The sequence below is a fragment of the Paenibacillus sp. PK3_47 genome (genome assembly GCF_023520895.1).
Classification (GTDB): Bacteria; Bacillota; Bacilli; order Paenibacillales; family Paenibacillaceae; genus Paenibacillus_AQ.
Genome location: NZ_CP026029.1, coordinates 748,096 through 978,781 on the forward strand (window position 1 = coordinate 748,096; position 230,686 = coordinate 978,781).

Genomic DNA, 230,686 nt, shown 5'->3' on the forward strand with positions numbered 1-230,686 from the left:
TTCGGCCACCATGTTCTCAAACCGTTCTTCCGCAAGCTTGCGGGACTGGCTGGCGAGCTCCGCTTCGCTGATCTGCTGTCCAAAAAAGTCGGCTTTGCTGCGCAGCTGCTCAGCGAACTCATGCTGAAGCTGCTCCTGAACCCCGGAAGCCTTCAGTTCCTGCCGTGTTTCCTTCTCTATAGAAGTCTGAACGGTCCCGTTCTTCCGGGCACGGTGAACAAGCAGCGTGAACAGATTAACAGGAGCGCCCAGCACAAGAGCAAAATACCGGTACGAGGAGTTCTGCAGCAGTTTGCCGTAAGTATCACCGATGGCCTGGGTGAAGTTGACTCCCCCACTTTTTGCCGCCTCCATATTTCTATCCTCCTTAAACTTTCCTCTTTTTTAAATTGTACTATTCCGATAGATAAGGTATATTTTATTAATAGATTGCTATAAAGTCAAGATAAGCTGTTTAAATTTTAGGAGAACTGGCAGGAGGACAAATGGAACCTATTTTGAAAGTGAATAATCTGCATGTCTCTTTCCAGAGTCATGATGAAGAGCGCTCCGCCGTCCGCGGCGTAAGCTTTGAAGTTTATAAAGGGGAAACACTGGGAATCGTCGGGGAATCGGGCAGCGGCAAAAGTGTCACCGCACGCTCCATTATGAGACTGCTCCCTACCCCGCCCGCCATACTGAAAGAAGGAGAAATTGAATTCCTCGGGAATAATCTCGCCGAGAAATCGGAGAAGCAGATGGAACATATCCGCGGCCGGGAGATCGGCATGATCTTCCAGGATCCGATGAGCTCGCTGAACCCGACGATCCGCGTCGGTGAACAGATCAGCGAGAGCCTGATCAAGCACCGCAAGCTCTCCCGTAAGGCTGCCAAGCAGGAGGCGCTGGAGATGCTGAAGCAGGTCGGCATCCGTGACAGTGAAATGCGGTACCAGCAGTATCCGCATGAATTCTCAGGCGGCATGCGGCAGCGGGTTATGATCGCGATTGCCCTTGTCTGCCAGCCGGCGCTGCTCATTGCCGACGAACCGACCACGGCGCTGGATGTAACCATCCAGGCCCAGATCCTCAATCTGATGAAGCATATGCAGCAGCGGCTCGGCACCTCCATTATTCTGATCACCCATGACCTGGGCGTTGTCGCAGGGATGTGCGACCGGGTAGCCGTCATGAAGGACGGCGAGATTGTGGAAACAGGCACAACGGAGGAGATTTTTGCCCGCCCGCAGCATCCTTATACGCAGCGGCTGCTGAACGCCCTTCCACGGCTGGACGAGAAGAAAAAGCCCAAGCCGCCGGGACTGATTATCCCCTCGGAGGGAAGCCGTCCGCTGCTGGAAGTGCGCTCCTTGAAGCAGCATTTTGATCTTGGCAAAGGCAGAGTGCTGCGCGCAGTCAACGATATCAGCTTCCACATCCGGGAAGGCGAGACGCTCGGCATGGTCGGGGAATCCGGCAGCGGCAAGTCCACAACCGGCCGGTCCATCCTCCGCCTCCACGAGCCAACCGGCGGGGATGTGCTCTTCAAGGGCATGGCCGTGAACCGGCTGAATGCAGGTGAAATGAAGACGATGCGGCGGCATATGCAGATGATCTTCCAGGATCCCTATGCTTCACTGAATCCGCGGTTTAAGGTGCTGGACATTATCGGCGAGGCGCTGGATGTACATAACCTGTCCGGCAGTACAAGCCAGCGCAAAAAACGGGTCGAGGAGCTGCTCGATCTGGTGGGACTCGATCCGGCTTTTGCTGTCCGCTTCCCGCATGAATTCTCCGGCGGCCAGCGCCAGCGGATTGGAATTGCCCGCGCCCTTGCCGTCGAGCCCAAGTTCATCGTCTGCGACGAGCCGCTCTCTGCGCTGGATATGTCCATCCAGTCGCAGGTCGTCAAGCTGCTGGAGGATCTGCAGCAGCGCCTTGGCCTGACGTATCTCTTCATCGCACATGACTTGTCGATGGTCAAGCATATCAGCGACCGGGTAGCCGTTATGTATATGGGCCGGATCGTCGAGCTCGCTGAAAGCGAGGAGCTGTACACCAACCCGCAGCACGAATATACCAAATCGCTGCTGGCTGCAATCCCGGTGCCCGATCCGAAGATCGAAGCAGCCAAGAAGCGGGTGCTGCTGGAGGAGCAGACCAGCACCGATAAATACAATCTGGAGAACTCCAGCCTGGTAGAGATCTCAAAAGGCCACTGGGTCGCGATGCCGACCGGCTGAACATAGCAGAGCAGCGCCCTCTTTAATGGAGGAGCGCTGCTCTTTTTTACATTGTGAGGAAAGCGGGGCATGCATGCTTTGGCATTTAGTTGGGATTATCGGCGTCCTATGCGGGTGTCGTCCCCTTGGCAAGTAACTGTCACGGCGCTTTTCGTTACACTTCCTTCCATTATATAGCTGCAATTTAGCCGCGCCCCTCATTTCGCTAACTTGGCTGGTTTCTGTGCATTCAGAGGTATTTGTGCCTCTCATTTCGCCGCCGTGGCTGGTTTCGGCTTATTCAGAGGTATTTGTGCTGCTCATTTCACCGCCGTGGCTGGTTTCGGCGTATTCAGAGGTAGTTGTGCCTCTCATTCCGCCGCCGTGGCTGATTTCGGCGTATTCAGAGGTATTTGTACCTCTCATTTCGCTAACTTGGCTGATTTCGGCGTATTCAGAGGTATTTGTGCTGCTCATTTCACCGCCGTGGCTGGTTTCGGCTTATTCAGAGGTATTTGTACCTCTCATTTCGCTAACTTGGCTGGTTTCTGCGAATTCAACGGGACTTTTCCCGTTCATTTCACCACACCGACCGATTTCTGTGAATCCAACGGGACTTTTCCCATTCATTTCGTCATTCTGGCCCGAGCTGGCCGAATTCAACGGGATTTTTCCCGTTCATTCCCTCATTCTGCCCGAACTGGCTAAATTCAACGGGACTTTTCCCGTTCATTCCACCATTCTGCCCGAGCTGGCCGAATTCAACGGGACTTTTCCCGCTAATCCCCATCCGGCAGCAGCCTCATCTCGAATTGCTCATCACGGTTGCAGACAAGTATGCCGTCTATAACATCCAGCCGGGCCACCTGAATCGAAGAGCGGCGGCTCTGATACCTGCCTTCGGGACGGTCTTCGTTCTGGCTGCCGTCTCTCCCGGGATGTGTGAAATAGAAAATATAAGCCTCTTCCCCCTGCACCACAACGTCAGCATGCAGGCCGATTCCACCGTCATCTTCACGTGTTCCCGGCTGGTCCAGGATCAGCCCGTTCCGCTCCCAAACATCCAGGTCATCGGAACGGAATACGCCTTGTCCCCGCCATTCGTCAACAATCATCCAGTAATCGTCTTTGAACCGGAAGACATTGGCCCCTTCGTGCGGGCGTCCTGTAATGACCGGCCCGACAACCTTCCAGTGATAGAGATCCTTGCTGTCGGCCGCATAAGTATGCGACCCGTTAGCTTCGTCCTTGTACCACATACGGAAGCTCCCTCCCGGAAGCTCGCAGATGCAGGCGTCGATCACCCGGTCTGAGCTCAGCTCAAGCTTGGAATGGAAGGTCCATTCCAGCAGGTTAGCACTGCTATAATGAAGCATATCGCGCCGGTGCCCGGCCCAGCCTGCCGGCACGCCTTGAATATAGCTGACATACATATGGTAGAGTCCGTCATGATAGTAAATTTCCGGGGCCCAGAACGTATTGCGACCCCATTCAATATCCAGTCCCTGCAGTGTGCCGCGGTAGAGCCAGTTCGCACCGCCGTCGCGTGAAGAAGCGACACCCAGATCAGTGCCATGCACCCAGGCTACTCCTTCCCCTTCTGCTGATACTCTGCGGTTCGTATATATCATCCACCATTCCTTTGTCTCCCGGTTCCAGACGATAACAGGGTCAGCCGCGCCGTCGTATACCGGATCTCTGAATAAAGGTGCTTTCATTGGTGAGCATCCTCTCTTATTTAAATTAGTGGAAGCGCTTGTACAGTCATAAATAGTGTACTACAGTTTTTTCATCTATTAGAAAAGTATTTAGCGATCGTCCGCAACCGCATTTCTGGATATCCTAAAAAGAGCAGCCGCCCCCCTTATAGGAAAGACCTGCTGCTCCAATGCATGCTTATGTTATAAAAGCCTGAATGCTTAGCCCGCATTCTCCTGCACAAACTGGCTCTGGTGCATCTCGTAATAGAAGCCTTTTTGGGCCAGCAGCTCCTCATGTGTTCCCCGCTCGGTGATTTCCCCGTCCTGTACGACGAGAATGGCATCCGCCTCACGGATGGTGCTGAGCCGGTGGGCAATCACGAAGCTGGTCCGGCCTTTCATCAGGGTTCTCATTGCTTCCTGGATATGCAGCTCGGTGCGCGTATCGACATTGCTCGTAGCTTCGTCCAGGATCAATATGGACGGGTTAGCCAGCACGGCACGGGCAATCGTCAGCAGCTGCCGCTGCCCCTGGCTCAAGCTGCCGCCTTCAGCATTCAGTACCGTATCATAGCCGCCCGGCAGCTTCCGGATAAATACATCCGCATTGGCCAGCCGGGCTGCTTCTTCCACTTCCCTGTCTGTGGCATCAAGGCGGCCGTAGCGGATATTTTCGCGGATCGTCCCGGAAAATACATAGGCATCCTGCAGCACCAGCCCGATCTGCTCCCTTAACACCCGTTTGTCGATATCACGGATATCTTCACCATCAATGAGAATCCGGCCTGACTGGATATCATAGAACCTTGTGAGCAGGTTAATAATAGTCGTTTTTCCTGCACCGGTCGGACCGACAAGCGCCAGCACCTGACCCGGCTCTGCATGCAGGGAGAGATTCTTCAGCACAGCGGCATCCGGTTTATACCCGAAGCCTACCTGTTCAAACACGACTTCGCCCCTGATCCGGCGGGTATTGTCTCCTGCTGAACCTTCCCCGATCTCGGATTGCAGATCCAGCACCTCAAATACACGCTCCGCTCCGGCAATCGCCGACTGGAACAGATTGTACTGGTTGGCGAGCTGATTGAGCGGCTGGCTGAACTGGTTGGAATAATTGAGGAAGCTGACGATGATACCGATGGTGATGAGCTCATGATAGGCAAAAATACCGCCGAATACCGCGATGACCAGGAAGGTCAAATTACGCATGGTATTCATCATCGGTCCCACAGAACCTGAGAAGCTTTGTGCTTTGACTCCGACGGCCCGCAGCCGCTCGTTGATCTCACGGAATTGCTCAATCGAGCGCTCTTCCCGGCCGAACACTTTTACGACCTTCAGGCCGGAAATATTCTCCTGGACATATCCGTTCACCTCTCCAAGATACTGCTGCTGCTGTGAAAAATAGCGGCGGGTATAGCCTGTTATTTTTTTAATGCTGAATGTAATGATTGGCACCGTCAGAAGTGTAATCAGCGTCATCCACACACTCAGGCTGAGCATCATAATCATGCTGCCGGCAAGCATCAGCACACTGGCAATGAGCTGTACAACCGTCTGATTCAGCGTATTGGAGACGTTGGCGATATCATTTACTGCTCTGCTCATCAGCTCGCCGTGTGTACGCTGGTCAAAGAAGGATACCGGAAGCTTCTGATATTTGTCGAACAGGTCCTGACGCATATTCCGCACCGTGTTCTGGGACAGGCTTGAAGCGGTGTACTGCTGAACCCAGGTGAAAAACGCTCCCAGCGCATACACCCCGAACAGAATCATTCCCATCCGGAACATGCCTTCGTAACGGCCCGGCACGATATGATCATCGAACAGCCTGCCGATCAGATAGGGACCCATCAGCGAAAGTCCGGTGGTAAGAACGGTACATAAAATCACCCAAGCGAGAGCACGCCGCTCAGTCTTCAGGTAGCCCCCGATTCTTTTCAGCGTTCCAAACGCATCTTTGGATCTTACTTTGGGTCCGGCCTGCATATGGCCAGGTCCCTGGCGGAAGCCCATCTGGTCGAATTTCTGCGGCATTTTAGTTTGATTAGCGTGATTGGACGGGCTGCTGCTGGACATAAGGCACCTCCTCCTCCTGCATGCCAAATTGAGACCGGTATATCTCCTGATAAACCTTGCAGTTCTTCATTAATTGTTCATGGGTCCCGCTGCCTGCAACCGCGCCGTCGTCAAGAACGAGGATCTTCTGCGCATCCATGACAGACGAAATCCGCTGGGCAATAAGGAACGTAATCGTGTCCTGCATGACATCCTTTAAGGCGGTGCGGAGCGCTTTTTCCGTCCTGGAGTCGAGTGCGCTCATACTGTCGTCCATAATGAGAACCGGCGGCTTAACGAGCAGCGCCCGCGCAATGGAGAGACGCTGCTTCTGTCCGCCGGAGAGATTTACACCTCTTTGGCCCAGCAGCGTACCATAGCCTTCAGGCAGCCTGCTGATAAAATCATGCGCCTGAGCCGTCCTGGCCGCCTCTTCCACTTCCGCCTGTGTTGCACCAGGATTACCAAAAGCGATATTGTCGCGGATCGTACCGGTGAACAGGAAGGACTCCTGCAGAATCATCCCGATCTTACTTCTCAGCTCCAGCAGCGGAAGTCCGCGGATGTCCTGCCCGTCCATTTGAATGGAACCTGACGTCACATCATAGAGCCGGGGAATCAGCTGGACCAGTGTTGTTTTGCCGGAACCTGTTGCCCCGATAATCGCCACTGTCTCGCCGCGGCTGGCTTCAATATTAATATTCCGCAGCACCAGATCTCTGGAACCGGATGAGCCGTTATAGGAAAAAGACACCCGTTCAAACCTCACATGCCGGCCCGGCAGAGCCACGTTCTTGTCATGATCCCCGCCTTCGATATGAGGCTGGGTATTCAGCACTGCCCGGATACGGTCTGCGGACACTTTGGCCTGGGACACGTTCATCAGCAGCCCGCTCACCATCAGCAGGGAAGACAATACCTGCACGACATAGTTCACAAAAGCGACGAGATCCCCGGCCTGCACCGAACCGAAGGACACCTGATTCCCGCCGTACAGCAGGACAGTGACCAGACAGGCGTTCATAATAAGCGTTACAATTGGAGAGTTCAGCGCGATGAACCGGGCGGCCCGGATCGACACCCGCGTGTAATCTTCGTTGACTTCACGGAACCGCTTGGTCTCGTAACGGGATCTGACGAATGCTTTGACTACACGGATACCGGCCAGATTTTCCTGAATTCTTGTGTTTACCGCATCCAGCTTGTTCTGCACCGCCGTGAAGATCGGAGTGGAAAAGCGGATCAGCACAAAGACTACTGCAATCAGGACAATCAGGGTCCCCAGCAGGATCAGCCCGAGCCGGACGTTAATTAATATTGCCATAACTACGCTGCCAATCAGCAGGCTGGGAGAACGGACAAGGCCCTGCAGCCCCATCTGTACCAGATTCTGCACCTGCACGACATCGCTGGTCATCCGGGTCATCAGCGATCCCGACTTGAAGGTATCCACATTCTCGAACGAGAAGGTCTGTACCTTCCTGAACAGCGCTTCTCTAATGTCAGCACCGAAATTCTGCGAGGCCCGGCTGGCAAAAAAGTTGCACAATACGCCGCTCACCAAAGACAGTACCGCCACCGCAAGCATTGTAAACCCGGTCCGTTCAATGACACTGAAGTTACGCTCCACAACCCCGAAGTCGACGATATGTGCGGCAAGAGTAGGCTGAAGCAGGTCAAAAAAGACCTCCATCATCATGAAGACCGGAGCAAGGATTATAAATTTCAAATACGGCTTCAGATAGCTTCTTAATCCCCACATGGTCAATCTCCTTCTGACGGTTCCGCCCGCTGCCCTTCAGCTTCCCTCGCGCGGAGTTCAAAATGCCGGGTGTACTCTTCAATAATCATCTCAACCGCTTTGAGTTCCCCAAGTAAAACCGGTCTGATCTCCTGATACTCCGGCGCCTCTACCTGCCCCCTGAGCGTCGTCCGTTTGACTTCCAGCACACTCAAAAATTCCAGCGCCCGCCCGCGGCGGAAGGTCTTTGCACCATCATGAAGGTGTTTGCCTTTATGCCTGCCTTCACAGTTCCGGTCACCGTGTTCAAAATGCTCTCTCATGACTCGAATCACTCCTTTGTATACAAATGTATACAGTTGAGGGCGGAATGTCAATGTGGAATGATATGCGGAATGATAGGAAATGATCCTCTTGTCATAAAAAAAGCCGTCTCCGGTAATTAGCCGGAAGCGGCCGTTCAATCAGTTATGGTAGACCAGTTTTTGCAGTACTTTGAAGGTGCTTCTGTATCGATAATTGTATTTTATGCAATTAAAAGCAGCTGATTTCTGCACCGTTTCGATATAAATGCATTCCGTGCAGCTAAATTTGCCGGGATCGGCAAAAACAAGCCAAATCCGGATTTTTAACTGCACGAAATACACTTAAACCAATTTATTGAAGAAAAGGCGGCTTTTTAGTTGTATAAAGTGCAGTTACAGTTACTGATGAACCTTCTTCAGCTGAAGTTTAACTTTCAGTTCTCATGTATACCGTAATGAAGTTATACCACGCTGTGCTGGAATCATTACTCCTTTGCGCATGCAGTTACTTCAGTTTCGCCACGATCTTGCCCCGCACATGCCGCTCCGACAGCCGCGCTAAAGCATCCGGGACCGCCTCAAGTGCGACAACCTCCTCCAGCAGGGAGGAAAGTTTGCCTTCCGCCAGCAGCTGAAGCATTTCGTTCCCGATGGCAGCCAGCTCTTGTTCAGCAACAAGGTCACCGGACTGGTGGGCAGCGCCGAGCGCAACCTCATGAATCGACAGCGCTTTGGTGAACGGCTTGATCTGTCCGTAATCCGGTGCTCCCGCAATATGCACTACATGCCCGGAGAAGGCAATCTGCTCTAACGCCTCCGTAGCAGTTTGTCTGCTGACCGTGCTGATCACGGCGTCTACTCCTCTGCCGCCTGTAATGCGCAGTACCTCTGCCGTAACGTCTGCCTCGCGGTAATCAATGACATGATCGGCCCCCAGGCTTTTCACATATTCATGGTTATGGCTGGACGCCGTTGAAATGACCTGCTTGCCCGCAAGCTTGGCCAATTGGACCGCAAAACCGCCGACGCCGCCGGCTCCCCCATGAATCAGCAGGGTATGCACCTGTGACAGCGGAAGCTTCCGGCACACCGCCTGATATGCGGTATAACCGGCAGTCGGCAGAGCCGCTGCCTCTTCAAAAGATACACCGTCAGGAATCCGCGAGACCGCATGCGCTTTGGCGACGGTAAATTCCGCATAGCCGCCCCCTTGGGTCAGATTCCCGTGATAGAGGACCCGGTCACCGGTCTTCCACTGCTCCACCCCTTCGCCGACTCCGGCGATAACACCGGCTACGTCCAGTCCGAGCACATGCGGATAGGTCCAATTCGGATTGCCTCCGGTTGCCGTTTTGTAATCCACAGGGTTAAGCCCGGCCGCGTGCACCTCTACCAGGACTTGGCCTTTTCCCGCGGAGGGCATGTCCATCTCATTGACTTTCATCTCATTCCATTTCCCTTTTTCCTGCAGCAGCAAAGCTTTCAAGAGCACTCTCTCCTTTGGGGTAATCTGCTTAAAAATTCTACTTAAAGTATTGTAGCAGATTTAGGCTGCCATATCGCGGATTGCTTCATTTCACGCTCAGCTGCCTTCAGTACTGTCGTTAAATTTCAAGCTCAGTGTATAAACAACGCAGGCCGGGGTAAGAGCTCCGGCCAGAAAGTAAGCTCCTATTAAATCTACTCGGGCTCAATGAACCCGTTCGTTCTTTCGATGCATTCTTCCCTGATCTCCTGAATCATCACAGCGGTTCATTGTGACAAACACATCTCCTGCAATTTGGTGATCTTTTGATTTTTTGGGATATCAAAGAAATAATTGCCCATAATACAAATATTCTTCTCAAGCGGGAAGTGGTTCATAATGCTGAGCATCCGAGAGGGGGACTAAGTGAAGATGAAGGCACAATCGGACTTTTTCAAGTCATTAAGCCGGAATATGGATCTCCTCTGTGACTTCATGGGAAACAGTTCAGATTTCATCGTCCGTGAAATTACGATAGGCCGCATATCCGCTGCTCTTTTTTATCTGGACGGAATGACCGACATGCAAATGGTACAGGACAATGTCATCCGGCCGCTGCACGGCTGTACCGCTTCCGGCGAAATCACTTTACCTGTTTTGAAGAATGAAGTTCTCGACGTCGGAGCAGCAAACATTGTTCAGAGCGCTCAAGAGGCGCTGGACCAGATTCTTTCAGGGAGCATTCTCCTGTTACTGGATGATACAGATGCCGGATTAAGCATCTCCCTGCCCGGATGGGAAGAACGAAGCATATCGGAATCCAAGACCCAGCCTGTTGTCAGAGGACCGCAAGAATCGTTTACGGAAACATTGCGTACGAATACGACATTGGTCCGCCGCCGGGTAAAAGATGCCAGGACCAGATTAACTACAATAACAATCGGCAGTAAGACCAAGACCGATGTATCGGTCATGTACATACATGAGGTTGCTGATCCGGATATGGTGCAGAATATGATCTCTAAAATAAAGAGTATTCAGATTGAAGGTGTACTTGAAAGCGAATATCTGGAGGAATGCGTCCGTGGGGAAAAGCAGCTCACGATTTTTCCGATCTTCTATAATTCGGACCGTCCGGACTCTATTTCAGCAGGTATTATGGAGGGGAAAATCGCAATATTTATTGATGGATCGCCTTTCGTCCTTCTCGCCCCTGCCGTGTTTGTGGATTTCATACAATCTGCAGAGGATTATTACCAGTCTTTTATTTACAGCAGTATTATCCGGATCTTGCGGTACTTTTCCCTGTTCATATGCATGCTGGCACCTTCAATATATATTGCTCTAACGACGTTCCATCAGGATATGATCCCAACGGTCCTGTTATTAAGCTTGGCAGCACAGCGTGAAGGGGTTCCATTTCCGGCATTCGTTGAGGCAATGATTATGGAAGTGATTTTTGAAATCCTCAGGGAAGCAGGTCTCCGCATGCCGCGGACGGTCGGTCAAGCCGTCTCCATTGTGGGCTCGATTGTTATTGGACAAGCCGCCGTCGAAGCGAGCATCGTTTCAGCTGTTATGGTCATCGTAGTTGCAATCACTGCAATTTCCAGTTTTGTCATCCCTTCCTATACTATGGCTCTTCCCATTAGACTGCTGCGTTTCGGATTCATGATACTGGCCGCCATGTTTGGAGTGTACGGCTTGACTGTCGGCATCCTCCTGCTCTTGGTGCATCTGAATGGACTTCATTCTTTCGGTGTACCGTATTTGAGCCCGCTGGCGAATTACAATTCACAGAAACAAAGAGATGCCATTCTGCGCTTCCCTTTTGGAACAAAAAGAGCCAGCCGCAAATAACCAAAGGAGTAAGTTATGATGAAATTCTGCCGATCTGCCCTTTTATCACTGCTTATTTCCATACTGCTAATGATGTTTCTTACGGGGTGCTGGAATAGCAAGGAATTGAACGAAATGTCTGTTGTCATGGCCATCGGCATCGATAGAGTGAAGGATCAATATGAGGTTAGTGTGCAGGTGGTCGATCCCTCGCAAATGTCCCGTAACCGGCCGATGGACCGCTCGCCAACAATCGTTTTTTCAATACGTGCCAGTACAATATTTGAAGCTATCCGGAAATTCACAACGGAATCGTCCAGAAAAATGTATCTGTCCCACTTGAAGATTGTGATCTTTGACGAGGAAACTGCAAAAAAAGGAATCAAAGAGCCACTGGACTTTCTGTTCCGCGACCCTGAAGTACGGCCTGACTTCTATTTAGCTGTGGTCCGAGATCATTCGGCTAAGGATGCCGTTACTTTTGTAGGCCCAACCGAGGTTTTGCCTGCCATGGATATGTATAAGGCATTGAGGGTTTCTGAAAAAGCATGGGCCCCCACCTCCGCCATCAATGTGAAGGACCTTCTGCAGTATTTTACGAAAGACGGCATTGAACCTGTTCTGACGGGGATCCGGCTGAGAAACCTGGAAAAAGGCCTTACTGTTGAAAATGTAAAAAAGTCACCTCAGCATGTAAATTATTTTTTTACAGGAATCGGCGTCTTCAAAGAGGACCGGCTGGTCGGCTGGATGAATGAATCGGAAAGTAAAGCCTATACCTATATAACAAACCGCGTTTCCAGTACAGTTGCGGCAATTGACTGCCCGGATTCCAATGAAAAATTTGTGATCGAAGTGATCCGTTCAAAAGTAAAGATACATCCTGAAATTGTTGATCATGAACCGCATATTTCCCTGGTTGTGGATACCGAAGCCAACATCGGGGAGAGCGCGTGTAATACCGACCTGAAGGATGAGAGGGTATTTAAGGATTTAAAAGATGCGGCCAGAGAATATCAGGAACAAATTCTACTGGATGGCGTCCGGAGTGCGCAGAAGCTTGGTTCAGATATCTTCGGGTTCGGGGAAGCTTTTCACCGGAAATATCCTCATCAATGGAATATGTGGAAAGAAGACTGGGCGCAAAAATTCCAACAGCTCAAGGTGGACGTCCGGATCCACTATCATCTGAAACGGGTCGGAAAAATCATCAGTCCGGTTAATTCAGGACAGGACAAGCAGGAGTGAAGGTTATGCTATATGTGATTCTTGCAGGCTCCATTCTAGCGTCTATATACGAGCTTAAACAATTAGGGAAGAAACGATATGTGCGCGAAATTGTAATTAGCTCCATATTGTTGTCTATAGGCGCAATATTGATCCTGCTGCAACTCGTCCACATTGAAGTCCCGAGCCCGCTGCAGGTGATTCTGTTCATATTCCGGCCAGTAAGCCAGTGGGTTGCTGTAATGCTATCTTAAAAAGGGGGGAACCGGTATGAATACCAAACTGACTGTCCGGCAGGCTATTGTGTGGTTTGCACTTTATGCAATAGGAAGCGCGTATCTGGTACTCCCTTCCATAATTACCGCTGTGGCCAAACAAGATGCTTGGCTCTCCATACCGGTATCTTTGGGTTTTCATCTGTTGTTAATCCCGTTATATACCTCAGTCGCCAGGCAAATGAAAGGAAATTCTTTCGTGAACTATCTGCGTTACCTCTTCGGACCCTTGGGGGGGATGGTAATTACAGCTGTTTTCATCCTCCTTTTTCCTTTTCTTGAATTCATCATGACACTCCGGAATCTGGGTGACTTTGTTACAACCTCCATTATGCCTGAAACTCCCTACGAAGCCATTTACGTCCTCATGCTGGTAGCCGTTTATTTTGCTATCCGGTCAGGCCCGGTCGTTATTGGCCGCTGTGCAGAAATCTTGTTTTTTATACTTCTGGCTCTATATCTTTTCGTCAGGCTTACTCTTCTTCCTGATACGGAGATAAACAACGTTCTCCCTGTTTTAGAATATGGCATGAAGCCTGTCGTTCTTGCCTCATTCAATTTTTTTGCCTTTCCTTTTCTGGAGGCGATCCTGTACCTGTTTTTTGTACAGCATATCCCGGAGCCGAAAAAATGGAGAAAAACAGTGCTCTACAGTGCTTTAATCAGCGGCGGCATGTATTTTCTCATGGTTTTGCAGATCATTGCCGTGATGAGCGAGGGTGTTGTTACAAATTTAACGTACCCCACCTATTTTATTGACCGGACCATCAGTATCGGGGAGTTTCTTCAGCGCTTCGAGATTGCAGTTGCCGTCTTCTGGTTTGTCACCATTTTTTTCCGCCTCTCCCTGCTTCTATATGTTTCTGCCCAGGGGCTTGCAGATATTTTCCGCCTCCGGCGCGCCAATGCTCTTTTAATTCCGCTGATGCTGATTGCAATTGCAATGGCCCATACCATTTGGCCCAATACCATATTTATCGCCGATTTAAACTCTATATGGCCTTATTACGCCATGATGTTTGGTATTGCCTTCCCCTTGGTGCTATGGTTAGCCGGCAAAATAAAAGGTCCGCCCGGTTCCCATCACCTGGAATCACACAAAAATAATCCGTAATCCCCGCTCCGCTGCCGGCTGCGGTATGCGCTCGGGGAAACACCGTTCAGCTGTTTAAAAATTTCACTGAAATGAGATTCCTCGTAAAAGCCGCACAGCTTGGCGATCTCCTGAACGCCCAGGTCGGCTGGAACAGCAAGACACGGACGGCAACAGTTACGAAAGACGGAAAAACACTTAAAGCGGCAGTCGGAAAAGACGCCCTCATGTTTGACGGAAGCGTCTATATTACACTTAGACAGCTGGACGATACCTTTTACAAATCAAAATAATCCTATGGACACCTATAAGCTAACGGCCAGTTCGGATCATATTATGGTTTCAACAGCACCCTTTTCTGACGATGAAGCTATGACCCAGGACAGGCTCCCGTTAAATGTACCCAAAACAAACCAAGCAGCGGCCCTCTCTTTAAAGGAATAACCGCTGCTCTTTGTTCAGAATGGCTCAAGGATCATTTTGCAGCCAGCACACAACCCGGCTAATCCAGCAAAATCACCTTTTCTTTTCCGGTATGAGTGATAATGCTTACATTTCCTTCGCGGATGGTCACATTCAGCAGCTCTGCCGGTGATTGCTGCAGCACCGCAGCAGCAGCTGCATTGAGATCAGCCGGGCCTGGCTCAGAACCGGATAAAGGTGATCCGTAGACGGCTGATGCCAGCCAGTGGACACCGGGCGCAAGCGAAGCCGTGAGCGTAGGCAGGACTGTGCGGGGACGCAGCAGATTCGTGTTGGCGTTGGGCCAGACGAGCTCGCCCTTCCAGCCGCCGAACAGGCTTTTAATGGCGCTGGTACCCCATTCCGTGGACGCCGCCATACCGGCAGCTTCCAGCACTCTCCCCAGTTCCTCCTCCTGGCCGAGTGCAAATCCGCCCTCCGCAATATCGAGCGGCCGGCCTGCGGCGATCCGGTGCAGCCGGATATGCCAGGGCAGTCCGGCGATGATCCAGCTCCGGACCTCGACATCTCTCCAAGGGTTCCAGACCGCATGCAGCACATTGTCTTCAATGGCAGTCTCTGCATTCCGCCGTCTGACCCGGTACAGATTGTCTCCGCCTTCGCTTAGAGCGAGCATGGAGTCAAACGCCCCTTGGGACAGTCCCCATTCCGCCCTCGGGACGCTGAAGCCGAAGCCGGTCGAATAGACGAATTTCTCATATTTGGCAGAGGTGTGGGTATGCTCGTTAGAGGACAAATGGCCGCTGTTGAAGGCTGCCACATGGCCCGCAGCCTCCTCGCGCACCATAACAAGATGCGGTGCCTGCTGAACCATAACCGCCGGGATCTCCGGAAGCGGCAATTCATCCTCCTGCCAGAACGGATGTCCATCGCCGAGTGCCAGCGGCAGAAAAGCCTTCAGCGCCCAGTAAGGAGAACCGGGAGCATTGTAGCTCTCTGCCATCACCAGGCTGGGGTAAGCATAACCAATGGTAAGAACACCCCGGGCATCGAAAATCGGCTGGCTGAACCACCAGCGCAGATTGCGCAGGACAATTCCCTTCACCACTCCCGGGGTCAAGGTATCGGTCGTAAGTCCCGCATAAGCAAAGGCGCTCCAAAACGCGGACTGCGCAAAGCGGTAGGCCATGCTGCGGCCGTACGGCAGCGCGGAACCACCCGGCGCGAACCAGGCCAGGAAGCCTGGGGCAAACTCCCGGGCCCGTTCCTTGTACAACTGCGAGCGTTCCGGGTCCTCTTGTTCCATCAGTCTGGCATAGAGCAGGCTGTAGTAATGAATGGCAAACGGTCCGTAATAATCGCTGTGCCCTCCCACCCCGTCACTGTACCAGCCATCTTCCAGATGGAAGGCATCCATCCGGTCCAAATTGCGCTCCATCTGCGGTTTATCGTAAGGACGGCCGATTTTGCTGAAGCCTGCATTGACCAGCACATTGAAGAACAGCCAGTTGCAGTCATGGCAGGGATGAGCATTGATTTGATTCAGCCAGTTGTACAGGTTCTCCTGTTCCTGAGGGACAAGCGGTTCCCAAAGTTTATCCGGGATAGCCGCCAGTGCGAATCCAAAAACAGCCATCTCGACCAGGCGCTGGTCGTAATCCCGCACGTCCCCCCAGTACTCTTCATGGGAAGGATCGGTGCCGTGCCGGATGCCGTCCAGTATAAGATCCCAGTGAGCTGTCTTTCCGCCCCCGGCAAGCAGCGGCACCAGTCCCCACAGCACACGGGAAAAACCCTCCATTGCTGCGGTTGAAGCCGGGTAACCTGCTCCGGTATTTCCTGCTGTCAGGCGTGCGCCTCCGTCACTGTATAACGGCCAAAGCGGATCCGTCAGCTGTTCAAGCGCTGCGGCCAGGTCCTGCCGGGTCTTCAAGGGGTTATCTGCGATGGACGAATTGATTGTTGTTGTGTTATTGGGCATCTTCATCACCTACTCCCAATAGAACGGGCCGGCTTCCTTGAGCCGGGCCAGTGCTTCGACGTAGAAGAAATCACCGTAAATCAGCGGAACATCAATGTTGCGGTTCTCCGGATAGTTGCTTGTTCCGTGAAGCAGCAGGCCTTGCTCGTCCGGCTGGTCCCAGGTACCGTAATTCCGGTACAGGGATTCCATGATTTTCAGCGCACCGTCGCGGTAGACATGTGACTCCGAAGCTTCTACCAGCTGAGCCATCAGCAGCAAACCGCTTGCCGCACAAGAGCCGGCAGAGGTATCACGGATGTCACGGATTTCGTCAGGTGCGCGGAAGTCCCAATTCGGAACATGATCTTCAGGCAGCCGGGTCAAAAAGAAATGCGCAACCCGCTGGGCAGCATGAAGATATTCCCTCTTGCCTGTATGATGAAAGGCAAGCGTCAGGCCGTAGATGGCCCAGGCGGCGCCGCGCGACCATGCGGATTCCGGTGCATACCCCTGCCCGCCGAGCTTTTCCTTTACTTCTCCAGTATCCGGATCGAAGTTGACAATATGGTACACAGAGCCGTCCGGCCGGATAAAATGTGCCAGGACGGTATCCATATGCGCATCTGCAATATGGCGGTAGCGCGGGTCTCCGGTCTCTGCAGAGGCCCAATACAGCAGGCTTGTATTCATGCAGCAGTCGATAATCGCTACCCCGCTGTTGTTCTCTCCCTCGCGCCAGGGATTCCAGGCCCGGATGTAGCCGCCTTTCAGGTTAAAGCGGGCGGACAGGTAGTTGGCTGCTTTCAGCGCCCGGGTCCGCGATGCTTCGCGTCCTGTCAGCTTGTAGTTGGCCACACTTGTCAGTGTCCACATAAAGCCCAGATCATGATCCAGCCTGAGGTAACCGTCGAGCACCTCATCCAGGCGCTCCTCGCAGCGCTCGGCAACGTTCTTCAGCCCTTCTTCCCCGCTCTCCGCATAGAACTGCCACAGCATGCCGGGCCAAAAACCTGCGGTCCACCAGTTGGCCCCTTCCAGTACATATTTGCCTCCTTGACTGGCGTGAGGAAACTCAGCACCGATTCTTTCGCTGTTTACCACTGTTTTTTCCAGCGCCTTCTTCCAGGCTTCTTCCACCCAAGCTGTATTTGCCAATTGATTCATTATTTAAGACACCGCCATTCATCTAGGATAGGAATTGAAATGTAAATGCCAATCTGCCTTCCGGGCCGGGATGAAGCACATGGAAATCAAGTGTATGCCAGAGTGTCTCCCGTCCGGAATGATCGCGGTACTCGCGTGCCGTAATTTCCGGCTGCACCAGCTTGTCGTCGTAATGTACTTCTACTCCGCCGCCGGCGCTTCCCGGCAGCAGGACTGTACCTGCCTCAAGAAGTTCCGGCCGCCGCCAGGTTACGAACCGCTCGGTCCAGCTCTCCGGTGCGCCTTCGCAGCTGTACTCGTCACACAGTTCCAGGCGGGGAAGCGGTTCTTTATGCCATACCAGAGAGCGGACCAGCGACTTCAGCCCTGGGGTTTCATAAGCCCCTGACAGCTCCACCACCAGCTCATCCTTATCCGGTGCAGCGGAAGCATGCAGAACTTCAGCTGCATACTCCCGCCCTGCACTCTGATACCTGCCGTTGATGACTGGTACCGAATGCCCCTGCGCACCGTTGCAGGCATATTGATAGCGTCCGGCCCCGAAATAATCCGCCGTGTACTCCCCGCTGCCAAGATCTGCAGCGTAGATTTCCCCGCCGCCGGCGAGGATGAAATGGCCCAGATCATTGTGATTGTGCGGCTCATCGTTATGCCCTCCCTTTGCAGCAAAGCCGTAGACTTTCCCGGAAGAGGAAGGTTCGTGACGGGCTACTACCCATGCGGCATCCGGGAGGTAATAGCTGCCTGATGCCCACTCCTCTGTCTGCACGCCTTGTCTCGTCCAGATCAGATTGCGCAGTGCAGGAGCCCAGCGGCTGCAGTGGTCCTCTGTATAGGGAGCCCGAAGCCCGTCCGGCGGTGAGTCGACACCCGGAAACCGGTCCGCCAGATAATGGGACAGGCCCATATGTATGCGGATCCGGGGCAGCGAATCGGAAAAGTTGGCCACAAGACTGCCGCCGATGAAGCATTTCTGCTGGAACAGGGCGATGCTGCGGACCTTGTCATTTTGGAACCAGTCCAGCCTTCCACCGCTTCTTGCCCGCAGCAGATCGCTGTAATACGTAAAATATCCAAATCCATAATTCCAGTAGCCAAGTCCCTCTGTACACGCTCCGTCCTCACCGAAGCCCTCCAGATAGTAATGCATGCTGCGTTCTGTCCGGAGCAGAATATGGCTCAGCTTATCCGGGTCATCCAGCGCAAGCATTGCGGCTGCCCCGATCGAACCTGCACAGACGGCAGACCAGTTATGCCTCGCAGTCTCCCAATGGTAAGGGCCGTACGTAAGGAAAGGCAGAAATATTCTGCGCTGAACCTCATCCTGTATCCGGGTGCGCAGCAGCGGTGTCAGCCGTTCGCCCAGCAGCAGCGCTATTTCGCTTAAGGAAAAACCGGTCTCCGCCGAAAACAGATCAATGTGCCTTTCAATCTCGCTGATCGCAAAATCCGCAGGCAGATGGGCAGGCAAACACCAGCTGAACTCCCCGCAGACAGACCACAGGATGTCCTCCAGCCTCCCCAGATGTACCGGATTGTCCGGCTCCAGCAACACAAGAAATGTATACGTATTCAATCTTCTTCTCCGTTCAAAATAAACCCGTTCGTACTCCAGCCTGGATCCTGTGCGGGCAAAGGCTATGAATAGAGAAAAAGTCAGTTCCGGAATATCGAGATGATCCAGCCGCAGGCCCTCAGCCCGGATTTCAGCAATCCTGTCCTGCCATTCTGCGGATTGTGCCGCCCGTTTCCAGAAAGCCTCCTGGCTTTCCCGCGGATAATAATGGCTGATTTGCAGCGGCGTTTCCTTACGAATCATATCGAGAAGCTCCTGTTGATTCATATCTGCTCCCACCTCTCCTTACTGCCGATATTACAGCGCATGATCACGCATAACATCCTCACCGGACACGATTTGCTGTGCGGTCCATTTCACGTTGTCCCCGCTCCAGAATGGATCTGCCGGCAGCAGCCCGAGTGGAAGAAACACCGATGCGCATAAATACAGGCTCCCTGTATTGATGTAACCCTCCGCCAGCTCCGGCTGGTAGCCATAAACGCCCGGGCACAGCCAGCCGTTCCCATCCAGATTTCCCGGGAAATCCATGATCCGCTTGATAACAGCCGTCAAGGCGCAGCGCACCTGGGCAGGCTGCAGGGATTCATCCAGGAAATGCTGGAGTGCCGCCTGCGAGAGCAGCTGGAATGCACCGAACCGGTAGACGATGGAACGTCCAAGGAACGGATACGTGCCGTCCGGTGCGATCATCCGCTCCAGCACGGCGGAATACCGCTGTGCCCGCTGCATAATCAGCGGCTTCAAAGATGGATAAGGCGCCGCATCCTGCTCGAACAGCGTTATCACATCGACAAGCATCGGCTGGATGACAAAGCTGTTGTAATAGTCCCAGTGAAAATCCTTCCCGTCCCCGTACACGCCGTCGCCTTTGTACCAGTCCATGAACATATGGACTGCATAGCCTACACGCATCCGGTCATATTCCGGATCGCCGAGGATGTATAGCGCTGCTTCCACCATTGCGCTGAACAGCAGCCAGTTACTGCCGCTGGTGGCGGTGCGGCGGGTCTTTTTTAGAGCGGCGATGACATTGGCTTTGACGCGTTTATCCAGCCGGGAGGCAAGCCGTTTAGGTGCACGCACCAAAGCATGAGCAAGAAAAGCAGCATCTACCAGCGGCTGCCCCTCCACCTCAAAATTCATATAGTCTGCAGACTCCGGGTCCGTAGCCGCATCAAGCGCTTCCAACATTAGCTTTGCATAATACTCTCTAAGCTGTTCTTCCTCACCTTCAAGGCCTTCCAGCTCCAGCCATGGCGCCATGCCGCAGGCCAGCCTTGCAAATGCTTCAAGCGGCGCGAAAGTGCTCCGGTCACTGTGGAACTCCATCGGCAGCGTGTTCTTCAAGGTTCTTTGCCTTAATGCTTCAAGCACCGGGGTGCCGATCAGCAGCATCGTATCCAGCCAATATTTACGCTGTTCCTTACCGTTCATGTCCTATTCCTCCATGGCTTCGCTTTTCAGGATTGTTTTCTCGTCAGTTATAGTTTAGTTTTATATTATCGCAATGTCTTTGCGATAATTAATAATTTATTGCGTTTATTGCTATAAATTCTGAAGGTGGTCTCCAGATGAAATATGCCGAATATCATCAGCAGTTCCATGGTGAAATCCTGGCGGGAGCCGGCAAAACCCTGGTCTCTCCCACCAAGGATTTTCACGTTCATGACCATTATGAGATCTTCCTGTTTCTGGGCGGGCAGGTGAACTGTTTTGTGGAACAGTACAGCTATCCCTTAAGTCCCGGCAATGTGCTGCTATTCAACAATCATGAAATTCATAAAATCATCAATCAGTCACCGGAGCCTTATGAACGGATCACCGTCCACTTCAAAGCGCCGCTGGTATACCCTTTTTGCACGGCTGATACCAACCTGCTCGCCTGCTTCCAGAACCGCCAGCCCGGAGAGCAAAATCTCGCACAAATGGATGAGGCGCAGCTCGAGGTTTTTACCGGACTGGCATCCAGGCTCATCGACATTTTGAAGCAGCCTCAGTACGGCAGCGATGTTCTGGCGCTCACCTATCTCATTCAGCTGCTGGTACAGGTCAATGAGCTGTACAGCCGCAGCTTTTCCGCTGTTCCCAGCGTGATCCCGACGGTTATCCAGTCTGCAATGGCCTACATCGATAACCATCTGCACCTTACCCTGTCGCTGGAAGGGATCGCTGAGGAGCTGTCTGTGGATAAGTATTATCTCAGCCATCTGTTCAAGCAGTACACCGGCGGAACCCTGTACCGTTATGTCCTGCTGAAAAAAATAACGTTAGCCAAGCAGCTCCTCGCCGCCGGCAACTCGGTATCCGACACCTGCTACCTGTCCGGTTTCAACGACTACGCCAATTTCATCCGCACCTTCAAGAACTTCACCGGCCACACCCCGGGTAAGTATGGAAAAAAGATGGTTTGAGCAGGGCAGCGTGGGCTGAATAATTGGGCGGGCTGGAATCAACGGGATTTTTACCGTTCATTTCGCCAATTTGCCTGCGCGGGCTGGAATGAACGGGACTTTTCCCGTTCATTTCGTCAAAATGCCTGCGCGGGCTGGAATGAACGGGACTTTTCCCGTTTATTTCGCCAAGTTGCCTGCGCGAGCCGGAATCAACGGGACTTTTCCCGTTCATTTCGCCAAGTTGCCTGCGCGAGCCGGAATCAACGGGACTTTTCCCGTTTATTTCGTCAAAATGCCTGAGTGGGCCGGAATCAACGGGAGTTTTACCGTTCATTCTGCATCTCGCTCGCATGGCTTAGCTCACTTTCCCGGCACCACCAAAATCAAAGTTACTTTTACTTCTCCTTCTCACAATTTGCCTACGACGGCCGAAACCAAAGGTACTTCTACCTCTCATTTCGCCAATTTGCCTGCCAACGCCGAAATCAAAGGTACTTCTACCTCTCATTTCTCATTCCGCCAATTTGCCTACGACGGCCGAAACCAAAGGTACTTCTACCTCTCATTCCGCCAATTTGCCTGCCAACGCCGAAACCAAAGGTACTTCTACCTCTCATTCTCCCAATTTGCCTACGACGGCCGAAACCAAAGGTACTTCTACCTCTCATTCCGCCAATTTGCCTGCCAACGCCGAAATCAAAGGTACTTCTACCTCTCATTTCGCCAATTTGCCCGACACCACCAAAATCAAAGGTACTTCTACCTCTCATTCCGCCAACCAGCCTGCCAACGCCGAAATCAAAGGTACTTCTACCTCTCATTCCGCCAATTTGCCCACAGCCAACCAAACCAAAGGTACTTCTACCTCTCATTCTCCCAATTTACCTACAACGCCCGAAACCAAAGGTACTTTTACCTCTCATTCTCCCAATTTGCCTACAACGGCCGAAATCAAAGTTACTTCTACCTCTCATTCCACCAAATTGCCTGCCAGCGCCGAAATCAGAGGCATTGCTACCTCTCACCCTATCAGTACGCCAGCATAATTTGAACACAAAACCGGCCCCGCCGCGATCCTCAGTCTGAGGATAGAACAGCAGGGCCGGCGGGTAATTTAAAGACTGAATAACAGAGTAGCCAGTATCTGGGCACTTTCGGCCCGGGCCATCTGCTCCAGCGGAGCCGAACTGACGCTGCCCCGGCCGTTCAGCAGGCGGGCCACCTTAACGGAAACAGCAGCCGCCTGAACGGCAACTGCTTTCACTGCCACTGAAAGCCAGATGCCCGGCACTCTGGATCAGCCCTGGATCAGTCCTTGATCAGCCCTCGATCAGTCCTGGGTCAGCCCTTAATCCCCGAAGCCGCAACGCCCTGCACGAAGTACTTTTGCAGACCCAGGAACACGATCAGCACCGGGATGATGGACACCACGCTGGCTGCCATAATCAGCCCGTACTCCGCAGAATATTGCGAGATGAACATCCGCAGACCGATCTGGATCGTTTTGAGCTCGGTTTTGGTCAAATAAATCATTGGCCCCAGGAAGTCATTCCAGGTGGAGACAAAGGTGAAGATGGTCAGCGTGGACAAAGCCGGCTTGGACAGCGGCAGCATAATTCTTGCCCAGATGCCGTATTCGCTGAGTCCGTCAATCCGTGCCGCTTCGCACAGCTCATCCGGAATTCCCTGATAGAACTGGCGCATCAGAAAGACGCCGAACGCCGAGAACGCCTGCAGCAGGATAATCGCCAGGTGGGTGTTGTTCAGCCCCAAAGAACGCATCATGATAAACTGCGGAACCATATAAGCCTGCCATGGAATGGCGATGGTGGCGATGTAGCCGAGGAAGAGCAGATTTTTGCCCCGGAACTGCAGCTTGGAGAAGGCATAGGCGGCAAAGCTTGAAGTCAGCAGCTGCAGAACCGTAACGATCACGGACAGCTTCGCCGTATTGTAGATGAACCGGCCCAGCGGAATCCGGGTCCAGATATCGGCATAGTTTTCCCAGCGCGGCATGGCCGGAATCCACTGCATTGGAAAGGTGAACACATCCTTATTCAGCTTCAGTGAGGAGGACAGCATCCACACATAAGGCACCAGCATGCATAATACAGTCAGGGCCAGCAGTACGTAGACGAGCACCTTTGTTGCTATTTTGAAACTCTTATTCGCTCCTACCATATCTCTATATCCTCCTATTGTCCGTACTTCTTCTCGCCCCGGAACTGGACGATCGTAATGGCAAGAACCAGCAAAAACAACACAATGGCCATCGCGCTGGCATATCCGTAATCCAGTGAACGGAACGCCGTATTATAGATCTGATAGACCATTACTCTTGTCGAGTCATTCAGCTGGTTGTCGGCTCCGGCAAACAGGTTGATGAAGATATCGTAGACCTTGAACGAATTGATGACCAGAATCATTAATACGAAAAACGTGGTCGGCGCCAGCTGCGGAACCGTCACATTGCGGAATCTTTTCCAGGCATTCGCCCCGTCCAGCTCAGCAGCTTCGTAGAGCTCAGGGTTAATCCCCTGCAGACCTGCGAGGTAGATGACCATGTAGTAGCCCATATTTTTCCACACGGTAAAAAGAATGACGGTAAACATCGCCCAGTGGCGGTCCGCCGCCCAGCGGGGAAGATCCTCAATCGGAACCCCTGTAATCAGATGCAAAATATTGTTGACCGGCCCCATGGTCGGGCTGAAAATAAAATTCCATACCGCAGCCACAGCGACCAGTGAAGCGACGTAAGGGAAGAAAAACACGGTTCTCATGAAATTACGGGCAATAATCTGCTGGTTCAGCAGGATCGCCAGTGCAAGCGCACAGATCATGGTAAAAGGAACTACGCCGACAGTGTAGACAATAGTGTTCCACAGCGCTTTGTGAAAGGTCGTATCCTTGATCAGACGGCTGAAGTTGTCAAAACCGATGAATTTCATCGGATTGGCCCCGTCCCATTTGACGAATGCCAGGATTAAGGCAAAAAACATCGGAACCAGCGTAAACACGGCAAAGCCGATAAAGTTCGGTGCAATAAAGCTGTATGCGATCAGATGGTCGCGAAAGCCTTTGGACAGACGCCTTCCGGGGGCTTTTTTGGTACCTAATACGGTTTCGTTCTGCATATTCTCTCCTCCAAACCTTCTATAAAAAGGGGCAGATTTGCACCCGCCCCCCGGAAATCACAGTCCTCCTGTGCGTACTAATTGTTCAGCAGCAGCTGCACGCGCTCGTTCATATCCTGAAGGCCTTTATCGATACTGGCGTTCTTGGTCATGATGTTGTCATGCGCTTCATTCAGGATCACTTCAATGTCTGCACTCTTTTCATGCATCGGCATTTCCAGATACGTCTGAACGGTGTTCAGCGCTTCCTTGCTGTTGTCATCGGCCGGGAACCCGTCAATGGAAGCAATGGAGCTGATGACCTCCGCATTTTTGATTGCCGGAATCGTGCCTGTGGAAGCAATAACCTTCGCACCTTCTTCACCTGTTACAAAATTCATGAAATCAAGCGCGGCTTCCTTGTGCTCGGATTTCTGGTTAACCGCCAGGGAAGTGATCGTACCCAGTGTCGTGCCGGCTTCTACGCCTTCAGGATGCGGGTATTTCACGATGCCCCAATTGGTGGCCTGCGACTCGCCGCTCTTCACCTTTTCAATCTGTGTAGCGATAAACCAGCTGCCCATGTTCATCATAGCAACCGAATTGTTGTAGAATACGCCGGAGTAGTGGGTGCTGGAGGTCTTAAGCGTAGCGTAGTCCATCACAATGCCGTCTTCCTGCTCTTTCAGGATCCACTCATACGTCGGCTTGAGGAAGTCATAGTTTCCGCCTACGACGTTGTTCTTGCCATCCAGGATGCCGAACAGCTGCACGGCGCTGCGCCAGGTGTGATAATGGGCACCGTATACCTTTTCCGCTCCGCTGCCGGAGGTCATTTTGCGGGCCAGCTCATCATACTGTGCAAAAGTCATGTCGTTTGTCGGATACTCCACGCCGGCTTTGTCGAACAGGTCTTTGTTGTAGTACACCACCCAGAAGTCACTTCTGAAAGGAAGCGCATACACTTCACCGTCTACTTCAATCTGCTCAACCGTACCGCCGTACTTGGACTTGTCGATGCTGTTAGAGCCCATGTAGCCCTGCAGCGGCTCCAGGTGATTCTGCTTCACCAGATTGGAGTAACCCGGAATATCCTTAATGGTCAGTACATCGAGATCCGCTCCGCCGGAGAGCTGCGTGCTCAGCATGGTCATGTAATCCGTAGAACCGAGATCGACATATTCAACTGTTACGTTCGGGTGTTTTTCTTTATAAGCATCAATCAGCGGCTGGTAGTAAGCGGTAGCTTCCCAGTCCCACAGCGCCCACTTGATCGTTACCGGTTCATCAGCAGGCGTCTCGGAAGCGCTTGCACTATTGCCCGATGTTGGCGCCGTTGTCGCTGCGCTGCTGCCCTGATTATTGTTGTTGTTGCCGGAACAGCCGGCCAGCAAGCTCATTGAAAGCACGGTTGCCAGGGTGATGCTGTACAATTTTTTCACTGTCATAGATAATGTCCCCTTTTCTTCCTGTTTGGTTGACACTTGTTCGCTCCCTTCAGAAGCTACTTCAAATTCTAAAGCTTATTCCGGCGAAATGGCATACATTTTCACATGCTGAACCTTCACTTTTTGGTTCTCTTTCACGGCCAGCCCGGCTTCTTCCTGTAAAATCTTATTCAAAACCTGTAAAATTCTCCGCTCCTCCCCCGCTGTCTGTATGTATGGCCCGGATTATGCTAAGGTGTTATCATGGACAAATGTAAACGCTTCATATGAAATATTTAGACTGGGAGGGTTACCCACGCAAAGAAAAGCTACCATTAAAAGCCGCATTATCCTGATCATGACGCTGTTCGCGCTGCTGATCGCTGTGCTGCTGTCCTTTTTCAGCTACGAGCTGATTACCTATTACCAGCGTAAAACAACAATACAGGCTACTGAATTCAATCTTCAGCTCGTCTCGCATATTATTGAGCAGGATCTCACGAACCTGACCTCCCTGGCGCTGACAGCCAGCACGAATTCCAGTACAAATAATCTGCTTACGGAATATTTTGCTTCCCCCCGGGCCAGTGCGAAGGATGCGGTTAATGCGTTCAACTCGATGCAGGAGGACTTCCGGATGAATCTGTCGAACGGCTATGTCCGCCGGCTGATTGCCGCGGGCCCGGAGGGAAAGTTTCTGCAGGTGGATAATTCGGTGAGCTCATCCGTACCTTTGACCGTCCATAACATCGATAAATTTCCGGGTGTCAGTGAAGCGAACGCTGTAAAATGGGGCGAAATTCTCGCCGATCCGCTCTCCCCTTCCATGGTTATTCCGCTGATACTTCCAATCTATGGGGAAAGGGCATCGGAAATCGGCACAGTCTATCTGCTCGCAAATACGTCTGTCATTACCGACAAGCTGCAGGGCTACGCCCTCTCCGCTGACTCCCGGCTGCTGCTGTCTCTCGGGGATCACCATTATACGCTTGTCGGAGACGAGGTCATTCCTGTTACCGGAGCCTATAACACAGTTGCTTATACCGCAGATAAGCCGGTCGGTCCGCAAACCGCGCTGTCCATGCTGCGCATGGAAGACAACGAAGAGCAAATCCTGGTATCTTATCAGGTGCGGAGCGGAGTCACCATTTCACAGACCATCTCTAATGAACAGTTCGCTCCCAAGACAAACATCTGGATTCTGATCATGCTCGGCGTCTGCTTCCTGGTTATGGCGTCAAGCGGCATCATTATGATCTATCTGACCCGTACGATCAGTCTGCCGGTAGAGAAGCTGAAGAAACGGATCGACAAAATCGCCCAGGGCAACTTCCTGCAGGACCGCAATATCGAATGGAACAGTGAGCTTGGAGACATTGGCCGGGGGATTAACCGCCTGTCGCAGGATATCGTGGCACTCATGGACAGCCAGCTGGCCGACGAGAAGCAGAAGCAGGAGCTGGAGTACCGGATGCTGCAGAGTCAGATCAATCCTCATTTTCTGTACAACACGCTCAACTCCATTAAATGGATGGCTACGATTCAAAATGCAACCGGGATTGCGGAAATGACCACCTCCCTCTCCCGTATGCTCCGCAGTATTGCCAAGGATAACCGGAGGCTCGTGCCGCTGAAAGAGGAGTTAAGCCTGCTGGACGATTATTTTCTGATCCAGAAATACAGGTACGGCAGCAACATCACCATGGCGTGCAGTGTCGAGGCTGAGGAGCTGCTGGCTGGCCTGATTCCCCGTTTCAGTCTGCAGCCGCTCGTGGAGAACGCCATCTTTCACGGCATTGAGCCCAAGGGCCGGGGACATATTCAGGTCACGGTGCAAAAATACAGCTATACCGAAATGCTGATCACCGTCGAAGACAACGGCATAGGCATGAATGAGGAGCAGATTGCCACCATTTTGTGCGAACCGGATGCAGAATCCAAAGGAATGTTCGAGAATGTCGGCCTCCGCAGTGTAAATGAGCGGCTGCAGCTGGCTTTTGGCGAAAATTATGGCTTGGCGATCGAGAGTGAACTGGGCAGCTGTACGCGGATGAAGATCCTGATGCCCGTCAGGCAGAAAGAGTAACAGCAATTATAGAAACAGGATGTGATCTCATTGATTAAACTGTTAATCGCCGATGACGAAGCGCTTGTCTGTATCGGACTCCAGTCCATGCTCAAATGGGAGCAGTACAATATTGAAATTGTCGGCATTGCCCATAACGGTGCCCAGGAAGAGGAAATGATCGACCAGCTCCGCCCGGATATTGTCATCAGCGATATCAAAATGCCGATCAAAAACGGCCTGGAAGTAGCCGGCTCGGTCCGCAAAAAATATGGAAATCTGCCGGTGTTCATTATTCTGACAAGCTACGAGGAATTTGAATATGCCCGCCGTGCCATTCACGTTCAGGCTATCGATTATCTGGTGAAGCTGGAGCTGACCCCGGACATTCTGGAGGCATCGATCCGCAAAGCCATTGAGCTGCTCGAGACCTATCAGTCGATGGATAATTATCCTTCGCTTGTCCACCGCAGCAATCTTCAGGCCCAGCGCGACAAATTTTTCATCCGGCTGTTCAACAACCTGTTCGAGAACAAGCAGCAGTATCTGCTGCAGAAGGAGGATCTCGAGCTGGACCTGGAGGAGCAGGCGTACCTCGTCTGCATCTGCCGGATTAACGGTCCGGATAGCGTACCGTCCCGCGGTGACAAGCTTGTGGCGCTGTGCTCCAGTACGGTTCAGATGGCAAAAGATACCCTAAGCCTGGCCAGCCCCTGCTATGTAACCAGCCTGGACCTGCGCAACTTCGCCGTCACACTCCCTGTAGCAGCGGCCCATTCCCGGGAATGGCAGCTTGATGTGGAGAAGCAGCTGGCCGAAATGGCATCTGTGCTGCACAACTACTTCAACGTCACCATTATCGGCGCCGCCGGCTTTGCGGTGGAAGATCCTTATCTGCTGCGGGAAAGCTATCTGGCGGCCCGGCAGCTGCTGCCTCTTGCCGTGCAGGAGCAGTCTTTTGTCTTCTATACCGAGGGAGCGCCTGTCCGGCAGGAGCATGCCCTGTTCGATTTCTCGGAATCCCGCTCCGAAATCCGCCGCGCCTTCGAGGAGCTCGATACCCGTGCGCTCTATGAGATTATCTCCAAAATGATCGGCAGCTTTGCCGGCCACCCCGAGCTGCTGGTCCCTGCAACCGATGCGGCCTGCAATATGCTGTACATGGCGACTTCCCTGGTTGCCGACGGCGAGAATGTGGTGGAGCAAATTTTTGAAGCGGAGCCGGAAGGCTACCGGGGAATCTATCAGATGCATACGATTGACGGCATTGTGGAGTGGCTGGTCCAGTTCCGCGACGGTTTCTCGGAGATCCTGTCCACCAGAAGGCAGAGCTACAAGGAACAGATCGTCGCGAGTGTTCAGGAGTATATCAAAAGAAACCTCGGCACCAAGCTGTCGCTGAACCAGGTGTCCGATGTATTTAACTTCAGCCCCAACTACCTGAGCCATCTGTTCTCCAAGGTCGCCAAGGTCAACTACGTCGAATATATCACCGAGACCAAAATCACCGCCGCCAAAGAAATGATGGCCCGCGGCGAAGGCCGCATCTACGAAATCTCGCAGAAGCTCGGCTACGAGAGCGCTTTTTATTTCAGCAAGGTGTTCAAAAAAGTGACCGGGCTTTCGCCCCGGGAGTATATGCAGGGGATTGAGACGGGGGCTCAGGGGGAACGGCTGGAGGGCTGAGGGGATTGGCCAACACCTTGTGCAGCGCACCGCGCGCCGGGGGGGCGCGCGGTGCGGAAAGCCGATGGGTGGGCCGAATCTGCTTTTTCAGATGATTGCTTGCCAAATGTCCCGTATGTACTTGCTTCCTCTGACGTAAGTTGATCAGTCTAATTGGAATTTCTCCACCTAATTCTCCAGCAGCCAGCGATTTTACCCTGCTAGTGGGAAAAACTCCACCTAAATGTACCCAAATCCGCGTTAGAGGCCTATTTACTCCGAAATAGATGGAGGAATTCCAACTAGACACTAAATAAGATAAAATATCATGAAATTAGGTGGAGGAAATCCACTTCATGCTCTGATTCCCCTATTAATCACCTATACGTTGACATTGGGTGGATTCCCACTCACTGTAGGACACTGAATCCGGTTGTCTTTCATAAGGGATCTCCAAAGTATCCCAGATATAAATAACCCTATGTACGTTGCCTTCGGGATCCAGGTGGAAGGAAAAGGTGCTGTCACACACCTCACATGCAAAAACAATATAATCTAGTTGATCCGCTACCAGCTTCAGGGCATATTTCTTCCTTTTCGATTCTTGAATAAAGAGCCGGTCCACATGCAAGGTTCCATTTTCAAAACTGATCTTAAATCTCCATCCAGTCGGTGGGAACCGATATTCTCCAACTAAAGCTATGTATTTTGTTAATTCCTCAATTTCATGAAAGTCAGGCTTTACAATGACCTGAGGTTCTTGTGAAAATAAAATATTTTTTATCCCTTTTACAATTCTGCCAATCGGAGTAGCATCATTATTTGAAAGGATAATCACAGTAAAATCGCCATCCAGGTATTTCTGGATACAACAGGTGTATCCATATAGATTACCATCTACTTTTATCTCATCCACTGGATCACCATTTACAAAGCAGCCGTAACCCGCCGATGCGCCAATATACCACAAATAACCGTATGGAGTTATCATCTTTTGATAAGATTCCCTCGTAATAATCTCTCCATTAGCCAGAGCATTGGTCCACCTTAATAAATCATCTGCATTAGAGTAAAGAAATCCGCTCCCGTACGCACCAGACATCTCGTAATATTCCGCTTGAACAACTCCCTCACCAGAAAACGAATAACCATATGCCCGGTTTGGAATAACAGTATAATTGTGGCTTACTCCGGTAAATTGGAGGTGTGCGGGCTCAAAAACGTATTGTTGTAAGTACGTTTCGATATCCATTCCCGAAACAACCTCAATAATTTTAGCTAGCAGCACAAAATTGGAGTTGCTTTTTTGAACATCTTGACCCGGCTCGAAATTTAGTGGTCTACTGTTCAGCCATCCGATAATCTCATCCGCTGACAGCCGGTTTCTGGTACTGTACTCAGGTAACTCTGTGTAGTCTGGTACGCCCGATGTTGATGACATCAGTTGATGAATTGTAACATCGCTGACTGCCTTATATTCTTTTAAAATCTCGCCCGCCCGTTGATTCAGACTCAGCTTTCCTCCTTCAACCAGTTGTAGAATTGCCGCGGCTGTAAATTGCTTTGTAATGCTGGCAATATTGTAAATGGTCGACATCCCGTTTGGAATTTGATATTCGTAATTCGCATAACCATACCCTTTTCTTAAGAGAACTTGTTCACCATGCGTTATTATAACCGTTCCACTAAATCGATTGGAATTAGACCAGACCCTCATATATTGATCCAACTTTTGTTGCATATTCTCCATCTCTAACCTCCCCCTTCCTCACTGTCAGCTCATCATACCATCCATTACAACGAACCCGATTGTATAAAACAGACAGAATTACAAACGGTATTTGAAATAGTCCGAAGGGAGCGTGTGACAGAGATCCTGAAAATCTCTAATAAAGTGGGCTTGATCGTAATATCCGCATAGGATCGCAGCATCAGTTAATGTCATTCTTTCATTGCCTTGTAGAAGGTTAAGCAATTGCTGGAATCTTATGATTCTGCAAAAGGTTTTCGTTCCCACACCGGTCCGATTATAAAAAATACGTGTAAGCTGCTTTTCACTGATTGCCTCTCTACATGCAATCTCCTTGACAGCTATGTTCCCGTTCGTCTGATAGATTCGGGATAAGGCATTTTGAAAGGTTTCCTCCCAGAGTGAATGACCGGATATTCTAGATTGTAAAATACCATCTAATGTATAGAGGACTTGCTCAATGGATGATGCCTGATGGAGTTGAACCATTAGTTTATTGGCAAATTCCTTGGCAACCTCAGAGAGATCGATCATATGGTTTGTAAATAGATCAGCAGACTCCCTTATAAAAAATTGCAGTCCACCTGGATAAAACCGTATACCCAAGTTCTCCACTTGATCATACTCCATATCAACAAAGATGGCGCGATCCAGAGTACCCACAACAATTGCCTGGATATCTGAGATAGTCCTGTCTATTCGAAACACAATATCAATACAACCATCCGGTACAAGCATCTCGGCGCTATTTTCTACTTCAAGCTTAGAAAGGGGCATTCGTGGTGTCATCCAGTAACAATAAACATATTTTTGAAGCTGCTGACTGGGCTTCCATTCATAATACCTGCCGGGCAGGCTTAGTAATGGAGAATACGCTTGCTCAGGGGTATACGGTGGGTAATTCGTTTTTCTTCACCTCTTCTGACAGGAACTTTTTGATGAGTTGCAGCCGCTCGATCGACTCTTCCGAATAGTTACGGTAATTGTTGCTCTCCCGCCGGACATGGCGGTCTATCCAGCAAGCCTTCTTTTTCATAAAAGCGGATTGTATGGATCGTTAATCCCATTCCATCCGCAAGTTCCTGAATTTTCATGATCATTTCTCCTTCGGGCAGCTTTCCCTAGAGTTCACTCTATAGTTTATGTTTAACGTGACCAAGCAGTCAATTATGAAGGAGGATAACATTATGCATGTGTTTATTGCAGGAGCAACAGGGTATGCCGGGTCCGCGGTGGTTCAGGAGCTGATCAGCGCGGGACATACAGTATCGGGTTTTTGCCGTTGCGGACCCGGCAACACGGGAGCTTCCGGGCTGGAAACCGATGCAGCCCGGACTGAGCGCCGGTCTCGAAGAAGGGCATTATTTTGCATAAAAAACAGAAGGTGTACCCTATGCCTTAAATGGCTGTGGGTACACCTTGTATAATGATTCCGAATTTACGACCGGGTGGCAATTATACTGTTCTCAAGTCACGCCTGATACCAAGGAGCGTCAGCATGACTATATGTATATTTTTTGTTATACACGTGATTACGTTATACTGAACGCGCATTAATAAAATTGAAGGGACTGTTATTACGTGCATACAAACATTATTGAACGTGATTTCAGCTGTACCAGAGACGGGCTGACGATTCGCGGAACAGAGTTTGTACCGGAAGGCGATCGCCTTCCAGCCATCATTGTCAGTCATGGATTTGGCGGTAATTCCAAGGACGTCTTCGCAGATTACCGGATCCTTGCCTCTGGGGGTATGCGGCGTATTGTTTTGATTTTTGCGGCGGCAGCAGGCACGGGGAAGGTACAAGTGACGGGGCCACAACCGGTATGACAGTGCAATCGGAATGCGGGGATTTAAAGGCGGTCATGGATTATGTCAAAAGTTCATCTAACGTTGATGCAGACAAAGTGACGCTGATGGGCTTCAGCCAAGGCGGATTTGTTGCGGCATTGACTGCAGCACAGCACCCAAGTGAAGTCGAAGCATTAATTCTCCTCTACCCGGCGCTCTGCATTCCGGATGATGCCCGCAAAGGTGCCTTGGGAGGCTCCTCATATGACGTCAATAACGTCCCGGCGGTCATCGATTGCGGGCACATGCAGATCGGTAAAAGGTTCCATGAGACTGTTGTTGGCATGAATCCGTTTGAAGAGATCGCTCCCTATAAAGGCCCCGTGCTGCTGATGCACGGCACAGATGATCAGGTCGTAGATTACAGGTATTCTGTTAAAGCTCACGAATCCTATGCGCCAGGTCAATGCCAGCTTCAGCTGATCCAGGAAATGGGTCATTCTTTTTCCGGTAAGCAGAGGGACAGTGCCATGGTATCCATTCAGCAATTTTTGCTTGGCAAGAAGGAGATCTTAACCATAAATGTCCAAATTACAGGGCAGGAGGTCCGGACAGAGGAAGTCCCGCACAAGCAGTCAGCCATTTTCTTCACGGGAAATAGTGACAGCCCCTTTTTTAAGGGCAGGATTTTACCCGGGGCAGAGGATGTACAGGATTATACAGATAATCAACTAGTCAAGATCAGAGCAGCTTACACTTTAGAAGGCACGGATTACATGGTTGAGGCGTGCAGATTACATATTTGCCAACCAGAGCGTAAATGAAGAGGAAAAACCTGAGTATCTTCGCGCTCCATAGACTGGCATTGTTGAAAGTGTATAGGTTTTAGTTGATCCCCTCCATATTTTCGCAGCCCTATTCCAGGTATACTTGATGGTGATTTCTCAGGTACTTCTCATTTTGCAAATCAGGAGGAGATTGGTGTGGGCAGCAGAATTCATGAATCATTCGACTGGAATTGGAAGTTTCATCTTGGTGATGCCAAAGGAGCAGAGTCCCGGGAGTATGACGACAGCTCATGGCGCCCGCTGAATGTTCCGCATGATTGGAGCCTGGAAGGCCCGTTTGATGAAGACCATCCCACAGGCGGAGATGGCGGCTACGTACAGGCAGGTACGGGCTGGTACCGCAAATCTTTTACCGTGCCTGAAGGGTGTTCATCACGCAAAATCACCCTGTTGTTCGATGGTGTGTACATGAACAGCGACGTCTGGATCAACGGACACCATCTTGGCCGTTATCCGTTCGGGTACGCCGGATTTGAATACGATTTATCGCCCTATCTCAAGCAGGATAGCGACAACATTGTCGCGGTACGGGTAGACAACAGTCACCAGCCCAACTCCCGCTGGTTCACCGGGTCCGGCATTTACCGGCACACCTGGCTTAAGGCTACCAGCAAGCTGCATATTCCTCTGTGGGGCGTATACGTCAGGACGCCTGATATTGCAGCTGAGTCTGCCGCCATTCAGGTGCAAACCAAACTCAGAAATGAAAATCCCCGGCAGGAGCAGGCCATCCTGCGGTCGGAAATCCTTGCACCGGACGGCGGATTGACAGCTGTGCATGAATCGCTTATTGATATCCGTGCCGGGGAAACAGGCGAGTTCACGCAAAGCCTGCAGATTGCCGGGCCCGAGCTCTGGTCTGTTGAGACACCGGTGCTTTATACCTTACGGTCATGTGTGATTCAGGATGGAGCCGTAATTGACGAGACGGAGACTCCCTTCGGCGTACGCCAGGCCGAATTCCATAAAGACCGCGGCTTCCTGCTGAACGGCAGGCAGGTGAAGATCAACGGAGTTTGTCTTCACCATGATGGCGGTTCCGTGGGGGCAGCCGTACCAGAGAGATTGTGGGAGAGACGCTTGGAAATATTGAAGGAAATGGGCTGCAACGGCATACGCATGAGCCACAACCCGCCGGCCCCTGAGCTTCTCGATCTTTGCGACCGTATGGGTTTTCTGGTGATGGACGAGGCCTTCGACGAGTGGAAGTTAACCAAACATAAAAACCGGAAAGCTGATGTCCACGGTTATTCCGAATACTTCGACGAGTGGTCCGGGCGCGACCTGACGATGATGCTGCAGCGTGACCGCAATCATCCCTCTATCGTAATCTGGAGCATCGGCAACGAAATCCCTGAACAACGGGTCCCGGACGGTTACATTGAGGCAAAGCGGCTGATTGACATTTGCCACAGGGAGGATCCGGACCGCCCGGTTACCGCTGCCTGTGACAACATCGAAGCAGAACCTGTTCCCGCATACAGGGAGTTTTTGCAGGCACTGGATATCGTGGGCTATAACTATGTGGACCGCTGGCGTACCCGGACTGAAACCTTTTACGCCGATGACCGGCATCTGGAGCCGGACCGGCTTATGATCGGCAGCGAAAACACGGGCATTGGAGGCGTGAGAGGCGATTATTCGCTGGACAAGAAAACGCAGGCATGGTGGGCCGGTAATTATACCAACCGCATGATTACAGCCGAACGGTTATGGAAATTCACCCGCATGCATGATTATGTTTCCGGCGACTTTATGTGGACAGGGATCGACTACATCGGGGAAACGGTATGGCCGAATAAAAGCGCGAGCTTCGGCGTAATGGACACCTGCGGATTTCCGAAGGACGGCTATTACTTCTATCAGAGCCAATGGACCGCAAAGCCGATGGCTCATCTGTTTCCGCACTGGAATTGGAAGGGTATGGAGGGCAAGGTCATCCCTGTTCTTTGCTATACGAACTGCGACCAGGCCGAGTTATTTGTGAACGGAAAGTCCTTCGGCGTCAAAGCCTGTGAATTCCCCCGCCAGGGAATGTCTAAAGAGTGGGCTCATTATGAGAGGTCCTATGTCCCGGTTACGACATCCGATCTGCATCTGAGCTGGGACGTGCCTTATGAGCCGGGTGAGCTAAAATTGGTAGGCTATTCAAGAGACGGTGAGATTATGGTGGAAACCTTGGTATCAACAACCGGGGAGCCGGCTGCCCTTCAGGTTATTCTGGACCGTGATGTCATCAGTGCCGACGGCCGTGACCTCACACATTGCATCGTGCAGATTCTGGATACTGCCGGACGGATCGTTCCGGTTGCAGACACTCCCCTATTCTTCCGCGTGGAGGGGGAAGGCACCCTGATCGGCGTCGACAACGGCAGACCCGACAGCCATGAGAGCTACAAAGCGAATGAACGGAGAGCTTTTAACGGCATGGCGCTGGCCCTCGTGCAATCTACACGGCAGGCAGGACAAATACGGATAGAGGTCAGTGCACAGGGGATGGATTCAGTAGTCAGACATGTAACTACAAACTGACCGGTTAACCACACACTGGGAGGAAGCAGCGTTGAAATCTGTTGTTTTAGCAACGGGTTTCAGCGCTGTTTCGATTTATATTGTTTGTACGACAAGCTAGACTTCAACTGCCTGCGGCAATATTCTTTCGTATTCCTTATGTAGCACATAATGCTGGACGCCCCCCGACGAGTTAAGTGCTTCCCTGGCGTGCTTCACTGCTGCTTCCGTACTGCCTGCTTTAAGTTCAATTTCTGCGAGCAGTGCGGATCTCATCCATGGCTTCTTAATGGACTCCACCCGCTGTCTTGCCTGGGCACTTTTCCCGTCCTCCGACAATAGAATCGTTTCGTAATATGCCCGGTAATCCGGATAGCGGATGTCCGGCACGGCTTCCTCAACAGCAGTCATATCTTTGCGGTACACGCCGTATGCTGCCTTGTAGGTTGCCTGTGCTGCTGCCTGCTTATATTTGCGCATTACCTGCTCCATAACCGTTTTCGCTTCATCATCCAGTCTGTTGGCAAAAACATAATTGATATAGAGTCCAGGCGAATTTTTCTGGGTACGTAAAAAAGATTCCACGCGGTCCACACGCTTGTCCAGAACTGCAGGATAATAGAATTGGCTGATAAAAAAAATCAGGGTAGCTACTACGGCAGTTCCTACGATCAAAACTGGTGAATTATCATTGAGTGCCATAATTAAGACCACCACGAACAAGCCGGAATAAAAGACAATTTTCCACCCAAGCTGCTTCATTATAAATCTCCTTTTGAACACTATAATCAAACCGTTTTAGTAAAAGAAACCGTTTTGGTCTGCGTATCCAACATACGGGTTCGCGTATCATTTTTAGAAACGAATAGGGTATCGCCATTTTCATCAAAACAGTATGTAATAGGTATGGACACCTCACTGCCCCGATAAGAGCCGTCAGCGTGACTCGTGCCGATTATCATTGTTTTGTGTGCGGCAGCAATCTTCCGGGCTTCGTTAATCCACTCGCCGAACTGTTCCTCGCTGAACATTCCGACACCGATCGCATGCACAACCAAGCCAATGCCGCTGGTGTCTTCACTCCTTATGCCTTGTTTGACCAACTCATCACATATGATGTGTCCCGTTTTGAGACCCTCTACCGTTTGAAAGACCGTATCGCTATACTTGACTCTATCCAAAATAACATTGCCGGAACGGTCAATAATGATTGCCCTGTCCTTTGGACTATCGTTAAATCTTCTATGCCCTCCAATCAGGATTTTGTTATGGTCCTTGGCTAAAATACAGGCTTGTTCCACGTTTTCGTTCAGATAACCTTCCGGGAAAATGACGGCATCTGCGCCGGGATTCTCCCGAATTTCTTGTTCCAGTTGAACAATGTGTTTCTCAAGCTTGGGCTGGATAATTAGGAATTTCATATGAACCTCCGGATATTATTGAACATTAGCTCTTCTTTTGAGAAGAACGACAACTCATTCCCAGAAATACTGCATTTTCCTGTACCCTACATCCCATATTATTTCATTCCCCTCCATGCTAATCACGAGCTCGCTCCCCGCTTCAACAGGCATTTCAAACATGGCCGGGAAAAGTTCCGGATAATTGAGCTGATCTTCTCCCGAGCTGGTCAAGATCTCCCGTCCGTCAACAGAAACACGGATGCTTCCGGAATCGTCCGCTGGTTCAGGTATACCGTAATTCAAGATGAAGATCATCTCCTCCTTGCTCGTATACGTGAACTTTTCTTTCTTTCCGGCTTCGGAACCAAACATATTGTAGCGGGGGTTTACGTTTTGACCGTTTATGATAAAGCTATATGGGGTTATTCCTGCTGATGTAACTCCGGAGCTGTCTGTCCATTCGTTAATCGCCACAAAGGGGCCTTCTTCCTTGGTCAACGCTTTATCTGCAAGCCCGCACAATCCCCATACTCCTATAAAAAGAACCAAACCGGAAATGGCGGTTGTCGCCATATTGCGCCACAAGTTTTTGGAACGGAAGCCAAGCTTGTACGCCCCGAATCCGATTGCTGCACCCAATGAGTTTTTAAGGGCATCGTTAATATCGAAGCTGCCGAGTAATGTAAGTGCCTGTATGGTTTCCATCAGGACAATCCCCAGAAAGAACAATGTAATGAACCGGACAAAGCTGATCCGGTATAACAGTGGAATCAATATTCCGAAGGGGATGAACGCTGCGAGGTTTCCAAATCCTACGAAATCCATGAGGCTGGGATGCAGAAGATCTGATATAGCCGGCATCTTATAGAAATCGTCCGGTATGAAAATAAAGGTGTAACCTGTAGTTCGCTCTGCGGCACCTGTTCTGCCGAAAGCAAAAAACAGAAAATAAAGAATCAAAATCGTATAAATAGCAGTTATGGCATAAATAATCTTGCGCTGTTTTGGCATCGTTAACTTTAACTCCTTTGACGTGTGCATATGTACTGTACAACTGAACTTGCTGGTCCAGCCTATTTTACCACATATTACAACTAGACTGCTGGTAGCTTGATAGAGCTTTGCCGGGACTGACGAATTTCTTCTCCGTTTACCGAAGCGGCACAAAGCTCCTATTAACAACTATGTATATTTAGTTTGATTAGCATGCTTTGCTTAAGGTGGCTATACTGATTTTCATTAGTATCTTCATAGGCTTCTGCTCTGTCTGAAGGAACATCCATGTATACAATGTCGCCCTTAAATTGTGAAGCTGTAAAGTCATAACGTTGTCCGTTAATTATATTGTAAAAATGCCACCCGTCAGGCAATTTAGTCTTACATATCTCCCCGCCTAATAAATCATTTACTAGTAATGCGGTTACACCACACTGCCCCTTTGCCGGATTATTCTCACTCCATTTCGAACTTGTTTCTAAAGACCAGGATTTAAATAAAGCCTCCATAACCTCTTCAACTGCAGGTTTGTTATTCTGCTGCATATATAGCCCTTCACTTTCTATTTTTATTATTCAGTTGATGTTATCTTTTTTAATCGCAATAAAATATCCACCAGGATAATTAGCTTTTTCCACTCTTTTCCATAACCTTGAGCAGCCGGTCATCACTATCAGCAAAAGGCACAAAATATAAATTTTCATTAGATCACCTCTACGATTTGACGCCAAACAATGCAACGACCGTTGCACTATCCTGCCCGTCAGCTTAATGTTCTTGATTAATCGGATACATCAATGCCACTTCCGTAATCAACTCCTGTACTTCAGCCTCGCGGTTGACTGTCATAGCCTCTTCTACTGTACCAAATGAGCACTACCACAAAGGTATATACGCAGGATAGTACTCAGTTTCCCTCTGCTCTTCATTATTCCGTCCCCTGCTCTGTTTCACCCATAACCGCCGGAGATCCGGCAACCCGTATGCAGTAACCCGGTAGTTTTGCAGACTCGGATGATAAGCGTGCTTTTCCCGTATGCCATACAGCGGAATCAGCAGTGAATTTCGGATCAGCCCTTTTTCCAGCTGAAGAAGCCGCTGCATACGGTCATTCCGGCTTTTGGATGAAATAATATGCCTGCAATCCCCATCGATTTCCTGCAACAGCTCAGCATCCATCACCATCCGGAACATTGAATTTCCCAGCAAATACATGCCAAGTGCGCCAAGCGCTGCATAATCACTGAACACTTCCCCGGTATAGATTAGTGCACTTCCCCGCAGCTCACTGGGATCATGGACTGCCTTTGCAGGATCTCCCGGACAGAGTTTAATGTTAACACCAACCTGAGCACAGCGCTCAGCGAACCACCCCATATCCTCCTCCATCTGCTGCCCTGACTCTAACCAGACACGCAGTTCCTGGCCATTATATCCGCTTTTCTGCAAGCATGATTTAGCCAAAAGAAGACTGTCATCCTCACCTTCTACCTCTCGCTCATCACCCTGGTGTGCACCGTACTCACTCAGACCGGCAACCAGTCCGCTAATTACTTGTGTATGTTCCCGTCCCATATCGAGCTGCAGCTGCTCTGCATTCATGATATGGGCGATAGCTTCCCGAAAATGGGGATTTTGCTGCGGACCCGGCTCCTTCATATTAAACGTCATGTACACGCCGCCCTTAACCTGATATTCCATAACACAGGCTTGGCCGTCGGGGAACAATCTTTGCCTTATAGCGTCATCTTCAAGATCTTTGACTGGCATGTTCAGCTGCCACATCTCAACACGGTCTACATCGGGACGTCCCTTGAAGTAATCAGGAAAAGCCTCAAGCACAAGAATTTGGTCAGAATGATGGGTTACCTGGTAGGGCCCCGTTCCAATGGGAAACCCGGCTTCCCTATCAGAATCTTTTGGCAAAATAGAAGCATGTACAGACGCTAAAATGTCCGGAAACATAAATTGAGGACCGTCCAAGGTGAAACGCACCACGCGTTCACCCTCTGTCTCCACTTGCAGAATGGGTGAAAATAGTTGTAGCCCCGGATGACTATCATCCTGGAGTATGCGTTCGAAGGTATATTTTACATCAGCTGCATCCAGCTTTTTTCCGTTATGAAAGGACACTTCTTTGCGCAGGTCAAAAATCCACTCCGTGCCCTCCTCATTGCCTTCCCACGCAAGTGCTAATCCCTGGACCAGCCGTTCGCCTTCCGGATCATACATCACCAGCCGGTCATAAATTTCCATGGCAGCGCCGGTTTCCCCCCACAATGCCACCCGGGAAGGGTCAAGTGTAACAAAAGGGGAATCCTGCGGAATACGCAGTGTATCCTGGCGGCCGCCAGACTGTAATGAATACAGCCCCAGACCGGAACGCAGGCCGCCGAACAGGTCCCAACGAATGTGGTGCGGCAGCTCCTGAGCCAGTGTGAGCGCTTCGTCCAGCCGGTTACTTCTTACCCTGTCTTCAAAAGCCACTCTCGCCGCATCCCTAAGCGGATAATGGCAAATTAATGTGGAATACCTGCCGCGGCCCCGTTCCGGATACCATTCCAGCCATCCCTGTTCCTTCATTCTGTTGATGAGCAGGTTTACATTGCGCATGGTGCAGGATAAATGCTGCGAGAGCATAGGAATCGTAATTTTCAACGCCTCCGCCTCGGATACGTCAGGAATCGCTTTTCGCAGCTGGATATAATGATCGAGCAATTGCACTACACTTCCCCCTCAAGCCCTCTGCTGATAAAACATGAAATCCGCCCGCACAGGTTTACAGTTTTTCTTCAGGTTTTATTCCATTATACTCGGGAACAGGATCCAGCCAACCTTGAAAGGACGTTTCCCTGATGAAATTTTCAGACCTGCACCCTAATGTGCGCATTCGTATTATCACTGATTTTTGTACAGATTTTGCCCACAAATCCATCATGCCGTTCATGGCCATCTATCTTACTCTCCGGCTTGGAATGGAATATGCAGGCCTCCTAATGGTGATCCATGTTCTATGTTCTATGGTTTCAGGGCTCGCCGCCGGATATTTATCCGACCTGATGGGCCGTAAACGATTGATGGTTATCGCTCAAACCCTGCAGACCTGCGCGCTTTTCTGGCTGGCGGCGGCGAATTCACCCTGGTATGATTCCGTGACACTGACCTGTGTTATGTTTCTCCTCAGCGGCATCAGTTCAGGAATAACAGCCCCTGTAGCCCATGCCATGATTGTAGATGTGAGTACGGAAAAAGAGCGGCAGCTGGTGTACGGTCTTCAATATTGGACCATTAATGCAGCGGCAGCCGCCGGAGCAGTGGCAGGGGGACTGCTGTTTGAATCTTACCGCTTTGTCCTGTTCGCGGTTGTCTTTGCCGAGAGCCTGTTCACCCTATTCATTCTAGTGTTTCTCATTCGCGAGACTCACGTGCCCAGTCCAATCCAGGAATCCGGCAAGACCGCTCCAGCTGCTGCATTCAGCGCCAAAGATTTTGTGAAAACCTATATTATAGTACTTAAAGACCGCAGATTTATGCTCTTCCTTGCCGCAACAGTCCTTGCTTTTGCCCTCGAATACCAGCTCGATAAATTTATTGCGGTCAGGCTCCGGAACGAATTTCACACTACATTTCTTGGCCGGGATTTGGGCGGCATCCAGATGCTCAGTCTGATTATTACTCTGAATACGGTAATCGTAGTTCTCTTTGCCCTTCCTTTATCCCGGTGGTTAAAAAGGTGGAATCCTCTCAAGCTATTAACTGCAGGCATGGTTCTGTACACAGCAGGCTTCGGGTTATTAGGCTGCAGCAACTATGCTATGATCCTAATCTTCGCTGCAGTGATCATGACGGTTGGAGAGCTTATGTACGCTCCGGTCCGGCAAACCCTGCTTGCAGGCATGGTTCCCGATAACAGCCGTGCGACGTATCTTGCGGTGGACGGACTCAGCTATCACGCGGCCTCTTTGCTCGGCAGTCTGGGCATGATCGCAGGCTCTTGGCTTTCCTCCCCTGCCATGTCAGGATTATTTATGATCATGGGCGCGGTGGCTATTCTTTTTTTCCGCAAAAGCGGTTTATACTCCAACCCGGCTTCCAATCATGAGGTTAAGGTAGAGTACTGAGATTGTTATTGTAAAATAAAAGGCAGCCGGTAATGTTACCGGCTGCTTTTAGATTGAGCTGAATAGTCATCATTCAGTTAACCTTTTTGAAAAATACTTGGGCGCCTCCTTGAAACCCTGTCTCTCATAAAATTTATGAGCTTCTATTCTTCTCGAATGGCAATGAACCTGGATACTGATACATCCCCTTTTCTTGGCGGAGGCAGCGGCAAATTCCTCTAATTCCTTTCCAATTCCTTTACTTCTGATGGAGGAGTCCACAACAAGGTAGCTAATGGATGCGATATCTCCCCTCATCCCTAATTGCGGGATATAATGCAGTGAAATACAGGCAATCACACGACCTTCAGCTTCATAAACCATCAATTCTTCATTGGGGTCAGCAAGAAGCCTCTCCATGTTCTCTTTGATAAAAGATTCGGTATCCGGGTAGCCTAACTGCAGCAATAATACGGATATATCGTTCCTGTCCTCCAATTTTGCAGCTCTGATCATAGATCTCCACTCCACTCATTGTCACTTTGCGAGGTGCCGCTCAGCATAAATTTCTATCGGTAACCTATTCCTCATAATCATGGCATGACATTAGCATAATTACTAGAACCACGGTGTTGCTGTTTTAATGCAGGTGTGGTCCTGGGGTGACTCAGATTGGTTCCGGCTTCCTTTAGTAATCAAAAAAAACGGCTGCCGAAGCAACCGCTATTCCACTATGGTTTCCAGTAGTTTACTAATTTACGGAGAAATTTAATCCACTTGGGCTCGTACGCTTCACTAATGGGAATCCCTGCGATTCACCGGAGGAATATGCATAAATACTAAGCTCAGTGCTACAGGCTTCGCATCGGCGTATTCGATTGCGGTTCAGCCAATCCATACATAACTTCAGATTCTCACTTAATGAATAGTGCATCTTAAATAATCGTTGCACGGTAACCTGTTGCCTTACCTTTTTCAACTGCACTAATATAACCATCAAAGTAAAACGGTATGTCATCTTCTTTCCCGTTCTGAATTCTTCCTCTGACTTTATCGAAAGCAAACATCGAAATTGCAAAATCCGGCTCTCCCGTAACTAAAACAGGTTGGTTGCTGTCCTGTACCCAATAATATGTCCCGCCATAATTCCTTCTTGCGACTTCGAAAATGTAACTTCCAACCATGGAAGCAACAGAATCCAAAGAATCATCGTCTATATTATACTCACCTAATTCTTCAAGAATATCGTCTACTTTACGCAGGCTTTGTACACTAAAATCAAAATTCCCCTTATCCGAAAAATTGGTTGTGAAGCTTTCTGCCGTTGAAATAATGTCTTGTTCTAGTATACTTTGCATAAATTCTAACCTCCCGGAAGTATCATAATGTGCAGGATGACCTCTCCAATTGCTCCAATTGTACATCAAACAAAGCCATCTTATAATTAATTCTTCCCAGGGTATTAATTAATTGCTGCAGCTGTTCCTCGACTTTTACTTTGTGATTATTCAATAACTCTTTTCGTTGTAAAAGGGTGCTATCGCCTTCTTTAAACAATTCTACGTATTCTTTCAATTCCTCTAAGGAGATGCCCGTTGAACGCAGGGCTAAAATGGTTTCGATCCACTCAATACTCGATTCGTCATATATCCGGACTCCATTTTCTGTTCTTTCTGCGTAGGGCAGGACTCCTTTCTTCTCATAGAAACGCAGGGTGTGCGCTGTAATGCCTGTTTTTGTTGAAATGTCTTTAACGGTATAGGCCATTAAATTCTCACTCTCCATAGTAGTTAGAAGTAGTTAGAGTTACTTTAAGCTATTTTACATTCCCGGCACTGCTTTCTCAATGATATCAGCCTATTTGACTTAGATAATACTCTAACACTTATGATTATAGAGTACGCTAAACCAGGAATTGAAAGGGTTGTGATACAAATGATGATGCAGCAAAGAAGACTAGGGAACGAAGGGCTTGAAGTTTCGGCAATCAGCCTCGGAACGATGATGATGCCTGACAACGATGAATCTGTGCGAACCATTCAAGGAGCTATGGATTTGGGCGTGACAATGTTTGATACCGCTGATATCTATGGGGAGGAATACCTGCTCGGTCGTTTCGGAGGAAATGAGAAGCTTCTCGGACGTGCTGTCAAAGACCGCCGGGATCAGGCCGTTATCGCCAGCAAGTTTGGAATGACGCATAATCAGGGGCTGAAAGGAGATCCCGCCTATATTAAAAAATCCATTGACGCCAGTCTTTACAGTCTTGGATTGGATTACATTGATCTCTATTACCAGCACCGTCCAGATCCGAATATCCCCATTGAAGAAATAATCGGTGCGATGTCAGATCTAATTAAACAAGGTAAAATCCGGTACATTGGGTTGTCAGAGGCACCAGCGGATATCATCCGGCGGGCTCATGCGGTTCATCCTATCACTGCAGTCGAAACAGAATATTCCCTATGGAGCCGTGAAGTGGAGGATGAAATCCTCCCGGTTCTAAAAGAACTGCAAATCGGTCTGGTCCCGTACAGCCCTCTGGGCCGCGGCTTTTTAACCGGTCAGATTAAAAAATTCGAGGATTTGCCGGAAGATGATTACCGGAGATACTACCCGAGGTTCCAAGGCGAGAATTTTGCAAAAAACATTGAAGTCGTCGCCCTTATCGAACAAATGGCTCTTCGTAAAGGCTGCACACCTGCTCAGCTGAGTCTGGCTTGGCTTCTGGCGCAGGGTGAGCAGATCGTTCCGATTCCGGGGACTAAGCATTTGGATCGTGTGAAAGAAAATTTGGGTGCATTACAAGTACAGCTAACAGCGGACGATTTGGAAGAAATTGAACGCATCTCTCCCAAGGGAGTCGCATCAGGCAGCCGTTTCGGTAATTTCTAATAGGCAGCTGTTGTAGTTATGATTATTCCAGCACTGGTTCATTCAATAGTTATATTTTTGGTGCTCATATGAGCGTTTTCTTGGATAGTTCCTCGCCCTTGTCCTATTGGAAGAAAAGCAGCCGATCACATAGATCAGCTGCTTTTCTGCAGTGTTGGCCTATCTCCTGTAAGTTACTCCTGTCCATCATCGTTGCTTTGATTTTTTATTCCAACGTATTACACCTATAAGTACAGCCGCCAATAAAAGCGGCCAAAAGTTCATAATGCTCTCCCAAGTAACGGAAGTCAAAAAACTATACAGCATGTTACAGTCCTCCTGCAAGTAATGAAGTGATACTTATAATTAGTCATTGTTTATTATTTCATTAGAAGCACCACTGACCTTGAGATATAATACATAATCTCGCCTATAATCCAAACTTTTTCAGTATTATCAAATATTCTGTCCACTTTATCCGTTTTATTTGTTGACATAGATTGCCCCTTCCGTTGTATTATCTCTATTACGCTGATATATTTGAAAAGTTACATTCTTTCTACGAGCTTTCGTTATACTCCGCTTGTAATTTCTGTTCTACTCTTTTAGCGGAGATAAAATTCCGCTGAAATGGCAGCTTTAAAAAGGTAGTTTTTTTATGATCTATTTCCAAATGCTGATATGCTCGTTTGCAAATTGATGAAATGAGATAGGCTCTTTTCCAGTCAGTCTTACTACGGTATCCGTGACTATATCTTCTGTACCTTCCTCTCGGATTCTCCGGTCCAAGTTCGTCATGAACTCAGCGTAGTCCTTGCTTAACCCTGCTGCTATCCACCCATTGGTCAATTGATCATCTGTAATTGAGTTGTGGCGTACTTTCCTCCCTGTAACCGCGCTAATAATTTGACTTACATCACCGTATGAGAGTGATTCTGGACCTGTGATAATGAGGTCAGTATTATGGGATTCTTCATCGATAAGCGCTCTTAAAGCCACTCCAGCGATGTCTTCCGCTGCAACAAATCCTATTTTGCCTTGACCTGCAGAGCTAACAATCAAATCTTCTTGAGATATAGTTACGGCATGCTGCCCTTCCGTGAAATTTTGCATGAAATAGGAAGGCCTGAGAACCGTCCATTCAGGGGCTACTTTTTTCAAATATTGATGAACAGGCCCAAAAACCGGCCCATCTTCAGGTATGGATGCACTGCTCAGCAATACAAACCGTTTGACTCCCTGTTTTAAAGCTAAATCAATAAAAGGCTGCATGACTATGATAGGGTCTTTGTCACCGACAGGTGCTACCAGATAGACCCGTTCGACATTTTGTAAGGCCGGAAGAAATGTAGAGCTGTCATACCAGTCAAAATGGACTTCTTTCAATGGGTCTGTAATAGAGATCGGATTTCTATGAGTCTTCATATAAGGATATCCTAGTTTATCCAGCTCCTTCGCAAGTCTTATTCCTGTTTTTCCTTTTCCGCCTGTTATAAGTATGTTTCGTTGAGGGTTCTTCATATCTTCATCTCCTTATTAGTTGATTTGAGCACTAGGAAGGCTGTGAGTATGCCCAACAGTGTAATGCCGGCTGAAATAAAGAATGAGGTATGGATAGCCGAATTCAAATCTGCAGCCGGCATCGATTCCAGTGATGTGTCAAAGCCCAGCCTTGCTGAGATTATGGCCATAATTACGGCGAGCCCAATAGCACCACCAATTTGCTGTCCCGTAGAAATAATTGCCGATGCCACCCCTTGATCCTTAGGTTCAATTCCTGTTCCTCCTGCAATAAACATCGTGGTGAATACAAGAGCTTGACCTACTCCGACCACAATTGTACCTGGAATGATTCCCCATGTATTTCCGGAGGGTGAGATTAGAGTAAGCAGCAGGAAGCCCAATGCCCCTAAGCCCATACCTATTGCAATCGTACCGGAAACACCAGCGTAAGACAGCATCCGGTTTATCAGCCTTGCCCCCAGAAAAGCACTTATGGTTAAAGGCAAAAAGCTTAATCCTGATTCAATGGCAGAATAATGCAGCACCCCTTGCGTATAAAGAGTCAAGAAGTAATATAATGATCCGAAGGAAGCCGAGAACAAAAAGGCAGTCAAAGCCCCTCCGGTCAAATTCCGGTTACGAAACAACTTAAACTTAAGTAAAGGCTCCCTGGAACGTTGTTCAATGAAAATGAAGACTACAAGCAGTAAGATACCAAGTACAGCAAAGGGCCATGTATATACACTGAACCATCCGTCAACGGGAGCTTGCACTAAATAGTAAACGATCAGCAGCATTGCTGCGGTCACAGATATTGAACCTGCTACGTCATATTGCTTTGATTGAGTTTTTATTTTGCTTTCTGCTAATACAATTGGAGCCAGAACCATGGATAATACTGCAACCGGTACGTTCACAAGGAATATCGATTCCCATCCGACGTAACTGGTAAGAATCCCGCCGAGTAACAAGCCTAGAGACATGCCTACTCCACCCATAGAGGCCCACACCCCCATCGCACGATTACGTTCTGCCCCTTCCTCAAAATTAGACATAATCAGCGATAGAGTAGCTGGTGATAACATCGCTCCCCCTAACCCCTGAAGACCTCTGGCAGCTATTAGCATGATTTGAGAATCAGACACACCTCCCAATAATGATCCTAAGCCAAACAAGCCCATAGCCACTATAAACATCCGCCGACGCCCCATAAGATCTGATAGACGTCCCCCGATGAGCAGAAAACCGCCAAATATAAGAGAATACGCACTAACAACCCATTGCAGATTGCTTGCAGAAAATCCCAACTCACTGCCTAATGAAGGCATGGCAACAAAAATAATCGTATAATCGAGTGCCAGCATCAGCTGTGAAATGGCAAGAATTAATAAAGCAACACCCTTAAAACGCGTAGGATTCATAATCATTTCCCCTTCTTATTATAGACCAAACGATCTAAAATGAACGCAATTTTTGACTTATCGTTCTGGAATACAGAAAAATAATGAAGCGACTTGATGCCGCTTCTGATTTTGATCAATCTTCCAACACAGAAAGTGTTAGTGCTGCAACATTATTTAATGCTTTAGGATCTGCGGTCAGCTTTGCAACTTGAGTTAAGGCATAACGCGAATGGTACAAATATTGAGCTATCGCATGCAAGTCCTTCTTCTCGCTTATTTCGCCTTCATGCTGCGCACGAACTAATGCATCATAAAATGCCTGTTCCAACATTAATTTATCCTTTTCAAACATCAATGCGATATCTGAATTATGCGGCACCTGGTCGATCGCACTATGCAGAATAAAGCATTCTTTGCGTCGATCCTCATCCTGCAGAGCTGCAACAATTTCATTAAAAATGGAACCGATAGCTTGTTTAACAGTCTGCTTTTGTTGCAAATAGACAACAACTGCGGATGATTTTTCATTCAGATAATGACGGACAGCTTTAACAAACAGTTCTTTCTTTGTGCCATAGGTATCATACATGCTTTGGCGCGCGATACCCAGACCTTCGAGCAATATTTGCAGAGAAGTACCTTCATAGCCATAGTGTCCAAAAATTTGCATGGCTTTGTGCAGAACTTGTGTTGTATCAAAATCCTTGTTTCTTGCCAAACTTGCGTTCCCTCCTTACAATGGCTCTTAGATTTTTTCTAATCGAGATCAATTTATGAAAGCTACATCACATCCTTCAGCCCATTTCAGATCAAACAGTCTAAAACGTGCAAAAAATGGTCTTATTCTTTTGCGTTTCAGCAACTCTTCTTTTCTGAAAATGATCTTAGCATTTCCGGACTGAACAGTCAATAAAAAACTTGAATAAGGTCACTTGATTATTTAAAATAAATGCAGAGCCGGTGAAGTCAATCAAGCATGTGCTAATATAGGCACACAGATTTTTAAATTTTTTTCTAAGACAAAGTCAGCTTTTATAAATAGCAAGTCACCATTACTATCCACCCATTCATACTGTGCTTCCTCAGGAATTTGATCTGGTGTGAAATGAAATTGAATATATTTGGTTTGCTCATTGGCAATGCGATTTAATATCCGATTTAAGTCAACTTCACATTGACTGACTATATCGTATAGATTTAGTGTATGACCTTCTTGTTGGTATACTATAATCGCATCGTCCTCTTGCGAATAATATATGGATTCAGGAAATACTGTTATAGCGTAAAACATAAAGAGCCCCAGGTCATTACTAACAGCAAATTGTTCCGAAATAGGTCTACGGGATAAAACCATTTTTCTCATAAATTCTAAGTCTTCTTTGCTGGAATATTTCAACTTACGTAAGGCAGTATCCGCTTTTGGTGTGGGATGAAATTCAAGTTTGAACTTTGATTCACCAAAGGCTTCAAACCCGAATCTTGGATAAAAATCAAGTACAGTGCGATTAGCAAATAAAAAGAAAATATCACAATCCTGCTCATAAATATTTAGAACATGCCTCATCAATTTTCCAGAAAGTCCTTTCCCCCTAAAATCGGGATGTGTCATAACCGTTCCAATTTGAATCGCTTTTTTAATTACTCCGTTTATTATCAGGTCCATTTTGCTAACGGAAACATTGGCAATCACTACATGATCACTGATGAAAGAGTAGCATATGTAACGATCATCCCAGAATCCTTTCTGATACCATACTTCAAAATTGATGCCAAAAACCAAATTTGCCAGTTGATTAAAACTATCTCTGTAAACTTTATTATTTTTATAATCGTAAATTAGGTTTAGCTCAACATCTATATTTTCATTAGAATACACAAGTATACCTCCTGATATATTTATCTAGATACTATATCTAGTTAATCATGGAAGGTTAAATTATATAAGGTAATTATCAGTTATAACCAAACTAGCCTGTCCGTTAGATGAACAAAAGCAGCCGATAACATGGATCAGCTGCTTTCTAGGTATTATGAACTAAAGTTGCAGTTAGCGTAATACTTAATTCTATATCCAATCCTTGAAGTGATCTGTTACAAATTGAATTTCGCTCTCATAGTGAGCCAAGTGTCCTTCATCAACCATCTTTTGAAAAGCAAGATTTCCTTCGGAGGCACCATTCCTCAATGTATCGCACATAGTAGTCAAACGTTTGATAATCCACTCATGCAGGTCATAAGGCATGGGAGTTCCATACGATTCAAAAAACAAACGAATCCGTCGGCTGCGCTCCATAGCGTGTAGATCTGCTTGGTACCCTATCGTTTTTCCCGATGAATAGTCAGGTGAGAAGCTCGCAAGCGGAACCGATGTATAAATTGAGTACGCAATGTCCCACATACGCGGACCTGGTCCAGCCATGTCAAAATCAATCAGCGCCACAGGAATCCCCTTTTGAAAGACCACATTGTACAACGCAGCGTCATTATGACATATCACTTCGTAATCATGATCATCACTATAACTGAGCTGCCATTTTCCCTTCTCCATGAGAGTAGAGCCTTCAGTCGCATCATGGAAACGGCATAAAAGGCGTGCTAAACCCACAAGTGTTTCATCGGACCACATGTAAGGTTCAAGGTCGGGGTAATCGTTTCCTGGAACTTCCCCTGAAATGAATGTTAATATTTCACGATAAGATTCATCGATTCCCAGAAATCTTGGTGCTCCCTCGAAGTTTTGCTTGTCTAAATGTTTGAGTAGCTGATGAACAGACGGACTCCAATAACCAGTGGGGCGGAGAACAGTATTCTCCTTACGGACAACGAGGTTAACATTTCCGCCCTGTAATACTTCGTCCTGAGTCATTATGCCTTACCCCTCATTTTTTGTTGATATTGCTATTGTAAGCCCCTTAATTGAACGCAAAGCCTCTGCAGGCTTTAAACTTGAATTACATTTTTGTAGAAATCCTCGTCCATAGCGATAGATTCAGCAGAAATCCAAGCATAGTTGAGAATACCAAGCTTCTCGGCAATCTGATAAGCACTTGGGCTCTCCATAGCAAAGATGACTTCGGGATCTTTCGTAAATAGTACTTCCAAGTCAGAAGAATCATTGCCAGCCTCTTCGACTAGTTTTTTGATAATATCCAGGTCGACAAATTCGTCGGAAGCAACACTTACTTCCCCATCATCAAACATATCAACTAATTCCTCTTCATCGAAATCAAAATCCTCGATATCCGTTTCGTCCCAGGAACAGTGGTCTAAATTCATCTCCCAAGATTACGAATGTAGTCCACCGATTGTCATCTTCAAATACAAAACCATGTTCTCCTGCACGGTTAATCAGTTCAATTGCTGTTTCTTGGCTGCCCAACAAATGATAGCTTTGACTAAATTCGCTCATTCGGGTTGCTCCTCAGATTATAGAATATGTAGATAATTCCTTGATTTCATAATAACTGGAGTTTCCTTCCTTCTCAACTATTAAACTACACACTACCACTAGGCAAAAAATGCGACCCATCCCCCGTAAAGGGCAGGCCGCACCTTATTTTCACTTATCCCCTGAGTCTAAATTTATTACTTTTTTGCCTTCTGAGCCTTTGCCGCTTTATCAGCAGCTGCTTGTATCTGAGTTTGAATGGCAGCGGCTGCTTCGTCTACGGTTTGCTTCCCGCTTGCTGCCTTAGTCAGTTCTTCAGATAACATTGACCGAAAATCCAATTCCAAATCTGGTGATTTGTTCATGAGAGCATAACTTGATATAGATGAATCGAAATCAGGCTTTAATTTATAGAACGCATCCAGCTTGTAACCAGAGTACTTCTCAATCATTCGGGACAGAGGAGCACCAATACTATTATTAGAAGTATTCGGTTTATAGTATTCCTTAGCATATTCCTCCCCATTAAAATATTTAATGAAGTCCCAGGCGGCATTTACATTCGATGCGCCTGCTGGAATAGCCAGAATCTCAGAACCAAATACAAACCCTGTTGACTTTTGATCCTTAGAATCTGCAGGGCCGGCAGCCATACCCAGCGTAAACGGTTTATAATCCTTCACATTACTTTTTGCTGATTGCAAGGACTGCAGCTGACTGATAGAAGCTACAATCATAGCGGATCGTCCCATAATGAACGGACTGCTTTCCAGGTAACTTTTGCCCGAAAGACTGATCCTTTCGTCAAGTACCCCGGACTTCGTGGCCTCGACGGACAGGCGGTAGGCATTTTTCCACGCAGCTGTATTCGCAGTAGCCTTAAGCGTATTTGGATCCACGTACGTTAACCCTTCTGTTCTGGCAATATCCATTACCAAGTTGCTGGAACCAAACGAACTCAGGCCCCAGATTCGGGAGTTCTTATCTCCTGTAGCAGGAAATTCACCTGCAAGCTTCAATATTTCCTCCCACGTCATTCCGTCACTTGGTGCTTTAACATTGTATTTTTCAAACAAATCAGCATTATACAAAAGAGCATATGACTCCGCTTTTGGGCTTAACCCATAAAGCTTGCCGCCGCCCAGTTCCTTCAATTCATCAAGCATGCCGGGGTATACTGTTGTCGTGTCATACTCATCCCGCTTAATCAACGGTTCTAAATCTGTCAGCTTTTTCTCTTTGGACAGCTGCTTATAATGGTATGGGGGCAGCATCACAAGATCCGGTGAATACTTTTGGATCGCTGAATTGTAATCCGTAATTGAACCTGTACCTGTAGGTGCAAAGACTTCGATGTCTGTATCCGGGTAGTTCTTGCTAAACTGGTCTCCATACGTCCTATTGAAATCGTCTGCGTTCCAGTACAATACTTTCAAAGTATCTTTCGTACTTGTCTGAATATCTGGATTTGCGGAAACTGGTTTACCTGTGCCAAGACCTGCTGAAGCACCGATTAACATAACACTGAGACTAGTAAGCATGATCTTCTGTAACCTGTTTTTCTTCATAAATAAAACCTCCACTCATTTGTTATTTCAAACGGTTATACGCTTGTATGGACCCCAGTATAGAATAGAAAGCTTATAAGCCAGCTACTGAAATCCTTATTATTTTCTTAAATAAAGCTGAGAAGCGCGGACAATAAAAAGACTCATTCTTAGATAAAAGCTATCTAAAAATGAGTTATTGTATGCCATAAGGGCGTTATCAGCGAATGAATGCTCCTTGGTTATTTCTTCGTTTTTTGTTTTTTCACAGCATCATCAAGGCTCTTTTGAACCTGTGTTTGAATAGAAGCCAGCGCCTTGTCCAGTGTCTTTTTGTTACTGATTACCTGCTTAACTTCACTATTCAAAATAACTGAATACTGTGCATTGTTAAATGGAATTCCTATTGGATTGGTATAGGGTGGTGTTTCCAGGTTTGGTTTTAATTTATAGAAAGCCTCCATGCTAAATCCTTTGAATTCTTTACTATAATCCATTCGTGATAGGGAATAATCTGAAAGCACCTCCGATTTAGATTTAGCAAAATCCGCTCCGTTATAAAATTTGATGAAATCCCAAGCAAGATCTTTATTAGATGAACTGGAGGGAATTGCGAAGATTGAGTCAAGATGAATGTTGCGTGTCATGCTCCGGTTCTTAGGATCGGCAGGACCTGCAGCAATTTTTGCAGTAAACGGTTTGTACTTTGCAATAGCAGATTTATTGGCAGTTACATCCTTTAAAGTATTCATACTAGTCGTACTTACTGTCATAGCCGCTCTTCCCATAAGAAAAGGATCAACATCATATCCACTTTTATTGGAGCCTTCTATCGTATTGGATTTTATTGCAGTGATAGCCATACTATATACTCTTTTCCAAGCCGCTGTATTAATAGTTACTTTCAGTGTATCAGGATTAAACTTGTTTAACCCTTCAGAAGTTGCTATGTCATTTATTAAATAGGTGTAATTATCAAGCGGATAATGAAGTCCCCAGATACGAGTGTCCTTGTTTCCTTTCGTTGGGAATTTTGCGGATAATTTCAGTATTTCTTCCCAGGTCATTCCGTCTTTCGGTAAAGGGACATTATATTTCTTGAATAAGTCTACATTGTAAAAAAGAGATTCGGTGTTGAAACGCGGACTTAGCCCGTAGAGCTTTCCATTCACCTTCAAGGCGTCCAACAATCCGGGATATAGGGTTGCAGTGTTATAATTGTCGCGCTTGATGAACTGTCCCAGTTCTGCTAACTGATTCTCCTTGGATAACTGTTTATATTCCAGGGTGTTCAACATAACAATATCCGGGGATTGCTTGGCAATAAAAGCTTTTAGGTCTGATTTCCCATCCCATTTCACTTCCTGAATCTGAGTATCGGGATATTGCGATTTGAACAAGTTCTCATCGAAATAATACTTGTCTTCGTACAGCACCTTTAGCGTTTTTTTCGTGTTTACCCCGGTGTTTGAATTAGCAGAAGCTTTTTGAACCTGGCTAAAGCCTGCTGAAACAGCCAACACCATAAAGCTCAAACTAACGATTACTGACTTCTTAATAATATTTTTCTTCAAAATAAGAACCTCCACTCATTTTTTTGTTCTGAACTAAGCATAGAAGAGAAAGCTTATCAACCAGCTACCGAAATTCTTATCATTTTCTTAAATATTGCTGGCGTTATTCATTGCATCAGAAATATCGCTTATAATTATTGTTCTACTCTTTAATTTAAGAAGGATACAAGAATCAGGGAGGACCTATGGCGGAAAGTACGATTTTGATGGTGGACGACGAAGCGGAAATTATCCAATTGATGAATATCTATTTCAATAACGAAGGCTACAAGCTCCTGCAAGCGTCCAATGGGCTGGAGGCACTGGAGATTTTGCAGTCCCACCAAGTCGATTTAATTGTCCTTGATCTAATGATGCCCAAGATGGACGGGGTGCAGGCTTGTATGAAAATACGGGAAACGAATCCTATTCCCATCATCATGCTCTCGGCTAAAGGTCAAGATATTGATAAAATATCAGGCCTCAGTATCGGTGCCGACGACTACGTAACCAAACCGTTCAACCCGCTTGAGCTGATTGCACGTATTAAGTCCCAGCTTCGGAGGATGAATCATTTCAACTCCGCTGCGTCTAACACGAACGAAATACATATCGAAAACGTCGTTATTAATATTGCATCCCATGCGGTAACGGTCGATCAGCAGGAGATCAAATTAACCCCCCGCGAGTTTGCGCTTCTTCACATGCTGGCAGTCAATAGAGGAATGGTGCTGAGCATGGACCGCATCTACGAGGAAGTCTGGAACGAGCCCTTTATGGAGTCAAAGAATAGCGTTATGGTTCATATCCGGAAGCTTCGTGAAAAAATAGAAGCTAATCCGCGTGAACCGCGGATAATCAAAACTGTGTGGGGGATTGGTTACAAAATCGAAAGCGATCTAAAAACAAGGGGTGAGTAGGATCCAATTACAGTGGCTGTATACGATTCGTTGGAGATTAATGCTGATTATGGTTGCAAGCCTGCTCTTAACGGGCGCAGCTATTTTCTTCGGGTATTTCATGGCGGGAGAGCTGCAGAAAATCAAATACGCGGCTGCCCCGATCAATTGGAGCATTGAGCATGCCGGATCACTTCGCGTGATGATCATAACCGGCATCCTCCTCTTTCCCATTACGTTCTTTCTTGCCAGTCTCCGTCTGGTTCAGGATTTACGCGAAATCAACGCAGGACTGCAGGAAATATTGTCTGGCCAGTTCGGGCATGTGGTGACGGTAAAGGGCAAGGATGAGTTAAGTGGTGTGGCAGAGAGTGTGAACCAGCTCAGCAGCGAATGGGATCATGATCTGGCGGAAATCACCCGGGGATTGGAGGAGATTGCGGGCGGACAGTTCGGCCATCAAATCCCGGAAATTGCCGGCAGCAAATTGGGCGAGGTCGCGCTCAGTATTAACCGGATGAGTATGCAGTTAAAGCATTCGATAGCGGAGGAACGCAAAGCGGAAAAGACCAAAAATGACTTGATTACCGGTGTATCGCATGACCTTCGTACTCCACTGACCTCGATTCTCGGCTTTCTCGAAGTGGTCGAGAAGGACCGGTATCTGGATGAAGTGGAGATGCGTTATTACATCCGCATCGCGTATGAGAAGTCGTTGTCGCTTCGGCGATTGATCGATGAGCTGTTCGAATATACACGGATCAACAACGGCATGCCTCTGGAACTGAACGAGCTCGATATCGCCGGGTTGATTTGGCAGCTGGAAGAGGAATTCGTACCGATTACGGAGAATGCAGGCATGGAAATCAGACTGAATATGCAAGAAGGAGAATTCAAGATCCGGGCGGACGGGGGACTGCTGGTACGGGCGTACGAAAATATAATCGCCAATGCCATACAGTACGGTAAGGCAGGCAAATATATTGATATCGATATTGCTAAGGATGGAGATGTGCTGGCCGTACGGATTCAAAATTATGGAGATCCCATTCCCGAACGGGATTTGCCTTTTATTTTTGACCGCTTTTACCGGGTAGAGAGCTCCAGGTCGAAGCAGACCGGCGGTACAGGCCTCGGGCTGGCCATCGCAAAAAGCATTATTGAGGTACACGGAGGGAGTATTACTGTACACAGCAGCAGGAAGGCAACCTCGTTTGAGACCCGGTTCCCGATTTCAGGCATCAATCAGGCGCAGGAGGCTGTTCCGGATGAAGTTCATACTGAAATGGACCGGATACCGTCCGTAATCCCCAAACAGGACCTGGCGCCAGAAAAAAGATTATCGTCTAAGAAACGGCGGCTGTTCCAGTCTAAGGTTGCCGCGGTATCGATGATTGTGTTGCTCATCAGTACAGTAATCCTATTCAGCGTTAAGAATTCATTCACTTCCCCGCTCATGGTAAAACTGAATTCCGTCTTCTCTGACCATAGCGATCCAGCGCAGATGACGATAAGCGGAACTAATGAGATGAATTTAATAACAGGTACAACAGACAAAGGCTATACACTTGTCATTCAGCATTACTTGTTTGACGGCCAAAGCCTAATTATACAGTATGCTATGAAACACTCTAACCTGATATCGGAGACGCAGTGGCTAAAACAATCGGTCAAGCCGGCTTTTAAATTGGACTCTTCAACGAGATTGGCCGTTCCCGGCATCGCCACAGATACAGGTGTAACGTTCGCTAAAAACGGCACCATCAATTATTATTTTACCGGACCCCCGCCTCCAGACAAATTCATGTTGAAAGTCAACGTGAAAAGTTTAGAACTGTCTAATGACCAGGATCAGCAGAGTATGCTCTCCGGAGACTGGAGCTTCGAAATTCCTATAGAGAAAAATTATAGAATGAAAGCCAACGGCCAGCGCGAGCCCCTAGCTCAACCCGGATTAATGTAAAATAGTCGATGATAAAAGGACCACACATTTTGGTTATGTCTTTAATTCTTTTTTCTAATCTCTTCTTTTGAGACTATACACCAACCGTTTACTTTAAGTCTCTCTATATAAGTCTCTATGTCGGTCTCTTCCCTTTCTAACTCAAGGGGGGACAGTGACACCCAGCATTCATTTGAAGCATAATTTATTGTTACCTTAACAACTTCATATCCATTATGAAAACCTGGATAGAATCCTGGATCATCTAAAATGTCCCCTTTTACAGGACGAATGTCAGATTCAAATGTTTTTATAACTATTTCTCCGATATTGGTTTCTTTTTGTTCTTTTATAGATGATATAAAAATCAATAAATTTATTTTCATCATAATCCCCTTTTTTACCTTATATGCCCGCCATGTCCTATTGAAGATGAGCCCCCAACCTAGGGTTGATATGGAGGGAGTTCCATTACCTTCAGTTTACCGTCGACTCTTTTAACTGTGTAGGTGAACTTATCAGTGATTATGTCGGACTCCTGTGCCTGGAACAAGGTTCCGTCTTCATGTTGTAACGTAATCACAAATTTATATTCATCCTTGCTTACCTCGGTCTGATCAAGAATTTCTTTAAGGGAGATATTAGGAATCAGCTCCAGATACTGATTGAATATTTTCTGCTCATCTTCAGGATCTGTTTCGGGAGATAAATTCATGAGCCCCTGGTAGCTGCCGCCGTATAGCTCTACCAATTTCTCAGCATCTTTATTGGCGATCGCTTGCATGTATTGCTCCAACGTTTGTTGCACATTCTCATCGGGGCTCATCTTGTCTGAGTTCGCCTCATTATTGCTGCTGCATCCCACAAGGAAGAGAGCACAGATGACGCATGCGAATATCATTTTCTTCATTATTCATTTTCTCCTATCCAGTCAATTTAGTATTTTTCCTTCCACATCTTTAAATCATTCTCCCGGCGGTATTATAAAATATCGGGGCAGATGCCTTTCCATATCACTCAACAGGGTCTCGGCATCCTTTAAATATTCAAAGTAGCCAAAAGGCCCCATTATATTGTAATTCGGATCAGAAACGATGAATTGAACTTGGTTTCCTGACTTCCGGTAGCCCTTAATCAGGGATGAATGCCCCTCTGTATTGTCCGCTTCCCTAAACATGACATACAAGATATTCCCTTTATCTAAATGATCTAACATCTTATCCAAATCCACTGTAGTGTCAAAAGAATCAGTGAACTTCAAGCCATATTGCAGCATTACGTTCTCGGCAACGACATCAGTCCAGCCCACCCCGTTCCATGGATTGTCCCTGCGTAAAGTCTCTGCTGAGGGAATATCCGAAAGCCCTTGATACCTTAATGCCATTTCCACAGTAGCAGGCATGCAGTTCACTTGGCTGTATTCGCCTGTATCCTGCTGGTAAACATGCCATTCATAGGGGCGTTCATTGAGTACAATTGTATCTTCGATGACATTTTGCTCCGATCCCTCGTAGGATTTCATGAGGGTTGCCAATGCAGCCACAACCGAACCATAAGGTGCCTTAGCCTCTTGCAGCTTCAAATCTGCCCGAAGAGCAGCATCATAAACAATAGCCGGCATAAAAGACCAATCGTCCCATCTACCGGTTTTTTCAGGCTCAAAATCCCCGGACTCTGACCAGAAGAATAAATCGCTTGCTTTCCATGCATGGATATCTTCCGTATCCCTGGGCTTGGAGGCCGGAACCGTTTGTATTTCTCCCAATATAGCTTCATAGGCAGATACTAGCATTTCAGCTGCCATAAGCCTGGTAAGTAGCTGATCCGTTCCCGCTTCACCTTCTAATAAATCACCTGACGCATAAGTTCCGGTCTGATTAGAGGTTCTGGTCCAGGTGTGCAGTGCAGTGGCCGTATTGATTCTCCGGAGTAAGTCTCCAGTGGTAGCCGTTGGATCACTTCTGGAATAGAACCGTTTTTGAATAGAATCATGCAGCTTCATAAGCCAATAGGCAACCGATCCATAATCCAAATCGGAGTCCCGTGCACCCACGACCTCAAACTGATTATCGTGTACGCCAATCAAAGTCATTTTCTTAACCGCATCACTCGCTTCATACTTGGGGTTGACATCAGAGATATCAATTTCCGATCCCCATGACTCGTAAGCCTCTACGAGCAAAGTGAAAAATGACTCCAGGCTCATGCTGCTCTCAGGGGCAAATCAGGAAGCACGAGACCTTTTTGTTTTAAATAATCTGCATCCTTTTCAAAAGCTGTTGTCCTTGGAACACCCTTTACCGACTCCGCCTGATTGTCCGGGCTTGGTGTCTGTTCCCTGGGAAAGTTACAAGCAGTGGAACCAAGAACAAGTGCTGTTATACTGATAAAAGTTAGTGCATGTTTGAAATACATAGAAACCTTATACTTCAAAATTCTGCCCTCCGCTTCAATCTTCTAAGTCCATTAGAGTTTATAACATTATTGTATAGTTGATCTTCCTGTCTTGTCGCACGGTTTGGGTGACATTTTTCAAACGGAGGTGACAATTTTATCATAAATGAATTGGGCAGGATAAAGGTCACAAGCTTTTCTGGACTCCGGGCCTCAATCTATAATATAGTACTAAGAATTAAATACATTACAAAAGGGAGAAACGTTCAGCCTATGGAATTTAACATATTTATTGTAGAAGATGATCAGGCCTTATTCGAGGCGCTGCAAGCCGGCCTGGAAGCCTGGGCGTTCCGGGTTACGAAACCGGATGATTTTGATCAGGTAATGCGTTCGTTTCTTGAGCAGCAGCCTCATCTTGTAATCATGGATATTACGCTGCCTAAATTTGACGGTTTCCATTGGTGCAGGGAAATCCGCTCTGTATCGGAAGTACCCATCATTTTCTTATCTTCCCGCGATCATCCGCTAGATATGGTTATGGCGCTTAATATGGGAGCGGATGATTTTGTCCAGAAACCTTTTCACACGAATGTGCTGTATGCCAAAATTCAAGCCATTCTTCGGCGGACATACGCTTATGGGGAAACCCAGGCAGATACAATCGAATGGAACGGTGCTTTGATTGATTTGAAGCGGGGGGTTATCCGGAAATCAGCCGAGGAAGCAGACTTGACCAAAAATGAATTTTTCCTGCTGGTTGCCCTGGTGAAGTCCAACAATTCTGTCATTTCACGTCATGACCTGATTCGTAAGCTATGGGAAGATGAGCAGTTCGTAAATGATAATACGCTTACAGCCAATATCACCCGTCTGCGGCAGAAATTAGAACCGCTTGGGCTTTCAGACGCCATTGTGACAAAGAAAGGGATGGGGTACATGGCAGTGACTTTATAGGAGGCAAAGATACTATGTTCTTCCGCTATATGATTGCAAGAAAGAGCTGGATCCTCTTTTTTATCAGTTTGCTGGGTGTGACTGACCTGCTGATCCTTCTCGATCAGGGAGTTAGTGTTGAACCCGTCTCTTTCATATATTTAAATTCGTTGTACATGATTCTGTTTGTTGTATTTTTCATTTGGCGGTATAGAAAAGAAACCAGGTATCTGGCAGCAGTTGCCAAACTACAGGAAGACATGGCCGCGGACTGGATTGAGAATCTTCCCGAACCTGACAATGAATTAGATAAGATTACGGGCCATGTGTTAAGAGAGGCCTCTTCCCATTTCAAACGTAAGCTTTCTGTGGTGAAGGACGCCCAGCTGATTGAGAATGATTTCATTGCCTCCTGGATTCATGAAATCAAAACGCCTCTTACCGCTATGAAACTGATTATGGCCACACGCCAAAGTGATCCGGATATCCGTAAAATTGAAACCGAATGGCTGCGGATTCACCTGCTGGTAGACCGTCAGCTGTATATGACACGCCTCCCTGCCCTGGAATCGGACTATGTTCTTGAACGGGTATCGGTACAACGTCTTGCGGCAGAAGAAGTCCGGGAACTGGCTCCCTGGTGTATGGAGAAAAACCTGGCAGTCAGTATTGAAGGCGACGATGCCACCGTCGTTACAGACCGTAAATGGTGCCGTTTTATCATCAGGCAGTTATTGACCAATGCCATTAAATACAGTCCTGCAGGCACGTCACTCACGTTCAGGACAAAGGTTACGGAGCAAGAGAATGTCAGGCTTGATTTAATGGACGAGGGCCCGGGTATACAGCCTCATGACCTTCCGCGTATATTTGACAAAGGTTTTACCGGCGGGAATGGAAGGATTCATAATGCTTCTACCGGCCTAGGCCTCTATCTTGCCCAAACCGCTGCCGCCAAAATTGGAATTACGCTTCAAGTCCATTCCAGCCAGGCACAAGGTACGACAATGCGGATGACTTTTACAGATTCTAATGCATTCGAGACCGTCAGGAGAGGACAAGCAGACCATATCCCGTTATGAACAGCCAAGAGCGTCTTGGCTGTTTTTTTGTTAACCTGACAAATTCGTCACCTGCCGCTGCAACTCGTCACCAGAAACGTGCGACACCCGGGATATATACGCGTAAACTTAACCTATAATCAACTTTGGGAGGTTCACTATGAATGAAATGAAAGAACAAGATACAGTATTGCACGCCCGGAATGTTCACAAAGCATATGGCTCAAGGGGCAGTTCCCAGCATGTTCTGAAAGGCATTGATTTACGCGTTCTGCGTAAAGAATTCGTCGGTATCATGGGTCCCTCCGGTTCCGGCAAGACCACTTTGCTAAACGTGCTTGCGACGATTGACCGGACCACTGACGGTACGATCCTCATCGATAATGAAGATATATCCGCCATGAACAGCGCTGCCCTTTCCGCGTTCCGCCGCAACAAGCTTGGCTTCATCTTTCAGGATTACAATCTTCTGGATACGTTGACGGTAAAAGAAAATATCCTTCTGCCGGTATCCCTCAGCAAGCTGAGTAAAAAACAGGCAGAGAGAGAGTTTGCAGCGATTGCAAATGTACTGGGCATTAAGGAATTGTCGGAGAAATATCCCTTTGAAATATCAGGGGGGCAAAAACAGCGCACTGCAGCCGGACGGGCTCTGATCCATAAGCCTTCGATCATCTTTGCAGACGAACCGACGGGGGCGCTGGATTCCAAATCCGCTTCATCGCTGTTGTCCGTAATGGACGAGGTGAACCGGACAAGAGAGGTCACGATTATTATGGTCACACACGATCCGGTCGCTTCCAGCTATTGTAACCGCGTGGTCTTTCTGAAAGACGGAAAAATATATTCCGAATTGTACCGGGGGGAGAAATCCAGACAGTCGTTCTTCAAGGAAATTATTGATGTGCAGGCTGTATTAGGGGGCGATAATATTGACGGTATTTGATCTGGCACTGCGCAGTATGCGGCAAAATGTGAAGCATTACTATCTGTATTTCTTCGCCCTGATTTTCAGCATGAGCCTGTTCTTCGTCTTTGCATCACTTAAATATGATCAGCAGGTACAGAATATGCTGGATTCAAGTGTGAATTTCACGACAGCCTTTCAATCTGCAGCAGTCCTGCTTGTTGTCATTATAGGCATTTTCGCGGTTTCTTCTAACAGCATTTTCTTACGCAGACGCAGCCGGGAAATCGGATTGTACCAGCTGATAGGCCTTTCCAAAGGCTGGATTATCCGTTATTTACTCCTTGAAAATATTTTGCTGGGATTAGGCGCTTTAATCGCAGGAGTTCTGTCCGGAGCGCTGGTGTCCCGTCTGTTTGTCCTGATATTAATGAAGCTGCTCAACCTGGACGGCTTGCCTTCAATCCATTTTTCTGTCCCGGCAGCCTTAGAAACGGCAGCAGTGTTTATTCTTATCATCTTTATTACTTCCCTTCAGATGATAGTTATGATCAACCGCAGAACTCTGCTCGGCTTATTCCAGGCAGATAAGCAGCCTGATCTTGTCAGCAAGCGGCCCTCTATTCTTACGGCTATAATAGCCTTGCTCGGTATTATAATGACCGGCTATGGCTATGAGTTATCTGGACGCATGATAAATGAGCAGCTGGGTGTGAATGCGCTTCTGGTCATGGCCTCTACCATAACAGGAACTTATATCTTATTCCGGGTGACGATCCGATGGTGTCTGTACTGGTTCCGCAAACGTAAAAACGGACATTTAGGCCTGTACAACAGCCTTTCGCTTGCCCCGCTGATGCACCGGATGAAGGCCAATGCCAACTCGCTCACATTGATTACTGTACTCTCAGCGTTAACCCTTACACTGGTTACCATGGCGTATTCTGTCTATTACTCTGTTGAGCAAGCCACCCGTGATGAATACCCTTATGATTTCGCAATGGAGAATAACCGGCAGGATGCAGCTGCATTTAGAGCCGAGCTGGAGAGCAAAGGCATTCATTATAATCACTATACCATCGATACGTTCCGGGCTAATGGTGTTGTCCTGGATCCGTTGACAACATCCGGATATAGAGAAGGCATCATCTTATGGCTTCCGGCTGAACAGCTGCAGCAATCCGGCAGAGATGTCCCTGTACCTGACTATGGCGAGGCAATAGAATATAATGCTTCTGCGCTAAGTTTATATGATGACATTGATCTCTCGAAACGTTATCCGACCATGATTGAACTGCGCGCCAATAAACAGACCAAGAGTTATCCGCTGAATGAAATCATCCTGGAAAATATCGTGAATCCCGGAACCTCAGGCAGACAAATCGTAGTGTCCGAGGCAACCCTGGAAGAAGTGGAGCGGAGAATGTCCGGTACGGATGATTTTGAACGGGTGCAGATCGATACCTTTCAGGTTCCGGACCAGAAGGAGCTCGAGCTTGCTTCCTCCCTCTACCAGAAATACAAGACGGATGATTTTTATTCGGCAGACTACTATTCCCGCTACAGAAGCCTGCTTGAACAATCCGGATTATTGATCTTTATTGCTGCCTTTCTGGGACTTGCTTTTCTTGCCTCCACCGGCAGTATTCTGTACTTCAAGCAGATGAGTGAAGCCGAGCAGGAGAAACAGAGTTTCAGAACACTGCGCCAGCTGGGTTTTGATGAAAAGATGATCATGAAAGGCGTTTTGCGCAAGCAGATGCTGGTGTTCCTGCTCCCGCTGTTCATCGGAATCGTACATTCCATTTATGCAGTCAAGGCGAGTTACTATATAACTCTTGCCGACGATACGATCCCTGCGGTGATTGCGATGGGAGCTTACGCCGCCATTTACTTTATGTTCGCTTTCTTCACCCTTGGGTATTACAAAAAAATCGTTAAAAACGCCATGTTATAAGCAACTACTACTGGAGGTAATCAATCATGAAAAAAACTGTAATTTATATTCTGGCCGCACTGGTTGTGTGCTTGGTCCTGTATTTAACATTCAAACGGGAATTTGACCAGTTCAACCCGTTGTATAAGGAACAATATGTATACGCAGTAATCAATGAACCCGCCAAGAAGGAAGGTAAAAATGAATGGGTCCGTTACAGATATAATCTGACAGGTTACACAGGAGAGGGAAAAAAGACAAAGGTCACCTTCTCTTCGAGCAATGAACAGAAACCGGAAAGCTACGTCAAGGTGCTTGCTAAGGGAGCCTACACGAAAGAATGGGCTGTAATCGAAGAGCAAGTGATTCCGGCGAAAGTCTTAAACCAGCTGACTTCCCAGTGACGCATCCTGCCTGTTAATTGAACAAAGGCAGCTGACCATATTGATCAACTGCCCGATGGTATGGGGATAGCCGGCCGGCATTACAGAATTACCGCTGTATCAGCTGTTTCGCACTGCCTTTATAATAATTATGATAAAACAGGTTCTGGGAGCGATCGGCCAGCTCCAGGAGCAGATTGGCCTTGAGTGTGTATGCCTCGTCTGATTTCCCGGAATCCCCGATCAGTAGATCAACAATATGCAGGGCAAGCTGCAGCTCACCTTTGGCCTGTAAATCCCCGGCTTTGGCCAGAATCTTGTCCTCATCGCCGATTAGATCCAGCACTGCTTGTCTTACCTGTTCCTGAGGCGCGGGTGCCAAATGGGTAGGATTTCCGTTATACCACCCTGTATAGCGGCGGTAGATTCCGCGGATGACAAATTCACGGGGCCCGCATACCTGCCGCAAAAAAGGACTTTGTTCCAAATGCTCCGGCAGCCGGATATTTAGTATAGCCGTCTCTTCGGATGACCCTTTGTTAATATGGATGACGGTTTGCTCCTCGAGGAACCGGAGGGCATCCGAAGTATCACGAAGCGCTTTATGGATGATCTCCGGCTCCGTCAGGCTTGGCCCGTGTCCGGGAGCAATGATCCGCGGCTGCCAGGAGAGCACCCGGTCCAATGTCTCATACCATTCCCGTGCATAACGAAGGACCTTATTCGGGTTCCCTACGTTAGGAAACGTCCAAATGATGAAATCTCCGATGTATACCACTCTGTCCTCAGGGATATAGACAATGGTGGCCCAGGCATCCACCTTTCCGCCCTGAAATGCAGAATGGGCTTCAGGTAATGGCAAATTAACGATTTTCAAATCCTTTTCCTTGAGTCCGTTCTTTGCCAGCACTTTGACGAGAAATACATGGGAAGTGGTTCCTTTAGCCAGTGCAACGGTTTTACCCTTCAGGTCTTTTATGGTTTTGATTCCGCTATTCGGGCTAACAAGGATGGAATTCAACCGGACTCCGTCGCTGACGAGGCCAATACTGGAAAAAGGCATTCCGGCTGATAATCCCTGCAACGCGGCTCCGTCGCCAAAACGGAAATATCGACTCTTTTGGCGGCGAGTGATTCGAGAATCGGGGGACCGCCGACGAATTCACTCCAGGTTACCGTTAATCGCGCTATTTACTTTCAGCTCTTTTTTAGCTGAAGCTGCCTCGGGTGCTGAATGTGGAGCAATGACGGCTGCAATCAGCGTAATAGCCGCAACAATACGAAATAGGGATGCTCTAAATCCTTTTTTGAATCCCATTCTATCATCCTTCCTTACTCTTTTATAAGTTTTCTTATATGTATAGTATGTTTTACCTGTAAAAAAACAACAACCGGGCAAATCAAAGGGGCGCTTTGATTCATACAAAACAGTACTTCCGCAGGTAGCGGGGATAGCTGTTTGCATTCGATTGTTGATGGGTTCTCATTTCCGTTGGACCGGTGGATGAATGCGGTGCATGGATTTTCCACAAAATGATTCATGAGTCAGTTTGTTGAACTGATTGTAATCTGACAAGATCCTCCTGTCAATTCCTATAATTCTTCCCGGTATTATTTTGTTATTGAACAGAAACCCCGAACGTCGTGCCGGCATCACCGGCGAAAACTATGGATCCCCCCAACGGCAGTACGACCGGCTCCTTGCTGCCGATGACACTGAAGTAGAGGCATGTTCCTTTTGTATCATAAACAGCAAAGGAAGCGTTCGGAGGCCTATTAACCTTAATGACCTTGCCCTCGTCTTTCTCGCTTATCGTATACCAACTGGCGTACCCGCTGGGCGGAACCGTAACCGTTGATTTTCGAGAGAAGTCAAAAGGCTTCACCGCGTCCTCGTTCACCAGGATGATTCCATCATAATTCAAGTACTCTGCCCCGTCTTGTGTAAAGAACGTAAGACCTGTGAGATCCCGTCCGCTGATTCCCGGGATTTGCAATTCGGAGACGGCTGAATTCGGGCCGGTTATCCGTTTATCCAACACATAGCCCGGCAATTTATCCGACAGATTCAAATCGGTGGGAGGCAATGCTAAATAAAGAAGCGACGTATATTTCTCAGTCAGCAGATAATACTTCTTCCCGTCGCGCTGCATCCATACCTTCTTGGTCTCTGCCGGAAGGTCCTGGGGCTGGAGCTTTTCGGCACTGTACATGGATATAGCTATCTGTCCCAGGCCCGGCACTACAGCGTATTGACGAAGCCATACGTAGATGCGGTCGTTCTCCTCCTCCACGAAGCTGATCATCGTATTCCCGTCAAAACTCCGGAATGTACCGTCTTCCGAATACATATAGACCTGGGCAGAGTTAGCGGTTGGCTGTTCCGGAGTAATAGTCAGAACGCCACTGGATATATTAATGCTCATCGTTGAACCCGTTGCGCCATAGATTCCCGAATACTGCAGCATGGACTCCGGCATATCAGCCTTTACCGGCGCACCGTATGATTTCTCAGGCTTAAATTCAGCTATGGTCCCTTTTTCCTTCAGCGCCTGAAGCAGAATTTCGTTCGCCAGAAGCTGACCGTATGTGCTGTTTCCGCCGGAGGTGACTACAGCTGCCGCCATTGCCTGTTCGGGAAGCACAACGAGCGCTGTGTGATAGAAAGACGTGTCCCCGCCTTTGGCCAGTGCCTGTATGCCGTATTCGCTAAAGGGATACAGATTGACGCTGTCCCAGCCCAGACCGTAACCCATGGAGCTGTCCGCATCGTCAGGCCATAACGGTGTCTTGTATTCGTCCTGCATCGTGGCCGCAGCCGCTTTGCCGGACAAGAGTTCTTCCGCTTCCCCCGTGAAAATTTGCGAGAATCGGGCCAAATCCTCGGCTGTGGAATATATGCCTCCCGTTCCGATCACATTGACCGTCTCGCCTGGAAGTTGGCCTGCATATGCAGGATAATAGAGCCCCGCCATTTTTGCTGTGTCCGGAGCATCGAGCGGTGTCTTCGTATTGGCCATACCTAATGGTTCCGTAATATATCGATGGATATAAGAGGTAAAGTCCATGCCGCTGACCTGCTCGACCAGAATCTCTGCCAGCGTAAATCCGTCATTACAGTAGACTGAATAAGCTCCCGGGTCCGCCTTTAAGGTCTGACCGGCCAGCTGCTCCAGCAGTGTGTCGTGGGCATAGGTGTCGTTATCTTCAAATAAATAGACGTTCGTAAAAGAGGTTCCCTTCAGCCCGGATGAATGATTGAGCAGCATGCGCGGGGTAATTTGTCTGTAGCGCTCATCCTTCATCATAAACCCGGGGATGTACTGGACGACCGGTGTATCCAGAGCGATTTCCCCTTGATCAGCCAGCTGCATAACGGCAACTGTGGTAAACATCTTACTTATCGAGCCGCTTCCGTACAACGTGTCTTTTGTAAGCGGCGTCCGTCCCTGCTCATCATTTTTGCCGGATTGGCCGGATACTGCGAGGTTGCCATGATCGATAAGGGCGTATTGCACGCTGTTTGTACCGTAAGCTTTTGTAAGGAGATCCGCTTTCTCATTTGCAGCTTTGATGGTTAATTCGTAGGCTGACCCGGCTTCATTAGAAAGTGAGTCCACTTCCGCCGTTGACGAGGTTACCGGAGCAGCACTTCCCCCGATCACTTCAGAGCTATTCTGTTCCTCTGCTGTATTCTGCATCTCAGCCACCGGTGCGTTGTCATTGCAAGCACTTAACAGCAGGAGCAGACACCAAGTCAGCACAGTTACAGTTGTCCATCGCCTTTTTATCATTTGAACTCCCCCTTCTGAATCCATAATCACTGCAGCGGCTCCGGCTGTTTTTTTTGACATGCCGTATCCCCACATCCTGTTGGATTTATCTCTTATGCATTCACAAAATTATCCATCTCAGAGAATATTCGAGAAACGTCTGAATTATCCTGCCCGCCTAAAAAAACAGCGACAGCAAGGGACGAAGCCCTAGTCTGCCGCTGTTTCATTCATCTAACATTCGCCATAGCACATAATGCTGCACTCAACTCTTTTTCCTCTTTACTCTCCTGAACAAGAATGCAGTTACCACAAGTAAGATTGCTGCTGCAATATACAAATCAATATCCCGCTCAGACATAAACCACATCTTGTATTCTACGTCTACCTGCCGCTGCGGCTGAAATCCTTCGCCGAACAGCTCTGTTGCCTGGTCAAGGTTATTCATTTCGATTGTTGGACTGCACGGACTGCTGCTGAATCCGCCATCCGCTTCGCTGATGTAGATCAAATATTTATTGCCTTTTTTAAAATCATACCCCCAGGTGTAATCCGTTGCGACAATAATCTGCGAGTCCACTTCACGCTTCCAGCTTCGTTCAACCTCTACTAAAATATTTCTGGTTGTCTCTTTTGTCCCCGTAAATCCCTCCTGCTTCAGATCGCCCCTGATGTGTTTCACTTCACCGTAAACGGCTCCATTATACAGTTCTAACGCTTCCTGGGGAGTTCCAACCTCGGCACAGGACAAAGCATTAGCCTCTTGCACATTTGAGAATAAAAATGCAAAAGTGAACAACCCCATTAACGCGAGTATACGAAAATTCAATCAACCACCTGCTTTTAGGATATGAGTTTATAGCATCCTTATTGACTCTATCGGGGGGCAAAAGGTTGCACTAATTTTCCAGTCAGCAGAACAGCGGTAAGCCGCTTACCTAGGTGGATTTGGCAAGAAGAGCACCGATCCGCTCAATCCCTCCCGCAATATCCTCCTCGTTAACGTTGGTTACATTCAGCTTTACTATATTTTCCCGCTCAAATCCCCGTAAATAATTCCGGTCCAAGGATTCCAGCAGGATGGATTCGTTCTTTAATTTCGCAATAAGCTGCGAAGCGGAGACCGTCTTATTCAGCAAGATATGCGTATGAATGAACGGGTAATCCGGACTCTCATATGTAAAAGCACCGCCGCAGCGGGCAGCTTCCTTCGCAAGCGCAGCATGCAGCAGCTTCGCCCTGGACGTATATCTGCTGCGGATTTTGGCAAGATGGCGGCCATACATCCCGCTGCGCAGATAGATTTCAAGGGCAGCCTGAGACAGCATGGAGCTGTCGATATCGTCCTGTTTTTTATACAAACGGAACGTCTCAGCCAGCAGATCGGGAATGACCGCAATACCAATGCGCAGGCCGGGAAAAATAATTTTGGCATAGCTTTTTAAGTAAATGACATGTGATGAATTATCATGCGTATACACCGGATCGGACTTGCTGTCCTGCTCGAAATCTGCGAGGTAATCATCCTCAACAATATATACATCGTATTTGGCTGCAAGGCCGGCAAGCTGTTTCTTCTCTTTGTTCGTATAGGAGCAGCCCAGGGGATTGTGGTACCGCGGCATTGTATAAAAAAACTTGATGTCTTCCGTACGGAAGATTTCCTCCAGCCTGTCCAAATCAATGCCCGCATTGCTTCGCGGTATCCCGATGACCGGTATGCGCCGTGTCTCCAAAAATTCGATCAACAGATGATAACCCGGCTGTTCGATCAGCACCTTTTGCTTGCCATTAGGGAAGGGCATCACTGCAAGCAGTGACAAGGCCTGCTGAACCCCCGATACAACAAAAATATTCCGCTCTTCAGTAAACACCTGATACCCCATCAATTGCTTGCGCACGATACTGATCAGGGAGGGCATCCCTTTAGCCGTGCCGTACATAAATAAATCCTTCTGGTACATGTCGATCGCTTTGTTGATACAGTGCTGAAAATCCAAATAAGGAAACACCCCGGGATCAGGTGCTGCTGCTGCAAAATCCAAAACAGGCGACGTTTCGTCTTGGACGGAATGGGTTCCTTTGACAACGTAATAGCCGCTTTTGGGCATGGCGTAAATAAGATGGCGCTTCTCCAGCTCAGCCAACGCCTTGATGATCGTACTTTTGCTGCAGCTGTACTGCTCCGACAGCACACGGATCGATGGAAGCTTCTGTCCGTCTTTATACGGCTGCTTCTGAATCAGTGCCTCCAGCTCATTCATGAGCTTCAAATACATATACATGTGACAAGCACCTCGCTCAATCTGTAACGGTACAGATGACAATTTTCATCATTGTAGCATGCAAGGCCGGGAGATACGATATACCTAACACGGACAATTACTAGGAGGAGCATTATGACATCAGCACACCTGGATTCCACAACAAAGCGTTTCGCATATTCTGCCATCATTATTTATTCCGCCATTGTAGGGCTCTCTTTTCTGTTCGGAAAAATAGCCCTGACGGTTGCTGCGCCGCTAGACACTCTAGCCCACCGCTTTACCGTCTCCCTGATCGCTGCCACTATTCCCGTTCTGTTGGGATGGATAAAGCTTCACCTGAGGCCGCGGGATGTGCTGGCCATTCTTCCGCTGGCCGTCTTATATCCGTCGATGTTCTTTGCCTTTCAAGTCTTTGGCCTACAATCTGCAACGTCCGCAGAAGCAGGGATTATCCACGCGACGGTGCCGGTCTTCACGATGGTTGCGGCAGCTTATTTTTTGAAAGAACGTACGACGAGGCTGCAGAAGTTATCCACTCTTTTGTCCGTATCCGGTGTCATATTCATTTTTATCATGAAAGGTACGGCGATTGATCTGTCTAATCTAAAAGGCACGCTGCTCATTCTCCTGTCAGCCCTCGCCCTTGCCGGCTATAGCGTGCTTGCAAGAAAGCTCACCTCTCGTATTCATGTCATGACCATGACCTATGTGATGACGGTGATCGGCTTCCTTGTGTTCAACCTGATGGCGGCAGGACAGCACTTGGCCGAAGGCACGTTGTCCCATTATTTCGAGCCGTTCGCAAGCACCAGGTTCGTAATGGCGATTCTCTACCTGGGCGTACTCTCTTCGCTCATTTCCAGCTTGCTCAGCAACTATGCTTTATCTAAACTTGAGGCATCCAAGGTGAGTGTGTTCAACCATTTGGCGACATTGATTTCAATCGCCGGGGGCTTTGTGTTCTTAAATGAGCAGCTGGCGTATTACCATATCATTGGAGCAGCTGTCATCATCGCAGGCGTGCTCGGTGCAAATGCGGGGACATGGCGAAGCAGGAAGGCGGCGGTTTCTTTAGAGGAATCAAAAATGTGAGGGAGTTCTCTGCACGAAGAGGAGCAGGACGCTGATGCGCCTGCTCCTTATTGTGATTATTTTGGCGGGTTATCCGGTCATAGATATCCCATTCAAACGCTCATCCAGCCCAGGGAAGGAACCATATCGTACTTTATCTTCAATCCGTTCATGACAATTTGCCAGCTATAGTTCTCCTTGCTGTTAACCTTCATTATTTTCCCGTTTCAGCAAATTGTCTGATACGCTCGCCCACTTGATCGCGGACCCGTTGGAAGACCGCCCATTTCTCCTCATCTGTACCCTGTGCTTTTGCCGGATCATCGAATCCCCAATGTTCACGTTTCACTTGAGGGGGAGTAACCGGGCATTTATCTGCCGCATCTCCACACAAAGTAATGACGAGATCGGAGCTGTTCAGCAGCTGCGGATCAATAATATCTGATGTTTGACCTGAGATATCAATACCGACTTCACTCATCGCTTGAACGGCTTTCGGATTCAAACCATGAGCCTCGATGCCGGCACTGTATACGTTCCATTCATTGCTCAAATATTTCTTGGCCCAGCCTTCCGCCATTTGGCTCCGGCAGGAGTTTCCTGTACACAAAAAGTAAATGGTTTTCTTATCCATGAGTCCCAATCTCCTTTGAGTTTAAAATAGGTTCAATGTTATATATAGACCAAGCAGTGTGATGAACAGCGTAGGGATCGTCAAAATAATGCCTGTTTTGAAATACGTTCCCCAGGATATCTTCACTCCTTTAGTGGAAAGCACATGCAGCCAAAGTAAGGTAGCCAGTGAACCAATCGGTGTAATCTTAGGTCCTAGGTCAGAACCGATGACATTCGCATAAATCAGGGCTTCTTTAATCAGTCCAGAGGTGTGTGTAGCCTCAATGGCCAGTGCATCAATCATTACGGTAGGCATGTTATTCATTATGGAGGAGATCACCGCGGCAATAAAGCCCATCCCCATCGTTGCTGCGAACAATCCCTGATCCGCAACGCTCTGGATAACATTTGCTAATACATCTGTTAGCCCGGCATTTCTTAGACCATATACGACAACATACATCCCGATGGAAAAGAAAACAATGGCCCAAGGTGCCCCCTTCACCACTGCCATTGTTGGTACGGCAGGGCTTTTCCTTGCCATAAGCAGGAAAAAAATTGCGATGATCCCGGCCACTACAGATACCGGAATGTTCAGGAACTCACTGACAAAGTATCCTGCCAGCAGAACCGCAAGTACAATCCAGGACAGCTTGAACATTTGCCTGTCTTTAATAGCCTCTTCAGGTTTTTTCAGCTGGGAGCCATCGAAGTTTCCCGGGATACTTTGTCGGAAGAAGAGATAGAGTACCAGAATACTTGCCCCTAAGGAAAATAAGGTAGGCATGAACATCCGTCCGGCATACTGCATAAAGGTCAGCCCGAAAAAGTCAGCCGATACGATATTCACCAAGTTGCTGACAACCAGCGGCAAAGAGGTAGTATCTGCTATAAACCCGCTGGCGATGATAAATGGAAATACCTTCTTCTCATCAAAATTCAGCGCACGGACCATAGCCAGCACAATCGGAGTTAAAATAAGCGCCGCCCCATCATTGGCGAAAAACGCCGCTACTATGGCACCAAGAATGATGACATAGATAAACATCCGGGTTCCATTCCCGCTGGCGGCTTTGGCCATATGTAAAGCAGCCCATTCGAAAAATCCAATGTTATCGAGAATCAGAGAGATCAGGATGATTGCAACAAAGGCCAGTGTGGCATTCCATACAATCAGCGTAACATCCAGAACATCATTAAAGCTGACTACACCGGCAAGTAAAGCGAGTAACGCTCCGCCGCAGGCAGACCATCCAATGGACAGATTTTTAGGCTGCCAAATGACAAACATCAATGTGATTATAAATATAAGGCTTGCCAGAGCTACCAAGTCTTTTCCCCCAATTTATGTCTGAATCCCATGCATCAGAGCACTCCCTCCAAAGAGTTAACTTCAACCTCGGACATTATTATATAATTATACACTTATATATTCAACGACAAAAAGTTATTCGCAGCAGACAGCGCTAGACGGCTTATTCAAATTCGCCAAAACGGACCCAGCATCCGGTGTAAGTTTAAGTATCGCTTTAACATGAGGCTTATTTTCAATATTTAAGGAATAATACACCCACTGGCCCTTCTTCTGTTCCTTTACAAACCCGCTGCTTTTTAATTTGCGCAGATGCTGACTAACGGCTGGCTGTGAGATATCAAAAAGATCCACGAATTCACATACACACCATTCCCGCTCTTTTAGAAGTGTAAGAATCGTAAGACGTGTTTTATCTCCGAGGAGTTTTAAATCTTCTGCAAGATCATTAAGTTCATCCATTTAAACATCTCCTCTCTCCGTAGGTAAGGCAATACTTATAGTCTAAGGCCTTGATGATCAATTATCAACTAAGCAAAATAATACTTGCGTTTTGCAATTAATTTCGATATAACTAAATCAAGAGGTGAACACAATGGAAACCCCAAGAGAACTGTTCCAAATCATGACCCGGCGTTTAGGACTGCTCAATAAGGATTGCTGCAGCGTAGGTGGATGTAATCTTTCCGCAGCCCAAAGCCACCTGCTATACGAGATAGATCGGAGCCATAATCCTTCCATGCAGCAAGTCGCCGAAACACTTGGCACTGATATTACTACCTTCAGCAGACAAGTCCAGTCTTTGGTGAAAATGAATCTGGTTAAAAAGACTCCTGATCCTACAGATCGGAGAATCTATATCCTGTCACTCACACCTGAAGGTAAAATGGCGGCTACAACTATTGATCAACAAATGAATGAATATCTGAATGAAGCCTTCTCGCACATGAGTGAATTTGAGGTAGAAACATTACTACGATCCATTAAGCTTTTCAACGAAGCCATGGGGAAATCCAGCAATTGCTGTGCACCTGTAAAAGGGTGATTTCTTTTCGCTAATATTTGCATTTTGCAAGTTATTTGATAAATAAGGAGTGTTTAGAGTGAACAAACTTACTAATGATCAGATCCGCCAAAATGTACGGGGGCGCTATCAAAAAATTGCTGTAAAAAAGGTCGAAGCTGCCTCTTCCTGCTGCTCCCCTGCTGACAGCTGCTGTGACTCCCCTGCTGATTTTGATGCCATATCCGCTAAGTTGGGTTATTCCAGTGAGGATCTCGCTGCAGCTCCTGAAGGCGCAAATTTAGGCCTTGGATGTGGTAACCCCCAGGCTATTGCTGAACTGCAGGCGGGTGAACATGTTCTTGATCTCGGGAGTGGCGGCGGATTCGATTGCTTCCTCGCTTCCCGGCAGGTAGGTGAACAAGGTCATGTCATCGGAGTGGATATGACTCCTGAAATGATCAGCAGAGCAAGGGATAATGCTATGAAAGGAAATTTTAACAACACGGAATTCAGATTGGGTGAAATTGAACATCTTCCTGTTGCCGATCATTCGGTTAATGTCATTATCTCCAACTGCGTGATTAACCTCTCACCGGATAAACAGCAAGTATTCCGCGAAGCCTACCGTGTTCTTCAGTCTGGTGGTCGTCTGGCCATATCTGATATTGTAACTACAGCTGAGCTTCCCCCTGAGATCAAAAATGACCTGGACGAATTATATTCCGGTTGCATCTCCGGAGCCTCTTCCATCGTTGATGTAGAGAAGATGCTTCAGGAAAGCGGCTTTACTGAGATCAGTATTGAACCAAAAGACGAATCCAGAACATTTATCAAAGATTGGGTTCCTGGTGCAAACGTTGACCAATACATCGTTTCTGCTGTGATTAAAGCGAGAAAGTAGCTATAGGGGGATTTACATATGATTACTTCATTAACTGTCCGTCAGGCCAATACAGAGGATATCGCAAGTATCCTTCGTATTTATAATCAGGGGATCGAGGACCGGATCGCTACACTTGAAACAGAGACGAAGGATTACGCTTATATGGAGGCATGGTTCCACGATCATCAAGGCCGCTATAGCATTTTGGTGGCTGAAAGCGAAGGTAAAGTTACTGGCTGGGCCTCCCTTAACCCGTACTCTCACCGCTGCGCCTATAACGGGGTCGCCGATCTTTCCGTTTACATTGACCGCAGCTTCCGTGGACAAGGTGTGGGCAGTTCTCTTCTGCAGTCCTTACACAAGGTGGCAAAGGAAAACAGCTTTTATAAAATTGTTCTCTTTACGTTTCCGTTCAACCAGGGTGGTCAAGGATTATACATGAAAATGGGTTACCGGCAAGTTGGTGTGTTTGAGAAGCAGGGTGTTATGGATGGGCAGTTTATGGATGTGATGATTATGGAGAAGATTCTTTAATATATTCTGAAAAATCATATTAGTACAAGAGAAGAGGGGGTGTCCCAAAAGCCATGAAATGGCTGCTTGGGACGGCCCTTGGTTTGGAGTAGGAGGTATGTGTTCACTTGGGTGGACGCTCCGCGAACGGACCGTTGTTCCAATCGCTGTGCTCTCCAGATTTTTTTCATTCCCCTTAGCGGTGAAAATCCGGAGACCAAGGCGACCGCTGCCGCTTTTCCACAATCAGTCCGTCCTCTCCACTGTTTAAGCGGGAATTGGATCTAAACTCTTTTTGAAAAAACAACAAAAAAATCACCCTTTTAGTAAAATGGAGGTACCACCCAACCATCTCAAAAAGGAGCGATTTCTTTGTACATCCAATATACCATGGACCACCTTTGCTTGCCAATGGATCTGGAAGAAGATATTCCAGGGCAACCACCTTGCCCGTGTCGTGAATGCTGCAGTAGAGGGGCTGGACGACACCATCTTTGACGCGGCCTATCCCGGGTGGTGGCCGCGACAGCTCCACCCTAAGATGCTTACCAAAGTCATTATTTACGCTTATACTCAGCGGATCTATCCGTCTCGTCAAATCGCTAAAGCCGTGCGGGAGAACATCCCTTTCATGTGGCTGGCCGGACGGCAACGCCCCGATTTCCGCACCCTGAATCGCTTCCGTTCCCAGCGGCTGAGGAGTGTTCTGGAAACGGTATTTACCGCCGTGCTTCAGTTTCTGGCTGACGAAAAACACATGTCCCTGGAGCATTACTTTGTGGATGGGACCAAGATGGAGGCCAATGCCAATCGCTACACCTTTGTTTGGGGGCCAGTTGAAACCGGGATACAATGTGCAAATCGGGACCGAAAACCAATTTATTTTAGCCTACAAAAGCGCAATAACTCCTCGGAAAACAGCCAAAGACGGTCATTGCGGATGCAGGTTACGGCAGCGAGGAAAACTACGCCTATCTGGAAAAGGAAGAGATTCAGGCGGGCGTACGACGAAACAAAGGACCACTGGACATGCCTGGCCGGACAGACGCTGCATTTCCGCAAAGAGAGCACCGAAATTTTAGCAAGTGGACATCGGGAAGTTGTGGTGAGCTTGGAGCGCTTACGGTACCAGAAGCAAGCTCAGGAACGACTGCAAAGCGAGGAAGGGTACCTCTGGGCTGTATATGGGACAGCACCTTTCGTTTAGTTTGAATTATCCTGTCCATCTAAAAACAGCGGCTATATGGAATTCATATCGCTCTTGGCTAAATCAAGTGCCACAGCGAGTTGAATCTGAAATGTTTTGCTTAAATTCTTCATCCATTTTTCAATTGGATAGACTTCAATTACCGGAGAAACGGAGTGATCATAGCGGTCCAATTCTATTTTAATAACAGAATGAGTATCCACCAGAAAGCTGATAATATCCTCACCTTGCTCTGGTATCCACGATAAAACATGTGCGGTTTTCATCTCGGGAAATGCTTTTTGGATGAGATCAAGATACCTGCGCTTAGCGCTATCGTTAAACAAGTGAATTTTAGAAGCGGTTAACTCTTCGCGATATTTTTGTTCCGTCATTGTTCCTTTGAGTCTCATTCTTGAATAAGTCAACGGTCGTCCTCTTTTCCCTTCCGCTACTGTATACCCGCAACTCCAAACGTACTATTGATTACCCTTTCATAGTTATCCCATTCAAAATAAAACGGGCCAATATTTATCTTTTTCATATCAGGCTCAAGGTAGAAGTCCTTCCAAATAACAACATCCTCTTCTTTATCAATTTTTACGGAAATGAACCCGCATCCTTCATCACCGCACCACGGGCATACCATGATGGGATACCTGTACCACATGGTTCCGTGAGGTTTTCTAAGTAAAAAGTAATCAATCATTTCTCTTTGATATTCATCACTCATCCAGCCCAGAGAAGGAACCATATCGTACTTTATAAGCATTGCATTAAGCGATTTCCCGGCTATGATCAGGTCAGCGAACCGGGTGTTTTTCTCTCCCTCACCAATCGGCCCAAAATCAGCGCGGCTTGAGGCTCTTGCTTCCAGAGTACTTATTTTCATCAAGGTTACTCCTTACTGTTCCAAGTTCCGTGTTCTTACCACAGCAGGGTGTCAGGGTGTAAAATGCCTCCAGTTTCCTTCGGAGACCACCTCAGCTGCGCCGTCGATCACTTTAACCGCAGTTTGATCATCAATCGCATATGTTGGTCCCCTCATTCCGGCGGCCCATCTTTCTGCAGCAGCCATGGTGTTATGAGGAAGCATCTCATGATCTACATGCGGGAATATTGCAAAATCAACCAGCCCCAGTGCTTCATCACCACCGGCGGGTGGAGTCCAGCCAACGAAGAATTCCCCGATGTTAGGTGCCATCACCATGCTCCCGGCGCTCATTCCTACATAAACTGCCTGCAGCGACGGCAAGAGGTCTGCCAGTCCGGACTGCCGCATCCAGTGGCTCAGGTAGAGGGCGTCGCCGCCCGCCACCAGGAGGACATCTGTCTCCTGCACCAGCGGTACCCAGCGGTCTTTATGAATGCTTGGCAGCGCAGTGAGCTCCAGCACGCCAACAGACTTCCAGCCCAGGTCAACCATGGGATTCCCGGAATTCCCGCTGATGAACTCCCAGGCTTTAACGCCGGGCCCGACCCAAGGGTGTCCGTACATCGCGGTGGGAATGCACAGGGCGTTTGCATCAGCCATCGGCTTGCCCAGCATGTTAACTAGCGCGCCGTGTATGCTTTTGTTCGTAATGCCCGCAGATGTTAGCAATAATTTCATAGTTTCACTCCTTGTCGTTGTGCGTCCGTTATTCCTTAAGGCTATTTACTTAGGTAGGGGCCTATCAAGAAATTAACTTTTTCACCTCAGCAATAAACAGCTCCGCGTCTGCTTCGACCGTATAAGGAAAAACGCCCTGCTTTGTGTGTAAATAAAGCACCCCATGCCCTTGTCCAAGATCCCGGAATGAAATATCAAAAATTTCTTCAATTATAAACTCACGGTACGCCGAAACAATACGGTCCGGGTAGAGACATAACGAGCGCTGATGAATAATGGTCTCCAGATCACCGGCAGATACGACTCGTTCAATTTTGTAGTAAGGCTGGGTTGCAATGATCATGGATCTCCCTCCACCCGCTTCAGGACTAAAAGAATTCAGCGATTAACATTATTTTTCAGACTTTTCCTGACTTGCTTCCGTCCGGGCCAGCAGATCATCCTGTATACTATTTTCCCATAAAGGAACTCCCGAACGGTAGGCAGCCCGGCCATTCAGATGGCCTGCCACCGGCGAAGTCATGAATACGAACACAATGGCGAGCAGCAGCTTGATGCTGACTGTTCCATCCTTAAACCAAAAGTACAGAAATCCGCCGCCCAGCAAACACAGGACTCCGAAGGTTGCACTTTTGGTAGCGGCATGTGAACGCAGATACACATCGGGCAGCCGCACTAAACCGAAGGCGCTGAGTCCGCAGAAAACAGCTCCAATCACCACCAGAATCGAGCTGAACAATTCACCTGTCATTTGTACTCTCCCCTTCTTCCACAACAACGCCCCGTTCAATAAATCTCGCGAGTGCGGTTGTTCCTATAAACGTCAGAATACCGATCAGCAGAATAACCTCCAGAAAATCCTGGGTATCCAGCAGCATTCCCATAACGGTGATTATAGCGAGTACGTGAATACCTATCGTATCGAGGGCAGCAACCCGGTCTGACCGTGTCGGCCCCTTTAAAAGACGGAATAGGCACGCCAGCATGGCCACACCCAGAATAGCCAATGATGTGGTTAACAGTGTTGACACCATCAGCGCGTCACCTCCATAATAACTCGTTCAAAACTGCCCCGGATTTGGCTGACCATGACCTCTGCATCTTTAATATCAATGGCATGAATATATAAGGTCTTACCATCCTTCGACACATCAAGAGTCAGCGTTCCCGGGGTCAGGCAAATCAGACAAGACAACAATGTAACTTCCCATGCAGAAGTCAACGCTGTCTCATAGGCAAATATTCCGGGACGGATGGCCAGCTTTGGACGGACAATATGGCCGATCACTACAAAATTCGAGACCGTCAACTCACGGATAAAGATCAGCAGCAGCTTTATGACGGACCATACACGTCTTAAATAAAATGGCTGTGTCTGGGGTTTGGATTTTCGAAATAACAACAAGATTGCTATACCGAGTAAATACCCTATAAGGAAACTGGAACCGGAGCTATTGTTATTCACCGCCATCCACAGAAAGGCAATCAACAGGTTGAACAAGAATTGTAAGGCCATGTTATCTACTCCTTCATTATGGCTTGAATGTACTGCGCGGGTGAGGAGAGAACATCACTGGCCTGCGATACATAGGCATTTAGAGTATCTGCCCCTATTCCCATCGCAATGATGAGCAACAGCAGTCCGGCAGCTACAGCCGAAGCACCCTTTAAGCTCACTGCAGGCTGTTCCTTCTCCGGTTCACTCCCCCAGAAGGCCAGCCTGAACACCTTGATTAAGGAATACAGCACCATAAAGCTTGATCCGAGGCCTATAAGAGACAGTGTCAGCATTCCCGCATCCAGCGCGCCGCGGATGATCAGCAGCTTGCCGGCAAAACCGCTGAGCGGCGGAATCCCTACCAGAGCAAGAGCCAGTATAAAGAACATCCAGCCAATAAGCGGATATTTTTTGATCATGCCCCCCATACCGCCTAAGCGGTCTGTGCCTGCAGCGGATATGATCAGCCCGCCAAGTATGAACAGGAGTCCTTTAGCCAATATGTCATGAAGCAGATAAAATACAGCCCCGTTCAGCGAATCCTCTGTTCCCGCAGCGACTCCGAGGGCCACAAACCCTACGCTTATAATAATATTGTAATTAAAAATACGAGGTATATCCTTGTACGCAACTGCCCCCAGAGAGCCCAGAATCATGGTAACTGCAGCCATCCAGGCAATCAGGTTATGGGTAAGTCCTGAATCGTTGACAAACATCAGGGTAAACGTGCGGATGATTGCATACAGTCCCACTTTGGTGAGAAGTGCACCGAATAACGCTCTGATGGCCGACGGAGGTGCGCTGTACGATCCCGGAAGCCAAAAGAACAGGAGCAGCCCGGCTTTTAAGGAAAATACAATTAAAAATAAAACTGCAATGACATTAAGCACGCCGCCTTGTCCCGCTTCGGCAATACGCTGGGACAAATGCGCCATATTAAGCGTTCCGACTGCCGCATAGAGATAGGCTACCGCCGCTACAAACAAAGTTGAAGACACAATATTTATGAGCAGATATTTTGAAGTTTCCCTCAGCTGCAGCCTGGTTCCGCCCAGAGAAATGAGCGCATACGAAGAAATCAGCATCACTTCAAAGAAGACGAACAGGTTAAAGATATCCCCTGTAAGGAAAGAGCCGTATACTCCGACCTGCAAAAAATGAAAGAAAGTGTAGTAGTAATACCTTTCCCGCTTCTCCCCTATACTGCTGAAGGAATAGAGCAGGATGGCAAAGCTGACAATTGAAGCTGCCGCCACCAGTAATAGAGCGAACATGTCCCCGGCAAATACAATACCGTAAGGAGGTGCCCAGCCGCCCATCTGCAGGGTTAATATGCCTTCATTGTGAGCCCGGGATACCAGTAATAGTGTAATCAGGATTGTAAGCATCCCGCTGACCGTACTGATGCCCCGCTGAAGCTGCAGCTTTTCTTTGAAGAAGATAAGAATAACAGCTGTACAGAGGGGAATCAGAATGGGCAGCACCAGAAGATTATTCATTCTTTAACCTCCTTGATGCTGTCGATTTCATCTGTGCCCAGAGTTTGATATGAACGGTACGCAAGGACGAAGAAGAATGCGGTGACGCCAAAGCTGATTACGATCGAGGTCAATATCAGCGCCTGCGGCAGGGGATCAACATAATTCCCCTCTTTACCCAGCACGGGAGCTGCCCCATTTTTGAGTCCGGCCATGGTCAGAAGCAGCAGATGTACACCGTGCGTCAGCAGGGACGTGCCCAGCACAATACGCAGCAGGCTTTTTGTCAGAATCAGATAGACCCCTATAGTAAAAAGAATTCCTATGGCCAGTGCCATTACGAGTTCCATCGTTTATCCCCTCCAATCGTTAAGATGATGTTCATCGCTACACCGATGACTGCCAGATAGACACCCAGGTCAAATAGTACGGCAGTTGCCAGTTCAATATCACCGAGGATAGGCAAATGGAAGTGGCCAAAAGTATGGCTTAAAAAAGGAACACCGAAAAGGAAAGATCCTGATGCTGTCAGAATAGCAAGCAACAGCCCGGCCGCTGTAAGCAAGCGGTAATTTATAGGGAACGCTTTGCGGATTTGCTCCATGCCAAAAGCAATCGTCATCAGCACCAGTGCAGCGGAGGTCATCAACGCACCTATAAATCCGCCTCCCGGATGGTTATGTCCGGCAAAGAACAAGTACAGAGAGAAGATCAGAATAATGATGACAATCCCTTTGGACATCGTCTGCAGAATGACATCATTACTGCGCAAAGGCACGGCTAAATGCGGTTTAACCTGCTGGCGCTGCGTGAGATCCTCTTCCATCCTCAGATTGATCAGACCATAGATGGCCAGCGAAGCGACGCCCAGCACCATGATTTCAAACAAGGTATCAAATCCGCGGAAATCCACAAGAATGACGTTGACAACATTTTTCCCTCCGGCCAGGTTATAGCTTTCTTCCAGAAAGTACTTGGAAATGGACTGGAACGGACTGCTGCCCATCGCAGCCAGCGCGACAAGGGTTACAGTAACACCGACGCCCAGCGCAATAATCAGGTTGGGCAGCCTGAAGCGTAGAATCTCCTTCTGTTCCTTTAGCTTTGGAAGATACCGGAAGCAGAGAAGGAACAGTATGACCGACACCGTCTCAATAATCATTTGGGTGAGGGCAAGATCCGGTGCACGGAAAAGGACAAACAGGAGTGTCACCATGTACCCGACACCGCCGGTGAACAGGATGGCATTAACCCGTGATTTGGCAAAAGGAACGGCAAAGGCAGCCAGAAGCATGACCACAATGGCGGCCATTTCATAGAAGGACAGTTCAGCATAATGTGCCATGCCAAAGCGTATCCCAGGCTCCCGCAGAAGAACAGCAAGCAGAGCGGCAACCAGGAAACCGAAGATATACAGCAGATAATGACGGCTGGAGCCGGTCATGTACGCATTAGTCAAGCGTTTGGAACCCCCTTCCAGCAGCCGGAGCGAAGCATCATACACCCGGTTAAGCGTATTACTTCCACTGGCTTCACGGTCAAGCACCCGCAACCGGTTATACCCTCTGTATAACAGCAAACCGGCTGCCACCACACCTAGTGTCATGAAGATTTCAGGTGTCCAGCCATGCCAGAAATGTATAGAAACCTCAAAAGCTTCCTCAGGAGCGAGAAGCCCTGTATGGATGGAGGCCATTGCAGGTTCGATCAACGCTTTGGAAACCAGGTCCGGAAAAAAGGCAAATACAAGACTCAGCGAAATAAGAATGACCGGTGACAGCAACAGGCCCAGCGGCGCTTCATGTGGAACTTTGTCCAGCTTGTCTCGCTGAAGTTTGCCGCTGAAGGTCTTGAATACGAGAATCATACTGTATACAAAGGTAAACACACTGGCAATCCAGGCAATGACCGGAAAGAGCTGCAGCCAGAATGCAGAGTTCTGGATATCAAACTCCCGGATATTCAGGACGGCTGTAAAAAACATCTCTTTACTGAGAAACCCGCTGAACGGCGGCAGCCCTGCCATGGAAAAGGCCCCCATCAGTGCGACAGAGAAGGTAATAGGCATAAGGGACATAAGGCCTCCCAGCTTGCGGAGATCACGGGTGCCCGTCTCATGATCAATGATCCCTACTACCATAAAGAGGCTGCCTTTGAAAACAGCATGATTGATGAGGTGGAAAAGTGCGGCTGTGGTAGCCATAGTATAAAAAATTGCATCCGGCTTCCCGCTAAAAAAGCCGGATGCTGATCCCAGACCAAGCAATGACATAATCAACCCCAGCTGGCTGATCGTGGAGTATGCCAGCAAGGCTTTGAGATCGGTCTGCCGTATTGCTTTGAATGACCCGTATATCAGGGTAATCAGGCCTGTTACAGACACCAGCCAGAACCATTCCGATTGCCCCGCAAAGACAGGAGTTAGCCTTGCCACCAGGTAAATCCCTGCTTTGACCATTGTTGCCGAGTGAAGATAGGCGCTGACCGGAGTCGGAGCCTCCATGGCATCCGGCAGCCAGATATGGAAAGGAAACTGGGCGGATTTTGTAAAAGCACCCAGCAAAATAAGCAGCATGGCCGGGATAAACATCGCGCTGTCTGTCAAGGTCCCAGACAGAGCAATAATCTCACGGATACTATAAGTACCGGTCATGACATACAGCAGATTAAATCCGGCAAACATGGCTAATCCGCCGAATACTGTGATCAGCATAGATTTCAATGCTCCATAACCGGATCGTTCCCGGCCGTACCAGAAGGCAATAAGCAGGAATGAGGAAATGCTTGTAAGTTCCCAGAAACCGTACAATACGATCAAATTATCCGACAGCACTACACCCAGCATTGCACCCATAAATAGGAGCAGGTACATGTAGAATCGGCGGATTCCCTCGGTCTGTTTGTCGAGATAAAAAATGGAGTAAAGCACAACAAGTGCTCCCATCCCGGAAATCAGCAGGACAAATAATAGACTTAATCCATCCAGGATCAGAGTGATATCCACTCCGAAGGAGGGCATCCAGGCGAAGGTGTCAACAATAGAATCTCCCGACCGGATCGCCGGAATCCTTGTCAGGAAATACAGGAATAGTGCCGCCGGCAGGGGGAGAACGATCCATCCCAGGTGGAAGCGCGTATTTTGTTTAATCAGTAGCATCAGCACAGACAGCAAAAACGGAAGCAGTATAACCAGATGCAGCACGCTCAGTACCCCTTTCTATTTCTCAAATATTTTGCTCAATGGGGCTTAACCCATTCATTTTGTACAATTTTCAGGTATTGGGCCTCACCGTTGTTCACAATCTTAAACAGACCGGTGTTGAAATCCGTGTCGAGTTCACGGAAGAACACCCCTTTTATCGGTTCGCTGCCGGCTGCTTCTTCCGAGAGGACATAACTATCACCTTTTTTGACCAGATATGCGATAAATCCCCGTTCATGCGTTTGCTCGAGCAGCTCGGGATAGCGTTGTACTGCAACGATATGAAGATCAATAGTGCCGACCTGTTCCATTAAATCATTAATAAAATTGCCGCGTGTAATCTCCTGCCACAGTGTTTGGCTTGATTGTCCCAGCACAATCTGGGTCACTTTGTTTTCCTGTGCGGTTTCCACAATAACATGGGCCGTCTTTTTCCCTTTGCATTTGCGGATCAGAAATTGTCCTCCGGCATCCTTCGTCTGCTTTTCCCAACCTGATAGGTACAGCTGCTTCTCCGGGTTATATTCATTGTCTCCGCCGGTATCCACGGTCAGAACCACAAGCGGAGCCTGAAGCTTTTTGGCCAGCTCGCTGCCCCGCTGAATCAACCGCTGTCCATGGGGGCCATAATGCACACAAACCATGATAGACTCCATCTTCATTTCCATTTGAAAGCAACCTCCAGTAAATTTTTTCCAGTAAAAAACCACAAAAAGAGCCCGCTGTTGGCAGGCTCCTCCGGTTACTATCCATATACAATTGGCTTTATTATATAGTCCCCAGGAGAGAAAGTAAAGAAAATCAGCAGTGTATAATCCAAGATTCATCAGGAAAGCCTGAGTACAAAGGAGGCATTCCTCATGTTAACCCGCAAAGTAATCTGCTGTATTTCCGTGCTGGCACTCATGTTGATACTAGGCTGGAGACTGGAACAATCCGTGGTATTCCCTGCACCCGGAAAGCAAACGGGCGTTTTTCCGTCCGGAGAATCCCTTTTGCATTCCTATAATTTTGCTGATCCAATCCCAGTAAGTATTCCTTTCCAATCCAGGGAATATGTAAGAATCCGGCTGAAAGCCGAGTAAAAGATGATACCCTCCCCTGTTACACAACATTCGTATAAAGTCCCCTTAACTATGCTGTCGCAGGCAATCACCCCTCCTGCTCTTTCTTGCCCAAAATCCCGTAAAGAAAAAGATGGCCCAACTCTTTTCTTAAATCAACGGTTAATTTCTCTGAAACGGATGGATTGCCTATCATCGCTATAATTCCGTTCATAAACATCATAATGGCTTCCGCAGATACGCCTCCAGATACTTTCCCCTCGGCTTTCCCCTGTTCAATTAATTTCATGATTTCCGGAATGACAACCGTTTGAGCGTACTGCTCAATATACGCTTTGAATGCCGGATCTGTAAAAATAAAGTTCTTTATCCCTTCACTGGACAATGATTCTTGATTGGTAACCGATACCTCATACATCTTATTCATCTTTTCTTCAAAGGGAAGATCCGAGTTCATCATTTTGACGAAATCTTTTCCGGCCTCGTCCATCTGATGGTAAAACACTTCTTTAGCCAGTACTTCTTTATTTCCAAAGAAATTATAGATCGATCCAGGCGATACCCCTGCTTGCTGTGCAATCTCCCGCACACCTATTTCTTTAAAGTTTCGCGTCATGATCATATCAGTTAGCGATTCTAAAATTTGTTTTTTCTTCTGCTGTCTTCGTTTTTCAAAGCCATTCATGGTAAATTCCACCTAATTCCGATGTTTATGTAACAGTATACCCTTATGTTATATATTTATTGACTTCAGATCAAGGAGGGAATATTATGTAACTGAAATTAGTTTTGTTATATATCTTTGACGGGAGGCTGAAATCTTTTGATTAAGGTCGAATCATTAACAAAGATCTATCCCAATGGCAAAGGAATCCGGGATGTTAGCTTTGAGGTGAGGGAGGGTGAGGTTTTCGGTTTTCTTGGACCGAATGGAGCCGGAAAAACAACAACGCTCCGCCATATGATGGGTTTTGTAAACTCTACAAGCGGGAAGGCCAGTATCAATGGCCTGGACTGCAGGAACGACGCTGCACAGATCCACAAGAATTTAGGCTACGTGCCCGGGGAAATTGCATTTTATGATTACATGACCGGTATGCAGTTTCTGACGTTTATTGATGAATTAAGGGGACGTAAAGATAATATACGCCGCGATCAATTAATCCACAGATTCGAGTTGGAGCCTGGCGGGAAAATCCGTAAAATGTCTAAGGGGATGAAGCAAAAGGTAGGATTAATTGCCGCCTTCATGCACGATCCTGAAGTTATCATCCTGGATGAGCCGACTAGCGGGCTCGACCCGCTCATGCAGAAGCGTTTTGTAGAATTAATTATCGAGGAACGCGGCCGGGGAAAAACAATTCTGATGTCCTCCCATTTATTTGATGAAATCGACCAGACCTGTGAACGGGCAGGCATCATACGTGAAGGAGAACTCGTGGCCGTTGAGAACATCCATGCTCTGAAAGCGGCGCTGCCGCAAAGCTTTATAGTTACCTTGGCGGATGGGGATGACATGATAACGCTGCAAAACAGCCCTCTTAACTATATTCAAAAAGCGCCTCTTACTGTTGAAATCTTTATTAAAGAGGATTATGATTCCATGCTGCGGATTCTGTCTCAATGTAAAGTGGCTCATATGGCGTCAACTCCCCGGACCCTTGAGCAAATCTTCATGGATTTCTACGGAAAGGAGCGCTGATCTTTATGTCATGGGCCTTATTTAAAGCGAATATACGAGTGAACCGTTTTTTGTGGCTTCTGATTGTTGCCGTCTATTCTTTTTATTCCATTATTCTGGTAAGCATGTTTAATCCCGAAAGCGTAGATGCATTAAAGGATATGCTGGATATGCTTCCTGCTGAGTTGATGAACGCTATGGGAATGAATTTTGGGTCCACCCTGCTTACTTTCTTGTCAGGAACGTTATACAGTATCCTTCTATATTTATTCCCTATGATTTTATCTGTTGTTATTAACCACCGGCTCATAGCCGTACATGTAGATAAAGGCAGTATGTCCTACTTGCTGTCCACCTCCAATTCAAGAATTCGAATAGCCGTTACTCAGGCCGTGTTTAGTCTGATGTCTATAACAGCGATCTTCTGCTGGATCACGGTTCTGACTCTTATCACCTCTTCAGCCATGTTTCCCGGACTTTTGGATATCAAGCCATTTATTTTATTGAATCTTTACGCACTCCTGATGTATTACACGGTTAATGGCATTTGTTTCCTGGCCTCTTGTCTGGCTAATGAAGCCCGATACAGTCTCGGACTGGGAGCCGGTCTCCCCATAACGTTTGTGTTATTGCAAATGCTCGGTGACTCTGGCGAAGGATTAGAATGGATCGGGTATTTCTCCTTATTTGCCCTGTTCGACCCTGAACGGTTATTCGCAGGTGATAGCTTTGCTTATATGGGGATGAGTGTTTTTGCGGGACTGGCGGCTGCGCTGTATACTCTGGGCATTATTTATTTTAATAAAAAGGATTTGCCTATATGATGCAGCGGGGAAAGTTTACATAGCCTTACAAAAAAAGAAGCCGGCCCTATTCGATAGGATCGGCTTCTGTCCATTCATCCACAGTTACGGTATTAAATACCGCATAAATTACAAACTCTCCAGCGCTTTCTTAATGGCCGGACTTAAGCTGTACGTATTGATGATCGTCTGGATCGATTCGGCACGGGTCGCACCGGACTGCGGTTCAAAATGCAGAGCGGTCTTTCCATTAAATATGCCAAGAACGGTCGCCTTTTTAATGGCCTCTGCACCATAGGCCCGGTCCAGATCGGTAAAGACAACAGCCGATGTATCACGATTCAAGATATAAGCATTCAACACCCTGGTAATCATAAGGGCCATTTCCTGACGGGTAATTGTTCTTTCCGGCCGGATAGTGCCGTCTTCATATCCCGCCATGACTCCGACGGCTACCAGCCGCTTGAGGCTTTCGGAGGACCAGTGTCCCTTGATGTCCTTAAACTTTGCGAAATCTTCTTCATTGATTATTACGTTTCTGCCAGCCATGTTCACGAAACCTCTATCGATCATTGCTGCGAATTCGGCTCTCGTTATAGGTTCGTCCGGCTCAAATCCACCGTTAGGATATCCATTAATAACGCCAAGCTTGGTGAGCTTTTCGACATTAGTAATGGACCAGTGTTCCCCAATGTCCCTATATTGAATAGCAGCGGAATGCCCGCCGTTATTCAATATTTCTGCCGTTCTGGCTTCAACGCCGGCAATGACATTGCTGTCTGCGCGAACAACCTGGCTTCTAAAAATATCGTTCGGATCTTGAGGGATTTCTCCCGTTTCTTCCGGCTGCTGAACATTTGGCTGCCCCTGTGTCCCGGGCTGGGTTGTTGGTGCCGCTGTTGGTGATGTTGATGGTGCCGCTGTTGGTGCTGGTGTTACTGGTGCTGGTGTTGCTGGTGTTGCTGGCGTTTCTGGTGTTGTTGGTGTTTCTGGTGTTGCTGGCGTTTCTGGCGTTTCTGGTGTTGTTGGTGTTTCTGGTGTTGTTGGTGTTGTTGGTGTTTCTGGTGTTGTTGGTGCTGTTGGCGTTTCTGGTGTTGTTGGCGTTCCAGGATCATGTTCGCCGCCACCGTCTCCTGTGCCGGGGCTACCCTCTGGCCCTTCAGCGGTGACCGTCTGAACAAGCGGTTCCGAGGTGCTGTCTTCGTATGCGGCATCACCACTGTACACCGCTGTAATGGTATGCGTGCCTACGGTCAAATCCGATACAGTATAAGTCGCATTACCTACTGTGAGCGGAACGCTTCCCAATACCGCATCTCCATTTTTAAAGGTGACCGTTCCTGTTGGCAGCCCGGTAACCGGAGAATTGGCCGGTTTCGATACGTCAGCTGTAAAGATGATCTCATCCCCTGCTACAGATGGATTGGCGCTGCTTGCCAGCTTAGTAGTCGTAGATGCTTTACTCACAGAATAAATAATGCCGCCGCCGCTGGCAAAAACCATCTGCCCCGGAACGTCGATATTGATAGCATTAATCGTGATTCTCCCGAAACCATGCTCGAATTCCGTCCAGTTTCTTGCATCCTCCGAATAATAAACCTCGCCATATTCGGTGGAAATAACGTAATAACCGCGGGCATAAGTAACACTGACGATATCCGGCTCGTCATAATCAAAGCCATAGGATTCCCAGGTTTCTCCGCCGTCTTCGGAGATCGATACTGTGTTGTACATCCCCACGGCCATTATCGGTTTCCCGTCTGCAGGTACCGTTACATCCAGAAAGTGCTGCCTCGGTCCGGCGTCTCTTTGTGTCCAGACCAGTCCGTCAGTAGAGGTCGCGATCAATCCGTATTCTCCAACTGCAACCGCAGTGTCCCCGTTTGATCTGATTTTATTAAACCGTTTGTTCTCAAGCAGAGGTCCCTGCACGGTAATGTGCTGCCAGGATTCACGGTCTTCGTTCAGCCTGAAGATTCTGCCGGTCTCCGCTATCGACTGCCTGTCGTAACCTGCAGCAATATAATCTCCTTTAAAGTAAGTCACGCTTTTCATCAAAGGCGGAAAACCGGGGTAAGAGATCGTTTTGTCAAAGCTCTCTATTTCGCGGGTCTTCGTATCCCAGAGAAGATACCCGCCCGAGCCTACAACAGACAGAAAGTTCCCTGTTCCGTCTCCGGCGGTGTCCATTTGACTGTTATTTCCGTATAGTTCTTTCCAGCTTGACCCTCCGTCGTCAGAGTACACCCGGTTGTTTCCTCCGGTTACATAGAATACGCCATCTTCATAATTGATGTTCTTGAAGCCGAAGGACCCCAATCTGTCATGCTTGGTTAGAACGATTCCCTCAAAAGGATTTGAGCTTGCCTCTGCGCCGGCTGTCCCCGATAGAAGAGAGGTTAAAGTTACTGCCACCATAATAAGCGATGTAAAACGTTTCATGCGTGCTAAGAGCATCTTGATGTCTTCCCCCTGAATTTTTCGATATAAAAGTGGTTCAAAAACCCACTATGAAAGAATACAATACAATAGTCTTGCGGTCTACCAAATTTTACTTAAAAAATGATATATTATTTATCCACTTAATGATGCTGTCCGCTTGACGGGACAGGCCCCTTCAGTTCTCAGTTAACCCGATAATTTTCAAGTTCTATTCATTTTTAAATCATTTTCTGCTTCATTTAAAAATTTTAATATAGCTGTTTTCATCTGCTCCAAACCAGGTTCTTCTACCGGAAAATGACCAGCCCCTTCTAAAATCACACAATTTTTCTTACATTGTAACCGGTTATAAAAAGATTCACTTAATCTGTATGGAGTCATTGGATCTGCTTCAGGATGAATGAGCAGAACAGGGCAGACATTGAAATATTCAGGCTCAATTACTGGTTTCATATTTAAAAATGTTCTTAATAACCGTAAGGAAATTCTCGTCCCTGCAGCTCGGGGGTCGTTCATAATAAGCTTTGTCAGATCAAAGTTATTTGTAATTAAATTCATTCTGGATACTTTTGAAACAGGAATCCGAAACGAATCCAATACAAAGGAGAATCTATCTAATGTGAATTTACCCAAGCGGCTTATCAGCTTGTTTGGTGCAATTTGATCCCGGACTTTTGGATTGCTTGTATCGACGAAGGTCGTTACAATCAAGCCTTTCACATGTTTGCTCAGACTTGCCACATGATACGCAAGCATCCCACCGATGCTCGCTCCCAATACAACAATTGGCTTTCCGTCCCGATTAAATTCCTGTTCGATGAACTCTGTCATTATTTTGATCCAATCATGGTAATCCATAGGTTGTAATGTCTCCTTGTAGCTGAGGCCATAAGGAGGAAGATCGGGAGATACGATATCATATCCATACACTTGCAGCATTCTTGCATAGGGTGCGAATAGTCTACCGTTTCCTCCGGCACCATGAACAAAAACTACTTTGATTTTCGAATTTGGAGCAGACATTCTATCCAGATGGATATGATAACCCTTCCAAATCCACCATTCTTCAGTGGGAAGATTATTTTCATTTATTCGCAGTTCTTTAGGGAAAAACTTCTGATATTCCTTCCAATAATTTTCGTCTTCATTGTATGTCAAATTTTTAGTATCAGAATTCACTCTACTTCCCCCTGCACAATTCAACTTTGTGTTTTCAATTGGATTAGCATTAATCGCTTATGCAACGAATTTTATCACAAATCCCAACTTTCCTGACCCTTAGCTGAACAAAAAAACAGCGGACCCCATGGATCTGCTGTTTTTAAAACCTTCTGTTAAGCTATCATCAATAAATTCATTTGGTCAAAATCCCGCTTTTGTCCGACTATGGCACAATAATTTGTCTGCCCACGTTCACGTCGTCTACCTTCCATTGGTTATCAACCAATTTATAGAATACATAACGATCCACGAGCTCGAGGTTGACAGGACCGCTTTCAAAGTAAGCAGATTGGTGCATTCTCGCTTCTGTAGTACTGCTGTAGATAATTTCCGCCTTTTTTGTGAGTAGAGCGTTATTTTTAATGCCATTACTATGAATCATCTTGTTTATAAAAGAGTCCGTGAAATAAGGTCTAAACTGTGTCCGGATTTGCGGATAATCTGAGAGATCGGTGGCCTCATTTATTTTGTCATTAAGTACATTTATTCTTTCCTGACTCATTCTCCAAGGCTTGAGCGGCTCTGTATGGATGTAAACCTGTTGCTGACCGATCGTAATGGTTGCTTTTCGTTCTTCTTGGGACCACAGGGCCGTTCCGCCCAAAGCCTCAGCAAAAGCACGTGCGGGTACATAAGCTGTTCCATGATCCATTTTTGCCGGGACCTCAAGGTTAACAGCAGTGTTATTTAATACAGCCGCACGGGAATTAATATGCAACAATAGCTCCCGCTCGCCACGAATAACCGTAATGCTTTTCTTTTCCTGATTCCAGATCACTTCTGAATGAAATCTCTCTGAGACAGCACGCAATGGAATCAGCATTCGTCCATTTTCAATTTTTCCGTTATCAACCGTATTCGCAAAAGAATTGGCGAAGCTTTTCGCCGGACTACCAATTAGTAAGGTGAACACTAAGGAAAGAGTTAGTGTAATTATTGTTTTATTCGTAGTTGATCCCTCCCATAGTTCCACTATATTAAGTTATTTTGGTTCAAACTAATGACGCTAATCTCCCCTAAAAGTTGCACAGTTTCGCTCGCTTCATTTAATCCGTAATCTTTTTAAGCTCAAAAATAGTTGCCTCTGATAACAAGATAAGTCTATCGTGATTAACAACAAAAAAACTTAAACCTGCAGGTATGCCCATTTTAGTAGAAGGGTCCCTTATAACTATCGCTTTTACTTCATCATTTATATTTAAGTCCGGGATATCTATTTTATACAATCTATAAAAAGAGGTAGAGTTATAGCATGCCGCTGAAATCCGATATAATGGATCTTTTAGCTCATATTGATAATTCTTATACTTTTTAAGTCCTTTTGATGAAAAAAAGTCTTTTTCGATGATAATATTATCTCCAATAAAATTTTGCCCTGTTGGGTATTCAGAAGCATCATTATATGAATTTGCAAATCCTAAATGCTTCTCAACTTTCCAAGTTCCATAGAAATATTTTTCAGTTTCACTATCCAGACTTATACGATCTACAGAACAATAATCGGATGTATTTTTCGGAATCATAGATTCTTCCATTTGAGGATCAACATTTTTACCTGCCGATGCCAGCATCAGCATGATCATAATCCAAGCCCATAAGATTTTTATGATATCCCCACTCCTGCTTTAATGTTATTTTTGCCCTAGCAGAAATTATATCAGAGCAATTGAAGCGATGAATGACATAAAATTTACATTATTTAGAGTTGATAGCAATAACATCTCATTTAACATTCTTCAAATGTTTTTAGCGAAAAAAGACAGCCGACCTCAAAGATCGGTTGCCTTTAATATACCGGCTAATGAAAGGTAGCCAAGGTGGAGCCTTTAAGCAGTTCGCCCTAGCCGGCAGCGGTACCAGTCGGATCGCTAAAGTCATCGCCCGCATCAAGCTGGATTATGCCCAGCCGCTTCATATCGATGAGCTCGCGAGAACGGCCCATATGGGTCCCTCGTCGCTGCATCGTTACTTCAAGAAAGTGACTGCACTGAGCCCGCTGCAGTACCTGAAACGGATTCGCCTTCAAGAAGCGCGCCGTCTGCTATTAGCCGAATCCCTCGATGCTGCCGATGCAGCTTATCGTGTCGGCTACGGGAGTCCTACGCAATTTAGCCGTGAATACGTAAGGCTGTTTGGTCTCCCGCCGATCAGTGACATCAAAAAGCTGCGGGAAGAGACGATGCAGGAAATCAACTGAGGCCTTGTCGTGACATAGATCCATTTTATAGAACTTGTATGTTATTGTTCTCAAACTTTTGTAAGAGCAATCCTAAAGCCAAGATCATCTATTTTGAAATCGGGCATGCTTTTCCTTCTACTGGTAGAACCGCAGTTGTTCTGGGCTTCAGCCCAACTGCCTCCCCGGAAGACTCTATAGTTCCCGTATCGTTCAGTGTCATATAAATCCCAGCACCATTCCCATACGTTTCCAATCATATCATAAAGCCCCCATGGGTTAGGAAGCAGCTGCCCTACTTGATGAACTGATCCATCGGAGTTTTCTTGATACCATGCAATTTGATCAATTTTTTCATACCGGTACCCCGCGGTTCCCGCTTTGCAGGCATATTGCCATTCAGCGTCGGATAGTAACCGAAAGCCATTTGCTGTCTTATTAAATATCGTATGTTCACTTTCATTTGTGATGGTGTAACATTCAGTCCTGCCAAGCATTCTGGACAATTTATTGCAAAAGGAAATTGAATCTATCCACGAAACTTCCACAATGGGCAGGTTATTCACAATCGGCTCTATTTCTTCTTCATGCATGACAAAATGATACAACTGCTGTGTTACCGGATACTTCATTACATGGAAAGGTTCAATTGTTGCAGTCCATGTTATAGCCTTTTTATTACTTCCAGGGTTTGATAACGTGTAATCAGAACTAAACCATTTGTTCATATTAACATAATCACGTAATTCAATGGTTCCTCCCTTTACCGGTACCATCAATTTCATTAACTCTTTTTGAAAATACTCTCTGTCACTTCCGTACTTTTGATTTGTCATGAAATCTTCCTCTCAATGCTGCTAAAAATACGCTTCACTGCGTGGTTATAAAAAATCCAACAGGATAGTTCACGTCATCTTCTGTATCTACTTCGGCCAATTCTCCTGATAGCTTGTCCGTTCGTTTAAGGAGGAAAGGACTGCTTAACCTTGGAAAGTATAAATTGATGAGTATTTATGTAACTCTTCTATACCAGTAGCATGATAAGGCATTAATTCATTAGCACTTTTCAGATCTACCCATTTTATTTCTGTAATTTCATCTTTATCTTGTATTGAAATTTCCCCTTTGATGATTTTCGCTTTAAAAGTTATAAATAAAGTGTGATGCCCCATCTCCTTAAAAAAAGCCTCATTTACCGCTACAATGTTTCCAACTTCAATTGTTAGTCCTGTTTCTTCCTTAGTCTCGCGGATTACTGCCTGTTCGAGAGTTTCTCCTTTTTCAACTGCACCACCAGGCAGGGACCAACTGCTGCCTTTGTTATTAACCATCAGGATTTCTTCCCTATCTTCGTTATAAATCAATGCATATGCGACATCTACTCTTATCATATTCTAGATTTCACTCCTGTTTTTAATTTAAGCAGATATTCATCCAAATTATGAAAAGCTCGCACAGGCAGAATATGATGACTTCCCGGCAGTACGAGCATCTACGTAAGTTGCATCTATGCGATTGGATACCTTATACCGAACGGTGGTGTGGAAGGCCGGCTACTCAATTAATAGGCAGCCTTCCATCCGGCTTTTTCAGCTGTTGCTGCGCAAAAGGAGGGTGTACTTATTCAATACACCTTGATAAGCCGATTTTGGACGCAGGCCTACGAGCTTTTCCACCGACTGTCCCCCGCTGTACACAATCACCGTAGGCATACTCATGACTCCGGCCTCAGCAGCGAGTTCCGGCAGTTCATCACAATTCACTTTAAGCATGCTGACTGTCTCCCCGTATTCGCCATCCAGTTCTTCAAGAATGGGCAGCAGTATTCTGCAGGGCGGACACCATGGTGCACCGTAATCGACTAGTACCGTCCTGCCGTTTTGCAGCTCTTCCCGAAGTACGTCAGCCTGTTCTACATTTCTAATAGCCATCCTTTTCTCCTCCCGCATATACACAATGGTCATAGATCTATTCTGATTCTCATTCGTCGTCAAGTACAACTTCATTCGGTATACCCTGCCGTTCCTGCTGAATGGAATCCATCCGCTGCTGCAGATTCAGCCTGATCTGGTTCAGTTCCAGAATCTGGCGGTCAATCTCTGCAAGCTTGCTGCGGTACAAGGGCATTACTTCCGCGCAGAACGCCTCTTTATTCATTAGCACACAGTGCAGAAATCCGGCAATTTCCTCTGTTGACAGGCCCAGATTCAAATACAGCTTAATCGTCTCTACTGTCTCCACAGCCAGTGGTGAATACTGGCGGTAACCATTGGCCTGACGGAGCGGTGCAATCAATCCTTGGTCTTCATAATATCGCAGTGAGCGGACACTTACACCTGTCCTTGCTGCAAGTTCACCTATTTTCATGGCATTCTCCCCGGGGTTCATGAGAAATGGTCTGCCTTCAGTATAAACCCTGACACCAGTGTTAGGGTCAAGGATTTTTTGGCCGTCCCTTCTTATACGCTGTTGGACTACCAAGCCCATTTGCTTAACAAAACAGCCGATCACAAGATCGGCTGCTGCTTTGCTCTAATTATGCTATTTATGGCAGGATTCAATTCTATAAAACTTCTACATCACCACTACCAGGATCTTCGATTTCGATCCCACCCGGCTGTAGCCGCGGGTTGGTATGAATCGCCCGCCAATGTGACTCGCAGGCCAGACCATACAAATAAATGCCTGATTCTATTTCAAATTAAACGTAATAATAACTCTAATTCTTGTAGAACTTCCTTTACATCACAGTTGGGATTTAAGATCTTGATCATCTCCCCCGTAATAGGGAAATCATCATAAATTTTTGCAACAACCTCTAAGGATAGTGATAACTCAAAGTAATCTGTTGCAAATTCAACAAAGTCCTCTGCTGTTTGGAATATACATCCCACTAAAAAATCAGAACCATCGCTTGCACCTTTTGGAAGCTCAACTTTTCCCTTGTGCCAGTTAGTGTCACTATTTTTACGCCAAATACAAAAAGTCACATCGTCTTTTTCAATGGCCTCATCTTCAAGCAGAGATAATAATTCCTTTGGAACGTCATCATAAATCCCCTGGAATACTTTATGTTCATCTTGCGCATACGGGCTTAATTCAGATTCATGATCAAAGCCTTTTATGATGGAGCCTTCATGGGAAAACAAAATAATCAGATGATCGCCTGCTCCATTATCTATTTTGGCCATACACACATCCGCATCCCAATCTTGGACAACGCTATGGTACCGAAGCCATTCCTCTTGACAAAGAATAATATTGAGTGAGGCTTGGATTTTCATAAGCTTTTTTAGCTTTATTGGATTGGGTAGACGCTCGAACACAGTTACTTCCATAAATTCTCACCCTTTCAACTCATTCACTTTAAAAGCAGTTCTTCAACTGCCGGCTGTATTTCAAACGGTTCCGTCGTTGTTTCGAATCTACGATGTACTTTTCCGTCCCGATCGATCAAAAACTTCGTGAAATTCCACTTGATCCCATCCCCAGCGTGTATGTCAGGATACTTTTCTTGCAGGAAATTCTGCATCCATTCACCGTTCGAAGTCCGGGTATCGAAGCCTTGGAATGGGGCTTGCTCTGTTAAAAATTCAAATAATGGATGAGCAGCTTGCCCCCTCACCTTCACTTTCTCAAATAACGGAAACGTCACTCCAAAGTTGCTCTTACAATATTCCTGGACCTCTGAGTTGTTCCCGGGCTCTTTCTCATTGAACTGGTTACAAGGAAACCCGAGTATCTCAAACCCCTGTTTACTGTAGCTTTCATAAAGCTTCTGAAGACCAGCGAATTGGCGGGAATAACTGCACTTACTGGCAGTGTTAACAATAAGGAGTACTTTTCCGAGGTATATTGACAATTCAATGGTCTCACCACTGATCGTGTTTAGTTGAAAATCATAAATAGACATCCGGTCATCCCTCCTATGTAAATATTATATAAAATATAGTATGCTGTATTATTCTATTGGTCTAATATATAGATGTAATTAAATCTATAGGAAAAACACATATATTAATCTCACTCACTTACCGGAATCCGGTTCACATACTAAAAAGAGGAGCGTAACACTCGCTCCTCAATCCCTTGTTTACTTATCTATATCTAATCCCTCATGTTCAGGAAAATAAGAATATACATCATATTACTACGATCTTCGAGCCCGATACCACTCAACTGTAACTGCCAGCGACTCTTCCAGTGGTGTTGCTCTCTGCCCGAAGCGGTCCGTAAATTTTTTGCTGCTTACAACAAAGTCCTTCTCGAATTGATAAAACATCTCGATGCTTTCTCTGGCTGCTGGTATGAATAGTCCGCCAATACGCAGCATTCCCTTCCCCATTGGCTTTATCTTAGGCTCGACACCAGCAAGCCGGGCGGCTAACTCTACAAATTGGGTCACGGGTACTGCATCAGCATTCGGCACATGCCAAGCTTCTCCATACGCCTCCTCTGATTGTCCAAGCGTAACGAGTGCTCTCCCAAAATCTTCAATGAACGTAAACGTATGCTTCCGTTCGGGTTCCCCCATTATAGAAGCAGCCTTGCCCATTATCAGAGGCTGAAACATCCGTCCGCCTGCAGACGAATCCGTAACGCCAGGTCCGAAGAAGTCTGACCCCCGGGCAAGTACGGCCTGAAGCTTTCCACGGTGGTGCAATTCAAGAAGCTGCTCAGCAAGCTTCGCGCGGATCCGCCCTTTCTTAGTCCGCGCAGCGTACGGCAGACCTTCGTGTATCTCGCAGTCCACATCCCCGTACATGTATACATTTTCTGCGGCGACCAGTTTAGCACCAGCTGCCATTGCAGCCTTAATGATATTGTCCTGCAGCCGTTCGAACCTGCTCTCCCATTGGTTATACGGAGGCTGTGTGCATTGGTATACCACCGTGGCTCCTGTGATGGCGGCTTTCGCCTGATCGGGGTCCATTAAATCGGCCCTGACAACTATATCCCCGGGTTCAGTCTGCCGGCCGGAGAAATTCACCGCCCGAAACGGTTCCTCCCTCTTTCGCAGCTCTTTAATCACGGATCTTCCGAGCGCCCCTGTGCCTAATACGATATGCATCCTTCTATTCCTCCCTGGTTTCATTTGAATAAAACCAGCGTAAACCCTACAGCGGCTATAGGGTCAATACCTTCTCCACAGGAATTTGCAGCTCCACGATAAACTCGCCCGGGTCGCGCATTTGACTCAAATCAACGACATACTGCTCCACAGCAGGCCCACATTCAGCGTAACCGTGCTGACCCATCCAACTTAACAGATGACGGTACACATTTTTGCATGACTCTTCGTTAGGAGGGCCACTATAGGTAGCTGTAATGTAAGGGCCGCCAGACAACGTCCGCACGAACGAATGATTGGTAGAATCCTGGGACAAAAGAATACTAACCTCGATATCGGAATCGTTCCGGTCAAACGTGAGCAAATTTTCGTGATAGATACTCATGAGTAGGCCCTGTGCCGTTATACCATGTATCTCAAGCTGATCGAACAGCTGGGTGAAGCGCACAACAGATGCCTCCATCCCGCACACTGCCCGCTTCCTCTCGAAAGCAATCATGCGGTCAGACAGCTGTTTTAATTCAATCAAAACGCCGTCTCCTTCGGAATCAAGCTTCTCATTCAGATTTCTTAGGCTATCCAACTGACTGATCCGGTTCTCAATAGAAGCATGGGTCTGTTGTAGACGTTCGATTTCCTCCAGCGTTTCCTGTTTCTTGCTCTTCAAAGCTGCTGTTAGTCCGTCGAGGCCTGATTGTTTCAGGATACTGCCAATCTCCTCCAATGAAAATCGCAGACTCTTCAAATCCTGAACGATTTTCACCAGCAAAATATCCATATTTGAATAGTACCGGTAGTGGGTGAGGGGATCCGTCCGGCTCGGACGCAGCAGCCCAATATTGTCGTAGTACCGCAGCGTCTGTACGGAAACCCCGCATATCCGTGACACGTGCCCGATCGTATAGGATTGATCATTAACCATAATGCAGCTGTCACCTCACCAGAGTATAATAGGCTTTTCAAAAAAAATTTGCAGGTTTATTTCTTATATTATCATAAGAGTTTTGAACTAATCTGCCCTATAACGCAACAAAGGCAGCCGATAAGACCGGCTACCTTTTGTTTTAGGTATAACTAACGTTTCCCTTAATTTAGTATATTAATGCAAATGTTTAACTGTTGGTTGATTGAGTCCTGACTAAACCGGATCGGGCGGCGCAAACCGGTTATTGCTGGCTTGCTCATAAGCATAGGCGAGTCTGAACAGCGAAGGTTCACTGTACGCGGTTCCGACAAAAGTTATCCCCTGCGGCCCCTTGGTCGTATAGCCTCCTTCTGCGATGATTCCTGTCTCCGCATATCCTCCCGGCACTGTAATGGCAGGATAACCTGCACGTGCGGACAAATCGAGCCCTTCCTCGTTACCAAGAAACAGCAGTGCGTTCAAACGATACTCCTGAATCGCGTGGTCGATCCCCTTGCCTCGGGCGACCTCCCGGTTCAGGCGTAAACTCTCGGTGTACTCCATTTCGGTTAACATACCACTCGTTTCATTAGACCAGATTAACGTATCTTGGCCGTATTTAAGCGCGAAATCGCGATTCGTTTCGTTAAAGGCTATGAGTTCGTCTAATGTTCTGACTGAAGCGCCGCTGCCTGCTTTGGAGAAATAATCATTCAGACCTTTTTTAAACTCGAAGCGCATCACGTCCCAGTCCCACTTAGCACTCTCGCAAGGCAACGCTATCGGGTCGATGATAGTAGCCCCGCATTCCCTGCACAATTCGATCGCCCGTTCGATTATCGCTAAACGGGCTTGGTCAAGTCCTCGATAATAATGACGCGGAATACCGATTCTGGCAGCGCGCAAACCGTCAGGATCCAAAAACTGTGTATAGTCCTTGAACGCTTTCCGCTCGTTAGATGACATGGCTGCATCTTCCGGGTCTGCCGCTGTCATGGCACCGAGTAAGATTGCAGCGTCCCTGACTGTCCGAGTCATTGGGCCGGCTGAATCTTGGCTTTGTGTAATCGGGATGATACCCGAACGGCTGACCAGTCCGATTGTGGGCTTCAGGCCGACAAGGTAATTCTGCGAGGACGGGCTGATGATTGAACCGGATGTTTCTGTTCCTATGGCAGCGGAACACAAATTCGCGGCAACTGCTGCACCTGAGCCCGAGCTCGATCCACCTACGAACAATTCACCGGGTCCATAAGGATTTAGAGTCAAGCCCCCTCTGGAGCTATACCCTGCCCACATCGTAGGCGACATGAAGTTCGCCCATTCCGTCATATTTGCCTTGCCCAAGAATACGGTCCCTGCAGCTCTTAATTGCGCGGCTACGTACGAATCTTTCGGTGCAAAATGGTTCGCCAGCGCGACCGATCCGGCACTAGTGTGCATACGGTCACCTGTATCAATATTGTCCTTAAGCACGATCGGGATGCCGTGGAGCGGTCCACGAGATCCGTATTTCTGCCGTTCTTCGTCTAACGATTCCGCGACAGCAATCACGTCCGGATTAACTTCCAGCACGGCTTTCAGAATCGGGTTAAATCGTTCAATTCGCTCCAAATACCAGTGAACGATATCCACTGCCGTTAACGTGCCAGACTCCATCGCCGCTTGTAACGAAGCAATGTCTGCCTCAAATAATCTTTCGTTTATCGTTCTATCCATTTCAGGGGGACACTCCAATTCTACTTTTCTATATTCAGAAAATGTTTGACTCCAATAGTATACAACCATCAGAAATCAATTTACTAAGTATTATTTGTATTTAAACTTTCTTGCCGGTTAACGGAATAAAGCTGCCGATTACAGAGGCAACTTTATCGATATGGTTGTTGAAATATCGTTTCCTGTTAACGTAATGATGTAATGATTTACCTCTTTAAACCTAACGATGTTCCCCAAAAGGTTTTAATTGATGGTTTGGTCTGTAAAGTCAGTGGCAGCACGAAATTTTCCTCGTCAAACTCTAGGATCAGACATTCATAGTTATCTTCTCGCTTTATATGAATCGTGCTTATATTTTCTAAGCAGTAATTGCTTATTCCTTCAGTTTCAAAATATAGACTTAACTTGCCACATCGGCTTGCTTCTTCAAACTCGAATACAGCCTTTATATTATTCCTAATTATTTGTAACGAAACTGATGTATATTGCCATGGTATAGCGTCATCACTAAGCTTTGCTTCGCATTCGAATAGGTATTCTAATTCATATAGTTCAGGAGTTTTCATTGATGGCCCCCACGATCAATTCGCTTTAATGTTCACTAAGTCAAAAACTTCTTCCAAGTCTTCAGCTGTATTGCCTTGCCAAATTATCAGTTCTCTTAGTAGAAATAGATCAAGCTCATCTTTCTCAATAATTAATTCATCTGTCCAATCACACCTATATGTAGATACGATTTCATCTTTCTCAAAATGTTCGAAGCTCTAATTAATTCAATGGCTTTTGGTTGGTCGCTTGTCTTTAAATGATAGCTCACACTAAATTCGCTCATCTTTCAGCTCCTAGTAAGATTTTATAGTTATAGTGGATTTACATATATGTCCTTGTATTTACAAAGCCCGAAAGGGGGTTGGGATGTACCCTCCTGCCTCAATACCGGTTGCAACAATGATGCCAGCAACGAGGCAGAGCTATACAATCTGATTACTGATGGAATGATCCTCTGATTAAGCTTTATCTACCATCGCAAAGAGAAAGGTCATGCCGTACTTCGGCATGACCTTCTATTTGACGATTTATTTCACCTCGAAGATGAGTACCGATCTGGAGCCCGGAACATATTCGACGTCGGTTGCAAGCAGTTCTGAAACAAACCGGACAGGTATAAACGTTCTTTGATGCTTCAACAACGGCGCCGTGTCGAACATGACCGCCTTTCCATTCACAATGGCTTGCTTCTTATTTACTACCCAACGGATCGTTGTGCTGCCCTTCGTGATCATGACTTCTTGCTTGCTCTTGTCCCAGGTTACATTCGCCCCGAGATGCTCAGCCACAAACCGGACAGGTACATAGGTGCGGCTGTTGTGGATGAAAGGGGCAGTGTCAAGCTTATAGCTGCTCTCACCTACATAGGCGGTCGTGCTGCCAATCACCAAACGTTGGGCTTTGAATTGATTGAGTTGATGACCATCTCCCGCAAGATTCTGGAGCAACTGATACGATTTCGTGGTAGACCGCAAATCTAAATAGTTGTCAGTTAAGGTCAGTCCATATAGCAATGCACCCGTGTCATAATGGGTATCGAACTTATGGTTCTTAAGCGCACCTATATTCCAAATCCTATTATTATCCAAGTATAACTTAGTGATATTTGTAAGTGATCTTAGCGGCTCAAGATCGTAAATCAAATTCGAACGAAGATTTAACGACGACATGTTTTTCATGTTCTTTAAGGGAGTTATGTCCTCGATTTGGTTATTTTCCGCGTACAAGGCCGTGAGCTTAGTCATTCCCTCCAGGTCGCGAAGATCGGAAATTTGATTTCCGCTGATATGAAGGACTAGCAGGTTATCGGACAGCGGCTTCAACACGCTTAAGTCTGAGATCTGGGTGTTCGAGAGTTTCAGATACATCAAATTAGGCAATTTTACGATAGAATTGACAACTGCGATCCGATTGTTGCTGACTTCAAGCACTTCTAATTTTGTTGCCTTTGACAGCGCTTGAATATCAGTGATTTCATTATCGTTTGCCTCGAAGAATCTCAGAAGCGGTAGCCGCTTAACCACATCGATCGATGTAATCTGATTTCCGGAAAGCTGCAATTCCTCCAACTTTGTTAAGGAAGCCAATGCTTCAATAGATATGATCCCATTGGCGTTAAGATTAATGCCTTTAAGCTTCGTCAATGCGCTGAGAGGCGAAAGATCCACAATTTTATTATTATTCAAACTAACATATGATAGATTTGTCGCATATTGCAAGCCTTCAAGGCTCTGAATTCCTTTTCCATAAAGATTAATGGATGTTAATGCTTCCAAATCCTTCTGCAATACAGCTTCATCATCACTTTTGTTTAATAATTTTTTGATCTCTTTCTTCAACTGCTCGTCCTGGAAACTGACCTCCGTAGAAGCTTGCACCGTTGCTGTCTGCTCCGCCTGCGCCATTGGTGCCTGTCCAGTCAGACTAAATCCAATGACAACGGACAAAACTATACCTGTTAAAAATCTGTTCATTGTCTCCCATCCTCTGCCTTTTCTAGTTGTCTAAGTCAATATCTATATACTATTAACGCTTCTACTCTCGAAAGGTTGCGGCTTGTGCAACTACCTGCCAGGGCACACTTGATTGCATCCTTTTTATCTGCACTAGTCGATAACTCGTGATTTTATGTATTTACGCAGGCTGCTCGTTAAAAAGAACAAGGAAAGTTTTTTTTATCAAACCAAAAAACCATGCGGACATTATCAGGGTCATCAATTTTACTCAAACGCGGGATAAAATCACTCACAAAAGGGATAACCATTGCTTCTAGGGAGCAGGTTTCCATTATCATCCTCGAATTCTTGTTGCCAATCATATTCGAGAAGTTCCTTTCCATTCCTTCACCAAGTATTTCAACAATTTTTCCCTAGCCATACTTAGGATGTTGAATTTCTTGATTGATTCCAAGAGATTAGGGTCTGCTTTGAATGTGTCCAACAGATTAGAAACCTTCTCTAGGTCTTCGGCTGTTATAAGACTTTTTTCACTATATATCCAATGTTCCGCCTTAGTAATATGAATATCATAACTCATTAGATCACTTCCTCAGAATTTAGTTAATTTAGCTAGATACAAATTCCTAGTTAGTTTAATCCTCCAACCTTTTCTTTAATATCTGTGCTTCATACCGTCATTTTCTTTGCCTTGTAATAAACCTAAACAAATATAAAAATAAGGAGAATACAAGCCCACCCGATCCGAAAAGTAATATTAACTGTAATGAAGCCTGTATATCATTCGCAGAATTGATTAAAAGAATTATTGACCCCATTAGCGCACCCATAAAAAAATATAGAAGGAAATGTAAAACAGTAATGCGATTTTTAATAATTTTATCTATATAAAATGAAACAGGAGTGGCTAGAAATAAATAAATGCCGAACAAAACCATAAAACCATTAAAGAATTCACTCGTGAATGAATAGTACAGAACATTATCATCATTATTATTACTTTGGCTGACTATTGTGAAAATAAGTGACAGAAGTAAAGCGGAGAATAATGAAGCGAGCATTCTAGTCAAAGCCGGCAGTTCCTCCTTTCATATGGATGTTTGATCTCCTGCATGGCCTATTCAATATGTTAAATAATTATCTCAATCTTACCGATATACAGCAGCAAGTCTGCAGGAACCAAACCACTGCCATTCAGCAATTTTAGTAAGGCAACCGGTGTTTGGGGTTGACCTTCTCCCAGCCAGGAATGGGCAAGTTCATAAGCACTTCTGCCTTCTTGCCAATGCAGCTCCCGTTTTGCCGGCGGGGCATACTTCAACCACTCCTCTACACTGGAAATCATGTTTCCGCTCTGATTCATTATTTTCAAACCCCTCACTCCTTCTCTCAACTGTACCATTGTATATACTGATCATAGCAGGATCTGGTTGTAAGAAGATGGATATTCGAAAATTTTATATGAACGCATTGAACTACAGGTAGAACAATGAACGGTAAAACACTGGCGGAATTAAAAGAAGAAATATCTGTAGAGTATCCGCCAGTTAAGCCAACAGACTTCTGAAGCAGTTGCCGCCGCACCAGCTTAGTACCTTTCCCGACAAAAATAAAAAACCTTGATTTCTCAAGGTTTTTTGAGCTCTAATCACATCTCCGCTGCCCTCTTACTTACGCAAAATAAACCGGATTCGTCGCAGCCGCCAGGAGTTTTTGCCCTCCCGCTTCGGGCATCGAGCGCCATATCTCCGCACGCCAAAAGCGGCGGCGGGGCAGCTCCCGCTCAAGGTCCAGATCACCGTCCGAATCAACGGTAATGGCGTACTCCTGTCCGCGATCAGACCATAGCCGGACTTCATCTCCGGCAAAGAGCCGCTTCATCTGCAAGTGAAGTAGCGGCAGTTCTTGATGAAGCCCACCGCTTAACTCGTCATCCAGCTCTTCACTCACCTTTGCATCCAACTCTCCATCCAGCCCATCGCTAAACTTCCTGCTCAGGCCCTCCTTCTGCTCTCCATCTCTCTTCCGCCACACCCCGCCCATCAGCACATCCCCGCAGCTGATCGCTGCGAACGGCCCGTCGGGACCATACGACAGTGTAACCCGGCCCTGGTCCACGGCTTTGAGAATATGCCGGGCGCTGTTCCCGTCCGCGAACACCCATGCCGCCGGCCAGCCGTGGCGGACATAAGGATGCGGGCGGTGGGTGTCACTGCCTGCAACCGCCGTGATACGGCGTCCGTCGGCGAGCTGCTCCTGCCACCAGGCCAGGGTCTGGCTGTTCGCCTCCCGCCAAGGGCCGTTCCAGATTTCGACCCAGTCATGGTCGACGTCAAATCCCCACTCCCAGCCGCAGTCATGATCATGCGGATGGTTCAGAGAGATGTAGGCGCCTGCCGCGCGCGCCTCTGCCAACCGTTCCTGAATTTGCTCCGCAGTCACTGCGCGGAAATCCCCCAGCGGATCAGACACTCCGTACAGGTTGCAGTGCCCGCGGCCTGTAGTCAGCTCCATCCCCGGGATCAGCAGCAGACCGTCCCGCCAGCCGGATGCTTCATTCTGGCTGGAAGTGTTATGATCGGTGAGGGCGATAAAATCAAGTCCTGCACGGCGGGCCAGTTGTACCGTTTCTTCCAGGGTAAATGCCCCGTCGCTGTGCTCGGTATGCAGATGCAGATCGCCGCATAACCAGCGCGGCTCAGCCATCTGCAGCCGTACCTCAATCTGCACGGTGCAGCCTTCCGGGGCTACCCGGTGCGTGCCCATCACAACCGCCCACTCTCCAGGCTCAATTACCCCAGCCTGATATCCCGGTGTCGCCCGGTGTAATCCGATATAAAAGCCGGATCGTGCTCCGCCGCTCCATCCCCGCATCCGCTGACCGTCACGCACACCAAGGTCTATGACCGATTCCCCTGCTCCGGAAGACTGCACCCTATAGGAAACCTCAATACGCTCCGTCCGCTCCGGGACAAGGAAAGGCACCTCAATATACCCTCCCTGCTCCCCGGCCTCAAGGTTACGGTTCAACAGAAACTCGCAGCTGTTATTCTGTCTCTCCATTGTTTCCCTCACACTCGTTTTTCCTAACCGTTCACCCAATCCCGCTGTCTCCTCCACAGCAATCCCCTCAGCTTGATCTTGCATCTCCACCTCTTCTTTTCCTGTCCATACCAGATCCTTCATTGCTTTCACTCCTTCCAGCAGTTTGTATTCCTCACTCCTTAACGGCCCCGGCGGTCAGTCCCTGCACAAAATACCGCTGCACAAACGGATAAATGACCAACAGCGGCAGCATGGCAATCATCACGCCGGCCATACGTACATTCGGGGTGGTAATTTCGCTTCCGGAGGTTGCATCCGACAGAATAATCAGCGAGCGCAGTGCAAGCTGCAGCGTGTATTTCGATGAATCGCTGATATACATCAGCGCCGGGGTGAACTGGTTCCAGCGGCTGACAAATTCGAACAAGGTGACGGTGGCAATGCCTGAAGCTGCCAGCGGAAGATAGAGCCGGAACAGAATCCGCAGATCCCCTGCCCCGTCCACTCTGGCGGATTCCTGCATCTCATAAGGCACGCTCCGGAAAAAGGAGGCCATCAGCAGGATGCTGAATCCCGAGACAATACCGGAGAGCACCAAAGCCGATAAGGTATTCAGCAGGCCCAGCTCCTTGTTGACGATGTACAGCGGAATCAGAATGGCTTCACTGGGAACGGTCATGGTGACGAACAGGAAGCCGATCAGCCACTTTTTGAAGGGGAAATGTTGAATAATCAGCGTATACCCGGCCATGGAGCAGAGCAGTACATGAAGGATAGTTCCTGCGAACGTAACGATCACATTGTTCAAAAAAGGCCGCCACAGCTCCATCGCTGTCCAGACCCGCCGGTATCCCTCCAGACTGAAATCGGCCGGCAGAAACCGCAGGCCCGGCTGCATTGAGGCCAAACTTCCGGACAACGAAATGACAAGCGAGTTCCAGATCGGCAGAATCATCGTGGCTGACAGCAGAATGAGGAAGATACCGTTGATGGTCCGCAAGACAGGGTGCAGCCGGCTGTCGGATGATCCTGACCATAGCTTAGTTTGCTGCTGCCGTTTCATCTCCCGTCTGCTCTTGACCGGGGCCAGTGTTTTAACAGATTGCAACGCCTATTCCTCCTTTACGAAAGGTCATATCTGGATACCCGCGAGAAGATCAGTGTCAGCACCAGCGTGGCTGCGATGATCAAAAAGCTTGCCGCTGAGGCGATGTCCATCTGAAACTGCTGGATGCCCTGTTCATAGACATAGGTCATGAGCACATCCACCTCACGGTAAATAGCCGGATTCCGCATCACAATCAGCTGGTCAAACATCCGCAGAACACCGAGCAGCTGGAGGACGAACACGGTTTTCATCGTGGGAACAAGCTGCGGTAGCGTAACATACCATAACTGCTTCAGCCTCCCCGCCCCGTCCAGGCGCGCCGCCTCATAGAGTGATGGATTAATCAGCGTCATCGCAGCCAGATAAATAATGCAGGTATAGCCCATTTCCTTCCACACTGAGGTTCCGATCATAATCCACCTGGCATACCGCTCCTCCGCCAAAAAATGCACCGGCTGTTCCACTCCCGCCAGCTTCAGCAGCTCATTGACCATCCCGCCGTCCGGGGAGAGCAGGACAATCCAGATCCCGCCCACGATCACCCACGAGAACAGATGAGGGATGTAGAGCACCATTTGATTAAACTTTTTGAACAGCGGATTCAGCACTTCACCCAGCGACAAGGCGGCCAGCAGCGAAGCGGCGAATCCGAAAGCCAGCTGTCCTGCTCCGATCCACAGGGTATTTTTCAGTGCCTGCCAAAAGAACGGATCACCAAGCACCGCCTTATACTGCTCCAGCCCGACAAACGGCCGATCGCCGATCATCCGGAATTCCTGCAGACTGATAGTGAACCCCCGCACCAGGGGAAAATACAAGAAGATCAAAAAATAGACAATGACCGGTACAAACATGAGATAGAGACCGATGTGCTGGCGGAATCTCGGCATAAACCTGTCCCCTCTTTTCTGCATAGTAATCTGATACTGTAAAAGGAAAACCGAAAGAGCAGCAGGACGCATTAGCACCCGCACTGCTCTTTAGTCTCTAGTCAATCAGCCCGGCGGACTTCAGTTCTGCATTCATGGACTTTACCGCATCCGCTGCAGGAAGATCACCCATCATCGCTTTGAAAGCGTAGTTTTGTACGATTTTCTCGGCATTGGGCCAATCTGCAGTCGACAGCTCCACCGTAGAGTTATTGCTGAAAATAATCTCCCGCGCCTCCGCCGCACCCGGCAATGTGCCTACAGGGTTAACAAACTTGGTGCTGCTCGGAAAAGGTGCCCCGTGATCCATCCCGTGTTCCTCACCCGTCTCCGTCAACGTGTAGCTGCCGTCACTGCCTTTGGTCCAGTCCACATTCTCGATGCCCAGCGTCGACAGGATGTTGCCATCTTCGCTGTGCCAGAATTCCATAAATGCAATTGCCGTCTCCGGATGTTCTGCATTAACCGGAATTCCCCAGACACTCGGATCTCCGCGCCGCAGCATGAAGCTGCCGTCCGGGGCAGCCGCACCCGTAATGCCTTTGGCAACAAACGCCGTATCCGGATCTTCGGTCTGACGCATATTGTTGAACAGCCCCACCCAGGCATCCCAATAAGTGACCATGCCGACACGGTCGGTGAGGAACAGTTCACGCATTTTGGCGGTGTCATTGGTGGCGAAATTCGGGTCGAGAATGCCTTCCTTGTACAGCTTCGCGAACCATTCGTAGACCGGTACCGCCGCTTCCGTGGAATAAGGAATACTGCGTTTGCCGTCAGCATCAATCACATAACGGTATTTCACGCCTGCTGCGCTCATAAAGCCCTGAATATCATAGAGCCCGGAGGTGCTGAGGCCATAGGTGTCGTCTTTGCCGTTACCGTCAGGGTCCTGCTCCTTGAAGGCTTTCAATACGGTATAAAATTCATCCAGCGTCTTAGGCTCCTCAAGCTTCAGCTTGTCCATCCAGTCCTGGCGGACGGTCGGCAGTGTGCCGCCCTCTTTTTTATTCAGAATGGAATAAATATCTCCGTCGCCGTACTTCACGAGATCCCACTCGGAGGGTTCAATCACCTCAGGATCGGACAATACTGCAGAGGCATCAATCATATCGTTGAGCCGGGTCAGCACCCCTTGTTCCACCAGCTGATCCATTTCCGTCTTGCCCATATAGACCAGATCATACTTCTCCCCGCCGGCCAGCGCCGCCATCAGCTTCTTGGAATAATCAGCCGCCGGCTTCTCGATCTCGATCTCAATCCCGGTCAGGCGCTCGATTTCCTGTTCGAACTGCTCGTTCTCTTCCGGGGTTTTGCCGCCGGCTACTCCAGAGAGAATGCGGAGCGTCTGCTTGGCCGGCTCCTGTGTGGCTGCCGCTGTCTGAGCTGGCGTGTTCCCTTGCGACGGACTTCCCGAGGCGGTATTATTGGCACTCCCCGCATTGTTATTTCCACAGGCCGACAGCGTAATCGCCGCAGCGACAAGCAGCGACAAACCGGTTGATCTTCGGATACTGGACATAAAAGTTGAACCCTCCCGCTACATTTTAGTGGCACATGAACCTTTGAGATCTAGCGTAGTGCCGATGGCTACCTGCTTGATCTGCGCTCCCCTGCCTTCACAGCGTTCAATCAGCAGCTTGGCTGCCTCAAAACCGAGAGCTTCCGCATTCAGATTTACTGTAGATAATTCGGGCTTCAGCCTGATCGGCTCCCCAATATTCATAAACGCGAACACCGACAGCCTGGCGGGAATGTCCATTCCCTCTTCAGCTGCAACCTTATAGACGATCGAAGCTTCCCAGGAAGAGTCGGTAATCATCGCGGTAACTTGCGGCTTGCTCCTGAGCAGCCCCCGGACGGCTTCAGCCAGGGCCTCCTCTTCCATTTCCTGTTCCCTATAGAACAGAAGCTGTTCCGGGACAGGCACATTCCGGCTCTGAAAGGCCGCCCGATAGCCTGCTTCACGCGCCAGCGAGACGGTCGTCTCCTTGGCCGCATTCAGGAAGGCAATACCGCTGTGCCCCAGCTCCAGCAAATGATTTGTGACCTGCTGCGCCGCACCGGCATTGTCATTATCGACAGAGCTGAGATGGGGCGCGTAGGCAAACGGCGGACGCCCGATGACCACCATCGGCATCCCCTGCTTAATGCGTTCCTCAATCCGTTTGTCCGGATCGGTCGGATCGAGCACAATTTCGCCGTCCACCGGGCTTTCCGCCACATAATCCGGTTCCATCGTCCAGGGCAGGGGAACCGTGTTGATCAGCAGCCGGTAGCTGTACTCCCGGCAAGCCTCGACCATGCCGCTCAGCAGGGCGAAATGAAAGGAAGTGAAGGTGGATGAATTTTGCAGCAGCAGCCCGATGATCCGGTTCTTGGGCAGACCCTGCTGGCGGGACCAGTACGTGGGATGGTATCCCAGCTCCTTGGCCGCATCCATCACACGCTTGGTCACGGCTTGTCCGATCGGGCGTTTTTTGCTGAATACATTGGAGACGGTGCTTTTGGACACCCCGGCTTTCTTTGCCACATCTGTAATGGTTGCCATCGAAGTCCTCCTTTCGCCTCAGGAACATCATAAACCGCCGTTATTAAACCCCGGTTATATTGGTTTTGCTGTTGTGTTAAAAATGTCGAACTGGTTCGACGAATTGAGGGACGGCCATCCCTGTCCTGCAAACAACGCAAAAAAACGGCGTTCCTGGGCGGAACAGCCGTTTCAGAGATTTGCTTCCAGAGCTAAACGGAAACGCTGAAATAGGATAACAAGGATTGCATATTTCTTTTTGACACGTAAACGGTTTCTTTATTAGTCATATTAAGCGTCAATTGAGCTTTATCAATCGATTTGATGTATCTGGTATTCACTATATAAGATCTGTGTACCTTGCAAAAATAGCTGGGGAGGAGAGATTCTACACTTTTCAACGTTCCGTAGTATTCTATAGTTTCATAAAGACTGTGTATTTTGATACGGTGGTTTATGTCTGTTTCAAGAAACTGTATTTCTGAAATGTTAATATTAATAACTTGTGTAGCCGTATCAATGGTTAACAGATTATTCTTTTGACCCACCTTAATCTTTTTATAATCACCAATGATTGAACTCAGACATAATTTCAATCTTTTTGGTAAATCCAAGGAGGGGAACTTAAATATGTAGTCCATAGCTTTAATTTTATGTTGGTATGTTAACAGGTCGAGGTCAAATGAGGAAGTAAGAAATACGATATAGCCCAGCGGGTCGTAGTCTCTTATTATTTTTGCCAATTCAATTCCGTTCAGCTCTGGTTGCAGTTTTAGTTCCAATAAGTAAATACAGTCATTAAGATTATTAGCCAAGAGATAACGGATCACCGTACTGGGATCAGAAGTAATAACTGGAACAGATATGCTGGCATCCAGTTCAGATACTATAGACTTTATCGCTGAATGAACTGATAACGCTGCCTGGTCATTATTTTCGCAAATTATGATTTTCATAGCACTCTCCCCGTTTTTAATAATCGTCATACTGAATTCAATATTGCAAACGAAAACTAGGAACTAAATGGTACGGACTTTGGGGCAACCCAATTGCCAAAAAAATCACGCAGAACAAACAATATTCTAAATAAAGCATAATACAAAAACAATATTTTTCATATGAGGAAGATAATACATAAAATAATCTTAAAAAGGTATACTTTATTATTAGAATCTATTTCTATCTTCTCTTGTTACATATTGTTTAGCCTGTGCATTGAACATCTCCCTGTAAACTCCCGATGGATAGCTCATCAACTCCTCATGACTTCCGTTTTCTATCAACTGTCCTCTCTGAAAAACTGCTATTGTATCGCAAAATTTACAGCTGGATAAGCGGTGGGAAATATAAATTGCCGTCTTGTTAGCTGTAAGCTCATTGAAGTGACTATACAGATAATATTCCGCTAGCGGGTCCAGGGCTGCAGTCGGTTCATCCAATATAACAATAGGAGCATCTTTGTATAACGCTCTGGCAATGGCAAGTCTTTGGCTTTCTCCGCCGGATAAATCTACTCCCTGTTCATCAAATATTTTATACAGCATTGTATCTTCTCGATCTACAAAGCCTTCTATTTTTAAATGAAGATCTACTTTGCCCAGAGTCTCCAACAGATGGGATCGATCTCCATATCCCTTCCCGGCGGTTACATTATCTTTTAAAGAAGCAGCCAGAAATCTGAAATCCTGAAACACAACAGAAAAAAGATCAAGATACTCTCTATAATCATAACTTTTTATGTTTACACCGTTTAACAGGATCTCTCCTTCTGTAGGATCGTATAATCTTGTTATTAATTTGATTAAAGTTGTTTTACCTGAACCGTTCATTCCGACCACCGATAGACGATCACCGCTATTCAGTGTAAGACTAATGTTATGCAAAGTATAATGATCTGCCGACGGATATTTGAAAGATACATTCACCAGCTTCAGCTGGTAATGATTTGTTAGTTTAACCGGTTGACCCGAGCGCTGTTTTAGTTCAGGCAGATCAATAAATTCCACGAACGCTTTCAAGTAAAGTAAGCTTTGTGAGAGATTAATAATGTAACCGATAATTAAATTTATATTTTGGCTAAGCTTATAAACAGCTGACACGTACATAGTAAAAGATCCTATATTAATCGAGTTGTTCAGTACCTTATAGGCCATGTAACCATAAACACCCCCCTGCTGTATCAGTACGGCAACCTCCATAATGCATGCATACAAGCTTTTTTTGTTGGTTAGCTCCATCATATTATCCACGGTTTTTTTCATATTTTGCTTACTTTTCTGCAGAAGCAAATCTTTAATATTATATAAGCGGATATCTTTCCCGAAATTGAAGTCAAGGATTGTTCTAAAAAAGTAGTTGTATTCACGATTCACAGGAATTAATTTATGCCAAAAACTGTATTGAATATTCCGGGACTTTTTTTGGAGCAAAGTATTTATCAGAATAATGAGCACTATTATTCCTATTAACAAATAGTTCAAGGTAGATAGAATATATATCATACCAGCAATAGAGAATAGGCTGGAGATTGTACTTATTAAGGTGTTAAGGAGACTAGTGATGCCACCTGATGCAGAAATAGCCTGGTATGCCTGTTCTTTTTTATCCAGTGCTGCAGGACTCTCAGTATACTCGTAATCCATAGTTAATAATTTGCTTCCTATCTTCAAGTTAAATGCTTTTGTGATTTCTAAATTTTTTGTGTTTATATAATACTGCAAAGTCATTGTTAATATGTTTAAGCCTAAACTCACAGCAACAAATAGAGCAAGATCTCTGGCAAGTATAGAATTCCTGCACTGGCCCATTAATTCATCTATGATAACCTTAGGCATCAGAACTGGAATGAACTGTAAAGCAGTGTTAGCCAAAGTTACCAGAAGAACAGCAACAAACATGAATGGTGAGGTTCTCCATACTACGCTAAGAAGAAGATGAAAGCCTTTCAGGTTGAAACGCTTAATGACTGACTGCATATGCCCCCTCCTGGCCCCTGTCCGATTCCCTATAATACTGCGCCTGTACATTAAACATGTGAGCGTATAACCCCTGCTTGTTCAGTAACTCCTGATGAGTACCGCTTTCTACAATGGTCCCCTCATTAAAAACAAGAATCCGATCACAAAAGCGGGTACTGGATAAACGATGTGAAATATAAAAGGCTGTTTTACCTTTAGCGATTTCATTAAACTTTTTAAATATCTGATATTCTGATAGCGGGTCAAGCGCAGCAGTCGGCTCATCCAGTATTACAATAGGTGCATCTTTGTAAATAGCCCTTGCTGCAGCAAGCTTCTGTTTCTCTCCTCCGGAAAGATCGATACCCTTATCATCGAAAATTTGCAGTAAGCTTGTATGTATCCTCTTGGGCATTTCACTGACTTTATCCCATAATCCGACTTGGTGAAGTGAAGAAATAACTTTTGCAGTGTTAGTGGTTTGAGATTCCTGTAAGGAGATATTCTCAGCGAGAGTAAAGGCAAGCACTTTTATATCCTGGAAAACAACTGAGAACAAGTCGAGGTATGGTTTGCACTCCAGTTCATTTATATTCTCATTATCTAACCGAATTTCACCCTCAGAAGCGTTATAGAGCCTAAGCAGCAATTTAATAAATGTAGTTTTTCCAGATCCGTTTGGACCGACAATGGCAATGCGCTCACCTTTTTTGATGACTCCATTAATATTATGCAGCGCATATCTGTTAGTACCGGGATATCTGTAGCAGAGGTCAAAAAATAAAAACTCATGGTTAAATCCTTTTACATGGAGCTTAGGCGAATTAGTTGTAGGCTCTTGTTCCATATAACAACGATAATCATCAATAGTCATAAAGTCTTTTATAATTCCGGTGTATAGCTGAATACATTGTTGAAGGCTGTCATTAAGCTTATTAATCGTTGTAGAAAACATCAAAAAATCAGCAATAGAGATTGTATTTATAAGGACTCTATATACAAGATAACCATAACTTGCGGCCGTCTGTAAAATAATCCCACATTGAATGGCTATACCGGAAAATAAATTCCGTCTTTGAATTCTCCGCTGCACGTCTATATTGGCTTCGTATGTACAATCATAATCTTTATAAATCCAGTCATTCATCCGGTATAAACGGATATCTTTGGCATATGTAAAATCATGCATCACATTACTAAGATAATCAGCTTTTCTTTGTAATGTTAAATTGGAAATATTAAGCTTCTGGTCGTAGCGCTTAGTACTAAGATCAATATAAAAGTTAAAAATAACAATTAGTGCTATTAATATAACGACTAAAAAATGCAGACGGGAAATAATAGCAATATAGCCTATAAGACTAAGTCCGTAAGAAAAAAGCTCGAACATTTTTTTTATAGCTGCTTCGAACCCCAGGCTGGTGCTGGAAACCGCTCTTAAAGCCCTTCTATTCTGATCCAGCATGTCCTTATCTTCCAAATGCTCATACTCCATGGTCAATGTTTTATCCCAGTGTCTGATAGTGAAGGCATTCCTGATTCTGGCATAGCCCGGAATACATTTGGCATTAAAGTAATTTTTTAAAATTGTCAGGATAGTATAAATAAAACACCCAAATAGGATCACGACAAAGATGTAATCCGTTCTTCGGGCGTTCATTAACTCTTCAATGAGAAGCTGTGGCAGAATTATGAAAACAAAGGGGGATAGGCCTTTCATTGTAGAAAAAAGAGTACAATACATCAGGAGCTTCCTGTCATATTTGTGGATGCTTATCAGAATATACCGAATATCCTTAAAAGCTTTTATTAATTTTCCCACCCCAATCTCCCCCCTCGCTTCATAAGCTTCCCGTAACTGCTTAATGTACTCAATTGCCAATCACAGCAGATTGTTTTGGATTAAAGAACCTTTCTTTTTCTTCAGGCGTCAACCGTATGTAAAGCCGGATTAATCTTTCAAAAATATTTTTTGTGAGTTCACACACAGATTCACTCATTTCCGTAACACTGCCAGTGAGGTTCAGATTCTCATTAGGGCAACCGCCTATACATAAATTACGGGCCCAGCAATCATCGCATTGTTTATGATTGGAAACATTGATTTCCTCGAGAAATGAATCTCTTCGTTCAGCTTTCGTATTTATATTGCCCAGAACATACTCTTTATTTGAAACAAACCTGTGGCATGGATAAATATCTCCATTAATATCAATAGCGTACATATTCCAGCCTACTCCGCAAGGAAGCGCACGTGTAGAACCCTGATGAATCTTTCGCATAAAACCGGTGAATATACTCAATTTAGAATATCTGTCACGATCTCCTTTTTTAATGAGCTGCTCGTAGTGATCAATTAATCTGTTGTATCCTTCCATGAGCGCCGGATAATCCTCATCTTTCAATAAATTGTAAGCCGGAGACATAGGAATGGCCCTGAAATTCAACTCATACAAATGCTCAAAACTGCTGACTAAATCAAAGCTCTTTTTTGTAATAGTTGCTCTGCAGGATAGGGCGCTGCTCTCACGCATATTTTTTGTGTTTTCAACTATCATGTCATAGGATCCGATTCTATTTTGAAAATAACGGTTTCTGTCATGGGTTTCTTTGTCCCCATCCAGACTGATCTGCACAGTAATTTTGTTTTCTGTAAAAAAACGCTCAATCTCTTCGTTAATAAGAGTTCCGTTAGTCGTAGTTGTAAAACGGAAGATTTTATCTGTCTCAGCTTCCTTCTCCCTGCAATACTCGACAACTTGTTTAAATAAGTTGAAGTTCAGTAAAGGCTCTCCACCGAACAGGCAAATAGAAAGTTCTTTGGTCTGAGAATTGGTAATGAGGAAATCAATAGCTTTTTTAGCTGTGCTGAACTTCATTTTCCCCCGGTCGTGATATTCCCCGGCTTCGCCGTAACAGTAGCTGCATCTCATATTACACTCTTGGACGATCATTAAGGTAATTGAAGAAATGGAATCTGGTATTTCTTTAGTGTAAGCCTTCCTCATCTTAATATCTGTTTCAGCATTCTGTATGAAGAATGCGTTTTCCATCTGAGAAATAACTTCGCTGAATTCCTGCTGCGTAAATATATCCGCAACGCTATCATAAGCTTGCTCAAAATCCTTGCCGCCCTGTTTTAACAACTTTTCAACCTTCTCATCAATCTCGAAAATCTTGTTATTATTCAGGCTATACAGATAGTTTCCGCTATCTTCGTTAAAGATTCTATATGGATAAAATGATAACTTTTCAGTGTGATGACTCATTAATATCCCTCTCTCTTCAAATAAATTACTATTATGTTTTAGACATAAAAATAGCAAGGCTCTAGGAACTTACTATCCACAAATGGATAGATTTCATAGAGCCTTGATCTATTTAAAATTTATTAAGGTTCAATGAAGTCAAGCTTCCCGCCGTCGCAGACTGCACAATCATTATCTTTCGGATAATCGCAGAAAATACATACACCATTTGGCTCGATTAAAGACTCAGAAACATTGATTTGTTTAAACATTTTCTTTTCCTCCTTAGTATTATGTTGGAAATATTTCCTTCTTTTATATTACTATCATAAATAATTACATACAAGTACTTATACCCGATCGTATCATTTCCCTGCTTCATTGTATCTACAAAGCACATTATTGTTTTTCGTGATAAGATTTAAGCAATTCGCGATAAAGAAAGAAATGGGTTGGGCGCAGGCTAATCCCTCAACAAATTCCTCTTAAAACTTATATAAGTCGTAAAAAAGTAAGCAGTATAGATAACAACAACGAGGAAGAGCGCAACCATAAGATTCATTACAAACACTCCGCTGCCTACAAAGGCCCGGATCTCGTTAACATTCCCCAGGCTGAACAGATAGAGCAAAACTATGAAACTGAAAAATCCTGTGAATAAAGGAATACCGAAATATATACCGATCTGTTTAAATACAAGCCTGCTGATGCTTTCGTAATCGACGCCCAGCTTTTGCAGGATCATATATCTTTTCTTGTGCTCCAGAGAATCCGAGAGCTGCTGGAGAGCAAGCAGTGTCAGACAAATAATCAACAGAATGGTACCCAGATAAAGTCCGATGATGTTGATCAGGAGTGACGCTATTGTTGCATTATTCATCTGTTCTGTCCCCGTTCTTACTACGATGAAGTCTTTAAATTCCGGATCATTCTCGTATTTCGCATAAAGTGCAGCATATTCGTCCCTGAACCACTGTTCTGCATAAGCACTAAGCCCTTCTGCGAATTCGTAGCTCATCTCTCTGGACGTGTTGGCATAGAAATTGGTAGTGGCCGTTATTAATGTTTCGGATGCAGCATCGGGTATAACTATTAAATAATCCGTGTAGAAATTAAAGATGGACTCTCCAAGACTCTCCTTGTAAAAGGGCTCACTGCTTAAATGATAGGAGCTGTCCCCAATCGAAAGTGCAGACATATGTTTTAACGCCGTCCGGATTCCCGATTCAGGAACCGTCTGATCCCACTGTGTCGTGAATTCATTCTCCCCTAGTGCAATCTCTTCATAGCCGGCCATTGTTCTCAGTTGGTTCAGATCACTCAGGGATACAGCCAGTACAGGGAACTCTCCGCGCCGCCGTTTAAAGAAATCCTGTTCGTTCACGAACTTTAGTTCAAACTCAGCCGACTCTTTAATCCCAAAACCGCTATCCGCAATATAATCTTTTACTTTCTGGTAATGAATCACGGGCAAATCATTGATTTCAGCAATGGAGTTATAGACATTATTTATTTGAATGTCGTAAACACTCCGGTATTCGAGATACCCTTTAGCCCACTGCGAGGCAACAGGACCGAACACAAAACTGACAATAGCCCCCAGAAGAGTTAAGGTTATGGTTGCCAGCATAAAGGATGTGGTTGAAATTTTTGAGAGCAGGCTGCCGATCAGGAATATATTCGTTTTTTTGTATTTCCAATGGACACTTTTTTGTTTGACCAGAACCAGCAGATACCCGAGCGAAAAGAATAATCCGTAGACTCCGGCAATCAGGAACAGAATAAATAAAAACAGCGTCTGATTTTTAACCGACACGTCGACCGAAGCCAGCGGCTGGATGTTCAAATATCTTTTTATGAAGGCCGCAGCGGCAGCAAAACAGGCCATACTGACGGCTGCAACTGTCAAGTAAAACCATTTCCCTCTGGTAAACTGAATCTCCGTCTTTTTGTCATCATTCAGCATATCGATAAGCTTCAGCTTTCTTAACTGCCGGACATTCAACAGCCCGATGATGATAAAAATAAGCAAAAAAAATAATACCGTCTGCAGCATAGTATCCGGGTATAACCGCAACTGGAGGGTAATATCGCTTTGAAGAGCAGCCAGTATCAATGAAGTCAGCACCTGTGAAAATAAAGTTCCGCACAAAATCCCGATAACCATAGAGACAGACAGCACGACCAGCGTTTCGATAAAAAATAAAAAGGCGACTCTGGTTTGCTCCATTCCGAGCAGGACATAGGTGGCAAATTCCCGTTTGCGCCTCTTAATCATATATTTGTTAACCTGGTATACGAGAAAAATCAGGACTGCCGAGACCAGATACGTACCATATCTTAAATAAGTGTACAGCTGCTCGAAATTGTATTCGGCCAGCGTGATGATCTGGTAGTGAGAGCTTGAGACCGAGAGAAATGCATAGAACAGGCTTATGCTGATCACAAGCGTCACAAAGTAAATCAGATAATCCATCATAGACCGTCTGGCATTGCGGATTGATAGTTTAGTGTACATGGGTGGTAATCTCGCCTCCAAGCAGGGCAATCGTATCCAATATCCTGCTGAAAAAAACCTTACGCGGTTGTTCTCCTCTGATCATTTCCGTAAAAAGCTTTCCGTCCTTGATGAACAATATCCGGCTGCAATAGCTTGCCGCGTAGGGATCATGGGTAACCATCAGAATGGTGGCCTTCAGCTGCCGGTTCAAATCGGATAGGGTCTCCAGCAGAATCTGCGAGGATTTGGAATCCAGCGCCCCTGTCGGTTCATCCGCCAATATCAGCTTGGGCGAGGTCACTAACGCCCTTGCACATGCTGTACGCTGCTTTTGTCCCCCGGAAATTTCATAAGGATATTTGTCTACAAGCTCGCTGATCCCAAGCCGTTTGGCCATCTGCTGAACCCGTTCGTCGATTTCCGTATCCTTATATTGGTTAATGGTCAGCGCAAGTGCGATATTCTCTCCGATTGTCAGCGTGTCCAGCAGATTGAAATCCTGAAAGACAAAGCCCAGATTTTCACGTCTGAACTGTGCCATTCTTTTGGGAGGGATCTCCGTTAAATCCTGACTATCCAGATAAATATGTCCCGCACTCACTTCATCGATCGTTGCAATCATATTCAGTAAAGTCGTCTTCCCCGAACCCGAAGGCCCCATGACTCCGATAAATTCACCTTCATGTACTGTAAAACTGATGTCATCGAGGGCTTTGGTTACACTGGTCTTGCCCCCGTAGTACTTCTCGATGTTCACGACTTCCAGAATCGGTTTCATTCCCTCTCACCTCGAGATTAAGTATAGACTTCAAGCTCAACCCGTTGTATCAAGTAAGCTTACGTGAAACTTACAGTTCTGTAAGATAACTGCTTCACATGATGTTAAAGCTTCCTTTCGGGAAAAACAGCGAGACCTGCGTATACAAGCCTTCCTCGGATTCTATTTCAAGAATCAGCCCGAGTTTCAGGCTCAGCTTCCGGCACAAATAAAGGCCAATCCCGGTGGAGCTCTCCAGCCGGCGCCCGTTGCTCCCGGTAAACCCTTTTTCAAATACCCGAGGAAGCTCATGGGCCGCAATACCAACCCCATTGTCCGTAATCATCAGCTTTACACCATTCTGAACGTTTTCTGAAGTAACTGTAATCATCGCCTCAGAAGCTTTTTTATATTGGACCGCATTAATCAGCAGCTGAGTAATAATGAAAGACAGCCATTTCTTGTCGGTGTATACGTTTTTGTCCAAGCCATCCAGCTGAACCCTGATTTTATTCTTGATGAACATCTGCTTGTGCTTCGTTAAGCATTCATGCACACAGGAGACCAGGGAGCATTCCCTGATCAGATAATCCTGTTCCACATGTTCACTGCGGGCGTAGAATAAAGCCTGATCCACATATTGCTCAAGTTGCTCCAGCTCGGACAGGATGTACCTGGTCACCTCGGATTTGTTATTCTCGGCGCTCAGCTTGATTGCGGATATGGGCGTTTTGATCTCATGCACCCACTGCTCAATGTATTCTTTGTATTCTTTACGGTTGTTTTTAATGAGTGTGATTTCTTCAAGCATGGATTTTTGGGCTGTTTTCATGAGGAGAAAGTAAGGCAGGGCAGTTGTATTGCGGGGACGGCCGATGACTTCGGCAATCAGGTATTTTTTATCCAGCTTAGCCGCCGTCTCTAACAGGAAATGATATTTTTTCGATAATTGTCTGTACCGGTAACCATAATAAACAAGCAGCAGAAATGCCCATACCAAAACAAGGTATAGAATTTCTTTAAGATCATTGCCGTCAGCCAGCAGAAAAAAAACCAGCATCCCCATTCCGCTAAGATTGAGGACTAAGGATAGCAGGTTATCGTATAAGTACTCTTTTACAGTCATATCAGGTAACCCTGCCCGCGTTTGGTATGGATAAATTGTTCCACGCCAAGCTCTCCGAGCTTCCCCCGGATTCTGGTTATATTGACACTCAGCGTATTATCATCTACAAAAGCCTCGCTATCCCATAAAAACTCAACGAGGTCGTTCCGCCCGACGATCTTTCCTTTGTTCTGCATCAGATAATGCATAATCTTCAATTCATTCCGGGAAAGCTCCGCACGTCTGGCGTTGTACTCTACGCAGCTTGACAGAAGATGCAGCTTCACCCCTTTATGTTCAAACACATCCACAGTGGTTTCCGGATAGGCTCTTTTCAGCAGAGAAGCCACTCTCGCCATCAATACGGCCGTATTATACGGTTTCGTCACAAAATCATCCCCGCCAAGGGTGATGCTCATCAGTTCATCGAGGTCGGTATTGCGGCTCGTCACAAAAATAACCGGTACGGCCGAATGCGTACGGATCTGGCTGCATAGCTGAAAACCGTCGATGCCGGGCAAATTAATATCCAGCAGAATCAGATGCGGTCTGGTTTCCTCCACGAGCTTGGCGGCATTCTGGAAGTCTGTAACTTCTATGGCCTCATATCCGCTTTTACAAAGGAGACTGGCCAGCTCTTTACGAATAGATGAATTATCTTCGATTACCATAATGGAATATTTCAAGATTCATCGCACCACATTTCATAATTTTTACTAAAAATATTTTATTTGTTAACCCATCATTTTAATTCTAGTCTCCTCTAAACTAATTTTCAAGACATTCCATAGTCTATCCGCTGCTCCCGCGACAATATAAAAATCCCCTTCAAGCCCACTCCTTTCCGAGTGTCTGCTTAAAGGGGATCCTACTAATTTCTCCAAATACTTATAAGTGCGCCTTATCTGTTTCTAGTCTGCTCAACCCGTGCGATAAGCTCCTGGATAATTTCATCCGGCGAACGTTCGTTCATCCAGGTCTGGCCGTACATCTGGAACAATTTGATCATAGGGAAATCCCCCCAGAATCCGACGAACTCCCCATTAAGATATACTTTGTCAGTGACATGCTCATTCATCTCATTCAGGCACTCCTGAAGCACGGCTTTGGCAGCAGGATCACTCACCCATTCGCTGAAGAGGCTGAATTTATGGAACGTAATTTCTTCCTTCCCGAAATCGCAATGCAGCCTTCCGGTAATCCGGATGTCCTTGGACGAGCTGCCCAGCATAATTTGGAAATATCCCGTGTCGGCCACCCAGCGGTTATACTTGGTATCGAAGTAGGCAAAATCCCGCTCTTCCAGCTCAAAGACGATTTTTTGCGTTTCACCCGGATCAAGCTCCACTTTGGCAAAAGCCTTCAGCTCCTTCTCCGGACGGGTATATTTGCACTCTTCATCGTGTACATACAGCTGGACGACTTCTTTTCCTCTCCGGTTACCTGTGTTGGACAGCTGCAGAGACACTGTGACTCCCGCTCTGTGCTGCACCAGTTCCAGGTCTGTATAGGCAAATGAAGTGTAGGACAAGCCATGGCCGAATGGAAACTGCGGAGCCAGCTCTTTGCGGTCGTAATACCGGTAACCCACGAACAGCCCTTCGCGGTAATACAGCTTGCCGTTTTCGCCCCGGATCCGCATATGCGCCGGATTATCCGACAGCTTCACAGGAAAGGTCTCCGACAGTTTGCCCGACGGATTGGTGTAGCCGAACAATACCTCCGCTACCGCTCTGCCCATGCCTTGGCCTGACAGCCAGGAATGAATAACGGCAGGAACATGCTGGACCCATGGACGCATGACGAGCGCGGCGCCGCTGCTGGTCACCACAATGCACTTGGGCTGAACGGCTGCAACCGCCTGAATCAGCTTCACTTGATGTTCCGGAAGCTCAATGCCTTTCAGGTCGTGCATTTCCGATTCGGCATATTCCGGCTGGCCTACGAACAGCACGGCCACATCGGAGTTCTTGGCCAGCGTTACACTTTCCTCAATAAGAGCTTCATCCACACCATCATCTTCCGGGTATCCGGCCGCATATTTCACCTTAGCTGAGGTGCCTGCCAGCTCATTGATTTCATCCAAAGGAATATCGACTCTTGTAGGGGTAACCTTCGCACTGCCGGCCCCCTGAATTCTCGGCTTTTTCGCAAACCGCCCGATGACGGCAATGGACACAGCGGTTTCCGGCCGCAGCGGGAGAATCGCGTTATCATTTTTCAGGAGCACGATGCTTTCGGCCGCCGCTTTGCGGGCAAGCGCATGATAATCCGCATTGCTGCCTGCAGCCGTATCCTTGTTCCCCGTAACGCGTTCCACCAGCTTCAAAATGCGGCTTACGCTGAGATCCAGCTGTTCTTCAGAAAGTGTTCCTTCCTGCACTGCTCGGGCAATTGCTTTGGCATTATAATGGGCAGGGCCCGGCATCTCAAGATCCAGTCCGGCCTTTAGACCGCGTATCCGGTCATTGACCGCTGTCCAGTCGGACAGAACCACCCCGTTATATCCCCACTCTTCCCGCAAAATGTCATTCAGCAAGTGTTCGTTCTCGCTGGTATACGATCCATTCAGCAGGTTATAGGAGCACATAACGGTCCAGGGATCGGATTTTTTGATGATCCGTTCAAAGGCGGTCAAGTAAATTTCGCGCAACGTCCGCTCATCAATTTCCGAGCTGGTAACCATTTTCTCAAACTCCTGGTTGTTGCCCGCAAAGTGCTTGACTGAAGCGCCGACACCTTCACTTTGGATCCCGTTAATGAACGCGGCGCCAAGTTCGCCTGTCAGAATAGGGTCTTCGGAATAATATTCAAAGTTTCTTCCGCCAAGCGGTGTCCGCTTCATATTAACCCCCGGACCTAGCAGCAGTTCAACATCCATCGCCTTGGACTCACGGCCCAGCGCCACGCCCACCTCCTGCAGCAATCCGGTGTTCCAAGACGAGCCGATTGCAGAACCTGTAGGATAACAGGTTGCCGGAACGTTCTCCGTTGTAATGCCCATCTCTTCATTACTGTTCGTCTTGCGTATGCCGTTAGTACCGTCATACATATGAACGGGCGGGATATTTAACCGCTCGATTCCTTTGGTCATCCACATATTCAGTCCCGCACACAGCGAGGCTTTTTCGGTAAGTGTCAGTTCCTTGAGCAATTCTTCAGGTGATTTATTCATGCTGCTCCATCCTTTATCATCAGTTTAGTTTTCCTGTTCTTTTCTCAGCTCTTGGGCGTCGTACAATTTGAAGAACGGAAACCAGACAGCGAACACAATCAGCAGGACTACCGCCAGCAGAATCAGTCCGTTGAATCCGGCCATAAGGTAAGTCGACAGCCCGATCGGGGTATACCACAATTGGAAGATCTGGCTTGGAATCCGGACCAGCCCCATATCGAGGACTATATACACGAGAATCGGCGTAATCAGTCCGTTAATCCACATCGGTACCATAAGCAGCGGATTGAAGGCAATCGGTGCCCCGTATACGACCGGCTCGTTAATATTGAACAAGGACGGAAGGATCGTCGCTTTGCCGACAGACTTCAATTTTTTGGACCGGGCCAGCAGGAACCAGACGACTAACGGAAGCGTGGCTCCCATCCCGCCGATTCCCAGCCAGCCCGAGAAAAAGGTCTCGAACGTGTTGATGTTAACCGGATCCTGCCCGGCTGCGACAAGAGCGGCATTTTCTTCAATGGCAGGTATCCATATGGCGTACCAGATCGGAGTCATCACCCATGGGCTTACGCCGAAGGAGTACAGCACTACGCCAATGAAGTTGAACAATACAAAACCGGTCAGACTCTGGCCCATGGCATTGATAGGCTCGAACACGTTTACAATCAGTGCAAAAATGTCAAAATGAAGCTGATACACCAGTACCCAGCCTGTAGTCAGGATCAGGGCAATCGGTACGAGAAAATCGAACCAGTCCATAATGAACTCCGGAAGGGAAGAGCCCTTTTTAAAGAACGAAAATTTGTTGCAGATATTCATGACGAGAGCAACGAACACGCCCACCAGCAGTGCTGTAATCATCCCTGAAGGTCCAAACCGTTCCAGAATGAACTGGATGGTTCCGTCTTCATTAAGGGTCGGGTTAAGCAGCATCACGAAGAGCGATACCCCGCTCATACCCGCCAGCAGCTTGATTTTGTGGCGCTCTCTTTTTTCCATGACCGTATACGGCGTCAAAAAAGCAATAAACAACCCCAACAGCCCGAAGCTGAATGTCGTGATGGGTGTAAGATCCGGCATTCCGGGAATGAAATCCTTCAAAATTGAAATCAGTGTAATAATCGACCCGATAAAAATCATCGGAATGGCGACCATAATGGCCTCTTGAATAGAGGCAACCCAGAGATTATTCGTAAACGCCTCCAATCTAGGTGCAAACGATTCTGTCATCCACTTCATGAAACGCTTCATCTAAGTTCCCCCTGTCTTTCTCTTAACTGGTACAACCCTAGTATAGTATGTAATGATACCGTTTTCTTGTTGTAACTTGCCGCATCCGGGTTCGTATTTTGCCTACTTCCCGCCTGCTTTACTAGCTTGTCTGCTTACATCGAAAATAAACAACAAAAAACACCCCTTCACTGGCAAAGGGATGTCTAAACGATATATTTTCACATTTAAAACTGCCTTTCGAACAGGAGCAGCATCACCCCGTGGGGCGGGAGTACAATGTCTTTGTGCCAGCATTCCTTCTCTACAATCTCTGTCCGGATGACCGGGCCGCTCCTGCTGTTTAAATACAGAATTTCTTCCTGTGTCAAAAAATCGGGCGATCCCATACGGATCCACTCATCCAATACCGATCCATGCTCGCGGTCCAGCTGATAACTGGTGCACTTATACGGTCCTGGGAGCAGATTTAGTGTAAAATCAAAGGCTTTGCTGCCTTTTTCCTCAAAAACATCATAACGGGTGGAGCCGGAGAGTTCCGACCAGTCCCCACTCGCAAACAGCTGATCCACATGTACATAGTGATAGAACAGAAATTGCATGCTTCCGTCGCTTTTCCGGGTTCCTGCGTAACCGTCTCCCTTTATAAGCAGCTCGTCCCCCAGCTTCTGCATCAGCTCAAAGGCATAATAGCCGGGCTTTTTCAGCCCGTCGCGGTTGATCAGGCCAAAGCCCCCATAGAACGGGGAAGCGGGAACGACACTCTCCTCAAAAACATCGGTAAACGACCAGAACGCCAGCGCCTTCACGTCACCGAGCGTGTTCATCGTCTGGTAGATGACAAACGGTGCCATAAACATCGTATCATGCAGCAAATTCCGGTCATACAGCGAAAAATTCCATTCGGTCACATGCAGTTCAACATGATCATACAATGCCGCATTCATTTTTTGCCGCAAACGGTCAATGCTGTCTTTATAGAAGGAAGGAGGCATAATCCGGGTCAGACGGTCTTCTTCCGATTTCAGCTTAGGATACTCCGAGTAAATATGGAACGAAAAGAAATCCAAAGGCACTTGCCGCCTGCTGCAGTAAGCCAAAAACTCCTCGGCCCACGTATCGTTCCAGAGGGAGCCGTAACCCATGGCAGGCCCTCCTGTCTTCAGCTCGGGCAATACGGATTTGATCGCATGGACGGTGGATTCGTAAAAAGCGAAGTATTCCTCTTTACTGCCTGCCCAGCAGACACCTGCCAGATCCGGTTCGTTCCATACTTCAAAATACCACTGCTTCACTTCTTCCGCCCCGTAACGGTTCAGGCAATGGCGGATAAATTCGCGGACGAGCGCTTCCCACTTGCCGGGATCTGCCGGAGGACTGATGTTGCCTCTCCACCAGAACAACGTTTCTTTGGATCTCGCCAGCTGGCCCGGCATAAAGCTTAGTTCGACGAACGGCCGTACTCCCTGCTCCAGAAGGAAGTCATACAGCTTGTCCACATAAGACCAGTTATAGACAGGTGTGCCGTCTTCATACTCGCTGTACACCATCATCTCATCGTTAAAAATGCCGTGAAACCGGATATGGCGGAACGGGATTTTCCCTTTTAATGCAGACAGCTGCCTCCGCCAGTCTTCACGCAATCCTTCTACGGCTCTGCCCGCTGTCATGGTGATGTTCCAGTGCTTCTCATATCCGGTTGCTGTCTGGTCTGCGCTGGCTTCAACCCGTATGGGGTCCGCAATGAGAACAGCCGGCACAACAGCCGCAGTCTGATCTCCATCCGCTTTGGCCTCCAAATAGCGGTACAGCGAGCCAATGGCATTCATCGTGTCCATTTCATAATAATCTCCGCTGGAGGATTCCTCATACGTCTTAGGCTTGCGGTTCAAGCTGAGCCGGTGCGGTTCCGGTGCAAGCGAAGCTTCCCGGTAAGAGCCGGGGGTGCAGCCATACTTCTCTTTGAAGTATTTGTTAAACAGCTTCACGTTCGCAAATCCGCAGTCCAGTGCGATTTCGGAGATGGTCTTATCGCTTTCCGCCAGCTGCACCTGAGCCTTCTCCAGCCGGATAAGCGTCAAATACTTTTGAAAGGGGATTCCGATTTTGTCGGTAAAGAAATGGGAAAAGTAGTGCAGGCTTAAATGCTCGGAGTCCGCCATATCCTGCAGGGTGATTTTCTCATTATAGTGGTTATCGATATATGTAAGGACACTGTTCAGCCTTTTATAGTCGTTGTCTCTACTGCCTTCATTGGCTGCCGGATTGGTCCCGTCTGAAAAATACCTCAGAAGAGTTCCGCATAACATCTGCAATCTGCCCATAGCGAACCTTTGATAACCCGGCGATTTTTTGTTGATCTCCCATACCATCTGCGCCAGATTCCGTTTAAGGCTATGCAGCTGCGGGGCGTCCTGCCCCGGGTTGCAGGAGATAAATGCATTGTTGTCCAGCAGCTCAGGGCCAAACTGCAGGGTTAGCAGCACATTATCCTGATGGGTCCGCTCAATCTTGTGAACCGACATGCTATTTATGACGATGAGATCATCTTCACCGAGCGTATACAGCTTCTGGTCCAGATACATGTTGATGGAGCCATGAAGAACATACAGGATCTCCACTTCCTTATGCCAATGAAAATCAACATGCTTCACAGAGTTCACAAAGAGCTTTATAGGCAGATCATCCTGATGCTGAATAAACTCATATAGGTAGCGAATTGTCTGCACCTCCCTTCATACCATTTTATTATAGCCATACTAAATGCAAAAAAGAAGCCGCCTCACTTGCAGCAGCTCCTCTGCAAATGAAACAGCTCTTTTTAACCCATTTATTATTTCTCCTGTTTCTCTATCTTCTCCATCAACAGTGAAATTACCTGCGCACTTTCTGCACGGTTGACTTGCTCATGCGGCATGAACAAGTGGTTTCCGCGGCCGCTGATGAAGCCAAGCTCCTGTGCAGCTCCCACTGCATCTGCCGCCCAGCTGCTGATCCTATGACGATCCTTAAAGTCACTCGCCTGACCGCCGGCAGCAATCTGGCCTGTTTGAAACAAATAGGCTTTGTAAATCATGACTGCCATCTCTTCACGGCTAACCGTTTCATCCGGTGCAAAGCTGTCCGCGCCTCTTCCGGTAACAATTCCTGCTTCGTAGGCTGCGGCAATGGATGCAGCGTACCATTTGGCCGGGTCCACATCCTTAAATACAGCCGGTTCCGAAGCCTGGATATTGAGTGTACGGGTAATCAATGAGGCAAGTTCAGCTCTGCTCACCTTTTGTTTGGGCGCAAATGCCGTATTGCTCACACCGAGGAGAATTTGTTTTGCAGCCATTTTTTTAATCACATCATAGGTTCAATAGGATGCGCTGACATCTTCGAATGTTTTGTCGAAGGTAAGGACGGCAAAGGTACTGAAGTGGTTAACTTGTGCAGTCCATTTACCGTTTGATAAGGTTCCGCCTATATACTCCACGCCGCCATCATCGGCAATGTAGTAGACGCCGGTCAGGTCCTGACGGGAGTTGTCATCGGCATTCAGCCTGATTGTGACCGGCTTGGAGAATTTCTCAAGCCTAAGCGCTGTTCCATCAGCCTTCACAATAGACAATTTGAAGTCATAAATCTCTCCGGCTGCGGTAATAACTGCATGATTTCTGCTTCCGGCTTGCTCAAGCAGCTGTTTGCTCTGTTCTGGAGTCAATGCATCCATTTCAAAGGATATTTGCGCCTGTTCCAGACCGCTGCCCGCAACCAGTGACTGCAAATCCTGTAATACCTCTGCAGGAATTTCAATCTCTACATCTGCATTTTTAACTGTCAAGGCATTCTTGCCGTCATTTGCCCCCGTTTTCACCGGAAACAGCACCTTCCGCTCCCCCTTAGCCAATTCAAAATTCAGGCTCTCCGCAGGATCTGGTGTGCTTACTGGCATTACCGCCGGCTTACTCGGTGGACTGCTTGGGTCGGGAGTATATGTTGGACTCGTTGGATTCGCTGGTTCACTTGGTTCAATTGGAGTGGCCGGACCTCCGGGGTCAGCGGGTCCTTCAGGTCCGTTAGGTTCTGTCGGGTTGCCCGGATTTCCCGGAACCTCCACCTTAACCGGTACATTAAAGTCATCGACGTTAATATGTCCGAAACCGCCTGTGGATTGGTCAACGATCTTAATGTACAGCTCCTCGCCGATATACGCTGAAGCATCCCAAATTTTCCGCTGGTATTCCTCATAATTGGTTGCAGTCTCTTTAAAAAGCTCCTTGCCGTCCGATGCGCGGACCAGTGCAACATACAGTTTCTCCATATCACGCCCGCCGCTGACCAGGAAGTTGAGCCTCCCGTTTCCGCCAAGAATGAAATTCTGTGATTGCAGCGTTCCGGTTAAGCTGTCACCGCCGGCCTCCTCATTGAAGCCCCATACATGATAGCCGCCCGGTATTTTTTGCGACGGATTGAAATAGATTGTCTCCCAGAAAAACTTTGCATCTGTCACATGGACATCTTGAAAGGCATCACCTTCCGTAATCCAGCCTGTCAGATCACCTGTCGCAAAATCATGGTTAGGCAGATCTGTAATATCAGTGTACACAGAGTTGTCCCAGTTATAAGGTACATCAACCGGAGCAGCCGGTTCACCTGTCAATGCGTTCATCTCCCATACTTCCATCGACTTGACCGTAACATCATTGTCTGCCCAGACTTGCAGCCCCAGGGAGTCGTATCTGCCTACATAAACCCGGGTGGTCAGTTTTTTCTTGTCATTGGCAAAAGCTTCAATCACCGAGCGGTCCAGGAAAATATGCAGCTTCAGATTTTCTCCGTCAAGATCTACATATCCGCCTTGAATACCATCGACACGTACATCCGGGTCAATACTGCTCTTGGTCCGGTCGACATTAAAGGTCCCGTCTGTCTTGTCGTAGTAAATCAATGTTTCTTCCTGGCCATTGTCGGAGCGCCGCACCTTAAGACCAAATTGCCGGGCTTCGCCCGGATCAATTTCCATCACAATCTCCAGCATGTCGCTTTTCACATCGCGGATCAGCTGATTGGCGGCCTGCAGATTTTTGTCTGCAAAATCAGCCACCTTCGTCCCCCGCAGGCTCTGCAGCTCCTGAATCGGCTCCATACGCAGTTCGTCATCTTCATCCAGGCTCAGGGAAACCGGCAGCGCCAGATTATGCGCCCATCCCGCCTGATACTCCGCCTGCGGCGTTCTTACATTCTGTACCATGGAGAATACGACTGTTCTTCCGTCAGGGGTAACCATCCCGCTCTCTGCGGTTAAATAGCCGTCGCCCACATCCATTTTGGACGGTGCCTCCTGGTCAGGAATAAATCTGTAATTATCCCGGTCCCAGGTGCCAATCCAGTAAAACACCTCTACATCTCTCTGCACATCATTCGCCGGTGCAACATGCTCCGGCTTTTCATGGGGATTGATCATAAAAATATACTTTTGCTTGCCCATGCTATCCTTGCCTAACGGAAGCAGAACCGGCAGTTCCCATACCGTGCCGAGCTCCGGATACAGGCTTCTGTCACTGACGTATAAAGGCCCTTTATACTCCCAGCTGTACATATCATCTGACACGTACACCAAGGCTGTGCCACTGTTGAAGTCCTGGAGACCGGAAGTCACCAGCTGAATCCACTGATCTGACTCTTCGTCGTACCATACAAAAGGATCCCTGAACTCATTATGAATGCCGTTTCCATTCTGCTCTGTAACTGGTTCAGGATGCTTTACCCAATGCTCCAAATTAGGGTCCGACAAGTCTGCCGGGGTGGCCAGCCCTGTTCTCTGGTTCGGGGACAAGGAGTCATTGCCTGCGGTGTAGAACAGAACAGGATTTCCGTCACGGTCATACGCCGCGCTGCCTGACCATGCACCGTCCGGATCAAGCGTGCCCGCTTCAGGCGCAAGTGCAGGCCGTACATTTTCCCAATGCACCATATCGTCGCTCACCCAGTGTCCCCAGTGGATTTGATGCCAGAACGGACCCTGCGGATTATGCTGATAAAATAAATGGTATTTGCCGTTATAATAAATCGGCGCATGCGCTTCATTCATCCAGTTCTGCGGAGGCATGGCATGATACTGCGGACGGTGCTGGTCACCGTCAAACACAGCCGGGTCCTCGTCAATATCGCCATTTGGAATTTCCGGAACCGCCCCGCCATGAAGCGCTTTTACATGCTCATACTCAGCAAGAATTTCCTGATCCGTTAGCGCTTTATTCTGCAGTTTCACTTCATCAATAAGTCCGCTGAACATGTTATAAGAGAACAGGCCTGCAAGCTCTACGGGTTTATTATTTTTGCCGATCATCAGGTCGGCAGAAGAAGAGGTGATCGGTACGTTGGCAGGCGTTGTCTGTGAAGCTACCTCCTGGCCATTCAGGTATAATTTAATGACTCCATCGTTTTTGTCGAACGTAGCCGCTACGTAATTCCATTTGTATTTTTCAAGCGGATGGTCTTCGACCCATACCTGAATCCACTGTCCGCCAATCCCAACCTGCATAGACCATGAGCCATGCCGGTACATGCCGAGGGAGAAGCCTTCCGCCTTATCCTGATCCGACTGGTTTACAATCGCCGACAGCTTGTTACCGTCTCCCCATTCATAGCTGCGCGGTGCGACCCAAGCCTCGATAGTTAGTGCATCGCCTACAGGAAGGGTATCCTGTGCTTTGACTTCAATGTCATTGGAGTAGCCATCGAACAGCAGGGCGCCGCCCTTGACCCCGCGCGGAGTCCATCTCGGATCTTTGGAGTCCATATATCTGGCATTATTAAATACATATTTTACATCATGCTCAAGCTGGCTTACTTCCTCAAGAGCCTTTTTTCCGGTGCCTTCATCCAAATTCATATAAAAGATATTACCTTTACCTTTGGCCTTAAAAGCGTCAATAGAAATTCTGGCCTGACCCGAAGAATCGATGATTTTAATATAAAGACTCTTATTGTAATACTTGTACATATTCCACGAAATTTGCTCGTTCGCACTAACATCGCCGGTTTTTTCAAGCAGTTCGTTAGTTCCGGCATCATAAAGTGCAACGTAGGCATCTTCCGGCTGGTCGATGTCTATAACATTGAAGGTAATCGTCCCGGTTCCTTGAAGCGTAAAGGCATTGGAGATAATGGCACCTTCCCCTTCCATGGAGGACTTGGCATAATAGCTGCCTTCTTTGCCCGGCCCGGCTCCATCAGTGACTTCAAAAGCGTTCCCCTCAACCGTCCAGCCTCCGAAAGTGCCGGACTCAAAACTGCCGTTTGCGATTTCCGTCGGGATAATGTTGCCGGCGATCACGCCTTCTTCCGGTACCCGCTCATGGAAGGTATGGAAAGCATCCGCAAACATCACTCCCCAATCCGAAACCGCGTGGTCGACGATCTCTATATACAGTTTTTTGCCTATATATTTGGAGAGGTCGGCTTTATACGTTTGCATATTCGCCAGCCGCATCCCTTGTCCAGGGTCAGGGAACCCGGAATCGTTAAATTCGCTGTTGCCGTATCTGGCAATCAGATTTCCTGTATCGGCATCACTGACGCTGACATAGGCCTGATCTGTATGCTTGCCTCCGCCTAGTCTGAAGGTAATCCAGCCTGTTCCTCCTAACTCAAAAGTGCTGGAACGCAGCACACCTGTTGCAGCCTCGTCTTTTCTCCAGCCGTTTAAGTGGTATGCTCCTTCCTGTTGGTATGGAATCTGTTCCGCCCACCATACGGTTTCGTCAGATACGCTGCCTGGCTCGAAGGCCTCTCCTTCTACTACTGTCCAGCCTGTGAGATCCCCGGTTTCAAAGCCTGGATTTTGTATTTGGTAACGTCTGAAATCCGGCTTGATATCCGGGGCAATTCTGCCCCCGGCTGGCTCTGCATCATGGTACATCAAGAATGCATCAGCAAAAATCAGCCCCCAGTCCGAGGTGGCATTATCAACAATTTCAACGTACAGCTTCTTGCCTAAATGTGCAGATAAATCCGCCTTATACTGCTCCATATTGGCAAGCCGCATTCCCTGGGCGGGATCCGGGAAGCCCACATCGGCAAATGCGCTGTTGCCGTACCTGGCAATCACTTCGCCGGAATCCGCATCTACAATATTTACATACACCTTGTCCGGATTTTTGGCTCCGCCCAGCTTAAAGCTGATCCAGCCGCTTCCGCCCAGTTCGAAGGTGCTGGACCGCAGCACACCTGTCGCAGCTTCGTTATACTTCCAGCCGTTCAGATGATAAATTCCATCCTGGTTATACGGGATTTGCTCCGCCCACCAGACGCTCTCCCCGGATACGCTGTCCGGTCCGAACGAATCCCCGCGGGTCACGGTCCATCCTGTTAAATCTCCGGTTTCAAAGCCTGGATTAACAATTTCATAGACTGTGTCCGTAACGGACGATTCTGATTCACGCCCGGGAACTTGATAGACTGCGTCCGTAACGGACAATTCTGATTCCGCCAGCGGAAATGAACCTCCTCCCGCTTCAACTTTACCAGCAGCTGCGGCCTCAGCCTGGATTCCCGGCACCGCAAGCTGAAGCACCATAACCCCTGCAACCAGCTTGGAGATCCAGGACGTATTTCTTTTATCTTTCCTCATGAACAAGCCTCCTTCTACAATTCTTAATCCAACAAAAGGCATCTCTATGAAGCGCTTTCAATACTGTTGACTTTGAAATTGTGGAGATAAAGCTGAACCTATTCATATAAACAGTTAAAAGGTTCAACTTATAGAGCCCAGTATTCTAACTTTTAATGAGGCTAGCCTACTTGAAATTTGATAGCGCGAAAAAGTCCTGCTATTTCATTCGTTTTTGCCAAAGATGGATGATTAGATGGAATTTCTCCACTTAAATAGCTAAAAAACCACTATTCGGATCAGCAGGAAGGATTTTAGATGGAGAAAATCCAACTATTGTCTCTCGCAGCCTCATTTTGAAAGAATTAGCGGGAGAAATTCCAACTAGTTTGCCCGGTACGACCGGCAGGCTCATGATGTTCCTTCCATCGGAAATCTGTCTATTATTTGCTATGCACATCCGTTGCTCTTTAGAGGCCCATTCTCTGCTCTTAATGCGCCTCATTGGCTGCAATCTTTGCGGTCTTCAAAAGTTACTCAACAATGCTGCTCAAAACAGTCATAAAGCGCTTTCAATATAAGTCTCTTTACCGCGCACTATTTGCCTCCCGATAGGGTAAGGGGCGCCTAAGCGCCCCATGTTACCAAATAGACTTCATCTCCCATATGTCCAGCGACTTCACCAATGCCTCGCCATCCCCCCAGAGTTCGAGTCCCAAGGCATCCTGACGGCTTGGATAGACACGGGTTGTCAGGCTTTTTAATCCGTTGGCATAAAGCTCGACCATGGAGCGGTCCAGATAGAGATGCAGCTGCAGATTCTCTCCGGACAGCTCCAACTTGCCGCCCTGGATTCCTTTGCACTTTTCTCCCGGATGCTGTGTCGTTAGGGTCCGGTCGGCCAACAGCATAGATTCTTTCCAGTCATAGTACAGCAGTGTTTCTTCCGCTCCATCAGGTGTACGCCGGACTTTGATGCCAAGCTTGGTGGCACTTCCCGGCGCAAGTTCCAGCTGTATTTCCAGCATATGGCCTTGTATATCCCTCAGCAGGTCGTTTGCATCCGCTAACGACTTATCCCTGAGCGATAAACGGTGCTCACCGCGCAAGGATTGCAGCTCCTGAATCGGCTCGATTCCCAGCCGCCCATCCTCCCGCAAATACACGCTTAGCGGTAATCCTCCATTGTGTGCCCAACCCGATTGAAACTCCAGTTCGGAGGTACGGTCACCTTGGGCAATTGTAAAAACAATATTCCGCCCCGTCTTCGGATCAACCATTCCGCTCGGACCTGTGAAATGAAAATCGCCGACATCTATCAATTGCGGCTCCTCCTGATCCGGGAGGAAGGCGAGATTATCCTGATCAAGCTGTCCAATCCAGTAGAATACCTCGACATCTGCGCCCGGCCCCACTGGACTGACCAGCAGAAGATGCTTGTACTCCCCCTGCTTATCGGCACCCAGGGGAAGGAGCACAGGAAGCTCCCAGATAGGGCCAAGATACGGAAACTTCTGAATATCCGCTTCAAAGAATGATCCTTTGTACGTCCAGTTCAGCATATCTTCTGAAGCGAAAGCCAGTGCCGCTCCGCCTCCGCCCTCCATCCCTGAGCCAACCAGGGCATACCATCCGTTCTCATCCTTCCATATGAACGGGTCCCGGAAATCCCCGAACGCCCCCATTCCCTTCTGCTGTACGATGAGCGGCTCCGGATGTTTAATCCACTTCACGAGATCAGGATCCCCATCTTCGGAATAAGTGCTTCTGGCCAGCGCCACACTCTGATTCGGCGAAGCACTGTCATTGCCCGCCGTAAAGAACAGGACCGGGAGACCTTCTTCATCATAAGACGCACTTCCCGACCAGATTCCGTCAGGGGCGAGCTGGTCTTTCTCAGGCGCCAGGGCAATGGGAAGATCACGCCAATGCACCAGATCCTCACTTACCCAATGGCCCCAGTGGATATGATGAAAATACGGTCCCTGCGGATTATGCTGATAGAACAAATGATATTGCCCGTCAAAATAGACTGGTGCATGCGGCTCATTCATCCAATGGGCCGGCGGACTGACATGGTATTGCGGTCTATGCCTGTCCTGAAGCAAGGGGGTACGGTCCAGCTTAATATCGTCATAGTTCACAAGTGGCCGGACGCCACCCAGCACGGAATCCAGCACCTCCTGATATGAAGCCGCCACTTCCTCATTACTAAGCGCACGGTTATAGATTTTCAGCTCATCCATGATCCCGCTGAACATGTGGAGGCTGAACACTTCCGCAAGCCTGCTGCTGTGATTGTTTCTGCCGATGAGCAGATCCGTATCCGCAGCGGCAGCTATTCGGGAACCGCGGGGAACTGCGGCCGAAGCGATCTCGCTGCCGTTAAGGAACAGCTTCATCTCACCTTCGTCCCCGTTAAATACAGCATTCAGGTACGACCATTCACTTTTGGGCAGCTCACAGCCGTCCGGCGACCAGATCTCTGCCCATTTTCCTCCCTCAAGTCCTGCCTGGAAGGACCAGGACCCGTGACGGAACATGCCAAGCAGGTATCCCTGCTTAGCATTCTTATTGTGCTGGTTCACAATGGCGGCCAGCTTGCCATCCTGTCCCCACTCATAGGTACGCGGCGCAACCCATACTCCGATACTAAGCGCGGGCAGGAATTCATGCCCTCCCTTTCCCCGGGCAGGATGGGCAATGTATGTGGAGTAACCATCGAAGTGAAGACCGCTTCCCGTTACCCCCTGTCTCCATAACGGAGTACAAGGGTTGGTAAACTCCGCGTGGTTAAATACGTAGTGCACATCATCAAGCGTCCGGGTGACGCTCTCCATGGTGCCTGCTCCAGTTCCTTCATCAAAAGCCCAATGCATCATTAGCCCCCGGTTGCCCGTCTGGCTGCTCATGCTTCATTCCTCCCTGATGTCTGCCCTGTGCGTATCTGCGGAATCTGGACAGCATCCAAAGTATGGATCTGAAGCGAGTTCAGGACAACCAGTCCAGATGTGGTACTTATCCGGATCTTCTCCACCGGGGCGTCAGGGAAAACCTGATCAGTCAGCACAACCAGTCCGTTATCCGCATACACTTCAACTGCATTGCGGTCCAGCCAGATCTGCAGCTTAAGCCGTCCGTCCGCAGCGGCCAAGCCAGCACCGTGCCGGCTTGCGAATGCCGGATGGAAGTCAGTCACACCGCTATTCGAACGGTCGGTGAACAGCCATTCCTTAGCAGGGTCATACCCGATAATAATTTCGCTTTGTCCGGCAGATTGCAGATGGATACATACCTCTTCCCCGGATTGGATCTCCATCTGTGCTTCAATCTCTATCAGATCGCGATTCGTCGGCTGTATAAAAGGAGTCTCCGGCGTAACTGTGACATCGTTCCAGCTTACGGATTCATTGCGCAGCTGCTCAATTTCCCGGACAGGCATCTGGGTAAGTACTACATCTCCGTTCTTTTCAGTCAGGGATAAAGCACGGGGCAGAGTCATTGCGCCTCTCCACGAACCTGTAGGCGTCTCGTTGGCATACTTCCAGTTGCTCATCCACCCGATGATTACGCGGCGGCCGTCTTGCTCAGGAATATCTGACCAGGTAACTCCCGCGTAGTTATCTCTGCCATAATCAAGCCACAGGATATGATCTGCCGGATGATCATTGATGAACGTCTTCCCGTCGAACTCTCCAATGAAATATTGCGTACGCGATCCTTCCGGACAGTTGGGATTGTCCCCGATGCTGATGATCAGCACCCATTTCGATCGCCCGGTGTCATCCACCGGCAGCTGAAACAGATCCGGGCATTCCCATACGCCGTCATGGGAGCCTTCTTCCCTCCCGAATTCACCTGTCAGCGACCATTCCCGCAGATTAGCGGAGGCATAGAACCGGGCATGGTCTCCCGCTACTATTGCCATAATCCACTGCTTGCTTTGCGCATGCCAGAATACCTTCGGATCACGGAAGTCTATCAGATCCTCCTCGGCGAGCACCGGATTCCCGTCATACTTGTGCCAGGTCTCCCCCTTATCGCTGCTGTAAGCCAGACTCTGCCGCTGACGCGGCTGCCCCGTCTCCGGGTGGGTATCCGCATGCGTAAAGATTGCGACGAGTCCATGGGTATTCCCAAATAGACCGCTGCTGTTATTCCAGTCCACTACACAGCAGCCGGAGAAAATTGCCCCATGCTCATCCGGGAATAGTGCCGTTGGCGCGTGCTCCCAGTGAATCTGATCTTTACTTACCGCATGGCCCCAGTGCATCGGCCCCCATTTATTACTGTAAGGATGATATTGATAGAATAGATGATAGCTTCCCTCATAAAAGACTAATCCGTTCGGGTCATTTGCCCAGTTGGAGGGTGGTGAAAAGTGAAACCCCGGTCTAAACCGATCCTTATTATGTTGTGTGCCGGACTCTATCATCCGGTTAATCTCATCTGTCGTCGGCATAGCCCCGAGAGCCCCCTTTCGCGTAGTTACTAACGCTCCGCCGGCATTGGCAAAAGTCAGCATGCTGGTGATTTGTTCATGGGTCAGTCCCTGCAGGGAACCTCCGCTTTCCAGAATTTTAAATAACAGGCAGCCCAGAAAAGCGTCTCCTGCTCCATTCGTGTCGATGGCCTTCACCTTAAAGCCCGGCACGTAACCATCCCGGCCGGCTAAACGGTAATAGCAGCCTTTTTCCGCTAGAGTCACAACCAGAAGTCCGATGTCATATTGCTGCTGGAGCTCCTGTGAGCCTTTTTCAAGATCACTGGTACCCGTTAAGAAAGATAACTCATCTTCGGAGACTTTCAGGATATCGGCATAATTCATTCCCCAAAAAATATTCTGTCTGGCCTGCTCTTTACTCTCCCATAAGGAAAACCGGATATTGGGATCGAACGAGAGCAGCACCCCTGAATCCTTGGCCTTGCGGACTGCGGTCCGGGTGGCTGTACGGGCAGGCTCATGCGTCATCGACAACGAACCGAAATGCAGCGCCCGGGAGGCCTCAATCCGCTCAAGCGGAACATCTTCAGCATGCAGGAAAGTATCTGCCCCTGGTTTGCGGAAGAAGCTGAAGGATCTGTCCCCCTGGTCATCCAGATGGACAAAAGCCAGCGTTGTACTTGCTTCATTTGTGACGGAAACACTGTCTGCATCAATACCGTTTTCAACCAGCACGTTATGCAGCAATGAGCCGAATTGATCTTCCCCGACCTTGCTGATCATTGCTGATCTGGCGCCCAGACGGGACAGCGCAGCGGCTACGTTGGCCGGAGCCCCTCCCGGATTGCATTCAAACAGCCCGTTCCCCGCGGCTGAACGGCCTGCAGGCGTAAAGTCTATTAATACTTCGCCGATAGCGATAACATCAAGCACAGTTTCTCCCCACCTATTCTCTATTTATTGGTTCAGATTGGCGTTATAGCGGTCCAGACCGGTCTGATAGATTTCCATCAATTCATTCAGGCCCATCTTTTCCAGTGTCTTGATATAGCTGTCCCATTCTTCATCTGCACCGCCATCCACAATGAATTTTCCTCTTTGCGTATTTACATACTTGATCAGTTCCGGTTCAATCTTGTTGATGGTATCCAGCTCCTCCGGCTCAAAGAAAATGCCCGGATAGTTTTCCTTTTCCATGAACGGGTTGTAGTACTTCTCAAGATCCTCAGCCCGCTGCTGTGCCCGGGGTTCCATGTCTACCACTTTTCCGAAGTCATCAAAAGTAATAACGCCGGGTGCACCCGATCCCGGAGCAACCTTCTGGCGGAATTCACCTGCAGAGGCACCCTCAGGAAGCGGCAGATTTACCAATTTTCCATTTTCATCTTTCTTGTATACGACATCCAGCGGCCCCCAGTGAATTTGCGCAGCCATGTACGGTTCATACTGCTGGTCGATCCAGCGCATGGTGATTTCCGGATGGCTGTTCTCTTTGGTGATGACAAAGGATCCGCGTCCGGGACCGCCGCCGTTAGCACGTCCAATGGTCTGCTCGCCATTAGCACCTTTGAGCGGGGACAGCAGATCATAGTCCTTGGCACGCTCGGTTCCGACAACCTCTTCAACCTCCCACCAGATATAGGATCCCAGTGTCTCATCTGTTGTTTTACCTTTGGCCAAATACTGCGCAGCATCCTGTGTGAAGGACTCCGGATCAATCAGACCCTGCTTATACCATTGTTCATGGAAATAATTCAGAGCTTCCTTATATTCAGGCTGGGTCGCAGTAAAAATAACTTTACCGTCCCGGACCACACGGTGCTCCAGATTATCGGGAAGTCCAAAAGCTCCGAACAGCCCGGCAATATCCATACACCACTGCATATGCATAAAGCTTAACGGGATTTCATCCTGCTTGCCGTTGCCGTTCGGGTCCTGTGTTTTAAAAGCAACCAGTGCCTGGGTGTATTCATCCAGTGTTTCCGGCACCTTCAGCCCCAGCTTATCCAGCCAGCCCTTATTGATGACGTGAAAGAAGGGGTTGGTTCCGAGGTTGTTTTCTTCCCATGACGGGAGCCCGTAGATGTGCCCGTCCGGTGCTGTGATCGAAGATTTAATGTCCGGACGGCGGTCAAGAAGCGCTTTCAAGTTAGGGGCATATTGATCAATTAAATCTTCCAGCGGAATCAGCGTTCCGTCTTCACCGTAATTAATCAGCTCGTAATCAGTAAATCCGGCAGCATAAAAAGCATCAGGCAAATCGCCGCTTGCCAGTAACAGGTTTTTCTTTTCTGTATAATCGGTATCCGGAATGTTCTCCCAGTTGATCTTCACATTGGTTTCCTGCTCCAGCCGCTTGAAGATTTCCATCTCCGAGAATTCCGGCGCCAAGGCTGCTTTTGGGGCTACCATTCTTAGTGACACTGCTTCGTTTACAATGGGAAGACCGGTTGCATTAAAATTCGCTTCCTGATCAGGACTCTCTGCCTGCTCCTTTGACCCGTTACCGCTGCCCGAACATCCGCTTAGCGCAAACGCTCCGGCCAACACCAGAATTCCCGCATTTTTGAATAAAGACTTCATTATCCATAACCTCCCTTTTGTTCAACCCACCAGCTAACCAATCGTATGACTTTGCCTTGTTGCGCCTGAATTACGGCTGGACATCCCCCCTTTCAAGTCCTGTGTTCCGGGCATTAGCCCTTAATCGATCCGATCATTACACCCTTGACAAAGTATTTTTGCAGAAAAGGATACAAAATCAGCAGCGGCAGACTGGATACCATGATAACGCCGTATTTGATCAGTTCGGTTACGCGCATTTTGGCTGCATAGGATTCCACATCGATCATCATGCCCGAATTGACCTGATTCTGGACAAGGATGTTACGGAGGACCAGTTGCAGCGGGTACTTGCTTTCATCATTCAGGTAAATCAAAGCGTCGAAGAAACCGTTCCAGAAGCCGACGACATGATACAGAACCATTACCGCCAGAATGGATTTGGACAGTGGCAGCACAATGCTCCAGAAAAATCTGGTGTTCGAGCAACCGTCAATAGAAGCCGCTTCCCACATCTCATCCGGTATGGACGACTGGAAGAACGTTCTTACAATAATGACGTTGAACACACCCCCAGCCCCGGGAATAACCAGTGCCCACATCGTATTTAGCATGTGCAGATCTTTGATCAGCAGATAAGTGGGAATCAACCCTCCGCTGAAGAACATCGTGACCAGCAGAAACCACATAATAACTGATTTTCCGGCCAGATCCTTACGGGCTAACGGGTAGGCTGCAAACACGGTGACTGCTACCCCGATTATGGTTCCCAGCGTCGCATACAGAATGGAGTTTCCATATCCGATCCATATCGAGGAATCACTGAATATCCGCTCGTAACCGTCCAGTGTAAAGCCTTTCGGGAACAGCCATACCTCTCCTGAGTAGATGTAATTAGGATCGCTGAATGAGGCAACCAGCACAAAGTACAACGGGTATAATACGAGCAGCATAATAAGGCTCAGCAGGAAATAGTTGATGATATCAAACCATACGTCGCCTCTGCTCTTTCGCTTGACTAACTGATTCAAATAAACTCCTCCTTACCAGAGACTGGTTTCTGTCATCTTTTTGGCGATCCGGTTCACGGTGAAAATCAGGATAATATTGATCAGGGAGTTGAACAGGCCGACTGCCGTTGAAAAGCTGTACTGGGCCTTCTGAATCCCCATTTCATACACATAGGTCGGAATAATATTGGAAGTAGCGTAGTTCAGATCACTTTGCATCAAAAACGCTTTTTCAAAACCGATGCTCATGATATTTCCAAGGGCGAGAATCAGCAGAATGACGATTGTCGGCAAAATGCTGGGAATATCCACGTACCACACACGCTTCCATTTGCTTGCCCCGTCCATAATGGCCGCTTCATGCAGTTCGGGGTTGACTCCCGCCAGTGCGGCAAGATAGATAATCGTGGAGAAGCCTGTCTCCTGCCATATCCCTGACAAAATATACAATGGACGGAACCAGCCCTCATCAGCCATGAAGAGAATGGGTTCGCCTCCGAACCAGGTAATGACATGATTCACAATTCCGCTGTTTGGCGATAAAAAAACATTCAGCATGCCGACAAGGACAACGGTAGAAATAAAATGAGGCGCATAAATTACGGTCTGGACAAACTTCTTATAGGATTTGCCCAGCATCTGATTCAGCATAATGGCGATGATAATCGGAGCGGGGAAGCCAAACAACAGCGACAGAAAACTGAGCGAGAGCGTGTTCGTAATGATTGTCCAGAAGTTGTAGGCACCGAAAAAGTCTTTAAAGTGCTGAAAGCCTACCCATTCGCTTCCCCAAATCCCCTGGCTTGGCGAGAAATCCTTAAATGCAATCTGTACCCCGTACATCGGATAGTACTTGAATACGAGATACAGAATAATGATCGGCAGCAAAAACAGATATAGCTCATAGTCACGCTTGACCCTGCTCCACCGTTTGCGGCTGGGCTTGATCAAAGCATGCTCTCCCCCGCTGGTTTTTGAATTCACATCTATACTCCCTTTCAATGTAAAATAATCAGCCGATTTGAAACGTTTCCAATTTATATCGAGCTTCACGCTTCAGATCAGATCTATACCACGAATCAACCAGTGAAGCGGAGCTTCCTGCAGAGAAAGCAGAAGCAAGTAAGAGTGAGTTATTATACTTGAAACGTTTCCAATTTTAAGGAGAAAAACGTCAGTGGTAACTCCGCAGCTGATGTTTCTCTGATCTGCAGGAAATCATGTAGTCTCACCCTGCCTGAACATAACGGGGATACGGTACACCTGCTTCTCCAAAGGAATGCCTTCAATCTTGTTATACAGCAGCCTGATTGTCATGCGTGCCATTTCTTCCACCGGCTGCCTGATGGTAGACAGAATAGGATGAAAATAAGGATTATCCTGAATGCCGTCATAACCGATGACCTTCACATCTTCCGGAACACGGATGCCCTGCTTGCTTGCCTTGTCTATATAGCTGGCGGCCAGCATATCGGTAATGGCAAAAACGCCATCGGCATCGCCATGCTTCTCCAGAAACTCGTTGATATAAGCATGGTCATCCAGAATAGGATCGGGCTTCTCATAGATCACATAATCAATTCCCAGTGCTTCCGCCTCATGAATGAATCCCTGTCTGCGGTTCATGGTTTCACTGAACACGGAAGTAACGCTTCCCATAAAAGCCGGCTTTCTGGCTCCAGCCTTCACAAGCTCCCTCAGCGCCAGACGTCCTCCCTCATAATTATCCGAAGTCACGCAGGTGATCTTCTTGTTGAAGTGTCTGTCAATGCTCACAATGGGAATATCGTTGCTCACATTATTCTCGATATCATTGTAAGTTATGCCAACAATACCAGCTACCTTGTTCTGGCGGAGCATATCCAGATAATACAGCTCCTTCTCGGGTTTGCCGCCGCTGTTGCACAGCATGAGCTTGAACCCTTCCCGGTCCAGTTCATCCTCAATGTAATAAGCCAATTCTGAAAAGAAAGGATTCCAGATGCTCGGAAGCAGCAAAGCTACCATTTTGGACTTCTGCATCTTGAAATTTCTGGCCACTTCATTCGGGAAATAATTCAGCTCCTGAATAGCTTCTTCTACTTTCTTGCGTGTCTTAGGCTTAACGGCACCTGAGTTGTTAATGACCCGGGATACGGTTCCTACTGCGACGCCGGCTAAGTTGGCTACATCTTTAATGCTTGTCATTTAACACCCCCGGACTCTCTTACTGAAATTTATAATAGCACTAAGTTGGAAACGTTTCAATACCTAAATTGGAAACGTTTCAAATTTAATTTTGCCTGCAACAAAAACCAGCCTGCAGGGGCAACCTATGGTTGCCCCTGCAGGCTGGTTTCTTATATGATCTAACAGAGGGAGTGACATTACAACATGGATATTAACAAATACGAAGGTCTCGTTCCGGACGTATTCCTGTTCGTAGATCGCAGATCGTTTCCGGACTGGGAGATTGCCCGGAGCACTATAGATTTCCATGACCTTACCTTCATCGTTGAAGGGCGGTCGGACTACTATATCAACGGGGAAAAGTTTACCGTAGAAGCCGGGGATATGCTCTATGCTCCTTCGGGCAGTATCCGGGAAGCCAACACATCCAGGGAATCACCGATGCATTCTTATGCGTTTAATTTTGTCTGGGAGGGCGGGGACAATCATGTACGGCTTCCCTTCGGAACTGTAACCCGCAACTGGAGAACCAAAGAGCTCCTGAAGGACATCCGGGAATTTTCCCACGTCTGGATGGGCAAACAGCCGCTGTACCGGATGAAAGCCCGGGCCATCTTCCAGATGATTATATACAGGCTCCTTAGCATTGCCCACCATCAGGAACAACCGCTGATGGACCCGAGAATCCATAAGGCCATGGCCTATATCATGGACCATTACTCGGAGAATCTCTCCATCGCCGAGCTTGCCGGTCTGGTCGGCCTGAATCCCGTCTATCTCGGCAAGCTGTTCAAGCAGAACACCGGCTCCACCTGCAAGGAATTCCTGAACAGGGTGCGGGTGAACAATGCCGAGATGATCCTCTCCGCCGGCGGTTTTAATGTCACGGAGGTGGCGCAGCACTGCGGCTATCATGATGTCGCCTACTTCAGCAATGTTTTCAAGAACATCAAGGGTTACCCTCCTTCATCCGCCCTGAAATAAAGCAGCAGCCTGCCGTTAGTGTGCCGACCGTCCCGTGCAATAGCTCTCCGCCGGTCCCAGATAAGAATAAGGAAGCGGAGCTGCAGACAGCACCAGCCTTTGCAGAACCAGTCCGGCATCCAGACCGTAGATACGCAGGGTATGAAGCCCAACGGTCAAGACATGTGAAGTAGTCATGGTATGAACATTATCCATCACAGCACGGCACCACGGTTCATTGTTATAATCTCCGCCCTCATAGTTCTCGGGCAGAACGTCCGCTATCACCGGAATCCCGCCATCAAAGCCTGCTGCATATTTCAGCCCGCTGGTAGGTGAGAGATGGTTGGTCGGCGCAGTAAAAACCGTCAGGCGGTATTCACCGTCCTGTCTCACCAGAATCCGGTATTCCAGGTATGGCGCATGCTCCGGTTGTCCAAAGGACACACCGTCCGGGAACATTTTTACCGAAGACAAGGACCGCCCGTAGTTCCCGATAATCTTCCACTCTACCCCCGATTTGGAGACGCGGCTCAGTGCATGCTCCGCCTCGATGGCTATCACCTGCTGTGTTTCCACAAACGTCAATGGCGGTATATTCTTAAGGTCAATCCATTCCACGGCGACCTGCACCTCCACTGTACCGCCGGCGCCGGAAACTGTGATATGCCCTGCAGAGGCTCCCTCTAATTTGCCCCAGTCTATACTGACCCTGATTGTCTCTCCGGTATCCACCCGCCCGGCAAACTTGTCCAGTCTGATCCATTCCGCCGAAGCTTCAGCCCGAAACTCAAATCCTGTATCTCCGCCGCTGCTGACCGTAATGTCATAGTTCTCTTGCTGCAGATTGGTGAACACCGGCAGGCTGGCTGTACCCGAAGTATAGGCCTGCTCTGTTCCCTCCACATCGACAATCATCAGGGATCCCTGAACCGGGATTACCGTACATCCCTCCGGGTAGCTCCATCCTTCCGCATCCCAGTGTATGTACCCAACGTGAGGTGAACTCATCATTCCCTGCCACTTTCCTGCTGAGATTTCTGTATTGTACATCCGCTGCAGCTGCTGATCCCGCTCAATGGCCTCTTTCACCAGATCAGCATAAGTGTTGGCAAGCATACTTCCCCGCTTGGCGTACAGGCTGCTGAACCCCCCGTAAATATTCATTTTGACCACATTCGCCGAGGCCGCTGCAGGATAGTAGACAAGCTGATAATAAGCATCCCTGTGGGCTTCAGGTAATAAAGCCTCATATTTAACGGCTGCCTTCTCAATCCTAAGGGCTTGCCCCAGCACGGTTTGCGCCTCATGATGATGGACCGGACTGAAGGTTGAAGGCGTAATAATCTCCGGCTTGCGCCGCCCGTTCATCCGCGTATAATCGCTCAGCAGCTGTGCAACCCCAAGGATGGCCTCCTGGTCCAGTACAGCCCCGAACTGCTGCCGCACCCAGCGTTCTGTGTATTCAGCAGTCCGGTTCACCGCCCCGCTTCCCCATGCCTCAAAGTCATAAGCCAGGTCCAGGAAATAGGAGACCGGCAGCTCCATCGGCTTCAAATCGCCCACATTAACGATCCAGACCTCACGGATGCCGTAATCGAACGCCATGCACATCTGCTCCCAAATTTTCCCGAGCGGGACCGTGTTCACCCATTCATAAGAATGAGGTCCTCCGTGATAGTCAAAATGGTAGTACATCCCCCAGCCCGCGCTGCGGCGCTGCTCGCTGCCCGCCGGGATTTTGCGCAGGTTGCCGAAGTTATCGTCAGCCAGCAGAATGGTAACATCATTCAGTACATCCCAATCCTTCAGCCCCACCACTTCGGCCGTGCCGTACCAATATTTCTCGACTTCCTTGTAGACTGCCAGAATTTGCGGTGCATGCTCCAGATTATATTTCCTCAGTAAGCGTTTCTGGGTGAGGATAATGTCCTTCAGCAGCTCAATATTGTCCCGGTCAGAGCCTTCCAGTGCGGAATCACTCTCCCCGCGCATACCGAGCGTTATCAGGTTCGGATACTCTTTGTTGCGCTTGATTCCGTCCTCCCAGAACTCTGTAATCGCCTGCCTGTTCCGGGCAAAATCCCACAAATTGCTTGTCCCGTACTGCTGATATACCTTCTGCCATTCACTGCCTGCCCTGAACAAAGGCTCATGATGGGAAGTGCCCATGATGATGCCGTATTCTTCGGCATGGACGGCATTGGCAATCGGGTGCTCCTTGCCGTTCAGGCTGAATTCAGCACTCCACATGGCCGGCCAAAGATAATTCCCTTTCAATCTGAGAATCAGCTCAAAGACCTTGTCATAGAAATCTTCATTGAAATCGCCGAAGGCCCCGGTTACCCAGGAACCCAGAGAAGGCCAGTCATCATTCAGAAAAATCCCCCGGTATTTCACCGAAGGTTCTCTCGAAACCTTATTCAGGCTGCTCACGGGAAGGGAAAGATCCGGCTTCTTCTCCGGCACTACGTCCGCAAAGTAGACCCAAGGGCTGACACCGATCATTTCCGATATGGAATAAATGCCGTATACCGCCCCCCTTTTATCGCTGCCGGCAATGACCAGCGCCCGGTCCAGCCCGGGAAGCGGGTGATCCATCACCTGAATCTTGTAGCACTCTCTTTTCCCCTGGATGGCGGAGACATCCAGTTGACCCTCAGCAACAAGCTTGCCGATAATCCCATTGCAGCCGATAGACCCGATTATCACCGCTGTTCCCTTCAGCTGCTCCGGCTCTGTAATAATCTCAGGGACCGTCCCGGTGACCTGCTCTATATCTCCGGCGAAAGACCTGGCTGCCCGGATCAACCCCTTGTAATCTATACCTGCGGGATCAAGGTACAGCTTCACCGCCACTTCCTGCCTCACCAGGATAAACTCCTTATCCTTTTCCATAGACAACCATTCTCCCCTTTACATCCCTTATTGCTATGCTAGGCACATTATATTCGTAAAGCGGTTTCAGCCTCCATGTGAAAACTAGCTACTTTTTGTAATTACTAAACACAAATTGTGTTTTGGGTTATAAATTTGTCAGAAGGGCATTCCAGCACTCCGGCATTTCTGCTACAGTGTAGACATTATGAGGCGCAGCAGACACTTCTGAGACTTTCAACAACCTTTGCGAAAGCGCCTTCACAACTCTTATACAGCGGGGATGGTTAAAGTCACTATGCAAAATAACAGGTATTCTGAAGCTGGAACGGTTGAAGGGCCCGCAGCGCCGCAGGACCCCGCCGAACGGAGAAACGGATTTTTCGTACTCTTTGAAACGATCATCGAGGCCACGGAACGGGCTGAAGGCAGCCCTTCCCAGGAGATTTATCTGGAAGGCAGCTATCTGAAGGACAAAGCCAAATATATCGGCGGGGTCACAGATGAGGGAATGCTGGAGCTGCTCGGCAGCTGGACCGGATTCCGCCAACTGGTCCATAGTATCGGGGTGTCTGTAAAGTCAGAGAGGGAACAGGCGGAGATCTGTTTTCTACTCCAGAACTGGGGCAAAACGAGCAAATATGAGACGGGTACGCGGCTGACCCTGCCCTGTCCCGCAGACGGGACAGAAGTCATCCTCACGCTTGCGGACATCGTCTGGAATGAAGATGATGAAGCTCCCGGCAAATTCGCCTTTGAATTCAGCCATGCGGGGGAGCTGGCGGCGGCGAGCATTATTTTTTATCTGAATGACGGATATACCGTGCCTGAACTCACCCCGGAGCTTCCGGTTCCATTCGGTTCTGAGGAATACCGGGAGATGATCAGTAAGTCTCTGCTGCAGCCCGGCAATAATCAAAGATTGAAGGCGGCCATTGAAAAGGCACAAAGGGGTGAAGATGTCACTATCGCCTACATCGGCGGTTCCATTACACAGGGTGCCGGAGCCAAACCGATACATACAGAATGCTATGCTTATCAATCGTATCTGGAGTTTAAGAACCGGTTCGGAAAAGACGGCGGCAGCCATATTCATTTCATCAAAGCTGGAGTCGGCGGGACACCGTCTGAGCTTGGCGTGATCCGTTATGACCGGGATATTCTCAGAGACGGCAGCGCTGCACCGGATATTGTGGTGGTAGAATTTGCGGTGAATGACGCAGGCGACGAGACCAAGGGCAACTGCTATGAAAGCCTGTGCCTGAAAATCCTCTCTGCCGACAACCGGCCGGCTGTGATTCTGCTGTTCAGTGTTTTTGTGAATGACTGGAACCTGCAGGACCGACTCTCCCCTGTAGGCCGTCACTACAACCTCCCTATGGTCAGTGTAAAGGATGCGGTGACGGAGCAGTTCCGGCTGAGCAAGGCAGAAGGGAACATCATCTCCAAAAGACAGTTTTTCTACGATATCTACCATCCCACCAATGACGGCCACCGGGTAATGGCGGATTGTCTCACTCATCTGTTCTCCGAGGCCGCCCATGCGCCAAAAGATGCTGATGATCTATTGCTGAACCAGCCGCCGGCCATCGGGAATGATTTTACCGGAATCCGGTTGCTTGACCGCAATAGTCTTAACAGCGAAGTGCGAATTGAAGCCGGCGGCTTCCGGGAGACCGATACCGATCTGCAGCTGGTGGAATTGGATGCAGACCCCTTTGGAACGGCGCAATTTCCGTACAACTGGATGCATACCTCCGCAGGGCAGGAAAGCTTCAGGCTGTGGATCAGCAGCAGAATTCTGATACTCATATATAAGGATTCAGGCAGCAGCGACTTCGGAAAAGCAGAGATTCTCGTGGACGGCAAGCCCGTGCTCATTGCGGATCCGCATGTCAACAACTGGACACACTGTAACCCGATGATTTTGTATCATAACGAAACAAGCGCCGGGCATGAGGTTGAAATCCAAATGGCAAGCGGGGATCAGAATAAATGCTTTACGGTTCTCGGCTTCGGGTATTTGTGAGTTACAACGGATACAAAAAAGGCTGTCCCGGCAGCAGATAACTGCTGCCGGGACAGCCTGCTTAGAAGCTGTAACGATGACACTTTTAAAAACCTCAGGTTCTGGCACCCGATATTCAACCGTCTGTCTGCTCCTTCTCCTACCAAGGCAGCTCCTTGCCCTCGTCATCAATCAATGCCAGCCCTTCCCCTGCATATCCCGGATCAAGCCGCTGAGCAATCCGCTCCAGAATCTGTCCGGCAGATTCATCCGGTGTCAGCTTGCCTGCCGTATCCAGCTTGCCCTGCATGTAGGTCTGGACATGGCCGGGATGAAGGACCAGCACCTTGCCTCCCCGGGGAGAGATCTGGTTATGGATCAGCTGGGACTGCATATTGAGGGCCGCCTTGGACATGCAGTAAGCGTACCAGGCGTTCCGCCAGCAGCTTCCAATGCTGCCTGCCTCAGAAGATATGTTGACGATGAGCTTGCTCTCGCTTTTCATAATAGGCCCGATCAGCCCGTTCGACATTCTCAGCGCACCCAGCGTATTCACGCGGAACACCTTGTCCATCTCTTCAAAATCCAGTTCATCCTCAACCGTCGCCTGCATATCTCCGAGAATGGCCCCGTTGTTGATCAGAATCTCGAGCCGGTCCGTGACCGCAGCTACTGCTTCCAGCGCTTTACTGACACTGTTTCCATCACTTATATCTAGCGGAACCGCCTTCAGTTTTCCTTCACTGGTCTCCTCAAGCCGCTCAAGCTCATTCCCGTCTTCAGCATACTGTCCGGCAAACACATGATAGCCCCGTGCAAGTAACCCTTTGGCCAAGCTCAGTCCGACTCCCCGGTCGGCCCCCGTAACAAATGCCCATTTGATCATCATCCTGTCCTCCTGTTCTCTTGGTGAAGTTCCTTCTTCTCCTTCAAAAGAGTTGTTTCTTTCATTGTAGACCCTGTGAGGAGGGGCAGGTATGATTGGATGGCTGTATTTTATGGCATAATGACAGTTTAATCATCCACCTTGGTTTTTTGAAAACAAATATACGTAATGACGGCCGCGCCAAGCACCCAGATCGTTATGATCCCGAGCGGCAGCCAGGAGCTGTTATCATGCAGCTTCATGGCCTGCATCACCGGAAATGTAACGGTAATTCGGGCTGCTATACTGTTTTCCCCCGCAAAGCCAAGAGAGCCAATCATCGGAGTGAATCCGAACAGGAACGTGAACGGCATCAGAAAGGCGGAGGTTGCGGCAACTGACTTGGCAAATAAAGCGGCACAGACACCAAGCAGCACAAAGAAGACCAGCAGCAGAATCAGACCCAGGATGACCCTGATATTCAGGAACGGCTCAATGCCGGTGATCAGCAGCGATACGATTAAGGAGACCAGTGTGGCCAGAACGGTGACCAGACTTTTTCCGATAATGATATCGAGCAGCGAAGCAGGGGACTGGATCAGTCCGCGCAGCGTTTTTTTCTCATTCTCCTCGGCCATCATGTTCATGATCGTCCCTGATGTAACCGCGGCAAACGTACCGCCGACGATCATATACATCATTGAAACCGTAGGCTCTGCATCCGCCAGAACGCGGTCGAGTACCAACGCTATAATAACAGGAATGGCCACAGTAATGATCAGGGTCAGGTTCTTCATGAGATCCTTGAGATCTTTTTCAAAAATGGCACTGATGCGCCGGATATTCATTATTCCAGCTCCTTTCCGGTCACCTTCAGAAAAATCTGGCCAAGCGTCGGATCATCGGTATGCATGCTCTTTACTTGTCCGCCCGCCACCAGTGCGCTGATCTGCCCGGCATTCCCGGATTCATTGGCAATGACCAGTCTTTCCCCGGCGTGGGTCTCCACATGAAAGGCATGTGTCGAATACTTGAAGCGCAGTGCAGCCGGACTGTCCAGCTCCTGAAGCTCCCCGTTATGCAAAAAGGCCACCCGGTCACACAAAGCCGCCGCTTCCTCCATATTATGCGTAGTCAGAAAAATCGTCGTCCCCGCTTCATTCAGCCTTTGCAGTCCGCGGTGGATATGTTCCATATTGGCCGGATCGAGCGCAGAGGTCGGTTCATCCAGAAATACCAGCTCCGGCGTATGAATGAGCGCTTTGGCCAGCAGTACGCGCTGCTTCATCCCCTTTGACAGCTTGGAGACTGTCTTCGGACCCTCATCCTGCAGATTGACCTCAGCCAGAATTTCAGCGATCCGGTTCAGCGGAACATCATATAATTTACAGAACAGCTTCAGATTATCATAGACGCTCAGCCGCTCATACAGGGAGCTGTTATCCGATAAAATCCCGATCCGGGATTTGAAATCCGCCGTCCCGAAATTTGCCTGTTCCAGACCGAGCACTTTCACTTCACCATCGGTTGGCGTCAGCTCCCCGGTCAGGATTTTGATCGTTGTTGTTTTGCCCGATCCGCTGGGTCCAAGCAGACCGAATACCTCTCCTCTTTTCACCTGAAAACTCAGCTGCCTGACCGCGGTATTCGTCCCGAATACCTTCTGCAGCGTTTTGACTTCAATTGCGTATTGCACCAGCCTGACCTCCTTCGATTCATTAACTTGCTTCAAGCATATCGAACGGGGCAGGAAGCGTCAGCCTTTTGGGGACGGAATGTACTGCATGGAAGGCTGAACTGTACCTATTCCAGGCTGAATTTTTCCAGAACCTCCTGTATTTTGGTCCGTGAGAGCGGTATGGTGGACTCTGCCTGGTTGTCGATCCGGAGTGAATATGTATTTTTGGACCAGGTAATGATCTCGCGGACCTTCTGCAGATTTACAATATACGAACGGTGACAGCGGTAAAATCCGTACACCTCCAATTTCTTCTCGACATCCGCAAGCGTGGAGTCCATGGCATAGCTTTCGTTATTGATGACAAGCACGGCTTTGCCGTCCCGGCTCTCAATGTAGTCAATCTCAGGAGGATCGAACAGAATAATTTTATCGTCCACCTTGGCGGGAATTTTGAACAGTTTGGCTGTTTTGGGTGCGGCGGCGGGGACTTCCGGTTCAGGGGCTGTATCCTCGTCTGCTGCTTCAAGCTGCTGGATACCGTCAGACTGAAGCTTATAGGCAGCGTCCCCGAGAATCCGCGCGTGCTCCATACCGGATACCAGAATAAGTACGGAGACAGGGTGTTCCTTTAACTTGGACAGCATGCGGATCAAAGTATTAACCGTCCGGACATCCACACCCTGCACAGGCTCGCGGAAGACCATGGACCCGGCGCCGCTCATATAATACTTGGCATAATACAGCCGGCGGATTTCCGACTCCGAGCACTTATGCAGGGGCCGCCCGGCACAATGATGCAGCTCAAACTGCACGAGAATTTCAGACAGCGGGACCCGGCAGCCGAACCATTTATGGAAAAAAGCAATATTGTTCTCCACAGTCAGCCGCGTATATAATCCTTCCTCATAATCAAACACCTGGAGTCCGGCCTGTCCGCGGAGGGCCTTCACCAGCTCAGCCTGCAGATCTGTATCACTGTAAATGGCCGCCGCCTCGAAATCGCGGAGAGTAAGCGTAAATGCGGGAAGCGACCCGCTGTCTGATATTTCAGGGGTAATGATGAACTCGGCCATTCCTTTGTACCTCCCTTTACGCTTGATGTAATAGGTATAACCCTGACAGGGCTGATAAAACGGACGGAGCTTATACTTCATTTTAAGCTGTCCAAGGTACTTTTACGCACAGGAACCGCAGAGGGCTCAAGAAAACCATGCGGGTTATAAGCAGGGTTATAAGCAGGGTAAGCAGAGGCCTCGCCATCAAGCCGAATCAGGACTATGCGCTGGGCGGGTTCGCTCTTGGAGTGTGGGCGCCTGTTGCCATTTGACACTTTCGCTTGCCTTGAGCTGGGCCAGTGTGCATCTGTACCTCTCTTCTCACCCTTTGGTCCATTTAAAACGGAAAGCCGCTCGTTGTACTCGAAAAAGCGAGTACATTGGACCGCCGCGAGGGCAAAGTCGCTCATTGTACTCGCAAAACCGAGTACATTGGGGCGCTGCGAAGGAAAAGTGGCCCATTATACTCGAAAAAGCGAGTACATTGGGTCGCTACGAGAGCAAAGCCGCCCATTATACTCGAAAAAACGAGTACATTGGCCCCCTTCGAGGGCAAAGTCGCCCATTATACTCGAAAAACTGAGTACATTGGGACGCTTCAAGGGCGAAGGCGCTCATTATACTCGAAAAACCGAGTACATTGGGGCGCTGCGAGGGCAAAGCCGCCCATTGTACTCGAAAAAGAGAGTACATTGGGTCGCTGCGAGGGCAAAGCCGCCCATTGTACTCGAAAAAGAGAGTACATTGGGTCGCTGCGAGGGCAAAGCCGCCCATTATACTCGAAAAAGCGAGTACATTGGGTCGCTGCGAGGGCAAAGCCGCCCATTATACTCGAAAAAGCGAGTACATCGGGACGCTGCGAAGGAAAAGTCGGGTTACGCGTTTAATTGTTTTGCCTATTTCGCGCATTCCACTAGCCAAAACCTAAAAAAGCTCACCACCCTAAATCAGGGCGATGAGCTGATAACCTTCGACTGCCGTCATCAGTATAAAGCTGACGGAACTAATTTCTGCAGCCGCATCAAAATCGCTGCCGCCTGCTCACGCACGAGAACCTGCTTCGGCTCGAAACGGCCGCCGCTGCCGGTCATTACTTCATGTTCATTCATTGCCTGGATCGCCTCGCGGCTAACCGCAGGCAGGCCATTCACATCAGTGAATTTCATCCGCTCAGCGCTGCCGTACGTAGGTAACTGTGCTGCCTTCGCAACCATTACCGCCGCTTCTTCCCGCGTAATGCCGCGGTCCGGTTCGAACTTGCCGGAGGCTGACGGAGCAATAATGCCCAGCTCCACGGCTTTGGCAACAGTACCGCTGTACCATTTGCCCGCTGGAACATCCTTGAAACCGGAAGCCGCCGTTTTGCTGTCCGGGAACTCATGCACCAGCCGCATCAGCAGTGTCAAAAATTCGGCCCGGGTCAGCTTTTGTTTTGGCGCAAGCACGTTCCCGCTGGCACTTACCCCCTGAATATATCCGCTGCTCAGTGCCCCGGCGATATCACCGCGAGCCCAGGCGGCGACCTGATTGGCATCTTTAAAGCTGGCCAGCTCAGGAGAGGATACATGCAGCGCAAACGTTCGCTTGACAATGACCGGAGCTGCGTCTTTGCGATATTTGGTCACTGTTACTGGATATACACCCGGCTTCATTCCGGCAAAAGACACTTTTCCGGTGCTGTCGGCCACCACACTTTTCCCTTGCAGCGTTACGGTCACCCCAAAGGCAGGAAGTCCCCCCAGCTGGTTGTTCGATCTGGTGATATGAATAGTAAACGGTGTGTTGGCATTGGCGTATCCGCCATTCTCCTGCCCGTTCTTGTCTTTCCACTTCACTTCCATACGGTCAGGAAGTTCCGTATCATCCGCATAATAGACCAGCAGCTGGTCCCCGTCGTTAACCGTCAGTCTGGATGATATATTCTCCGGGTACAGCCACGAGCTCCCCCCGCTGAACACGGCAATCTTCCATTCCCCTTCTCCGATGTACCGCCCGTTCTGAATTCCTTCGATCGCTGTGAAGGCCGGTTTGGCTGTGTCCGCACTCAGCTTGTAAGCAAGTCCCTTTGACTGTAAAAAAGCTGCGGCCGCCTTCACCGCATCGCCCCCCGGTATACGCCCTCCGGCGAGGGTTCCGCCGGGACCTTCCACCTGGATCGTTGCCCGCTGAATGCCGGCATGATGCAACCCGTCATACAGCAATCCGGCGTGCTTGGACAGCAGCTTGTAAGAGGTCAGGGCGAGATAGGCATCCGCCGTGGCTGAAATATCACTGGATCCGCCCGGCTGTTGTGAAAAGCCGCCGCCCGGAAGCTGCGCGGCCAGCAGATGGTCCAGCAGCGAAGCTCCGCCTTCCCGGGCAAAAGCTGCCGCATCCAGCCCCAATGAGGACAAGCCAACGATTACTTCTGCTGTAATCGTTGTCTTTCCATCAAATCCGCCGTTCGGCTGCTGCTTGTCCTTCAGCCACTGCAGAGCCTTCTGCACCGGCTCCTCCGCCTGTTCCGACCCAGCTACCGGGGCCAAAGCGGTCAGCACCCGGGCCGTTACTGCCGGATCTCCGGCACTTTGGCCGGCCGTTGCCCAGCTGCCGTCCGCCAGCTGCATATCCAGCAGCTGATAGAAGATCAGATCAGGATAACGGTTCGTCCGCTCATACGAATAAGAAATGGAGTTATTCGAGGTAATATAGGCATCAGCGGCAGCGGCTGCCCCTTCTGTATCCATTCCGTCATGGTTCATCAGCAGCGGATACAGATCGGTGCCGGCGATGTTGTTGATATTACCGCCTGCGGCGCTGTAAGCCAGTGCTATCCGGGTTAAATCCGCGACCTTGGCGAACTTGCCGTGCTGCTCCAGAATTATATCTGCGGTCTGTTCCAAATACCCTTCCGGCAGACTGCGCCCATTCTTGAAAAAGCCAACCGCGGCTTCATCCGGAAAAGGCTGCGCCTTGAGCAGCACACGCTCCGCCCCATCCAGCGCCTGCTGCATGTCTGCAGTGAATACTGCTGCTGTCTTTGAAGCAGCTGTCGGCTCCGCCATTATCCTGCTGTCTGCCAGTATCAGCAAGAGAACCAGTGCAATAAGTATTGTTTTACTAACCATATTATTAATGGATACCGCTCTCATCATCATTCTCCTCCAGTACAGTTTGCGAGACTTATAAGGTTAGACGCAGCTTGCTGGAATTTTGTTCCTGTAAAATCCTTGGATTACAAAAAAAACAGAGATAACCGGAGATCCGTAATGGACCGCGGATTACCTCTGTCTTTGGGAGTATGGCACTCACCTGTCTCTATTTACTTCTGATCAGAGAAGGAGAATGTAACTTCTGCCTAATCTTCGTCACCCGCCGGCTCATAAATCAGGCAGCGCAGCGTCTGATCCGGGTAGCGGAATTCCGCAGTATACCTGCTTCCGTCTTCAAGCAGCACACGGCTACCATCCCGCGCTTATTGTTGACTTCGGTGTCTGTCAGATAAGCTTCGGCGATGGCTCTAGTGTCTCCCTGCTTATTCATAACAATTTGGGTAGCTTTGTGAATCCAGCTGGCGTCTTTTTGAATGGCTGCAGCGGCTGCAGCGTCGATCGGAGTTCTGGCCAGCGCCGGATTAAATGCCGTAGTATCTACTACCACACCGGCCTCGTCATCCACTATCACATGATATTCCCAGAATTCCTTACCCTCTCCGAGCAGGGTGAGCGACTTGTAAGGAGCGAACTGAACCATCCAGAGGGGAGACTTGTCCGTTCCGGGTTCCGCCAGTACCGCGCTTGCTTTCAGCTTGGAAACATCACTGCCGAACAGCTTGCGTACACTGTCAGCCGCCAGTGCTACAGCCTCGGCTTTGCCTGATTTTTGCGGTGAAGGCGGCGCTGTTATATTTCTTTTGGACGAGATATAATTCAGCCGGTAGGACCAGTCAATCAGCTGCAGCAGCTCTTCATCAGTCCAGCTCCGCTCCGGATAGTAGTACGTATTGGTCTCCAGGTCCAGATAAAGTGCCCCTTGTCCCGGTTTTAACGGCAGCTGCTTCCCGGGGCGGAGCCCGTCATACACGAATTTATCCTCGAGTACCCGTCTGCGGTTGATATCCTGACCAGTCATTTCACGGCCGATAACCTTAGGGTCACCAGGCTTGTCCAAAAAGTCATAGATCTGCCGGATTTGTTCCTCTGTCATTCCTTTAATGAGGTCCTCAGTCACAGTGGACACCGGCTCCGGTGCTTCCACTTTCAGTACAGGGACAGCCTCTGCCTGCACATCCAGCCGGGGACCTTCATGAATGGCAGCCGAGGTGTTCTTCGCGACCACTGCGGAATTCACAAAACCGGGTACGACAAGCGCACTTAGAGTAAGAACCCCTCCGGAGAACAGGATGACAGCCAGCGCAGATAATTTGTTTTTTCTCAATTGTAATACCTCCATTAGGATCTGGGATGTTGAATCTGTCTATACCTTAATCCCCAGATGTTATGAAATAGGAGGACAGTTGTTATGGAGTTGTAAAATCCCCTGAGGAGCCTTTCAAAAAAATGCGGATGCTTGTTCCCTGAACATGTATTGACGTAAGCTCCACCCTGGCTCCATGCGCTTCGGCAATTTGCCGGCATAAAGAGAGGCCGAGACCTGCATTGCCGTAGACGCGGGAACGCGCCGGGTCCCCCCGGTAGAATGGCTCGAAGGCCCGCTTGCTCTGCTCCGGCGTCATTCCGGCTCCGCTGTCGCGTACTTCCAATACGCCTTCCCCTTTTTGTTCATAAGCCAGCAGGCGTATTGTACTTCCCGGTTCAGAGGCATGAACGGCATTGTCGATCAGATTCACCAGAAAAGACGCCAGCAGATCGGCATCCCCCCGTACGGTGCGGATCGAGCTGTCCGTTAGCAGCTGTATGCCGTGCGCTGTTACTTTTTGCTGCTCGGTCTGCATGACTTCTCTGAACAGTCCGGCAACCTCCACCTCTGACTGCACCAGCGGCTGATGCCTCAGGACGGATAGATCGAGCAGCTTGAATGCCAGATTTTTCAGCCTGACCGTTTCACTCCAAATATAGCGGCCTGCCTTGATCTGATCCTCCTGGTCAATATTCGCCGAGGTGAGGAGCTCAGCGAACCCCTGCATACTGGTCAGCGGTGTACGCAGTTCATGGGCAAGATTATCGACCATCCGCTGCTTCTCCTCAGCCATCTCAGAGAGGTCGGTCATCCGCTGCTCTACTACTGAAGCCATAGCATTAAAATTAAATGCCAGTTCCCCGAATTCATCTCTGCTGTGCAGCTCCACCCGCTGCGAATAATCGCCTTCGGCAATCGTCTTGGTCGTCTCCGACAAAAGCTTGAGCGGCTTGGTCAGCTGCCGGATCAGCAGATAGAGCAGCAGCGCCAGCACCGGACCTGCTATCCAGTTAATCATCACGAAGAAGCGGTTCAGCTCCTGCTGCTGGGCATACAGTCCGCTGATATCCCGTTTATAACTCAGCTCCAGATGCTGGTATGGTGCAGGAAGCGGCATGGATAAACGGATGATTGGCTTATCCTGTACTTCTGCCTGTCCTTCCGCATTCGGATAGATCAGCCGCCCGTTCTCCCGCAATTCGAGGCCGATTCCTTGCCTATGGTAGTATTCGTCATACGACTCCGCCACACTGACCAGCAGAACAGGAGTCAGGGTGTTCCCCCTGGCACGGATCGAGTCGAGATTCTCATAGATATTGTTGGCGATCAGCAGCTGTTCACTTTCCGCCCGCCGGGTTTCGCTGTCCATGTTCAGCTGCCAGCTTTTTTTCATCACCATAATTACACTCACATCAAGGGCTGCAATGAACAGCACCAGCACGGCAAGGAGAATCTTATGCCAGAACCGCATGGCTAGACCTGAACTTCCAGGCGGTAGCCGAGCTTGAATACGGTTTTGATCCGTTCTTCCCAGCCCAGTTTTTTGCGCAGCTGACGGATATGGACATCCACGGTGCGGGTGTCGCCGGCAAAATCATACCCCCAGGCCAGCTCCAGCAGCTTTTCCCTGGAGAGTGCAATATTCCGGTTGCGGATCAGCACTTCGAGCAGCTCAAACTCCCGGGCAGTCAAATCTACCGGCATTTGATCCACCAGCACCTGCCTTTCCGCAAACCGCACCTCAACTGTATCGCATATAAAAGCGGCAGCCGTATGTTCATTCCTGCGGAGTACAACATTGATGCGGGCCAGCAGCTCCAGAATTTCAAAAGGTTTGATAATATAATCATCCGCCCCGAGCTCAAATCCCTTGATTCTGTCTGCCAGGGCATTTTTGGCTGTAATAAATATGACAGGAATCTGCAGATGGGCAATCTGCTTCATGACTTCGAACCCGTCCAGACCGGGGAGCATGACATCGAGCAGAATCAGATCCGTCCGCTCCTGTTCCAGCATGCCGGCCACCTCAGAACCGCTGTAAGCTTTGGCATACGTATGTCCAACCAGCTTAAGATTCATCGTGATCAAATCGCTGATCGGGTGTTCATCTTCTACTACCAGTATATGGGCCATTCTTTGAATATCCTCCTATGTAGATTGAACCTGTGTTTTGTCTATTTAGGGATTGGGGTGACTCCAGAGAATGTTTGGACTTCCGGCCGCTGTTGTCCCCAGATTTCTTGATTTGTACTGATTCTCGTAGTTGAAATCCGGTGACAAAGGCGGACGCTATCGCTCCTACAGTTCCAAACTTCTCCTCCGCCACTTTCCTCTAATATCATATTTTAAGTTCAATCTATAAGATTCTCTTAAAAGATATACCTTATCATACCAGATTTCACAATCTTTCATGATGTGGGAATCTCTGCATCCCCAATACATGGAAACGACACCCTTTTCCAGTAAAAATAGGTTTACAAATTATGGGACTCATGTTATGTTTTCTATGAAAGCGCCTCCATGATTGGATAGATTGAGCGATCATCGATTCTATTTTACATGGAAAGGGAAGATGAAAATGAAGGTTTGGCTCCAAAAGGCAAGCGCAATGCTGCTGGCAGTTACCCTGCTGCTGGGACCCGCGGCCGCTCCTGCTCATGCCGACACCGCACTTTTCACCATTGAGAGCGAGAACGCCCAGCTCACCTCTGACCTGCAAGTGACGACCCAGATTTACGGACAACAGAAGCCGGGATATTCCGGCAGCGGATTTGTCTGGATGCAGAATTCAGGCACGTTAACCTTCAACGTTACTGTCCCCGAAACCGGCATGTATGCCATCTCCACACGTTATATGCAGGAGCTCAGTCCCGACGGCAGGCAGCAGCATTTAAGCATTAATGGCGTTACCAAAGGCTCATATATGCTCCCCTACACCAAAGCGTGGTCGGACTTCGATTTCGGCTTCCACAAGCTGAATCAAGGCAGCAATACCATTGCGGTGAAGGCCGGCTGGGGCTTCGCCTATTTTGACACCTTCACTGTAGATTATGCCGATCTTGATCCCCTGGAGGTCCAGCCTGTGCTCTCTGATCCTGAGGCGACTCCCGAAACGCAGCTGCTCATGAATTACTTAACAGAGGTTTACGGGGACCACACCCTCTCCGGCCAGCAGGAAATATACGGAGGCGGTAATGACGGTAATTATGAGCTCGAGTTCGATTGGATTTACAATTTGACGGGCAAATATCCGGCCATCCGCGGCTTCGATTTTATGAACTATAATCCGCTTTATGGCTGGGAAGACGGGACAACCGACCGGATGATCGACTGGGTGAATAACCGGGACGGAATTGCGACCGCCGCCTGGCACATCAACGTGCCCAAGAATTTTACGTCCTATCAGCTCGGGGAGTTCGTGGATTGGAAGAATGCCACCTATAAGCCGACAGAAACCAACTTTAATACAGCAAATGCGGTCATTCCAGGCACCAAAGAATATCAGTATGTCATGCTGACCATTGAGGACCTGGCGGAGCAGCTGCAGATTTTGCAGGATCACAATGTGCCGGTTCTGTTCCGTCCTTACCATGAGGCGGAGGGCAACGGCGGACTTAACGGGGAAGGCGCGTGGTTCTGGTGGGCTTCGGCCGGGGCGGAAGTGTACAAGCAGCTGTGGGATCTCCTCTATACCGAGCTTACAGAGACTTACGGTTTGCATAACCTGATCTGGACCTACAACAGCTACGTGTACAGCACTTCTCCCGCATGGTACCCCGGCAATGATCAGGTGGATCTGGTCGGCTATGACAAATACAATACGATCTACAACCGCTATGACGGCTTGTCCGGCGTTCCTAATGAGGACGCAATTACCTCGATTTTCTATAAGCTGGTTGATTTGACCGGAGGCACCAAAATGGTCGCCATGACAGAGAACGACACCGTCCCAAGCCTGCAGAATCTGGTTGAGGAGAAATCCGGCTGGCTCTACTTCTGTCCGTGGTACGGTGAACATCTCCTGAGTTCCGCCTTTAATTATCCCGCCACGCTCAAGACGCTCTACCAGAGCAGTTATGTAATCACGCTGGATGAGCTGCCCGACTTAAAGGTCAACAATCCTACTCCAAGCGCTACCATCACCCCTTCCAACATCCAATTTGACAAAAATGCTCCGGGTCAGAATGATCCAGCCATCACCGTCAATGCTAACGGAAATACCTTAACTGCCCTGCGGACAGGCGGCAATGCCTTGACCTTGAACCAGGATTACACCTTGAGCGGAAATACACTGCTGCTGAAGCAAGCATTTCTGGCGGGGCTGCCGGTTGGCGAGCATACCCTCGTGTTGGATTTTAATCAGGGACAAGATCCGGTTTTAAAGGTGGAAGTCATCGACTCCACACCGTCACCACATGCTTCCGTCTCGCCCGTCAATGCGTCCTTTGATAAAGCGGCGGGGCTGCAGCAGGATATTCCCGTCTCCCTCACGCTGAACGGACATCAGCTGACCAGCATATCGAATGCTAACCATACGCTTATAGCAGGCCAGGACTACACGGTATCAGGCACAACGGCTGTTCTTAGCAAAACCTATCTTTCCGCGCTGCCGCTGGGCCAGAATACGCTGACCTTTCATTTCAGCGGCGGCAACCCTGCTGTTCTTATACTAAATGTTGCCGACAGCACAGTTACTGTTCCTGCGGGAGACTTGACGGTCCAGGCCTTTAACGGCAATACAGGTGCCTCCGCCAACGGAATTTCACCTAAATTTAAAATCATCAACAGCGGGGACTCGGCCATTCAACTCAGCGATGTGAAGCTCCGGTATTACTATACGATTGACGGGGATCATGCCCAGAGCTTCTGGTCCGACTGGGCCAGTATCGGAAGTGCCAATGTAACCGCCAGCTTCGTGAAGCTGGATACTCCGGCAGCCGGGGCTGATTATGTTCTGGAAGTCGGCTTTACGAGTGCAGCCGGTACGCTGAATCCGGGCCAGAGTGCAGAGATCCAGACCCGCTTCTCCAAAAACAACTGGTCCAATTACAACCAGGCTAACGATTATTCTTTTAACGCATCCGCCAGCTCGTTCGTGAACAATGAGCAGGTAACCGGGTATATGAACGGACAGCTTGTGTGGGGAATTGAGCCTTAGGAAGGAAAAAGGATTGGGCCGGGGGGAAGCCCCCGGTCCAATCCTTTTATTGGTTTGGTGCAGTGTAGTGCAGTTTGACACCGCCTGTGTACAGGCAGCTTACAAGCCTCTACAGAGATGTAGTAGTCAAGTGATCAGGCATTTCCGGCCGGAAGCTTGACTTGCACGTTATAACTCTTGCTATCCTCCAAATTTTTCAAAATGCCGTCAGGAACCAGCACACCATCCAGATAAACCCCGGTAACTGTCACCCCGGCTTCACGCTTCATAACAATATCCAGCTCTGCGCCCCTGAAGCTGCGCTTCACCCGGGCTTCCGGCCAGTCAGACGGCAGCTGAGGACTAACCCTCAACCCTTGCGGAGTTCCCTGCAATCCGAACAGACCGTCAATCAGACAGCGGTACACCCATGGCACAGTTCCCGTATTAAACAGATGGCTGGAGCGTCCGGCAGTCTGCGGAAACTGTCTGTAAGCCCCGCGGTAATAATTTGGAATGAATACCGGCAGCTGGCCCCGTCTGATAATATCCGCCTTGTCCGGTCCGGGAATCATTTTGCGCAGCAGGCGGTAGGCCTGATCCTGCTCTTTCACAGCGTATAATCCATAAATATAGAAGGCTGCGGCATGATTATACACCGCACCGTTCTCGGCGGTTCCGGGATGCTTTTGCGTTACCCGGCCTACATCTTCGCGCATAGCCGTATAAGAAGGTGCCAGCTTTTCCACTCCGTAAGGGGTCTCCAGCTGTTCGCGGACCGATCTCATCAGCTTCTCCTTCTGCTCCTCATCAGCCGCACCGCTGAGCAGCGCCCAGCCCTGCGGATTAATGAAGATCCGGCCTTCCTTATCTTTGCTGATTCCGAACACCACATTGTCATCCGTGATCCCGCGTGCATACCATTCGCCATCCCATAAATACCGGTTGACTACAGCATTTGTATCCTCTGCCGCATGGCGGAATGCCCCGGCGTTCTCCGTCCGCCCGCTGTTTGCACAAATATCCGCCCACACCATAAAGGCATACGCCGTAGCGATGGTCAGCCAGCCGGACACGCCTTTGCCTTTATAGCCAACCATATTCATCGGGTCACACCAGTCCCCCTGATTGATATAGTTGAGGCCCCGTTCGTCCCGGTCATGAATCAGCCACTCCATCGCCCGGTTGATATGCTCGAATACAGAGCCGCTCTCCCCGCCGCCTGCATAGGGAACCTCTTCCTCCAGGATGCTGTAGTCATTCGTCTCGTCCAGATACGTGCTGAGGCAGATCGGCAGCCAGACACAGTGGTCCGTATGCGGAACCTGGTTAATATATTTCAGTTCAGCGCCCTCATGCAAAATAATGCCGTCCGGCATGGCCCCGCTTACATTTTGCTGGCTCAGGGCAGTCAGGAACGCCCCTCTGGCCGTCTGCGGTTTAATGTAGCTCATGCCCATATTATCCTGCAGATAATTCCGGGTCTGGGGATCCGTCGTCAGCCGGTTGGTCTGTCCGTGGTAGTACATCTGCCTTGGCAGCCAGTGATTGACCATGTTGTCGAGATCCGGATCCGGGGTCGTAATCGCTATGCAGCCCCGGCCTTCCCGGACGTATTCCGCATATTGCAGTTCTGCAATCGTGAAGCCGTCTTCCCCCGCTGCATTCCTGTCCAGGAACATCCGCTGGCGGATATCCGCAATCTCCTGCTCATGATGTGCAGGTCCAAAAATAAACCGGTAGCTTCTCTCCTCCCCCGGCTCTAGACTGAGCTGGTACTGCAGAACAGCTACAGGTGTTTCATAACGCGATTCGCCTTTGGCCAATAGTTCGCGGCTTAGTGCTGACGGGGAACCAATTCCGCCTTCTCCTTCAAAAGCTTCCTGATTCACTTCCCAGGACAAGGGAGCTTGATCTCCAATCAGGAAGGTCTTGTCCTTCAGACCCTTGATCTTGTCATAATCCTGATACTTCTGATAAGGTGTAACCGCTGTGGCCACGATTGCTTGCAGGTCTTCCTTATACTCACCGGACTGATTCATCCAGGACATATAGCCGACGGTAAAATAGGGATAAATGCTGATGTTTCTGCGAACGGAAGACCGGTTGGTTACTTTTACCCGCCACAGCTCCATCGGCTCGTCCTTGGGCAGGCTCAAGGTCATTTCTATGGCGATGCCGTCTTTTTCAATGTGCCAGACAATGTTATGTTTACCGGCAGCAAAGGTGTAATGATCGAGCGGCTTGCGCACAGGCTCATAAGGAGCAGAGAACACCTCACCGTTCTCCTCATCCTTCACATAGATAAACCGGCCGGGATGATGCGCATAATAGGGCTGCTCCGGCTGCATGAACGTCTTCGCTTCCAGATTCGGCGCATACGAATACTTGGCAGGTTCAGGCTGCATGAACTGGGCCACCGCATACCCGCGGCAGTTCATATGGATCATCATCTGCTCATTCCACAGAAATCCTGAAGCCTTGGGAAGCGCTGTCGGACTCGACAGCTCATAATATTCTTGATCTTGCGAAGCTCTAATCATTCTCTTGCCTCTCTTTCGCGGAATTTACATTCTAGTAAAATATGTCTACGTTAAGAATACGCTCTCATAGATTAGGGCGCAAGCCTGCGGAATTGGAATCGATAAGGCTCAAACGGTTTTTATGCTGAACTATTGGACAATCCGTTTAAACCTGGATGTCCTGTACATTTCCTTTACCACTTGCTTGCCTTTGCATGATTTGCACGACATCCGGCTTACTTCTTTAGATCAAAAGTAGAAATACCCTTGAATTGGACCGAATGGCGCGATAGCGAGAAATCAGAGGTAGAAATACCTTTGATTTGGACCGAATGTCGCGATAGCGAGAAATCAGAGGTAGAAATACCTTTGATTTGGACCGAATGGCGCGATAGTGGGAAATCAGAGGTAGAAATACCTTTGAATTGGGCCGAATGGCGCGATAGTGGGAAATCAGAGGCAGAAATACCCTTGATTTGAACCGATTGGTGCGATAGTGGGAAATCAGAGGTAGAAATACCTTTGATTTGGACCGAATGGCGCGATAGTGGGAAATCAGAGGTAGAAATACCCTTGATTTGGACCGAATGGCGCGATAATGAGAAATCAGAGGTAGAAATACCCTTGATTTGGACCGAATGGCGCGATAGTGGGAAATCAGAGGTAGAAATACCACTGAATTGGGCTAGATAGCATAATTGTGGAAATTTAAAGGTAAAAGTACCTCTGACTTTATTCACATAGCACCCTCTAATCACAAAAACAGCCCAAAGGGCTGTTTTGGAAATTTAAGTGGACGGTAAAAGTTTAAAGTGGGGAGTATTTCTGCATTATATAGCGGAAGGAGTTGAACAGCCCCGTTTTCTTCGTCAACAACCGGGACCTCGATCACATAGTAGCTGGGAAACTTCGGAATGAACATTTAATTAGGCTCCTCTAATGCACTTTCTCCAGTAGAATCCCCCCTAAAACACCCCAAACATTGAATCTATTGCAGTTCATACATTCCACATTCATGCCGCTCCTTTCGCAGCACTTTAAATGATGAAATTTCGAGGAAGGCCCTGTACAAACTGCATTCCTACTACGAATGACACATACACACCCCCCGCCATATCGCCTACAACTTCATATTCACAATTTGCTCAATCTTAACCGCTTCCTCAGGGTCGGCTGCAAGCAGCTGATTATAAACGGCCTGGTCCTGAATGCCTTGATGCCTCTGCAGTGCAGCCAAATACCAGCGGGCCATTTCCCGGTTCATAGCGTCTGCATAATCATCGCTGACTCTAGGCTCCAGGGTATCTGCAGCGGCTTGAAGCTGGCCGGACAGGTATAATATTTTGCCTGCATTCAGTCTTATCGCCGGAGTGAGTGTAAGCAGTTGTTCCTGCTGCTGTTCTGTGCCGGAACGCGTCTGCAACTCATTCAAATCGGTGTTCAAATGAGCATAGGCATCCAGCCCTGTCTTGAAGTAACGCTGCTTGTTCGTTGTTTCCTGATCCCCAAGCTCCTGCTGTCCCAGCGAATACGCCTGCTGCGCCCGCTCATAAGCCTGATAACCGAGCTCAAACGATCTGCCGATTACTGCGCTGTACCAATCCGTCTCCCACAGCTTCCCCGTCTCCTGTACATCTTGATAGCCGTTACTAAAACCAAGCTGCAGCGTTGCCAGTGCCGCTTCCGCTTGTCCGGAAAGCTGCTGTATTCTGGCTGCATTAAGCGCAATCGCAGAGGTAATGAAATATTCCCGTCCCTGAAGCTGCTCAGGCGGCAGTTCCTGCAGATGCTGTATCCCGTCAGTAACATGCTTGTACGCCTCCAGCCCTGCAGAGAAATACTCCTGCTGCTTGGCGGCATCCTTTTGTACATAAGCTTCTTCTCCGAGCAGAACCGCGCGGCTAATCAGTTCCTCATACCATCCGATATCCCAACTGAACTTATAAGCATGATCCAGATAGACACGGTATGCCGGGTCCTTCTCACCCTTCAGATCATAGTAATTTACCAGCTGACGCAAAAGATTTTTGTTATAAGGCTCGTCCTCAAGCGCACGGGTGATCACATGATAGGCTTCATCCAGGAACTCTTGCTTCTGAGTCTGGTTAAATACCGTTTGATCCAATGATGACAGATAGACCGCCGATTCCGGATGGCCGGGACGTGCCTTCAGCGCTTTGGCCAAAGGCGTCTTGATCTCCTCATAGGATTGGCTTACACTCAGCAGCTTCTGGCCTGCATAAGCAGAATTGCTGGAACTGATATGACTTATGGCGAGAAAAAGCAAATACAGTGTACCCGTGCCAGCCGCCGCCAAATAACCCATCCGCAGCCAGCCTTTGTTCCACCGGGGACGCAAAGGACTGCTGTCCATGGCAACCGCCATGCCGGCCAGGCCGAGGAAAACCATCATTCCCATAAACGTATAGCTCAGATTAAAATCCAGCAGACTGTGAACCAGAATAGACAAGACCAGAATAAAATAGAAGAACCCGTTATCGAAATCATCCTTATCCTTTTTCAGGTATCCCCGGATATATTTATAGAAGATAAATAATATGAAGCCCATGAATACAACAAAACCAATAATGCCCGCCTCAATAATATATTGAAGAAAAAAGTTATGCACCTGGCGGCTGATATAAGGGTTGTTCTGGTACTGCTCATAGACAGAAGCCCAGCCCCCGCCTCCGGTTCCGAGCAGCGGATAATCCCGGACTACCTTGAGGGCATCTTTATAAAAAGTAAACCGTTCCAGCACGCTGTGCTGCTTAAGGTTGATATTTTCCAGACGGATTGCGATGTTGTCAGGCAGAATCTTACGGGCACCCGTACCAATCAGCACAAAGGCCAGCACCGAAACTGCAGCCACAGACCCCAGCGGAATCCAGAGCCCGCTCCCTTTGCCCTTCTCTATGCCGCCCAGCTTTTTGTCCAGCCAAGGTGCAGCATAACGCTGAACAGCCCAGCTAAGGAATGCAACCGCAGCAGAAGCCGTGAGCAGCCAGCCCCAGCCCTGCAAAGCCGCCCCCGTTGAAAACAAGTCATTCAGCTCAATTCCCAGCTCAGTCACCGGATTGATAATAAGTAGCGAAGCGATCCCGGCAACCCCCAGCTGTACGATCCAAATAATCTGCTTAACAGGCTTCAAAAAAAGCAGCAGCAAAATAAACACGACAGGAAGCAGCACCAAACCGCCGCGTGACAGTGTCAGCAGCAGGGAGACAATAATCGGAACGAGCATAAATCCATGCCCTAGAGTCCCATACCATTTCCGTGAACGGGTAAGCGCGAATAAAGCCACGAACAGAAACGCCATCAGAAAGGCAGCATAGGTATTGGCATATTGAAAAACAGAAGTCAGCCGCAGCCCGTTAGAGTCGGTCATGACGGCATGCGTATAACGCCCCGAGACCACTGTGTCCGTGAACCAGCCTACCAGACTGCCGGCCAATTTCCAGCTCCCCAGCCAGTTTAACAATCCGAAGCCTACAATGGCATAGGCAGTGGCCAGTACTGCATTTTGAATGACGTGATTAAGAGATTTGTGCTGTAAGAGCACGACCGAAGTGATAAAAACCGCAGCATAAGTGAACTGGATGAACAGCATATTCATCGCCGTATAATGCGAGACAGCATGGTACAGTGACAAGGCGTACACCAATGGAAGCAGAAGCGCTGCTGCACTCACCAGATCGAGCTGCCGGGCCAGCTTGAAATCTTTGTAGTTGAAGACGGCACACCCAATCAGAAGCAGGCCGCCCAGCAGAGCGGATACATAGATTGGCTTCTCAAATTGCAACTGCATGCCATTGAACAGTCCGACCTGAAAAGCAGACCAGACCAAATACATAACCAGAGCGGCACCAAGCGCCCACTGGGGAACTGATACTTCTGCAGCATGCTCCGGCCGTACTATTTTCTTACCATATACAGGTGTAGACACAATTCATTCTCCTTCTTATGTACTTTGCAATCAATATAATAGCACTATTAATAATAATTCCTAATCTATTATATTGTAAATAAAAAGAGAAAATTATGCAAAAATACATAATTTTCTCTCGATAGATTCAGGCCGCAGCGCAGCTGCAGCACCTGATCCATGGTTTTTCTTTACGCAGGAAATGAAAGTTATTTTTTAGCAAAAATATGAAATCAAAGAATTGACCACTATTAAGATAGAGAAGTATAATTGTAATATACTGGTATATCGAGGGGTGGAATTGGAATTGTTAGATTTGGACGGTGTGAATGCCGATTCGCTGACAGATATGATCAAGATGTCTTTTTCATGGGAGAATTGGTTAGCGATAATCGAGATTTCAGACAAGCTTCTTGAAGTTTCAGCCATAGCCTATGACTCCATGCAGCTCAACCTCAGTAAGCACCTGCTGAAAAGAAGCATCGCTTATTATTTCGGATACAGTCAGTGCATGAAGGGGATTGCTCTTCAAAAGCTAAACAGGCTGCCTGAAGCCCGGCAGTGTATCACGCAATACTCAAATTTAAGCTGGATAAAGGGTCTTAACGAAGAGGGGCTGGCTGAGGTCGAATACTACAGGAACATCGCTACTGCGAATACATACGTCTTAGATCTGCTTGAAGGCAAGTCCGATATTCTTCCTGATTATGTAGAGTTCATACGCAATAATGACCAGGAAGAACTCATAGCCGGATTAATCACCGTATTGGAATCTTCGGTCAAGCACAACTATTCGATAGATTGGGTGCTCGAGGAATTTAAAGACCAGGTAGAAGAATTGAGCAGCAAAGAAAAAAGAGAAGATGTACGGTATTATGTAGATTATCTCTATCTCCAAGCCGTTTATTTGTACAAAAGAGACAGAATTTCCGATGCCATAAACCTTATACTGGATATTTTGAAAATAGGTGGTAAACTTAACGATAAGACAGGCTTCCGCAAAACAGTTGCATTCTATGAATTTATCCGAAGCCATGCCTCACTATCACAGCAAGAAAGACATAGAGAAATTATGCAAAATATCTTAGAGAGGGAGTTTTTAAAAAATGAAAAAAGTATGCTCGTTGTTAACAGCCGCATTGTTGATTAGTTCCGTAGCCATCATCACCTCCGCAAGTGCAGACGGCGCCAGCGACCTCTCAGCCAAGTCAGTATCCGTCAGCAGCATTACCCCTTTCAATCATGGGGCGGGCCACTGATTTACTTTGGATAAGAAATTGTTTAGGGAGACTCCGTCTATGGACGGGGTCTTTTTTTTCATATATGTCAAACGATTGACATGTCAAACCTTTGACATATACAATAAAGCTAATCTTTCACGCTTAGTTTAAGGGAGGGGCTATATGCTCAATTTAGACGAAAAAGTCAATTTCAAGGCAAAAAGTAATGACCTTTTAGCTATTGGAGAAATTCTTGTTGATATGATATCAACCAATTACGATGAAAAGCCAGGTGACACTTATCAAAGATGTTTTGGCGGATCTCCCTCCAACATCGCATTGAACGCAAATAAACTGGGAATCCGTTCAGCCATAGCTTCGGCGGTTGGAGATGACGGACTAGGAGTTTTTCTTAAGTCGCAGCTGCAACATACAGGAATGAGCACGGACTGCATTCAAACCGTTCAAGCGGCTACAAGTATGGTGTTGCTGACAAAAAGCAAATCAACCCCCGTACCGATTTTCTATAGAGGCGCTGATTATAATCTTACCTACACCACCAAACTTGAACAACAGCTGATAAATTCCAAGATCCTTCATTTTTCCTGCTGGCCCATTTCCAGATTTCCTGCCCGCCAGACCATTGAAAGAGCCATTGAACGGGCACAAGAAAATGGGATGCTTATCTGCTTTGACCCTAATTATCATGAAAAGCTATGGGAAGCCGGAGAAGACGGGATCAGCTATGTAAAATCATTTATAGCAAAAAGCGATATCATAAAACCCTCTGAAGATGATGCTGAGCGTCTGTTCGGCAAAGACTCACCTGAACGGTATATTGAAAAATTTCTTGAGCTCGGAGCCAAATTAGTAATATTGACCATGGGCAAGGACGGGGCCATGGTATCGAACGGCAAAACCAGCGAAACTTTCCCGTCATTAGCCACAGAAGTTGTAGACACCACAGGAGCCGGAGATGCTTTTTGGTCAGGATTATACGCAGGCATTATAAAGGGATTAACCATTCGCGAGTCTGTTTTTATTGGATTAGCTGCAAGTGCCTTTAAATTAAAATTTACGGGAGCTGTTGCAGATTTGCCCGACCTTGAGACCATCGGCTCTTTATATGCAAATTAGGAGGAGTAAAAATGTCATTAAAAAACCAGGTACAGTTGATCACTTATCCCGACTCGCTGGGCGGGGATTTAAAAGCTCTGAAGGAAGTACTCTACTCCCATTTTTCTGATATTTTTAAGGGCGGCGTGCATATTCTCCCTCCATTCCCCTCTTCAGGCGACAGAGGTTTTGCCCCGCTCACCTACCTTGAAATCGACCCTAAGTTTGGAACATGGAATGATATCCGTGAAATTGGAGAACAATTTGATGTCCTCGTTGATTTGATGGTCAATCATATTTCGCAGAAATCAGATTATTTCCAGGATTTCCTGAAGTTTGGCCGCAGCTCACAATATTCGGACCTTTTCCTCACGCTGGATAAACTCTGGGAAGACGGGAATCCCGTACAGGAAGACATAGACAAGATGTTTTTGCGCAGGCCGCTGCCCTACTCCACCTTCCAAATCGGGGATAGTGGCATACAGGAGAACGTATGGACTACTTTTGGAAAAACCGATCCTTCTGAACAGATTGACCTGGACATCCACTCGGAAATGACAAAACTTCTCCTGGCCTCGTTCTTCCGGAATTTCAAAAAATACAATGTTAAAATAGTCCGGCTGGATGCTGTTGGATACGTTATCAAGAAACTGGGAACCAGCTGTTTTTTTGTGGAACCTGATATTTATGATTTTCTCGATTGGGTCATGGAGCTTGCTGAATTCTTAGAGATCGAACTTCTTCCAGAGGTGCACTCCCATCACTCTATTCAATATAAATTGGCAGAACGCGGCTACTGGATTTATGATTTTATATTACCGTACCGGATTCTCGAAAGCTTAACCAACCAGTCCAGTACAGCTCTGCTCGATTATCTGAAGACCCGGCCCGCTAAGCAGTTCACCATGCTTGATTGTCATGACGGTATTCCTGTTAAACCCGATTTGGACGGACTGCTGGATACACGTGAGGCAAGGAAGCTTATAGATATCTGTTTGGAGAGAGGCTCTAATCTCAGTTTAATTCTGTCAGAGGAGCATAAGGATGAAGACGGATTTGATGTCCACCAGATCCGCGGCACCTATTATTCCATACTGGATTGCGATGATGATGCTTATCTCGCTGCAAGAGCCATTCAATTCTTTGCCCCGGGAATTCCACAAGTTTATTATGTAGGACTGCTTGCCGGTGAAAATGATTATAAGCGGGCAGAAGAAACGGGCGATGGCCGTGAGATTAACCGTCACAACTATACAAGCGAAGAAATCGAACAGTCGCTGCGAAAACCAGTCGTACAACGGCTTCTGAAGCTTATTCAATTCCGCAACAGTTATCCGGCATTTGACGGCGAGTTTAATGTTAAGGTATCATCAACGGAAGAAGTCAGGCTGCGCTGGGATGATAATGACAAATACTGCGAACTGCTAGTTGACCTTAATACCAAGCGAACTACGATTCAATACATGGATGATCATAACAGCGTGATTGAATATACTGTCTGATTAACAAATAGAATATCGAGGACAATATGGCAACTATACACGATGTAGCGAAGAGAGCCGGAGTATCAGTTACTACCGTCTCTCGGGTACTGAACAACCGGGGATACATCAGCCAAAAAACACGGCAGCTTGTTTATGAAACCATGGAAGAACTTAACTATCAGCCCAATGACCTTGCCCGGTCTCTGCTGAGCAAACAATCCAACGTCATCGGCTTAATTATTCCTAATGTTTCTCATCCTTTTTTTGGCGAGTTCGCCTATGCTGTAGAGCATTATGCATATGAACAAGGCTGCAAACTGCTTTTGTGCAACTCACAGCTGGATCCGGTCAAGGAACGGGAGTACTTAAAGATGATGAAAGGGAACCAGGTTAACGGGATCATCATGGGAAGCCACACCTTGGATACAGAAGTTTACCTTAATTTAAATTATCCAATTGTGACGGTTGACCGCCTGATCAAAGGGTTTCCGTTTGTTGCATCGGATAATGAGCTGGGCGGCCGCCTGGCTGCTGAATTGCTGATTAGCAAGGGCTGCCGGAAGATTGTCCATATTTGCGGAAATCAATCCCTGGATATGCTGTCTAATCTCCGAACGGAAGGATTCAAATCGGTTGCTGACAATGCAGGAATCGAAACGGTCATTCTTGAAACTAAAATGAATGTTTTTGATCAAAAGGAGTACGAATATTTAATAGGTAATATGTTTGTGGACCATCCTGATCTGGACGGTGTATTTGCCACCAGCGACATTATTGCAGGACATGTCATTGGAAAATGCAGAGAACTGGGTAAAAACGTTCCCGGCCAAATAAAAATTGTAGGTTACGACGACGTAAGTATGGCGTCTTGGTTCTCCCCTGGCATCACTACGATCAGACAGCCTATTGAAGATATGGGACGGATGGCTGTTCATTTAATTCAGCAACAGATGAGTTCAGTGCCGATTGTTAACGAGAACATTTTTCCAGTCGAGCTAATCGAGCGGGAAACAACTTAACTTATGTGATAAGTACGCAACCAGCGTACTTTTCTTCATTAAAAAGCAAACAGCCAAGGCATTATTTAGCTCTTGGCTGTTCTTATTTCAAATTATAAAAAAGCTGGCAGCCATTCTCCATGTGCCTCTATCAGGTCGTCACACAAAGAAATAATATCATCCATAGATAACTCTGCCGATGTATGCGGGTCCAGCATAGCGGCCTGGTATACATGCTCTTTTTTCCTGGAAACAGCCGCTTCAATGGTAAGGAGTTGAGTATTGATGTTCGTTCGATTCAATGCAGCCAGCTGCTCAGGCAGATCCCCGACAGAGCTGGGAGTAATTCCGCTGCGGTCCGCGGTGCATAGCACTTCTACAACAGCTTTATCTGGTAAATTGCTTATTAGCCCTCCTGTATTTAATACATTGCCTCCAAACTTGAAAGGATGATTAGTTTCCATCGCTTCGATTATTCTGGAACCATATTCGTTTGAACGCTCATGGACCAGATTTGCACTGGCTGTAAGAGACTCCCGCATTTGCTCCCAGTCGCGGATTTGATGTTCACAACGGCGCGGATATTCATCCAGCGGTATGTTCAATTTGTCTATCAGTTCCGGATAATTGCGCTTAATAAAATAAGGATGATATTCTGCATTATGTTCAGAGGATTCTGTAACATAGTATCCGAATTTATCCATGAGTTCATAACGGACCATATCATGGTGTGCAGATTTTTGCTTCTGCTGCGCCCGCCGTTTAATTTCCGGATACAGGTCTACTCCATCCCGTTTCACTTCCAGCAGCCAGGCCATGTGGTTAATTCCGGCAATCTTTTCTTCCAGATTATCAGCGTCCATGTCTAATGCCATAAAAAGATCTTTAGTACAAGCTTGAACACTGTGGCATAACCCTACGGTTTTGACATTTGTATATCTAAGCATCGCTCCGGTTAGTGAGGCCATCGGATTCGTGTAATTTAAGAACCAGGCATCCGGGCATACATCCTCAATATCTTTCGAAATGTCAAAGAGTACAGGGATGGTCCGGAGCGCTCTAAAAATGCCGCCAATCCCCACGGTGTCTGCAATCGTCTGGCGAAGGCCATATTTTTTGGGAATTTCAAAATCAATCACCGTACTTGGTTTATACCCGCCTACTTGAATGGCATTAATGACATAACGGGCTCCCTCCAATGCCTTTCTCCTGTCTAAGTAAGCTTTAATTTCAATCGTCGGATTGTATCGGTCTCTTAGACTCGTTAGCATACTTTCGGATTCTTTTAAGCGCATTTCGTTGATGTCGTATAGGGCAAATTCAAATCCGTCAAGGGCAGGAACCATCATGCAATCTCCCAGAACATTTTTCGCAAAAATGGTGCTTCCCGCTCCGATAAATGTAATTTTGTTCACTATATAATCCTCCTAAATTCATTTAATTCCTGTTAAGGTGACACCCTCAATAATTTGTTTTTGAGCCACAATATATATAAGAAGTACGGGGATAACGGAAATGGTTGTGCCGGCCATCATTAAGGCCCAATCTGCGATGTAAAGACCTTTAAACGTATTCAGCAACAGGGGTACCGTAAATTTCTCTGGCGTGTTCAGAAAAATCAGGGCATCCAGAAAATTGTTCCAGGAGCCCAGAAAAACAAATATACCTACAGCAGCCAAAGCCGGCCGGATCAAAGGCAGAATGATCCTCCAATAGATTCTGAAACTTCCTGCTCCATCGATGAACGCCGCCTCTTCCAGCTCTTTCGGAATACTCATAATAAACTGCCGCAAGAGGAATACAGCAAAAGCATTAAATAAAGCGCCTGGAACAATTAATGACAGATGAGAATCAAGCCATCCGATCTTTGACATGATAAGATACAAAGGAATCATTGTTACTTGTCTGGGAATCATCATCGTTGCCAGAAATAGAATAAAAAGAATGTTGGCGCCCGGAAACCGGATCTTGGCAAATGCGTAGGCGGCCATTGAAGCAGTCAATAACGTAGCTGAAACGGACACGGCTGTAATATAAAAGCTGTTCCAATAAGCTGCTCCAAACGGCATCGCCGTTAAAGAATCGATATAATTCGACCATTTAACCGGGTTAGGAAACCAGGTTGGCGGCACCAGGAATATTTGTGACAGATCTTTCAGAGAGCTGCTCACTGTCCAAAGAAAAGGGAAAATCATAATAATGGCACCAAAGGTCAGGATTAGATGAAGCAGGATCTGGGAAGGCTTTATTCTGTTCACGTGTTTTTCCTGTTTGACCGGTATAAGCTTTTTATCAACCGTCCGTATGCTGCTATTCGCCATAGTGCACCCACCTTTTTGACATCTTAAACTGGATTAAAGTGAAGACCAGAATGATACAGAACAGAATCATTGCCGATGCAGCGCTCTGACCCATTTTAAAGTCAATAAATCCCTGCTGGTAAATATGGTATACGATTGTGTAGCTGGCTTTGGCAGGCCCTCCGTTGGTCATTACAAAAGCCTGATCAAAGACCTGGAACGAATTAATAATAGCCATAATTGCGATAAAAAAGGTGGTTGGTGAAAGCAGCGGCAGCGTAATGCTCAGAAACTGCCTGAACCGCGAAGCACCGTCGATTTCAGCCGCTTCATAATAACTTCTGGATATCCCTTGCAATCCGGCAAGAAAAATAACCATATTATTACCAAGCCCCCACCAGATACTCAGCATAGCGATTGAAGGAATGACCCAGTTCGTATCGGTCAGCCAATCAGGGCCCTGTACTCCGAGATGGGCAAGAAGCGAATTTAAAATGCCAAAATCCCCGTTTAAAATCCACATCCAGATGACTCCGATCGATACAGAACTGGTGACTACAGGCATGAAGTAGAATACGCGGTAAAGTCCTTTACCGGTAACCTTATTCAGCCCGACAGCAACGAGCAGGGACAGGGAGATGTTGAATGGAATAACCAATACCATATAATAAATCGTGTTTCTCATCGCGGTCCAAAAATCCGGATTATTGAACTGGTCAACGAAATTCGCAATACCGACAAAAGTCCTCGCCCCAAACCCGTCCCAGTCCATAAAACTTAATACCAGTGCATACATTACGGGAAATAGGGAAAATACCAGAAGACCTATTAATTGTGGAGTAATAAATAATAATCCCGCTAACTGCCTTCGCTGATTTTGCATAACTCACCCTCCATACAAAACTAAAGCCTTGATAAGGGAATGTTTGGCACATCCCCTGTAACTCCAACAGCTGTATTAGTTAGCCGTGCCGGATTCCTGTGTTAATTTTTTGGTTTGTTCCGTAATGTTCTCAATCGTCTGATCTACATTTTGTTTGCCGAGGAGCAGCAAATCGAACTGTTCATTAATTCTTTCACTCAATCCGGGTACACGTCCTTTGAATTGTCTCAAGGAACCGTTGGCATATCCTTTTTCCCGGGCGTCAATGAAATACTGGGCATGCTCAACCGTTTTGTCGCTTGTTATGATCTCGTCTATTCCGGAAACCGAGGGCACTGAACTGCCGTTACCGGAAAGACGCGCCTTTTGCCCCTCTTTTGAAACATAAAATGTCACAAACTTCATCGCTTCTTCCTGTTCTTTGGACACTTTATTTACAGCTACAAAGGCGATAGGCACCTGCACCGGTTCCATTGGATTGCCGGTGTTCGATGGCCAGTAAATGTAGTCGAATTCGAGATTGTTTGCTGTGAACATGGGAGTCAGCCAGCGCCCTGCTGCTATAAGTCCCACTTGATTGGACATGAACATGGCATCAAGCCCCTGCCCTTTTGGAAGCGAGCCGGCATATTTCATCTGCCCTTTCTCCTTCAAATCGCTAACGAATTGAATGGCTTCGCGTGCTTTGGGATCCTGATCCATGACATAATTTCCTTCATCATCATAGGTAAAGCCTCCATTGGACCAGATCCAGGTATCCATTGTCCAGGTTTCCCCGATATATCCCTGCTTGCCGGCGTCCTTCAGCTTCTTCGTTACTTCATCAAATGCCGCCCAGTTCCAGCTGCCTTCATCAAAATATTCCTGGGGTGTTTTTATCCCCAAATCGCTGAACATCTTTTTGTTGTAATACATGACTAAGGGATTGCAGTCCATGGTAATGCCGTAAATTTTATCGCCATCTTTGGCGGCCCCCCATAGACCTTCCGCAAACTCATCCGCTTTGGCGTAGCTGCTGTCCGTTTTCATAAACTCGCTCAGATCGGCCAGGGAATTGTTTTGCACCAATTTAATCATGGTAGAATCCGAGATATAAAAAACATCCGGTGCATTTCCGCCCTGCAGCTGTGTCAGCAGTTTTTGCTCATAACCGTCGCTTGCCACCGGCACCAATTTTATTTTTACGTTCGGATGGGCTTTGGTGTAGGCATCTATACCTTTTTGATAAATCTTTAATTCATCCGGATTTCCCCATGCCGACATTGTAAGATTAACAGTCTTGCCGGTTGAATTACCGGCGGACTCTGAATTTGTAGAATTATTGTTTCCGCAGCCGGAGAGAGCAATCAGGCCTGCAAGAACGGCAGGAGCAGTCTTTAGAAATTTGCTTGATCTTATTTTCATTAGTGTACCCCCTGTTTTTAGTTGGTTTTCTTAAGCAAATGATTCCTGTTACACCCCGCAAATGTATCCGCTTTCTTCTACAGAAAAAAATTTTTCCCTTATCCCCCTGTACCACAAGAATTCCTCTTCCCTTTTCTTCTCCTCCTTTTACAGGATAAAAAATTGCTCAATTTAGACAACCTGATTTCTAGTCCTGATTTTCATTTTTTCCTTTCGTAATGATAATAAAGCACAGCACTCTTCAGGCTCAACGGTAAGTTAGTGCGATACACGGGTAAAATATTGATATTATAAAACAGCAAAATCCACTGCAAGCCCTGCAGTGGATTTTTGAAACCAGTATTGTACTATTGGCCATTTCGGATGAATCTCCGGATTTGGTATAAGTCTCCCTCAGTGCGGAATTCCCCCGGTGCCATCCCTGTATACTTCCGGAAAACTTTACCGAAATAATTTGCATTTGAAAAACCCGACTGCTTCGCCACCTGCTCCAGTGTAAGATTGGTCGGCTCCAGCAGCAGGGTTGCCGCTCTTTCTAATCTAACCCGGGTTAAATACCTTCCGGGAGAGAAACCAAGAAACCGTTCAAACTCACGCGTAAGATGAAATTTAGAACAGCCCGAGAATTCTGCCATGTCCTGAAGTCCGATGCTCCGCTCGAGATTGCTGTCAATAAAGGTCTTGCAGCGCTCTACAAGCAGAGGCAATGGCGCGTTGCTGTCAAGGGTGACCAGATGACTGGCTAGCGACATGGCGAGTGAATAGGCCGCCCGGGAACATTGATACATGTCGCGGTAGCTGTCGTCAATGGCTTCCCGGTAAGTACGCCATAAAAGATGCTCTAATTCAGAGTCCGGTTCAATCCGGAAAATATAGCCGTTGATATCAATCCACTCGTGAAGAAGATTGAGTGCCAGATGGGAGAGCTCGAAATACAGCACCTCCCATTTGGAAGAATCAGAAGGAAGACGGTAGATATGATCTCCGGGTATGTCAGCCAGAAATGCATCTCCACGTTCAAGGGAATATTTTTTGCCTCCTGTTTCGATTTCGCCACGGCCATCCAGCGTATATTGGAGCACACAATGATCTCCAGTACGGTTCCGGCCATCCCAGATATATTGATGAGAAGTAATCAGCTCATAGCCGGCACCTTGCAACAGAATGTATGGCATTGGTGTAATAAAATGAAAAGATACCGAAGTCTGATTCCACTTGCTTCTGGTTGTATCATTTTCCACCGCAATATTTCACCCTTTCTCACTCATGAAATTACTCTTGTCTCCACTCATCTGCACCTTTACGCTAATATTTAAGGGGAAATGTATCATTCAGCAGTTTTTACGCTAATTACAATATAACATTAAAAGGAGCACTATTTCACTTATGGGCATTTATTACGATGAAGAATATAAGGTGTTTCATCTGCAGACCCCGGGGTCCAGCTACTGCATGCAGATTATCCGCGACGGGTATCTGGGGCATTTATATTGGGGAAAAAGAATTGCTGTTTACCGGAATTCCTTACCTTTTAACTTTATTGACCGGGGTTTCTCTCCTAATCCCGACCCGGCAGACCGGAAATTTTCCCTGGACAATCTTCCCCAGGAGTATCCGGGTTACGGTAACGGTGACTTCGGCTTACCCGCTTATCAAGCGGGCCAGTCTAACGGGTCTGAAATCTGTGATCTCCGTTATTTGAGACACCGGATATATGCCGGCAAGCCCAATTTGACAGGACTGCCTGCCACTTATATTGAGCAGGACAACGAAGCCGACACCCTGGAGCTTGTCCTTGAAGATCGTCTGACCGGTCTGCAGGTTACGTTGATATATACTGCCTTTAACGAATTGGACGCTATCACGCGTTCGGTACATTACGATAATACTGGCGCCGGCAATCTCGTCCTTCATCGTGCCTTAAGCGCAAGTATTGATTTTAGAGATGACGGGTATGACATGCTGACCTTCTACGGAGCACACACCAATGAACGGAATATAGCACGCAGACCTCTTATGCCCGGAATCCAGAGTGCGGAAAGCCGCAGAGGAGCCAGCAGCCCGCAGCAGAATCCATTTCTGGCCCTGCTTCGGCCAGGCACTGATGAGGACAAGGGCGAGGTATTCGCCCTTAATCTCGTGTACAGCGGCAATTTTGCCGCTCAGGCTGAGGTGGGGCAGTACCAGACCACTAGGGTGTCCATTGGCATTAACCCGTTCGGCTTCTCCTGGCATCTTGCGCCAGGCGGGAAATTCCAAACACCTGAAGCAGTTCTGGTATACTCTGACCAGGGTTTGGGCGGGATGTCCCGTGTCTTTAATAAGCTGTACCGGACGCGGCTTTGCCGCGGTAAATTCCGCGACGCACAGCGCCCGGTTTTAATCAATAATTGGGAAGCCACCTATTTTGATTTTGATGCGGATAAGATCATAGAAATCGCCAGTGAAGGAAAAGAGCTGGGTATGGAGCTCTTTGTTCTTGACGACGGATGGTTCGGTAAACGTGACAATGATCTAAGTTCGCTTGGCGACTGGACGGTTGATCACCGCAAGCTGCCGGAAGGACTTAACAACCTTGCACAGCGGATAACCGGAATGGGGATGCAGTTTGGCCTGTGGTTTGAACCGGAGATGGTTTCACCGGACAGTGAGCTCTACCGCAATCATCCTGACTGGTGCCTTCATGTGGCGGACCGTCCCCGTACGGTAGGACGAAATCAGCTTGTACTCGATTTGTCGCGTCAGGATGTGTGCGATTATATTGTTGGGGCTATCGCTGACATTCTGTCTTCAGCACCGGTTACGTATGTTAAATGGGACATGAACCGGCATCTGACAGAGACCGGATCTGCGCTTCTTCCCGCGGAACGCCAGCGCGAAACAGGACACCGTTATATCCTGGGTCTGTACAGGGTAATGGATGAACTCACCTCTGCTTTTCCGGATGTTCTGTTCGAGAGCTGTTCCAGCGGCGGAGGAAGGTATGATGCCGGAATGCTCTACTACATGCCTCAGACATGGGCAAGCGACAATACCGATGCCATAAGCCGGCTCAAAATCCAGTACGGCAACAGTATGGTTTATCCGGCCGTGTCTATGGGGGCTCATGTTTCCGGTGTTCCCAATCACCAAGTCAACCGGTTCACTCCGCTTGACACCAGAGGGCATGTGGCAATGTCAGGTAACCTCGGGTACGAACTGGACCTTACCAAGCTATCTCCTGAGGAAAAAATAAGCGTCAAATCTCAAGTTGCGCTGTATAAAGAAATCCGGCCCCTCATTCAATTCGGAGAGTTTTACCGGATTTTAAGTCCGTTTGAAGGCAACGAAACCGCCTGGGCCTTTGTTTCAGCCGGCCAGAATGAAGCTGTGCTCGCCTTCTTCCGGGTGCTTAGCCAGCCTGCTGAAAGAGTCCCTATTCTAAAGTGCAAGGGCTTAAATCCGACTTATGTGTATCGCCATCACGAAACGGGCCGGATCTATGGCGGTGATGAGTTGATGTACGCCGGCTTGACGCTTCCGGCCATTAACGGAGATTATATCAGCCTGTTCTGGCGGTTTAGCAGAGTTGAAGAATACTAATTGTGCTGAAGCTTATAAAGGTCACAGAAATCAGGGCTTGAAATCATAGGATTTCAAGCCCTGTTTCTTCTCCCTCCCCGCCTAAGGAAGGACTCATTCCATGGTGATTTCTCTGACCTCAAAGTCTTCATAAAGTGATCTGACCAAATAAAGCTCAGCAAATCCTTCTTCATAGGATGGCCTCTGTAACTTCTTCAACGTACTTCTGATTCCCACTTCAGCAACCTTTTCTTTTCCTTGCCTCTCCTCATTGCGTGCATACGATAAATCATAATCCGGTTCAAAGTAATAGCCCACCACTTTGTATTTATACTTTTCTGCTAAATCAATGTACTTTTTGCGATCCTCAATGGTCGGGTTAGTATTATCAATAACAAATGGCAAACTGGTTTGAAACGAGGCTTCCATAAAAACATTCTCTCTATGCCTGGTCTTTAACATATCGAGATTAATCCTCATGTGCGTTTTAAAGAACCTTTCCTTGTAAAAGGTGGATTTCCCCGATGCTTGAATGCCAATGAAAATAACACATTCCATATTATTCATCCCCCGATAAGTACACATATTGATTTATGTACTCTCTGTTCTGACTGAATATAGGTGTGTTGAGATCCACATCCCATTTCCTTCGGATTGCTTCACCTTTTGTATAGTTCTGTTTTGTAATACAGGCTCCGCGTTTCTGCCAGATGGGTATATCGTTCCAATTCATCCCCTTCTCTAAAAACAGTTTATCCTGAAGCCGTTTCCCGTCAAGCCCCTGTAAATCCTTATGCGGGAAGTTAGCCTGTGCAACCATTGAAATGCTGTTTTTAGTTGCATCCTGCTGTCTCCAAAGAAAGTAGTTTGCCACTTCGTCATGAGGAAGCACCCAGGCTCTGCTATCGAAAGTAGCCAGCGGTTTATCGGGAAAGACATTTTTAATCTCTTCATTGAACTTTGCAGTAGCTAATGAAGCGGATACAGAAACGATCTTCTGAAGATTATTATCAAACCATGATTGGGTGGTCAGCTTATCATAATTGGTAAGCAGAATAGATATTTCATCGCTCTGATGATAAATCAGCTTACAACCCATTATGTTTTGGGCTAAGTATTTACAGGTCTCCCAAAAGATCCGGATTAATTCCTCATCAAACGGTTTCTTCATCCCCCGTGTAAAAGTATGAAAGTGCGCTCCATCTATTCGGATAATAACCGGAAGCCTTTGAGGAAGCGTTTGTCTAAAAACATTCTCATAACCTTTCATCCGATTTCCAAAATCGTCCTTTTTCATGGCGGCTCCTTTATTTATACTGGAAGTACGTGTTCCAACATCTATTCATTCCACACTTTAATATTCGATAATAAAGGATATAATTACCTTCTTTTATTATGATATCCTGTTAAATCTTTACCCGAAACCATAACTAATAGCAAGCGCCATCATATTATTAATTTCAGTCACAAAAAAAGGATCAATTGTTGACCCTTCCAGTCATTGTATTTGAAGATGTTTTATAACACACATAAATCCTTTAATCAAAAAAACAAAATAAAAAAACCTTGATTTCTCAAGGTTTTTACTGTAGTGCCGAGGACGGGGGTCGAACCCGTACGGTACTCACGTACCGCAGGATTTTAAGTCCTGTGCGTCTGCCTGTTCCGCCACCCCGGCATGTTATTGCGCGCTTCTTGCGCGACAAGAAATATAATATCACGTATCCTGCGAACGTGCAATCCATATTGCCGATTTTTTTATTAAATACAGAAAAGCCCGCTCCGGCCTGAACCGGAACGGACCATAGTCGAACAGCCTAGCGGCGTTCGCGCTCGCTGCTCTTGTTGCGCATGCCGGCCAGACCGAGGAGACCGATCAGACCAAGCCAGCCCCAATCCATGCCGTCATCATTGTTGTTGTTGGCAGCGGTCGCCCGGTATCTGCCGTTGTTGTTATTGTTATTATTGTTGTTGCTCAGTGGTGACACACCGTGGTTATCACCTGTGCGGTTGTTTCTGTCGCCGCCAAGGATGTTGTCGGTGGTTCTGTTCACTGTACCTGTCGTGCGGTCCATCATGTTGTTAACTCGTGTGCCAATGCCTGTACCTGTACCATTACCATTGCCAGTTCCATTGCCTGTACCATTCAGCATATGCGTACGTTCGGTGTTCATGCCTGTTGCTCCTGTATCAGGAACAGCAGATCCCATACCGCCACCTGTACCTGCAGCATGTGCAGCAGATCCTACACCAAGAAGACTCATGGACAATACGGTTGTGCAGGCAAGGCTTGTTATCAGCTTGTTCAAAAAATTTACCCCCTTTGTGGTTTGTCGCTGATAATTTCCCCCTGTGCCGTATCATCTATGCAAGGAAATTTTTATCGGGTAACCAGCTTGACCGTCCTGCTGGCTGGATCATAAGTCACCTCGGCACCCAGCGCTTCAGCAACAGCCCGGACAGGTGCATATGTGGTACCGCCGTCCATCAGACCCTCCGCAATCTTATGTCCGTTCAAGGTTATAATAACCTCATTGTTATTCCCGCTTTCATTCGCGTTAATCCGGGCTAAGGCATCCTGCACCTGCTGCGCTGTTGGTCTCCTGCCTGCCCGAAGCTGTTCTGTTGTCAGTCCGAACGTCATCTGAAAATGAGGATAATCCTTAAACGAAGTCCAGTCTCCGCCCCACTCAAAGCCCAGCTTACGGGCCTCCTGCACGACCTCCTGCCAATCCGCTGCTCCATCCTTGTCCCCGTCACGGGACATATCCCAGGAGAGGCTTGTGCCGTCCGGCAGCAGCAGCGCAAAATCAAACGCCAGTCCGTAATTATGGTAACTGCTGCCTCCTTTGGCATTAGTCACAATAGGCCCCTTCTTGGTTCTGCCCTGCGCATAAAGTGCGTTCTGTTCGGCAATGCTCCGCATTCCCTGGGTAATGACAATCGGCACGCCCCGGGCGTAACTCCGCTCGATCAGTTTGGTTGCACCGGCCTGCACCGCCGGATGAAGCTTGCCAAGAGAAGCCGCAGATTTACGCTTGACCTGATCTAAAGTCAGCATGTAATCACCCCCTGGTCTATTAAATGCCCTAGCCGGAACCCTTGCCTGTACCATCCCCTATTTCCTGCTCTATCCTGGATGATTTCCGCGATATAAGGCCATGCTAACCATACAAGGGGAGTGAAGACATGGATATACACAGCGACAGCTACAAAGTAGCCCTGCTGAACGGCCGGGAGGACGCTATTGAGGTGATCCGCCAGGCCGAGGCTGAGGTTGCCCGAATTACAGGGAACAAGGACGTTACTCTTATTGCTTACGAAAAAACAGATCCCTCCGGCTAGACCCGGGGATTATGCATGTAAGAAAAAAATTCCGGGCACTCCCAAAAGAGTGCCCGCTGCCAAGATTACGCTCATACTATATAAGCATCTGCAATATCGTCCACATTAATCCATTTCCATTCTTCCGCCCACTGCAGCTTGAATTCCCGTGTATGGGTGTGAATCGATGTGACGAATCCGCTCAGCTGCTTATTTTCAAAAGGACCGGAAATGATCACTGTTACCCGCACATGCGCCCGCAATGACAGTCCCAGCGTACATTCTATTTCCTCCAGCTTCTCTTCGTCCAGTACCGGCCTGACCCGGCGCCACGTCTCTTTTTTATCCTGTATCATAAGGCTATTATGTTCCGGGATCATCATCCGGCCGCTCTCCCGCAGACCGCTGCCATTCAGCTTCTTGCCCATTGCCGTTCCTCCTTCAAAAAGCTCGTTATTGCCGCTCTATATTGCACACGAACACATGTTTGTATTATATCCGCGAAACCGAGTTTTGATCAACCAGAAAATTTATATTTTCACGTTCAAAATGGACACAGCAAAAAAGCGCCAACAGCATCACCACTGTACAGCGCCTTATGAGCTTTTCTTTTTATGAAGTTACTTAATTTCCTGCTTCGCTACTGTCTGCTGAACCCGTCGTCTGTGAAGCCCCTTCTGCTGCGCTGCTGTCTGCTTCAAGCAATCCTACAGCTTCCCTTGCTTCGTTCAATTTCGAGATCCCGTAGAGCATCGCTACGTCAGCCTGCTGATTCATTTCGTTGAACTCATCGGCTGTCACATCGGGGGAAACGGCGCTTTTGGAGGCCTGTTCCTTGATGGAATAAGCGCTCTGGAACGCAATGGTCGAATCTCTGAGCAGCTTTTCAATATCATCGGGAAGATTGCTGGCGATTTCCACGTCTTTAACCTGATCCGCAAGGTCGGAGGCCGTATCCTGGAATTCATCGACCGCCTTTTCAAGTTCCTTATCGGTGGCATTTCCTGTCGAATAGGAGGTCAGTGTTGCATTAAAATTTTCCAGCGAGGACTTGCCCATTTCATCATATTTTGACATCTCGTTGTAAAAGTTAAGTACAGTCTCCTGCACTTCTTCCTCGGTTGCTGGTGCGGCACTATTATTGCTGCAGGCGCTAAGGATAACCACCATTAATAGTAGTCCTGTCAGTAAAGTTTTTCTCATAATAAATCCCTCCACTTAACAGAATAATGGCGAGTTTTGCAAAGCGCAAATGAAATTAATGTAAAAAAAGCATGCATAAAACAAATTGCCATTTTAAAGCGTATACATAGTAAAAAGAAACGGAAATCCCCCTATAAATGGACTCCGTTTCGTTATTTTTCCGCGATAAAACCGGATACCGCCGCCTATCTACTAAGGCATATAAAATGCCCCGGCCGGAATCACGCTTTTAGCCTGACTGGGGCTCTCCCACATCAGTACCGCCCGCGCATCGCCCTGATTCTCAAAATACTCCACCTTGAACTCATGCAGTCTGCCTGCTGTCAGCTTTACGCTGCCTCTGCGTTCCTCTCCGCTCTGCTTCATCCAGCTGTCGATAACAAGCGTACCGTCAATCCATATCCGGATGCCGTCATCTGAATAGGAATATATAGTATAAGTCTCACTGTATGCCGCACCCAGTCTGCCCCTCCAGCGCACCGAGAACAGATTGGGTACAACCGCCGGATCGGGTGCAGCCTGTCTCCAGACAAAATTAATGTTGGCATCCGTCCGGACAAGCACGGGACTTCCGCTGAGGGTCGCATTGTTATAATACTCTCCTCTCAGGCCGTTGGCCGGAGGTACAGGAGTACCAGGTGCCGGAACCGCTGCCGCCTTTGCAGCATACTCTTCCCGGGTCAACACAAAGGAGTCTGCCATGAACGCTTTGATAACTGCTTCCGTATTTTTCTCGTACAGCAGCTTGGCCCAGGTCATCTGGTAAGACCACTTGGTCTGGGACTTCGACAGCAGCGCCGGTGAGGGCAGCTGGCCATTTTCCCCGATCGCAATGAGCTTGCCGCGCCCCAGGTCCCACAGACTGTCGTGGTGGCTGTTTTTGAAATCCCCTTCATATATATCGAGCGCAAGCACATCTACCCTTCCAGCCCCGGGATAATAAGCTGCCGGTTCATCACACCATTCATTTTTGGCATTGGGACTCCATACCCAGAGCAGATTATGCAGCCCGTGATCATTGGTGTACCGCTCGAACATAATCTCCCACAGATCTCTGAATCTGCTTTGGCGTCCCCACCAGAACCATCCGCCGTTCATCTCATGATAAGGTCTCCACAGTACAGGCACTCCGGCGTCCCTCAGCTTTTTGAGGTAGACGGCTGCCTTGTCCAGGTCTGCAATCAGCGCGTTGTATTGGGCCGTTCCGGGAGTGACATATTTGGCAAAATCGGCTTCCTTAAGGCTCATGGAAACGTTGGACCATAGCGGAGCCGTCCCCGGCAAATGCGCATGATAGGTCATCGTTACAATACCGCCGTTCTTATGCCAGCGTATCGCACTGTCCACACCCCACTGCCGCTGATTCGCGATCATCTGCTCTGTCTGGTTAGTGATGGCCCCCATTTCATACCCATGCAGTGCGGCATACTGTCCGCTCGTATTCTTAAGCTTATTGTTGAATTCATCAGAGCTCTCCAGATAATCATGCTGGCCGCTGATGATTCCTTTGCCCTGCAGCGCATACAGCACATTCAGCAGCTTCAGTGCCGGGGGCGCAAGCAGGCTGTCGGCAGGAGACATCTGCAACGCGCGGAAATCTGCCTGCCACTGGATATCATTGACCAGCCGGGAGGCCGAATCCAGCATATTGCGGAGTATACGCTGTTCCATCCTTTTCACCATCCTTTTCGCTTTTTGTTCCATAGTATGCAAACCTGGGGACAAGGAAGCGGCGGATGGCCATGCCTTATAATATGTATAGCAAAATTTGCAGCAGACTCCCTTTTATCTCGAATATCTCATGGGCAGCAGCTCCAGAATGTCTGTTTTGGCCAGCTTGTCCTCCTGCATAATAATCACTTTACAATCCCTGCCGTAATCCGCAATCAGCTCGCGGCACATCCCGCAGGGCGAGACGATCTTAATCTCTCTGTCTTCACTGTCCGGGTCGGGGTGCCTTACCGCAACAATGGTATCAAAATCCTTATATCCTTCGGAGATCGCCTTGCCGATGACCATAGCTTCCGCGCAGACCGTAACCCGCGGCAGGCTGGCTTCCAGATGAACCGCTGTAAAAATCTCCCCCGTCTTCGTCCGCAGCGCAGCACTGACATGATGCCTTTCCCACTCATAACGCTTCCTGATAATTTCCTGTGCGGCAGCTACCAGCGTCTCATCCTCTATTGAAATTTCATAGTCCATCTGATGAATCCTCCTTTATTTACCTAACTTAGTATACTAAAGGAGGTGAAATGTAAGCTATACTAATTAAGCTAATGCATCATAGCCGTTTACCAGAGTCATAGACACTATCATCAGGAGGATCATCCGTGAAAAGAAAGAAACTCATCCCCAGCCTCATTATCATTGTGTTACTCGCGCTGGCCGCTTACTTATTCGAGGAGAACGGCATAGTAATTGATCAGCCGCCTGCAAAAGATTCTGAGGTTGTGCAGCTCGTGTTCCCATCGGACCGTTACCCGGAGACAGCGGAGCACATTCAGGAGGCTATCCAGAGCGGAGAATCCGCAATCTGTACGATCGACAGGGAGCAGGCGGAAGACAACCGCAAGGAATCCCTGAAGGGTGTTCCGACCAAAAAAGGCTATGACCGTGATGAATGGCCGATGGCCATGTGCGCGGAGGGCGGAGCCGGAGCAGATATAGAATATATAACGCCAAGCGACAACCGCGGGGCCGGAAGCTGGGTCGGCAATCAGCTGGAGGAGTATCCGGACGGGACCCGGGTGAAGTTTATATTCGAATAAAAAAATGAGACTGCCCCGCTCCGGACTGATCCGGAAGCAGGGCAGCATTTTGCCGGAAAGAAGTTAGAATATACAGGCTTTCGTGATGATCACGAGCAGAATGAACAGAACCAGAATGGCACTGGTTGATGTCCAAGGGCAAACCACAGGCGCAACGACCGGAGGACCCTGATTCACTCCGCCAACATTATTACCGCAACCGCAACCATATTCTGCACCCATCATGAAAACCTCCTCTGAATAGTGACTACAGCACAGAATATGTCAAAGGCTAATCTACCGTATGGGCCAAAAGGTAAAGAAATGCATTCACCTAACAAACGGGTCCCATGAAGTCGATAATAGAAAAGAAAACTTTCAGAGGTGCATTAGAAGAAAGTTTTAGCGAAGCGTGTACAACGAAAAAATTATAAGGAGGTGCAAAATATGGACATTGCGGCATTATCCATAGGCATGAGTCAGGCATCCTTGCAGCAGGCAGTAAGCCTGCAGGTCTTTAATATTGCCAAGGATACGGCTGAGATCCAGAGTCAGAATATGGCTCAGATGCTCGGACAAAGTCCTCACCCGAATCTGGGAAAAACACTTGATATTCGCGTCTGATTGATTTATGCTTACATACATAAGAACAAACGTTCCGGTTCACTTTAAGCCCTCTGGGCTTTTCTTTTACCCAATAATGCGAACATACGATCCTATAATGAGGTGATTAAGCTGCACTCCTACTATCAAATGACCGCCCTGGAGAAATGGACCGAAGATTTATATCAGCGGCTGAATGTCTCTCAGCCTTCGCAGATAACCATTGAGTACATAGCTGAACGACTGAATATCTGGGTCCACTATCTGGACGTAAGAAGCAAGAGTATTGAAGCCTCTGCAGGGATGTACAGCATGTTTATCGATAACCGGCTGCCTCCCGAGCTGCAGCGGCTGGAATTCCTGCATGAGCTCTGTCATCTGCTGCGCCATGCCGGCAAGCATACGCTGATGCCGGAACATTATACACAGGCTCAGCAGGATGAATCGGAGCGTTTCATTCTCTATGCAGCCATGCCCTATTCCATGATCTCCAGCCTGCCGGTTCCCGAACTGCGTGAGGATGCGATTCTGTATATCGCAGAGGTCTTCAAGGTTCCTTGTGAGCTCGCCCTGCAGCGGATTGACCAGATTCAGCGGCGTGTGTTCCAGGGCCAGTTAATCGCCGTAATGGAGAGGAACGAGGACAGAAGCCTCCTCCACCGGCATATTCGCTAAGATACGCATAACATCACAAAGTGACCCCGCCGGCAGCCGGCAGGGTCCAGATACATCATCATATGCTCTCCTTAACTCTTTTCAGTTCTCCTCAGCTCTTTTAACCAGCACTTACGAACTGCGCTACGCCAATTGCAATCAACACGAAGAACACAATCAGAATTCCCCATATCACGCCCCGGATGCTCCTCCAGGGATCATTGTCACGCTTATGCTTCTCCCTATATTCCAGTTCATTAATCCGGCGCTCCAGTTCCTGAATCTTGTCGTGATCGGACATTGCTGTAATCCCCTTTCGAGACTCTCTTATGATTACAACGTCCAGGTATCCAGAAAGTTTCAAATCAGGGAGGATTCGTATGTATGGTATAGGAATTATTTTATAATTATTATAATATAAGGAATAAATAGGGATGAAGCTGAGGTGGATTTATGAAGTTTCTTTCACGGCTATTATTCATTGTCTCACTGCTTGTCTTGACGGTCTTTGCTTTGGATCCCATGCAGGAGCAGAACAAGACCCTCTTGTATACCTTTATGGCCGGATTCACGGGAACGTTTATAACAAGCTTTTTCACTGACAAAAGCACCTTCAATCTGCTGATCAGATGCCTCTCTGCCATTGTTGTCGCCGGATTTCTGCTGTACATCTTTGTATTTGGTTATTTGTGGTCGGCAGCAGACCGCCCTTAACATGGAGCAGACACAAAAAAGGACCCTGCCGGCGTCCGGCAAGGCCAAGGTCTATTACTGGGGTCATATGAAGCACCGCTAAAGATTTGCTGAAGCTGTGCCTCTTCGGCTAACGCCGCTTATTATTGCAAGTAACGTTTTGTTCCTACACCCAGAATGCTTTAGTGATGATGACCAGCAGGATGAACAATACCAGAATTGCTGCAGTAGATGTACCCAGACCGCCACATCCTACTCCACCAACAGGACCTACATTTTCTCCGTAACCACAAGCGCCCATTTCCATTCCTCCTTCAATTTTGAATACAGCATAGAATATGGCCAATTACCCGCCGCTGCTTGGGCATTATGGAAATGAGTTCTGCGGGAAAGCAAAAACCCCTTGCGGGCGGCAAGGGGACAAAACGGTATGCAGCTTAGAACCATGAAGGAGCATTGTAGGTTATAACCGCCGCCGCCGCAAAGACGAACACCAGCACCAATGAAATCACGGCAAGAATCCGTTCGTTCTTCCAGGCCCGGAATGTGTTTGCGATATATAGGATCATGAGACCAACCATCATCAGGGTCAGATTAATACCTGTAATAAACAGGACAATAAATCCGATCATTACACAGCCCCAGATCACCATGAACCATAAGGGATAATTTTTAAAAATCGTTTTGAGCATTCTGCCTGCCTCTATTCCATATCGTAATTTGTACTGTACCTCCCTATAGTCTCACAATCTTGACCTACTATCAACGGTAATTGCAAGTACAGCGTAATTAAGATACAGAACTGCATCATTTAATTCTTCGCTCTGAGCGGTCTGTAGAAGTCCCGGATATCCCGGGCGATCAGCTCAGGTTCTTCCATAGCGGTAAAATGCCCGCCGCGGGGCAGTGTAGTCCAGCGGGTTACATTCAAATTCCGCATGGCCCACTCTTTAGGAGGCGGTAAAATATCTGCCGGTAATAAGGCCACACCTGTCGGCACCTCAATATATCCTAATGCCGGTAAGGAATGAGAATTGTCATAATACATATGTGCTGCTGATCCTACTGTGTTCGTCACCCAATATATCATGATATATGTGATAAGCTCTTCCTCGCTGAATCTTTGCCGGAGGTCGCCGTTACAATCGCTCCATGCACGGAACTTTTCAATGATCCAGCCCGCTAATCCGGCCGGCGAATCTGAAAGGCCGTAGGCAAGGGTCTGGGGCCTTGTAGTCTGAATAGACATGTAGCCGCCTTCCTGGGCGATCCATTTGGCAGCACTGTTCTTATAATTCAGTTCTTCCTCTGTAAGCTTGGAAGGATCAGATGAAGCCATCAGATCTCTTATAATACCAATGTCAGTCAGGTGGATGCCAAACAGCAGCTCGGGATGGTTAAATGCCAGGTATCTCGTAACACCGGAACCGATATCTCCGCCTGCGGCAGCAAACTTGGGGTAGCCTAATTCTTGTGTCATCAGCTTGGCCCACATCCCGGAAACCACATTATTGTTGATTCCTGACTGCCCGGGGCGGCCAGAGAAGCCGAATCCGGGCAATGAAGGAACAATGACATCAAAAGAGTCCTCAGGATCACCGCCATAGCTCGCCGGATCGGTTAGAAGAGGGATGATTTTTTGATAACGAAGGTAACTGTCAGGCCATCCGTGGGTGAGGATAATGGGCATAGGGCTCGGGCCTTTTCCACGCTCATGTACGAAGTGCACATCAATTCCGTCAATATTGCTGCGATACTGGGCCAACCGGTTCAGCTCCGCTTCCTTTGCGCGCCAGTCATAATGGTCCCTCCAATACGACACCAGCGATTGTAAATAACTTCGTTCCGTGCCCCGCTCCCAATTTGTGTGTTCTATTTGTTCAGGCCAACGGATGTGATGAAGTCTGTATTTCAGATCGTCAAGAATATCATCAGCGACATGAATGTGATAACGTTCAGCAGCCATAAGGAGTCCGCTCCCTTTCTTGTAAACTCTTTACTAGCAGAAATACCAGGTGCCGAGTGTGACAGACATAGTATGAATAGGCTTGTCCAGACGGGGAAGACAACCGATTCAAAGAGGAAGCTTCCAAGGGACAAGTTAATGTAACTGTCTTCAGCCACTAGTGTCTGACAAAACCTTTCTGTTGTCAGCTACAAAGGGCACAATGGGGAGAGCTCCCCATCATGCTTTACTTGCCGATCAGACCTCTTAGTACCCCCAGCCGCTTAATCCCTTCCGTCCCTGCCCATCCGCCCGCACTCGCCAGAATGACATTGTGGAATATCTTCATGGCCAGAGAATACGTCACTGTTCCAATAATGATCTCCACTACAATGAACCGCAGAATGTCGCCTTTGGTTATAATGTACACTCTGAATTCCTGGTTCCGAAGTATCGGTCTCATCATCCACCTCAAAAAAGTGTGTTTATGTACCCTTATGCTTTTTTGAGGTTGTCTGATTCCAAATTATATTATAGCCGGGACTGCTGCAGCCTATGATTGCTTATTCATTGTCCAGGGCGAAGCTTCACTTTCTCTCGATAATTACATTCCCAGGATCTTCAAACGGCCAGTTTTTTTTCATAGTTCACGCTCCTTCATGTGTTAAAATACACTCAAAAGGAAAATTATTGAAACCATTTCAATTACTAAAGCGTAACAGATTTAAATTCCAAAAACACGAAAAAATTGCAGGGGTGTAGCGATGAAGCTGTTTAGTCTGCTGTTAGTACTATTATCTACCGCCGCCGTAGTTTCATTATTTGGATTCTCAGCGTTTACTGTAATCTCAGGGATCGTCGGAGGTCTTGTCGCATCCTTTGCAATCGCTGGCTATCTGCAATCCATTAACAACGATTATCCGGGTGATGATTATCAGGCTCGTAGGTAAAGTTAAATCATGTTTGGGCAGCACTAGCCCCCGCCACAGGACTGGCGGGGGTTTTATCGAAACTTACAACAATATAAGTAGCCATATGAAACTTCAGGAGTTGTTGGTAATGAACAAAACCAATCAAGTTTGCGAAACCTGCGGAGGTACAGAATTTACTCAGGGTCAGATGAATAACGGGTACGCTAACCTCATGCCTTTGAACAAATCCCTATCTTTTGGCTCACCGCTTCTCTTTACCTTCTGTAAGAAATGCGGCGAGGTAGCTTCTATACAGGTTATGAAGCCTGAGAAGTTCTGATTAGTGGAAGAAAATTCATTGAAATCCATCTGTATCTGGCTTAAAAAATCACTAAAGAACAATCAGAAATTTTGACAGGAGGCTGTTTATGATTCTGTTCAAGATTTCAGATCTATTTTTATCGCTTCCGTCAGTCCCCCACCTCCACTATTTTGCAAACCTAAACAAAGCAAAAACCCCTTGCTAGGCAAGGGGTTTAGAGAAGTGGGCCCTACAGGACTCGAACCTGTGACCAATCGGTTATGAGCCGACCGCTCTAACCAACTGAGCTAAGGGCCCGGATCTAAAGTATCCGTATATACAATGGCCGCTGAAAATAAATTGGTTGCGGGGGCAGGATTTGAACCTGCGGCCTTCGGGTTATGAGCCCGACGAGCTACCGGGCTGCTCCACCCCGCGTCGATAAAACTATTTTTAACAGCGACAATAGTTAATATACATTACACCGGGCCCTAAAGTCAAGGATGATTTTACTAATTCAATTAAGGCAAAAAACGCACACCGTAACGGCCCTTGCGCGACCGGTAAATTTCCACAAAACGCGGATCATGATACCCGTAAATCCAGCCGTCCTGCTCCAGCCGTTTGGCCAGACAGCCGGCTTGAAATCTTGTCCTGAACAGCTTCGCGAAGTAAATCCAGTTCATCATACCCCTCTGCTCCTTTTCGCAAAATATGATCTCCTGCTCTGAATTTAGCATGCCCAACTTGGAGAAGCTGACTCCTGCCGGAAGTCCTTCGGAGATATTGCCAGCTGCGCCAAAAAGCCCCCGCTTCTTAAGCGGGGGCTCCTATCCTTCACTTCGTTTAAACGCCAAACGCAGCCGGATCTTTACGCCAGGATTGCAGCAGCTCGACATCGGTCTCGGCAATGGTGCCTTGAGCCAGTGCCACATCAATTAATGTACTGTAGTTGGAGAGGCTTTGCAGCGGTACGCCTGCTGTGGCGAATGCTTCAGCCGCACGGTCCAGCTCATAGCTGAAAATAGCCAGTACAGCCAGCACCTCGCCGCCGGCTTCCTGAACGGCTTGTGCAGCCTTTATGGAGCTGCCGCCGGTGGAGATCAGATCCTCGATCACGATGACCTTCTGGCCGGGAGTGATGATCCCTTCGATCTGGTTCTGCTTGCCGTGTCCCTTGGCTTTGTCGCGGATATAAGCCATCGGCAGGTTCAGCTTGTCTGCTACCCACGCAGCATGCGGAATGCCGGCAGTTGCCGTCCCGGCAATAACTTCAGCATCCGGATAGCTGGCCTTAACCAGCTCCGCAAAGCCGCTGGCGATGTACCCCCGAACCACCGGAAAAGACAGGGTCAGACGGTTATCGCAATAGATCGGCGATTTGATGCCGGAAGTCCAGGTAAAAGGGTCCTGCGGCCGCAGTGCAACTGCTCCGATCTCCAGCAGATATTTAGCAACCTGTTCACTTGGATTGGATAAAGTACTCATGCTTGTATCATCTCCTCAATTATATTCAGTGCTGCCTGACGCGGGTCCGGTGCAGCTGTAATCGGCCGGCCCACTACGAGGTAGTGGCTTCCCTGACGGATAGCTTGTCCAGGTGTCATTACCCGGGACTGGTCATCCATTGAGGAACCGGCCGGACGGATACCTGGAGTAATCGTGCGGAATGCAGGACCGCAGGCGGCTGCAATAGCTGCAGACTCCTGGGGTGAAGCTACCACGCCATGGAGGCCGGAATCAGCCGCCAGCTTGGCGTAGCGCACTACTGTATCCGCTACAGAGCCAGTGATGCCAATCTCCTCGTTCATCACGTCCTGACTGGTGCTGGTCAGCTGTGTGACTGCGATAATAAGCGGCATATGCAGCGCAGGATGCAGGCTGACGGCTTTGGCTGCCCCGTCCAGCGCCGCTGCCATCATGGCAGAGCCGCCGGAGGCATGCACGTTGAACATGTCAACGCCAAGCATCGTCAGGCTTTCGGCCCCGCCGCGGACCGTGTTAGGAATATCATGCATTTTGACGTCAACGAATACAGAATAACCGCGTTCCTTCAGCTCTTTGACGAATGCAGGACCTGCAGCGTAGAACAGCTGCATTCCCACCTTCATATAGCACGGTATGCCTTCCAGCTTCCCGATCAGTTCTCTTGCTTTATCCACGTCAGGATAATCAAGGGCGATCATCAGCCGTCCCGCCATCTCATTACGCTTCTCGATCAGTCCAATATTGTCGTGCTCCGGCAGCTGCGGCTTTCCCTGTTCCAGCTGCTGTTCCTCACCTTGTACCATTTCATCCGCTCCTAACCTGTGCAGCTGACCGCACAGCATAATCTGCATCTATGTGTTATAAAGTCTGCTCCGACTACGGATTGTATGCCCCGGGCACAGCGGAACGGTCTGCGCATAACGCAAACCGTCCCTGTACACCGTGCAAAAAAACTCTTATGTTATTGGCCGACGAAAGCCGGCATGGACTGTGAAGAGAAGTTGATGGTCTGCAGCATTCTCAGCAGTGCCGTTACGGTATCAAGGGAAGTCATACACACAACCCCGTTCTCTACCGCTTCCCGGCGGATGCGGAATCCGTCGCGCTCAGGTGTTTTGCCTTTAGTTAAGGTATTGAAGACAAAGTTAGCCTGGCCTCCGCGAATCAGATCAAGAATCGTCGGCTCGCCTTCATCCAGCTTGTTGACATTCATCACGTTCAGGCCCGCTTGCTCAAGAGCTTGCGCCGTACCGCCTGTAGCGATGATTTTGTAGCCCATTGCATGGAAGCCTTTCATCAGCTCAACAGCTTCTGCTTTATCTTTATCCGCTACAGTGACAATGATGGCTCCTGATGCCGGAATCTTCATTCCGGCGCCGATCAGGCCTTTGTACAAGGCTTTGGCGTACAGCTTGTCGCGGCCCATCACTTCCCCGGTTGATTTCATTTCAGGTCCCAGGGTAGGCTCAACTCTGCGCAGCTTGGCAAAAGAGAACACCGGAACTTTTACCGATACATAGTCGCTTTCAGGCCACAGTCCTTCTGTATAACCTTCCTCAGCCAGCTTGCTGCCGAGAATGACTTTGGTCGCCAGGTTAGCCATTGGAATGCCTGTCACCTTGCTCAGGAAAGGAACGGTGCGCGAGGAGCGCGGATTGACTTCGATGACATAAACTTCATTCTGGTAGATAACAAACTGGATGTTGACCAGTCCGATTGTTTTCAGTTCTTTGGCGATTTTGATGGTGATTTCGGCAATCTTCGCTTTCAGACCCTCATCCAGATACTGCGGCGGGTATACGGCGATGGAGTCACCGGAGTGAACGCCTGCGCGCTCCACATGCTCCATGATTCCCGGAATCACTACTGTTTCACCGTCACAGATGGCATCGACTTCAACCTCTTTGCCCAGCATGTAACGGTCGATCAGCACCGGATGCTCCGGATTGATTTTGACGGCTTCCACCATGTAGCTCATGAGTTCGGCATCGTTATAGACAATCTCCATCGCCCGGCCGCCCAGTACATAAGAAGGACGCACAAGCACCGGATATCCCAGCGATTGTGCAGTTTCTACAGCCTGATCCACATTGGTTACCGTCTTGCCTTTCGGTTGAGCGATATCGAGACGGGCCAGCAGTGCTTCGAATTTCTTGCGGTTCTCGGCTTCGTCGATGCTGTCCAGGCTGGTGCCCAGAATGTTGACTCCGGCAGCCGCCAGAGGAGCAGCAAGGTTAATGGCTGTCTGTCCTCCGAACTGGACGATAACTCCAATCGGATTCTCCTGGGCAATTACGTTCATGACATCTTCAAAGAACAAAGGCTCAAAGTACAGCCGGTCGGATGTATTAAAATCTGTCGACACCGTTTCAGGGTTGTTGTTGATAATTACAGCCTCATAACCTGCATTCTGGATCGCCCAGACCGCATGCACTGTGGAGTAATCAAATTCAATCCCTTGGCCGATCCGGATCGGTCCGGAGCCCAGCACGACGACTTTTTGCTTATCTGACGAGGTTACTTCATTTTCGGTCTCGTAGGTCGAATAGTAGTAAGGTGTTGTGGCCTCGAACTCTGCTGCGCAGGTATCTACCATCTTGAAGACCGGAGTAAGTCCCTGCTGCAGGCGCAGTGCGCGTACATCCGCTTCCTTCGTCTGTGCTCCGCCCGGACGTCCCTCGGCACGGATCTCAGCGATCGCACGGTCTGTAAAGCCTTTCCGTTTCGCTTGATACAGCGTCTCAGCACTCAAGGTCTCTTCGCTTCTCAGCACATCCTCAAAGTTCACCAGACCTTCCAGCTTGGACAGGAACCACCAGTCTACCTTAGTAATGTCCTGGATGTCCTGCAGGCCGTACCCGCGGCGGAACGCTTCGGCAATCAGGAAGAGACGTTCATCGTCCGCTTTGGCCAGACGGGTGCGCAGCACGCTGTCTTCAAGCAGCTCGGCTCCCGGCAGGCGGAAGCGGTGTACACCGATCTCCAGGGAACGGACAGCTTTATGAATCGACTCTTCAAAGGTACGGCCAATCGCCATAACCTCACCGGTGGCTTTCATCTGGGTGCCCAGCTTGCGGTTCGCCGAAGTGAACTTGTCGAATGGCCAGCGCGGGATTTTGCTCACAATATAATCGAGTGTTGGCTCAAAGCAGGCATAAGTCTGGCCGGTAACCGGGTTGACGATTTCGTCGAGGGTATAACCCAGGGCGATTTTGGCTGCCATCTTGGCAATCGGGTAACCGGTCGCTTTGGAGGCCAGGGCCGAGGAGCGGCTTACACGCGGATTGACTTCAATAACATAATATTGATAGCTGTGCGGATCCAGCGCGAACTGTACGTTACAGCCGCCTTCGATATTCAGCGCACGGATAATTTTCAGCGAAGCACTGCGCAGCATCTGGTACTCACGGTCAGACAGCGTCTGGCTCGGTGCTACTACGATACTGTCGCCCGTATGGACGCCAACCGGATCAAAGTTCTCCATGTTGCAGACTACGATACAGTTGTCGTTCGCATCACGCATGACTTCATATTCGACTTCCTTCATGCCGGCGATGCTTTTCTCCACCAGACACTGGCCGATCGGGCTGTAGCGGATCCCGGCTTTTACCGTTTCGCGCAGCTCTTCTTCCGTGTCACAGATTCCGCCGCCTGTACCTCCAAGAGTGTAAGCAGGGCGGACGATCAGCGGGAAGCCGATTTCTTTGGCAAAATCCATCGCTTCTTCCACTGTAGTAATAATCGTGCTCTCCGGAACCGGCTGCTCCAGCTCGCGCATCAGTTCACGGAACAAGTCGCGGTCTTCGGCTTTTTCGATGGACTCAAGCTGTGTACCGAGCAGCTTCACGTTCTCTGCCTGCAGTACGCCTGCACGGGCCAGCTCCACAGCCATGTTCAGACCGGTCTGGCCGCCGAGCGTCGGCAGCAAACCGTCCGGACGTTCCTGGCGGATAATGCCGGTCACGAAATCCAGGGTAATCGGTTCGATGTATACTTTGTCAGCCATATTTGTATCTGTCATGATGGTGGCCGGATTGCTGTTGATCAGCACAACCTCTACACCTTCCTCTTTCAGCGCCTGGCAGGCCTGGGTTCCGGCATAGTCGAATTCAGCGGCCTGGCCGATGACAATCGGACCGGAGCCGATGACGAGAATTTTTTTGAGTTTATTGTTCTTTGGCATGTTATAGAGCTCCTTTCACGGCTTCAAGCTTCGCAGTAGGTTTGGGTGCCGTGATTCTGGCATTGGCAGCAAGCTGGGCCTGGCGTGAGCCGGCAGGCAGCTTTGCCTTGTGTTCCGCAATCATCTGCAGGAAACGGTCGAACAAATAGCTGCTGTCATGCGGTCCCGGCGCAGCTTCCGGATGGTACTGCACCGAAAATGCAGGATAATGCTTATGCTTCAGACCTTCGATGGTCTTATCGTTATTGTTGATATGGGTTACTTCAAGCTCTGTACTCTTCACAGATTCCTCATTGACGGTGTAGCCATGGTTCTGCGAAGTAATGAAGCAGCGTCCGCTCTCCAGCTCCTTCACAGGATGGTTGCCGCCGCGGTGGCCGAATTTCAGCTTCTCTGTATCTGCTCCGCAAGCCAGCGCGAACAGCTGATGTCCAAGGCAGATGCCGAAGATCGGATATTCACCGAGCAGCTCGGAAATCGTATTTACAGCATAAGGCACGTCTTTCGGGTCCCCCGGACCGTTGGACAGCTGTATGCCGTCCGGGTTCAGCCGGCGGATCTCATCTGCTGTCACATCGTGCGGTACAACCACTACATCACAGCCGCGGCTGTTCAGCTCGCGCAGGATACCGGTCTTCGCGCCGTAATCGACGAGCACGATCCGCTCTTTGGTTCCTGGACTGCTGTAGGTTTTGGTTGTGGATGTGCGGGCTACCTGATTGCGCAGCTCCTCAATGGTAGTGTCGCCCATCATTTCCATAAGCTCTTCTACACGTTTATTGGAAGTGGTCAGGATGGCCTTCATCGTTCCGTAGTGGCGGATAATGCGGGTCAGCATCCGTGTATCGATCTCACTGATTCCCGGAATGCCGTACTCCTTCAGCAGGTCATCCACACTGTACTCTGCGCGCCAGTTGCTTGGAACTTCCTCATGCCGGCGGACGACAAAGCCATGTACAAAAGGACGCACGGATTCAAAGTCATCACGGGTGATGCCGTAGTTTCCGATCAGCGGATACGTCATCGTAACGATCTGCCCGCAGTATGAAGGGTCCGACAGCACCTCCTGATATCCTGTAATCCCTGTGTTAAACACAACCTCACCTGTCATTTCGCCCTCAGCGCCAAAAGCGGTGCCTGTGAATAATGTTCCGTCCTGTAGCAGCAATCTCGCCTGCATTACCTTCCACTCCTTCTTGTTTCTGTAGTCTGATTCCTATGTCTTTTATCCCGGAAGTCCCGGGCTTTTACTGTTCATTCCATACGTTCTTGCCGTCAACCCAAGTCATAACCGGCCAGCCCTTAAGCTTCCATCCGCCAAAAGGAGTATTGCGCCCTTTGCTGGCAAATGTCTTCGGGTCCACTTCCTTTTCCTGCGACAGATCAATCAGTGTTAAGTCGGCAGGCGCTCCTACCGCCATACTGCCGGTATTGAGCCGGAACACGCGGGCCGGGTCAGCCGTCATCCGCTGCACCAGCAGCGACAAATCCCATTTACCTGTTTCTACAAAAGCTGTGTACAGCAGCGGGAAGGCCGTCTCAAAGCCGACGATACCAAACGGTGCCAGCTGCATGCCCTTAGCTTTCTCTTCTTCACTATGCGGTGCATGGTCCGTTACGATGATGTCGATCGTGCCGTCCAGCAGACCTTCGATGCAGGCTTCCACGTCGCGGCGGGAGCGCAGCGGCGGGTTCATTTTCCAGTTGGCGTCCATGCCCGGAATATCTTCTTCCGAGAGGAGCAGGTGATGCGGACAAACCTCTGCAGTAACCTTGATGCCGATTTGTTTGGCCTGGCGGATCAGCCGCACAGATTGCTCTGTGCTGACATGACACACATGGTAGTGTACGCCTGTCGCTTCCGCGAGCAGAATGTCCCGGCCCACGTGGATGGCTTCCGACTCGTTCGGGATTCCCTTGAGACCATGCTTGGTGGCAAAGGTACCTTCATTCACCGCACAGCCTTCAACCAGTGAATCATCCTCGCAGTGAGCGATCACCGGCATATCCAGGCCGGCCGCCAGCTTCATGGCATCCTTCATCATTTGGGCGGTCTGTACGCCTACGCCGTCGTCAGTAAATCCGATCGCTCCGGCTTCTTTTAGCGCGGCAAAATCGGTCAGCTCACGTCCCAGCTCGTTCTTCGTAATGGCTGCGTAGGGCAGTACTTTGACCAGTCCGGCTTCGCGCGCTTTATCTTTTACAAATTGTACGATTTCAGGAGTGTCCGTTACCGGGCGGGTGTTAGGCATACAGGCGATTGTGGTGAATCCGCCTTTGGCAGCCGAACGCGCTCCCGTCTCCACAGTCTCCTTATGTTCGAACCCCGGCTCGCGCAGATGGACATGCATATCGATCAGTCCCGGAATGAGCAGCTTGCCTTCGGCTTCTATAACTTCTTCTGTTCCGTCCACCGTTTCAAGTTCACTCGTGATGGCCGAGATAACACCGTCCTGAATGACAATATGTTTACGTTCCAGCTGGCCGTCTGTGCCGAGCACGCTAGCGTTTTTGATAATCACTGTCATGTCTCTCCTTTTGCCTACAGGCCGCAGCCGCAAGCTTCGTAGTTATTATATAATAAAAATTCATGTTTGTGTATAAATATTAATCTTTTTTATGTCAGGTTTTTAGGACAGCGCCCGCTCGATCACGGCCATGCGTACCGGCACCCCGTTAGCCATTTGCGGGAAAATCCTGGACTGGCTGCTCTCCACTACCGCATCGTCGATTTCCACATTCCGGTTCACCGGTGCAGGGTGCATAATGATTGTCTTTTTATCCAGCTTGGCTGCCCGCTCTTCTGTAAGCCCGAACTGCTTCCGGTACTCTTCTGCAGACTGCAGAATCCCTGAGGCATGCCGCTCCAGCTGCACTCTCAGCATCATGACCACATCTGCTTTCAGCGCCTCGGCAATGGTCACATACGGAGCGTAGGCAGCAAGCTCGGGGGCTTTCATATTTTCCGGAGCGCAGAACTGCACTTTGGCACCCATTTTGGTCAGCGCCCAGAGGTTCGAGCGTGCTACGCGGCTGTGCATAATGTCCCCGATAATTGATACGGTAAGACCCTTCAGCCCACCAAAATGTTTGTTCATCGTATACAGATCCAGCAGCGCCTGTGTCGGATGTTCATTGTTGCCGTCTCCGGCATTGATCAGCGGGATGGATACTTTCTCCGCCAGCTGCTGCAGTACACCCGCAGGCTTCAAACGCACAACTCCGGCATCGATCCCCATGGACTCCAGAGTCCGTACAGTGTCGTAGATCGACTCGCCTTTTTCTACACTGGAAGCTGCAGCCGTAAAATTCAGCACCTGAACCCCTAAGCGCTTCTCGGCCATTTCAAAGGAAAACCGGGTGCGTGTGCTGTTCTCAAAAAACATGTTGGCAACAAATCGCGATCTCAGAACCGGTGTAAGTTTCTCCTGCTGATTGTCCCAGTAAGCTGTTCTGTTCAAAAGCTGGCTGATCTCCGTACGGTCCAGTTCTTTTATCCCCAGCAGACTGCGTTCCTTCACCTTGGTTGCCGTCATCATTGTTATCGTTCCTCCCGGTTTGAAATAATGTAAACCTCGTCCTTGCCGTCGAATTCGGTCAGCGCCACTTCGATCTGCTCATGTCTGGAGGTAGGAACATTCTTGCCGATATAGTCCGGACGGATGGGCAGCTCCCGGTGTCCGCGGTCAGCCAGTACAGCCAGCTGGATCATTCTTGGCCGTCCGCAGTCCATCAGTGCATCCATTGCCGCGCGGATCGTCCGTCCGGTGTAGAGGACATCATCGAACAAAATCACTTTTTTGTCGTGAATGCCGCTGGTGCCTTCCGGAAGTGTCAGATTACCCAGTACCGCAGCCCGGTCCATTTCTTCCCGGTTCTCCCCGCCGCCTTCGCGGTCATCCCGGTAATGAGTGACATCCAGCTCACCGTACGGGATCTCGACGCCTTCAATTTCCTTGATGCGTTCCGCGATCCGCTGTGCCAGATACACCCCGCGGGTGCGGATGCCGACCAGCAGGCAGTTCTCGATCCCCTTGTTCTTCTCCAGAATTTCATGTGCAATGCGTGAAAGCGCCCGGCGAATCGCCGTTTCATCCATAATGACATTTTTCTCAGTAAACATAATCCCGTCATCCTCCTGCTTGTCCGCGCCTGTCCAAGTTCCCCGGAAAACAAAAAACTCCTTGCCCGAAGCAGGCAAGGAGTGAAATCCGCAGATTCAAAAAGATGGCGTGTCCGCGCGCATAAAAAGGCCCTCTCTCCGCAGAGAGATTCCTCCTGAAATGTCGCGAACCTCGATTCACGTTACCTTGCCAGCCTCACGGGACTGATTTAAAGGCGCATATTCATTTAAGAGGATTATGACAGATGTTGTGGCGGGTGTCAAACCGGAAAAATTTTCTTGGCGGATGAGGAGGGTAAGGGCTTGTTAGGTGATGTTCGCTGCTGCGGTGATTTTGGACTTCCGGCCGCTGTTGTCTCCAGATTTATCTGAATTAGTCCGCATCGCGGAATAAATCCGGAGACAAAGGCGGACGCTATCGCTCCTACAGTTCCAAAATCCCCTCCGCGCTTCCACCTAACAATGAAACTTCCCCCAGTTTGAGGAGTGGGTAGTAAGAGACTTAACGCTGCAAGGCAGAGCGTTGCGTTTCATATGGTTGACTAGTGTCCTTGGCGTATGCTCACCAATCTAGCGGGAAATTCCCCACTTCATTCTTCAGCAAACAACGAAAATTCAATATTAGCTGGAAAACCTCCATTTAATTATCCCAAAATCCTTCACTGAGGAGTGTTTGGGCCGAAATAGGTGGAGGAATTCCCACTACTTACCGCTAATCACACGAAATAATGAAATTACATGGAGAAAATCCATTTAGATGGTAGGCATCCGCCTAACAGACATCAGCGGCAAAAAACGCCGGCTCAACTCATACAACCCATTAATGGCCAAGAATAAAGCACACCTTATAACAACGTGTAACCTGTTTACCAGATAGGGCCGGCAGTTGAAGTCCTTATAGGTTGCGCCGAACAGGATGCCGAATTATAGTTTTCAGCCTCGCCGGCTCTGTTTTTCGCGGATCGGAGAGGTAGATCTCATGATGATGCCTGATCTCTGACAGATCGCAGAACAGCCCCTGTTCGGATATATAACTATTCATTTTGGCAACCGTTGCCGGTTCGTCGTCATAGCTGCCTATATGCATACACTGCACGCATAATCCCTCCGTAAATACAGCCAGTCTGGCCTTGGATACATTAAGCAGCGGCTTCTTACGGCTCACCGTTTCAACGGCAGCAGCAAAAACCTTTGCGTCCACAAAATCCGGCTGACGGATCATGGCCTTCCAGCAGAATGAGTCTTTCTTGCTCAGGTCTACCCCCTGAATACCTTTCTGCCACCATAATCCTTCCAGCGGAGAGACTACATAGTCGAAAAATCCCTGTGGCGCGGGACCACTTCTGGGAGACATTTTGATCGCATAGGACAAAGCGTACAGCGCTTCCACCGCCTGATAGTACTCCCCCTCCGTATCATTTGGATTCCCTTGTCCGTCCAGCTGAATAAAGGTCATTGCAGGCACATCGATTACACCGGGAATATTTTTGGGCTGATACAGTTCTTTCTCTGTTTTTTTAAAATCGATCTTCACCACAGGCCCCCCTTTTATTAAATGTACAGTAACAGTTTAGCAATCTGAAATGGACAGCTGTATGTCATATTATCTGTGTAGCGGGAAATTTTCTTTCTGCTCTGCTATGATAAAACCGGAGGCGACTAGATGATGAATATGGAGCTTATAACAACTGCACATTGGGATGACAGCCTGTGGGCGTCCATTGAACCGGTGTACCGTGAAGCTTTCCCCAGCGGGGCCAAACCGGAACGGATTCTGCGCAGCATGCTGGACCGGGAAATTGCATACCTGCACGCCGGACTCTCGGATGGACAAGTGACAGCGATGGCTGTGACAGGAATCGTTCCTGAGGGGAACAACAAGCGGCTTATTATCGACTATCTGGCTGTCAGCGAAGAAATGCGCGGCAAGGGCGCCGGTACCTCTTTTCTGGAGCTGATTATAGACTGGGCGGTAAAAGATCATGGCGTTCAGGGTGTCATCATTGAAGCGGAATCGGGGGACTCGGAGACTCATAATCGGCGCATTCATTTCTGGGAAAAGAACGGCTTTATTCTGACTCCTTATGTACATCAGTATATCTGGGTGCCGGAGCCGTATCAGGCCATGCTGAAGCCGCTGGATCAGCACATTACTGTCCAGGATAACGGGGAGTCCCTGTTCCGCTATATTAATAAATTTCACAGCATAGCCTACCGCCCGTCTGCAAAGAAAAAGTGAGCTTACGGGTACGGGGAGCTACGAGGAGTTTCCGGGGAGCTTACGGGGAGCTTACGGGGAGCTTACAGCTGAGCAGGAGAAAACAATTAAAAGCATCTTTTCTCTGGAATGCAGCTGCCCCTCCGCTTAGAATTAAGGGATACTATTCATCTTAGGAGGAAACGGCATATTGAAAACCGCTTTGCTGATTGTGGATATGCAGAACATTTTTATGCATGATCTGATGAAAGAGCTGAAAGTGGCTGAGGCCTGCGAGTATATTAACCACGTGGCGGGGCTGCTCCGTTCAAAAGGGCATTTGGTCGTGCATATTCAGGATATGGAAGGCGCCGGGGGTGATGCTGATCCGGCAGTCCGGGAGGTCATTCCGGAAATCACCGTAGATCCGCAGGATATCCGGGTGATGAAGCAGTACTCCAATGCCTTCTGGCAAACCGATTTAGAGCAGCTGCTGCGCAGTCAGAATGTGGGATTCGTTATTGTGGCAGGGTTTGCAGTAGAGCACTGTGTTACGTTTACTTATAATGGCGCTTTGGAACGGGATTTTCAGGCAGCCATGCTGCAAAAAAGCGTCCTCAGCACCCGGCCGGAAGCCACCGCCGCACTGTACCATGACCGCCACCTTATTTCATACCCGGTAGTTGAATTCTTATTGAATAAATAACTTCCTCTATAGCAGCAAAAAAAGCCGCCGCAGACTTCTCTGCAGCGGCTTCTTCTATAGCGTTAATTAAAATTCAAATTCAACGTCGCTCAGACGTCTCTGAATTTCAGAAATGACACGCTTCTCTTCTTCCTCGCCTTTGGCAACGAAAGTAACGGAGAAACGTACGAATGGACCGGCATCGTCCCATGGCACAGTGGAGATCAGCTTCTCACGGATCAGGAACTGCGAGAAGTCTTCTCCGGACTCGAACCGGCGTCCGCCTTTAACGCCTTTTGGCGCTGCTACATAGAGGAAGAACGAACCCTTCGGCTTTTCGGCTTTGAAGCCCAGGCTGTTCAGCGCGTCAACCAGCATGTTGTGGCGGCGGGAGTATTTGGCGGCAATCGCTTCGGTAATCTCAGGATGCTCGAGACCGTAAGCTGCAGCCTTTTGGATCGCGATAAATTGACCGGAATCATTGTTGTCCTTCACATCACTGAACGCTTTCACAATCAGCGGGTTGCCGGCAACGAATCCGATTCTCCAGCCTGTCATGTTATAGGACTTGGACAGGGAGTGCAGCTCAATACCCACATCCTTTGCACCAGGCACGGACAGGAAGCTCAGCGGCTTCACACCGTCATAAGTCAGGGCTGCATACGGAGCGTCGTGGACAACGACAACATCATATTTTTTGGCCCATTCCACAACTGCGCTGAAGAACTCAGGCGTTGCACTTGCACCCGTAGGGTTATTTGGATAGTTCAGGTACAGCAGCTTCGCTTTGCGGGCGATATCTTCAGGGATGGAGTTCAGGTCAGGCAGAAAGTTGTTCTCTTTCTTAAGTTCAACCGTGTAGACTTGTCCACCCAGATATTTGGTGTGTGTACCCAGTACAGGGTAGCCAGGCACTGTCATGATTGTGATGTCTCCCGGATTGATGAAGCAGGACGGCAGCATAGCCAGCGCCGGCTTCGAACCGATGGAATGGACAACCTCTGTTACAGGGTCAATACCGTCCACCTGGAAGACTTCCTTCAGATATGCAGCCGCTGCCGCTTTGAATTCAGGAATCCCGTTATCGGCGTATCCGCGGTTTTCTTCTTTGGAGGCTTCAATTGCCAGCTGGGCGACAATGCCTTCATCGGCCATTTCGTCAGGCTCGCCTACGCCCATATCGATCAATTCAATGTTAGGAAAATCCTGCTTTGCCGATGCTTTGGCACGTTTGATTTTCTCGAATTTGTAGATAGCTGTGTCTTTGCCGTAGTTCGCTCCGCCGATGCGGTCAGCAAAATTAGATTGAATATAAGTTTGCTGATATTGTTCAATACTCATGGCTTAGTTCTCATCTCCTGGATTTTTTTCTTTTCCATGTTCTAACTATGCCGCAAAAAGTCCCCTAAAACCATGGATTTATAATCACTTCATTTGTACTTATCTGCTGCGCAGCGTAAACAGCACATCTTCCATATCTGCCGGAAGCGGTGCACTGTACTCCATATATTCACCTGTCGAAGGATGCACAAATCCCAATACTGCAGCATGCAGAGCCTGTCCGTTCATAGTGAGGCCCTTGCTGCGCCCGTATACCGGATCCCCAACAAGCGGATGCCCGATAAATTTCATATGCACACGGATCTGATGGGTTCTCCCCGTCTCCAGCTGCAGCTCCAGCAGTGTAGAGTCACCAAAGCGCTCCAGCACGGTAAAATGGGTCACGGACCGTTTGCTGTTCTTCTCGGTTACAGTGTACAGCTTGCGGTCATGCGGATCACGGCCGATCGGTGCATCCACTGTTCCTTTGTCATGCGACAGATTGCCGTGCACCACAGCTATGTATCTGCGGGTTACGCTGTGCTCCTTGAGCTGGGCGGCCAGTGACGCATGGCTGGCGTCATTTTTGGCGGCCATAATCAGTCCGGAGGTATCCTTGTCGATCCGGTGCACAATCCCCGGACGGATCTCGCCGTTAATGCCTGACAGGTCTTTGCAGTGGTACATCAATGCATTGACCAGTGTACCTGAAGGATGCCCGGCAGCCGGATGCACGACCATACCGCGCGGTTTATTCACGACAATCACATCACTGTCTTCATAGACCACTTCAAGCGGGATGTTCTCCGGGATAAGATCGGTAACTTCAGGCTCAGGTACAGTCACGGCAACAACATCGCCTTCGGAGAGCTTGTAGTTCGCTTTGACTGGTGCCCCGTTAACAGTAACATGTCCTCCGCTGATCCACAGCTGCACCTGGGACCGTGAAACCTCCTCTTCCCAGGACTCCGTAATGTATTTATCAATCCGCTCGCGGGCGTTCTCTGCGGCAACTGTCCATTCCGTGACGTCCCGTTCTTCCTCGTAGGCTGATGCTGCCGCCTGCTCATTGACGTCTTTATTCAAATCATTCATTCCCTTCTCTTACTTCCTTTGATTCTTTGACCTCGGTAATCTCTTCTCCGCCCTTCATATCCAGCAGTGTGTCCAGGATGATCAGTCCAACCCCGATGACAATACAGGAATCCGCCACATTAAAAATCGGGAAGGTGTAGCTGCCGAAATTGAACATCAGAAAATCCACGACCTCACCGGTCAGCAGACGGTCCAGGAAATTGCCCACAGCTCCGCCAAGCACCAGTGCAAGTGCGGTAGGCAGCAGCCTGCGGGTGCCTTTGGTCTTATTGAGATACCAGACAATACCGCCGACAACAACAATTGTAACAATAATAAAGAACCACTGCTGCCCTTGAAGTATTCCGAAAGCGGCTCCACGATTGCGGTGGGACGTGATGATGAAGAAGTCCTTGATCACCGGAATCTGCTCACCGAGCTCCATCCGCGTAGCAATCACATATTTGGTACCCTGGTCGATCAAAAACAGAATTAGCGCAATCAGATAGTACACCACAGAAGTTGTCACTCCGTTCTTATTTTTCCCGCTGCTCAAGCGGTACAAATACTGTATAAAGACTTGTATATTGTAGCACAGGCCTCAAGAACACGTCTATTGCAGGACTTTCGCAAAACGCGGACCGGGGCACTATTTTCCATCGCTAAAAAGGACTCTCCCGGGCCAAGCTACCTAAGAAGAAACCGGGCATCCGCCGGCAGGCGGCCACGATCTCCCAAAAGCATCTGAAAGGAGCATATTCCATGAGCCATTTGACCCCACAGCAGCTCTCCCACCTGCGCGAAGCTCTTCTGCAGGAGCGGGAGGAGATTATCCGCAGACTGCATTCCAATGATTTTCACGGACTGCAGGAATCCATGCGCGATACGACCGGTGAACTGTCCGAAATTGACAACCATCCCGGTGATGTGGCTACAGATCTGTACAACCGTTCCATTGATATCTCCCTCGTAGAGCGGGAAGAGCATGATCTTACGGACATTGAAGCGGCATTAAAAGCTATGGATGAAGGAACCTACGGGATCTGTATCGCCAGCGGCCAGCCGATTCCTTTTGAACGCCTGTCTGCCCTCCCCGCCACAAGGTACAGCAAAGAATATTCTCCACGCCAGAGCGCACCCTTTACACGTCCGGCAGAGGAGGAGTTCCTGAACCCGCCTTTCGGCCGCAGCAGTCTTGACGAGCATGAGGAATATAACGGCTTTGACGGTGAAGACGCCTGGCAGATTGTGGAAAGCTGGGGCAGCTCCAATTCTCCCGCGCTCGCTGAAGGTAATAATATCGATTCCTACAACGATATGGAGATTGAGGCCGATGAAACCGAAGGCTTCGTCGAGCCCTGGGAAAATTTTGTCGCCACCGATATTGCCGGTAATCATATGATTATTGTGCAGGGGACCAGCTACCGCCACTACATGGATTCCGAGGAAGGCAGCTACCTGCTGGATCCCGGCCATAAAAAAAGAAGGGAGTAGCCTTGAGCTGCTCCTTTTATTTTCGGCCAACAGCTAAAACGTCTTCAGCTCCAGCTGATGCTGTACGATCCGGACAATATCCGCAATATAATCGCCGATGATCGGCAGGTTAAGCGCCCCAAGCATCTGCAGCAGATAAATAATGGTAGCCGCAAAAAACGTAAAGCCCAGCGCAATCCCCAGTCCGCGTGCCGCCCCTGACAAAATGTTCAGTCCGATCAGTCTCCACGGCGAAAATAGCAGCTGTGTATATTCGGCGATCCGCGCCTTTTCCATCTGCTGGGCCAGTCCGTTTGTCACCCTGTAAATGGCATCCATTTTTTCTTCCTGCGGTTTGGCCTGTCCCCTCTCACCGGGGTGTACTCCGGTTCCTTTGTCTTCTTCTTTCCGGTCAACCACGATTTCCGGCTCCTTTCCCGGCATGACTTGCACAGCTGCTGAAAACAAACAAGGCCCGGTCCGGGAGATCAGTTCTCCGGGAACACGGGACTCGTCATTTTGCGCCAAATGATAAAGATGTCTGCACCTCATCCTCACATTCTCGCAGCAACGGCATCCTGAAAGCAGTACATTGTACCCTGTCATCGGCAGATACGCCCTTCAGTGAAGCTGGACGCATCTGCGTATGCCGCTAGTATATGCCATTTCGGGCCGGGTAATACAAGGCCTCTTCTTAGGCTCCGATAAAGATTCCGATCGTTCTGCCGCTGAGGTCCACCGTCTCAAAGCTGTGGTCTCCGTCAAAATCAACCGTCGTCACAAGCACATTCTCACGCAGTACATGTTCAAAGGCGGTAACTGCAGCTTTCAGCTCATCATCCAGCTGCAGCGTAAGCGCGATCCGCTTCTCGATGGCAAGATCCAGGCGTTTGCGGTAATCCTGAACTGCACGGATAATTTCCCGCACCCAGCCTTCCTGCTCCAGCTCCGGAGTGATTTCAGTATTCAGGGCAACCGTCAGCCCGTAACCGGAAGCGGCAGCAAAACCAGGTTTGGCCTGCTTCTCGACAAGCAGCTCCTCGGACGTGATCTGCAGCTCCTCCCCATCAGGAGACACAACTGCAGCTACGCCATTTTGCACCACTTTGCGGGTAGCGTCACTGTCCATTCCTTTCAGGAAGCCCTGCAGGAAGCCGACATTTTTGCCGTACTTTTTGCCTGCCACCTTCAGGTTCAGCTTCAATGTAAAGTCAACAAAGCCGCTGTCGCTGTTCTCCAGTACGATGGTCTTTACATTGATCTCATCCTTGATGATCTCTTCATAATCCGCCACATCAAAGTCGTGGTCCATGGAGACGATCAGCTCGGACAGCGGCTGGCGGTTCTTGATGCCGGTCTCGTTGCGCACGTTGCGGGCCAGCTCGACAATGCCTCTTGCGCTTTCCATATCGCGTTCCAGCTCAAGGTCGATCAGACTTTCGTCGGCTGCCGGATAATCCACCAGATGCACGCTTTCCCCGCCGCCCAGGTTCGTGAAGATGTCTTCAGCCAGCATCGGCATAAACGGAGCTACAAGCGCAGCTGTCGTCAGCAGCACATGAGTCAGTGTACGGTAAGCATCCAGCTTCTCTTCACCCAGTCCGGCGCCCCAGAAACGGTCGCGGGAACGGCGGATGTACCAGTTGCTCAGCTCATCCACAAAGGTCTCGATTGCTTTGGACGAATTGACGAAATCGTTGACAGCCAGGCCTTTTTCCACTACGACAATCAGGCTGTTCAGGCGGGAGAGAATCCAGCGGTCGAGCTTGTGCTCCGAAACCTTGAACGGGTGATCTGCAGGATCGTAGCCGTCAATGCCGGCATACAGGGTCAGGAACGCATGCGTGTTGACCAGCGTATCCACAACCTTGGATTTGGTCTCTCCTACCAGGCCGCGCGAGAATCTTTTGTTATTCCACGGCGCACTGTCGGACAGAATCGCCCAGCGGAAGGCGTCCGTGCCGTATTCGTTCATGATCTCCCAAGGGTCGATGACATTGCCTTTGGATTTGGACATTTTTTGGCCGTTCTCATCCAGGATGTGTCCTGTAGCGATAACCGCCTTGTACGGTGCCACTCCCTTAAACAGCGTAGAGACTGCAAGCAGACTGTAGAACCAGCCGCGGGTCTGGTCAATTCCTTCACAGATCATGTCCGCCGGGAACTGGTCATTCAGATTCTCTTCATTCTCGAACGGATAATGGCTTTGGGCAAACGGCATGGAGCCGCTGTCGAACCATACGTCGATCACTTCAGAGGTACGGACCATCACTCCGCCTTCGCTGAACGGGCTGCGCAGCTTAATACTGTCCACGTACGGCTTGTGCAGCTCGATATCCTCAGGCACCTCTTCCGTCGCCATTGCTCTCAATTCGGCGATGCTGTGCGGTGCGAATTCCTTGCCTGTATCCTGGCAGACCCATACATTCAGCGGCGTGCCCCAATAGCGGTTACGGCTGATGTTCCAGTCAACGAGCTCATCCAGGAATTTGCCGAAGCGGCCTTCACGCACATGCTCAGGGTACCAGTCTACACTGTTATTGTTAGCAACCAGCTGTTCCTTGATCGCTGTGGTGTTGATGAACCAGCTGTCTGTTGCATAGTAGAGCAGCGGTGTATCGCAGCGCCAGCAGAACGGGTAGCTGTGCTCATATTTCTCTTTGCCGTACAGGAGACCTCTCTCGGACAGCACCTTCACGATATCCAGATCGCAGTCCTTCACGAAACGTCCGGCAAAATCACTTACTGTATCCGTATACTTACCGGAAGCGTCAACCACGTTAACGAAGCTGATGCCGTTTTCGCGGCAGGTCTTGTAGTCATCTTCCCCGTGTGCCGGAGCCATATGCACAATCCCCGTACCGCTGGAATCCGTAACAAAGGATGCGCCCACGATTACATTCTGTTTCTCTGCCTTGATGAAGCTGAACGGCGGAGTGTAGCTTTGGCCGATGAATTCGGAGCCTTTGTGTGTTGAAAGGATTGTGTACTCGCCCTTCAGTACCTCTTCCACCAGATTCTTCGCCAGGATGTAGACCCCATTGTCCTGTTGTGCGCGGACATAATCCATCTCCGGGTTCATGGCCAGCGCCATATGCGCCGGGAGGGTCCAAGGGGTTGTCGTCCAGGCCAGAACATAATCGCCGCTGCCGTCCAGCTTGAACTTGGCGGTTGCACTCAGATCTTTAACCGTCTTATAGCCCTGAGCCACTTCATGGGAGCTCAGCGTAGTCTGACAGCTCGGGCAGTACGGGCTTACGCGGTGACCGCGGTACAGCAGTCCCTTCTCATGCACCGTAGCAAGGATGTTCCACACACTCTCAATGTACGTGTTATCCAGCGTTACATAAGGATTATCCAGATCGGTCCAGTAGCCGATTGCTTCCGTAAACTCGCGCCACTGCTTCTCATAGCCAAAGACACTGGCCTTACATTCCTTGATGAATTTCTCCACGCCGTACTCTTCAATCTCCTGCTTGCCGGAGATGCCGAGCTTCTTCTGCACGCCCAGCTCTACCGGCAGGCCATGCGTATCCCAGCCCGCTTTGCGGACTACGCGGAAGCCCTTCATCGTCTGATAGCGGCCGATGAAGTCTTTGATTACCCGGCCGAGCACGTGGCCGATATGCGGCGCGCCGTTTGCAGTCGGCGGTCCTTCATAGAAGACGTAGTTTGGCTTGCCTTCACGGTTCTCCATCGATCTGCGGAACGTGTTCTCATCGCTCCATTTCTTCAATATGCGGACGTCTCTGGCCCGCGCTTTTTCTCTGACATCTACTTTTTGCATGTTGGTCAATCCTTCCTTTCGTTTAACAGCTGTTCGATTCCCTAACTCAACGCACTTTTGCCTCGCCCTTTGCCTATGCCCTTGATCTTGCCTTTGATCTTGGGCCTCCGGCCGCGATCCCGTTAGGGCAGCACTGGGCCGGGTTGCCCCTTGCCTTTGATCTTGTCTTTGATCTTGTCTTTGATCTTGTCTTTGATCTTGCCTTTGATCTTGCCCTTGCCTTTTGATCTTGGGCCTCCGGCCCGCGATCCCGTTAGGGCAGCACTGGGCCGGGTTGCCCTTGCCTTTGATCTTGCCTTTGATCTTGTCTTTGATCTTGTCTTTAAAGGTTAAGGCCCCGCAGGCGTACCCGCCAGGGGAGCCTAAGAAGGGCCGCGCCTTCCGCCGTAGTAATCCTTCCCCGTCCGCCACCGTCCATCCCCACTCGGAGCACTTGTTGCGGGTGTCCAGAGGGCGGCCAGCCCTTGGGGTCCCCCTTGGAAGGGGGATTTAGGGGGATAGAAAATAAGGGATACAGATACATAATAAAAACGTCGTCCCGCCCCAAAGGGGCGAGACGACGCTCGCGATACCACCCTAATTCTGCGCCTGCAGCACATCCTTAAGGGGAGTGTATTCAGCACAATCTCAGTCCGCACCATAAGTTCTGGCACGGGCCGGGATAACGTCCGGCGGACGGCGTAAACCTACACACGAATAAATCGCTTCAGCTTAGCTTCTAGGGGAAGATCTTCCGGCAAGGCGTGAACGATCGGCTCGCAGCAATCACCGACTCTCTGGAGAACGTTACCTTATCGTACTTGTCCCGTCATCGAATACATATTAAAGTTGTACAGATATGTTCTAGTTATAGACGTTTTCCGCAGAAATGTCAACATAGAGGTGTACCATAGCCACCTCTGGCATCCCTTCTGCAGCTACAGCAGATTCTCGCTGACTTCGCGGCTCTCCAGCGCATTCCAGTCATCCTGGGACAGCAGCTCCAGCTGTGCTTCCAGCAGTGTCCGGAAACGGGTGCGGTAGATCGATGCCTGCTTGCGCAGCTCTTCGGTTTCAATCGAAATCTTGCGGGATTTGGACAACGCTTCGTTAATGATCCGGTCCGCGTTTTTCTCCGCTTCCTTGATAATCAGCTGGGATTCCTTCTTGGAATTGTTCTTCACATCATCCGCAGCTTCCTGGGCGACAAGAATCGTCTTCGACAAGCTTTCTTCAATATTTACAAAGTGGTCCAGACGCTCCTGAATCGACAATAGCTGGTTCTGCAGCTCCTTGTTCTCACGAATGACACTTTCGTAATCCTTGATCACCTGATCCAAAAATTCATTGACTTCATCTTCATCATAACCGCGGATTCTCCGGGAGAATTCCTTGTTATGTATATCGAGCGGCGTTAATGGCATGCTGTGCACCTCCTAGAAATTTAGGACCTCTTATGCCCCTGAACCATAAAATGTCCCGGCAGACAAAGAAGAAAGACTGTACTTCAAGTATAAGGCGGAAGGCGGGGATTCATTCCGTCAGCCGCTCCAGGATCCGCCTCTTCTACAAGTATCGGCGTCCAGCTTTCAAAATGTTTGCTTCCCTAGAGATAATCAATTTCGACAAGGAACTCAGGATTCCTGCTGCGGATTCAGACAAATTTGCCGACCTGAACCCGGTACCGCCCTTTTTTGGTCAGACTGCCGATCTCTAGCACCTTAAAACGTCCAAAGCCCTGAATGGAGACGACATCACCGTCTTTAAGACCAGCCGATGGATCCTCCACAACTTTCCAGTTCACCCTGACACGTCCGGCCTTGATCGGTGCAAGAATTTTGCTCCGGCTTAACCGGGTAACATCCGCTGCAATTCCATCCAGCCGCAGGGAGGCTACTGTAAGGTCCATGGTCTCCAGCTTGACCTCACTGCTGCGCAGGCCGGAGAGAGGCAGAATTTCCGTACTGACATTAACCCGGTGTACTCCCGTTAAATTCATGGCAAGAAAATTGGCGATATCCGCGGCTACCACTACATGACAGCCATCTTCCAGCACATGGATATCGCCGATTTTTCCTCTTTTGATACCAAGACCGAGAATCGCCCCCATATAATCCCCATGCTCCAAATCCAGAAACTTCTGTTCTCCGGACGTAATGGCCAGCACTTTCAGCTCCATATCCTCGTCCGTCAGGTCACGGTAATCGGGAGCAATCAATGCCCTCTTCCGCTCCGCGCGCTCAGAACCGCCCTCCCATCTCACTTCCACATCGGGATGACGGTTCACGAGACTTTGCAGAATATACCCTTGGCGGGGATCGAGAAATTCAGTCAGCTTGGTTTCATGATATTCTCCGGCATTCGTGACCCATTCCCAGGCCTTGTCCACAAATTGACGTTCATCGGGATGAAAATGCCCGTAAAGTTCATTCTTCATATTTTAACCGATCAGAAGTGCCACAATGGACTTGAGGCCCGTAACTGCAAATTGAAGCACAAACAGCGCAACAATCGGAGAGAAGTCAATCGTTCCGAACAGCGGTGGAATAACCTTGCGGAAAGGCGACAGATAAGGCTCTACAAGCTTGCCCAGCAGTTCCCCAATAAAGTTCTCGCGTACATTAGGCAGCCAGGACATAAGTATATAGAAAATGATCATGTAGTAGTAAATCCTAAAGAGTATATCAATTATTGAAAAGATTTCCAGCAAAGCCCAATCACCTCATTCTGTTATAGTCTTGATCGTCACCCAGGATTTCTGTAATGGACCCTTGAATTTCAACGGTATCCGGTGTGCACATGAATATATTGCCCCCAATCTTGGAGATTCCTCCGCCCAGGGCATAAACGGTTCCGCTGAGAAAATCAATAATCCGCATAGCCTGGTCATTGCGCACCCGCTGCAGATTGATCACCACCGTACGGTGGGAACGGAGATGATCGGCTATTTCCTGAGCTTCTTCATAAGAACGCGGCTCATAAAGGACTACCTTCACATTTTTTTGTGAATGGATGCTAACGACGTTGGCCCGCTGATTTTTGCGGGTTTCTACAGGGGCGGGTTCGAACTCTTCCTCCTCACGGGTAATCTGCTCCCGTTCAACAACTTCCTCTTCCTCCTGCAAGCCCAAAAAACTCATAAACCGGTTCATTACGCCCATCAGTCTCCCTCCTCATGACCTACTAATACCGTTCCCAGGCGCACCTGGGTGGCTCCTTCCTGTATCGCCACTTCAAAATCATTCGACATTCCCATCGACAGCTCTTGTATTGGCTCAGGTGTCAAAGCTAGCAGATTAAGCTCATCCCGCAGCTCACGGAGTCCGCGGAATACCGGGCGGGTAAGCTCCGGGTCCTCTTCATGAGGGGCCATCGTCATCAGTCCGATGACCTTCACGCGGTCATAAACGGCTATTTCACGCAGAAACTGGGGCACAGCTTCAGGACTCAGGCCAAACTTGCTGTCTTCCCCCGAGATATTGACCTGCAGGAATACCTTTACCGTAATTCCGGCAGCTTCAGCCTTTTTGTGCAGCTCCTGCGCCAGTGATAACCGGTCCATAGAGTGTATATATTCAAATTTGCCGATAACATCCTTCACCTTATTGGTCTGCAGATGACCGATGAAATGCCAGGTTCCCTTGTCTCCAAGGGCTTTCCATTTATGCTCTGCATTCTGCCAGCGGCTCTCTGCGATATCCATAAGTCCTGCTTCCAGCACAGCGGATACCGTATTCAGCGAGACATATTTTGTCACTGCAATGATTTTGACTTCATGTGCATCTCTTCCGCTTGCCGCACACGCTCTCGCTACGCGTTCCTTTACATCTGAAATTCTGTCCTGCAGTGTCAAAGCCAACGTTCAACTCCCCTTTATTCCAATCCAGCTCGTCATTCTGCCTGTAATTCCGTTCTCCTTGCGGTATGAAAAGAAAAGATCAGGGTTACAGCTTGTACACCAAGTTGTACATTCGATATGAGTCGGCAATATTCCTGCTTTAATCATAATGCGTCGGTTCATTTCTTTCAAGTTAAGCATACTTTTGCTGTCATCGGTTTCCGATTTGGTGTAGAGAACCTGCCCGGTTCCGTCAAAAGCCTGCGCCCCCAGCGTATCCTCCAGCCGGCGCACATGATCCATCACATAATCGTCGACCTCATAGCAGCATTCCCCTATGGAAGGTCCGATTGCCGCAAGAATATCCTTCGGACGGCTGCCGTATACCTCCTGCATTTTACGGGCCATTGCGCCTGCAATTTCAGCAACAGTTCCTTTCCAGCCCGCATGCGCAAGACCTGCGGCACGCTTCACAGGATCATAGAAATACAGCGGCACACAGTCTGCGTAAAAGGATGTGAGCAGCACATCCGGCACATTGGTCAGCAGACCGTCGGTGGACTGGAAAGCCGAAGTCCTGTCCAGGCTGCCGCGTCCGCGGTCACGCTCCGTGACAATTGCAATCTCTTTTCCATGTGTCTGTTCACCGCAGGTCCAGGCTTCCAGTGTAAATCCAAGACGCTCCGCAAGTCTCCGCCGGTTATTCAGCACATCTTCCGGCTCGTCACCAACATGAAAGGCGCAGTTGAAGCTGTCATAAGGGGCCTTGCCGAAGCCGCCTTGCCTTCCTGTAAAACCTGCAGTAATCCTATTATGCTCTAAACGCCAGGGCTCTATATGAAACAGCGCAGGCGTTTCTTCTTTTTGAACAAATGGCTCCATAATTTCACCTCTGTCTAAGTGTACCACAAGTATAAAAATCCCCACAAAGTGAGGGTATGTTCACAGTCAAAAAGGCGCCCCTTGTTAATAAGTGCGCCTTTCACTGCGGTCTCCCCGCTCCAGATACATCGTTTCACGCTCTTCCTGTCCCTGAGGCATCCTCGGCTCCTCTATTTTTACAAGCACGACATCGGCACCTATCTTGACAATATTCCGCCAGGGAATGATCAGATCTGCTCCGCCTCCGAAAAGCCCCATAAACCGTGTAAACCCGGGAACGACAATGGCATCTATGACGCCGCGGCGAAGGTCCAGCTCCAAATCACTGATTTGTCCAAGCCGTTTTCCATCGACAATATTAATGACATCCTTCGTCTGAAAATCAGAAATTTTCATTTTTTTGCCCGCTCCGATCGAATCCTCGTTCACCTCAGCACCCCTGTACAATAAGACATATAATCCAATATATGTACTCCGGGCTTGGCTACATACCTATATTTATCAGTCCCCGCCAACATATAAAGGGGTATCCCGCGGATTGCTGCCGCTTAAGGATACCCCTGTTTCATTTGTTTGACATGCCTATGACTTTACATGCTTTTGCATTTGCTGAATCGCTGATTTCTCCAGCCGTGATACCTGTGCCTGGGAAATGCCGATTTCATCGGCAACCTCCATCTGCGTCTTGCCTTCAAAGAAACGCATCGAGAGAATCCGTTTTTCCCGCTGGCCCAGCTTTCTCATCGCTTCACGCAGCGCAATCTCTTCGATCCAGGACACGTCTTTATTCTTGTCGTCACTGATCTGGTCCATCACATAAATCGGATCCCCGCCGTCATGGTAGATCGGCTCAAACAAGGAGACAGGATCCTGAATGGCGTCAAGGGCAAACACTACATCCTCTTTCGGTACACCCAGCGCCTGGGAGATTTCGAAGATCGTCGGCTCCCGCGAATTCTGGTTGGTCAGGCTGTCACGGACCTGCAGCGCCTTATACGCGATATCCCGCAGGGAGCGTGACACCCGGATGGGGTTGTTGTCCCGCAGATAGCGGCGGATCTCTCCGATAATCATCGGTACGGCGTAGGTGGAAAACTTTACATTTTGCGATAAATCAAAATTATCGATGGCTTTCATCAATCCGATGCAGCCTACCTGGAACAGATCGTCAACGAACTCTCCCCGATTATTGAACCTTTGAATGACGCTAAGCACAAGTCTAAGGTTCCCATTTACCAATTTCTCTCTGGCGGACCGCTCGCCCTGCTGCTGCAGCGAAGTGAACAGCTCCCGCATCTCCACGTTCGTAAGAACGGGCAGCTTGGCGGTATCCACACCGCAAATCTCGACTTTGTTACGGGTCATGATGATTTACCTCCCAAGGAGAAACATTAATGTACATTATCTCCCCGGCCCGGCATTTTATTCCTTGCCCGTCAGATCCTCACACCATCTTGTTGAACTCTTTGCGCAGCCGCTTGATAATTCTTTTCTCCAGCCGTGAGATGTAAGACTGAGAAATGCCCAGCAGATCCGCCACATCTTTTTGTGTTTTTTCTTCTCCGCCGCGCAGTCCAAAGCGCAATTCCATGATCAGCCGCTCCCGCTCGCTAAGTTTTTCCAGCGCCTTCTGCAGCAGCTTGCGGTCCACCTGTTCCTCGATATTCCGGTAAATGGTATCATTTTCAGTGCCCAGCACATCCGACAGCAGCAGCTCGTTACCATCCCAGTCAATATTAAGCGGCTCATCAAAAGAGACCTCACTCCGGGTCTTGCTGTTACGCCGCAGGTACATCAGAATCTCATTTTCGATACAGCGTGAGGCGTAGGTGGCGAGCTTTATTTTTTTCTCCGGATCAAATGTATTGACTGCCTTGATCAGCCCGATGGCACCGATGGAGACAAGATCTTCAATGTTGATGCCTGTATTCTCAAATTTACGGGCGATGTATACCACCAGCCGCAGGTTGCGCTCAATCAGCATAGCCCGCACAGCAGCATCCCCGCTGGACAGCCGGTTCAGTAAAAACTCTTCCTCTTCCCGCGTTAAAGGGGGAGGCAGCGCCTCGCTTCCGCCGATATAATAGATTTCCTGGCTTTTAAGCCCCAGCAGAAACAGCATACGGTAATACTGCAGCTGCAGCGCAATCTTCCATTTGACCATGATTGTTCCTCCTCCAAGAAGTGCACAGTTACCCTGAGATGTTCCTCTTCCGACCTGTTTTCGAGCTGACACAAAACTGCCTGTTCACTACCTGTTGTCCGCTTAATCCGGCTGTGAAGGGCGCTCAAGCGTGCTCAGCAGGACACCGCCGCTTCAGCCATCTGTTCTTTCTGGATCAGGTCCGGATGTATAATCGCCCGGTAGGCGCCGTCCCCGGACAGCGTGCCTCCATCCAGTCCAATCAGCACTCTCCTACTCTGATAGGTTTCCTCTCCCAGCTTGATGCTTACAAAATCAGGCTTCAGCGCCAGCATAAAAGACGACCCGCGGTTAACTCCCCTGTATGGCACCAGCCGCATTCTGTCCTGCCAGGCAAAAGACTGCCCGTCCGTCTCCAGCAGCAGTTTGTCCGCATCCCCCTGAGTCAGCTTGCCGATCCAGGATGCCGGCAGATGGCCTTCCCAGAGCGATGCCTCCATGACCATCACCGGAATCCGGGTCAGCGGGTCATTCAGCCGGTTGCCTGTGTCAAGCAGTCCCTTACAGATAACGCTCACTGCGTCAATTTCCACCAGCACCTCGCCGATGTACGTGTCCAGCTGCTCCCTGTGCATGCGTGAAGTATGAATAAGCTTAAACAGGAACAAAACCAGGGGCAGAAAGGCAAGCACGAACCAGAAACCGATTTTTAGCCGGTGGGCTTGGCCTCCAGCAGAGGTAAACATAATACCGTTCCAAATGTCGCCGGAGCTTTGCAGCAAATAATGAACTCCCACGATACCCCCTGCCGCTGCAAAATTAATAATATAAAAAGCTCCCAGTGCGCGAAGATAGCTTTGCAGGCTCCTGAATCCGAAAGCAATCCACAGCATAATCACTGACAATCCGAACTTAATGAGGAAGGTATACAGAAAGGACAGCTCCGGTACGAACATCATCACTACATACAGCGCGCCAACCAATGAGGAGAGGGCCAGCCTCCACCAGGAGACCTTCATTTTGACAAGCCAGCCGGTCAGCCACAAAAGAACTCCGTCAATCAGCAGATTGGCAGCAAAAATCAAATCAATATAAACTACCATTGCATTCACCTGCCTAAGAGTCGCAGCTGCCCCCCAGCCGCAGGAGCAGGCTCTCTTTTTTGGACGATATGATTAGTATAGAAAGTCTCGTATTCAAAGTCTGTCTAAACTTGGGAGGCGTTCCTGAGGTTTTTTTGTCGAGTTATAGCAGGGTCAGACCACAAAAAAGCCAGCCTGTGAGGGCTGACCTTGTTTTACTTATACCACTTAGCTTATGATTTCGGGGCCTGTTAATTATTCGTTGTAGGGAAAAAGTTTCAGGGAGTGTGATTAGACCAGGCTAAGTGGAATTTCTCCTCTAAATCTCAAGCAACTACCGGAATTTTCATACTAGTGGGAAAATCTCCACTTAAATATGCCGAATTGGATTCAAAAGGCCTGGTTTCGTCCAAATAGCGGGAGTATTTCCGACTAATTAACCTAAATGATGAAGATGAAGAAATTTAGAGGGAGGAAATCCAACTAAATTTCGCAGCACTCTTTTCCGAGTCAGACATTACCTCAACCCTCTACATTTCAATTTTCTAGGTTAATCCACAGGCATGATAGTTTCTATCTCTTCTGCAGAAAGGCCGGTTGCTGCCTGTATCTCCTCATCATCCATCCCCATGGCACGCAGCTTTCTCGCTACTTCCAGTTTGCCCTCCAGAATGCCTTCGATCTTTCCTTCGATCTTGCCTTCAATCTTGCCTTCGATCTTTCCTTCGATCTTTCCTTCGATCTTGCCTTCGATCTTGCCTTCTTTTATGCCCGCGATTCTGCCCTCGGCTCTGCCTTTTTTCCTGCCTTCTCTCAGGCCCTTAATGGTTCCGGCCTTGATGCCTGCAGCTTCCCCTTTGGCGAAACCCTCAGTGAGCGCACCCTCTCTTTGCGAAATCTCATCCAGCAGGAATTTCTGGCGGGCCTCGTATTTTCTGCGGGCTTCCTCATCCTGACTAAGGAATTGCAAGGTATCCATGGCTTTTTTAAGAACCGGCTCGTTCATTCTCAGCACCTCCCAATGGGTTTCGTCCTTTCCCTTCAAAAACAATAACCAGTTAATCAGACCGCCTTCAGCGGGGATGACTGTATGATCTATCTTGGGCAATTCAATAAAATGTATTTCTATGTCGTCTATAAGGAGCGTGCCTTTCCTGTCTTCCCGCAAATGAAACACATTATGGTACGGCTCATCCGGCAGGACCCTATAATTTAATATATTGATCATGACACATTTCTTCAAATCCCTATACTGTCCGCTTTCCTGCAGCTGCCCTGAATACCGTTTGCTCCAGTAATACAGCGTCCGCTTCTCAATATCATATTTGTTGAACAGCTGCATCTCAATATCAATCAGCTTGCCCTCCGCTGTCCTGGCCCAGACATCAAAGATAGACTGCTTATCCGCAGGGTCATCTTTATCAGTATACGGGTTCAACAAAACTACCTCGGTTAAAGGCGCCTCTCCTGCCTCTGCAAAAATCCCGTTCAGAAAAGCAAGCAGTACATCCCTGTTGTTCTCGCTTGCAAATATCCGTTTGAATACAAAATCAACCCGGGGGTCCAAGAGCTCCATCCTCTTCACTCCATATACCAGTATTATACCAATGTAAAAACAAAAAAAACACCGTATTCCCACAGCTCTCGGCCATGGAATACGGTGCTTCCGCATATCTGTTATTCTTTTGGTACTAGTCGTTGCTGCCGCGCGTACGGTTACGCAGAAAAGTCGGAATATCAAGCTGGTCAGACGGCGTCTGATTACCGAACGGACGCAGATTATTAGCACTCTTGTCTGCTGCAGGCTCACTGCTGCTGTTACTGCTACTGCTGCTGCTGTTCGCAGACGGACGGCGGGCTGGTGCTACACTGGAAGGTTTATGTTCGAAGCCGGTGGCAATCACCGTAACTTTGATTTCGTCCTTCATGCTTTCCTCGATAATTGCCCCGAATATCATATTCACTTCAGGATCCGAGGCCGAGGTAACGATCTCGGCTGCTTCATTCACCTCATACAGAGAGAGGTTGGAGCCGCCTGTAATATTCATAATGACACCGCGGGCGCCTTCAATTGAAGTCTCCAGGAGCGGACTCATAATCGCCTTACGTGCGGCTTCAGAGGCCCGGTTCTCGCCGGTAGCGATACCGATACCCATCAGCGCTGAACCGCGCTCTGTCATAATTGTCTTTACATCGGCAAAGTCAAGGTTGATTAGACCCGGAACAGCGATAAGGTCAGAGATGCCTTGCACAGCCTGACGGAGGACATTATCCGCTTCACGGAAGGCCTCCAGCATCGGAGTTTTCTTATCCACAATTTCAAGCAGGCGGTCATTCGGAATGACAATCAGCGTATCCACTTTTTCTTTTAAAGCTTCAATGCCCAGTTCAGCCTGGTTAAACCGTTTTCTGCCTTCAAATGTAAAAGGACGGGTAACGACGCCTACAGTAAGCGCCCCGCATTCTCTGGCAATTTCAGCAATAACAGGCGCAGCACCGGTACCGGTGCCTCCACCCATTCCTGCAGTAACAAATACCATGTCCGCACCTTTGAGTGTATTCGAAATCAGATCACGGGATTCCTCGGCCGCTTTCTTGCCCACCTCAGGATTGGCTCCTGCGCCAAGCCCCCGGGTCAGCTTGTCCCCGATTTGCAGTTTATGCTCCGATTTGGCCATATGCAGCGCTTGGGCATCTGTATTAACCGTGATGAATTCAACACCCTGAACGCCATTTTCAATCATCCGGTTCACAGCGTTACTACCGCCGCCGCCAACGCCGATGACTTTTATCTGCGCCAAGCTCTCCATTTCAAAATCAAATTCCAACATATTGTTCCATCTCCCCCTAGAATAGTGCTTGGATGGCCAGTCCAAGTATATCTGGACTCACTCTTATATGAACTCGCTGAACATATTCTTTAGACGTTCCACCAGACCCGGTTTAGCAGCAGCTTCCTGATGCGGAGCAGCACTCTGCTTGTTCCTGTTGACCGTCTTTTTATTGCCGCTGCTGCCGCTGTTTCCGCGTCCGCGGAATCTGCGGACAACATTATGCAGAATGCCTACACCGCCGGTAAAACCGGGATCACGGACTCCGATATAATCAGGCACAGCAATGCGTACAGAGGCTGCAAGCTCAGTCTGGGCAGCCTTTAATACACCTGGCATTGATACAGTGCCACCCGTTAGTATATAACCTCCGGGAAGCTCGTTGTAACCAAGCCGTTTGACCTCCTGACGGATCAGGTGGAAAATTTCGAGAACTCTCGGCTCAATAATCGCGGCGAGATCCTCCTGGTTAAATTCCTTTTCTACATTGCTTCCGATGCGCAGAACCTTGAACACTACGTCAGAAGCAGCATCGTCGAGCCAGGCGCAGCCGTATTTCAGCTTCACCTTCTCTGCCTGATCAGTAAGTGTACGCAGCCCGTACGCAATGTCATTGGTTACAAATTCTCCGCCGATCGGAATCGTGGAGGTTGCACAAAGAGAACCTTCTTCGTATACGGCTATCGTCGTGGATCCCGCACCTATGTCCACCAGTACAGCACCCATTGATTTTTCATCTTTGGATAGCGCCAATCCGCCCGCTCCCAGAGACATCAGCACAAGATCTTTAACTTTCAGCCCTGATTTCTCCACACAGCGAAGCAGATTATGTATTGGCGTTTTGGCTCCGGTAATAATTGTCGCCTCAACTTCCAGCCGGACACCGATCATTCCGCGGGGATCCTGTATGCCTTCGAGGCCGTCGACGATATATTGCTTGGCAACAACATCGATGACTTCGCGTTCAGGAGGCAGGGCAATAACCTCTGCAGCCTTGATCACACGTTCGATATCATCTTCGCCGATTTCACGATCCTCATTCTGAACGGCTACGACCCCATGGCTGGATTGCAGGCCGATATGATTACCGGATATTCCGACATAGACTTCGGATATTTGAATACCGACCATTTGCTCCGCATGCTCTACGGCGCTCTTGATCGATTGCACTGTCTGGTCGATATCTACAATCGCACCTTTGCGTATTCCTTCCGAATCAGCAGATCCAACGCCAATAATATTAAAGGTTCCATTGGTAACTTCCCCGATAATTGCCCGAACTTTGGATGTACCGATGTCCAAACTAACAATGATGTCATTGTTGCTCAAGCCCTATGGCACCTCCTGTTATTATCAAAATATTGTGTAGAACTGAAAAAACAGTTAGTTCCCGGTCCCGGGAAACATCTCTGTACATATTCAACATCCCTAATCCTTTCCCTCTTTTTTCTACAAATTTTTTGAGTGGAATAATATCACAGTTGCTTCACATTTAAATAGAAGAAGTAAAATATTTAAAACCTGCCATATTATCACTAGAAATATAAGTGTAATTAAGAAATCACATCCATATTTAGCGATTAACTTCAAAAAACCCGAAGAAAAAAGAGGGATGCAGCTGAATACC

Annotated in this window: 205 protein-coding genes, 3 tRNA genes and 3 pseudogenes (1 of these 211 cut by a window edge); 47 read left to right on the forward strand and 164 right to left on the reverse strand. The window is 48.4% G+C overall.

Annotated elements, in window-relative coordinates:
• Positions 1-354 carry the beginning of an ABC transporter permease gene (locus tag C2I18_RS03520; RefSeq protein ID WP_249899911.1) on the reverse strand. It extends 1,086 nt beyond the left edge of the window, so 354 of the gene's 1,440 nt are visible here — the first part of the coding sequence; its start codon is at positions 352-354; the stop codon falls past the left edge of the window.
• Positions 355-485: 131 nt separating this feature from the next.
• On the opposite strand from C2I18_RS03520, the gene C2I18_RS03525 reads away from it, so the two are divergent.
• Complete coding sequence (locus C2I18_RS03525) at positions 486-2,222, forward strand: ABC transporter ATP-binding protein (protein ID WP_249899912.1); 1,737 nt, start codon at positions 486-488, stop codon at positions 2,220-2,222.
• 276 nt (positions 2,223-2,498) lie between these two features.
• On the opposite strand, the gene C2I18_RS03530 is transcribed toward C2I18_RS03525, so the two are convergent.
• From C2I18_RS03530 to C2I18_RS03560, 7 genes are all read right to left on the reverse strand, one after another.
• A complete protein-coding gene (locus tag C2I18_RS03530; protein WP_249899913.1) occupies positions 2,499-2,678 on the reverse strand; it encodes a hypothetical protein in 180 nt (59 codons plus the stop codon).
• Positions 2,679-2,835: 157 nt separating this feature from the next.
• Positions 2,836-2,991 carry a hypothetical protein gene (locus tag C2I18_RS03535; RefSeq protein ID WP_249899914.1) on the reverse strand — a complete coding sequence of 52 codons (156 nt, stop codon included), beginning with the start codon at positions 2,989-2,991 and terminating at the stop codon, positions 2,836-2,838.
• On the reverse strand, positions 2,981-3,919 hold the full coding sequence (locus C2I18_RS03540) for a glycoside hydrolase family protein (RefSeq protein ID WP_249899915.1): 939 nt from the start codon (positions 3,917-3,919) through the stop codon (positions 2,981-2,983). The genes C2I18_RS03535 and C2I18_RS03540 overlap by 11 nt, the downstream gene beginning before the upstream one ends.
• A gap of 201 nt (positions 3,920-4,120) precedes the next feature.
• The gene (locus tag C2I18_RS03545; protein WP_249899916.1) at positions 4,121-5,980 is read right to left on the reverse strand and encodes an ABC transporter ATP-binding protein; all 1,860 of its coding nucleotides are present in this window, start codon (positions 5,978-5,980) and stop codon (positions 4,121-4,123) included.
• Entirely contained in the window at positions 5,949-7,721 is a 1,773-nt protein-coding gene (locus tag C2I18_RS03550; protein ID WP_249899917.1) for an ABC transporter ATP-binding protein, read from the reverse strand. The genes C2I18_RS03545 and C2I18_RS03550 overlap by 32 nt, the downstream gene beginning before the upstream one ends.
• A gap of 2 nt (positions 7,722-7,723) precedes the next feature.
• A complete protein-coding gene (locus tag C2I18_RS03555) occupies positions 7,724-8,023 on the reverse strand; it encodes a hypothetical protein (protein ID WP_249899918.1) in 300 nt (99 codons plus the stop codon).
• A gap of 487 nt (positions 8,024-8,510) precedes the next feature.
• Positions 8,511-9,491 (reverse strand): zinc-binding dehydrogenase, encoded by a 981-nt coding sequence (locus C2I18_RS03560; protein WP_249899919.1) that lies wholly within the window; start codon positions 9,489-9,491, stop codon positions 8,511-8,513.
• Positions 9,492-9,902: 411 nt separating this feature from the next.
• On the opposite strand from C2I18_RS03560, the gene C2I18_RS03565 reads away from it, so the two are divergent.
• The 3 genes from C2I18_RS03565 to C2I18_RS03575 all read left to right on the forward strand — a co-directional run bounded on the left by C2I18_RS03565 (position 9,903) and on the right by C2I18_RS03575 (position 13,925).
• The gene (locus C2I18_RS03565; protein WP_249899920.1) at positions 9,903-11,330 is read left to right on the forward strand and encodes a spore germination protein; all 1,428 of its coding nucleotides are present in this window, start codon (positions 9,903-9,905) and stop codon (positions 11,328-11,330) included.
• Between the two features lie 72 nt (positions 11,331-11,402).
• Complete coding sequence (locus C2I18_RS03570; RefSeq protein WP_249901992.1) at positions 11,403-12,557, forward strand: Ger(x)C family spore germination protein; 1,155 nt, start codon at positions 11,403-11,405, stop codon at positions 12,555-12,557.
• Positions 12,558-12,806: 249 nt separating this feature from the next.
• Positions 12,807-13,925, forward strand: coding sequence for a GerAB/ArcD/ProY family transporter (locus tag C2I18_RS03575; protein WP_249899921.1), 1,119 nt, complete (start codon positions 12,807-12,809; stop codon positions 13,923-13,925).
• On the opposite strand, the gene C2I18_RS03580 is transcribed toward C2I18_RS03575, so the two are convergent.
• A complete protein-coding gene (locus C2I18_RS03580; protein ID WP_342760350.1) occupies positions 13,895-14,047 on the reverse strand; it encodes a helix-turn-helix domain-containing protein in 153 nt (50 codons plus the stop codon). The genes C2I18_RS03575 and C2I18_RS03580 overlap by 31 nt on opposite strands.
• Between C2I18_RS03580 and C2I18_RS03585 the strand changes: the two genes are divergently transcribed.
• Positions 13,997-14,197, forward strand: a complete 201-nt coding sequence (locus C2I18_RS03585; RefSeq protein WP_249899922.1) for a stalk domain-containing protein — start codon at positions 13,997-13,999, stop codon at positions 14,195-14,197. The two genes, C2I18_RS03580 and C2I18_RS03585, sit on opposite strands and share 51 nt — an antisense overlap.
• A 209-nt stretch (positions 14,198-14,406) precedes the next feature.
• Here the strand turns inward: C2I18_RS03585 and C2I18_RS03590 are convergent, their stop codons facing one another.
• From C2I18_RS03590 to C2I18_RS03605, 4 genes are read right to left on the reverse strand one after another with little or no spacing between them, the layout of a single operon-like run.
• Positions 14,407-16,314, reverse strand: coding sequence for a DUF2264 domain-containing protein (locus tag C2I18_RS03590; protein WP_249899923.1), 1,908 nt, complete (start codon positions 16,312-16,314; stop codon positions 14,407-14,409).
• Positions 16,315-16,317: 3 nt separating this feature from the next.
• The gene (locus tag C2I18_RS03595; protein WP_249899924.1) at positions 16,318-17,454 is read right to left on the reverse strand and encodes a glycoside hydrolase family 88 protein; all 1,137 of its coding nucleotides are present in this window, start codon (positions 17,452-17,454) and stop codon (positions 16,318-16,320) included.
• A 22-nt stretch (positions 17,455-17,476) separates the two neighbouring features.
• Positions 17,477-19,297 carry a heparinase II/III family protein gene (locus C2I18_RS03600; protein WP_249899925.1) on the reverse strand — a complete coding sequence of 607 codons (1,821 nt, stop codon included), beginning with the start codon at positions 19,295-19,297 and terminating at the stop codon, positions 17,477-17,479.
• Positions 19,298-19,327: 30 nt separating this feature from the next.
• The gene (locus C2I18_RS03605) at positions 19,328-20,467 is read right to left on the reverse strand and encodes a DUF2264 domain-containing protein (protein WP_249899926.1); all 1,140 of its coding nucleotides are present in this window, start codon (positions 20,465-20,467) and stop codon (positions 19,328-19,330) included.
• Positions 20,468-20,604: 137 nt separating this feature from the next.
• Here C2I18_RS03605 and C2I18_RS03610 point away from each other — a divergent pair, with 137 nt between their 5' ends.
• Positions 20,605-21,444 (forward strand): AraC family transcriptional regulator, encoded by an 840-nt coding sequence (locus tag C2I18_RS03610; protein WP_249899927.1) that lies wholly within the window; start codon positions 20,605-20,607, stop codon positions 21,442-21,444.
• Here the strand turns inward: C2I18_RS03610 and C2I18_RS03615 are convergent.
• Positions 21,401-21,760, reverse strand: a complete 360-nt coding sequence (locus C2I18_RS03615) for a hypothetical protein (RefSeq protein ID WP_249899928.1) — start codon at positions 21,758-21,760, stop codon at positions 21,401-21,403. The two genes, C2I18_RS03610 and C2I18_RS03615, sit on opposite strands and share 44 nt — an antisense overlap.
• A gap of 190 nt (positions 21,761-21,950) precedes the next feature.
• Here C2I18_RS03615 and C2I18_RS03620 point away from each other — a divergent pair, with 190 nt between their 5' ends.
• Positions 21,951-22,472: a hypothetical protein gene (locus C2I18_RS03620; protein ID WP_249899929.1), complete on the forward strand. Its 522-nt coding sequence runs from the start codon at positions 21,951-21,953 to the stop codon at positions 22,470-22,472.
• A gap of 68 nt (positions 22,473-22,540) precedes the next feature.
• On the opposite strand, the gene C2I18_RS03625 is transcribed toward C2I18_RS03620, so the two are convergent.
• The 4 genes from C2I18_RS03625 to C2I18_RS03640 form a co-directional block, all read right to left on the reverse strand.
• Positions 22,541-22,696: a hypothetical protein gene (locus C2I18_RS03625; RefSeq protein ID WP_249899930.1), complete on the reverse strand. Its 156-nt coding sequence runs from the start codon at positions 22,694-22,696 to the stop codon at positions 22,541-22,543.
• A 71-nt stretch (positions 22,697-22,767) separates the two neighbouring features.
• Positions 22,768-23,607 carry a carbohydrate ABC transporter permease gene (locus tag C2I18_RS03630; RefSeq protein WP_249899931.1) on the reverse strand — a complete coding sequence of 280 codons (840 nt, stop codon included), beginning with the start codon at positions 23,605-23,607 and terminating at the stop codon, positions 22,768-22,770.
• Between the two features lie 14 nt (positions 23,608-23,621).
• Positions 23,622-24,560 (reverse strand): carbohydrate ABC transporter permease, encoded by a 939-nt coding sequence (locus C2I18_RS03635; protein WP_249899932.1) that lies wholly within the window; start codon positions 24,558-24,560, stop codon positions 23,622-23,624.
• Positions 24,561-24,637: 77 nt separating this feature from the next.
• Positions 24,638-25,987, reverse strand: a complete 1,350-nt coding sequence (locus C2I18_RS03640) for an ABC transporter substrate-binding protein (protein ID WP_249899933.1) — start codon at positions 25,985-25,987, stop codon at positions 24,638-24,640.
• Positions 25,988-26,324: 337 nt separating this feature from the next.
• Between C2I18_RS03640 and C2I18_RS03645 the strand changes: the two genes are divergently transcribed.
• Together C2I18_RS03645 and C2I18_RS03650 are read left to right on the forward strand one after the other, a co-directional pair.
• Positions 26,325-28,052 carry a cache domain-containing sensor histidine kinase gene (locus C2I18_RS03645; protein ID WP_249899934.1) on the forward strand — a complete coding sequence of 576 codons (1,728 nt, stop codon included), beginning with the start codon at positions 26,325-26,327 and terminating at the stop codon, positions 28,050-28,052.
• A 30-nt stretch (positions 28,053-28,082) separates the two neighbouring features.
• Positions 28,083-29,717 carry a response regulator gene (locus C2I18_RS03650; protein ID WP_249899935.1) on the forward strand — a complete coding sequence of 545 codons (1,635 nt, stop codon included), beginning with the start codon at positions 28,083-28,085 and terminating at the stop codon, positions 29,715-29,717.
• Positions 29,718-30,069: 352 nt separating this feature from the next.
• Here C2I18_RS03650 and C2I18_RS03655 read toward each other — a convergent pair whose 3' ends face one another.
• The 4 genes and pseudogenes from C2I18_RS03655 to C2I18_RS29695 form a co-directional block, all read right to left on the reverse strand.
• On the reverse strand, positions 30,070-31,446 hold the full coding sequence (locus C2I18_RS03655) for a serine hydrolase domain-containing protein (RefSeq protein WP_249899936.1): 1,377 nt from the start codon (positions 31,444-31,446) through the stop codon (positions 30,070-30,072).
• 78 nt (positions 31,447-31,524) lie between these two features.
• Positions 31,525-32,235: an AraC family transcriptional regulator gene (locus C2I18_RS03660; RefSeq protein WP_249899937.1), complete on the reverse strand. Its 711-nt coding sequence runs from the start codon at positions 32,233-32,235 to the stop codon at positions 31,525-31,527.
• A 91-nt stretch (positions 32,236-32,326) separates the two neighbouring features.
• Positions 32,327-32,482 (reverse strand): MerR family transcriptional regulator, encoded by a 156-nt coding sequence (locus tag C2I18_RS03665; protein ID WP_249899938.1) that lies wholly within the window; start codon positions 32,480-32,482, stop codon positions 32,327-32,329.
• Between the two features lie 10 nt (positions 32,483-32,492).
• Positions 32,493-32,546, reverse strand: a pseudogene (locus C2I18_RS29695) (hypothetical protein); the annotation flags it as partial.
• Positions 32,547-33,254: 708 nt separating this feature from the next.
• On the opposite strand from C2I18_RS29695, the pseudogene C2I18_RS03670 reads away from it, so the two are divergent.
• A pseudogene (locus C2I18_RS03670) lies at positions 33,255-34,064 on the forward strand (alpha/beta hydrolase family protein); the annotation flags it as partial.
• A gap of 159 nt (positions 34,065-34,223) precedes the next feature.
• The gene (locus tag C2I18_RS03675; protein WP_249899939.1) at positions 34,224-36,620 is read left to right on the forward strand and encodes a glycoside hydrolase family 2 TIM barrel-domain containing protein; all 2,397 of its coding nucleotides are present in this window, start codon (positions 34,224-34,226) and stop codon (positions 36,618-36,620) included.
• Positions 36,621-36,716: 96 nt separating this feature from the next.
• On the opposite strand, the gene C2I18_RS03680 is transcribed toward C2I18_RS03675, so the two are convergent.
• From C2I18_RS03680 to C2I18_RS03700, 5 genes are all read right to left on the reverse strand, one after another.
• A complete protein-coding gene (locus C2I18_RS03680) occupies positions 36,717-37,361 on the reverse strand; it encodes a hypothetical protein (protein WP_249899940.1) in 645 nt (214 codons plus the stop codon).
• Positions 37,362-37,387: 26 nt separating this feature from the next.
• A complete protein-coding gene (locus C2I18_RS03685) occupies positions 37,388-38,020 on the reverse strand; it encodes a carbon-nitrogen hydrolase family protein (protein ID WP_249899941.1) in 633 nt (210 codons plus the stop codon).
• 54 nt (positions 38,021-38,074) lie between these two features.
• Positions 38,075-39,013: a VanZ family protein gene (locus tag C2I18_RS03690; protein WP_249899942.1), complete on the reverse strand. Its 939-nt coding sequence runs from the start codon at positions 39,011-39,013 to the stop codon at positions 38,075-38,077.
• A 164-nt stretch (positions 39,014-39,177) separates the two neighbouring features.
• Positions 39,178-39,543: a YunG family protein gene (locus C2I18_RS03695; protein WP_249899943.1), complete on the reverse strand. Its 366-nt coding sequence runs from the start codon at positions 39,541-39,543 to the stop codon at positions 39,178-39,180.
• Between the two features lie 331 nt (positions 39,544-39,874).
• Entirely contained in the window at positions 39,875-41,722 is a 1,848-nt protein-coding gene (locus C2I18_RS03700) for an ABC transporter substrate-binding protein (protein WP_249899944.1), read from the reverse strand.
• A 131-nt stretch (positions 41,723-41,853) separates the two neighbouring features.
• On the opposite strand from C2I18_RS03700, the gene C2I18_RS03705 reads away from it, so the two are divergent.
• Positions 41,854-43,119 carry an MDR family MFS transporter gene (locus tag C2I18_RS03705; RefSeq protein WP_249899945.1) on the forward strand — a complete coding sequence of 422 codons (1,266 nt, stop codon included), beginning with the start codon at positions 41,854-41,856 and terminating at the stop codon, positions 43,117-43,119.
• A gap of 69 nt (positions 43,120-43,188) precedes the next feature.
• Here C2I18_RS03705 and C2I18_RS03710 read toward each other — a convergent pair whose 3' ends face one another.
• The 3 genes from C2I18_RS03710 to C2I18_RS03720 all read right to left on the reverse strand — a co-directional run bounded on the left by C2I18_RS03710 (position 43,189) and on the right by C2I18_RS03720 (position 44,865).
• The gene (locus C2I18_RS03710; protein ID WP_249899946.1) at positions 43,189-43,614 is read right to left on the reverse strand and encodes a GNAT family N-acetyltransferase; all 426 of its coding nucleotides are present in this window, start codon (positions 43,612-43,614) and stop codon (positions 43,189-43,191) included.
• Between the two features lie 419 nt (positions 43,615-44,033).
• Complete coding sequence (locus C2I18_RS03715) at positions 44,034-44,456, reverse strand: hypothetical protein (protein ID WP_249899947.1); 423 nt, start codon at positions 44,454-44,456, stop codon at positions 44,034-44,036.
• A 22-nt stretch (positions 44,457-44,478) separates the two neighbouring features.
• Positions 44,479-44,865 (reverse strand): MerR family transcriptional regulator, encoded by a 387-nt coding sequence (locus C2I18_RS03720; protein ID WP_249899948.1) that lies wholly within the window; start codon positions 44,863-44,865, stop codon positions 44,479-44,481.
• 174 nt (positions 44,866-45,039) lie between these two features.
• Between C2I18_RS03720 and C2I18_RS03725 the strand changes: the two genes are divergently transcribed.
• Positions 45,040-45,993, forward strand: coding sequence for an aldo/keto reductase (locus C2I18_RS03725; protein ID WP_249901994.1), 954 nt, complete (start codon positions 45,040-45,042; stop codon positions 45,991-45,993).
• Positions 45,994-46,635: 642 nt separating this feature from the next.
• Here C2I18_RS03725 and C2I18_RS03730 read toward each other — a convergent pair.
• The 8 genes from C2I18_RS03730 to C2I18_RS03765 form a co-directional block, all read right to left on the reverse strand.
• Positions 46,636-47,493, reverse strand: a complete 858-nt coding sequence (locus C2I18_RS03730; RefSeq protein ID WP_249899949.1) for an NmrA family NAD(P)-binding protein — start codon at positions 47,491-47,493, stop codon at positions 46,636-46,638.
• Entirely contained in the window at positions 47,490-48,896 is a 1,407-nt protein-coding gene (locus C2I18_RS03735; RefSeq protein WP_249899950.1) for an MFS transporter, read from the reverse strand. The genes C2I18_RS03730 and C2I18_RS03735 overlap by 4 nt, the downstream gene beginning before the upstream one ends.
• 115 nt (positions 48,897-49,011) lie before the next feature.
• Entirely contained in the window at positions 49,012-49,596 is a 585-nt protein-coding gene (locus C2I18_RS03740) for a TetR/AcrR family transcriptional regulator (RefSeq protein WP_249899951.1), read from the reverse strand.
• Between the two features lie 252 nt (positions 49,597-49,848).
• The gene (locus tag C2I18_RS03745; protein WP_249899952.1) at positions 49,849-50,754 is read right to left on the reverse strand and encodes a GNAT family N-acetyltransferase; all 906 of its coding nucleotides are present in this window, start codon (positions 50,752-50,754) and stop codon (positions 49,849-49,851) included.
• Between the two features lie 189 nt (positions 50,755-50,943).
• On the reverse strand, positions 50,944-51,744 hold the full coding sequence (locus tag C2I18_RS03750; protein WP_249899953.1) for an aminoglycoside phosphotransferase family protein: 801 nt from the start codon (positions 51,742-51,744) through the stop codon (positions 50,944-50,946).
• 74 nt (positions 51,745-51,818) lie between these two features.
• Complete coding sequence (locus C2I18_RS03755) at positions 51,819-52,154, reverse strand: hypothetical protein (RefSeq protein ID WP_249899954.1); 336 nt, start codon at positions 52,152-52,154, stop codon at positions 51,819-51,821.
• A 309-nt stretch (positions 52,155-52,463) separates the two neighbouring features.
• Positions 52,464-53,834 carry an ABC transporter substrate-binding protein gene (locus C2I18_RS03760; RefSeq protein WP_249899955.1) on the reverse strand — a complete coding sequence of 457 codons (1,371 nt, stop codon included), beginning with the start codon at positions 53,832-53,834 and terminating at the stop codon, positions 52,464-52,466.
• A gap of 221 nt (positions 53,835-54,055) precedes the next feature.
• The gene (locus C2I18_RS03765) at positions 54,056-55,387 is read right to left on the reverse strand and encodes an ABC transporter substrate-binding protein (RefSeq protein WP_249899956.1); all 1,332 of its coding nucleotides are present in this window, start codon (positions 55,385-55,387) and stop codon (positions 54,056-54,058) included.
• 185 nt (positions 55,388-55,572) lie between these two features.
• Between C2I18_RS03765 and C2I18_RS03770 the strand changes: the two genes are divergently transcribed.
• Both C2I18_RS03770 and C2I18_RS29700 read left to right on the forward strand, forming a co-directional pair.
• Positions 55,573-56,286 carry a response regulator transcription factor gene (locus C2I18_RS03770; protein ID WP_249899957.1) on the forward strand — a complete coding sequence of 238 codons (714 nt, stop codon included), beginning with the start codon at positions 55,573-55,575 and terminating at the stop codon, positions 56,284-56,286.
• A gap of 40 nt (positions 56,287-56,326) precedes the next feature.
• On the forward strand, positions 56,327-58,228 hold the full coding sequence (locus tag C2I18_RS29700) for an ATP-binding protein (RefSeq protein ID WP_342760330.1): 1,902 nt from the start codon (positions 56,327-56,329) through the stop codon (positions 58,226-58,228).
• Positions 58,229-58,269: 41 nt separating this feature from the next.
• On the opposite strand, the gene C2I18_RS03780 is transcribed toward C2I18_RS29700, so the two are convergent.
• Genes C2I18_RS03780 through C2I18_RS03795 form a run of 4 tightly spaced genes read right to left on the reverse strand, consistent with a single transcriptional unit; the run spans position 58,270 to position 60,640 of the window.
• The gene (locus C2I18_RS03780) at positions 58,270-58,596 is read right to left on the reverse strand and encodes a hypothetical protein (RefSeq protein ID WP_249899958.1); all 327 of its coding nucleotides are present in this window, start codon (positions 58,594-58,596) and stop codon (positions 58,270-58,272) included.
• 56 nt (positions 58,597-58,652) lie between these two features.
• A complete protein-coding gene (locus C2I18_RS03785; RefSeq protein ID WP_249899959.1) occupies positions 58,653-59,117 on the reverse strand; it encodes a hypothetical protein in 465 nt (154 codons plus the stop codon).
• A gap of 54 nt (positions 59,118-59,171) precedes the next feature.
• A complete protein-coding gene (locus tag C2I18_RS03790) occupies positions 59,172-60,413 on the reverse strand; it encodes a C39 family peptidase (protein WP_249899960.1) in 1,242 nt (413 codons plus the stop codon).
• A complete protein-coding gene (locus tag C2I18_RS03795; RefSeq protein ID WP_249899961.1) occupies positions 60,410-60,640 on the reverse strand; it encodes a hypothetical protein in 231 nt (76 codons plus the stop codon). The genes C2I18_RS03790 and C2I18_RS03795 overlap by 4 nt, the downstream gene beginning before the upstream one ends.
• Positions 60,641-60,874: 234 nt before the next feature.
• Between C2I18_RS03795 and C2I18_RS03800 the strand changes: the two genes are divergently transcribed.
• The 5 genes from C2I18_RS03800 to C2I18_RS03820 all read left to right on the forward strand — a co-directional run bounded on the left by C2I18_RS03800 (position 60,875) and on the right by C2I18_RS03820 (position 65,845).
• A complete protein-coding gene (locus C2I18_RS03800; RefSeq protein WP_249899962.1) occupies positions 60,875-61,558 on the forward strand; it encodes a response regulator transcription factor in 684 nt (227 codons plus the stop codon).
• Positions 61,559-61,572: 14 nt separating this feature from the next.
• On the forward strand, positions 61,573-62,619 hold the full coding sequence (locus C2I18_RS03805) for a sensor histidine kinase (protein ID WP_249899963.1): 1,047 nt from the start codon (positions 61,573-61,575) through the stop codon (positions 62,617-62,619).
• Positions 62,620-62,758: 139 nt separating this feature from the next.
• Positions 62,759-63,544 carry an ABC transporter ATP-binding protein gene (locus tag C2I18_RS03810; protein WP_275100959.1) on the forward strand — a complete coding sequence of 262 codons (786 nt, stop codon included), beginning with the start codon at positions 62,759-62,761 and terminating at the stop codon, positions 63,542-63,544.
• Complete coding sequence (locus C2I18_RS03815; RefSeq protein ID WP_249899964.1) at positions 63,531-65,462, forward strand: ABC transporter permease; 1,932 nt, start codon at positions 63,531-63,533, stop codon at positions 65,460-65,462. The genes C2I18_RS03810 and C2I18_RS03815 overlap by 14 nt, the downstream gene beginning before the upstream one ends.
• 26 nt (positions 65,463-65,488) lie before the next feature.
• Complete coding sequence (locus C2I18_RS03820; RefSeq protein WP_249899965.1) at positions 65,489-65,845, forward strand: YxeA family protein; 357 nt, start codon at positions 65,489-65,491, stop codon at positions 65,843-65,845.
• Between the two features lie 88 nt (positions 65,846-65,933).
• Here the strand turns inward: C2I18_RS03820 and C2I18_RS03825 are convergent, their stop codons facing one another.
• From C2I18_RS03825 to C2I18_RS03845, 5 genes are all read right to left on the reverse strand, one after another.
• Positions 65,934-66,908, reverse strand: coding sequence for an alkyl sulfatase dimerization domain-containing protein (locus C2I18_RS03825; RefSeq protein WP_249899966.1), 975 nt, complete (start codon positions 66,906-66,908; stop codon positions 65,934-65,936).
• A 78-nt stretch (positions 66,909-66,986) separates the two neighbouring features.
• Positions 66,987-67,289: a hypothetical protein gene (locus C2I18_RS03830; protein ID WP_249899967.1), complete on the reverse strand. Its 303-nt coding sequence runs from the start codon at positions 67,287-67,289 to the stop codon at positions 66,987-66,989.
• A gap of 154 nt (positions 67,290-67,443) precedes the next feature.
• Positions 67,444-69,618: a serine hydrolase domain-containing protein gene (locus C2I18_RS03835; RefSeq protein WP_249899968.1), complete on the reverse strand. Its 2,175-nt coding sequence runs from the start codon at positions 69,616-69,618 to the stop codon at positions 67,444-67,446.
• Positions 69,619-69,862: 244 nt separating this feature from the next.
• Positions 69,863-70,426 carry a hypothetical protein gene (locus tag C2I18_RS03840; RefSeq protein ID WP_249899969.1) on the reverse strand — a complete coding sequence of 188 codons (564 nt, stop codon included), beginning with the start codon at positions 70,424-70,426 and terminating at the stop codon, positions 69,863-69,865.
• Positions 70,427-70,535: 109 nt separating this feature from the next.
• Positions 70,536-71,882, reverse strand: a complete 1,347-nt coding sequence (locus C2I18_RS03845) for an aminotransferase-like domain-containing protein (protein WP_249899970.1) — start codon at positions 71,880-71,882, stop codon at positions 70,536-70,538.
• A 114-nt stretch (positions 71,883-71,996) separates the two neighbouring features.
• On the opposite strand from C2I18_RS03845, the gene C2I18_RS03850 reads away from it, so the two are divergent.
• The gene (locus C2I18_RS03850; RefSeq protein ID WP_249899971.1) at positions 71,997-72,956 is read left to right on the forward strand and encodes a DMT family transporter; all 960 of its coding nucleotides are present in this window, start codon (positions 71,997-71,999) and stop codon (positions 72,954-72,956) included.
• 193 nt (positions 72,957-73,149) lie between these two features.
• On the opposite strand, the gene arsC is transcribed toward C2I18_RS03850, so the two are convergent.
• From arsC to C2I18_RS03865, 3 genes are all read right to left on the reverse strand, one after another.
• Positions 73,150-73,569: an arsenate reductase (thioredoxin) gene (gene arsC, locus C2I18_RS03855; RefSeq protein WP_249899972.1), complete on the reverse strand. Its 420-nt coding sequence runs from the start codon at positions 73,567-73,569 to the stop codon at positions 73,150-73,152.
• A gap of 21 nt (positions 73,570-73,590) precedes the next feature.
• Positions 73,591-74,841 (reverse strand): arsenic transporter, encoded by a 1,251-nt coding sequence (locus tag C2I18_RS03860; protein ID WP_249901996.1) that lies wholly within the window; start codon positions 74,839-74,841, stop codon positions 73,591-73,593.
• A gap of 156 nt (positions 74,842-74,997) precedes the next feature.
• The gene (locus C2I18_RS03865; RefSeq protein ID WP_249899973.1) at positions 74,998-75,324 is read right to left on the reverse strand and encodes an ArsR/SmtB family transcription factor; all 327 of its coding nucleotides are present in this window, start codon (positions 75,322-75,324) and stop codon (positions 74,998-75,000) included.
• Between the two features lie 133 nt (positions 75,325-75,457).
• Between C2I18_RS03865 and C2I18_RS03870 the strand changes: the two genes are divergently transcribed.
• The 4 genes and pseudogenes from C2I18_RS03870 to C2I18_RS29780 form a co-directional block, all read left to right on the forward strand.
• On the forward strand, positions 75,458-75,907 hold the full coding sequence (locus C2I18_RS03870; RefSeq protein WP_249899974.1) for a MarR family winged helix-turn-helix transcriptional regulator: 450 nt from the start codon (positions 75,458-75,460) through the stop codon (positions 75,905-75,907).
• Positions 75,908-75,965: 58 nt separating this feature from the next.
• Positions 75,966-76,769: an arsenite methyltransferase gene (locus tag C2I18_RS03875; RefSeq protein ID WP_249899975.1), complete on the forward strand. Its 804-nt coding sequence runs from the start codon at positions 75,966-75,968 to the stop codon at positions 76,767-76,769.
• 18 nt (positions 76,770-76,787) lie between these two features.
• Positions 76,788-77,285, forward strand: coding sequence for an arsinothricin resistance N-acetyltransferase ArsN1 family A (locus tag C2I18_RS03880; RefSeq protein ID WP_481857869.1), 498 nt, complete (start codon positions 76,788-76,790; stop codon positions 77,283-77,285).
• A 351-nt stretch (positions 77,286-77,636) separates the two neighbouring features.
• A pseudogene (locus C2I18_RS29780) lies at positions 77,637-78,096 on the forward strand (transposase); the annotation flags it as partial.
• Between the two features lie 407 nt (positions 78,097-78,503).
• Here C2I18_RS29780 and C2I18_RS03890 read toward each other — a convergent pair.
• The 12 genes from C2I18_RS03890 to C2I18_RS03945 all read right to left on the reverse strand — a co-directional run bounded on the left by C2I18_RS03890 (position 78,504) and on the right by C2I18_RS03945 (position 87,989).
• On the reverse strand, positions 78,504-78,863 hold the full coding sequence (locus C2I18_RS03890) for a hypothetical protein (protein WP_249899977.1): 360 nt from the start codon (positions 78,861-78,863) through the stop codon (positions 78,504-78,506).
• A 38-nt stretch (positions 78,864-78,901) separates the two neighbouring features.
• Complete coding sequence (locus C2I18_RS03895) at positions 78,902-79,345, reverse strand: oxidoreductase (protein ID WP_249899978.1); 444 nt, start codon at positions 79,343-79,345, stop codon at positions 78,902-78,904.
• A gap of 48 nt (positions 79,346-79,393) precedes the next feature.
• The gene (locus C2I18_RS03900; RefSeq protein ID WP_249899979.1) at positions 79,394-80,062 is read right to left on the reverse strand and encodes a Type 1 glutamine amidotransferase-like domain-containing protein; all 669 of its coding nucleotides are present in this window, start codon (positions 80,060-80,062) and stop codon (positions 79,394-79,396) included.
• 64 nt (positions 80,063-80,126) lie between these two features.
• Positions 80,127-80,405: a hypothetical protein gene (locus C2I18_RS03905; RefSeq protein WP_249899980.1), complete on the reverse strand. Its 279-nt coding sequence runs from the start codon at positions 80,403-80,405 to the stop codon at positions 80,127-80,129.
• A 48-nt stretch (positions 80,406-80,453) separates the two neighbouring features.
• A complete protein-coding gene (gene mnhG / locus C2I18_RS03910) occupies positions 80,454-80,813 on the reverse strand; it encodes a monovalent cation/H(+) antiporter subunit G (protein ID WP_249899981.1) in 360 nt (119 codons plus the stop codon).
• Positions 80,803-81,096, reverse strand: a complete 294-nt coding sequence (locus tag C2I18_RS03915) for a Na(+)/H(+) antiporter subunit F1 (protein WP_249899982.1) — start codon at positions 81,094-81,096, stop codon at positions 80,803-80,805. The genes mnhG and C2I18_RS03915 overlap by 11 nt, the downstream gene beginning before the upstream one ends.
• Positions 81,096-81,578 (reverse strand): Na+/H+ antiporter subunit E, encoded by a 483-nt coding sequence (locus C2I18_RS03920; protein WP_249899983.1) that lies wholly within the window; start codon positions 81,576-81,578, stop codon positions 81,096-81,098. Before C2I18_RS03920 ends, C2I18_RS03915 begins: the two co-directional genes overlap by 1 nt.
• Positions 81,579-81,583: 5 nt before the next feature.
• Positions 81,584-83,059, reverse strand: a complete 1,476-nt coding sequence (locus C2I18_RS03925) for a Na+/H+ antiporter subunit D (protein ID WP_249899984.1) — start codon at positions 83,057-83,059, stop codon at positions 81,584-81,586.
• Positions 83,056-83,388: a Na(+)/H(+) antiporter subunit C gene (locus C2I18_RS03930; protein WP_249899985.1), complete on the reverse strand. Its 333-nt coding sequence runs from the start codon at positions 83,386-83,388 to the stop codon at positions 83,056-83,058. The genes C2I18_RS03925 and C2I18_RS03930 overlap by 4 nt, the downstream gene beginning before the upstream one ends.
• Positions 83,376-86,246 carry a Na+/H+ antiporter subunit A gene (locus C2I18_RS03935; RefSeq protein ID WP_249901998.1) on the reverse strand — a complete coding sequence of 957 codons (2,871 nt, stop codon included), beginning with the start codon at positions 86,244-86,246 and terminating at the stop codon, positions 83,376-83,378. Before C2I18_RS03935 ends, C2I18_RS03930 begins: the two co-directional genes overlap by 13 nt.
• A gap of 29 nt (positions 86,247-86,275) precedes the next feature.
• Positions 86,276-86,908, reverse strand: coding sequence for a universal stress protein (locus tag C2I18_RS03940; RefSeq protein ID WP_249899986.1), 633 nt, complete (start codon positions 86,906-86,908; stop codon positions 86,276-86,278).
• A 484-nt stretch (positions 86,909-87,392) separates the two neighbouring features.
• Positions 87,393-87,989 (reverse strand): TetR/AcrR family transcriptional regulator, encoded by a 597-nt coding sequence (locus C2I18_RS03945; protein WP_249899987.1) that lies wholly within the window; start codon positions 87,987-87,989, stop codon positions 87,393-87,395.
• Between the two features lie 138 nt (positions 87,990-88,127).
• Here C2I18_RS03945 and C2I18_RS03950 point away from each other — a divergent pair, with 138 nt between their 5' ends.
• Positions 88,128-89,006: an ABC transporter ATP-binding protein gene (locus C2I18_RS03950; protein ID WP_249899988.1), complete on the forward strand. Its 879-nt coding sequence runs from the start codon at positions 88,128-88,130 to the stop codon at positions 89,004-89,006.
• A 104-nt stretch (positions 89,007-89,110) separates the two neighbouring features.
• Complete coding sequence (locus C2I18_RS03955) at positions 89,111-89,809, forward strand: hypothetical protein (RefSeq protein WP_249899989.1); 699 nt, start codon at positions 89,111-89,113, stop codon at positions 89,807-89,809.
• A gap of 108 nt (positions 89,810-89,917) precedes the next feature.
• Here C2I18_RS03955 and C2I18_RS03960 read toward each other — a convergent pair whose 3' ends face one another.
• The 4 genes from C2I18_RS03960 to C2I18_RS03975 form a co-directional block, all read right to left on the reverse strand.
• Positions 89,918-92,230, reverse strand: a complete 2,313-nt coding sequence (locus C2I18_RS03960) for an S-layer homology domain-containing protein (protein WP_249899990.1) — start codon at positions 92,228-92,230, stop codon at positions 89,918-89,920.
• A 201-nt stretch (positions 92,231-92,431) separates the two neighbouring features.
• Complete coding sequence (locus C2I18_RS03965; RefSeq protein WP_249899991.1) at positions 92,432-93,409, reverse strand: alpha/beta hydrolase; 978 nt, start codon at positions 93,407-93,409, stop codon at positions 92,432-92,434.
• 205 nt (positions 93,410-93,614) lie between these two features.
• A complete protein-coding gene (locus C2I18_RS03970) occupies positions 93,615-94,364 on the reverse strand; it encodes a stalk domain-containing protein (protein WP_249899992.1) in 750 nt (249 codons plus the stop codon).
• A gap of 133 nt (positions 94,365-94,497) precedes the next feature.
• Positions 94,498-95,028, reverse strand: a complete 531-nt coding sequence (locus C2I18_RS03975) for a hypothetical protein (RefSeq protein WP_249899993.1) — start codon at positions 95,026-95,028, stop codon at positions 94,498-94,500.
• A gap of 224 nt (positions 95,029-95,252) precedes the next feature.
• Between C2I18_RS03975 and C2I18_RS03980 the strand changes: the two genes are divergently transcribed.
• A complete protein-coding gene (locus tag C2I18_RS03980; protein ID WP_342760331.1) occupies positions 95,253-95,648 on the forward strand; it encodes a helix-turn-helix domain-containing protein in 396 nt (131 codons plus the stop codon).
• Positions 95,649-95,698: 50 nt separating this feature from the next.
• Here C2I18_RS03980 and C2I18_RS03985 read toward each other — a convergent pair whose 3' ends face one another.
• The 31 genes from C2I18_RS03985 to C2I18_RS04130 form a co-directional block, all read right to left on the reverse strand.
• Positions 95,699-96,463: a formylglycine-generating enzyme family protein gene (locus tag C2I18_RS03985; protein WP_249899994.1), complete on the reverse strand. Its 765-nt coding sequence runs from the start codon at positions 96,461-96,463 to the stop codon at positions 95,699-95,701.
• Positions 96,464-96,607: 144 nt separating this feature from the next.
• A complete protein-coding gene (locus C2I18_RS03990; protein WP_249899995.1) occupies positions 96,608-97,018 on the reverse strand; it encodes an NUDIX hydrolase in 411 nt (136 codons plus the stop codon).
• A 198-nt stretch (positions 97,019-97,216) separates the two neighbouring features.
• On the reverse strand, positions 97,217-97,558 hold the full coding sequence (locus C2I18_RS03995) for a thioredoxin family protein (protein WP_249899996.1): 342 nt from the start codon (positions 97,556-97,558) through the stop codon (positions 97,217-97,219).
• A gap of 49 nt (positions 97,559-97,607) precedes the next feature.
• Entirely contained in the window at positions 97,608-97,994 is a 387-nt protein-coding gene (locus C2I18_RS04000) for a MerR family transcriptional regulator (RefSeq protein WP_249899997.1), read from the reverse strand.
• Between the two features lie 329 nt (positions 97,995-98,323).
• Positions 98,324-98,965, reverse strand: coding sequence for a hypothetical protein (locus C2I18_RS04005; protein ID WP_249899998.1), 642 nt, complete (start codon positions 98,963-98,965; stop codon positions 98,324-98,326).
• A 23-nt stretch (positions 98,966-98,988) separates the two neighbouring features.
• Positions 98,989-99,540 carry a glutathione peroxidase gene (locus C2I18_RS04010; protein ID WP_249899999.1) on the reverse strand — a complete coding sequence of 184 codons (552 nt, stop codon included), beginning with the start codon at positions 99,538-99,540 and terminating at the stop codon, positions 98,989-98,991.
• A 237-nt stretch (positions 99,541-99,777) separates the two neighbouring features.
• Positions 99,778-100,698 carry an NAD-dependent epimerase/dehydratase family protein gene (locus C2I18_RS04015; RefSeq protein WP_249900000.1) on the reverse strand — a complete coding sequence of 307 codons (921 nt, stop codon included), beginning with the start codon at positions 100,696-100,698 and terminating at the stop codon, positions 99,778-99,780.
• 55 nt (positions 100,699-100,753) lie between these two features.
• Positions 100,754-101,620 carry a MerR family transcriptional regulator gene (locus C2I18_RS04020; protein ID WP_249900001.1) on the reverse strand — a complete coding sequence of 289 codons (867 nt, stop codon included), beginning with the start codon at positions 101,618-101,620 and terminating at the stop codon, positions 100,754-100,756.
• 216 nt (positions 101,621-101,836) lie between these two features.
• Positions 101,837-103,321, reverse strand: coding sequence for an amidase family protein (locus tag C2I18_RS04025; protein ID WP_249900002.1), 1,485 nt, complete (start codon positions 103,319-103,321; stop codon positions 101,837-101,839).
• Positions 103,322-103,527: 206 nt separating this feature from the next.
• A complete protein-coding gene (locus tag C2I18_RS04030) occupies positions 103,528-103,887 on the reverse strand; it encodes a hypothetical protein (RefSeq protein ID WP_249900003.1) in 360 nt (119 codons plus the stop codon).
• Between the two features lie 510 nt (positions 103,888-104,397).
• Positions 104,398-105,843, reverse strand: a complete 1,446-nt coding sequence (locus C2I18_RS04035; protein ID WP_249900004.1) for a leucine-rich repeat domain-containing protein — start codon at positions 105,841-105,843, stop codon at positions 104,398-104,400.
• A gap of 1,111 nt (positions 105,844-106,954) precedes the next feature.
• Positions 106,955-107,197: a hypothetical protein gene (locus tag C2I18_RS04040; RefSeq protein ID WP_249900005.1), complete on the reverse strand. Its 243-nt coding sequence runs from the start codon at positions 107,195-107,197 to the stop codon at positions 106,955-106,957.
• Positions 107,198-107,496: 299 nt separating this feature from the next.
• Entirely contained in the window at positions 107,497-109,011 is a 1,515-nt protein-coding gene (locus C2I18_RS04045) for a CehA/McbA family metallohydrolase (RefSeq protein ID WP_249900006.1), read from the reverse strand.
• A 31-nt stretch (positions 109,012-109,042) separates the two neighbouring features.
• The gene (locus C2I18_RS04050) at positions 109,043-109,978 is read right to left on the reverse strand and encodes a carbohydrate ABC transporter permease (protein ID WP_249900007.1); all 936 of its coding nucleotides are present in this window, start codon (positions 109,976-109,978) and stop codon (positions 109,043-109,045) included.
• A 14-nt stretch (positions 109,979-109,992) separates the two neighbouring features.
• Positions 109,993-110,868: an ABC transporter permease subunit gene (locus C2I18_RS04055; RefSeq protein ID WP_249900008.1), complete on the reverse strand. Its 876-nt coding sequence runs from the start codon at positions 110,866-110,868 to the stop codon at positions 109,993-109,995.
• Positions 110,869-110,965: 97 nt separating this feature from the next.
• A complete protein-coding gene (locus C2I18_RS04060) occupies positions 110,966-112,429 on the reverse strand; it encodes an extracellular solute-binding protein (protein WP_249900009.1) in 1,464 nt (487 codons plus the stop codon).
• Positions 112,430-112,447: 18 nt separating this feature from the next.
• Positions 112,448-113,458 (reverse strand): LacI family DNA-binding transcriptional regulator, encoded by a 1,011-nt coding sequence (locus C2I18_RS04065; RefSeq protein WP_249900010.1) that lies wholly within the window; start codon positions 113,456-113,458, stop codon positions 112,448-112,450.
• A 191-nt stretch (positions 113,459-113,649) separates the two neighbouring features.
• The gene (locus tag C2I18_RS04070; protein WP_249900011.1) at positions 113,650-114,393 is read right to left on the reverse strand and encodes a LytR/AlgR family response regulator transcription factor; all 744 of its coding nucleotides are present in this window, start codon (positions 114,391-114,393) and stop codon (positions 113,650-113,652) included.
• Between the two features lie 210 nt (positions 114,394-114,603).
• On the reverse strand, positions 114,604-116,412 hold the full coding sequence (locus C2I18_RS04075) for an ABC transporter ATP-binding protein (RefSeq protein ID WP_249900012.1): 1,809 nt from the start codon (positions 116,410-116,412) through the stop codon (positions 114,604-114,606).
• Entirely contained in the window at positions 116,396-118,216 is a 1,821-nt protein-coding gene (locus C2I18_RS04080; RefSeq protein ID WP_249900013.1) for an ABC transporter ATP-binding protein, read from the reverse strand. Before C2I18_RS04080 ends, C2I18_RS04075 begins: the two co-directional genes overlap by 17 nt.
• A gap of 49 nt (positions 118,217-118,265) precedes the next feature.
• The gene (gene papB / locus C2I18_RS04085; RefSeq protein ID WP_249900014.1) at positions 118,266-119,663 is read right to left on the reverse strand and encodes a PapB family radical SAM/SPASM ranthipeptide maturase; all 1,398 of its coding nucleotides are present in this window, start codon (positions 119,661-119,663) and stop codon (positions 118,266-118,268) included.
• A 122-nt stretch (positions 119,664-119,785) separates the two neighbouring features.
• Entirely contained in the window at positions 119,786-119,914 is a 129-nt protein-coding gene (locus C2I18_RS29600; protein WP_275100960.1) for a hypothetical protein, read from the reverse strand.
• Positions 119,915-120,105: 191 nt separating this feature from the next.
• Complete coding sequence (locus C2I18_RS04090; RefSeq protein WP_249900015.1) at positions 120,106-122,160, reverse strand: FtsX-like permease family protein; 2,055 nt, start codon at positions 122,158-122,160, stop codon at positions 120,106-120,108.
• The gene (locus C2I18_RS04095; protein WP_249900016.1) at positions 122,150-122,920 is read right to left on the reverse strand and encodes an ABC transporter ATP-binding protein; all 771 of its coding nucleotides are present in this window, start codon (positions 122,918-122,920) and stop codon (positions 122,150-122,152) included. Before C2I18_RS04095 ends, C2I18_RS04090 begins: the two co-directional genes overlap by 11 nt.
• Positions 122,921-123,014: 94 nt before the next feature.
• Positions 123,015-124,025, reverse strand: a complete 1,011-nt coding sequence (locus C2I18_RS04100; RefSeq protein ID WP_249900017.1) for a sensor histidine kinase — start codon at positions 124,023-124,025, stop codon at positions 123,015-123,017.
• Positions 124,022-124,675, reverse strand: a complete 654-nt coding sequence (locus C2I18_RS04105) for a response regulator transcription factor (RefSeq protein WP_249900018.1) — start codon at positions 124,673-124,675, stop codon at positions 124,022-124,024. The genes C2I18_RS04100 and C2I18_RS04105 overlap by 4 nt, the downstream gene beginning before the upstream one ends.
• Positions 124,676-124,905: 230 nt before the next feature.
• Positions 124,906-127,179, reverse strand: a complete 2,274-nt coding sequence (locus tag C2I18_RS04110) for a beta-glucosidase family protein (protein ID WP_249900019.1) — start codon at positions 127,177-127,179, stop codon at positions 124,906-124,908.
• Between the two features lie 24 nt (positions 127,180-127,203).
• Positions 127,204-128,433 carry a PTS sugar transporter subunit IIC gene (locus C2I18_RS04115; RefSeq protein WP_249900020.1) on the reverse strand — a complete coding sequence of 410 codons (1,230 nt, stop codon included), beginning with the start codon at positions 128,431-128,433 and terminating at the stop codon, positions 127,204-127,206.
• A gap of 206 nt (positions 128,434-128,639) precedes the next feature.
• A complete protein-coding gene (locus tag C2I18_RS04120; RefSeq protein WP_249900021.1) occupies positions 128,640-131,066 on the reverse strand; it encodes a GH39 family glycosyl hydrolase in 2,427 nt (808 codons plus the stop codon).
• A 179-nt stretch (positions 131,067-131,245) separates the two neighbouring features.
• Complete coding sequence (locus C2I18_RS04125; protein WP_249900022.1) at positions 131,246-131,761, reverse strand: S-layer homology domain-containing protein; 516 nt, start codon at positions 131,759-131,761, stop codon at positions 131,246-131,248.
• A 9-nt stretch (positions 131,762-131,770) separates the two neighbouring features.
• Positions 131,771-137,032 carry a GH32 C-terminal domain-containing protein gene (locus C2I18_RS04130; protein WP_249900023.1) on the reverse strand — a complete coding sequence of 1,754 codons (5,262 nt, stop codon included), beginning with the start codon at positions 137,030-137,032 and terminating at the stop codon, positions 131,771-131,773.
• Between the two features lie 335 nt (positions 137,033-137,367).
• On the opposite strand from C2I18_RS04130, the gene C2I18_RS04135 reads away from it, so the two are divergent.
• Positions 137,368-137,592 (forward strand): hypothetical protein, encoded by a 225-nt coding sequence (locus tag C2I18_RS04135; RefSeq protein ID WP_249900024.1) that lies wholly within the window; start codon positions 137,368-137,370, stop codon positions 137,590-137,592.
• A 60-nt stretch (positions 137,593-137,652) separates the two neighbouring features.
• Here C2I18_RS04135 and C2I18_RS04140 read toward each other — a convergent pair whose 3' ends face one another.
• From C2I18_RS04140 to C2I18_RS04165, 6 genes are all read right to left on the reverse strand, one after another.
• Entirely contained in the window at positions 137,653-139,923 is a 2,271-nt protein-coding gene (locus C2I18_RS04140; protein WP_249900025.1) for a GH32 C-terminal domain-containing protein, read from the reverse strand.
• Positions 139,920-142,388, reverse strand: coding sequence for a PfkB family carbohydrate kinase (locus C2I18_RS04145; RefSeq protein WP_249900026.1), 2,469 nt, complete (start codon positions 142,386-142,388; stop codon positions 139,920-139,922). Before C2I18_RS04145 ends, C2I18_RS04140 begins: the two co-directional genes overlap by 4 nt.
• 24 nt (positions 142,389-142,412) lie before the next feature.
• Positions 142,413-144,038, reverse strand: a complete 1,626-nt coding sequence (locus tag C2I18_RS04150) for an ABC transporter substrate-binding protein (RefSeq protein WP_249900027.1) — start codon at positions 144,036-144,038, stop codon at positions 142,413-142,415.
• A 113-nt stretch (positions 144,039-144,151) separates the two neighbouring features.
• Positions 144,152-145,048: a carbohydrate ABC transporter permease gene (locus C2I18_RS04155; RefSeq protein ID WP_249900028.1), complete on the reverse strand. Its 897-nt coding sequence runs from the start codon at positions 145,046-145,048 to the stop codon at positions 144,152-144,154.
• 12 nt (positions 145,049-145,060) lie between these two features.
• The gene (locus C2I18_RS04160; RefSeq protein ID WP_249900029.1) at positions 145,061-146,011 is read right to left on the reverse strand and encodes an ABC transporter permease; all 951 of its coding nucleotides are present in this window, start codon (positions 146,009-146,011) and stop codon (positions 145,061-145,063) included.
• Between the two features lie 234 nt (positions 146,012-146,245).
• Positions 146,246-147,214 (reverse strand): LacI family DNA-binding transcriptional regulator, encoded by a 969-nt coding sequence (locus tag C2I18_RS04165; protein ID WP_249900030.1) that lies wholly within the window; start codon positions 147,212-147,214, stop codon positions 146,246-146,248.
• Between the two features lie 186 nt (positions 147,215-147,400).
• On the opposite strand from C2I18_RS04165, the gene C2I18_RS04170 reads away from it, so the two are divergent.
• Entirely contained in the window at positions 147,401-148,180 is a 780-nt protein-coding gene (locus C2I18_RS04170; RefSeq protein WP_249900031.1) for a helix-turn-helix transcriptional regulator, read from the forward strand.
• Between the two features lie 15 nt (positions 148,181-148,195).
• Here the strand turns inward: C2I18_RS04170 and C2I18_RS04175 are convergent, their stop codons facing one another.
• Positions 148,196-151,057, reverse strand: coding sequence for a glycosyl hydrolase 115 family protein (locus tag C2I18_RS04175; protein ID WP_249900032.1), 2,862 nt, complete (start codon positions 151,055-151,057; stop codon positions 148,196-148,198).
• Positions 151,058-151,334: 277 nt separating this feature from the next.
• Here C2I18_RS04175 and C2I18_RS04180 point away from each other — a divergent pair, with 277 nt between their 5' ends.
• Positions 151,335-153,065: an SGNH/GDSL hydrolase family protein gene (locus C2I18_RS04180; RefSeq protein ID WP_249900033.1), complete on the forward strand. Its 1,731-nt coding sequence runs from the start codon at positions 151,335-151,337 to the stop codon at positions 153,063-153,065.
• Positions 153,066-153,204: 139 nt separating this feature from the next.
• On the opposite strand, the gene C2I18_RS04185 is transcribed toward C2I18_RS04180, so the two are convergent.
• From C2I18_RS04185 to C2I18_RS04220, 8 genes are all read right to left on the reverse strand, one after another.
• Positions 153,205-153,933: an SDR family NAD(P)-dependent oxidoreductase gene (locus C2I18_RS04185; RefSeq protein WP_249900034.1), complete on the reverse strand. Its 729-nt coding sequence runs from the start codon at positions 153,931-153,933 to the stop codon at positions 153,205-153,207.
• Positions 153,934-154,058: 125 nt separating this feature from the next.
• Positions 154,059-154,757, reverse strand: coding sequence for an ABC transporter permease (locus C2I18_RS04190; RefSeq protein ID WP_249900035.1), 699 nt, complete (start codon positions 154,755-154,757; stop codon positions 154,059-154,061).
• Positions 154,757-155,605 carry an ABC transporter ATP-binding protein gene (locus tag C2I18_RS04195; protein WP_249900036.1) on the reverse strand — a complete coding sequence of 283 codons (849 nt, stop codon included), beginning with the start codon at positions 155,603-155,605 and terminating at the stop codon, positions 154,757-154,759. The genes C2I18_RS04190 and C2I18_RS04195 overlap by 1 nt, the downstream gene beginning before the upstream one ends.
• A 107-nt stretch (positions 155,606-155,712) precedes the next feature.
• The gene (locus C2I18_RS04200; protein WP_249900037.1) at positions 155,713-156,663 is read right to left on the reverse strand and encodes a response regulator transcription factor; all 951 of its coding nucleotides are present in this window, start codon (positions 156,661-156,663) and stop codon (positions 155,713-155,715) included.
• A gap of 965 nt (positions 156,664-157,628) precedes the next feature.
• Positions 157,629-159,782 (reverse strand): S-layer homology domain-containing protein, encoded by a 2,154-nt coding sequence (locus C2I18_RS04205; protein WP_249900038.1) that lies wholly within the window; start codon positions 159,780-159,782, stop codon positions 157,629-157,631.
• A 229-nt stretch (positions 159,783-160,011) separates the two neighbouring features.
• A complete protein-coding gene (locus tag C2I18_RS04210) occupies positions 160,012-161,061 on the reverse strand; it encodes a hypothetical protein (protein WP_249900039.1) in 1,050 nt (349 codons plus the stop codon).
• Positions 161,062-161,143: 82 nt separating this feature from the next.
• Positions 161,144-162,514, reverse strand: coding sequence for a HAMP domain-containing sensor histidine kinase (locus tag C2I18_RS04215; protein ID WP_249900040.1), 1,371 nt, complete (start codon positions 162,512-162,514; stop codon positions 161,144-161,146).
• Positions 162,515-162,516: 2 nt separating this feature from the next.
• Positions 162,517-163,176: a response regulator transcription factor gene (locus C2I18_RS04220; protein WP_249900041.1), complete on the reverse strand. Its 660-nt coding sequence runs from the start codon at positions 163,174-163,176 to the stop codon at positions 162,517-162,519.
• Between the two features lie 445 nt (positions 163,177-163,621).
• Here C2I18_RS04220 and C2I18_RS04225 point away from each other — a divergent pair, with 445 nt between their 5' ends.
• On the forward strand, positions 163,622-166,201 hold the full coding sequence (locus C2I18_RS04225; RefSeq protein WP_249900042.1) for a X2-like carbohydrate binding domain-containing protein: 2,580 nt from the start codon (positions 163,622-163,624) through the stop codon (positions 166,199-166,201).
• 134 nt (positions 166,202-166,335) lie between these two features.
• Here the strand turns inward: C2I18_RS04225 and C2I18_RS04230 are convergent, their stop codons facing one another.
• The 3 genes from C2I18_RS04230 to C2I18_RS04240 form a co-directional block, all read right to left on the reverse strand.
• Entirely contained in the window at positions 166,336-168,723 is a 2,388-nt protein-coding gene (locus C2I18_RS04230) for a GH36-type glycosyl hydrolase domain-containing protein (protein ID WP_249900043.1), read from the reverse strand.
• 215 nt (positions 168,724-168,938) lie between these two features.
• Positions 168,939-169,442 (reverse strand): hypothetical protein, encoded by a 504-nt coding sequence (locus C2I18_RS04235; RefSeq protein ID WP_249900044.1) that lies wholly within the window; start codon positions 169,440-169,442, stop codon positions 168,939-168,941.
• A 380-nt stretch (positions 169,443-169,822) separates the two neighbouring features.
• Positions 169,823-172,648 (reverse strand): O-antigen ligase family protein, encoded by a 2,826-nt coding sequence (locus tag C2I18_RS04240; RefSeq protein WP_249900045.1) that lies wholly within the window; start codon positions 172,646-172,648, stop codon positions 169,823-169,825.
• Between the two features lie 286 nt (positions 172,649-172,934).
• Here C2I18_RS04240 and C2I18_RS04245 point away from each other — a divergent pair, with 286 nt between their 5' ends.
• The 4 genes from C2I18_RS04245 (at position 172,935) to C2I18_RS04260 (ending at position 177,466) form a co-directional block, all read left to right on the forward strand.
• On the forward strand, positions 172,935-173,777 hold the full coding sequence (locus C2I18_RS04245; protein ID WP_249900046.1) for a DNA-binding protein: 843 nt from the start codon (positions 172,935-172,937) through the stop codon (positions 173,775-173,777).
• A gap of 253 nt (positions 173,778-174,030) precedes the next feature.
• Positions 174,031-174,984, forward strand: coding sequence for a carbohydrate kinase family protein (locus tag C2I18_RS04250; RefSeq protein ID WP_249900047.1), 954 nt, complete (start codon positions 174,031-174,033; stop codon positions 174,982-174,984).
• Positions 174,985-174,995: 11 nt separating this feature from the next.
• Entirely contained in the window at positions 174,996-176,465 is a 1,470-nt protein-coding gene (gene gtfA, locus C2I18_RS04255; protein ID WP_249900048.1) for a sucrose phosphorylase, read from the forward strand.
• 26 nt (positions 176,466-176,491) lie between these two features.
• On the forward strand, positions 176,492-177,466 hold the full coding sequence (locus C2I18_RS04260; protein WP_249900049.1) for a LacI family DNA-binding transcriptional regulator: 975 nt from the start codon (positions 176,492-176,494) through the stop codon (positions 177,464-177,466).
• A 92-nt stretch (positions 177,467-177,558) separates the two neighbouring features.
• On the opposite strand, the gene melA is transcribed toward C2I18_RS04260, so the two are convergent.
• The 5 genes from melA to C2I18_RS04285 form a co-directional block, all read right to left on the reverse strand.
• Positions 177,559-178,860 (reverse strand): alpha-glucosidase/alpha-galactosidase, encoded by a 1,302-nt coding sequence (gene melA, locus C2I18_RS04265; protein ID WP_249900050.1) that lies wholly within the window; start codon positions 178,858-178,860, stop codon positions 177,559-177,561.
• An 18-nt stretch (positions 178,861-178,878) separates the two neighbouring features.
• On the reverse strand, positions 178,879-179,766 hold the full coding sequence (locus tag C2I18_RS04270) for a carbohydrate ABC transporter permease (protein WP_249900051.1): 888 nt from the start codon (positions 179,764-179,766) through the stop codon (positions 178,879-178,881).
• A complete protein-coding gene (locus C2I18_RS04275) occupies positions 179,756-180,628 on the reverse strand; it encodes a carbohydrate ABC transporter permease (protein ID WP_249900052.1) in 873 nt (290 codons plus the stop codon). Before C2I18_RS04275 ends, C2I18_RS04270 begins: the two co-directional genes overlap by 11 nt.
• Positions 180,629-180,703: 75 nt before the next feature.
• Entirely contained in the window at positions 180,704-182,032 is a 1,329-nt protein-coding gene (locus C2I18_RS04280) for an ABC transporter substrate-binding protein (protein WP_249900053.1), read from the reverse strand.
• 347 nt (positions 182,033-182,379) lie between these two features.
• Positions 182,380-183,273, reverse strand: a complete 894-nt coding sequence (locus C2I18_RS04285) for an AraC family transcriptional regulator (protein ID WP_249900054.1) — start codon at positions 183,271-183,273, stop codon at positions 182,380-182,382.
• A 145-nt stretch (positions 183,274-183,418) separates the two neighbouring features.
• Between C2I18_RS04285 and C2I18_RS04290 the strand changes: the two genes are divergently transcribed.
• A complete protein-coding gene (locus C2I18_RS04290) occupies positions 183,419-185,614 on the forward strand; it encodes an alpha-galactosidase (protein ID WP_249900055.1) in 2,196 nt (731 codons plus the stop codon).
• 93 nt (positions 185,615-185,707) lie between these two features.
• Here the strand turns inward: C2I18_RS04290 and C2I18_RS04295 are convergent, their stop codons facing one another.
• The 5 genes from C2I18_RS04295 to C2I18_RS04315 form a co-directional block, all read right to left on the reverse strand.
• The gene (locus C2I18_RS04295) at positions 185,708-186,151 is read right to left on the reverse strand and encodes an ATP-binding protein (RefSeq protein WP_249901999.1); all 444 of its coding nucleotides are present in this window, start codon (positions 186,149-186,151) and stop codon (positions 185,708-185,710) included.
• A gap of 1 nt (position 186,152) precedes the next feature.
• Complete coding sequence (locus C2I18_RS04300; RefSeq protein ID WP_249900056.1) at positions 186,153-186,890, reverse strand: tRNA(His) guanylyltransferase Thg1 family protein; 738 nt, start codon at positions 186,888-186,890, stop codon at positions 186,153-186,155.
• Positions 186,891-187,185: 295 nt separating this feature from the next.
• Positions 187,186-187,271, reverse strand: a tRNA-Leu gene (locus C2I18_RS04305).
• Positions 187,272-187,410: 139 nt separating this feature from the next.
• Positions 187,411-187,902, reverse strand: a complete 492-nt coding sequence (locus tag C2I18_RS04310; protein WP_249900057.1) for a WGxxGxxG family protein — start codon at positions 187,900-187,902, stop codon at positions 187,411-187,413.
• 71 nt (positions 187,903-187,973) lie between these two features.
• Positions 187,974-188,654 carry a M15 family metallopeptidase gene (locus tag C2I18_RS04315; RefSeq protein ID WP_249900058.1) on the reverse strand — a complete coding sequence of 227 codons (681 nt, stop codon included), beginning with the start codon at positions 188,652-188,654 and terminating at the stop codon, positions 187,974-187,976.
• A 128-nt stretch (positions 188,655-188,782) separates the two neighbouring features.
• Between C2I18_RS04315 and C2I18_RS04320 the strand changes: the two genes are divergently transcribed.
• Positions 188,783-188,938 carry a hypothetical protein gene (locus C2I18_RS04320; protein WP_249900059.1) on the forward strand — a complete coding sequence of 52 codons (156 nt, stop codon included), beginning with the start codon at positions 188,783-188,785 and terminating at the stop codon, positions 188,936-188,938.
• A 71-nt stretch (positions 188,939-189,009) separates the two neighbouring features.
• Here C2I18_RS04320 and C2I18_RS04325 read toward each other — a convergent pair whose 3' ends face one another.
• The 4 genes from C2I18_RS04325 to C2I18_RS04340 form a co-directional block, all read right to left on the reverse strand.
• Complete coding sequence (locus C2I18_RS04325; RefSeq protein WP_249900060.1) at positions 189,010-189,345, reverse strand: YolD-like family protein; 336 nt, start codon at positions 189,343-189,345, stop codon at positions 189,010-189,012.
• A 196-nt stretch (positions 189,346-189,541) separates the two neighbouring features.
• On the reverse strand, positions 189,542-190,120 hold the full coding sequence (locus tag C2I18_RS04330; protein ID WP_249900061.1) for a hypothetical protein: 579 nt from the start codon (positions 190,118-190,120) through the stop codon (positions 189,542-189,544).
• 192 nt (positions 190,121-190,312) lie between these two features.
• The gene (locus C2I18_RS04335) at positions 190,313-191,791 is read right to left on the reverse strand and encodes a glycosyl hydrolase (RefSeq protein ID WP_249900062.1); all 1,479 of its coding nucleotides are present in this window, start codon (positions 191,789-191,791) and stop codon (positions 190,313-190,315) included.
• 114 nt (positions 191,792-191,905) lie between these two features.
• Positions 191,906-192,322 (reverse strand): cytidine deaminase, encoded by a 417-nt coding sequence (locus C2I18_RS04340; RefSeq protein WP_249900063.1) that lies wholly within the window; start codon positions 192,320-192,322, stop codon positions 191,906-191,908.
• Between the two features lie 128 nt (positions 192,323-192,450).
• On the opposite strand from C2I18_RS04340, the gene C2I18_RS04345 reads away from it, so the two are divergent.
• Positions 192,451-192,888, forward strand: a complete 438-nt coding sequence (locus C2I18_RS04345; RefSeq protein WP_249900064.1) for a NucA/NucB deoxyribonuclease domain-containing protein — start codon at positions 192,451-192,453, stop codon at positions 192,886-192,888.
• A gap of 63 nt (positions 192,889-192,951) precedes the next feature.
• Here C2I18_RS04345 and C2I18_RS29785 read toward each other — a convergent pair whose 3' ends face one another.
• A complete protein-coding gene (locus C2I18_RS29785) occupies positions 192,952-193,110 on the reverse strand; it encodes a YjcZ family sporulation protein (RefSeq protein WP_481857916.1) in 159 nt (52 codons plus the stop codon).
• A 204-nt stretch (positions 193,111-193,314) separates the two neighbouring features.
• On the opposite strand from C2I18_RS29785, the gene C2I18_RS04355 reads away from it, so the two are divergent.
• Both C2I18_RS04355 and C2I18_RS04360 read left to right on the forward strand, forming a co-directional pair.
• Positions 193,315-193,491 carry a YjfB family protein gene (locus C2I18_RS04355; protein ID WP_249900066.1) on the forward strand — a complete coding sequence of 59 codons (177 nt, stop codon included), beginning with the start codon at positions 193,315-193,317 and terminating at the stop codon, positions 193,489-193,491.
• 102 nt (positions 193,492-193,593) lie between these two features.
• A complete protein-coding gene (locus C2I18_RS04360; RefSeq protein ID WP_249900067.1) occupies positions 193,594-194,145 on the forward strand; it encodes an ImmA/IrrE family metallo-endopeptidase in 552 nt (183 codons plus the stop codon).
• A 100-nt stretch (positions 194,146-194,245) separates the two neighbouring features.
• Here the strand turns inward: C2I18_RS04360 and C2I18_RS04365 are convergent, their stop codons facing one another.
• Complete coding sequence (locus tag C2I18_RS04365; RefSeq protein WP_249900068.1) at positions 194,246-194,425, reverse strand: hypothetical protein; 180 nt, start codon at positions 194,423-194,425, stop codon at positions 194,246-194,248.
• 152 nt (positions 194,426-194,577) lie between these two features.
• On the opposite strand from C2I18_RS04365, the gene C2I18_RS04370 reads away from it, so the two are divergent.
• Complete coding sequence (locus C2I18_RS04370; RefSeq protein ID WP_249900069.1) at positions 194,578-194,838, forward strand: hypothetical protein; 261 nt, start codon at positions 194,578-194,580, stop codon at positions 194,836-194,838.
• Between the two features lie 145 nt (positions 194,839-194,983).
• On the opposite strand, the gene C2I18_RS04375 is transcribed toward C2I18_RS04370, so the two are convergent.
• The 4 genes from C2I18_RS04375 to C2I18_RS04390 form a co-directional block, all read right to left on the reverse strand.
• Positions 194,984-195,118, reverse strand: coding sequence for a YjcZ family sporulation protein (locus C2I18_RS04375; RefSeq protein ID WP_249902000.1), 135 nt, complete (start codon positions 195,116-195,118; stop codon positions 194,984-194,986).
• A 136-nt stretch (positions 195,119-195,254) separates the two neighbouring features.
• Positions 195,255-195,509, reverse strand: a complete 255-nt coding sequence (locus C2I18_RS04380; RefSeq protein WP_249900070.1) for a hypothetical protein — start codon at positions 195,507-195,509, stop codon at positions 195,255-195,257.
• Between the two features lie 119 nt (positions 195,510-195,628).
• A complete protein-coding gene (locus tag C2I18_RS04385) occupies positions 195,629-196,783 on the reverse strand; it encodes an epoxide hydrolase family protein (protein WP_249900071.1) in 1,155 nt (384 codons plus the stop codon).
• Between the two features lie 226 nt (positions 196,784-197,009).
• Positions 197,010-197,228, reverse strand: a complete 219-nt coding sequence (locus C2I18_RS04390; protein WP_249900072.1) for a hypothetical protein — start codon at positions 197,226-197,228, stop codon at positions 197,010-197,012.
• A 298-nt stretch (positions 197,229-197,526) separates the two neighbouring features.
• Here C2I18_RS04390 and C2I18_RS04395 point away from each other — a divergent pair, with 298 nt between their 5' ends.
• Positions 197,527-197,712, forward strand: a complete 186-nt coding sequence (locus tag C2I18_RS04395; protein WP_249900073.1) for a hypothetical protein — start codon at positions 197,527-197,529, stop codon at positions 197,710-197,712.
• A 109-nt stretch (positions 197,713-197,821) separates the two neighbouring features.
• Entirely contained in the window at positions 197,822-198,013 is a 192-nt protein-coding gene (locus tag C2I18_RS04400; RefSeq protein ID WP_249900074.1) for a hypothetical protein, read from the forward strand.
• A 205-nt stretch (positions 198,014-198,218) separates the two neighbouring features.
• Here the strand turns inward: C2I18_RS04400 and C2I18_RS04405 are convergent.
• The 11 genes from C2I18_RS04405 to C2I18_RS04455 all read right to left on the reverse strand — a co-directional run bounded on the left by C2I18_RS04405 (position 198,219) and on the right by C2I18_RS04455 (position 209,302).
• A tRNA-Ile gene (locus tag C2I18_RS04405) sits at positions 198,219-198,292 on the reverse strand.
• A gap of 43 nt (positions 198,293-198,335) precedes the next feature.
• Positions 198,336-198,412, reverse strand: a tRNA-Met gene (locus C2I18_RS04410).
• A gap of 83 nt (positions 198,413-198,495) precedes the next feature.
• A complete protein-coding gene (locus C2I18_RS04415) occupies positions 198,496-198,663 on the reverse strand; it encodes a hypothetical protein (RefSeq protein ID WP_249902325.1) in 168 nt (55 codons plus the stop codon).
• A 157-nt stretch (positions 198,664-198,820) separates the two neighbouring features.
• Positions 198,821-199,462, reverse strand: coding sequence for an orotate phosphoribosyltransferase (gene pyrE / locus C2I18_RS04420; RefSeq protein WP_249900075.1), 642 nt, complete (start codon positions 199,460-199,462; stop codon positions 198,821-198,823).
• Positions 199,459-200,175, reverse strand: a complete 717-nt coding sequence (pyrF, locus tag C2I18_RS04425) for an orotidine-5'-phosphate decarboxylase (protein ID WP_249902001.1) — start codon at positions 200,173-200,175, stop codon at positions 199,459-199,461. The genes pyrE and pyrF overlap by 4 nt, the downstream gene beginning before the upstream one ends.
• A gap of 248 nt (positions 200,176-200,423) precedes the next feature.
• Positions 200,424-203,645, reverse strand: a complete 3,222-nt coding sequence (carB, locus tag C2I18_RS04430; RefSeq protein ID WP_249900076.1) for a carbamoyl-phosphate synthase large subunit — start codon at positions 203,643-203,645, stop codon at positions 200,424-200,426.
• Between the two features lies 1 nt (position 203,646).
• A complete protein-coding gene (gene carA / locus C2I18_RS04435) occupies positions 203,647-204,825 on the reverse strand; it encodes a glutamine-hydrolyzing carbamoyl-phosphate synthase small subunit (RefSeq protein WP_249900077.1) in 1,179 nt (392 codons plus the stop codon).
• 67 nt (positions 204,826-204,892) lie between these two features.
• The gene (locus C2I18_RS04440) at positions 204,893-206,173 is read right to left on the reverse strand and encodes a dihydroorotase (RefSeq protein WP_249900078.1); all 1,281 of its coding nucleotides are present in this window, start codon (positions 206,171-206,173) and stop codon (positions 204,893-204,895) included.
• A 102-nt stretch (positions 206,174-206,275) separates the two neighbouring features.
• On the reverse strand, positions 206,276-207,184 hold the full coding sequence (locus C2I18_RS04445) for an aspartate carbamoyltransferase catalytic subunit (protein WP_249900079.1): 909 nt from the start codon (positions 207,182-207,184) through the stop codon (positions 206,276-206,278).
• Positions 207,185-207,186: 2 nt separating this feature from the next.
• On the reverse strand, positions 207,187-207,768 hold the full coding sequence (gene pyrR / locus C2I18_RS04450; protein WP_249900080.1) for a bifunctional pyr operon transcriptional regulator/uracil phosphoribosyltransferase PyrR: 582 nt from the start codon (positions 207,766-207,768) through the stop codon (positions 207,187-207,189).
• An 895-nt stretch (positions 207,769-208,663) separates the two neighbouring features.
• Complete coding sequence (locus C2I18_RS04455; protein WP_249900081.1) at positions 208,664-209,302, reverse strand: GyrI-like domain-containing protein; 639 nt, start codon at positions 209,300-209,302, stop codon at positions 208,664-208,666.
• Positions 209,303-209,431: 129 nt separating this feature from the next.
• Between C2I18_RS04455 and C2I18_RS04460 the strand changes: the two genes are divergently transcribed.
• Positions 209,432-210,007 carry a GNAT family N-acetyltransferase gene (locus C2I18_RS04460; RefSeq protein WP_249900082.1) on the forward strand — a complete coding sequence of 192 codons (576 nt, stop codon included), beginning with the start codon at positions 209,432-209,434 and terminating at the stop codon, positions 210,005-210,007.
• Between the two features lie 169 nt (positions 210,008-210,176).
• Positions 210,177-210,671, forward strand: a complete 495-nt coding sequence (locus tag C2I18_RS04465) for a cysteine hydrolase family protein (protein WP_249900083.1) — start codon at positions 210,177-210,179, stop codon at positions 210,669-210,671.
• 66 nt (positions 210,672-210,737) lie between these two features.
• Here C2I18_RS04465 and C2I18_RS04470 read toward each other — a convergent pair whose 3' ends face one another.
• The 3 genes from C2I18_RS04470 to lspA form a co-directional block, all read right to left on the reverse strand.
• Entirely contained in the window at positions 210,738-211,991 is a 1,254-nt protein-coding gene (locus C2I18_RS04470) for an LL-diaminopimelate aminotransferase (RefSeq protein WP_249900084.1), read from the reverse strand.
• 99 nt (positions 211,992-212,090) lie between these two features.
• A complete protein-coding gene (locus tag C2I18_RS04475; protein WP_249900085.1) occupies positions 212,091-213,065 on the reverse strand; it encodes an RluA family pseudouridine synthase in 975 nt (324 codons plus the stop codon).
• Entirely contained in the window at positions 213,058-213,561 is a 504-nt protein-coding gene (gene lspA / locus C2I18_RS04480) for a signal peptidase II (RefSeq protein ID WP_249902002.1), read from the reverse strand. Before lspA ends, C2I18_RS04475 begins: the two co-directional genes overlap by 8 nt.
• A 245-nt stretch (positions 213,562-213,806) precedes the next feature.
• Between lspA and C2I18_RS04485 the strand changes: the two genes are divergently transcribed.
• Positions 213,807-214,538, forward strand: a complete 732-nt coding sequence (locus tag C2I18_RS04485; protein WP_249900086.1) for a TraR/DksA C4-type zinc finger protein — start codon at positions 213,807-213,809, stop codon at positions 214,536-214,538.
• 33 nt (positions 214,539-214,571) lie between these two features.
• On the opposite strand, the gene C2I18_RS04490 is transcribed toward C2I18_RS04485, so the two are convergent.
• From C2I18_RS04490 to ftsA, 15 genes are all read right to left on the reverse strand, one after another.
• The gene (locus tag C2I18_RS04490; RefSeq protein WP_249900087.1) at positions 214,572-214,937 is read right to left on the reverse strand and encodes a DUF5665 domain-containing protein; all 366 of its coding nucleotides are present in this window, start codon (positions 214,935-214,937) and stop codon (positions 214,572-214,574) included.
• A gap of 274 nt (positions 214,938-215,211) precedes the next feature.
• Complete coding sequence (gene ileS / locus C2I18_RS04495; protein ID WP_249900088.1) at positions 215,212-218,304, reverse strand: isoleucine--tRNA ligase; 3,093 nt, start codon at positions 218,302-218,304, stop codon at positions 215,212-215,214.
• A 917-nt stretch (positions 218,305-219,221) separates the two neighbouring features.
• Positions 219,222-219,707 carry a DivIVA domain-containing protein gene (locus C2I18_RS04500; RefSeq protein ID WP_249900089.1) on the reverse strand — a complete coding sequence of 162 codons (486 nt, stop codon included), beginning with the start codon at positions 219,705-219,707 and terminating at the stop codon, positions 219,222-219,224.
• A 230-nt stretch (positions 219,708-219,937) separates the two neighbouring features.
• Complete coding sequence (locus C2I18_RS04505) at positions 219,938-220,720, reverse strand: YlmH family RNA-binding protein (RefSeq protein WP_249900090.1); 783 nt, start codon at positions 220,718-220,720, stop codon at positions 219,938-219,940.
• 3 nt (positions 220,721-220,723) lie between these two features.
• Positions 220,724-220,942: a YggT family protein gene (locus tag C2I18_RS04510; RefSeq protein WP_249900091.1), complete on the reverse strand. Its 219-nt coding sequence runs from the start codon at positions 220,940-220,942 to the stop codon at positions 220,724-220,726.
• Positions 220,943-221,000: 58 nt separating this feature from the next.
• On the reverse strand, positions 221,001-221,444 hold the full coding sequence (locus tag C2I18_RS04515; protein ID WP_249900092.1) for a cell division protein SepF: 444 nt from the start codon (positions 221,442-221,444) through the stop codon (positions 221,001-221,003).
• Positions 221,444-222,136, reverse strand: coding sequence for a YggS family pyridoxal phosphate-dependent enzyme (locus tag C2I18_RS04520; RefSeq protein ID WP_249902003.1), 693 nt, complete (start codon positions 222,134-222,136; stop codon positions 221,444-221,446). The genes C2I18_RS04515 and C2I18_RS04520 overlap by 1 nt, the downstream gene beginning before the upstream one ends.
• 9 nt (positions 222,137-222,145) lie before the next feature.
• Positions 222,146-223,003 (reverse strand): peptidoglycan editing factor PgeF, encoded by an 858-nt coding sequence (gene pgeF / locus C2I18_RS04525; protein ID WP_249900093.1) that lies wholly within the window; start codon positions 223,001-223,003, stop codon positions 222,146-222,148.
• 84 nt (positions 223,004-223,087) lie between these two features.
• Positions 223,088-223,399: a YlmC/YmxH family sporulation protein gene (locus C2I18_RS04530; RefSeq protein WP_249902004.1), complete on the reverse strand. Its 312-nt coding sequence runs from the start codon at positions 223,397-223,399 to the stop codon at positions 223,088-223,090.
• Positions 223,400-223,585: 186 nt separating this feature from the next.
• The gene (sigG, locus tag C2I18_RS04535) at positions 223,586-224,368 is read right to left on the reverse strand and encodes an RNA polymerase sporulation sigma factor SigG (RefSeq protein WP_249900094.1); all 783 of its coding nucleotides are present in this window, start codon (positions 224,366-224,368) and stop codon (positions 223,586-223,588) included.
• Between the two features lie 79 nt (positions 224,369-224,447).
• Positions 224,448-225,170 (reverse strand): RNA polymerase sporulation sigma factor SigE, encoded by a 723-nt coding sequence (sigE, locus tag C2I18_RS04540; protein WP_249902005.1) that lies wholly within the window; start codon positions 225,168-225,170, stop codon positions 224,448-224,450.
• 131 nt (positions 225,171-225,301) lie between these two features.
• On the reverse strand, positions 225,302-226,258 hold the full coding sequence (gene spoIIGA, locus C2I18_RS04545) for a sigma-E processing peptidase SpoIIGA (RefSeq protein ID WP_481857871.1): 957 nt from the start codon (positions 226,256-226,258) through the stop codon (positions 225,302-225,304).
• Between the two features lie 520 nt (positions 226,259-226,778).
• The gene (locus tag C2I18_RS04550) at positions 226,779-227,804 is read right to left on the reverse strand and encodes an Rpn family recombination-promoting nuclease/putative transposase (RefSeq protein ID WP_249900096.1); all 1,026 of its coding nucleotides are present in this window, start codon (positions 227,802-227,804) and stop codon (positions 226,779-226,781) included.
• 115 nt (positions 227,805-227,919) lie between these two features.
• Positions 227,920-229,059, reverse strand: a complete 1,140-nt coding sequence (gene ftsZ, locus C2I18_RS04555; protein ID WP_249900097.1) for a cell division protein FtsZ — start codon at positions 229,057-229,059, stop codon at positions 227,920-227,922.
• A 63-nt stretch (positions 229,060-229,122) separates the two neighbouring features.
• Positions 229,123-230,388, reverse strand: a complete 1,266-nt coding sequence (gene ftsA, locus C2I18_RS04560; protein ID WP_249900098.1) for a cell division protein FtsA — start codon at positions 230,386-230,388, stop codon at positions 229,123-229,125.
• Positions 230,389-230,686: the final 298 nt, after the last annotated feature.

Excerpts from the sequence above, each read along its gene's own strand:
- C2I18_RS04330 (WP_249900061.1), bottom strand. The coding sequence starts at position 190,120 with ATGAGAAAAACTTTACTGACAGGACTACTATTAATGGTGGTTATCCTT.
- C2I18_RS04005 (WP_249899998.1), bottom strand. The coding sequence starts at position 98,965 with ATGGAAGTAACTGTGTTCGAGCGTCTACCCAATCCAATAAAGCTAAAA.
- ileS (WP_249900088.1), bottom strand. The coding sequence starts at position 218,304 with ATGCAAAAAGTAGATGTCAGAGAAAAAGCGCGGGCCAGAGACGTCCGC.
- ftsZ (WP_249900097.1), bottom strand. The coding sequence starts at position 229,059 with ATGTTGGAATTTGATTTTGAAATGGAGAGCTTGGCGCAGATAAAAGTC.
- C2I18_RS04170 (WP_249900031.1), top strand. The coding sequence starts at position 147,401 with ATGGATATTAACAAATACGAAGGTCTCGTTCCGGACGTATTCCTGTTC.
- gtfA (WP_249900048.1), top strand. The coding sequence starts at position 174,996 with ATGTCATTAAAAAACCAGGTACAGTTGATCACTTATCCCGACTCGCTG.
- C2I18_RS04510 (WP_249900091.1), bottom strand. The coding sequence starts at position 220,942 with ATGATCATTTTCTATATACTTATGTCCTGGCTGCCTAATGTACGCGAG.
- C2I18_RS03835 (WP_249899968.1), bottom strand. The coding sequence starts at position 69,618 with ATGATAAAAAGGCGATGGACAACTGTAACTGTGCTGACTTGGTGTCTG.
- C2I18_RS04200 (WP_249900037.1), bottom strand. The coding sequence starts at position 156,663 with ATGGCCGAGTTCATCATTACCCCTGAAATATCAGACAGCGGGTCGCTT.
- C2I18_RS04550 (WP_249900096.1), bottom strand. The coding sequence starts at position 227,804 with ATGGAGCTCTTGGACCCCCGGGTTGATTTTGTATTCAAACGGATATTT.
- C2I18_RS04030 (WP_249900003.1), bottom strand. The coding sequence starts at position 103,887 with ATGAAAACTCCTGAACTATATGAATTAGAATACCTATTCGAATGCGAA.
- C2I18_RS03990 (WP_249899995.1), bottom strand. The coding sequence starts at position 97,018 with ATGATAAGAGTAGATGTCGCATATGCATTGATTTATAACGAAGATAGG.
- C2I18_RS03975 (WP_249899993.1), bottom strand. The coding sequence starts at position 95,028 with ATGCTGATGCTGGCATCGGCAGGTAAAAATGTTGATCCTCAAATGGAA.
- pyrE (WP_249900075.1), bottom strand. The coding sequence starts at position 199,462 with ATGAGTACTTTATCCAATCCAAGTGAACAGGTTGCTAAATATCTGCTG.
- C2I18_RS29600 (WP_275100960.1), bottom strand. The coding sequence starts at position 119,914 with ATGTTTAAACAAATCAATGTTTCTGAGTCTTTAATCGAGCCAAATGGT.
- C2I18_RS03525 (WP_249899912.1), top strand. The coding sequence starts at position 486 with ATGGAACCTATTTTGAAAGTGAATAATCTGCATGTCTCTTTCCAGAGT.
- C2I18_RS04250 (WP_249900047.1), top strand. The coding sequence starts at position 174,031 with ATGCTCAATTTAGACGAAAAAGTCAATTTCAAGGCAAAAAGTAATGAC.
- C2I18_RS04380 (WP_249900070.1), bottom strand. The coding sequence starts at position 195,509 with ATGCTCAAAACGATTTTTAAAAATTATCCCTTATGGTTCATGGTGATC.
- C2I18_RS04445 (WP_249900079.1), bottom strand. The coding sequence starts at position 207,184 with ATGATGACGGCAACCAAGGTGAAGGAACGCAGTCTGCTGGGGATAAAA.
- C2I18_RS03705 (WP_249899945.1), top strand. The coding sequence starts at position 41,854 with ATGAAATTTTCAGACCTGCACCCTAATGTGCGCATTCGTATTATCACT.
- C2I18_RS03750 (WP_249899953.1), bottom strand. The coding sequence starts at position 51,744 with ATGACTCAGGACGAAGTATTACAGGGCGGAAATGTTAACCTCGTTGTC.
- C2I18_RS03850 (WP_249899971.1), top strand. The coding sequence starts at position 71,997 with ATGACATCAGCACACCTGGATTCCACAACAAAGCGTTTCGCATATTCT.
- C2I18_RS04415 (WP_249902325.1), bottom strand. The coding sequence starts at position 198,663 with ATGATGAACTGGATTTACTTCGCGAAGCTGTTCAGGACAAGATTTCAA.
- C2I18_RS04205 (WP_249900038.1), bottom strand. The coding sequence starts at position 159,782 with ATGATGATGAGAGCGGTATCCATTAATAATATGGTTAGTAAAACAATA.
- C2I18_RS03720 (WP_249899948.1), bottom strand. The coding sequence starts at position 44,865 with ATGGCCTATACCGTTAAAGACATTTCAACAAAAACAGGCATTACAGCG.
- C2I18_RS04165 (WP_249900030.1), bottom strand. The coding sequence starts at position 147,214 with ATGACAAGCATTAAAGATGTAGCCAACTTAGCCGGCGTCGCAGTAGGA.
- C2I18_RS03890 (WP_249899977.1), bottom strand. The coding sequence starts at position 78,863 with ATGAGACTCAAAGGAACAATGACGGAACAAAAATATCGCGAAGAGTTA.
- C2I18_RS04100 (WP_249900017.1), bottom strand. The coding sequence starts at position 124,025 with ATGACTGTAAAAGAGTACTTATACGATAACCTGCTATCCTTAGTCCTC.
- C2I18_RS03575 (WP_249899921.1), top strand. The coding sequence starts at position 12,807 with ATGAATACCAAACTGACTGTCCGGCAGGCTATTGTGTGGTTTGCACTT.
- C2I18_RS03600 (WP_249899925.1), bottom strand. The coding sequence starts at position 19,297 with ATGAATCAACAGGAGCTTCTCGATATGATTCGTAAGGAAACGCCGCTG.
- C2I18_RS04400 (WP_249900074.1), top strand. The coding sequence starts at position 197,822 with ATGAACAAAACCAATCAAGTTTGCGAAACCTGCGGAGGTACAGAATTT.
- C2I18_RS04515 (WP_249900092.1), bottom strand. The coding sequence starts at position 221,444 with ATGGGCGTAATGAACCGGTTTATGAGTTTTTTGGGCTTGCAGGAGGAA.
- arsC (WP_249899972.1), bottom strand. The coding sequence starts at position 73,569 with ATGGATAAGAAAACCATTTACTTTTTGTGTACAGGAAACTCCTGCCGG.
- C2I18_RS03715 (WP_249899947.1), bottom strand. The coding sequence starts at position 44,456 with ATGCAAAGTATACTAGAACAAGACATTATTTCAACGGCAGAAAGCTTC.
- C2I18_RS04060 (WP_249900009.1), bottom strand. The coding sequence starts at position 112,429 with ATGTCCAGTATCCGAAGATCAACCGGTTTGTCGCTGCTTGTCGCTGCG.
- C2I18_RS04325 (WP_249900060.1), bottom strand. The coding sequence starts at position 189,345 with ATGGGCAAGAAGCTGAATGGCAGCGGTCTGCGGGAGAGCGGCCGGATG.
- C2I18_RS04390 (WP_249900072.1), bottom strand. The coding sequence starts at position 197,228 with ATGATGAGACCGATACTTCGGAACCAGGAATTCAGAGTGTACATTATA.
- C2I18_RS03830 (WP_249899967.1), bottom strand. The coding sequence starts at position 67,289 with ATGCAAACAGCTATCCCCGCTACCTGCGGAAGTACTGTTTTGTATGAA.
- C2I18_RS04475 (WP_249900085.1), bottom strand. The coding sequence starts at position 213,065 with ATGAATGATTTGAATAAAGACGTCAATGAGCAGGCGGCAGCATCAGCC.
- C2I18_RS04440 (WP_249900078.1), bottom strand. The coding sequence starts at position 206,173 with ATGACAGTGATTATCAAAAACGCTAGCGTGCTCGGCACAGACGGCCAG.
- papB (WP_249900014.1), bottom strand. The coding sequence starts at position 119,663 with ATGAGTCATCACACTGAAAAGTTATCATTTTATCCATATAGAATCTTT.
- C2I18_RS03540 (WP_249899915.1), bottom strand. The coding sequence starts at position 3,919 with ATGAAAGCACCTTTATTCAGAGATCCGGTATACGACGGCGCGGCTGAC.
- C2I18_RS03865 (WP_249899973.1), bottom strand. The coding sequence starts at position 75,324 with ATGGATGAACTTAATGATCTTGCAGAAGATTTAAAACTCCTCGGAGAT.
- C2I18_RS04230 (WP_249900043.1), bottom strand. The coding sequence starts at position 168,723 with ATGATTAGAGCTTCGCAAGATCAAGAATATTATGAGCTGTCGAGTCCG.
- C2I18_RS03530 (WP_249899913.1), bottom strand. The coding sequence starts at position 2,678 with ATGAGCAGCACAAATACCTCTGAATACGCCGAAATCAGCCAAGTTAGC.
- C2I18_RS04150 (WP_249900027.1), bottom strand. The coding sequence starts at position 144,038 with ATGAAGTCTTTATTCAAAAATGCGGGAATTCTGGTGTTGGCCGGAGCG.
- C2I18_RS04355 (WP_249900066.1), top strand. The coding sequence starts at position 193,315 with ATGGACATTGCGGCATTATCCATAGGCATGAGTCAGGCATCCTTGCAG.
- C2I18_RS03805 (WP_249899963.1), top strand. The coding sequence starts at position 61,573 with ATGTTCTTCCGCTATATGATTGCAAGAAAGAGCTGGATCCTCTTTTTT.
- C2I18_RS03770 (WP_249899957.1), top strand. The coding sequence starts at position 55,573 with ATGGCGGAAAGTACGATTTTGATGGTGGACGACGAAGCGGAAATTATC.
- C2I18_RS03615 (WP_249899928.1), bottom strand. The coding sequence starts at position 21,760 with ATGAACGGTAAAACTCCCGTTGATTCCGGCCCACTCAGGCATTTTGAC.
- C2I18_RS03920 (WP_249899983.1), bottom strand. The coding sequence starts at position 81,578 with ATGGCCTTACAATTCTTGTTCAACCTGTTGATTGCCTTTCTGTGGATG.
- C2I18_RS03900 (WP_249899979.1), bottom strand. The coding sequence starts at position 80,062 with ATGAAATTATTGCTAACATCTGCGGGCATTACGAACAAAAGCATACAC.
- C2I18_RS04175 (WP_249900032.1), bottom strand. The coding sequence starts at position 151,057 with ATGGAAAAGGATAAGGAGTTTATCCTGGTGAGGCAGGAAGTGGCGGTG.
- C2I18_RS04075 (WP_249900012.1), bottom strand. The coding sequence starts at position 116,412 with ATGCAGTCAGTCATTAAGCGTTTCAACCTGAAAGGCTTTCATCTTCTT.
- carB (WP_249900076.1), bottom strand. The coding sequence starts at position 203,645 with ATGCCAAAGAACAATAAACTCAAAAAAATTCTCGTCATCGGCTCCGGT.
- C2I18_RS03545 (WP_249899916.1), bottom strand. The coding sequence starts at position 5,980 with ATGTCCAGCAGCAGCCCGTCCAATCACGCTAATCAAACTAAAATGCCG.
- C2I18_RS04055 (WP_249900008.1), bottom strand. The coding sequence starts at position 110,868 with ATGCCGAGATTCCGCCAGCACATCGGTCTCTATCTCATGTTTGTACCG.
- C2I18_RS03725 (WP_249901994.1), top strand. The coding sequence starts at position 45,040 with ATGCAGCAAAGAAGACTAGGGAACGAAGGGCTTGAAGTTTCGGCAATC.
- C2I18_RS04185 (WP_249900034.1), bottom strand. The coding sequence starts at position 153,933 with ATGATGATCAAATGGGCATTTGTTACGGGGGCCGACCGGGGAGTCGGA.
- C2I18_RS04485 (WP_249900086.1), top strand. The coding sequence starts at position 213,807 with ATGAGCCATTTGACCCCACAGCAGCTCTCCCACCTGCGCGAAGCTCTT.
- C2I18_RS03735 (WP_249899950.1), bottom strand. The coding sequence starts at position 48,896 with ATGAATCCTACGCGTTTTAAGGGTGTTGCTTTATTAATTCTTGCCATT.
- C2I18_RS03760 (WP_249899955.1), bottom strand. The coding sequence starts at position 53,834 with ATGAAGAAAAACAGGTTACAGAAGATCATGCTTACTAGTCTCAGTGTT.
- C2I18_RS04105 (WP_249900018.1), bottom strand. The coding sequence starts at position 124,675 with ATGGTAATCGAAGATAATTCATCTATTCGTAAAGAGCTGGCCAGTCTC.
- pyrF (WP_249902001.1), bottom strand. The coding sequence starts at position 200,175 with ATGGCGGGACGGCTGATGATCGCCCTTGATTATCCTGACGTGGATAAA.
- C2I18_RS04110 (WP_249900019.1), bottom strand. The coding sequence starts at position 127,179 with ATGAATAAATCACCTGAAGAATTGCTCAAGGAACTGACACTTACCGAA.
- C2I18_RS04335 (WP_249900062.1), bottom strand. The coding sequence starts at position 191,791 with ATGGAACAGCGTATACTCCGCAATATGCTGGATTCGGCCTCCCGGCTG.
- C2I18_RS04385 (WP_249900071.1), bottom strand. The coding sequence starts at position 196,783 with ATGGCTGCTGAACGTTATCACATTCATGTCGCTGATGATATTCTTGAC.
- C2I18_RS03710 (WP_249899946.1), bottom strand. The coding sequence starts at position 43,614 with ATGATCAGAGCTGCAAAATTGGAGGACAGGAACGATATATCCGTATTA.
- C2I18_RS03605 (WP_249899926.1), bottom strand. The coding sequence starts at position 20,467 with ATGAACGGTAAGGAACAGCGTAAATATTGGCTGGATACGATGCTGCTG.
- C2I18_RS04115 (WP_249900020.1), bottom strand. The coding sequence starts at position 128,433 with ATGAAGCGTTTCATGAAGTGGATGACAGAATCGTTTGCACCTAGATTG.
- C2I18_RS03590 (WP_249899923.1), bottom strand. The coding sequence starts at position 16,314 with ATGAAGATGCCCAATAACACAACAACAATCAATTCGTCCATCGCAGAT.
- C2I18_RS03810 (WP_275100959.1), top strand. The coding sequence starts at position 62,759 with ATGAATGAAATGAAAGAACAAGATACAGTATTGCACGCCCGGAATGTT.
- C2I18_RS03800 (WP_249899962.1), top strand. The coding sequence starts at position 60,875 with ATGGAATTTAACATATTTATTGTAGAAGATGATCAGGCCTTATTCGAG.
- C2I18_RS03550 (WP_249899917.1), bottom strand. The coding sequence starts at position 7,721 with ATGTGGGGATTAAGAAGCTATCTGAAGCCGTATTTGAAATTTATAATC.
- C2I18_RS03945 (WP_249899987.1), bottom strand. The coding sequence starts at position 87,989 with ATGAATGGCTTTGAAAAACGAAGACAGCAGAAGAAAAAACAAATTTTA.
- C2I18_RS03730 (WP_249899949.1), bottom strand. The coding sequence starts at position 47,493 with ATGAAGAACCCTCAACGAAACATACTTATAACAGGCGGAAAAGGAAAA.
- C2I18_RS03680 (WP_249899940.1), bottom strand. The coding sequence starts at position 37,361 with ATGAAGCAGCTTGGGTGGAAAATTGTCTTTTATTCCGGCTTGTTCGTG.
- C2I18_RS04140 (WP_249900025.1), bottom strand. The coding sequence starts at position 139,923 with ATGAGCAGCCAGACGGGCAACCGGGGGCTAATGATGCATTGGGCTTTT.
- C2I18_RS03655 (WP_249899936.1), bottom strand. The coding sequence starts at position 31,446 with ATGGAGAATATGCAACAAAAGTTGGATCAATATATGAGGGTCTGGTCT.
- C2I18_RS03640 (WP_249899933.1), bottom strand. The coding sequence starts at position 25,987 with ATGACAGTGAAAAAATTGTACAGCATCACCCTGGCAACCGTGCTTTCA.
- C2I18_RS04010 (WP_249899999.1), bottom strand. The coding sequence starts at position 99,540 with ATGTCTATTTATGATTTTCAACTAAACACGATCAGTGGTGAGACCATT.
- C2I18_RS03845 (WP_249899970.1), bottom strand. The coding sequence starts at position 71,882 with ATGTATATGTATTTGAAGCTCATGAATGAGCTGGAGGCACTGATTCAG.
- pyrR (WP_249900080.1), bottom strand. The coding sequence starts at position 207,768 with ATGTTTACTGAGAAAAATGTCATTATGGATGAAACGGCGATTCGCCGG.
- C2I18_RS04275 (WP_249900052.1), bottom strand. The coding sequence starts at position 180,628 with ATGCAAAATCAGCGAAGGCAGTTAGCGGGATTATTATTTATTACTCCA.
- C2I18_RS04095 (WP_249900016.1), bottom strand. The coding sequence starts at position 122,920 with ATGAAACCGATTCTGGAAGTCGTGAACATCGAGAAGTACTACGGGGGC.
- C2I18_RS03880 (WP_481857869.1), top strand. The coding sequence starts at position 76,788 with ATGATTACTTCATTAACTGTCCGTCAGGCCAATACAGAGGATATCGCA.
- C2I18_RS04280 (WP_249900053.1), bottom strand. The coding sequence starts at position 182,032 with ATGAAAATAAGATCAAGCAAATTTCTAAAGACTGCTCCTGCCGTTCTT.
- C2I18_RS04300 (WP_249900056.1), bottom strand. The coding sequence starts at position 186,890 with ATGAAAAAGGACGATTTTGGAAATCGGATGAAAGGTTATGAGAATGTT.
- C2I18_RS04315 (WP_249900058.1), bottom strand. The coding sequence starts at position 188,654 with ATGCTGACTTTAGATCAGGTCAAGCGTAAATCTGCGGCTTCTCTTGGC.
- C2I18_RS03565 (WP_249899920.1), top strand. The coding sequence starts at position 9,903 with ATGAAGGCACAATCGGACTTTTTCAAGTCATTAAGCCGGAATATGGAT.
- C2I18_RS03645 (WP_249899934.1), top strand. The coding sequence starts at position 26,325 with ATGACGCTGTTCGCGCTGCTGATCGCTGTGCTGCTGTCCTTTTTCAGC.
- C2I18_RS04000 (WP_249899997.1), bottom strand. The coding sequence starts at position 97,994 with ATGAAAATAGGTGAACTTGCAGCAAGGACAGGTGTAAGTGTCCGCTCA.
- C2I18_RS03555 (WP_249899918.1), bottom strand. The coding sequence starts at position 8,023 with ATGAGAGAGCATTTTGAACACGGTGACCGGAACTGTGAAGGCAGGCAT.
- C2I18_RS04025 (WP_249900002.1), bottom strand. The coding sequence starts at position 103,321 with ATGGATAGAACGATAAACGAAAGATTATTTGAGGCAGACATTGCTTCG.
- C2I18_RS03790 (WP_249899960.1), bottom strand. The coding sequence starts at position 60,413 with ATGAGCCTGGAGTCATTTTTCACTTTGCTCGTAGAGGCTTACGAGTCA.
- C2I18_RS04460 (WP_249900082.1), top strand. The coding sequence starts at position 209,432 with ATGATGAATATGGAGCTTATAACAACTGCACATTGGGATGACAGCCTG.
- C2I18_RS04340 (WP_249900063.1), bottom strand. The coding sequence starts at position 192,322 with ATGGACTATGAAATTTCAATAGAGGATGAGACGCTGGTAGCTGCCGCA.
- C2I18_RS03940 (WP_249899986.1), bottom strand. The coding sequence starts at position 86,908 with ATGGAAATGAAGATGGAGTCTATCATGGTTTGTGTGCATTATGGCCCC.
- C2I18_RS03690 (WP_249899942.1), bottom strand. The coding sequence starts at position 39,013 with ATGCCAAAACAGCGCAAGATTATTTATGCCATAACTGCTATTTATACG.
- C2I18_RS04290 (WP_249900055.1), top strand. The coding sequence starts at position 183,419 with ATGGGCATTTATTACGATGAAGAATATAAGGTGTTTCATCTGCAGACC.
- C2I18_RS04370 (WP_249900069.1), top strand. The coding sequence starts at position 194,578 with ATGAAGTTTCTTTCACGGCTATTATTCATTGTCTCACTGCTTGTCTTG.
- C2I18_RS04180 (WP_249900033.1), top strand. The coding sequence starts at position 151,335 with ATGCAAAATAACAGGTATTCTGAAGCTGGAACGGTTGAAGGGCCCGCA.
- C2I18_RS04470 (WP_249900084.1), bottom strand. The coding sequence starts at position 211,991 with ATGAGTATTGAACAATATCAGCAAACTTATATTCAATCTAATTTTGCT.
- C2I18_RS04020 (WP_249900001.1), bottom strand. The coding sequence starts at position 101,620 with ATGGTTAATGATCAATCCTATACGATCGGGCACGTGTCACGGATATGC.
- C2I18_RS03820 (WP_249899965.1), top strand. The coding sequence starts at position 65,489 with ATGAAAAAAACTGTAATTTATATTCTGGCCGCACTGGTTGTGTGCTTG.
- C2I18_RS04015 (WP_249900000.1), bottom strand. The coding sequence starts at position 100,698 with ATGCATATCGTATTAGGCACAGGGGCGCTCGGAAGATCCGTGATTAAA.
- C2I18_RS03685 (WP_249899941.1), bottom strand. The coding sequence starts at position 38,020 with ATGAAATTCCTAATTATCCAGCCCAAGCTTGAGAAACACATTGTTCAA.
- C2I18_RS04220 (WP_249900041.1), bottom strand. The coding sequence starts at position 163,176 with ATGGCCCATATACTGGTAGTAGAAGATGAACACCCGATCAGCGATTTG.
- C2I18_RS04070 (WP_249900011.1), bottom strand. The coding sequence starts at position 114,393 with ATGAAAATCATAATTTGCGAAAATAATGACCAGGCAGCGTTATCAGTT.
- C2I18_RS03585 (WP_249899922.1), top strand. The coding sequence starts at position 13,997 with ATGAGATTCCTCGTAAAAGCCGCACAGCTTGGCGATCTCCTGAACGCC.
- C2I18_RS03860 (WP_249901996.1), bottom strand. The coding sequence starts at position 74,841 with ATGTTTGTCATTTGGCAGCCTAAAAATCTGTCCATTGGATGGTCTGCC.
- C2I18_RS03635 (WP_249899932.1), bottom strand. The coding sequence starts at position 24,560 with ATGCAGAACGAAACCGTATTAGGTACCAAAAAAGCCCCCGGAAGGCGT.
- C2I18_RS03985 (WP_249899994.1), bottom strand. The coding sequence starts at position 96,463 with ATGACAAATCAAAAGTACGGAAGTGACAGAGAGTATTTTCAAAAAGAG.
- C2I18_RS03960 (WP_249899990.1), bottom strand. The coding sequence starts at position 92,230 with ATGAAACGTTTTACATCGCTTATTATGGTGGCAGTAACTTTAACCTCT.
- C2I18_RS29785 (WP_481857916.1), bottom strand. The coding sequence starts at position 193,110 with ATGGGTGCAGAATATGGTTGCGGTTGCGGTAATAATGTTGGCGGAGTG.
- C2I18_RS03955 (WP_249899989.1), top strand. The coding sequence starts at position 89,111 with ATGTTTAATCCCGAAAGCGTAGATGCATTAAAGGATATGCTGGATATG.
- C2I18_RS04270 (WP_249900051.1), bottom strand. The coding sequence starts at position 179,766 with ATGGCGAATAGCAGCATACGGACGGTTGATAAAAAGCTTATACCGGTC.
- C2I18_RS03915 (WP_249899982.1), bottom strand. The coding sequence starts at position 81,096 with ATGGTGTCAACACTGTTAACCACATCATTGGCTATTCTGGGTGTGGCC.
- C2I18_RS04505 (WP_249900090.1), bottom strand. The coding sequence starts at position 220,720 with ATGAAGAATGAACTTTACGGGCATTTTCATCCCGATGAACGTCAATTT.
- C2I18_RS03980 (WP_342760331.1), top strand. The coding sequence starts at position 95,253 with ATGAAAGGTAGCCAAGGTGGAGCCTTTAAGCAGTTCGCCCTAGCCGGC.
- C2I18_RS04530 (WP_249902004.1), bottom strand. The coding sequence starts at position 223,399 with ATGAAAATTTCTGATTTTCAGACGAAGGATGTCATTAATATTGTCGAT.
- C2I18_RS04130 (WP_249900023.1), bottom strand. The coding sequence starts at position 137,032 with ATGAGGAAAGATAAAAGAAATACGTCCTGGATCTCCAAGCTGGTTGCA.
- C2I18_RS03780 (WP_249899958.1), bottom strand. The coding sequence starts at position 58,596 with ATGATGAAAATAAATTTATTGATTTTTATATCATCTATAAAAGAACAA.
- sigG (WP_249900094.1), bottom strand. The coding sequence starts at position 224,368 with ATGACCCGTAACAAAGTCGAGATTTGCGGTGTGGATACCGCCAAGCTG.
- C2I18_RS04365 (WP_249900068.1), bottom strand. The coding sequence starts at position 194,425 with ATGTCCGATCACGACAAGATTCAGGAACTGGAGCGCCGGATTAATGAA.
- C2I18_RS03870 (WP_249899974.1), top strand. The coding sequence starts at position 75,458 with ATGGAAACCCCAAGAGAACTGTTCCAAATCATGACCCGGCGTTTAGGA.
- C2I18_RS03570 (WP_249901992.1), top strand. The coding sequence starts at position 11,403 with ATGTTTCTTACGGGGTGCTGGAATAGCAAGGAATTGAACGAAATGTCT.
- C2I18_RS03995 (WP_249899996.1), bottom strand. The coding sequence starts at position 97,558 with ATGGCTATTAGAAATGTAGAACAGGCTGACGTACTTCGGGAAGAGCTG.
- C2I18_RS03660 (WP_249899937.1), bottom strand. The coding sequence starts at position 32,235 with ATGACACCACGAATGCCCCTTTCTAAGCTTGAAGTAGAAAATAGCGCC.
- C2I18_RS04045 (WP_249900006.1), bottom strand. The coding sequence starts at position 109,011 with ATGAAGGATCTGGTATGGACAGGAAAAGAAGAGGTGGAGATGCAAGAT.
- carA (WP_249900077.1), bottom strand. The coding sequence starts at position 204,825 with ATGCAGGCGAGATTGCTGCTACAGGACGGAACATTATTCACAGGCACC.
- C2I18_RS03925 (WP_249899984.1), bottom strand. The coding sequence starts at position 83,059 with ATGAATAATCTTCTGGTGCTGCCCATTCTGATTCCCCTCTGTACAGCT.
- C2I18_RS03905 (WP_249899980.1), bottom strand. The coding sequence starts at position 80,405 with ATGATCATTGCAACCCAGCCTTACTACAAAATTGAACGAGTCGTATCT.
- C2I18_RS03930 (WP_249899985.1), bottom strand. The coding sequence starts at position 83,388 with ATGGAACTCGTAATGGCACTGGCCATAGGAATTCTTTTTACTATAGGG.
- C2I18_RS03755 (WP_249899954.1), bottom strand. The coding sequence starts at position 52,154 with ATGAATTTAGACCACTGTTCCTGGGACGAAACGGATATCGAGGATTTT.
- C2I18_RS04395 (WP_249900073.1), top strand. The coding sequence starts at position 197,527 with ATGAAGCTGTTTAGTCTGCTGTTAGTACTATTATCTACCGCCGCCGTA.
- C2I18_RS03665 (WP_249899938.1), bottom strand. The coding sequence starts at position 32,482 with ATGAAAAAGAAGGCTTGCTGGATAGACCGCCATGTCCGGCGGGAGAGC.
- C2I18_RS04375 (WP_249902000.1), bottom strand. The coding sequence starts at position 195,118 with ATGGGCGCTTGTGGTTACGGAGAAAATGTAGGTCCTGTTGGTGGAGTA.
- C2I18_RS04500 (WP_249900089.1), bottom strand. The coding sequence starts at position 219,707 with ATGCCATTAACGCCGCTCGATATACATAACAAGGAATTCTCCCGGAGA.
- C2I18_RS04065 (WP_249900010.1), bottom strand. The coding sequence starts at position 113,458 with ATGGCAACCATTACAGATGTGGCAAAGAAAGCCGGGGTGTCCAAAAGC.
- C2I18_RS03535 (WP_249899914.1), bottom strand. The coding sequence starts at position 2,991 with ATGGGGATTAGCGGGAAAAGTCCCGTTGAATTCGGCCAGCTCGGGCAG.
- C2I18_RS04320 (WP_249900059.1), top strand. The coding sequence starts at position 188,783 with ATGGATATACACAGCGACAGCTACAAAGTAGCCCTGCTGAACGGCCGG.
- C2I18_RS03695 (WP_249899943.1), bottom strand. The coding sequence starts at position 39,543 with ATGCAGCAGAATAACAAACCTGCAGTTGAAGAGGTTATGGAGGCTTTA.
- C2I18_RS03785 (WP_249899959.1), bottom strand. The coding sequence starts at position 59,117 with ATGAAGAAAATGATATTCGCATGCGTCATCTGTGCTCTCTTCCTTGTG.
- C2I18_RS29700 (WP_342760330.1), top strand. The coding sequence starts at position 56,327 with ATGCTGATTATGGTTGCAAGCCTGCTCTTAACGGGCGCAGCTATTTTC.
- pgeF (WP_249900093.1), bottom strand. The coding sequence starts at position 223,003 with ATGGAGCCATTTGTTCAAAAAGAAGAAACGCCTGCGCTGTTTCATATA.
- C2I18_RS04035 (WP_249900004.1), bottom strand. The coding sequence starts at position 105,843 with ATGAACAGATTTTTAACAGGTATAGTTTTGTCCGTTGTCATTGGATTT.
- C2I18_RS04190 (WP_249900035.1), bottom strand. The coding sequence starts at position 154,757 with ATGAATATCCGGCGCATCAGTGCCATTTTTGAAAAAGATCTCAAGGAT.
- C2I18_RS04260 (WP_249900049.1), top strand. The coding sequence starts at position 176,492 with ATGGCAACTATACACGATGTAGCGAAGAGAGCCGGAGTATCAGTTACT.
- mnhG (WP_249899981.1), bottom strand. The coding sequence starts at position 80,813 with ATGACAGGTGAATTGTTCAGCTCGATTCTGGTGGTGATTGGAGCTGTT.
- C2I18_RS03610 (WP_249899927.1), top strand. The coding sequence starts at position 20,605 with ATGAAATATGCCGAATATCATCAGCAGTTCCATGGTGAAATCCTGGCG.
- C2I18_RS04225 (WP_249900042.1), top strand. The coding sequence starts at position 163,622 with ATGAAGGTTTGGCTCCAAAAGGCAAGCGCAATGCTGCTGGCAGTTACC.
- C2I18_RS04295 (WP_249901999.1), bottom strand. The coding sequence starts at position 186,151 with ATGGAATGTGTTATTTTCATTGGCATTCAAGCATCGGGGAAATCCACC.
- C2I18_RS04090 (WP_249900015.1), bottom strand. The coding sequence starts at position 122,160 with ATGTACACTAAACTATCAATCCGCAATGCCAGACGGTCTATGATGGAT.
- C2I18_RS03595 (WP_249899924.1), bottom strand. The coding sequence starts at position 17,454 with ATGAATCAATTGGCAAATACAGCTTGGGTGGAAGAAGCCTGGAAGAAG.
- C2I18_RS04215 (WP_249900040.1), bottom strand. The coding sequence starts at position 162,514 with ATGCGGTTCTGGCATAAGATTCTCCTTGCCGTGCTGGTGCTGTTCATT.
- C2I18_RS03630 (WP_249899931.1), bottom strand. The coding sequence starts at position 23,607 with ATGGTAGGAGCGAATAAGAGTTTCAAAATAGCAACAAAGGTGCTCGTC.